At 51.9% G+C, this 230,686-nt stretch carries 221 protein-coding genes, 4 tRNA genes, 1 other RNA gene and 2 other annotated features (1 of these 228 only partly in view); of the genes, 47 read left to right on the top strand and 179 right to left on the bottom strand.

Translation table 11 applies throughout. The features are described from left to right. Window positions 1-90: 90 nt before the first annotated feature. Window positions 91-1,278 (bottom strand): M20 metallopeptidase family protein, encoded by a 1,188-nt coding sequence (locus RAC89_RS22400; RefSeq protein ID WP_306615841.1) that lies wholly within the window; start codon window positions 1,276-1,278, stop codon window positions 91-93. Between the two features lie 222 nt (window positions 1,279-1,500). On the opposite strand from RAC89_RS22400, the gene RAC89_RS22395 reads away from it, so the two are divergent. Together RAC89_RS22395 and ftsW are read left to right on the top strand one after the other, a co-directional pair. Continuing rightward, window positions 1,501-1,848 carry a YugN family protein gene (locus tag RAC89_RS22395; protein WP_284638901.1) on the top strand — a complete coding sequence of 116 codons (348 nt, stop codon included), beginning with the start codon at window positions 1,501-1,503 and terminating at the stop codon, window positions 1,846-1,848. A 12-nt stretch (window positions 1,849-1,860) separates the two neighbouring features. Further along, a complete protein-coding gene (gene ftsW, locus RAC89_RS22390) occupies window positions 1,861-3,030 on the top strand; it encodes a putative lipid II flippase FtsW (RefSeq protein ID WP_306615840.1) in 1,170 nt (389 codons plus the stop codon). A 103-nt stretch (window positions 3,031-3,133) separates the two neighbouring features. Here ftsW and RAC89_RS22385 read toward each other — a convergent pair whose 3' ends face one another. The 3 genes from RAC89_RS22385 to RAC89_RS22375 form a co-directional block, all read right to left on the bottom strand. Continuing rightward, complete coding sequence (locus tag RAC89_RS22385; RefSeq protein ID WP_306615751.1) at window positions 3,134-4,693, bottom strand: IS1182 family transposase; 1,560 nt, start codon at window positions 4,691-4,693, stop codon at window positions 3,134-3,136. A 143-nt stretch (window positions 4,694-4,836) separates the two neighbouring features. Continuing rightward, window positions 4,837-5,229, bottom strand: a complete 393-nt coding sequence (locus tag RAC89_RS22380) for an Asp23/Gls24 family envelope stress response protein (RefSeq protein ID WP_306615839.1) — start codon at window positions 5,227-5,229, stop codon at window positions 4,837-4,839. Between the two features lie 115 nt (window positions 5,230-5,344). Continuing rightward, a complete protein-coding gene (locus RAC89_RS22375; protein ID WP_306615838.1) occupies window positions 5,345-6,130 on the bottom strand; it encodes an SDR family oxidoreductase in 786 nt (261 codons plus the stop codon). A 103-nt stretch (window positions 6,131-6,233) separates the two neighbouring features. On the opposite strand from RAC89_RS22375, the gene cax reads away from it, so the two are divergent. Continuing rightward, entirely contained in the window at window positions 6,234-7,286 is a 1,053-nt protein-coding gene (gene cax, locus RAC89_RS22370) for a calcium/proton exchanger (RefSeq protein WP_306615837.1), read from the top strand. 54 nt (window positions 7,287-7,340) lie between these two features. Here the strand turns inward: cax and RAC89_RS22365 are convergent, their stop codons facing one another. From RAC89_RS22365 to RAC89_RS22345, 5 genes are all read right to left on the bottom strand, one after another. Then, complete coding sequence (locus RAC89_RS22365; RefSeq protein ID WP_284638896.1) at window positions 7,341-7,631, bottom strand: Fpa/YlaN family protein; 291 nt, start codon at window positions 7,629-7,631, stop codon at window positions 7,341-7,343. A gap of 150 nt (window positions 7,632-7,781) precedes the next feature. Further along, the gene (locus RAC89_RS22360) at window positions 7,782-8,030 is read right to left on the bottom strand and encodes an HPr family phosphocarrier protein (protein WP_284638895.1); all 249 of its coding nucleotides are present in this window, start codon (window positions 8,028-8,030) and stop codon (window positions 7,782-7,784) included. A gap of 103 nt (window positions 8,031-8,133) precedes the next feature. Beyond that, entirely contained in the window at window positions 8,134-9,249 is a 1,116-nt protein-coding gene (locus RAC89_RS22355; RefSeq protein ID WP_306615836.1) for an aminopeptidase, read from the bottom strand. Then, window positions 9,242-9,868 (bottom strand): TVP38/TMEM64 family protein, encoded by a 627-nt coding sequence (locus tag RAC89_RS22350; RefSeq protein ID WP_306615835.1) that lies wholly within the window; start codon window positions 9,866-9,868, stop codon window positions 9,242-9,244. The genes RAC89_RS22355 and RAC89_RS22350 overlap by 8 nt, the downstream gene beginning before the upstream one ends. A gap of 84 nt (window positions 9,869-9,952) precedes the next feature. Then, the gene (locus tag RAC89_RS22345) at window positions 9,953-10,825 is read right to left on the bottom strand and encodes a hypothetical protein (RefSeq protein WP_306615834.1); all 873 of its coding nucleotides are present in this window, start codon (window positions 10,823-10,825) and stop codon (window positions 9,953-9,955) included. Window positions 10,826-11,125: 300 nt separating this feature from the next. Here RAC89_RS22345 and rpsD point away from each other — a divergent pair, with 300 nt between their 5' ends. After that, a complete protein-coding gene (rpsD, locus tag RAC89_RS22340; RefSeq protein ID WP_306615833.1) occupies window positions 11,126-11,725 on the top strand; it encodes a 30S ribosomal protein S4 in 600 nt (199 codons plus the stop codon). 105 nt (window positions 11,726-11,830) lie between these two features. On the opposite strand, the gene tyrS is transcribed toward rpsD, so the two are convergent. Continuing rightward, window positions 11,831-13,090 (bottom strand): tyrosine--tRNA ligase, encoded by a 1,260-nt coding sequence (gene tyrS / locus RAC89_RS22335; RefSeq protein ID WP_306615832.1) that lies wholly within the window; start codon window positions 13,088-13,090, stop codon window positions 11,831-11,833. Window positions 13,091-13,131: 41 nt separating this feature from the next. Then, window positions 13,132-13,384 (bottom strand) — a binding site (T-box leader). Window positions 13,385-13,590: 206 nt separating this feature from the next. Here tyrS and RAC89_RS22330 point away from each other — a divergent pair. After that, window positions 13,591-16,713, top strand: a complete 3,123-nt coding sequence (locus tag RAC89_RS22330) for a transglycosylase domain-containing protein (RefSeq protein ID WP_306615831.1) — start codon at window positions 13,591-13,593, stop codon at window positions 16,711-16,713. Window positions 16,714-16,773: 60 nt separating this feature from the next. On the opposite strand, the gene acsA is transcribed toward RAC89_RS22330, so the two are convergent. After that, window positions 16,774-18,498 carry an acetate--CoA ligase gene (gene acsA, locus RAC89_RS22325; protein WP_306615830.1) on the bottom strand — a complete coding sequence of 575 codons (1,725 nt, stop codon included), beginning with the start codon at window positions 18,496-18,498 and terminating at the stop codon, window positions 16,774-16,776. A gap of 170 nt (window positions 18,499-18,668) precedes the next feature. On the opposite strand from acsA, the gene RAC89_RS22320 reads away from it, so the two are divergent. Further along, window positions 18,669-19,301, top strand: coding sequence for a GNAT family N-acetyltransferase (locus tag RAC89_RS22320; RefSeq protein ID WP_284638887.1), 633 nt, complete (start codon window positions 18,669-18,671; stop codon window positions 19,299-19,301). Between the two features lie 16 nt (window positions 19,302-19,317). Further along, window positions 19,318-20,496 (top strand): acetoin utilization protein AcuC, encoded by a 1,179-nt coding sequence (locus RAC89_RS22315; RefSeq protein ID WP_306615829.1) that lies wholly within the window; start codon window positions 19,318-19,320, stop codon window positions 20,494-20,496. A 37-nt stretch (window positions 20,497-20,533) separates the two neighbouring features. Here the strand turns inward: RAC89_RS22315 and RAC89_RS22310 are convergent, their stop codons facing one another. The 6 genes from RAC89_RS22310 to RAC89_RS22285 all read right to left on the bottom strand — a co-directional run bounded on the left by RAC89_RS22310 (window position 20,534) and on the right by RAC89_RS22285 (window position 25,438). Next, window positions 20,534-20,992, bottom strand: coding sequence for a hypothetical protein (locus RAC89_RS22310; RefSeq protein WP_306615828.1), 459 nt, complete (start codon window positions 20,990-20,992; stop codon window positions 20,534-20,536). A 201-nt stretch (window positions 20,993-21,193) separates the two neighbouring features. Continuing rightward, the gene (locus RAC89_RS22305; protein WP_306615827.1) at window positions 21,194-22,579 is read right to left on the bottom strand and encodes a glycine--tRNA ligase; all 1,386 of its coding nucleotides are present in this window, start codon (window positions 22,577-22,579) and stop codon (window positions 21,194-21,196) included. A gap of 31 nt (window positions 22,580-22,610) precedes the next feature. Beyond that, complete coding sequence (locus tag RAC89_RS22300) at window positions 22,611-23,312, bottom strand: 5'-methylthioadenosine/adenosylhomocysteine nucleosidase (RefSeq protein ID WP_284638883.1); 702 nt, start codon at window positions 23,310-23,312, stop codon at window positions 22,611-22,613. Between the two features lie 46 nt (window positions 23,313-23,358). Further along, window positions 23,359-24,372: a catabolite control protein A gene (gene ccpA / locus RAC89_RS22295; RefSeq protein WP_306615826.1), complete on the bottom strand. Its 1,014-nt coding sequence runs from the start codon at window positions 24,370-24,372 to the stop codon at window positions 23,359-23,361. Window positions 24,373-24,523: 151 nt separating this feature from the next. Beyond that, window positions 24,524-24,940, bottom strand: coding sequence for a hypothetical protein (locus RAC89_RS22290; protein ID WP_284638881.1), 417 nt, complete (start codon window positions 24,938-24,940; stop codon window positions 24,524-24,526). Between the two features lie 102 nt (window positions 24,941-25,042). Next, window positions 25,043-25,438 carry a VanZ family protein gene (locus tag RAC89_RS22285; RefSeq protein ID WP_306615825.1) on the bottom strand — a complete coding sequence of 132 codons (396 nt, stop codon included), beginning with the start codon at window positions 25,436-25,438 and terminating at the stop codon, window positions 25,043-25,045. 149 nt (window positions 25,439-25,587) lie between these two features. Between RAC89_RS22285 and RAC89_RS22280 the strand changes: the two genes are divergently transcribed. Beyond that, window positions 25,588-26,112, top strand: a complete 525-nt coding sequence (locus RAC89_RS22280) for a type 1 glutamine amidotransferase domain-containing protein (RefSeq protein ID WP_284638879.1) — start codon at window positions 25,588-25,590, stop codon at window positions 26,110-26,112. Between the two features lie 149 nt (window positions 26,113-26,261). On the opposite strand, the gene ptsP is transcribed toward RAC89_RS22280, so the two are convergent. From ptsP to chrA, 10 genes are all read right to left on the bottom strand, one after another. After that, a complete protein-coding gene (gene ptsP / locus RAC89_RS22275; RefSeq protein WP_306615824.1) occupies window positions 26,262-28,028 on the bottom strand; it encodes a phosphoenolpyruvate--protein phosphotransferase in 1,767 nt (588 codons plus the stop codon). Then, window positions 28,021-29,910, bottom strand: coding sequence for a glucose PTS transporter subunit IIA (locus RAC89_RS22270; RefSeq protein ID WP_306615823.1), 1,890 nt, complete (start codon window positions 29,908-29,910; stop codon window positions 28,021-28,023). The genes ptsP and RAC89_RS22270 overlap by 8 nt, the downstream gene beginning before the upstream one ends. Window positions 29,911-30,015: 105 nt before the next feature. After that, window positions 30,016-30,615 (bottom strand): hypothetical protein, encoded by a 600-nt coding sequence (locus RAC89_RS22265; protein ID WP_306615822.1) that lies wholly within the window; start codon window positions 30,613-30,615, stop codon window positions 30,016-30,018. 130 nt (window positions 30,616-30,745) lie between these two features. Then, the gene (gene thiE, locus RAC89_RS22260; protein ID WP_306615821.1) at window positions 30,746-31,399 is read right to left on the bottom strand and encodes a thiamine phosphate synthase; all 654 of its coding nucleotides are present in this window, start codon (window positions 31,397-31,399) and stop codon (window positions 30,746-30,748) included. 1 nt (window position 31,400) lies between these two features. Continuing rightward, complete coding sequence (locus RAC89_RS22255; RefSeq protein WP_306615820.1) at window positions 31,401-31,829, bottom strand: CoA-binding protein; 429 nt, start codon at window positions 31,827-31,829, stop codon at window positions 31,401-31,403. Window positions 31,830-31,852: 23 nt separating this feature from the next. Then, window positions 31,853-32,668 (bottom strand): C39 family peptidase, encoded by an 816-nt coding sequence (locus RAC89_RS22250; protein ID WP_306615819.1) that lies wholly within the window; start codon window positions 32,666-32,668, stop codon window positions 31,853-31,855. A 36-nt stretch (window positions 32,669-32,704) separates the two neighbouring features. After that, entirely contained in the window at window positions 32,705-34,000 is a 1,296-nt protein-coding gene (gene aroA, locus RAC89_RS22245) for a 3-phosphoshikimate 1-carboxyvinyltransferase (RefSeq protein ID WP_284638872.1), read from the bottom strand. 35 nt (window positions 34,001-34,035) lie between these two features. Continuing rightward, the gene (locus tag RAC89_RS22240) at window positions 34,036-34,398 is read right to left on the bottom strand and encodes a fluoride efflux transporter FluC (protein ID WP_306615818.1); all 363 of its coding nucleotides are present in this window, start codon (window positions 34,396-34,398) and stop codon (window positions 34,036-34,038) included. Window positions 34,399-34,414: 16 nt separating this feature from the next. Continuing rightward, window positions 34,415-34,780 (bottom strand): fluoride efflux transporter CrcB, encoded by a 366-nt coding sequence (gene crcB, locus RAC89_RS22235; protein WP_306615817.1) that lies wholly within the window; start codon window positions 34,778-34,780, stop codon window positions 34,415-34,417. Then, on the bottom strand, window positions 34,777-35,955 hold the full coding sequence (gene chrA, locus RAC89_RS22230; protein WP_306615816.1) for a chromate efflux transporter: 1,179 nt from the start codon (window positions 35,953-35,955) through the stop codon (window positions 34,777-34,779). The genes crcB and chrA overlap by 4 nt, the downstream gene beginning before the upstream one ends. Before the next feature lie 95 nt (window positions 35,956-36,050). Here chrA and RAC89_RS22225 point away from each other — a divergent pair, with 95 nt between their 5' ends. Beyond that, entirely contained in the window at window positions 36,051-36,344 is a 294-nt protein-coding gene (locus tag RAC89_RS22225; RefSeq protein WP_306615815.1) for a rhodanese-like domain-containing protein, read from the top strand. Between the two features lie 2 nt (window positions 36,345-36,346). On the opposite strand, the gene RAC89_RS22220 is transcribed toward RAC89_RS22225, so the two are convergent. Next, complete coding sequence (locus RAC89_RS22220; RefSeq protein WP_306615814.1) at window positions 36,347-36,892, bottom strand: shikimate kinase; 546 nt, start codon at window positions 36,890-36,892, stop codon at window positions 36,347-36,349. Window positions 36,893-37,049: 157 nt separating this feature from the next. Here RAC89_RS22220 and RAC89_RS22215 point away from each other — a divergent pair, with 157 nt between their 5' ends. Next, window positions 37,050-37,391, top strand: coding sequence for a hypothetical protein (locus tag RAC89_RS22215; protein ID WP_284638866.1), 342 nt, complete (start codon window positions 37,050-37,052; stop codon window positions 37,389-37,391). Here RAC89_RS22215 and gndA read toward each other — a convergent pair. The 9 genes from gndA to RAC89_RS22170 form a co-directional block, all read right to left on the bottom strand. Then, a complete protein-coding gene (gene gndA / locus RAC89_RS22210; protein WP_284638865.1) occupies window positions 37,388-38,797 on the bottom strand; it encodes an NADP-dependent phosphogluconate dehydrogenase in 1,410 nt (469 codons plus the stop codon). The genes RAC89_RS22215 and gndA overlap by 4 nt on opposite strands. A 257-nt stretch (window positions 38,798-39,054) precedes the next feature. Then, window positions 39,055-39,822: an SDR family oxidoreductase gene (locus RAC89_RS22205; RefSeq protein WP_306615813.1), complete on the bottom strand. Its 768-nt coding sequence runs from the start codon at window positions 39,820-39,822 to the stop codon at window positions 39,055-39,057. 13 nt (window positions 39,823-39,835) lie between these two features. Further along, entirely contained in the window at window positions 39,836-41,398 is a 1,563-nt protein-coding gene (locus tag RAC89_RS22200) for a gluconokinase (protein WP_306615812.1), read from the bottom strand. Further along, entirely contained in the window at window positions 41,399-42,667 is a 1,269-nt protein-coding gene (locus tag RAC89_RS22195) for a nickel pincer cofactor-dependent isomerase, group 22 (RefSeq protein WP_306615811.1), read from the bottom strand. Then, complete coding sequence (locus RAC89_RS22190) at window positions 42,664-43,683, bottom strand: LacI family DNA-binding transcriptional regulator (protein WP_284638861.1); 1,020 nt, start codon at window positions 43,681-43,683, stop codon at window positions 42,664-42,666. Before RAC89_RS22190 ends, RAC89_RS22195 begins: the two co-directional genes overlap by 4 nt. A 150-nt stretch (window positions 43,684-43,833) precedes the next feature. Continuing rightward, entirely contained in the window at window positions 43,834-44,430 is a 597-nt protein-coding gene (locus RAC89_RS22185; protein ID WP_284638860.1) for a hypothetical protein, read from the bottom strand. A 252-nt stretch (window positions 44,431-44,682) separates the two neighbouring features. After that, on the bottom strand, window positions 44,683-45,816 hold the full coding sequence (locus RAC89_RS22180; protein ID WP_306615810.1) for an ABC transporter permease: 1,134 nt from the start codon (window positions 45,814-45,816) through the stop codon (window positions 44,683-44,685). Further along, window positions 45,809-46,996, bottom strand: a complete 1,188-nt coding sequence (locus RAC89_RS22175) for an ABC transporter permease (protein WP_306615809.1) — start codon at window positions 46,994-46,996, stop codon at window positions 45,809-45,811. The genes RAC89_RS22180 and RAC89_RS22175 overlap by 8 nt, the downstream gene beginning before the upstream one ends. A gap of 13 nt (window positions 46,997-47,009) precedes the next feature. Beyond that, a complete protein-coding gene (locus RAC89_RS22170; protein WP_306615808.1) occupies window positions 47,010-47,945 on the bottom strand; it encodes an ABC transporter ATP-binding protein in 936 nt (311 codons plus the stop codon). Between the two features lie 143 nt (window positions 47,946-48,088). Here RAC89_RS22170 and RAC89_RS22165 point away from each other — a divergent pair, with 143 nt between their 5' ends. Then, window positions 48,089-49,216, top strand: a complete 1,128-nt coding sequence (locus tag RAC89_RS22165) for a sensor histidine kinase (protein ID WP_306615807.1) — start codon at window positions 48,089-48,091, stop codon at window positions 49,214-49,216. A 23-nt stretch (window positions 49,217-49,239) separates the two neighbouring features. Then, the gene (locus RAC89_RS22160) at window positions 49,240-49,899 is read left to right on the top strand and encodes a response regulator transcription factor (protein WP_306615806.1); all 660 of its coding nucleotides are present in this window, start codon (window positions 49,240-49,242) and stop codon (window positions 49,897-49,899) included. Between the two features lie 18 nt (window positions 49,900-49,917). Here the strand turns inward: RAC89_RS22160 and RAC89_RS22155 are convergent, their stop codons facing one another. The 14 genes from RAC89_RS22155 to RAC89_RS22090 form a co-directional block, all read right to left on the bottom strand. Continuing rightward, window positions 49,918-50,847, bottom strand: a complete 930-nt coding sequence (locus RAC89_RS22155) for a stalk domain-containing protein (protein ID WP_306615805.1) — start codon at window positions 50,845-50,847, stop codon at window positions 49,918-49,920. Between the two features lie 131 nt (window positions 50,848-50,978). Further along, entirely contained in the window at window positions 50,979-52,106 is a 1,128-nt protein-coding gene (locus RAC89_RS22150) for a serine hydrolase domain-containing protein (protein ID WP_306615804.1), read from the bottom strand. Window positions 52,107-52,334: 228 nt separating this feature from the next. Continuing rightward, window positions 52,335-53,342, bottom strand: a complete 1,008-nt coding sequence (locus tag RAC89_RS22145) for a Bug family tripartite tricarboxylate transporter substrate binding protein (RefSeq protein ID WP_373429984.1) — start codon at window positions 53,340-53,342, stop codon at window positions 52,335-52,337. A gap of 25 nt (window positions 53,343-53,367) precedes the next feature. Then, window positions 53,368-54,885 (bottom strand): tripartite tricarboxylate transporter permease, encoded by a 1,518-nt coding sequence (locus RAC89_RS22140; RefSeq protein ID WP_306615802.1) that lies wholly within the window; start codon window positions 54,883-54,885, stop codon window positions 53,368-53,370. Between the two features lie 21 nt (window positions 54,886-54,906). After that, window positions 54,907-55,368 carry a tripartite tricarboxylate transporter TctB family protein gene (locus RAC89_RS22135; RefSeq protein WP_306615801.1) on the bottom strand — a complete coding sequence of 154 codons (462 nt, stop codon included), beginning with the start codon at window positions 55,366-55,368 and terminating at the stop codon, window positions 54,907-54,909. 171 nt (window positions 55,369-55,539) lie between these two features. Next, window positions 55,540-56,097, bottom strand: a complete 558-nt coding sequence (locus RAC89_RS22130; protein ID WP_306615800.1) for a hypothetical protein — start codon at window positions 56,095-56,097, stop codon at window positions 55,540-55,542. Window positions 56,098-56,254: 157 nt separating this feature from the next. Further along, the gene (locus RAC89_RS22125; RefSeq protein ID WP_306615799.1) at window positions 56,255-58,558 is read right to left on the bottom strand and encodes a DUF4962 domain-containing protein; all 2,304 of its coding nucleotides are present in this window, start codon (window positions 58,556-58,558) and stop codon (window positions 56,255-56,257) included. A 6-nt stretch (window positions 58,559-58,564) separates the two neighbouring features. Next, window positions 58,565-60,592: a heparinase II/III domain-containing protein gene (locus tag RAC89_RS22120; RefSeq protein WP_306615798.1), complete on the bottom strand. Its 2,028-nt coding sequence runs from the start codon at window positions 60,590-60,592 to the stop codon at window positions 58,565-58,567. Continuing rightward, the gene (locus RAC89_RS22115) at window positions 60,589-61,356 is read right to left on the bottom strand and encodes an SDR family NAD(P)-dependent oxidoreductase (protein ID WP_306615797.1); all 768 of its coding nucleotides are present in this window, start codon (window positions 61,354-61,356) and stop codon (window positions 60,589-60,591) included. Before RAC89_RS22115 ends, RAC89_RS22120 begins: the two co-directional genes overlap by 4 nt. Beyond that, a complete protein-coding gene (locus tag RAC89_RS22110; protein ID WP_306615796.1) occupies window positions 61,353-63,233 on the bottom strand; it encodes a cache domain-containing sensor histidine kinase in 1,881 nt (626 codons plus the stop codon). The genes RAC89_RS22115 and RAC89_RS22110 overlap by 4 nt, the downstream gene beginning before the upstream one ends. Continuing rightward, complete coding sequence (locus tag RAC89_RS22105; RefSeq protein WP_306615795.1) at window positions 63,233-64,264, bottom strand: response regulator transcription factor; 1,032 nt, start codon at window positions 64,262-64,264, stop codon at window positions 63,233-63,235. The genes RAC89_RS22110 and RAC89_RS22105 overlap by 1 nt, the downstream gene beginning before the upstream one ends. Window positions 64,265-64,543: 279 nt before the next feature. After that, a complete protein-coding gene (locus RAC89_RS22100) occupies window positions 64,544-66,097 on the bottom strand; it encodes an extracellular solute-binding protein (protein WP_306615794.1) in 1,554 nt (517 codons plus the stop codon). Between the two features lie 155 nt (window positions 66,098-66,252). Then, the gene (locus RAC89_RS22095) at window positions 66,253-67,134 is read right to left on the bottom strand and encodes a carbohydrate ABC transporter permease (protein WP_306615793.1); all 882 of its coding nucleotides are present in this window, start codon (window positions 67,132-67,134) and stop codon (window positions 66,253-66,255) included. A 10-nt stretch (window positions 67,135-67,144) separates the two neighbouring features. Beyond that, window positions 67,145-68,101, bottom strand: coding sequence for an ABC transporter permease (locus tag RAC89_RS22090; protein WP_306616165.1), 957 nt, complete (start codon window positions 68,099-68,101; stop codon window positions 67,145-67,147). 187 nt (window positions 68,102-68,288) lie between these two features. Here RAC89_RS22090 and RAC89_RS22085 point away from each other — a divergent pair, with 187 nt between their 5' ends. Then, on the top strand, window positions 68,289-68,912 hold the full coding sequence (locus RAC89_RS22085; RefSeq protein WP_306615792.1) for a YktB family protein: 624 nt from the start codon (window positions 68,289-68,291) through the stop codon (window positions 68,910-68,912). A 63-nt stretch (window positions 68,913-68,975) separates the two neighbouring features. Here RAC89_RS22085 and RAC89_RS22080 read toward each other — a convergent pair whose 3' ends face one another. Both RAC89_RS22080 and RAC89_RS22075 read right to left on the bottom strand, forming a co-directional pair. Beyond that, on the bottom strand, window positions 68,976-69,164 hold the full coding sequence (locus RAC89_RS22080; protein WP_306615791.1) for a hypothetical protein: 189 nt from the start codon (window positions 69,162-69,164) through the stop codon (window positions 68,976-68,978). Window positions 69,165-69,179: 15 nt separating this feature from the next. After that, complete coding sequence (locus tag RAC89_RS22075) at window positions 69,180-69,680, bottom strand: hypothetical protein (protein WP_306615790.1); 501 nt, start codon at window positions 69,678-69,680, stop codon at window positions 69,180-69,182. A 195-nt stretch (window positions 69,681-69,875) separates the two neighbouring features. Here RAC89_RS22075 and RAC89_RS22070 point away from each other — a divergent pair, with 195 nt between their 5' ends. Further along, complete coding sequence (locus RAC89_RS22070; RefSeq protein ID WP_306615789.1) at window positions 69,876-70,574, top strand: hypothetical protein; 699 nt, start codon at window positions 69,876-69,878, stop codon at window positions 70,572-70,574. A gap of 112 nt (window positions 70,575-70,686) precedes the next feature. Here RAC89_RS22070 and RAC89_RS22065 read toward each other — a convergent pair whose 3' ends face one another. Together RAC89_RS22065 and RAC89_RS22060 are read right to left on the bottom strand one after the other, a co-directional pair. Further along, window positions 70,687-72,246 (bottom strand): IS1182 family transposase, encoded by a 1,560-nt coding sequence (locus RAC89_RS22065; protein ID WP_306615788.1) that lies wholly within the window; start codon window positions 72,244-72,246, stop codon window positions 70,687-70,689. A 135-nt stretch (window positions 72,247-72,381) separates the two neighbouring features. After that, complete coding sequence (locus tag RAC89_RS22060; RefSeq protein WP_284638836.1) at window positions 72,382-73,551, bottom strand: MFS transporter; 1,170 nt, start codon at window positions 73,549-73,551, stop codon at window positions 72,382-72,384. Between the two features lie 263 nt (window positions 73,552-73,814). On the opposite strand from RAC89_RS22060, the gene RAC89_RS22055 reads away from it, so the two are divergent. Beyond that, a complete protein-coding gene (locus tag RAC89_RS22055; RefSeq protein WP_306615787.1) occupies window positions 73,815-75,284 on the top strand; it encodes an aminotransferase class I/II-fold pyridoxal phosphate-dependent enzyme in 1,470 nt (489 codons plus the stop codon). Between the two features lie 78 nt (window positions 75,285-75,362). Here RAC89_RS22055 and RAC89_RS22050 read toward each other — a convergent pair whose 3' ends face one another. Beyond that, entirely contained in the window at window positions 75,363-75,509 is a 147-nt protein-coding gene (locus RAC89_RS22050) for a hypothetical protein (RefSeq protein ID WP_284638834.1), read from the bottom strand. 135 nt (window positions 75,510-75,644) lie between these two features. Here RAC89_RS22050 and RAC89_RS22045 point away from each other — a divergent pair, with 135 nt between their 5' ends. Beyond that, complete coding sequence (locus RAC89_RS22045) at window positions 75,645-75,896, top strand: YozQ family protein (protein WP_306615786.1); 252 nt, start codon at window positions 75,645-75,647, stop codon at window positions 75,894-75,896. Between the two features lie 188 nt (window positions 75,897-76,084). After that, complete coding sequence (locus RAC89_RS22040) at window positions 76,085-76,504, top strand: DUF1885 family protein (protein ID WP_306615785.1); 420 nt, start codon at window positions 76,085-76,087, stop codon at window positions 76,502-76,504. A 105-nt stretch (window positions 76,505-76,609) separates the two neighbouring features. Here RAC89_RS22040 and RAC89_RS22035 read toward each other — a convergent pair whose 3' ends face one another. Next, a complete protein-coding gene (locus tag RAC89_RS22035; RefSeq protein WP_284638831.1) occupies window positions 76,610-76,900 on the bottom strand; it encodes a DUF1292 domain-containing protein in 291 nt (96 codons plus the stop codon). 105 nt (window positions 76,901-77,005) lie between these two features. Further along, on the bottom strand, window positions 77,006-77,623 hold the full coding sequence (locus tag RAC89_RS22030; RefSeq protein ID WP_284638830.1) for a stalk domain-containing protein: 618 nt from the start codon (window positions 77,621-77,623) through the stop codon (window positions 77,006-77,008). A 406-nt stretch (window positions 77,624-78,029) separates the two neighbouring features. Here RAC89_RS22030 and RAC89_RS22025 point away from each other — a divergent pair, with 406 nt between their 5' ends. Together RAC89_RS22025 and RAC89_RS22020 are read left to right on the top strand one after the other, a co-directional pair. Next, window positions 78,030-78,767, top strand: coding sequence for an MBL fold metallo-hydrolase (locus RAC89_RS22025; protein ID WP_306615784.1), 738 nt, complete (start codon window positions 78,030-78,032; stop codon window positions 78,765-78,767). Window positions 78,768-78,920: 153 nt separating this feature from the next. Further along, window positions 78,921-80,525 carry an ATP-binding protein gene (locus RAC89_RS22020; RefSeq protein WP_306615782.1) on the top strand — a complete coding sequence of 535 codons (1,605 nt, stop codon included), beginning with the start codon at window positions 78,921-78,923 and terminating at the stop codon, window positions 80,523-80,525. On the opposite strand, the gene RAC89_RS22015 is transcribed toward RAC89_RS22020, so the two are convergent. Then, window positions 80,512-81,003 carry a divergent PAP2 family protein gene (locus RAC89_RS22015; RefSeq protein WP_306615781.1) on the bottom strand — a complete coding sequence of 164 codons (492 nt, stop codon included), beginning with the start codon at window positions 81,001-81,003 and terminating at the stop codon, window positions 80,512-80,514. The genes RAC89_RS22020 and RAC89_RS22015 overlap by 14 nt on opposite strands. A 255-nt stretch (window positions 81,004-81,258) precedes the next feature. Here RAC89_RS22015 and RAC89_RS22010 point away from each other — a divergent pair, with 255 nt between their 5' ends. Then, window positions 81,259-81,981 carry a Crp/Fnr family transcriptional regulator gene (locus RAC89_RS22010; RefSeq protein WP_306615780.1) on the top strand — a complete coding sequence of 241 codons (723 nt, stop codon included), beginning with the start codon at window positions 81,259-81,261 and terminating at the stop codon, window positions 81,979-81,981. On the opposite strand, the gene RAC89_RS22005 is transcribed toward RAC89_RS22010, so the two are convergent. Beyond that, entirely contained in the window at window positions 81,978-82,271 is a 294-nt protein-coding gene (locus RAC89_RS22005; RefSeq protein WP_306615779.1) for a DUF1811 family protein, read from the bottom strand. The genes RAC89_RS22010 and RAC89_RS22005 overlap by 4 nt on opposite strands. A 162-nt stretch (window positions 82,272-82,433) precedes the next feature. Between RAC89_RS22005 and RAC89_RS22000 the strand changes: the two genes are divergently transcribed. Both RAC89_RS22000 and RAC89_RS21995 read left to right on the top strand, forming a co-directional pair. Next, a complete protein-coding gene (locus tag RAC89_RS22000; protein ID WP_306615778.1) occupies window positions 82,434-82,661 on the top strand; it encodes a hypothetical protein in 228 nt (75 codons plus the stop codon). A gap of 223 nt (window positions 82,662-82,884) precedes the next feature. Then, window positions 82,885-83,331, top strand: a complete 447-nt coding sequence (locus tag RAC89_RS21995; protein ID WP_306615777.1) for a PilZ domain-containing protein — start codon at window positions 82,885-82,887, stop codon at window positions 83,329-83,331. Here RAC89_RS21995 and RAC89_RS21990 read toward each other — a convergent pair. Then, window positions 83,311-84,234 carry a hypothetical protein gene (locus RAC89_RS21990; protein ID WP_306615776.1) on the bottom strand — a complete coding sequence of 308 codons (924 nt, stop codon included), beginning with the start codon at window positions 84,232-84,234 and terminating at the stop codon, window positions 83,311-83,313. The genes RAC89_RS21995 and RAC89_RS21990 overlap by 21 nt on opposite strands. Window positions 84,235-84,404: 170 nt before the next feature. Between RAC89_RS21990 and RAC89_RS21985 the strand changes: the two genes are divergently transcribed. Then, window positions 84,405-84,477 (top strand) — tRNA-Val (locus tag RAC89_RS21985). Window positions 84,478-84,639: 162 nt separating this feature from the next. Further along, the gene (locus tag RAC89_RS21980; RefSeq protein WP_306615775.1) at window positions 84,640-85,512 is read left to right on the top strand and encodes an AraC family transcriptional regulator; all 873 of its coding nucleotides are present in this window, start codon (window positions 84,640-84,642) and stop codon (window positions 85,510-85,512) included. Between the two features lie 362 nt (window positions 85,513-85,874). Here RAC89_RS21980 and RAC89_RS21975 read toward each other — a convergent pair whose 3' ends face one another. From RAC89_RS21975 to RAC89_RS21955, 5 genes are all read right to left on the bottom strand, one after another. Continuing rightward, the gene (locus tag RAC89_RS21975; protein ID WP_306615774.1) at window positions 85,875-86,174 is read right to left on the bottom strand and encodes a YolD-like family protein; all 300 of its coding nucleotides are present in this window, start codon (window positions 86,172-86,174) and stop codon (window positions 85,875-85,877) included. A 143-nt stretch (window positions 86,175-86,317) separates the two neighbouring features. Continuing rightward, the gene (locus RAC89_RS21970; protein WP_306615773.1) at window positions 86,318-87,121 is read right to left on the bottom strand and encodes an alpha/beta hydrolase; all 804 of its coding nucleotides are present in this window, start codon (window positions 87,119-87,121) and stop codon (window positions 86,318-86,320) included. An 11-nt stretch (window positions 87,122-87,132) separates the two neighbouring features. Then, window positions 87,133-87,885: an alpha/beta hydrolase gene (locus tag RAC89_RS21965; protein WP_306615772.1), complete on the bottom strand. Its 753-nt coding sequence runs from the start codon at window positions 87,883-87,885 to the stop codon at window positions 87,133-87,135. A gap of 442 nt (window positions 87,886-88,327) precedes the next feature. After that, window positions 88,328-88,495, bottom strand: coding sequence for a hypothetical protein (locus RAC89_RS21960; RefSeq protein ID WP_306615771.1), 168 nt, complete (start codon window positions 88,493-88,495; stop codon window positions 88,328-88,330). A 308-nt stretch (window positions 88,496-88,803) separates the two neighbouring features. Further along, the gene (locus tag RAC89_RS21955) at window positions 88,804-89,199 is read right to left on the bottom strand and encodes a VOC family protein (protein WP_306615770.1); all 396 of its coding nucleotides are present in this window, start codon (window positions 89,197-89,199) and stop codon (window positions 88,804-88,806) included. Window positions 89,200-89,332: 133 nt separating this feature from the next. Between RAC89_RS21955 and RAC89_RS21950 the strand changes: the two genes are divergently transcribed. Continuing rightward, complete coding sequence (locus RAC89_RS21950) at window positions 89,333-90,031, top strand: pirin family protein (protein ID WP_306615769.1); 699 nt, start codon at window positions 89,333-89,335, stop codon at window positions 90,029-90,031. Window positions 90,032-90,120: 89 nt separating this feature from the next. Here RAC89_RS21950 and RAC89_RS21945 read toward each other — a convergent pair whose 3' ends face one another. From RAC89_RS21945 to RAC89_RS21925, 5 genes are read right to left on the bottom strand one after another with little or no spacing between them, the layout of a single operon-like run. Continuing rightward, entirely contained in the window at window positions 90,121-90,510 is a 390-nt protein-coding gene (locus tag RAC89_RS21945) for a spore germination protein GerPE (RefSeq protein ID WP_284638813.1), read from the bottom strand. Further along, window positions 90,507-90,695: a spore gernimation protein GerPD gene (locus tag RAC89_RS21940; RefSeq protein WP_284638812.1), complete on the bottom strand. Its 189-nt coding sequence runs from the start codon at window positions 90,693-90,695 to the stop codon at window positions 90,507-90,509. The genes RAC89_RS21945 and RAC89_RS21940 overlap by 4 nt, the downstream gene beginning before the upstream one ends. Beyond that, a complete protein-coding gene (gene gerPC, locus RAC89_RS21935; RefSeq protein WP_306615768.1) occupies window positions 90,673-91,299 on the bottom strand; it encodes a spore germination protein GerPC in 627 nt (208 codons plus the stop codon). The genes RAC89_RS21940 and gerPC overlap by 23 nt, the downstream gene beginning before the upstream one ends. A gap of 14 nt (window positions 91,300-91,313) precedes the next feature. Beyond that, window positions 91,314-91,523: a spore germination protein GerPB gene (locus RAC89_RS21930; protein ID WP_284638810.1), complete on the bottom strand. Its 210-nt coding sequence runs from the start codon at window positions 91,521-91,523 to the stop codon at window positions 91,314-91,316. 3 nt (window positions 91,524-91,526) lie between these two features. Then, entirely contained in the window at window positions 91,527-91,763 is a 237-nt protein-coding gene (locus RAC89_RS21925; protein ID WP_284638809.1) for a spore germination protein, read from the bottom strand. Between the two features lie 152 nt (window positions 91,764-91,915). Here RAC89_RS21925 and RAC89_RS21920 point away from each other — a divergent pair, with 152 nt between their 5' ends. Beyond that, on the top strand, window positions 91,916-92,395 hold the full coding sequence (locus RAC89_RS21920) for an Hsp20/alpha crystallin family protein (RefSeq protein ID WP_306615767.1): 480 nt from the start codon (window positions 91,916-91,918) through the stop codon (window positions 92,393-92,395). A gap of 37 nt (window positions 92,396-92,432) precedes the next feature. Here the strand turns inward: RAC89_RS21920 and RAC89_RS21915 are convergent, their stop codons facing one another. From RAC89_RS21915 to RAC89_RS21895, 5 genes are all read right to left on the bottom strand, one after another. Continuing rightward, complete coding sequence (locus RAC89_RS21915; RefSeq protein ID WP_306615766.1) at window positions 92,433-92,651, bottom strand: spore germination protein; 219 nt, start codon at window positions 92,649-92,651, stop codon at window positions 92,433-92,435. Window positions 92,652-92,802: 151 nt separating this feature from the next. Further along, window positions 92,803-92,888 (bottom strand) — tRNA-Leu (locus RAC89_RS21910). A 9-nt stretch (window positions 92,889-92,897) separates the two neighbouring features. Beyond that, window positions 92,898-92,974 (bottom strand) — tRNA-Ile (locus RAC89_RS21905). A gap of 8 nt (window positions 92,975-92,982) precedes the next feature. Beyond that, window positions 92,983-93,059, bottom strand: a tRNA-Met gene (locus tag RAC89_RS21900). 331 nt (window positions 93,060-93,390) lie between these two features. Continuing rightward, window positions 93,391-93,900, bottom strand: coding sequence for a phosphatidylglycerophosphatase A family protein (locus tag RAC89_RS21895; protein WP_306615765.1), 510 nt, complete (start codon window positions 93,898-93,900; stop codon window positions 93,391-93,393). Window positions 93,901-94,067: 167 nt separating this feature from the next. On the opposite strand from RAC89_RS21895, the gene RAC89_RS21890 reads away from it, so the two are divergent. Next, window positions 94,068-94,589 (top strand): 2'-5' RNA ligase family protein, encoded by a 522-nt coding sequence (locus tag RAC89_RS21890; protein WP_306615764.1) that lies wholly within the window; start codon window positions 94,068-94,070, stop codon window positions 94,587-94,589. 105 nt (window positions 94,590-94,694) lie between these two features. On the opposite strand, the gene RAC89_RS21885 is transcribed toward RAC89_RS21890, so the two are convergent. From RAC89_RS21885 to RAC89_RS21815, 15 genes are all read right to left on the bottom strand, one after another. Next, window positions 94,695-96,254, bottom strand: coding sequence for an IS1182 family transposase (locus RAC89_RS21885; RefSeq protein ID WP_306615763.1), 1,560 nt, complete (start codon window positions 96,252-96,254; stop codon window positions 94,695-94,697). Between the two features lie 156 nt (window positions 96,255-96,410). Then, the gene (locus RAC89_RS21880) at window positions 96,411-98,135 is read right to left on the bottom strand and encodes a hypothetical protein (RefSeq protein ID WP_306615762.1); all 1,725 of its coding nucleotides are present in this window, start codon (window positions 98,133-98,135) and stop codon (window positions 96,411-96,413) included. 24 nt (window positions 98,136-98,159) lie between these two features. Next, window positions 98,160-99,416 carry an efflux RND transporter periplasmic adaptor subunit gene (locus tag RAC89_RS21875; protein ID WP_306615761.1) on the bottom strand — a complete coding sequence of 419 codons (1,257 nt, stop codon included), beginning with the start codon at window positions 99,414-99,416 and terminating at the stop codon, window positions 98,160-98,162. A gap of 44 nt (window positions 99,417-99,460) precedes the next feature. Then, entirely contained in the window at window positions 99,461-102,568 is a 3,108-nt protein-coding gene (locus tag RAC89_RS21870) for an efflux RND transporter permease subunit (RefSeq protein ID WP_306615760.1), read from the bottom strand. Window positions 102,569-102,773: 205 nt separating this feature from the next. Next, complete coding sequence (locus RAC89_RS21865) at window positions 102,774-103,307, bottom strand: GbsR/MarR family transcriptional regulator (protein WP_284638801.1); 534 nt, start codon at window positions 103,305-103,307, stop codon at window positions 102,774-102,776. 241 nt (window positions 103,308-103,548) lie between these two features. Further along, complete coding sequence (locus RAC89_RS21860; RefSeq protein ID WP_306615759.1) at window positions 103,549-105,744, bottom strand: hypothetical protein; 2,196 nt, start codon at window positions 105,742-105,744, stop codon at window positions 103,549-103,551. A gap of 26 nt (window positions 105,745-105,770) precedes the next feature. After that, on the bottom strand, window positions 105,771-107,246 hold the full coding sequence (locus tag RAC89_RS21855; protein WP_306615758.1) for an ABC transporter substrate-binding protein: 1,476 nt from the start codon (window positions 107,244-107,246) through the stop codon (window positions 105,771-105,773). Window positions 107,247-107,273: 27 nt separating this feature from the next. Further along, the gene (locus tag RAC89_RS21850) at window positions 107,274-108,155 is read right to left on the bottom strand and encodes an ABC transporter ATP-binding protein (RefSeq protein ID WP_306615757.1); all 882 of its coding nucleotides are present in this window, start codon (window positions 108,153-108,155) and stop codon (window positions 107,274-107,276) included. A gap of 3 nt (window positions 108,156-108,158) precedes the next feature. Beyond that, the gene (locus RAC89_RS21845; RefSeq protein WP_306616164.1) at window positions 108,159-111,101 is read right to left on the bottom strand and encodes an ABC transporter permease; all 2,943 of its coding nucleotides are present in this window, start codon (window positions 111,099-111,101) and stop codon (window positions 108,159-108,161) included. A gap of 5 nt (window positions 111,102-111,106) precedes the next feature. After that, on the bottom strand, window positions 111,107-112,222 hold the full coding sequence (locus tag RAC89_RS21840) for an efflux RND transporter periplasmic adaptor subunit (protein WP_306615756.1): 1,116 nt from the start codon (window positions 112,220-112,222) through the stop codon (window positions 111,107-111,109). After that, window positions 112,185-112,874 carry an ABC transporter ATP-binding protein gene (locus RAC89_RS21835; protein ID WP_306616163.1) on the bottom strand — a complete coding sequence of 230 codons (690 nt, stop codon included), beginning with the start codon at window positions 112,872-112,874 and terminating at the stop codon, window positions 112,185-112,187. The genes RAC89_RS21840 and RAC89_RS21835 overlap by 38 nt, the downstream gene beginning before the upstream one ends. 353 nt (window positions 112,875-113,227) lie before the next feature. Next, window positions 113,228-113,902 (bottom strand): DnaD domain protein, encoded by a 675-nt coding sequence (locus RAC89_RS21830; protein ID WP_306615755.1) that lies wholly within the window; start codon window positions 113,900-113,902, stop codon window positions 113,228-113,230. A gap of 51 nt (window positions 113,903-113,953) precedes the next feature. After that, the gene (asnS, locus tag RAC89_RS21825) at window positions 113,954-115,252 is read right to left on the bottom strand and encodes an asparagine--tRNA ligase (protein WP_306615754.1); all 1,299 of its coding nucleotides are present in this window, start codon (window positions 115,250-115,252) and stop codon (window positions 113,954-113,956) included. A gap of 54 nt (window positions 115,253-115,306) precedes the next feature. Next, window positions 115,307-116,521: an acetate/propionate family kinase gene (locus tag RAC89_RS21820; protein WP_306615753.1), complete on the bottom strand. Its 1,215-nt coding sequence runs from the start codon at window positions 116,519-116,521 to the stop codon at window positions 115,307-115,309. Then, window positions 116,518-117,393: a 3-hydroxyacyl-CoA dehydrogenase family protein gene (locus RAC89_RS21815; protein ID WP_373429981.1), complete on the bottom strand. Its 876-nt coding sequence runs from the start codon at window positions 117,391-117,393 to the stop codon at window positions 116,518-116,520. The genes RAC89_RS21820 and RAC89_RS21815 overlap by 4 nt, the downstream gene beginning before the upstream one ends. A 173-nt stretch (window positions 117,394-117,566) precedes the next feature. Here RAC89_RS21815 and RAC89_RS21810 point away from each other — a divergent pair, with 173 nt between their 5' ends. Beyond that, the gene (locus tag RAC89_RS21810; protein WP_306615752.1) at window positions 117,567-119,636 is read left to right on the top strand and encodes a GGDEF and EAL domain-containing protein; all 2,070 of its coding nucleotides are present in this window, start codon (window positions 117,567-117,569) and stop codon (window positions 119,634-119,636) included. 102 nt (window positions 119,637-119,738) lie between these two features. Next, window positions 119,739-121,298 (top strand): IS1182 family transposase, encoded by a 1,560-nt coding sequence (locus tag RAC89_RS21805; RefSeq protein ID WP_306615751.1) that lies wholly within the window; start codon window positions 119,739-119,741, stop codon window positions 121,296-121,298. Between the two features lie 99 nt (window positions 121,299-121,397). Here RAC89_RS21805 and leuD read toward each other — a convergent pair whose 3' ends face one another. Together leuD and leuC are read right to left on the bottom strand one after the other, a co-directional pair. Further along, window positions 121,398-122,009 carry a 3-isopropylmalate dehydratase small subunit gene (gene leuD / locus RAC89_RS21800; protein ID WP_306615750.1) on the bottom strand — a complete coding sequence of 204 codons (612 nt, stop codon included), beginning with the start codon at window positions 122,007-122,009 and terminating at the stop codon, window positions 121,398-121,400. Window positions 122,010-122,036: 27 nt separating this feature from the next. Next, the gene (gene leuC, locus RAC89_RS21795) at window positions 122,037-123,455 is read right to left on the bottom strand and encodes a 3-isopropylmalate dehydratase large subunit (protein ID WP_306615749.1); all 1,419 of its coding nucleotides are present in this window, start codon (window positions 123,453-123,455) and stop codon (window positions 122,037-122,039) included. Between the two features lie 145 nt (window positions 123,456-123,600). Here leuC and RAC89_RS21790 point away from each other — a divergent pair, with 145 nt between their 5' ends. Both RAC89_RS21790 and RAC89_RS21785 read left to right on the top strand, forming a co-directional pair. Then, a complete protein-coding gene (locus tag RAC89_RS21790) occupies window positions 123,601-124,101 on the top strand; it encodes a CYTH domain-containing protein (protein WP_306615748.1) in 501 nt (166 codons plus the stop codon). A gap of 3 nt (window positions 124,102-124,104) precedes the next feature. Continuing rightward, on the top strand, window positions 124,105-125,007 hold the full coding sequence (locus RAC89_RS21785) for a LysR family transcriptional regulator (protein ID WP_306615747.1): 903 nt from the start codon (window positions 124,105-124,107) through the stop codon (window positions 125,005-125,007). A gap of 73 nt (window positions 125,008-125,080) precedes the next feature. Here RAC89_RS21785 and RAC89_RS21780 read toward each other — a convergent pair whose 3' ends face one another. Then, complete coding sequence (locus RAC89_RS21780; protein WP_306615746.1) at window positions 125,081-125,875, bottom strand: carbon-nitrogen family hydrolase; 795 nt, start codon at window positions 125,873-125,875, stop codon at window positions 125,081-125,083. A 163-nt stretch (window positions 125,876-126,038) separates the two neighbouring features. Here RAC89_RS21780 and RAC89_RS21775 point away from each other — a divergent pair, with 163 nt between their 5' ends. From RAC89_RS21775 to RAC89_RS21740, 8 genes are all read left to right on the top strand, one after another. Beyond that, window positions 126,039-127,241 carry a pyridoxal phosphate-dependent aminotransferase gene (locus RAC89_RS21775; protein WP_306615745.1) on the top strand — a complete coding sequence of 401 codons (1,203 nt, stop codon included), beginning with the start codon at window positions 126,039-126,041 and terminating at the stop codon, window positions 127,239-127,241. Window positions 127,242-127,564: 323 nt separating this feature from the next. Continuing rightward, on the top strand, window positions 127,565-128,692 hold the full coding sequence (gene proB / locus RAC89_RS21770) for a glutamate 5-kinase (RefSeq protein ID WP_306616161.1): 1,128 nt from the start codon (window positions 127,565-127,567) through the stop codon (window positions 128,690-128,692). 25 nt (window positions 128,693-128,717) lie between these two features. Continuing rightward, window positions 128,718-129,992, top strand: a complete 1,275-nt coding sequence (locus RAC89_RS21765) for a glutamate-5-semialdehyde dehydrogenase (protein WP_306615744.1) — start codon at window positions 128,718-128,720, stop codon at window positions 129,990-129,992. Between the two features lie 24 nt (window positions 129,993-130,016). Beyond that, window positions 130,017-130,886, top strand: a complete 870-nt coding sequence (gene proC / locus RAC89_RS21760) for a pyrroline-5-carboxylate reductase (protein ID WP_306615743.1) — start codon at window positions 130,017-130,019, stop codon at window positions 130,884-130,886. 18 nt (window positions 130,887-130,904) lie between these two features. Then, window positions 130,905-132,146: a 2,3-diketo-5-methylthiopentyl-1-phosphate enolase gene (locus RAC89_RS21755; RefSeq protein ID WP_306615742.1), complete on the top strand. Its 1,242-nt coding sequence runs from the start codon at window positions 130,905-130,907 to the stop codon at window positions 132,144-132,146. Then, window positions 132,143-132,805 (top strand): 2-hydroxy-3-keto-5-methylthiopentenyl-1-phosphate phosphatase, encoded by a 663-nt coding sequence (locus RAC89_RS21750; RefSeq protein ID WP_306615741.1) that lies wholly within the window; start codon window positions 132,143-132,145, stop codon window positions 132,803-132,805. Before RAC89_RS21755 ends, RAC89_RS21750 begins: the two co-directional genes overlap by 4 nt. Continuing rightward, complete coding sequence (gene mtnB / locus RAC89_RS21745) at window positions 132,802-133,446, top strand: methylthioribulose 1-phosphate dehydratase (protein WP_284638781.1); 645 nt, start codon at window positions 132,802-132,804, stop codon at window positions 133,444-133,446. Before RAC89_RS21750 ends, mtnB begins: the two co-directional genes overlap by 4 nt. A 236-nt stretch (window positions 133,447-133,682) precedes the next feature. Further along, window positions 133,683-135,037 (top strand): IS3 family transposase gene (locus RAC89_RS21740; protein WP_306615740.1). Its coding sequence is split into 2 segments (ribosomal slippage): window positions 133,683-134,079 and window positions 134,079-135,037, totalling 1,356 coding nucleotides; the frame shifts between segments, so codons are not numbered across the junction. Between the two features lie 74 nt (window positions 135,038-135,111). On the opposite strand, the gene pyrE is transcribed toward RAC89_RS21740, so the two are convergent. From pyrE to pyrR, 7 genes are all read right to left on the bottom strand, one after another. Beyond that, the gene (pyrE, locus tag RAC89_RS21735) at window positions 135,112-135,768 is read right to left on the bottom strand and encodes an orotate phosphoribosyltransferase (protein ID WP_306615739.1); all 657 of its coding nucleotides are present in this window, start codon (window positions 135,766-135,768) and stop codon (window positions 135,112-135,114) included. 25 nt (window positions 135,769-135,793) lie between these two features. Next, window positions 135,794-136,525, bottom strand: coding sequence for an orotidine-5'-phosphate decarboxylase (gene pyrF / locus RAC89_RS21730; protein WP_306615738.1), 732 nt, complete (start codon window positions 136,523-136,525; stop codon window positions 135,794-135,796). A 115-nt stretch (window positions 136,526-136,640) separates the two neighbouring features. Further along, window positions 136,641-139,850 (bottom strand): carbamoyl-phosphate synthase large subunit, encoded by a 3,210-nt coding sequence (gene carB / locus RAC89_RS21725; RefSeq protein ID WP_306615737.1) that lies wholly within the window; start codon window positions 139,848-139,850, stop codon window positions 136,641-136,643. Beyond that, window positions 139,837-141,012 (bottom strand): carbamoyl phosphate synthase small subunit, encoded by a 1,176-nt coding sequence (locus RAC89_RS21720; RefSeq protein WP_306615736.1) that lies wholly within the window; start codon window positions 141,010-141,012, stop codon window positions 139,837-139,839. The genes carB and RAC89_RS21720 overlap by 14 nt, the downstream gene beginning before the upstream one ends. A 57-nt stretch (window positions 141,013-141,069) precedes the next feature. Further along, complete coding sequence (locus tag RAC89_RS21715; RefSeq protein WP_306615735.1) at window positions 141,070-142,356, bottom strand: dihydroorotase; 1,287 nt, start codon at window positions 142,354-142,356, stop codon at window positions 141,070-141,072. A 72-nt stretch (window positions 142,357-142,428) separates the two neighbouring features. Further along, window positions 142,429-143,337, bottom strand: coding sequence for an aspartate carbamoyltransferase catalytic subunit (locus RAC89_RS21710; protein ID WP_306615734.1), 909 nt, complete (start codon window positions 143,335-143,337; stop codon window positions 142,429-142,431). Next, the gene (pyrR, locus tag RAC89_RS21705) at window positions 143,334-143,903 is read right to left on the bottom strand and encodes a bifunctional pyr operon transcriptional regulator/uracil phosphoribosyltransferase PyrR (RefSeq protein ID WP_306615733.1); all 570 of its coding nucleotides are present in this window, start codon (window positions 143,901-143,903) and stop codon (window positions 143,334-143,336) included. The genes RAC89_RS21710 and pyrR overlap by 4 nt, the downstream gene beginning before the upstream one ends. A 380-nt stretch (window positions 143,904-144,283) precedes the next feature. Here pyrR and dapD point away from each other — a divergent pair, with 380 nt between their 5' ends. Together dapD and RAC89_RS21695 are read left to right on the top strand one after the other, a co-directional pair. Continuing rightward, window positions 144,284-144,997 carry a 2,3,4,5-tetrahydropyridine-2,6-dicarboxylate N-acetyltransferase gene (dapD, locus tag RAC89_RS21700; RefSeq protein WP_372516643.1) on the top strand — a complete coding sequence of 238 codons (714 nt, stop codon included), beginning with the start codon at window positions 144,284-144,286 and terminating at the stop codon, window positions 144,995-144,997. A gap of 84 nt (window positions 144,998-145,081) precedes the next feature. Then, window positions 145,082-146,221, top strand: a complete 1,140-nt coding sequence (locus RAC89_RS21695) for an N-acetyldiaminopimelate deacetylase (RefSeq protein WP_306615732.1) — start codon at window positions 145,082-145,084, stop codon at window positions 146,219-146,221. 54 nt (window positions 146,222-146,275) lie between these two features. On the opposite strand, the gene RAC89_RS21690 is transcribed toward RAC89_RS21695, so the two are convergent. Genes RAC89_RS21690 through lspA form a run of 3 tightly spaced genes read right to left on the bottom strand, consistent with a single transcriptional unit; the run spans window position 146,276 to window position 148,943 of the window. Further along, a complete protein-coding gene (locus RAC89_RS21690; RefSeq protein ID WP_306616160.1) occupies window positions 146,276-147,433 on the bottom strand; it encodes an aminotransferase A in 1,158 nt (385 codons plus the stop codon). A gap of 24 nt (window positions 147,434-147,457) precedes the next feature. After that, window positions 147,458-148,408 carry an RluA family pseudouridine synthase gene (locus RAC89_RS21685; RefSeq protein WP_306616159.1) on the bottom strand — a complete coding sequence of 317 codons (951 nt, stop codon included), beginning with the start codon at window positions 148,406-148,408 and terminating at the stop codon, window positions 147,458-147,460. Window position 148,409: 1 nt separating this feature from the next. Beyond that, window positions 148,410-148,943 carry a signal peptidase II gene (lspA, locus tag RAC89_RS21680; protein ID WP_284638772.1) on the bottom strand — a complete coding sequence of 178 codons (534 nt, stop codon included), beginning with the start codon at window positions 148,941-148,943 and terminating at the stop codon, window positions 148,410-148,412. 97 nt (window positions 148,944-149,040) lie between these two features. On the opposite strand from lspA, the gene RAC89_RS21675 reads away from it, so the two are divergent. Continuing rightward, complete coding sequence (locus tag RAC89_RS21675) at window positions 149,041-149,805, top strand: TraR/DksA C4-type zinc finger protein (protein ID WP_306615731.1); 765 nt, start codon at window positions 149,041-149,043, stop codon at window positions 149,803-149,805. Between the two features lie 52 nt (window positions 149,806-149,857). Here RAC89_RS21675 and ileS read toward each other — a convergent pair whose 3' ends face one another. From ileS to RAC89_RS21480, 39 genes are all read right to left on the bottom strand, one after another. Next, window positions 149,858-152,617 carry an isoleucine--tRNA ligase gene (ileS, locus tag RAC89_RS21670; RefSeq protein WP_306615730.1) on the bottom strand — a complete coding sequence of 920 codons (2,760 nt, stop codon included), beginning with the start codon at window positions 152,615-152,617 and terminating at the stop codon, window positions 149,858-149,860. Window positions 152,618-152,699: 82 nt separating this feature from the next. Continuing rightward, window positions 152,700-152,966 (bottom strand) — a binding site (T-box leader). Window positions 152,967-153,026: 60 nt separating this feature from the next. Continuing rightward, window positions 153,027-153,506, bottom strand: a complete 480-nt coding sequence (locus RAC89_RS21665) for a DivIVA domain-containing protein (RefSeq protein WP_306615729.1) — start codon at window positions 153,504-153,506, stop codon at window positions 153,027-153,029. 96 nt (window positions 153,507-153,602) lie between these two features. Then, window positions 153,603-154,385 carry a YlmH family RNA-binding protein gene (locus tag RAC89_RS21660; protein ID WP_306615728.1) on the bottom strand — a complete coding sequence of 261 codons (783 nt, stop codon included), beginning with the start codon at window positions 154,383-154,385 and terminating at the stop codon, window positions 153,603-153,605. 13 nt (window positions 154,386-154,398) lie between these two features. Then, window positions 154,399-154,665: a YggT family protein gene (locus RAC89_RS21655; protein ID WP_284644848.1), complete on the bottom strand. Its 267-nt coding sequence runs from the start codon at window positions 154,663-154,665 to the stop codon at window positions 154,399-154,401. A 41-nt stretch (window positions 154,666-154,706) separates the two neighbouring features. Then, window positions 154,707-155,135, bottom strand: coding sequence for a cell division protein SepF (locus tag RAC89_RS21650; protein ID WP_284638767.1), 429 nt, complete (start codon window positions 155,133-155,135; stop codon window positions 154,707-154,709). A 43-nt stretch (window positions 155,136-155,178) separates the two neighbouring features. Further along, window positions 155,179-155,868 (bottom strand): YggS family pyridoxal phosphate-dependent enzyme, encoded by a 690-nt coding sequence (locus RAC89_RS21645; protein WP_306615727.1) that lies wholly within the window; start codon window positions 155,866-155,868, stop codon window positions 155,179-155,181. 63 nt (window positions 155,869-155,931) lie between these two features. After that, window positions 155,932-156,786 (bottom strand): peptidoglycan editing factor PgeF, encoded by an 855-nt coding sequence (pgeF, locus tag RAC89_RS21640; protein WP_306615726.1) that lies wholly within the window; start codon window positions 156,784-156,786, stop codon window positions 155,932-155,934. Between the two features lie 99 nt (window positions 156,787-156,885). Beyond that, window positions 156,886-157,185, bottom strand: a complete 300-nt coding sequence (locus RAC89_RS21635) for a YlmC/YmxH family sporulation protein (RefSeq protein WP_284644847.1) — start codon at window positions 157,183-157,185, stop codon at window positions 156,886-156,888. A 158-nt stretch (window positions 157,186-157,343) separates the two neighbouring features. Then, window positions 157,344-158,126: an RNA polymerase sporulation sigma factor SigG gene (gene sigG / locus RAC89_RS21630; RefSeq protein WP_284638764.1), complete on the bottom strand. Its 783-nt coding sequence runs from the start codon at window positions 158,124-158,126 to the stop codon at window positions 157,344-157,346. A gap of 170 nt (window positions 158,127-158,296) precedes the next feature. Further along, on the bottom strand, window positions 158,297-159,019 hold the full coding sequence (gene sigE, locus RAC89_RS21625; protein WP_284644846.1) for an RNA polymerase sporulation sigma factor SigE: 723 nt from the start codon (window positions 159,017-159,019) through the stop codon (window positions 158,297-158,299). Between the two features lie 65 nt (window positions 159,020-159,084). After that, a complete protein-coding gene (gene spoIIGA / locus RAC89_RS21620; protein WP_306615725.1) occupies window positions 159,085-159,984 on the bottom strand; it encodes a sigma-E processing peptidase SpoIIGA in 900 nt (299 codons plus the stop codon). A gap of 553 nt (window positions 159,985-160,537) precedes the next feature. Beyond that, on the bottom strand, window positions 160,538-161,677 hold the full coding sequence (ftsZ, locus tag RAC89_RS21615; RefSeq protein WP_306615724.1) for a cell division protein FtsZ: 1,140 nt from the start codon (window positions 161,675-161,677) through the stop codon (window positions 160,538-160,540). A 57-nt stretch (window positions 161,678-161,734) separates the two neighbouring features. Then, entirely contained in the window at window positions 161,735-162,985 is a 1,251-nt protein-coding gene (gene ftsA / locus RAC89_RS21610; RefSeq protein WP_306615723.1) for a cell division protein FtsA, read from the bottom strand. A gap of 179 nt (window positions 162,986-163,164) precedes the next feature. Continuing rightward, entirely contained in the window at window positions 163,165-164,025 is an 861-nt protein-coding gene (locus RAC89_RS21605; RefSeq protein ID WP_284638760.1) for a cell division protein FtsQ/DivIB, read from the bottom strand. Between the two features lie 102 nt (window positions 164,026-164,127). After that, window positions 164,128-165,402, bottom strand: a complete 1,275-nt coding sequence (gene murA, locus RAC89_RS21600) for a UDP-N-acetylglucosamine 1-carboxyvinyltransferase (RefSeq protein WP_306615722.1) — start codon at window positions 165,400-165,402, stop codon at window positions 164,128-164,130. Between the two features lie 15 nt (window positions 165,403-165,417). Next, window positions 165,418-166,323: a UDP-N-acetylmuramate dehydrogenase gene (murB, locus tag RAC89_RS21595; RefSeq protein WP_306615721.1), complete on the bottom strand. Its 906-nt coding sequence runs from the start codon at window positions 166,321-166,323 to the stop codon at window positions 165,418-165,420. A 202-nt stretch (window positions 166,324-166,525) separates the two neighbouring features. After that, complete coding sequence (locus RAC89_RS21590; RefSeq protein WP_306615720.1) at window positions 166,526-167,608, bottom strand: undecaprenyldiphospho-muramoylpentapeptide beta-N-acetylglucosaminyltransferase; 1,083 nt, start codon at window positions 167,606-167,608, stop codon at window positions 166,526-166,528. A 3-nt stretch (window positions 167,609-167,611) separates the two neighbouring features. After that, window positions 167,612-168,709 carry a stage V sporulation protein E gene (gene spoVE, locus RAC89_RS21585; protein WP_306615719.1) on the bottom strand — a complete coding sequence of 366 codons (1,098 nt, stop codon included), beginning with the start codon at window positions 168,707-168,709 and terminating at the stop codon, window positions 167,612-167,614. 51 nt (window positions 168,710-168,760) lie between these two features. Further along, window positions 168,761-170,149, bottom strand: a complete 1,389-nt coding sequence (gene murD / locus RAC89_RS21580) for a UDP-N-acetylmuramoyl-L-alanine--D-glutamate ligase (protein ID WP_306615718.1) — start codon at window positions 170,147-170,149, stop codon at window positions 168,761-168,763. 2 nt (window positions 170,150-170,151) lie between these two features. Further along, a complete protein-coding gene (gene mraY / locus RAC89_RS21575) occupies window positions 170,152-171,114 on the bottom strand; it encodes a phospho-N-acetylmuramoyl-pentapeptide-transferase (protein ID WP_306615717.1) in 963 nt (320 codons plus the stop codon). A gap of 2 nt (window positions 171,115-171,116) precedes the next feature. Further along, a complete protein-coding gene (locus RAC89_RS21570; RefSeq protein ID WP_306615716.1) occupies window positions 171,117-172,529 on the bottom strand; it encodes a UDP-N-acetylmuramoyl-tripeptide--D-alanyl-D-alanine ligase in 1,413 nt (470 codons plus the stop codon). Continuing rightward, window positions 172,526-174,016: a UDP-N-acetylmuramoyl-L-alanyl-D-glutamate--2,6-diaminopimelate ligase gene (locus RAC89_RS21565; RefSeq protein WP_306615715.1), complete on the bottom strand. Its 1,491-nt coding sequence runs from the start codon at window positions 174,014-174,016 to the stop codon at window positions 172,526-172,528. The genes RAC89_RS21570 and RAC89_RS21565 overlap by 4 nt, the downstream gene beginning before the upstream one ends. A 91-nt stretch (window positions 174,017-174,107) precedes the next feature. After that, entirely contained in the window at window positions 174,108-176,069 is a 1,962-nt protein-coding gene (locus tag RAC89_RS21560; RefSeq protein ID WP_306615714.1) for a stage V sporulation protein D, read from the bottom strand. A gap of 74 nt (window positions 176,070-176,143) precedes the next feature. Beyond that, window positions 176,144-178,489 (bottom strand): penicillin-binding transpeptidase domain-containing protein, encoded by a 2,346-nt coding sequence (locus tag RAC89_RS21555; RefSeq protein ID WP_306615713.1) that lies wholly within the window; start codon window positions 178,487-178,489, stop codon window positions 176,144-176,146. Window positions 178,490-178,552: 63 nt separating this feature from the next. Next, a complete protein-coding gene (gene ftsL, locus RAC89_RS21550) occupies window positions 178,553-179,011 on the bottom strand; it encodes a cell division protein FtsL (protein ID WP_306615712.1) in 459 nt (152 codons plus the stop codon). 60 nt (window positions 179,012-179,071) lie between these two features. Beyond that, a complete protein-coding gene (gene rsmH / locus RAC89_RS21545; RefSeq protein WP_306615711.1) occupies window positions 179,072-180,022 on the bottom strand; it encodes a 16S rRNA (cytosine(1402)-N(4))-methyltransferase RsmH in 951 nt (316 codons plus the stop codon). A gap of 35 nt (window positions 180,023-180,057) precedes the next feature. Then, window positions 180,058-180,495: a division/cell wall cluster transcriptional repressor MraZ gene (mraZ, locus tag RAC89_RS21540; protein ID WP_284644845.1), complete on the bottom strand. Its 438-nt coding sequence runs from the start codon at window positions 180,493-180,495 to the stop codon at window positions 180,058-180,060. Window positions 180,496-180,616: 121 nt separating this feature from the next. Then, complete coding sequence (locus RAC89_RS21535; RefSeq protein ID WP_306615710.1) at window positions 180,617-181,627, bottom strand: DUF4349 domain-containing protein; 1,011 nt, start codon at window positions 181,625-181,627, stop codon at window positions 180,617-180,619. Window positions 181,628-181,806: 179 nt separating this feature from the next. Beyond that, complete coding sequence (locus tag RAC89_RS21530; protein WP_306615709.1) at window positions 181,807-183,078, bottom strand: adenosylhomocysteinase; 1,272 nt, start codon at window positions 183,076-183,078, stop codon at window positions 181,807-181,809. Between the two features lie 39 nt (window positions 183,079-183,117). Continuing rightward, window positions 183,118-184,758: a bacillithiol biosynthesis cysteine-adding enzyme BshC gene (gene bshC / locus RAC89_RS21525; protein ID WP_306615708.1), complete on the bottom strand. Its 1,641-nt coding sequence runs from the start codon at window positions 184,756-184,758 to the stop codon at window positions 183,118-183,120. 131 nt (window positions 184,759-184,889) lie between these two features. Continuing rightward, window positions 184,890-185,846, bottom strand: coding sequence for an ABC transporter ATP-binding protein (locus RAC89_RS21520; protein WP_306615707.1), 957 nt, complete (start codon window positions 185,844-185,846; stop codon window positions 184,890-184,892). Beyond that, entirely contained in the window at window positions 185,843-186,910 is a 1,068-nt protein-coding gene (locus RAC89_RS21515; protein WP_284644844.1) for an ABC transporter ATP-binding protein, read from the bottom strand. The genes RAC89_RS21520 and RAC89_RS21515 overlap by 4 nt, the downstream gene beginning before the upstream one ends. Continuing rightward, window positions 186,882-187,796 carry an ABC transporter permease gene (locus RAC89_RS21510; RefSeq protein ID WP_284638743.1) on the bottom strand — a complete coding sequence of 305 codons (915 nt, stop codon included), beginning with the start codon at window positions 187,794-187,796 and terminating at the stop codon, window positions 186,882-186,884. Before RAC89_RS21510 ends, RAC89_RS21515 begins: the two co-directional genes overlap by 29 nt. Next, window positions 187,796-188,731: an ABC transporter permease gene (locus RAC89_RS21505; protein ID WP_306615706.1), complete on the bottom strand. Its 936-nt coding sequence runs from the start codon at window positions 188,729-188,731 to the stop codon at window positions 187,796-187,798. The genes RAC89_RS21510 and RAC89_RS21505 overlap by 1 nt, the downstream gene beginning before the upstream one ends. 258 nt (window positions 188,732-188,989) lie before the next feature. Continuing rightward, complete coding sequence (locus tag RAC89_RS21500) at window positions 188,990-190,648, bottom strand: peptide ABC transporter substrate-binding protein (protein WP_306615704.1); 1,659 nt, start codon at window positions 190,646-190,648, stop codon at window positions 188,990-188,992. Between the two features lie 283 nt (window positions 190,649-190,931). Beyond that, complete coding sequence (locus RAC89_RS21495) at window positions 190,932-191,204, bottom strand: late competence development ComFB family protein (protein WP_284638740.1); 273 nt, start codon at window positions 191,202-191,204, stop codon at window positions 190,932-190,934. Window positions 191,205-191,216: 12 nt separating this feature from the next. Continuing rightward, on the bottom strand, window positions 191,217-191,609 hold the full coding sequence (locus RAC89_RS21490; protein WP_284638739.1) for a DUF3397 domain-containing protein: 393 nt from the start codon (window positions 191,607-191,609) through the stop codon (window positions 191,217-191,219). Between the two features lie 30 nt (window positions 191,610-191,639). Further along, window positions 191,640-192,587, bottom strand: a complete 948-nt coding sequence (locus RAC89_RS21485; RefSeq protein WP_306615703.1) for a 2-dehydropantoate 2-reductase — start codon at window positions 192,585-192,587, stop codon at window positions 191,640-191,642. Between the two features lie 141 nt (window positions 192,588-192,728). Continuing rightward, the gene (locus tag RAC89_RS21480) at window positions 192,729-193,376 is read right to left on the bottom strand and encodes an RsfA family transcriptional regulator (RefSeq protein ID WP_306615702.1); all 648 of its coding nucleotides are present in this window, start codon (window positions 193,374-193,376) and stop codon (window positions 192,729-192,731) included. 318 nt (window positions 193,377-193,694) lie between these two features. On the opposite strand from RAC89_RS21480, the gene RAC89_RS21475 reads away from it, so the two are divergent. Continuing rightward, window positions 193,695-193,925 carry a DUF2626 domain-containing protein gene (locus tag RAC89_RS21475; RefSeq protein WP_284638736.1) on the top strand — a complete coding sequence of 77 codons (231 nt, stop codon included), beginning with the start codon at window positions 193,695-193,697 and terminating at the stop codon, window positions 193,923-193,925. Window positions 193,926-193,990: 65 nt separating this feature from the next. On the opposite strand, the gene RAC89_RS21470 is transcribed toward RAC89_RS21475, so the two are convergent. Further along, window positions 193,991-195,109 carry a class I SAM-dependent methyltransferase gene (locus RAC89_RS21470; protein ID WP_306615700.1) on the bottom strand — a complete coding sequence of 373 codons (1,119 nt, stop codon included), beginning with the start codon at window positions 195,107-195,109 and terminating at the stop codon, window positions 193,991-193,993. Window positions 195,110-195,310: 201 nt separating this feature from the next. On the opposite strand from RAC89_RS21470, the gene RAC89_RS21465 reads away from it, so the two are divergent. After that, window positions 195,311-196,408, top strand: a complete 1,098-nt coding sequence (locus RAC89_RS21465; RefSeq protein WP_306615698.1) for a hypothetical protein — start codon at window positions 195,311-195,313, stop codon at window positions 196,406-196,408. Between the two features lie 63 nt (window positions 196,409-196,471). Further along, entirely contained in the window at window positions 196,472-196,975 is a 504-nt protein-coding gene (locus RAC89_RS21460) for a hypothetical protein (protein WP_306615697.1), read from the top strand. A 73-nt stretch (window positions 196,976-197,048) separates the two neighbouring features. Here RAC89_RS21460 and RAC89_RS21455 read toward each other — a convergent pair whose 3' ends face one another. Next, window positions 197,049-198,380: a PhoH family protein gene (locus tag RAC89_RS21455; RefSeq protein WP_284638732.1), complete on the bottom strand. Its 1,332-nt coding sequence runs from the start codon at window positions 198,378-198,380 to the stop codon at window positions 197,049-197,051. A 108-nt stretch (window positions 198,381-198,488) separates the two neighbouring features. Between RAC89_RS21455 and RAC89_RS21450 the strand changes: the two genes are divergently transcribed. After that, on the top strand, window positions 198,489-199,031 hold the full coding sequence (locus RAC89_RS21450; protein ID WP_306615695.1) for a YhcN/YlaJ family sporulation lipoprotein: 543 nt from the start codon (window positions 198,489-198,491) through the stop codon (window positions 199,029-199,031). Window positions 199,032-199,074: 43 nt separating this feature from the next. Here the strand turns inward: RAC89_RS21450 and RAC89_RS21445 are convergent, their stop codons facing one another. From RAC89_RS21445 to RAC89_RS21385, 13 genes are all read right to left on the bottom strand, one after another. Next, entirely contained in the window at window positions 199,075-199,527 is a 453-nt protein-coding gene (locus RAC89_RS21445; RefSeq protein WP_306615694.1) for a pyridoxamine 5'-phosphate oxidase family protein, read from the bottom strand. 171 nt (window positions 199,528-199,698) lie between these two features. After that, window positions 199,699-199,971, bottom strand: a complete 273-nt coding sequence (locus tag RAC89_RS21440) for a hypothetical protein (protein WP_306615693.1) — start codon at window positions 199,969-199,971, stop codon at window positions 199,699-199,701. A 4-nt stretch (window positions 199,972-199,975) separates the two neighbouring features. After that, window positions 199,976-200,425 carry a hypothetical protein gene (locus RAC89_RS21435; protein ID WP_306615692.1) on the bottom strand — a complete coding sequence of 150 codons (450 nt, stop codon included), beginning with the start codon at window positions 200,423-200,425 and terminating at the stop codon, window positions 199,976-199,978. A gap of 27 nt (window positions 200,426-200,452) precedes the next feature. Further along, window positions 200,453-200,728, bottom strand: a complete 276-nt coding sequence (locus RAC89_RS21430; protein WP_284638727.1) for a YlaH-like family protein — start codon at window positions 200,726-200,728, stop codon at window positions 200,453-200,455. A gap of 94 nt (window positions 200,729-200,822) precedes the next feature. After that, on the bottom strand, window positions 200,823-202,664 hold the full coding sequence (gene typA / locus RAC89_RS21425; RefSeq protein WP_306615691.1) for a translational GTPase TypA: 1,842 nt from the start codon (window positions 202,662-202,664) through the stop codon (window positions 200,823-200,825). Window positions 202,665-202,852: 188 nt separating this feature from the next. Next, window positions 202,853-203,512: a TerC family protein gene (locus RAC89_RS21420; RefSeq protein WP_284638725.1), complete on the bottom strand. Its 660-nt coding sequence runs from the start codon at window positions 203,510-203,512 to the stop codon at window positions 202,853-202,855. Window positions 203,513-203,611: 99 nt separating this feature from the next. Next, the gene (gene thiI, locus RAC89_RS21415; RefSeq protein WP_306615690.1) at window positions 203,612-204,820 is read right to left on the bottom strand and encodes a tRNA uracil 4-sulfurtransferase ThiI; all 1,209 of its coding nucleotides are present in this window, start codon (window positions 204,818-204,820) and stop codon (window positions 203,612-203,614) included. Window positions 204,821-204,822: 2 nt separating this feature from the next. Next, a complete protein-coding gene (locus RAC89_RS21410) occupies window positions 204,823-205,989 on the bottom strand; it encodes a cysteine desulfurase family protein (RefSeq protein ID WP_306615689.1) in 1,167 nt (388 codons plus the stop codon). A gap of 95 nt (window positions 205,990-206,084) precedes the next feature. Beyond that, a complete protein-coding gene (locus RAC89_RS21405; protein WP_306615688.1) occupies window positions 206,085-206,771 on the bottom strand; it encodes a lytic transglycosylase domain-containing protein in 687 nt (228 codons plus the stop codon). Between the two features lie 131 nt (window positions 206,772-206,902). Continuing rightward, on the bottom strand, window positions 206,903-207,334 hold the full coding sequence (locus RAC89_RS21400) for a hypothetical protein (protein WP_306615687.1): 432 nt from the start codon (window positions 207,332-207,334) through the stop codon (window positions 206,903-206,905). A 43-nt stretch (window positions 207,335-207,377) separates the two neighbouring features. Continuing rightward, window positions 207,378-207,596: a DUF1540 domain-containing protein gene (locus RAC89_RS21395; protein ID WP_306615686.1), complete on the bottom strand. Its 219-nt coding sequence runs from the start codon at window positions 207,594-207,596 to the stop codon at window positions 207,378-207,380. 31 nt (window positions 207,597-207,627) lie between these two features. Then, complete coding sequence (locus tag RAC89_RS21390) at window positions 207,628-208,788, bottom strand: glycoside hydrolase family 15 protein (protein ID WP_306615685.1); 1,161 nt, start codon at window positions 208,786-208,788, stop codon at window positions 207,628-207,630. 110 nt (window positions 208,789-208,898) lie between these two features. Continuing rightward, window positions 208,899-209,399: a YpuI family protein gene (locus RAC89_RS21385; RefSeq protein ID WP_284638718.1), complete on the bottom strand. Its 501-nt coding sequence runs from the start codon at window positions 209,397-209,399 to the stop codon at window positions 208,899-208,901. A 214-nt stretch (window positions 209,400-209,613) separates the two neighbouring features. On the opposite strand from RAC89_RS21385, the gene RAC89_RS21380 reads away from it, so the two are divergent. After that, window positions 209,614-211,467 (top strand): S8 family peptidase, encoded by a 1,854-nt coding sequence (locus RAC89_RS21380; protein WP_306615684.1) that lies wholly within the window; start codon window positions 209,614-209,616, stop codon window positions 211,465-211,467. A gap of 72 nt (window positions 211,468-211,539) precedes the next feature. Here RAC89_RS21380 and rnpB read toward each other — a convergent pair. From rnpB to RAC89_RS21275, 21 genes are all read right to left on the bottom strand, one after another. Continuing rightward, window positions 211,540-211,954, bottom strand: an RNA gene (rnpB, locus tag RAC89_RS21375) — RNase P RNA component class A. 62 nt (window positions 211,955-212,016) lie between these two features. After that, window positions 212,017-213,132: a Nif3-like dinuclear metal center hexameric protein gene (locus tag RAC89_RS21370; RefSeq protein WP_306615683.1), complete on the bottom strand. Its 1,116-nt coding sequence runs from the start codon at window positions 213,130-213,132 to the stop codon at window positions 212,017-212,019. Beyond that, window positions 213,099-213,869: a tRNA (adenine(22)-N(1))-methyltransferase gene (locus RAC89_RS21365; protein WP_306615682.1), complete on the bottom strand. Its 771-nt coding sequence runs from the start codon at window positions 213,867-213,869 to the stop codon at window positions 213,099-213,101. Before RAC89_RS21365 ends, RAC89_RS21370 begins: the two co-directional genes overlap by 34 nt. A 1-nt stretch (window position 213,870) precedes the next feature. Continuing rightward, complete coding sequence (locus RAC89_RS21360; protein ID WP_306615681.1) at window positions 213,871-214,707, bottom strand: hypothetical protein; 837 nt, start codon at window positions 214,705-214,707, stop codon at window positions 213,871-213,873. Window positions 214,708-214,827: 120 nt separating this feature from the next. Further along, a complete protein-coding gene (gene rpoD, locus RAC89_RS21355) occupies window positions 214,828-215,946 on the bottom strand; it encodes an RNA polymerase sigma factor RpoD (protein WP_284638713.1) in 1,119 nt (372 codons plus the stop codon). A gap of 50 nt (window positions 215,947-215,996) precedes the next feature. After that, the gene (gene dnaG / locus RAC89_RS21350; RefSeq protein ID WP_306615680.1) at window positions 215,997-217,832 is read right to left on the bottom strand and encodes a DNA primase; all 1,836 of its coding nucleotides are present in this window, start codon (window positions 217,830-217,832) and stop codon (window positions 215,997-215,999) included. 41 nt (window positions 217,833-217,873) lie between these two features. Beyond that, window positions 217,874-218,335, bottom strand: coding sequence for a YaiI/YqxD family protein (locus tag RAC89_RS21345; RefSeq protein WP_284638711.1), 462 nt, complete (start codon window positions 218,333-218,335; stop codon window positions 217,874-217,876). A gap of 91 nt (window positions 218,336-218,426) precedes the next feature. Then, window positions 218,427-219,239, bottom strand: a complete 813-nt coding sequence (locus RAC89_RS21340) for a pyruvate, water dikinase regulatory protein (RefSeq protein WP_284638710.1) — start codon at window positions 219,237-219,239, stop codon at window positions 218,427-218,429. 364 nt (window positions 219,240-219,603) lie between these two features. Continuing rightward, window positions 219,604-220,350 carry a DNA repair protein RecO gene (recO, locus tag RAC89_RS21335; protein WP_306615679.1) on the bottom strand — a complete coding sequence of 249 codons (747 nt, stop codon included), beginning with the start codon at window positions 220,348-220,350 and terminating at the stop codon, window positions 219,604-219,606. A gap of 52 nt (window positions 220,351-220,402) precedes the next feature. After that, window positions 220,403-220,543: a YqzL family protein gene (locus tag RAC89_RS21330; RefSeq protein WP_284638708.1), complete on the bottom strand. Its 141-nt coding sequence runs from the start codon at window positions 220,541-220,543 to the stop codon at window positions 220,403-220,405. A 141-nt stretch (window positions 220,544-220,684) separates the two neighbouring features. Next, on the bottom strand, window positions 220,685-221,608 hold the full coding sequence (era, locus tag RAC89_RS21325; protein ID WP_306615678.1) for a GTPase Era: 924 nt from the start codon (window positions 221,606-221,608) through the stop codon (window positions 220,685-220,687). After that, window positions 221,608-222,027, bottom strand: coding sequence for a cytidine deaminase (gene cdd / locus RAC89_RS21320; RefSeq protein WP_284638706.1), 420 nt, complete (start codon window positions 222,025-222,027; stop codon window positions 221,608-221,610). The genes era and cdd overlap by 1 nt, the downstream gene beginning before the upstream one ends. Window positions 222,028-222,067: 40 nt before the next feature. Then, entirely contained in the window at window positions 222,068-222,769 is a 702-nt protein-coding gene (locus tag RAC89_RS21315; protein ID WP_306615677.1) for a diacylglycerol kinase family protein, read from the bottom strand. Continuing rightward, entirely contained in the window at window positions 222,766-223,350 is a 585-nt protein-coding gene (ybeY, locus tag RAC89_RS21310) for an rRNA maturation RNase YbeY (protein ID WP_306615676.1), read from the bottom strand. Before ybeY ends, RAC89_RS21315 begins: the two co-directional genes overlap by 4 nt. Before the next feature lie 12 nt (window positions 223,351-223,362). Continuing rightward, window positions 223,363-225,603: an HD family phosphohydrolase gene (locus RAC89_RS21305; protein WP_306615675.1), complete on the bottom strand. Its 2,241-nt coding sequence runs from the start codon at window positions 225,601-225,603 to the stop codon at window positions 223,363-223,365. Between the two features lie 20 nt (window positions 225,604-225,623). Further along, window positions 225,624-226,586 (bottom strand): PhoH family protein, encoded by a 963-nt coding sequence (locus RAC89_RS21300; RefSeq protein WP_373430034.1) that lies wholly within the window; start codon window positions 226,584-226,586, stop codon window positions 225,624-225,626. 267 nt (window positions 226,587-226,853) lie between these two features. Beyond that, window positions 226,854-228,035 (bottom strand): sporulation protein YqfD, encoded by a 1,182-nt coding sequence (gene yqfD, locus RAC89_RS21295; RefSeq protein ID WP_306615673.1) that lies wholly within the window; start codon window positions 228,033-228,035, stop codon window positions 226,854-226,856. 20 nt (window positions 228,036-228,055) lie between these two features. Then, window positions 228,056-228,334 (bottom strand): sporulation protein YqfC, encoded by a 279-nt coding sequence (gene yqfC, locus RAC89_RS21290; protein ID WP_284638700.1) that lies wholly within the window; start codon window positions 228,332-228,334, stop codon window positions 228,056-228,058. Between the two features lie 176 nt (window positions 228,335-228,510). Beyond that, a complete protein-coding gene (locus RAC89_RS21285) occupies window positions 228,511-228,927 on the bottom strand; it encodes a hypothetical protein (protein ID WP_306615672.1) in 417 nt (138 codons plus the stop codon). 37 nt (window positions 228,928-228,964) lie between these two features. Next, window positions 228,965-229,954, bottom strand: coding sequence for a flotillin-like protein FloA (floA, locus tag RAC89_RS21280; RefSeq protein ID WP_306615671.1), 990 nt, complete (start codon window positions 229,952-229,954; stop codon window positions 228,965-228,967). Window positions 229,955-229,976: 22 nt separating this feature from the next. Next, window positions 229,977-230,686: the 3' portion of an NfeD family protein gene (locus RAC89_RS21275; RefSeq protein ID WP_306615670.1), read on the bottom strand. It continues 673 nt past the right edge of the window; only the last 710 of its 1,383 coding nucleotides appear in the window; its start codon lies off the right edge, out of view; its stop codon occupies window positions 229,977-229,979.

Here is a 230,686-nt window from a genome sequence, read left to right as displayed (position 1 = left end):
CTGAAGAGTGGTTTCAGGTGCTGCAACCATAGAATCCCCTCTCCCGGAAGCGATCATGCTTCTGCGGCATTAACAGATATCGCCATTCGTTTAGACAATCGCCGCTTTCTCGTTCATGTAATCCAAGGTCATCTGAAGAAACAGCTTCGCTGCGTGACGCATCGATTCCTCATCGATATCAAATCTGGGATGGTGATGGGGATGGATGATTCCCTTGCTTTTATTTCCCGCCGCCACAAACATAAAGCACCCCGGCACCCGTTCCAAATAATAAGCAAAATCTTCCCCCGCCATAATGAGCGGGGATTTACGCGCGTTTTCCGGACCAAGTGCTTCCGATGCCGCGCGGGCAAAACGATGGGACTCGCCCTCATGATTCACTACCGGCGGATATCCCATCTTGTAATCGAGCTTGTAATTCGCCCCATGCATCAGGCAAGTCGTCTTCACAATATGCTCAAGCCGCTCTTTAATCTCCATCCGAAGCTCGGGCTGAAAGGTGCGGACCGTTCCTTTCAGTATGGCGGTTTCCGCAATGACATTGAAGCTGGTGCCGCTATGAAAGGAGCCTACCGAAACCACACAAGGCTCCGTCGGGTCCGCAGAGCGGCTGACGATGGACTGCAGGTTGACTACCAGCTGCGACGCAACATAGACGCTGTCCACTGTTTCATGCGGAAGTCCTCCATGACCGCCCTTACCGTGGATCTCAAGTACAAATTCATCCGCTGCAGCCATCATCGGGCCTTCCTTGCAATAAGCCGCCCCTACCTCAAATGGTGTCCACAGATGAATGCCGTAAACGGAGTCCACACCTTCAAGCGCGCCGTGCTCAATCATTCCAAGTGCTCCCCCGGGGCTTGTTTCCTCCGACGGTTGGAATAAAAGAACGAGATTCCCGGGCAGCAGCTCCCGGTGCTCGGAAGCAATCCTTGCAACTCCCAGCAGTGTGGAGGTATGAGCATCATGCCCGCAGGCATGCATGACACCCGGTACTTGGGACGCATAATCACAGCTCTTCTCATCCTGGATAGGCAAAGCGTCCATATCGGCCCGCAGCGCAACCGTAGGTGCCCCCTCCGATTGCTTCAGACGGCCGATGACTCCGTGTCCGCCGGCTTGGCGTTCCACCTCAAAGCCCCAGGATTCCAGCTTCTCCGCGACGAATGCGGCTGTATTCGATTCCTGATATGACAGCTCCGGATGCCGGTGCAGGTGCCTCCGCCATTCCACCATCTGAGGATAGATTCGGTCCACCGCTTCCCATAATATGTTCATGGTACCAACCCCCGGTTCGTATTGTGCTGCGATCGTAGCTTAGACTTCTGATTATTATATCAAATTTGATAAGCCGTTTCATCCGGGAACGGTCACAGGAATTTCAAACTTTCCCTGCACCTGCGGGCATACTCCTGCAATAGGCTTGCGCAACTAAGGGAAACATACTATCATGAATACATTAAGTAAGCTACGATGTACATATATTAGGAGGGCTTGGCAGTGATTATTGAAAACAGCGGTGTTAAAGGTATGAAAAGCGATCTGGCTCATCTTGACGAGAGTATGGAGAGCCTTGGATTCGTTCGTTGGCAGTGGGAATATACCCGCGCAACGTATGATTTGAAAATCGAAGATAAAGCAAAGCGCGAGGAATATTTCCTTCGCATCAATACACGTGCCGAATCCGGGAAGCTGGAATCGCCATACGCGATCCTTTACATCGAAGAAGTCTATATCGGAAGAGCGACATTCCCTCATGGACTTGACTATGAATCGCCTATTCCTGATGCCGTTCTCAAAACAGCTCAAGGTAAGCTGGCTGAATTAAAAGTTAAGCTGGCTCACTAACGGAGGCCGGCAATGACTCCCCCGCGACGAGGAACGCCTGACTTTCTTCTGCTGTTCTTGACGTTTTCCTTGGTTTGCTTCGGGCTTGCCATGGTTTTCAGCGCAAGTATGGCTTTTGATCCGAGCGAGCCTTGGTACATGGCCATTCGGCAGGCCATTGCCATTGCCATCGGCACGATTGCCATGTTTTTTTGCATGAACCTGAACTACCAAGTATTCAAGAAGCTGATCATTCCATTCGGAGGCGTCGTTGTTTTCCTGCTGCTGCTTGTACCTATTATCGGGAAAGAAAACAACGGGGCAACGAGTTGGATTGTTCTGCCCGGAGGCTTCAGCCTTCAACCCACAGAGCTAGCCAAGCTGGCAATCATCATCTATTTGGCTACGATCATCAGTAAGAAAGGCGAAAAGATGAACGATTTCAAGAAGGGCATCGTTCATCCGCTCGCTGTTGTTGCCGTGATCTCCGCTTTTATTATGATGCAGCCGGATTTAGGGTCTACCATGATTCTGATATTAGGCTCTCTCGTGATGATCGCTGTCGGGGGAGCTAATTTGAAACACATTTTTTATCTGGGCGCATCCGGAGCAGCTGTGCTTCTTGTGGGGATTTTGTCCTACGTCCTGTATTTGTCCACCTCGAATGCCGAAAGCTATCGGATCGACCGGCTGATGATTTTCTGGGATCCATGGGTTGACCCCCAAGACAAAGGTTATCAGCTGGTGCAATCGCTGTATGCCTTTGGTCACGGCGGCTTCACGGGGGCAGGCTTCGGGCAGAGCATCCAGAAGCTCCATTACTTGCCGGAGGCACACACGGACTTCATTTTCTCCATCATCGGCGAAGAACTCGGTTTCATCGGTACGACCTTATTTCTCCTTGTCTACTTAGCCTTCCTGTGGCGCGGCTTGATCGTTGCCCTTCGCTGTAAAGAGACGTTCGGCACGTTAACCGGCGTCGGCATTATCGGCGTCATTGGCATTCAGTCGCTCATTAATATCGGCGGGGTCACGGCCAGTATTCCGCTTACGGGCGTTACACTTCCCCTAATCAGTTATGGCGGTACCTCGATGATCGTCACTCTGATGAGCATTGGGATTCTGCTCAGTATATCCAGGGAGTACAACAAACCGGAAAAAGAAACGAGTCGTAGACGTACAACCCAAACGGTAGCCTCATAGCAACAAGAAGAAGGGGCTGTCCCAAAAGTAGCGAAAAATCTACTTAAAGGGACAGCCCCTTTTATACAACCCCGAATTTCGTGAAAAAATGGCCGGACAGGGTTCATTCTTGCCCGGCTATATGTCTTTTTTGCTCCGTGGTTACCACCTTAAGCAAATTGTGGGCAAGTGAAAGCCACCCGACCTCCAGGCTTACTTTTGGTAAGCCGCGAAGCAGGAACCTTCGGAATCCCCGGTTATTTTTCATTTGCCCAAACACACTTTCCACTTCGATCATTCGTTGAACCGAGAGCTTGCGTCCATCTTCGCTTCTTAATTTTTCTCTAGCCACTTTTTTGTAGCGAAGATACTCCATGCTGACCCTTATTTCGCGGCTGCGTTCAGACTTGGTGCATTTCTCTTTGAACGGACACCCCTCACAGTTTTCACTTCGGTAGATCCGCAATTTGACCCCGTACCCACTATCAGTCTTGTTCTTGCTCTCCTTAATAAAATGTAGTGTTCTTCCGTTTGGGCATACCCAGATGTCTTTGTCCTCGTTGTACGTCCAGTTTTCTAAGCGGGATACGTCGTTTCGCCATGCCCTTGATACTTCCTTATGAAAGGAATTGTATTTCACAAGCGCTTCCATGTTTTCTTTCTCTAGATACGCATAGTTTTCCTCACCACCGTAACCGGCATCGGCGATGACGGTTTTAGGAAGACGACCAAGCGTCTCTTTTACCTTGTTAAGATGCGGGATAAGGCAACGCGTATCTGTCGGGCGCTGGTGGAGGGAGTAACCTACGATGAATTGGTTCTCTGTGCCGACTTGTACGTTGTAGCCGGGCTTGAGTTGACCGTTGCCCATGTGGTCTTCCTTCATTCTCATAAACGTGGCATCTGGATCCGTTTTACTGAAACTGTTTCGTTCGCCAAGGATCTCAAGCTGAGTTTCGTACTTCTGCTGGCGGGGAACAAAATCCTTACGCAGTTGCCGTACCGCTTTCTTTACCGTTTTGTTCTTTGGTTCACTCTTCAGTTTGGCTTCTAGCTTCGTTAAAGCCGCCTCCATGCTCTCGCTTGTTAGGTCGGTGTCTCCGCCCAGCTCGAGCAGGTCCTTGCCGTTGTGCTCTTTATCTTCCTGAATCTCCTGCTGTTCAATCTCAATAAAAAGCTGCTTCACTTTCTCTTCCAGCCTGGCTTTCTGCTTCTTTACTGCCTTTCCCCAGACAAACGTATACCGGTTTGCATTTGCTTCGATCTTGGTACCGTCAACAAAGTAGTTCTCCAGCTTGATATATCCCTCGGCCATTAGCAGCTCCAGCATTCCTGCAAAAATCTTCTCGAGCTGCTCCTTCATCCGCTCGGAGCGAAACCGATTGATGGTCCGGAAGTCCGGCTGTTGGCGACCTGCCAGCCACATGAAAGGGATATTCTCACGCACGGCCTTGGCAATCTGTCTAGAGGAGTAGATACGTTGAGAATAAGCATACACAATGATTTTAGTAAGCATTTTAGGGTGATAGCTATCCCGACCGCCTCCGGGATACGCAGCTGTAAACAAGCTGTCGTCCAAACGATTGATGAAGCTATTAATAACTCGCGCTACGTGACGTGGTGGGATGTCCATTTCCAAATCCATTGGCAGACATAGCTGATCCATGGTATATTGAATAAACAAAGAAACCTCTCCTTTCAATGGTTGCTCGACACTTCCATTTTACCAAGGATTGGTTTCTTTTTGTTTTACAAAATTGAGAAAAAGGGGCAGTCCCTCAGTCACCTATGGTGACTTTTGGGACAGCCCCTTCTTCTCATAGCTTACTATTTCACGCGATGCGGCTCTTCAATAGTCTGTTGGGTTGCTTCTTCTTCACGGAAGGCCACGCCCTCCACCTTCACATTCACTTCCACTACGGACAGTCCTGTCATGTTCTCCACTGCTTCACGAACATTCTCCTGCAGATCCCGACAAACCTCTTGAATCTTGGATCCGTAGTTTACAATGACGCGAAGATCGATAGCCGCTTCCACTTGCCCTACCTCTACGGAGACGCCGCGTTGTACGTTCTTGCCGCTTAGGCGCTTCGCGAGTCCTTCCGAGATGCCGCCGGACATCGCTGCAATCCCCGGCGTTTCGAGTGCTGCCAATCCAGCGATCGTTGCTACGACATCATCTGAAATGCGGATAAGACCTGTTTGAATCTCTTCGCTCATGAGGATCACTCCTTCAAGGGGTATACCTCTATTGTAATAAGTTCCAATTCGGAAAGCAACTTCTAGGCCGCCAATCCTTCGACAGCTGTTGACATTTTCAATAAATTGACATGAATTACATCGCCCGGACCGCTCCTCCATCCACGTAGAACACAGAGCCGGTCATGTAGCTGTTCCTTGGCGACAGCAAATACGCGGCAAAGGCTGCCAGCTCCTGCGGCTCTCCGTAACGTCCGAGTGGGATATCCTTAATGTTCTCCCGCCGTATCTCCTCGATAGAACGATTCTCCCGCATGGCACGCAGCCCGTCTAGCTCCTCCAAACGATCGGTGCTTATGCGTCCGGGGCAAACCGTATTCAGCAAAATGCCATCCGCCGCCCATTCCGTTGCCAATGTCTTCATCAGTCCCACTACCCCGGTCCGAAGGGTGTTAGACAGCACCAAGCCCGGAATAGGAACCTTAACGGAAGTAGAGGCTACCGTAACTACTCGGCCTCCGTACTGCTTCATTAGCGGGTGGAAGCCCTTGGCCAGCCGTACGACGCTCATCAGATTCAGCTCGATCGATTTCATCCAGGTTTCTTCATCGAACGATAGGAAGGAACCGCTTGGCGGTCCTCCCGCATTGCATACGAGGGCATCCACCTGCCCGAAGAGATCCTTCGCCTGCTGCACCAGCCAGCCGATCTGCTCGGCGCTCGCCAAGTCAACGGCCATGCCCGAAGCTTGGACGCCATATTTCTCGCAAAGCTGCGCCGCTGCTTCACTGACCGCCTGCTGATCACGGCTGCAAAGTAGCAGATTGGCCCCCTCCGCCGCAAGCTGCTCCGCGATGGCTCGTCCGATCCCTTTACTGGAGGCTGTGACTACCGCAGTCTTTCCTTTCAGCTGCAAATCCATCCTGTTCTCTCCTTCAAAATAAGTTTTACATTATCCTAGAAACTGGGTATATTAGTATATGGTCTTTCCATTTAGGTATACTTTACCATAAGAGGTGAACGATTTGAAACGCCACGGATTTACGATTGGGCTCATTGCCAGCTTCGCTTTAAGTGCGGTAGCGCACTATGTAGGAGCGCCTGCGTTCAATCCTACTCTGCAATTTCTTATATCTGCAGTTGCTATTATTTTTGTAGCCGGCTTCTTAGGCAAGGCGACGGAGAGTGTAGCCCACTATGCGGGAGAACGGCTTGGCGGCTTCCTGAACGCCACATTCGGCAATGCAGCTGAGCTTGTCATCGCCATTTTCCTCGTGAAGGAAGGCTTGTTCGATATGGTCAAGGCGAGCATCACCGGCTCCATTATCGGAAATATGCTGCTGGTGCTAGGTCTGAGCGTACTCGTCGGAGGACTGAAATTCAAGGAACAGAAGTTTAACATCAAGATGGCGAGCCATAACTCGTCCCTCATGCTGCTCTCCGTCATTGCCTTGTTCATTCCTGCGATGTTCGCTACCTCGTTCACCAGAGCGCAGACGACCACCATGAGCATCATCGTATCTGTGATCCTGATCGTAGCTTACTTGTTGTGGCTGCTGTTCTCCATGGTTACACATAAAGAATTTCTCGCGGATGAAGCAGTTGAGCACGGCGAAGCCCCTTGGTCGAAGGGCTTGTCCATCTTCTTCCTTGTGCTGGCCACAGCCATGGTCGCCGTCGAGAGCGAATGGCTCGTACATACGATTGAAGACTTCAGCCATCAATTCGAGCTTTCGGAGCTTTTCGTCGGCGCATTCCTGATCGCCATCGTGGGGAATGCCGCTGAGCACAGCGCCGCGATCATGCTGGCACGGAAAGGCAAGATCGGCGCAGCCGTTGAAATTGCCGTCGGAAGCAGCCTGCAGATCGCCTTGTTCGTGGCTCCGGTATTGGTACTGGTTTCCTTGATGTTCGGCAACACAATGAACCTTGTGTTCACCACCTTCGAGCTGGTTGCGATCGGTGTGGCCGCCTTCATCGCCAAGTCCATTTCCGGCGACGGCTCGACGAACTGGTACGAGGGTGTGCTGCTGCTCGTCGTTTATCTCATCCTAGGGATCGCCTTCTTCCTCGTGTAGCCAGACCGCCATGAGAACGTACAAAAAAAGAGTAACCTGTGCAAATCGCATAGGTTACTCTTTATTGTTGTTTAAAGCTTCATACAGCTGAGCCAAATTCCGCTCCAGCTTAATCAAAATTTGCTTCCCGGCAGCTTCCGTAATCAGGTCGGCCCGAATGGCAAAATCGATTTCGCGCGACAAGCCATACATCTGCGTATCTAATACCTCTTCATAAAGAGGACATTGTCTCGTCGTTAAATTCTCCATCTGCACTTCAATCAGCTTCTCGATCTTATCGGCATCCTCTTGCAGCAGCTGCAGCGCCTTCTGCGACAAGCTGAGCGACACTTCCGATGATGACATTGCTGCGTCCCCCCTGTATCATCACGCTCTACTAAGTCTAATATTAGACCAAAACCCCGCAATACACAAGTGATTCTCGCAAACAACCTCCAATCGGAAAGAGGGCGCCTTCGGCGAATGCCGAAAGCGCCCTCTAGAAAGCACTGTCTCTTAGTCTTGAATGCTGTTGATTTGCAGGCCGTGCTTCTCGAAAACTTCCGCCATAGCCTTCTTCGCATCCTCCGAATCAGGACCGTGAACGTGAAGATCGTACTTGCTTGTTGTCAGCAGCGTTGTGAACAAGCCGAGAATACTTTTGACGTCGATGTACTTGTTGTCATACTGCAGAACGATCGAGGATCTGAACTTATTTGCCGTTTGAGAAATTTCTACGATTGCGGCGTTATTTGCGTTTGCCATATGAATCCCTCCATGCCATATGCGGAACATCAGAATATGTAAATCGCTTTCTTTCTTCATGATACATTGGAAAACTATAACACGCAACTACTATTTCACTCGGTTAAACCAAGTTTTCCGGGTTCAATCCCAAGAGCTCATCAATCACGAATCGGCCGTCCTTTCGGATCAGCACATCATCGAACCATACCTCGCCGCCGCCGAATTCCGGACGCTGGATCAGCACCAAATCCCAGTGAACGGCGGAACGATTTCCGTTATCGGCCGCCTCATACGCCTGCCCCGGGGTAAAATGCAGGCTTCCGGCAATTTTTTCATCGAACAGCGTATCCTTCATCGGATACAAAATGTGCGGATTGAAGCCCAGGCTGAATTCACCGATATACCGTGCTCCCTCGTCCGTGTCGAGGAGCTCATTCAAACGCTTCGTGTCGTTGGCGGTAGCCTCCACAATTTTTCCGTTCTCGAAACGGAATCGAATATTTTCATAAGTGACGCCCGAATTGACCGAAGGAGTATTATAAGAAATCGTTCCGTTGACGGAATCGCGAATCGGAGCCGAATACACTTCGCCGTCCGGAATGTTACGTCGTCCGCAGCATTTGACCGATCCGATGCCTTTGATAGAAAATGTCAGGTCTGTCCCCGGTCCGGTAATGCGAACCCGGTCCGTCCGGTTCATCAGCTGGTGCAGCGGCTCCATCGCCTCCGCCATTTTCGAATAATCGAGATTGCAAACGTCAAAATAAAATTTCTCAAACTTATCCGTACTCATGCTGGCGAGCTGGGCCATGGAAGCGTTCGGGTATCGCAACACAACCCATCTCGTATGCTTCACCCGCTGATCGAGATGAACTCTTTTCCGATAAATCCGATCGTACAACTTCATTCGATCTTCGGGAACGTCCGAGAGCTCGTTCACATTCTCGCCGGCCCGAAGAGCCACATAACAATCCATATCCTTCATTCGCTGTAAATCCATCTCCGCCCAGTGCTCGATCTGCTCTTCGGTAGCGGATTGAAGCAAGGCGCTCAGTACGGCCCGATCCTGTAAATCCACATAGGGGAAGCCGCCTCTCGCATGTACCTCTTCTATTAAGCATTTGACAATTTCCCGTTCCGACCCGATCATCTCGATAAGTACCTTCTCGCCAGGCTGAACATTTAGGGAATAGTTGACAATCCCTTTGGCTAACTGTTGCAATCTAGGATCACGCATGCGGCTTGCCATCTCCTTTAGAATCAATAGTTACATGGTTTGCATGACCGGGGAACCATTTGTTTTTGATGTAGTGCCCCAGCAGCAATAAAATAGCCAGCACAAGCAATAGGACGACCAGTCTCCCCTTGTTGTGCTGAAAATGCAGCAGATCATGTCCGATCATGGACTCCAGTAAAATCATCGGCGCTTTGCCAAGCAGCGTACCGATCATAAAATGACGAGTTCGAACCCTCATCACGGCTGAGCCCATATTGATGACGAAGGAGGGGACTACCGGTATCACACGGCTTAGCGTCATATAGAGAAGCCCATTTCGGGCAAGCCGTTCATTAAAGCTGCGAATGAAGGCGTACTTCCGCAGCCTCCTCGCTACCCATTCCCTGCCGAAATACCGAACAATGAGAAAGGCCGTGAAGGCCCCAATACATGAGAAGATATAGTTGATCAGAAAGCCGCCCCAAAAACCGAACAGCAGTACGTTCGCACCCGCCACAACAATAAACGGGATCAGCGGCAACAAAGTCTGCGCGAACACGAGGAGCGCACCGACCGCATAGCCGATCCAGCCGAGCGAGCGCATGCCTTCCGTCAGGTGCTCCGCATTCCAATGTCCCAAGAGCCAAATCCTCCCTTCTGCATCCTACCTATTGTACCACAAAAAATCCCTCAAGAGCTGAGGGACGATTGTGACAAGTTTTCATCAGGGAGCCGTTCCGATCGTGCCGCTTATGTGCTCTTTGTCATAGTCCTTAAAGTCATATTCCGCTCTCGCCGTTTCCGTCCGCTGGTTTCCATCCTGAAGGTAGGACAGCTCGCTCACCGTCGTTAACCGGCGCGGCAGCTTCGTCGTTCGGTCGACCCATAGCGTGTAGATCCCCTGCGCCTTGAGAGAGCCCAGCATTTCCTTCAAGCTTGCCTCCGAACGGCTCAGCACCTGTCTTAGCTCCGCTTCGGCCTGACCCAGCTCCGCTCGAGCCACCCCCCTGCCACGAAGCTGCTCCAGCTGCCGTTCTAAGCTGAGCTGAGCAAATTGTGCTTGAAGGCCGGAGGCAACCAGGGTTGTCATGTCCTTCTCGGAGATTTCGATGCGAAGCACCTGCTCATTCGACCGCTTTGGCTGCTCATGATCCAGCTTCACCGTTTTCTGAAGATTCGCCAGCTCCTCCAGCTTCGTTACCGGATTCCACTGCCGGTACGTTTCGCTAATGACTCCCATTGGTTCGCCTGCCGGGGCCCATTCGTCACTGATGCGCCGAAAGGTCAGGACCGGCTGCTTCAACGCTGACGATTGGGCGGTCTTACCGGCATTCAGTCCTTCTCTTATATAAAGGCGGTCCTTCCCGACCACATAGCCTTCAAAGCTCCTGCCTGCCTGTACCGTGACGCCTTGCGACACCACCTGCGTCATCCCCTGAAACGCAAATTGGTCCTTCTCGTTCAAGGCCTGAATGGAGCGCTGCAGCAGCTGCCCATAGGCAGCGGCGCTTTGTTCATTTTCCAACCCGCAGGCACTTAGCAGTAGCAGGGCGATGCCCACTGGAAAAAACCTCAGCCTGCAAATGATTGTCGACATAGGAACCTCCCTGTGACATTTTTTCTATCATTTCCCCCTTTCGGTCGATTATGCACTTGACATAGATCTCCTCTATCTTATAAAATTAGAAGTCGAGATAAACACGTCTTCAGAGCTTATTTGGAGCCGGTTTATGGCGGAAGCTTGTGTCACCCTCATTCGGTTTTATGACTGACAGGACCGCGGCTGGTTCTTCTTGTCAGGTGCTTGCCTTAGGGACAAGCTTTAAATAAAATCGGCGCAATCTTCGCCCGTATAGCATTACACAAATCATTTTCATGACAAAGGAGTCAACAATACATGTCCCGCTACACTGGTCCTAAGTTTAAATTGAGCCGTCGTCTGGGTATCTCCCTGAGCGGCACCGGCAAAGAATTGAAGCGTCCATTCCCTCCAGGTCAACACGGTCCCGGCCAACGTAAGAAGCTGTCCGGCTACGGCGTTCAATTGCAAGAAAAGCAAAAGCTTCGTCACATGTACGGTTTGAACGAGAAGCAATTCCGCAACCTGTTTGACAAAGCCACTAAGCTGCAAGGTATCGCCGGTGAGAACTTCATGTTCCTGCTGGAAAGCCGTCTGGACAACCTTGTATACCGTCTGGGTCTGTCGAACTCCCGTGCAGGTGCTCGTCAGCTCGTAGCTCACGGTCACGTAACTGTCAACGGCAAGAAGGTTGACATCGCTTCTTACCTGGTTCAAACCGGCGATGTTATCGGTCTTCGCGAAAGAAGCCGCAACTTGTCCGTAGTGAAGGAAGCTCTTGCTAACCGCAACTACCTTCCTGCTTACCTCGAGTTCAACGAAGGCGCAATGGAAGGCCGTTTCGTTCGCTTCCCTGAGCGTTCCGAGCTTGCTCAAGAGATCGACGAGAAGCAAATCGTCGAGTTCTACAGCCGTTAATATGGAGAGCCCTGGCATCCTGTGGATGCAGGGCTCTTTTTTTCTTCAGGATATAACGAAGGGCTGCTCCCGGGACAATTAAGCCCGAGAACAGCCCTTTGCTGTTTAAATAAACTTCACCATGTAGTAGTTACGCTTCCCGCGTCGGAGCACCAGGTAGCGCCCTTCGATCCGGTCATCCGAACCAATTCGCTTCTCCAAATCCGTCACCTTATTGCCGTTGATGGAAATCGCTCCGCTCTCGATATCCTGGCGCGCCTGCCGCTTGGATGGAGCCGCCTTGACCTCCACCAGCAGATCAATGAGTCCGATTTCGGTGTTTTCTGCAATCTCCGTCGACGGCACGTCCTTGAACGCTTCCTCGATTTCACTTGCATTCAGCGAACCGACATTGCCGCTAAACAGCACTTCGGAGATTTTGATCGCGCTTTGTACCGCTTCCTTGCCGTGTACCAGCTCAGTCATTTCGCTAGCCAGCACGCGCTGTGCCTCCCGTTTCTCAGGGCTTTCCTTTACCTGAAGTTCCATCTGCTCTATCTCACCAGGGCTGAGGAACGTAAAGTATTTCAGAAACTTAATGACATCATTATCGTCTGTGTTGACCCAGAACTGGTAAAATTGGTACGGCGATGTTTTCGCCGGATCGAGCCATACGGCGCCACCTGCCGTCTTTCCGAACTTCGTGCCGTCACTCTTCGTAATGAGCGGCATGGTCATGCCGAACGCTTGGCGGCTTGTCGTTTTCCCGATCAGCTCAAGACCTGCGGTGATATTCCCCCATTGGTCGCTTCCGCCGATTTGCAACGAGCAGTTGTTGTCCTCATTCAGCTTAAAGAAGTCATAAGCCTGCAAAATCATGTAGCTGAACTCGGTGAACGAAATCCCCTTCTCCAGACGGGAATCAACGGAATCCTTCGCCAGCATGTAGTTTACAGTGAAGTTTTTACCGATATCGCGTAAAAAGCCGATTACGTTCAAATTGCCCAGCCAGTCAAAGTTATTGACCATTTGAGCGGCATTGCCCTCCGCCTCAAAGCTCAAGAAACGAGATAACTGCTGTCTCAGTCTCTCCGTCCATTCCGCTACGATATCACTAGAGTTAAGCGACCTTTCGGTAGACCGTCCGCTCGGATCCCCGATCAAGCCGGTGCCTCCGCCCACAAGCGCAATCGGGATATGTCCGGCCAGCTGAAAGCGGCGCAGCGTCAGAATCGGCAGCAAATGCCCCAGGTGCAGGCTGTCCGCCGTCGGGTCGAAGCCCGCATAAAGCGCGATCGGTCCTTCATTCATTTTTTTCTCCAGACCTTCTCTGTCGGTCATTTGGTGGATCAATCCACGGAACTCCAAATCCTGCAGTAAACTCATTGGCTTCTCTCTCCTTTACAAAATAAAAAAGCCTTCTATCCCAAAGGGACGAGAAGGCTTTGAACTCGCGGTACCACCCTAATTAAAGTCCAGTTCACAAAGCGTGTAACGTAAGGACTTTCACTTGAACGGATAAGGGCCGTGAACCCGATAGAGACTACTGCACGCTTAGCGTGGTTCCCCTCTTCTGCTCCGGACGGTAATTCGGCATAAGGGCTGCCACCGGTTCACACCAGCCACCGGCTCTCTGCTTGACTTGCACCTTACCCTACTCATGTCCATCAACGCATTCCATATGTTAACGTTATTTATACCACAACGTCGAAACGGTTGTCAAACCCGTAGTTCCTAGTTCCTATAGTGTATTGCATAAGCGGCCTCGAGAGTTCATCATCCGGTTATCGGCCGGCAGGTCATAAGAACGTTTGTGTCCATCCATGCGTCACTGTGGTATAATGGGAAAGAATGCTTTTTTTACTTATCGGAGGGACTTGTATTCTATGGAGACAGAAAAGAAGCGAACTGATTATAAAAAAATATTTCTGAGAATCGGTAAATACTGCTGGATCACCTTCAAGGTGCTGTTCGTCATCGGTCTGCTTGGCGGCTTTCTCGCCGGCGGCGCAGGCTTTGGGTATATCACCGCGCTGGTAAAAGACGATCCTGTTCGAAGCAAGGAAATGATGATGGAACAGATGCAGGATAACGCCCTGACCGGTTTCGTTTATTTCCGTGACGATGAGGTCGTCGGTCAGCTTCGTTCGGAGGAGGACCGCCGCCTCGCCGAAATCAATGATATTCCGCAGGTGGTGCTTGATGCGGTATTCGCCATTGAAGACAATGAGTTCTACAATCATATCGGCATCGATTTCAAGGGGCTGGCGCGGGCGGTCGTTCAGAAGCTGCTGAATCAGGATGTGCAAACCGGCGGAAGTACGATCACACAGCAGCTGGCACGCCGTGTCTTCCTGACGCTGGACCGGGATGACAGCCGGAAGGCCAAGGAAATCTTCCTGTCCCTACGGCTCGAGCGCCTTATGTCCAAGGAGGAGATTCTGCTTGCCTACTTGAACAAAATTCCTTACGGCAACGGTGCAGCCGGGTACGGGCTGTATGGCATCAAAGCTGCAGCCAAGGGAGTCTTTAACATTGAGGACCTGAAGGAAATCAATGTGGCCCAGGCGGCTTATCTGGCCGGACTTCCGCAGCAGCCAAGCAATTACTCTACGTTCACGAGCCGCGGGCAATTTGACGGCGCTGCCTTCAAGCGTGCCGTACAGCGCCAGCAGCTTGTTCTAAAGCGGATGCTGGAGGAAAACAAGATCACGGAGCAGCAGTATCAGGAGGCGCTCGCCTTCGACCTGAAGAGCTCGCTTGCCGAGCCGCAGAAGAAGGCTTACACTACCTACCCTTACCTCATGATCGAGGTGGAGAAGGAAGCGGCCAAGGCTCTGCTGCAGGTACAGGAACCGAAGCTGGATCCGCAGAAAAATCCCGAGGCCTATAATGAAGCGCTGAAAAATATGCAAAGCCAGCTGTCCCGCGGCGGCTACCATGTTTATACCACGATTGACAAGCAGATTTACGAGGCGCTGCGCGCTATTGCCGACGAGCCGAAAAACTTTTCTCCGGACGATCCGACGAAAGGCATAGAGCAGATCGGAGCGGTCATGATGGAAAGCAAGACGGGCGCCATTCTGGCTATGATTGAGGGCCGCGACTTTACCAAAGGACAGCTGAACCATGCCACTCAAGCATTCAGGCAGCCCGGGTCTACGATGAAGCCGGTCGCCGCGTACATACCTGCTATGGAAAAGGGCTTGATTCAGCCCGCATCCGTCATCGATGACGTTCCGCTTATTTTGAAGGACGGAACAAAAGCCGGCTACCATATTCCCGAGAACTGGGATGACGGCTATCACGGCTTGATTACGGCGAGGAGAGCATTAAATCAATCGTATAATATTCCTGCCATCAAGCTGTTTGTGGAGGACGTGGGCATTCAGCAGGCTTGGGAATTCGCCAAAAAAATGGGCATCCAGTCCATTACGAAGGACGACTATGTCGCACAGACGGGGGTAATTGGCGGCTTGAAGTACGGCGTGTCCGTTCGCGAGTTGACGAATGCCTATGCAACGATGGGGAACAAAGGCGTTTACAATGAAGCCTTTATGATCCGCAAGATCACCGATTCGCACGGCAAGGTCATTTTCCAGCACGATCTGAAGCCAAGCGTGGCGTTCTCGGAGGAAACCGCCTACTTAATCACGGATATGATGCGCACCGTTGTTACCTCCGGAACGGCGACGGACCTGATGAAGAAATTTAAGTACTATGGAAAGATGCCGATCGTCGGAAAAACGGGCTCTACTCAGGATGACGCAGACGCTTGGTTCATGGGATATACGCCGGATATCACACTCGGCGTATGGGCAGGGTATGACCTACCCATCCATAAGCTGAGCAAGCGGACGGATGGAACGAACCGGGCGAAGAACATCTGGGCTATGGCAATGAATAATGCTATAGATCTGAAGCCCGAGCTGTTTCCTACGAAGAAGTTCGAGCGTCCGGAGGCGATAGTGGAAGCTACCGTATCCAGCGTATCCGGCAAGCTTCCAAGCGAATTAGTTACGAAGTCCAATAAGCTGACCACGGATTTGTTCAATAAAAAATATTTGCCTACGGAAGAAGACAACGCGATGGTCCAGCAGGCTATCATTCCGTTTAACGGAATCAATTATATCGCCCAGCCTGGCACACCGGCCGATTTCGTTAAAGAAAAGCTGGTAATCAAACGTCCGAAATCCGTAAGCTCCCTGTTGAAGGAGCTGTCACAAATCATCAACAGGCTGCCGGCCGATCGGCAGCGACCTCTCGACTTTTATAAGCCGACGGATTATGACGATGACGCCCCTTCTGAGGTTGATCCGCGGTCGGATGACGGGAAGGTGCCGAATGCTCCGACGACTGTAGTGGCAACCCATGCTGAGAACACAAGTACCATTACATTCCAAGCCAGCAATAGCCCGGATACGGTGGGTTACCGTTTATATCGATCGGTTGGCAAAGGTAATTTTGAGCGGATGGCCGGCAAGGTTATCCATGCAGGTAACGAAACCAAGTTTACCGATTCGGGGGCGCCCGGTACGCAAATATACGGCTATTATGTAACTGCAGTAGACGTAGCCGGCAAAGAATCGGCACCGAGCAAGGTCGCTTTCACCGACGGTACCTCAGTGGATCTGTTCTTCATGAACCAGGCAGACGGGAATCCTATGAAGCTTCCTGACAACGGTTCGGCCACGGATCCAGGAAAGCCGACTCCTGGTGGAACGGCGGCAGCGCCGAAAGAAGCCCCTTCCACACCATCCGGGCTTTCCATCAAGTCTAGCGGCGCCGGCATTGAGCTCAAATGGAAAGAAGCTTCGGATAAAGAACAAGTAAAGCAGTACGTCATTTATTTCAGTCAGAAGGAGAATGGCCCCTACACCAAAATCGGTACCGTAAATAATGCAGCGGAGTTTAAGTATTATGCCGCCGAGTATGAAGGATTTTATCGGATCGCAGCCGTGAATGGCGCTGGTGAATCCAAACCAAGCACTCCGGTTCGATATAAGTAAATTGAGTAAAAAGGCTGATTCGTTCTAAGTGACATCACTTAGCGAATCAGCCTTTTTCGATTAATCCTCTATGGTTGACAGATCGCCTGTCGGCAGATTAAGCTCCCAAGCCTTAAGTACACGGCGCATGATTTTCCCGCTTCGTGTCTTCGGCAGCTTATCCTTAAATTCAATTTCACGCGGAGCCGCGTGAGCCGATAGTCCTTCCTTCACGAACTTCGCAATATCCGCTTTAAGCTCATCGGATGGCGCATAGCCTTCACGCAGCGCGATAAACGCCTTGATGATTTCGCCCCGCATAGGATCAGGCTTTCCGATAACGCCTGCCTCAGCAACAGCCGGATGCTCCACCAGCTTGCTTTCTACTTCGAACGGACCTACCCTCTCTCCGGCTGTATTGATGACGTCATCAATACGGCCTTGGAACCAGAAGTATCCGTCAGCGTCCATATACGCAGAATCACCGGAGATGTACCAGCCCGGGATCCGGAAGTATTCTTCGTACTTTGCAGGATTTTTCCAAATCTTGCGCATCATCGAAGGCCAAGGTGTTTTCACGGCCAAGTTGCCCATGCGATATGGAGGAAGCACATTGCCGGCATCGTCAATGATCGCTGCATCCACCCCAGGGATCGGTTTACCCATCGAACCAGGCCGAATCGCCATAGCAGGATAATTACAGATCAGCTGACCCCCGGTCTCCGTCATCCACCAGGTATCATGAATTCGCTGCCCATACACCTTAAGTCCCCAGCGAACAACCTCAGGGTTCAGAGGCTCTCCGACGCTGAGCACATGACGCAGGCTGGAGAGATTAAATTGCTTGACTGCCTCGTCCCCTGCTCCCATCAGCATTCGGAATGCCGTAGGTGCGCTGTACCACACTGTAATGCTATATTTCTCAATGGTCCGGTACCAGTCCTGAGGACTGAAGCGGCCACCGCGAATGACATTCGTAGCCCCGTTCAGCCAAGGAGCGAAGATCCCGTAGGAGGTACCCGTTACCCAGCCTGGGTCGGCCGTACACCAGTACACATCGTCAGCCTGCAAATCCAGTACGACGCGCCCTGTATAGTAATGCTGCAGCATCGCGTTATGAACATGGAAAACCCCTTTGGGCTTCCCTGTCGAACCCGAGGTATAATGAATCAGCATCCCGTCTTCGCGGTCCACCCACTCGATAGCGAGTTCTTCCGATGCCTCTGCCATCTCTTTATGGAAATCAACCTGACCGGCTTGCAGCTCGATATCCTGACCTACCAGAATGATGTGCTTCAGATTCGGCAGCTCGCTTGCCGGTACGCGCGACAATAAGGCAGGTGTCGTTACGATCGCTACCGCTTCACTGTCCTCCAGACGGTCTTTCACCGCCGTTTCCATGAAAGCTTCAAACAAAGGACCGACTACCGCACCGATCTTAATCGCTCCCAGCAGAGCGAAGTAGAGCTCCGGTGTTCTCGGCATGAAGATGAACACCCGGTCCCCTTTCTCGATGCCCAGCTTACGAAGCACGTTCCCGAAACGATTCGAGCTGCGCTTCATCTGCTCATATGTATATTTCTCATCCCGGCGATCGTCACTATAATAGAGCGCGATCTTGTCCCGCAAAGCCCCTTCGGCATGGCGATCTATAGCCTCATAGGCCATGTTCACATTCCCTGTCTGAGACCAGGTGAACGTTTTTTCGATCTGTTCCCAGCTGAAATGGGCACGCTCTTCTTCATAATTTTTCATGTTGGGTGAGGCTGCAACAGGTGCAATACTTTCTACGTTTGCGTGATCCATCCTAGTTCTCCTCCGAATCGTAAAAATTTAACAATTTAAACGCTTACAAGTACAGTCCAATGAATGGTAAATAGAAAACCCTCATCATTATATCATAACCCTTCCGTTACGACTATTTTTTTGTTATTGTTATGATATTAACTTTTCAATAGGGAGACTTCATGCCATACATGGAACATAAGAAACTGTACCACTCCCTTTCTATTCCGCACGAGGGATCCGATATCATCGTGGAAGGTCCGGTGCCTCCTGAGCAGCTTCGAGCGTACGCAATGCATCCGGATCTTGATGCGTTTCGAAGGCCAAGGGAGCAATTCGAGGCTTTGATTGAAATTGCGGAGCTTCCGGAAGGCCGCATTATTTTGGCGCGTAAAGAGCGAGAGATTATCGGGTATGTCACTTTCCATTATGCGGATGAGCTGGAGCGCTGGTCGGAAGGACAAATGGAGGATTTGCTTGAGCTCGGCGCCATTGAAGTAGCTGATGCGTACCGGGGCTTGGGTCTTGGGAAAAAGATGATACGTCTGGCATTTGAAAAAGAACAGCTGGAAAATATGATCGTTTTTACGACGGAGTACTACTGGCATTGGGATTTGGAGAAAAGCGGATTATCCGTCTGGCAATACAGGGATATGATGGAAAAGCTGATGAAGTGTGTAGACATGGTTTGGTTCGCTACCGATGACCCGGAAATATGCTCGCATCCGGCCAATTGCCTTATGGTGCGGATCGGTAAGCACGTCCCGCTGTCCTCTGTCGAGAAGTTCGATCGTGTACGATTTCGTCAGCGCTTCATGTATTGATGGGGGCGAAAAAGCAATGATGCCGAAAGCACTTTTTATATACGATGAAAATGAAACAGCGTACCGATTTAACGATAACCATCCGTTTAATCAAAAAAGGCTAATGCTCACGGTTGATCTTCTAAGAACCGCCGGAGCACTGCATTCCGGCCAGCTCCTCGAGCCGATCAAAGCCAGCGAGGATCAGCTCCGGCTGATCCATAATCCCGAGTATATCGAGGCAGTCAAAAGCCTAAGCCACCCTTCGCCGGATGCCCAATGGGTAGCAATGGCCGGCCGGTATGGGTTGGATACAGAAGACACACCGTTCTTCCCTCACATGCATGAGGTGACATCCATGGTCGTAGGCGGCTCGATTGTCGCAGTGGATTCTGTTGTCCAAGGGAAGGCGCAGCATGCCCTGCATCTCGGGGGCGGCCTTCACCATGCGCTTCCCAACAAGGGAGCCGGATTTTGCGTATATAACGATGCCTCTGTAGCTATAGAGCATGCGAAGCAAGCTTACGGCGCCCGAGTGCTTTATATCGATACCGATGTTCATCACGGGGACGGCGTGCAATGGAGCTTTTACACCGATCCGGATGTATGTACCTTCTCCATTCATGAAACGGGCAAGTACTTATTTCCGGGTACGGGGGCTGTGAATGAACGCGGTGAAGGCAGCGGCTTCGGCACCTCTATTAATGTTCCCTTGGAACCGTATACAGAAGATGAATCGTGGCTGGAATGCTTTGAAGAGGTGCTGATAAGAGCGGCCAAGCAGTTTCAGCCGGATCTGATCGTTTCCCAGCACGGGTGCGATGCTCATGCGTATGATCCGCTTGCTCATATCCATTGCAGCATGACCGTGTACCGTGAAATGCCGCGAATCATTCATCGGCTCGCTCATGAGATTTGCGGCGGTCGTTGGGTCGCGCTGGGCGGAGGCGGCTATGACATTTGGCGAGTCGTTCCCCGGGCATGGAGCTTGTTATGGCTGGAGATGACCGATCATCCGCTCCTGCAGAAGCTGGAGCAACATCCGGAGCTTCCCCTCCCCCAAGAATGGGTCAATGCATGGCAAGCCCAAAGTGAGGAGGAATTGCCCGTAACGTGGCTTGATCCTACACATCAATGGGCGCCCATGCCTCGTCGTGCCGAGATCACGATGAAAAATCGTCAAAATAAAGAGCTTGCCTGTCTATATTTACCGTGAAAAATACCCGCCGCACTCTTCGTGCCAGCGGGTATTTTCATGTCCCCCTCTGTCTCAGGGCTCGGTACAATACGTATCCTAACAGAGCGCCGACACCGTAGGCAAACATCCCCAGCCAAACCGGTCCAAGCAATTTGCCGCCTAACGTGAAACTGCTGGAGTAAATGATCCCCACTGTACCAAAATAAGCACCCAGTACAAACGGCAGCGTAGCTGTGGATGGCAGCTGCCCCTTTGCGTCACGATAAGCGTCCCAGATCGCGAACATATAAACGCAAGGGTAAAACATTAACCACTCATAGTTCGTTCTGTCCACAGCCTCAGCGATCTGCCCCTGAAAGCTAAGCATAATCACCTCGTTCAAGCCCGAATAGACATTAATAAGAAATTCCAAAGCAATGAAAAGCAAGCCTTTCAAATACTTTCCGTTCAGAAGCTGTCCGAAACCGGGGAGGGCGATACTCCATAACACCTTGTCTGAGATCGTTTTGCTCACATAGATTCACATCATTTCTGGTTGACTAAGCATTTCGGGCGTTCCGGTAATGTGGTAATTTCATTAGTGAGCTTGCGTCTTTTTGTATCACTGCAATGTTATTAGGATGCAGTTAATTTACAGAAATATTCCTTATCTTAACGTTATTTTACAAAAAGAATGACCCATGGATAAAGGATCCACGGGTCATTTCATTTCTTATTAAAATTGGGTTTTGGCTTCAATAAATGCCTTCAATTCGCTGATCGGCATCCGTGTTTGCTCCATGGTATCGCGATCGCGCACCGTGACCTGGCCATCGGTTTCGGATTCGAAATCATATGTGATACAGAACGGAGTACCGATCTCATCATGACGGCGGTAACGTTTGCCGATAGAGCCGGATTCGTCGTAATCAACAAGGAAGTTTTGGGCCAAATCCTGGAATACCTTCTGTGCTCCCTCGGAGAGCTTCTTGGACAGCGGGAAGATCGCTGCCTTATAAGGAGCCAGTGCCGGGTGCAAATGCAAGACTGTCCGGCTGTCGTCGCCTTCCAGCTGCTGCTCCTCATAGGCATCGATAAGGAACGCCAACGTCACGCGGTCTGCACCAAGGGAAGGCTCGATACAGTAAGGAATGTATCGCTCATTTGTTTCCTGGTCGATATAGTTAAAATCTTCTCCGGAATGCTCCATATGCTGCTTGAGGTCATAATCCGTACGATCGGCAATGCCCCACAGCTCGCCCCATCCGAACGGGAAGCGATATTCGATATCCGTCGTTGCATTACTGTAATGAGACAGCTCGTCATCCGAGTGATCGCGAAGACGGATGCTGCCCTCCTTCATATTTAGCGAAAGCAGCCAGTCGCGGCAGAATCCGCGCCAAAACTCGAACCACTTCAGGTCCTCTCCCGGCTTGCAGAAAAATTCAAGCTCCATCTGCTCGAATTCGCGCGTACGGAACGTAAAGTTACCCGGAGTAATTTCGTTACGGAAGCTTTTACCGATTTGGCCGATACCGAAAGGAAGCTTCTTACGCATAGTCCGTTGAACGTTCTTGAAGTTTACAAAGATTCCCTGTGCCGTTTCCGGTCGCAAATACACCGTATTCGCCGACGACTCAGTCACACCCTGAAACGTCTTAAACATCAAGTTAAATTGGCGAATTTCCGTGTAATCGAAAGCTCCGCAATCTGGACAAACGATATGATGCTCACGAATCAGATCCATCATCTGATCGAAGCTCAGGCCGTCGACGACCATCTCGATGCCTTTGTCCGACAACGCGTTTTCAATGATCTTATCCGCACGGTGCCGCGACTTACATTGCTTGCAGTCAATCATCGGATCGTTGAAGTTTCCAACGTGACCTGATGCTACCCAAGCTTGGGGATTCATAAGAATGGCTGCGTCCAACCCGACATTGTATGGAGATTGCTGAATAAATTTTTTCCACCAGGCACGCTTGATGTTATTTTTTAATTCCACACCGAGAGGGCCGTAATCCCACGTATTGGCTAAACCGCCGTAAATTTCGGAGCCCGGAAAAATAAAGCCCCGGTGCTTCGCTAATGCCACAACCTGTTCCATCGTTACTGCTGTCATCTTGTCTGTTCTCTCCTTCAACTGATATGTACTACAGCTGTTTCAGCATTTGTTCTACGATCCGGTAGGAATTCTCCGATGCCTGCACCGTGAATTCCGCGAAATTAACATGAGCCGAGCCATCCGCCTTGTCGGACATGGAACGAATGATGACGAACGGGGTCCCGTTCATGGAGCACACCTGGGCAACAGCCGCTCCCTCCATCTCCGTGCAGGTCCCTTGCAGCTCCGAATACAGCTTGCCAACCGTCTCACGGCTCGCAATAAATTGATCTCCGGACAGCACCCGGCCTTCCTTGACCCGGTCCCCGAACAGCTCCTTGCTTACCTGTAATGCCAGCTTCCGCAGCTGCTCGTCCGCTACGAAGGTCGAGGTTTCCTCGTAAGGGATCGTCCCTCTAGGAAAGCCTAACGCCGTTACGTCCATATCATGCTGCAAGCACTCGTTGGATACAACAATATCTCCTACGTTAAGACCGGGATCCACTGCGCCGGCCACACCAGTGAACACAACGGCATCCACACCGAAGGTATCGACCAAAACCTGCGTAGTCACCGCAGCATTCACTTTGCCGACTCCAGACTTACAAAGCACGATCGATTTACCCAAAAACGTTCCTTCAAAGAAGGTAACCTTCGCTCTCGTCGTCTCCTTAACATCTTGCATGTGCTGATGAAACAGCTCGATCTCCTCTTTCATTGCACCGATAACCCCAATTTTGTGAAAAGCCAACGTGGCACCTCCTCAGTAGTCCCCTATGAAAAGAAAGTGGCTCATATCAACGATGAGCCACCGAGTTTCTATGAATGACCTCATGCGGTAACGTTACCTGCGTTAGTTCGGAAGCATCCTTCGTCTCCTTGTTCATGAGCTTCGTAAGAAGACGCATCGCTACGGCGCCGATATCATACATCGGCTGCGCTACCGTCGTCAGCTGCGGACGTACCATGGACGCCATACGGATGTTATCTACGCTGATAATGGAGATATCCCCAGGCACGTTTACGCCGTTGTCCTGAAGCGTATGAATCGCGCCAATCGCCATCTCGTCGTTGGCTGCGAAAATCGCCGTAGGACGGTCACTCAGCTCCAAGAAGTACTTGGTTGCATCCATACCGGACTCGTAGCGGTAGTTGCCGATCCGGATATATTCGTCACGGATAGCAAGCCCTGCATTCTCCATGGCTTTCCGGTAGCCCTGATAGCGGGAATAGCCGTTAGCCGGATCCTGCAGCGTACCCGAGATCATGGCAATCTTCTCGTGTCCGTTCTGAATCAATAAGGAAACCGCGTCGTAAGCCGCTTTCTCATGGTCAATATCCACCGAAGGAATGGAGCGCTTCTCGTCCGCCGTCGCACACAGAACAACCGGCACCGACGAGGTTTTGAACGCCTGAAGATGCTCGTCCGTAATCGCGCCGCCCATAAAGAGAAGACCGTCCACCTGCTTCTCCAGAAGCGTATTGATCACGCGGATCTCCTTATCCTTCTTCTTATCCGCATTACACAAAATAATATTGTAATGGTACATGTTAGCAATGTCTTCGATGCCGCGGGCGACCTCGGAGAAAATCGAATTCGAAATATCCGGAATAACAACGCCTACGGTTGTCGTCTTCTTACTTGCCAGCCCGCGAGCAACCGCATTCGGACGATAGCCAAGCCGTTCAATCGCTTCAAACACCTTTTTTCGAGTTTGCGGCTTCACGTTTGGATTGTTATTGACAACGCGTGATACGGTTGCCATGGAAACGCCTGCTTCTCTGGCTACATCATAAATGGTTACAGTCACGGTCATTCTCTCCAATGTAAAAAAATATAATGCGATCATGTCATTTAGCCTTATCATACGACAAAAAAACAGCTAAATCAATGAATATGGCCTTTATTATAAGTTATAGTATCAAATTATGGCAAAAAAGCCAACTGCAAAGCAGCGGCTTTCAGAAATCCTGCATCGTTAACGAGTGCTTGGTAATTTGGGACAGCCGTTTGCGGATGTCTTCCATCCATGGTTCATCGTTCAGCGATTGAGCAAGCAAGAGCAGATCCAACAGCTCGTTAATCCGTTCTTGAATGATGGACTCCACTGGATCGGCCGCTCTCTTTTTCTCCGTTACCTTGAGCATTAACAAAGCGATTTCGCTTACCTCTCCAAATTGAAGCTGCTTCTTCTCCGGCTTACTTCCAAGTGTTCCGATTAGCGCTGTCAGCTCCGGCTTCACCTCTGAAAAAACCTCACTCCGGTTGCACGAATCACAAGAGAACACAGGGACATTGTCGATTTCTACTTTGTTTTGATAGATTACAGTTCGAAGGCGAATGCTCATCTCGCTGCCGCATCTGCACTGCTTCTGCAACAATACCACTCCTTTGGGCGGGAAACAAAACCTTGACTGTGTAGAAATTCGATCTTTTGCTTCATTCTCCTGCTGCCCCGAGCCTAGCAATGTTTGCCACCGCTACAGCCTTCGAAATAAGCGGGTCACCGGCGGAATGGAGACAAACAGCATCGCAAGCGCCGCCCCGATTACATCATTGCGGATGTCCATCCAATCCGGCGTCCTTCCGGGGACGAAGCTTTGATGAAATTCGTCAGTCAAGCCGTAAAGGAAGCATAACAGCACGGCAAGCGCCTTGCTGAGAAAGGGACGTTGATTGTACTCCAATGCATAGAGGAAGGTTAGCGATAAGATAAAGTAGGATACAAAATGTCCCCAATCAAAACCCTCCATAAACGGCAGCCATTTTCGTATGCCATCCAGCCATCCGCCTAAGTCGTTTCCTGTTTTCGAGGAAAAATAATAGATAACCGCCATCCAAATCACGGCCGGAAGCCAGCGATATGCTTTTCGCATTGCTCTTGCTCCTTACTAATCGTATTTTTAGAATGCCCCTCCTTATATTCCCATGAACGCGGCCTTGTTGCAATCGTCAGATTCGCATCGGAGACGTTTGCCGTAGTATAATGGACAACGAATCGAACTCTATGGAGGAGGCTATGAACTTGAGACTTCAAGGAAAAAAGGTGCTCTGCATCGTCGATGAGGAATTCGAGGATCTGGAGCTTTGGTATCCGGTCTACCGCGCCATGGAGGAGGGTGCAGTCGTCCATATGGCCGGTGCGGAGAAGGGCAAATCCTACACGGGCAAATACGGCGTACCCGCCAAAGCGGAATATTCCTTCGATGAGATTGACAGCTCGCAGTATGACGGATTGCTCGTTCCTGGAGGCTGGGCCCCTGATAAGCTGCGCCGATACGGCAAGGTAATTCAGGTAGTCCAGGAAATGAACGCCGCCGGCAAGCCGATCGGACAAATCTGCCATGCCGGCTGGGTGCTGATCTCGGCCAAAATTTTGCAAGGACGCAAGGTCACCTCGACACCGGGCATTCGCGACGACATGGAGAATGCAGGAGCCGAGTGGTTGGACGAGGCTGTCGTTGTTGACGGAAACCTCATTTCCGCTCGCCGTCCGCCGGACCTGCCTCCGTATGGCAAGGCGTTCTGCGACGCATTAGCCGGTGAGTAAACGTGCATTGATAAAATATCCATAAGGAAGAACCCGGCCTAGAGGCCGGGTTCTTTCGTTACTTTGAGCGGCTGCATATTTTTGCAAAAGATCAACTTTTCCCCATAAATTCTATCAAACCAGATCTGATTTCTGCTTAGAATACCAGCTCAGCAGCATCCGCTCGCTGCAGGGGGTCCGCTCACTTCATCCACCATCCCGGCCTGCACGTACTTATTCAGCACATCCATGACCGCGGAGCTAGTGGGACAAACCGCCAGCTCGCTCCAAATCTTGGCGCTGTCGCTGCCTCGGCTCTGGATCAGACTGTTCTTAACCTTAAGAATCGATTGCACCGACATGCTCAGCTCCGTCACCCCGAGCGCCAGCCAGATCGGGAGTGCCCGAATATCCCCGGCCAGCTCCCCGCAAACACTCACATGGATGCCATGTCGCTTGGCACTCTCCAAGGTGAATTGCAGCATGCGCAAAACGGCGGGATGGAACGGATCGTACAGGTGCGCTACCGTTTCATTCATCCGGTCTACCGCCAATATATACTGTACCAGATCGTTCGTACCGATACTGAAGAAATCAACCTCTCGGGCCAGCAGATCGGAGATCATAACTGCAGCGGGCAATTCAATCATTATGCCCACCTCAATGTCCCGACAATAAGGAATTTGAGACGCTTCCAGCTCCCGCTTGACCTCGTCCAGAATTTCGTTGGCTCTTCGCAGCTCATCCAGCGAGGAGATCATCGGGTACATAATATGGATGTTTCCGTAGCTGCTAGCCCTAAGAATGGCCCGCAGCTGCGTTTTGAACAGATCCGTACGGTCAAGCGAAATCCGGATGGCCCGGTAGCCTAGGGAAGGATTCTCCTCCTCCGGCAGCGACAAGTAATCGAGATTCTTATCTCCGCCGATATCCAGCGTACGGATCACGATGCGTCTGCCCGCCAGCCGCTCCGCCACTTCTCGGTATACGTTGAACTGCTCCTCTTCCTCGGGGAAGGTATGGCGGTCCATATACAGAAATTCCGTACGGAACAGCCCTACGCCGGAGGCGCCGTTCTGTACGGCCCGTTCCGCCTCTCTGACGGAGCTGATATTCGCCGCCAGCTGCATGGAGAAGCCGTCCTCGGTTTGTGTCGGCACACAAACCAGCTTCTGCAGCTGCGCCCGAACCTCCAGCCACTCTTCCTTGCGTTTATTATACTCCTCAATGAGCTCTTCCGTCGGATTCACGTAAACGACGCCTTCGTCTCCGTCGATAATCAGAAAATCGCCCGATTGAATTTGCTCCTCCAGCTTGCCCTCGAGGCCAAGCACGTAGGGAACCCCCATGGCGCGTGCCATGATGGCCACATGCGACGTTTTGCCTCCAAGCATGGTGACCATGCCGAGCGCGTTCTGCGTGTCCAAATGGACCATCTGAGAAGGCTGCAGCTCCTTTGCTACAAGGATGTAGGGCTGGTCCTTCGGCGGCAGCGTCTCTTCCAGGGCGCCCAGCAGGTGCTTTAGCAGCCGGTTGCCCACATCCTTAATATCGAGCGCCCGCTCCTTCATGTACTGATCGTCCAGCAGATCGAACATGCCGACGAACTTCTCGATCGCTTCCTTTACCGCAACCTCCGCCGCCTTGTACTGCCGCTGCATAATCCCTTGAACCTCGCTCATGAAGACGGGATCCTCCAGAATCGCCAGATGCGCATCGAAAATTTGCGTTTGTTCTTCTCCCAGCACCCCGACAAATTCCTGCTTAATCTGTTCGATCTCATCCTTGGAATGACGGATTCCGTCATAAAGCCTTTCGAATTCAAAGGCAAGGTCTGCAACGTCAATCAATTTCTCGGGAAAATCCCACTCCCAGGTTGGAATAACGAAAGCTCTTCCCATCGCAATTCCTGATGATGCTCCGATCCCCTCAACCAAAAGCTTTCCCTCCCCCAGTGACGGCACTCTTTAGGACAACCGACATCACCGATGCCTGCCCTTTCTTGACTGCTTTATACGGCGCAAAGCTCATGGACTTGACCAAATCCCCATTCGTGATCAGCATGGGCGTTGCGAGTGAAGTACAATTTTTCTTAACCTTTTGGAGATTAAACTGGACGAGCAGCTGGCCCGGCTCCACCTGATCTCCTTCTTTTACATGCGCGGTAAAATATTTCCCTTGCAGCTGAGCGGTGTCGATGCCGATGTGCAGCAGCACCTGCAGCCCTTCCGCCGTTTCGATGCCAATGGCATGCAAGGTAGGATAGATATGAATGATCTTCCCTGCTACCGGAGAGACAAGCTCTCCCTTTTCGGGCATGAAGGCAACACCGTTTCCGACCAGCTTGCTTGCAAAGATTTTGTCCGGCACTTCCTCCAAAGGAATCATCCGGCCTTGCATCGGCGCGTGGAAGAGCACCTGCTGAATGTCCTTCCGAAACAGCTTCATAATTTCCTCGCGAATCAGCTCCGAATACGTGCCGAAGACGACCTGGACGTTCCCTCCGCCGAGACGAATGACTCCGGCGGCTCCAAGATGCTTCAGCGCCGTAATGTCGAGCTGCTTATCATTGACCAAGGTCAACCGCAGCCGGGTAATGCAGGCTTCCATCTGCTTGATGTTTTCCTTGCCTCCAAGCGCCTCGAGGATCAGTGGAGAACGGTAAGGAATATCACCGGCCCACTCCTCCAGGGGAGAGCCCTCCTCGCGGCCCGGGGTCGGAATTTGAAACCGCCGGATCGAAAAGCGGAACAAGAAATAGTAGCATAGACCGTATACCGCACCGATCGGGATCAACAGCCAGCCGTTCGTCGACAAATGAAAATTAATAATAAAGTCGATGGCTCCCGCCGAATAGGAAAACCCGTGATGAATATCCAGCGCATAAGCGAGCCACATGGCAAGACCCGATAAGACGGCATGCCCGATGAATAAATACGGCGCCACGAATAGAAAAGCAAATTCAATAGGCTCCGTAACCCCCGTTAGGAAGCAGCTGATCGCCGCGGTAAGGAAGGTTGCCTTAATCTTGGGTTTCAAGTCCTCACGGGCCTCCTGAATGATCGCCAGGGCAATCGCAGGCAGCGCGAACATCATGATCGGATACAACCCGGCCATATAGATGCCTGCCGAAGGGTCTCCGGCAAAGTAACGCGGAAGATCCCCGTAAACAGGATTCTCCTGGGTATCATAGGCTCCCAGCTGAAACCAAAAAAAGTTATTAAACACATGATGCAAGCCGGAAGGCACAAGGAGTCTGTGAATCAGCCCATATAAAAACGTACCGAAGCCGCCAAGTCCCAGGATGGCGTTGGATAACGCTTGCATTCCGAGCTCCAGCAGCGGCCCGACATATATCATGAACAGGCTTAAGACAAATATGGCAAACCCCATAACGATTGGAACAAGCCTGGGTCCACCAAAAAGCTGAATGTACTCCGGCAGACTTACATCCTTGCATTTATGATAGGCGATAGCCGCAAGCAATCCGATCAGGATACCGCCCGGTACTCCTAAATCAAAGGTATTGCCGAGAAAATGCTGAAGGACATAAGTGAACATGAAATGTCCGATCAGGGCGGACATCCCTGCAATACCGGCGCTCTCCGTCAAGCCAAGGGCTACGCCAACGGCAAAAATCAACGGCAGATAGGCAAATATCGTCGTACCTGAAAACAAAAAAATGTCGCCGACTTGCGACAGGCCAAGCTCCGCCCACGGCAGGTTCCCAAGGCGCAGCAAAATGGCCGCCACCGGCAGGGTGATGGTCGGCAGCATTAACGACCGTCCCAGCTGCTGTAAATTCCCCATCCAGTTCAAATGTGGCGCTCCTCCCTTCTATAGTCGATGGTAAAGCTTGTCGCGCCTTTTGTCAAAGAAAAAACGGCGGGCCGCTGCGGCCCGCCGTTCATTTCTCATATCCCATTAGAAGCGGCCGAAGCTGCTTTGGCCAAATTGCTGCTGCGTTGGAATGCTGGAGCTGAACTGGTTATTGAAGCTGGAAGCACCCATACCGAATTGCGCCTGGGACGGTTGAGTTGCGTCTGCTCTCAGGTATTGGTCATGCCCTTGCTGGTTACCACGGTAGTTAGCCGTATGGTAGGATTGCGGGCTTGTTTGTTGGTAGAAGCCTTGGTTTTGGTTTTGGTTCTGGTTTTGGCTGATGCTTGTAGGGAATTGGGAGCTGAAGCTGCCGGAGATGTTTTGCGTTCCGAAGTTGGACGCTCCCATGCCAAATTGCGCCTGGGACGGTTGAGTTGCATCCGCTCTCAGGTATTGGTCGTGACCCTGTTGGTTACCGCGGTAGTTCGCCGTGTGGTATTGCTGAGTGCCCATACCGAACTGCTGTGCGCCAGCTGCGAATTGATTGCTGAAGCTGGAAGGAGTCGTGGATTGGCCGTACTGGGATTGCACATAACCGATCGGCTGGTATTGCGTTTGAAGCCCGCGGTATTGGGAGGTCACAGAGCCGGCAGTACCAAATTGATTTTGGAAGCTGTTTTGTTGAAATCCTTGATTGTACATGCGAAATCCTCCTTGAATTGTGTAAGATGTCTTCCGGGGCGGGGTGCTGTCTCTAGCATCCGTTTCAATCCAGAAGCTTTTCTTATTGTTTTCAGGGAGGATTCATTTTATTACATATTTTTAAAACCTATCACTTTTTGTCCAAAATTCCCTTATTCACGGTAAGCTTTAGCCGCTCGGCAGCCTGCTTCGGGCTAGCCGCTTTTGTAATGGCCGAAACTACTGCGACCCCATCCGCCCCGGCAGCAATGACTGGTACCGCGTTATCCGCAGTAATTCCGCCAATACCCACCAGAGGAATATCAGACCAGCGCTCCTGTATGCGCGTAATCAGATCCGTGCCGATCGGAAGACCTGCATCTCCCTTGGTCAACGTCGAATAAATCGCTCCGACACCCAAATAATCGGCCCCCTGAGCCATCGCGATTTCCGCTTCCTCCATCGTACCGGCGGATATGCCGACGATGCGATCGGGTCCTAACAGCTTTCTCGCTTCCAGGCCGGGGATATCGTCTTGCCCAACGTGAACGCCGTCAGCATCCAAAAGCAAGGCAAGATCAATCCGATCATTTACGACAAATGGGATTTGCTCCCGACGGCAAAGCTCGCGAAGCTCCTTACCCCAGGCAAGCACCTCGCTCATCTTCGCTTTTTTCTCGCGAAGCTGAATCATCGTCACGCCGCCGGCAATCGCATCCTCCGCCAGCTTGACCGATGCCGCCCCTTGCGAAACATCCATTACCAAGTAAACCTGTAAATATTCGCGAATCCGTTCACGGTACAACTTATCTTCCTCCAGGCAGCAATATCGAATCTTCCACCTTGATACAGCGGTCCATTATGACCTCCAGCCCTCCGGCCTTGGCAATCTCAGCAGCTTCTTCATTCGCGATCCCCTGCTGCAGCCATAATACCTTGGCTCCGATCTTTACCGCTTCTTCGGCTACCGGTACGACCTGGTCGCTGCGGCGAAATACATTGACGATATCCACCGGCTCCGGGATATCCTTAAGGGATGCATAGCAAACCTCGCCAAGAATAGTCCCCTGCACCATAGGGTTCACAGGAATAATTCGGTACCCCTTCGATTGCATGGCTGCGGCAACCATATAGGAAACGCGGTCCTCTTTATCCGATAAACCGACGACCGCAATATTTCCGGCATTTTGCAAAAGCACCTTGATGTGATCTCGAGACGGGTTCTCAAAAGCCATAACCATTCCTCCTTATGATCCTGTTACGATGAAGTGTATGAGATCGCTTGGCGTCCCATCGCTTCCCAAGTCGAAAGAAATTGAGCCTTATCGAGCTTATGTTTACTTTTCCCTGAAAACGGATCGTTAACATATACAAACTGGTCATCGAAGCCGACAAGCAAAACCGCATGCTCCATAAAGGTCGTCTCAATCGGGCCGATCGGCGTATCCCATGTCACCCATTTGTCGGGCACCTGATAATTGATTGTGGTCCAAGCTACTACCGGTATCCCCTTCAACAGCTGGTTCTCCAGCTCGGTGAACGGCTTGCGCGTCAGATCCACCGCTGTCGGCACATGCATCTTAAGCGTCTCGAATAAGGCGGTATGATAAATGCCGAAGCCCTTGCGGTTGCCTGTCACATCCCCGACAAAACCGGTATTCGGATTACCCCAATAGGCAATGGAACCGTCACGGTTCCACTTGATCGGTGTGGTATCCCTTTTCATGTCCTTCACAAGCTCCATCTTGCCGACATCGAGTCCATAAAATTGAAGCAGCATCGTTAAGCTGGTGATTTCGCAGCCGGAGGGCAGCTCCGGGAGCTGCCTTACGATCGGAGCATCCAGCAGCGCTTCTCTTGGTGCAGGAGCCACGGGCTCGGGAGCTTGGGGAGGCGCTGCAGGAACGGATGTCTGTTCCATGGCGTGGGCTATCGTGCCGGTTGCCTGCTCAAACCAGATCTGATCCGTTATCCGCGCATACAGAAGCACCCCGAATACACTGCTGGCAAATAGGAGACCTGCGATGAGAAACATGCCGAATGTTACCTGCATTCCTTTCCACAATATTTTCATCGCCCGTTCACCTCTGGTCATGTTCTAATCTGGTTGTTATTCCTTCACAAGCTCGATTTGGGCACCGAGCGACAGCAAGTGGTCAAAATATTGCGGATAAGACTTAGCTACATGGTGGGCATCGTTAATGATGAGCCCTTGCTTCGAGCGCAGTCCGACTATGGTCAATGCCATAATGACGCGATGATCATAGTGAGCGTTGATTTCTACGCCGCCTTCAACGCCTTCCGGACGACCGTGCACGATAATCTCGCTTTGCCGTTCCTCTACGTTGGCTCCGGCTTTACGCAGCTCATTTAAATAGTCGGTGATGCGGTCGCATTCCTTGTAGCGAAGGTTCTCTACATTGTAGAAACGGGAAGTGCCTTCAGCGAATACCGCCGCTGCAACCATGGCCAGGACGCCGTCCGTAAAATGGTCGCCGTCGAACTCGCCTGCTTTTAATTGTCCGTTCGCCTGAACGTGTACAATATCATTTTCGTGTGTCAGGTTTACGCCCATCGCTTTTAACACGTCCACCACGGCGCGTTCGCCTTGGCGGCTGTTCTCGGCCAAACGGAGCACCTTTACATCGGATTGGGTAACCGCAGCCGCTGCAAGAATCGCCGCTGATCCCGGGTAGTCTCCTTGCACAACATATTTTTGCGGAGTATATTTTTGACCGCCAGGGATACGGTAATGCATCAGATCCTCGGAAGCCTCGATCTTCACGCCGGCTTGCTCGATAACCTCCAAGGTTTGGCCGACGATAATCTTTGATTTCAGATCATGCAGCACCGTGATTTCACTGTCTTCCTCCAGAAGAGGAGTCACGAAGAGCAGGGAGCTGAGGAACTGCGAGCTGATATTGCCCGAGACGGTAATTTTCCCGCCGCGAGGCTGGCCGCCGCGAATGGTAATCGGAAGCTTGCCTTGATTATGCTCTACTTGCACGTTCATTTGATGAAGCGCGTCGATGAGGTCGTCATGCGGCCTTTTGCCAAGAGAGTTCGGATAAGCGTTAATAAATGTCACTTCCGGACAGAAGGCGGCCACGGACATCAGAAAGCGGAGCACCGCTCCTGCATTGCCTACGTTCAGCTCTTTCACATGCTTAGGACGGCTGCCGAAGCCTTGAATGGTCATTTTCTCTTCATCTTCTTCAACCAAGGCACCAAGATCGCGAATACAGCGGCGCATCGCATCGCTGTCCTCGCTGTGTGCCGGGTAATACACCGTGCTCGTCCCGTCGGCTAACGCACCGATCAGGAGATATCTTGTCGTGTAATTTTTGGAGGACAGTGCGTTGATGGTTCCGGATAAGGTCGAGGTAGGTTTGACAATAGCTTTCATTAGGGTACATTCTCTCCTCTATATGTAGAAATAAGTTAACTATAGTAGCCCAGCATGGCGCTGGCAACGCCGATGATGTAGGTCATGCTCAGATAGACGGTCGCGGCTAGCCGATCACCCTTGGAATACAAGGCACTGCTCTCCCACTTCAAGGTGGAGAAGGTCGTATAGGCCCCCATAAAGCCTGTGCCGGCAAGCGCCAGCCAGCCCTGCGAAACCCCGTGTCCCCACAGCCAGCCCAGCAGGTACGAGCCGGAGACATTCACAAGCAGTGTGCCAAGAGGAATCCCCCACGGCGCATTTCGGTTCAGAACCCGCGTCATCCAATAACGGACTATCGCCCCCGTAAAGCCTCCGGAGCCGACCAATAGCATGGATAACCATATATTCGACAGCATTCGCCGAAACCCCTCTTTACGAAAACAATTTTATCGATTTGCCCAGATGTACCATGAAAAGACCACCGAACCAGCTGGCGGTTGCATATAAGCCTGCGGTCAGCCATAGGTGATGCTGGAGCAGCACGAACAGCTCCGCGCTCAGAGTAGACATCGTTGTAAACGAACCGACAAAGCCTGTCGTCATAGCCGTCCGCAGACGAGGCCGAGCATCAAGCCGTTTGCTCGACAGCAGAGCGCTGATAAGAAAACAGCCTGCCATATTCACCGTTAACGTTCCCCACGGTAAGGTCAATACACTCGACGGGTTCATGAGCAAGGATACGGCATATCGCGTCATAGCCCCGGCAGCGCCGGCCACTCCTATGTAAACGATCATCATAGCGACAAACCTGCCATTTGAAGGAGCCATCCAAGGAGACCGCCGGCGAGCACGAGCCAGGCCGAATTAATCCGGTAGCGCAGCAATACCAATAAGGAAATGACGGCGATCACGGCCGTAATCGGATCCGTTACGGAGGCTAACCCGAGCTGCCAGCTGACGGCCGCCATCAATGCGATCGAAGCGACATTTACGCCGTCCAGAAAAGCGCTAAGCGGCTTGCTTTGGCGAAGCTTCGGGATCCACTTCATCGTCAGAGCGACAAACACAAAGGCGGGCAGGAAGATGCCCAGCGTCGCCCATACGGCCCCCGGTGCACCATGGATTAAGTACCCGACGAAGGTTGCCGTTGTGAATAGCGGGCCCGGCGTAAATTGCCCGACCGCTACCGCATCGATCAATTGCTGTGCGGTCAATACTTGATACCTGTCAACGAATTCCGATTGCAGAAAGGCCAGCAGCACATAACCGCTTCCATAGAGTACGGAGCCTATTTTCAAAAAGGACCAGAAAAGGCCTGCAGTGCTCATGCTTCCTAATGCCACAGGAGCAGCAGAGCTGCCTAACAGCAGCGCGCCAGGGAAAAAGGAGTTCATCCTGCGGCGGTCCGCAGCTCCCTTATCCTTTAACCGCTCCATCATCATTACCGCTGCACCGCATAAAAGCAACAAAAAAAGCTCGTTCATCCCTGCGATTGCCAAAACCAAGGCGAGAAGTCCGACTATGAGTGTTGTCTTTGTTTTCATTGCGGTTTTGCGAAGCCCCCATAGCGCTTGCGCAACAACCGCGATAATGACCGGCTTCACGCCGTACAAGACGGATTGCAGCTGAGGCATCGTTTGGAAGGTTGCATACAGGTAAGCGAAAATTCCGACCAATAGCATGGCAGGCACAATAAAACAAGCCCCGGCCGTGATCAGTCCCGCCCAGCCTGCGCGTTTATATCCGAGGTGAATCGCCAGCTCCGTCGAATTCGGTCCGGGTATGATATTGCTCGCCCCGAGGAGGTCTAGGAACGTTTCCTGAGAAACCCACTTCCGTCTCCTGACAATCTCTTCGTCCATCATGGCAATGTGCGCCGGCGGTCCTCCGAAAGCGGTTGTCCCCAGCTTCAGAAAAACGAGCGCTACCTCCTTCAACCGTTCCCCTTGCGTCTCTCCGGTTGGTTCGGTCATGCGAATCACCTCTTTCCGTTTGACACGTATCCTGTTTCTTTCTATGATGAAATAAGGCTTATGACACTATAACACAAGGAGGCTTGAATCGACTCATGCAAACGATAACTCCCGCTGAAATCAAGCAAAGGCTCGAGCAAGGCGAGAAGCTCGATATCATAGATGTTCGGGAGGACGAAGAGGTTGCCCTCGGTATGATCCCGGGCGCCATCCACATTCCTCTGATGCAGCTGCCGGAACGACTGAATGAAATTCCGCAGAACGGCGAAACCATCCTGGTATGCCGCAGCGGCGGCCGCAGCTCGCGCGCTTACGAATATTTGGAAGCGCAGGGGCTGAAGCATTTGAAAAATATGACCGGCGGTATGCTTAGCTGGGACCAGCTATAACGCTACGCGTTTACGTCCGAGCGGTGCTGTACGATGGCCTCCACAATTTCGCTTACGGCTGCGCCCGTTGTAGCTATATGTACATCGGCAAAATCATAGGCGTGCTTGCGGCTTTCCATAATGGCTTGCACCCGCTCGGCTACATTCCCCTGCACCAACGGGCGGCTCGTATCTCCGCTGACTCTCGCAATGATTTCGTCCGCGGTCGCCGTAAGGGCTACGACAAGACCGTTCTCTTTCATTACGATCCGGTTCTCTTCCGCCAAGACGGCCCCGCCGCCTGTCGCGATGATTTGCTCGCTGCCTTTCGCGAGCTCTGCAATCACTCTGCTTTCCACTTTACGAAATGCGGGCTCGCCGCTTTCCGCAAAAATATCGCTGATTTTCTTCTTCTCGACCTGCTCAATTCGCTCGTCCGAATCGACAAACGACCAGCCCAGCCGCTCAGCCAGCGCCTTGCCTACCGTTGATTTTCCCGTTCCCATCAGTCCGACAAGAATAATATTTCGATGCTTCACGACACCATTCACCCCCGATTTCGCTATCAATTGACACAGTAATTCCCAATAAGAAGCTCCCCCTATCATATCATAGGTCAGCCTTAGTGAATAGAAATCACTGCAAAAACATAAGATGATTGTGAATAAATTCCAGCGTAAACAGATATGATGGTATTATCGAAATTTGCCAAGGAGGTTTTGCCCTATGCATTCTGCCCTTTCCCAGCAAGGTGTGCCTCAAACCAATTTGACGGAGCTGAAGCTGCAACAAATTCTCGACCCTGACCGCCCCCTTTGCAAAGAAGACGTCGTCTGGGTTCTGGAGTATATCAAAAAAAAGGTGACTGAGGAAGACCCGAAAATGACGGATCTTTCCCAGCCACGCTTAATGCAAAACTTCCGTTATTTCGCAGAAATTGCCCTCATGCTGATTCAACGCCGCAACGGCTTCGACCAAGAGGCAGACCGCTTGAAAAGCTGGGTCTATGAAGCCTCCTTCGGTTTGCACCCGGCCAAAGCGAGCCGCCCGCGTAAACCGCTTGATTAATCCATCCAGTTGAAATGGAAGGTGCCTTCCTTATCCACGCGCTTGAAGGTGTGGGCCCCGAAATAATCACGCTGCGCCTGCAGCAGGTTCGCCGGCAATCGCTCCGTGCGGTAGCTATCATAGTACGCCAGTGCGGAAGCGAACGCCGGAACCGGAATTCCCCGAGTCACTGCCGTAGAAACAACCGTTCTCCATGCATCTTGATAATTCTCAACCACGCCTTTGAAATACTCATCCAGCAGCAGGTTCTTGAGCTCAGGATTACGATCGTAGGCATCCTTGATGTTCTGCAGGAAACGGGCACGGATGATGCAGCCGCCGCGGAAGATCATGGCGATGCTGCCGTAATCGAGTCCCCAATTGTACTCCTCCGATGCCGCTCTCATTTGAGCGAAGCCTTGGGCGTAGGAGCAAATTTTACTTGCATACAACGCCTGACGCACCGCTTCAATAAAAGCAGCACGATCGCCGTCGAACGCTGCAGTCTTAGGCCCGCTCAGGATTTTGCTGGCTGCCACACGCTCTTCCTTCAGTGCCGACAGGAAGCGGGAGAATACGGATTCCGTAATGATGGAAAGCGGAACGCCCAGATCCAGTGCGCTTTGGCTGGTCCATTTGCCTGTACCCTTTTGACCCGCGGAGTCAAGGATAACGTCCACCATCGGCTTGCCTGTATCCGGATCGGTTTTGGTGAAAATGTCTCTGGTGATCTCGATCAGGTAGCTGTCCAGCTCCCCTGTGTTCCACTCGGAGAAAATTTCATGAAGCTCCTGCGTGCTTACGCCGAGCACATCCTTCAGCAGCTGGTAAGCTTCGCAGATCAGCTGCATATCGCCGTACTCAATACCGTTGTGGACCATTTTGACATAGTGGCCGGAGCCGCCTGGTCCGATGTATGTGCAGCAAGGGTCGCCGTTCACTTTGGCCGAAATCGCCGTCAGAATCGGAGCCACCAGCTCGTATGCATCCTTTTGTCCGCCTGGCATGATGGACGGACCCTTCAGTGCACCCTCTTCACCGCCGGATACGCCGGTACCGATGAAGCGCAGGCCGTGCTGCTCCAGCTCCGCGTTACGACGCTGTGTGTCCGGGAAGAACGCGTTACCGCCGTCGATGATGATATCTCCCTTGTCGAGGTGAGGGATCAGCTGCTGAATGGTATCGTCCGTAGGCGCACCCGCCTGTACCATAATTAACACTTTGCGGGGTGTTTCCAAAGAAGCGACAAACTCTTCGATCGAGTATGTACCCACGAGATTTTTGCCTTGAGCTTCCGCTACCAAAGCATCTGTTTTTTCACGCGAGCGGTTGTACACGGAAACGGTGAAACCTCTGCTTTCAATGTTGAGAGCCAGGTTTTTCCCCATGACTGCCAAACCGATCACACCGACTTGTTGTTTCGACATAATGATTCTACTCCCTCTCTAATGTATTTACCCACGATTTAACAAATGAAACCCTCTTTACAACGTAATTCTGCCGGAGGGCAGAGTGTCTGCCGAAGTAAATGCTTCCGAAGCAGCTTTCCTGTTGAAAACCTGGAGCCGCCTTTGAAATCGTGTTCCCTCCTCATAATAAGATTAATGGACCATGATTTCAACAGCGGCCTTAGGAAAATACTGCAATCCCGCCGGCGGAAGCCTACGCTAGAAGTGTTTTTTGTTTAGATCGTCATCGATCCGAAGCCCCCGTCAACGCGGAGAAGGGATCCTGTCACGAAGCTGGAAGCCTTATCGGATGCGAGGTATACGGCTGCGCCTTGCAGCTCCTCAGCTTCGCCGAATCGGTTCATCGGCGTATGCTTCATAATGGATTCCACACGTTCCGGAGACAAAATTTTGCGGTTTTGCTCTGCAGGGAAAAATCCAGGGATGATCGCATTGACACGTACGCGCGCCGGCGCAAATTCGCGAGCCAGGAATTTCGTTACGTTATTCACGGCCGCCTTGGATGCGGAGTATGTGAATACGCGGGACAACGGAGGCTCGGAGGATACCGACGAAATATTGATGATGCTGCCGCCCTCGCCTTTGTCCACCATATGCTTCCCAAAGATTTGGCAAGCAAGTACAACGCTCTTCAAATTCACTTCCATGATGGAGTCCCACTCTTCCATCGTCAGCTCGAAGAACGGAGTGGGGCTGTTCTTGCCCGGGCAGTTCATCAGAACGTCACAGCGGCCTGTCCATGCCAGCACTTCGTCCAATACGCGCTTCAGATCGTCCGTGCTCGTAGCGTCCGCAGAGAAGGACTTCGCTTTGCCGCCTGCCTCCTCAATGCGCTTCACGACCTCCTCGGACTTCTCCTGGTTGCGTCCAACGATCGCGACATCAGCGCCGTGTCCTCCAAGAGCTACCGCCATGGCACCGCCAAGCGTGCTGTTACCGCCGATGATAACGGCTGTTTTTCCAGTAAGATCGAATAAATTCATGATTCGGGACCTCCTATGAATTCGTGTATTTCTGTTGATAGGCCGCAATCGCGTCGAACTCATCCTTCAACTGATGGTATACACGTTGGTAAATTTTTGTCAACTGCTCGTATCTTGAATGCGCTTCTTCCTGCGCCTGCATCGTATGCTGCACCTGCATCCAGCCGTGAACGCTGGAGAAGTCGTTAATCTCGCCGACTGCCAGCATACCGAGCTGCGCAGCTCCGAGACCGGAGCTTTCAATCGAATTCGGCACCGCTACCTGCACGCCCACAACGTCCGACAGCATTTGCAGCCAGAAGGAAGAGCGAGCGAAGCCGCCGGAAGCGCGAATCTCCTTCGTCGGGCCGTTCATTTCCTCCAATGCGGTAACGACCGAGTGAATCCGGTACATGACCCCTTCCAGCACCGCACGGATCATATGCTTCTTCTCGTGGTAGAGCGACATCCCGAAGAAGACACCGCGCGCATTCGCGTTCCAATACGGCGCGCGTTCCCCGGCAAGCAGCGGCAGGAAAATGAGACCGTCGGAGCCCGCGGCCACCTCAGCTGCCAGCTGCGTCAAGTAGTCGTACGGGTCCATGCCGCGGCGGCGCCCCTCTTCAGCCTCGGCCGTAGCGAGCTGGTCGCGAACCCAGCGGAACATAATGCCACCGTTGTTGATCGCCCCGCCGACACACCAGAAGTTCTCGTTCAATGCGTAGCAGAACAAACGGCCTTGCGGATCGGTCTTCGGCTCGCGGACAACTCCCCGTACGGCGCCGCTTGTACCGATGGTGACGGCGTAGATTCCTTCCTCGAACGCGCCTACGCCCAGATTGGCAAGAACGCCGTCCGACGCCCCTACCACAAACGGGGTATCCAAGGCCAGTCCGAGCTCGGAAGCATCCTCAGCCTTCAGCCCTTGCACCACATGCGTGGTAGAAACCGGCTTAGCCAATTGTTCGCGGCGCACTCCGCATGCAGCTAGCGCACCTGCATCCCAATCGAGCTCTTGAAGATTAAACAAGCCCGTGGCGCTGGCGATGGAATAGTCAACGACGATCTCGCCGCCGAACAGCTTGGCGAATACGTATTCCTTGATGCCGATAAACTTGTAGGCAGACTCGAACAGCTCCGGCTCATGATCACGGAACCACATCAGCTTCAGCAGCGGCGACATCGGATGAATCGGAGTACCCGTCCGGCGATAGATGTCGAGGCCCGAGCCGTTGGCCTTAAGCTCCTTGCTGTAAGCGGCGCTGCGGTTATCCGCCCAAGTAATGCATTGCGTCAGCAGCTTCAGGTCTTTGTCGACCGCAATCAAGCTATGCATCGCAGAGCTGAAGGAGACGCAAAGAACCTGGCCCGGCAGCACGTGGGCTTTATCGATCACTGCACGAATGCCGGTGCGGACGGCGCGATAAATTTCGTCCGGATCCTGTTCCGCCATATCCGGACGTGGAGTATACAAAGGATACTCCACTGAATGCGATGCCAGCACTCTGCCGCCGCGGTCAATGACGAGGGTTTTCGTGCTGGTCGTGCCGATATCGGCTGCGATGATAAAAGGCTTTGTTGCAGACAATGCGCTCATTTATACCAAATTCCCTTCACTGTCAAATGGCAGGTCGTACGGCTCCGTTAAAACCTCGATGTCCGGATGCTGACGCGCTTCCTCCAGCAGGTTCACCGAGATTTCGATTTCTCCCAGATGGAGCGTATCTTGAATTCGAACCAAACGGCACTTGGTGTAATCGAGAATATTGCACGTTTTTACAGCTGCCTTCACGGCGTAGTAATCATTGTCCAAGTAAGTTGTAATCTTGGTAGGTGCACACACCGTCGAGGTCAGGCCGTTGACGAAGGTCGCCGCTTTATCCATCTTGTCCACAAGACGCTGCGTCGTGAAATCCGCCGTACCTACGCCATTGGCGTTACCTTTGGTTTCCGGCGTCAGGTCGAGAACGACCATCTTGGACACATCCGGACCGCCATGTGCATATGGCGTCGGATAACGTCCGGTAACGTTCGGATCCATTCCGTCGCCGCTGATGTTTTTCCCGATATAGTCGATAACGAGAACATCGATCTGACCGAACAAAATTTTCGGCAGACGCGCCTTCGCCATCTCCAGCAGCTCCATCTCGCGCTCTTCAATCTGTGCCGCAGGCAGCACCTCAACCAGACAGGTCTCATCGTAAGCATTCTCAACGAGCGCCACGCCGAACAGGATCGGCAGCTTGTCGATCATGATTTTGGCCATTGCAGGCACATTCTCGGCCATATACTTGAAGCCGAGCTGATGGCACGCCTCGGCGCCCTTCTGCTTACCGAGTCCGATCGCGATCATCTTCATGATGCCGCTCTCGATGCGGCCGCGGAACGCAGTATGCGGCTTCACACGGTTAATGACGACAATGGCATCCGCCTCGGAAGCAATACGGTCCACATAAACCGGCAGGCCGTTCGGCAGCTGGTCAAGCTGGATAACCTCCATTGAAGAGCGGATCGGTGCACCCATGGCTTCTTCGGTAACTCCCAGGTGATGCAGCACTTCCTTTTGTCCTTCGGCCGTCGCACCGCCGTGGCTGCCCATACAAGGAACGATGAACGGTTCCCCTCCGGCTTGCTTAATGGCATCGATCGTCGTTTTCGTAAACAAAGCGATATTCGCAACCCCGCGGCTGCCGACGGCTACCGCCACCGATTGTCCCGGCTTGATTTGGTCAATCGCGCCGGGCTTCTGCAGCTCCTGCTTCAGCACCTCCGCCGGATGGTCCAGCTTCGCGGCGTCGAATTTTTGGCGGATCCGCACTACCTGCGGAACCGGAATGTCCTCTAATACCGTTCTTAAAATACTCATTGGCGATCTCCCGCCCCTTCCAAGGATTTGACGGAGTCTCGAATGACGAGCTCCGTATGATACAATTCCGTGGATCGCTCCACTTGTTTCTTCTCAATAAAGGAAAGCAGCTTGGCTGCTCCTTCCCTGCCAATCGCTTCAATCGGCCGGCGAACCGTCGTTAAGGAAGGCGTCATGAAGGCGGAGAACAAATGGTTGTCGAAGCCGACGACCGAAATATCTCCGGGCACCGTCAAGCCTTGCTCCTGAATCGCCTTAACCGCCCCGAGCGCCATGTCATCGTTGAAGCAGAAAACGGCGGTCGGACGCAGCGGCTGCTTCAGCATCCTCAGCATCGAAGCGTAGCCGCTTTCCGCATCATAGTTTCCGGGCATGCAAAGCTCGGGATGCACAGTCGCATCGTACATGCGCATGGCCTCCTCGTAGCCGGCGCGGCGCTCCAGCGTAGAGCGGAAGCCCGTCTTCCCTTCGATGATCCCGATGCGCCGATGTCCCATGCGGAGCAAGTACTCGACAACCTGATAAGCTCCGCTCTGATCGTCCGGCACGAGGTTCATCACCTCGACGCTATCGACACGGCGGTTCAGCACGACGAGCGGAATGTCCTTCTGCGTTACGTATTCAATGAACGCCTGATCGCTTTCGCTTTGGCTCATCACGATGAGTCCGTCATAGCTTTTCCGGTTAATTTTATGATAACTCCTATAATCGTCGATTCCTCGAACAATCAGGTTGTACTGATCCTTAATCACATCATTGACGCCCTTAATGGATTCATACAAGAATCCGGCGGAGGTACCGGTGTGCAAGGTTGAAAAAAAGAGCCCAAGGTTGTATGATCGATCTAATACCAAGCTCTTGGCACTATAATTAGGCGTATAATCCAGCTCATGAGCCAGTGCCTTGATCCGTTCCTTCGTCTCCGGGTTAATGAGCGGGCTGTCGTTTAAGGCGCGAGAGACCGTTGTATGCGAAACCCCGGCCAGCTTCGCAATATCCTTGATTGTAACACTCATCCTACCACCTCAAGCCTCATCATAACATATACCTGCACACGTTAACAACGCTCATTTTTGCCGCTTTTGCTTACCGATCCTCTCCTATTTTGCTCCCCTTGCAGACGAAAAATGACCCATGCATCCGCACAGGTCATTCATTCCGCCCTATTACATTTCGAGTAGAAGCATTTCATGCCGCAGTTCCTTCAGCCTTTCTTTACTTAGTTTGATTGCTTCTTTGTCCCCTGCCTGAATCGCATCGTGCAGCGTGGCCAGCTCGTAATCCAGCTCCAGACGAAGCACCGGAATTCTCTCATCAGGACGTTTGGAGCGGAAAGCCGTCATCATTTCCTCCACAGTCACCACCGGTTCCTTTTGAAAAAGCACCTTATGCTCAACACCGGAAATTTCCACCATACGGATGATTTCTCCGAACATAATGTTCTCGATAAGAATTTGCCGGTCCTTAAAGCGCTTTACCACCGCATGACCGCGCGTATCTCCGATCATTTTCTCCATCAGCTCGGCGAGCTTCTCATCCTTGAAGGAATAATTGCCTACAATTTTATATCGTTCACCGATGCGCTGAAATTTGAGCTTCACCAGCTTGCGCCCGGTACGTATGGAAACAACGAACTGCTGATCACTTTCGTTCCAGTACAAGGAGTACCCTTCCTGGATCAGCGTTTTGATGAAGTTCCGGATTAGCCGACGATCAAATCGTAACTCCAGGTTGCAATATTCAACTTCATGACTTTTACTCACGGCAATCCCCTCCTTAAAGTGTTTCCGTCCAGCTTAACCTCTCGCACGTCGACTGCAGCTCCGGTAATTTTTATTTTGATAGAATTTTCAGACTATTCAGTTACTTAATTCTATCTTATTATGAATCATATGATTTAGCAACTTGGATTATGGACTTTTTTTCTTGATTTTGAACCTATTTTTTTGCCCGGTAAAAGGAATAGGACCGCCCCCTTCGGGACGGCCCTGACATTGTGTAAGCGTTTCAACGCATTATGTCTCGTTCGGCTTAAGGATAACGGATCCAAGCCCCAGCAGCACTACAGCGAACAGCAGCAGTACACCTAGATGAAGAGCGATTCCCGGTATAGATCCGCCGGACGCTAATCGGTTCATCGCATCGATAGCCCAGCTTTGGGGCACAAAATGGGCGAGCTTTTGCAGAAACTCCGGCATAATGCCGATTGGCCAGAAGCAGCCTCCCAGCATACAGGTGGGGGTTATCACCATGGCGTTGAGGGCGCTGACATTCTCCACATTGCGCATGGCTCCAGCTACGCTGCTGGCCAGCCCCATCACCGCCAGCAAGAAGCAGGCGAGCACAAGCAGGTGAGGCAGAAGTCCGACGCCATAATCGAAGCCAACGACGTATCGGGTAACGAGAACTACCACAACCACTTGAATGATTCCAAGCAAAAAGCTGCCCAAAAAATTTCCGAAGGCGATCTCGAAGGACCTTACGGGTGCGGCGTACATTCTTGCCATTGTCATTCCCTTTCGATCCTCCAAAATTCCGGCAACAGCTGTGTGAACGAGGCCCATCATAAATAAAATAAGAAACCCGGTGATCAAATGCAGCGCAGGGTTGGCATACAGCCGGTAATCCGTAATTTTCGACTGCACGCGATGCTTTTCCATTTCTAGAAGCGCGTTTTCCAATTCCCCGGGCGACGCCCCGGCTGCCGCTAGCATATGCTCTGCTACTTTCACCTGTTCGATTATTTGACCGACGGTGAGCCTCAAGCTCAACGTGGATTCGGTGGCGGACAGCTCCCATTGCTGCACGGACATCCTTTCTCCCCGTCGCAGCGATTCGGTGAATCCCTCCGGTATGAGCAAGGCTGCCTGAACCTTCCGGGACGTCACCGCCTCTTTCAAATCCTCCGGCTTCCCCGCCTCGGTGAAACGAAAGCCCGAATTCCTTTGAAGCTCCCGGATCAAATGGCTTCCTACATGTCCCTGATCGGCGTTCATGTAAGCGACCTCCGTAATTCCATTCGGACTCTGCCCGAAAAAGGCGACCAGGAACGACACTACCGCGACGGGAATTACGAAGTGAAGGAGGATTCCCTTGCGATGACCCATCGTTCGTTTCACTACATTCCACGCAATGATAAAGCTATTCATGGTAACCCGCCCTTCGGAAGATCATGAATGAAAGGAGCATGAGTCCCAGGCTGACGGCAAGCAGCACGGAGACATACGGGAGCACCTCAGCTGCTTCCTGATCCAGCATGATTCGCAAAATGCCCTGCATCGCCCAATGGTTCAGCGTGAAGTTGCCCCAGCTTCTCAGCAGCTGTCCCATATCGGGAAGGAAACCGCCGCTAAGGAAGGTCATGACGATGATCAGAAACTGAAACATGGTCGTAACCCCCTTGGTCGTTTTGCCTACAATCGCCGCTATCGTCGAAAGACTCATCGACGCAGCGATGACCAAAAGGCATATACACAGCAGCAGGAGCGGCTGTTTCCCCCAGTAAACGCCATATAGAAGCCACGACAAGACGATGATCATCAGACACTGCAGCAGAGAAAGGAAGCCGTTGCCGGCCATTTTCCCAAGGATGACCTGGTTCATGGTAATCGGCATCGAGGTTAGCCTTGTCAGCGTGTGCTGCTCCCGCTCCTGGACTAAGCTGATGGCAGCTGTCATGCCCGAATACAGCATGAACATGATCATCATGGCTGTGGCATAATATTGGCCGGCCGTATGCGTTCTGCCGTTGCTTAACTTATCGATTTCTACAGATGCATTTGCTTCCTCCGCCAGGGGTCCGGATGCCGTCTTTACAAGCTCGCGAAGCTGCTCCGCCCCAAGATGCTTCTGTGACAGTACCGTAGCCTGGATGCTGTTGATGCGATTTACATAGCTGTTTACAACCGATTCCGCAATGATGTTCTGCCCGTGATCCTTGCCGCGAATCAGCTCCCACTCCGCCTGTTTGCCCTGCATGAGCGCCTCGGTGAAGCCTTCGGGGATCACAACGGCATAGTCCGCCTCTCCCGTTCGAACCGCACGCTCCGCCGCCTCCCGCGAGTCCATAACGACCGGATCCAGCCAGGTCAATAGAGCCGCGTCCTTCCCAAAAGCAAATAGCGGGTCTCCGGGCTTGCCCGGCGTCTCCTGAACGATGACCATTTTCACAGGCTTCATCACTCGGTCTTCCACCTTAAAGACGGTTGAGAGAGCTGAGCCGAGAATAAAGATCAGCAGCAGCGGCATGAGAAATAAGACGAACATGACCGATTTGAGCCGGCTAAGCCGCTTTAACTCATAGATGGCGATGGTAACTGCATTCCCCATTACCCCACCTCCCCTAATCTCGAAGCGTTCTGCCCGTTAAGGACAGGAATAACGTTTCCAAGTCCGGCTCGACACGGGTTAACGACTGTATGATAACCTGATGCTTTTGCAAAATAAACAAAATGTCCTGAAGGTACGATGAAGCATTCTGCAAATACACCTCAATCGTCCGGTCCTGTATAACCGCCTGCCGAATTCTCGGGTGCTGACGGATCTCTTCAACCGCCGCCTCCACCACCTGAGCGACGGTAATGGACAGCTTCTCCTCCTGGGCAACGTGCGCCTTCAGATCCTCCTGGGTTCCGTAAGCGATAAGTCTGCCGTGGTCCATAATTCCAATCCTGCTGCTGATGGCCGATACTTCCTCCATATAATGGCTTGTATAGATGATCGTAGACCCCATTTGATTCAGCTTGCGCACAGAGCCGAGTATATGATTGCGGGACTGCGGATCGATGCCTACTGTCGGCTCATCCATAATGATCAGCTCCGGCCGGTGCATGATCGCACACGCAATATTGAGACGGCGCTTCATCCCGCCGGAGAAGGTAGCCGGGCGGTCCGACTGCCGGTCTTGCAGGCCGACGAACTCCAGCGCCTCCTCCACTCTATCTTGAAGCAGCTTGCCGCGAAGTCCGTACAGCCTGCCGAAAAACAGCACGTTTTCCCGGGCGGTCAAGTGCTCGTAAATCGCCAGCTCCTGGGGCACTAGGCCGATCTTCCTTTTCACTTCGAGCGGCTGACGCGAAACGGACAGGCCTCCCAGAAAAATTTCACCTTGATCGATGCGAAGCAGTCCGCTCAGCATCTTGATGGTCGTGCTTTTTCCCGCCCCGTTCGGTCCCAGCAATCCGAAGATTTCCCCCGCACGGACGCTCATGGTCAAATGATCCACGGATAGGTGATTGCCGTACCGTTTGGTTACGTCTTTGATTTCAACAAAGCTCATGTCACTCTGCTCCCTGCTTCCTTTTATATAGCTTCATTTTACTGTAAGCGGTGCATTTGAACAGGTAGATTTCGTCATCTAACGGAAGTGACCAAAGTCATATTCCCATTCGTGTGCTATAATCACGGGTGGAGGCGTTATTCATGCTGATTGCACTAATACGTTATTTGCTTATTTTGCTTCCTGCTATAGGTGCTGTCTATATTCTGCCTTTGTCCATCGGCGGGTTGCTGACCTTTCATGTACTGCTATTGCTGGCATGGGCGGAGCTTCGCAGAGCTTGGGTTCCTCGCGGCCTTCAGCTGTTCGCTGCGCTGCTTGAGATGTTGTATGTGACCTGGCTTGCCTATAGCTACGGCAGCTTGATGCTTTTGTGCCATTTGTCCACGCTGAGTACTTATATGCGTCATTCAGAAGGGTCCCCTCGCTGGTTTTTGCTGGCCCTGCAGTTCGTCCTGCTGCAATATTCGTTCTGGCCTAGGCCGCTGCCGGAGCTGCAATGGGGCGGCAGTCTGCTGTTCCTGTCGGCCGCTGCGCTACTACATAACGTTTCGAACGCTGAGAAACACAAGCTGGAGCAGGCTGTCCTCTATGATGAGCTTAGAAGAAAAGCGAATGAGCTGGATGCCGCCAAAAATCGAGTGCTGGAGTATGCCGGTAAGGTAGAGCACCTTGCTCAGGTGGAGGAACGAAACAGGATATCTCGGGAAATCCATGACGATTTGGGACACCGGCTGATCCGCTTGAAGATGATGCTGGAGGCGGCGGTAAAGGTGGGGCCTACCGATCCGGACAAGGGTCTGGAGTTGACGCATCAGGTGTTATCCCAGCTTAGCGAAGGGATGGAGAAGCTCCGATTTACGGTACGCAAGCTGAAGCCGGAGGAACGGGAAGTCAACAGCTACTCGTTATCCAAGCTGATTGAAGGGCTAGCGGCCGAGGCGCAAATTTCCGTTCGTTATGAAGTAAAGGGCAACCCGATGCAGCTGTACCCAAGTCTGGAGATTGTCCTATACCGGAACGCACAGGAAGCGATTACGAACGCCCTGCGGCACGGCCGTGCAACGCTTGTGGATATTCAGCTTAGCTACGAGCCCTCGGCGGTAAGATTAACCGTGACCAACAACGGCATCGTTCCGGACCCGGTCCGCATTCACAAGGGCTTGGGGCTAAGCGGGATGGAGGAGCGGGCCAAGCTGCTTGGCGGCGAGCTGCATTGGGACTGCGGCTCCCGGTTTGGAATAACGACAGTGCTGCCTTTGCGCAGCTGAGTAAAGAAAGGAGCTGGATAAATATGATCCGTTTATTGATCGTTGACGATGACCCGTTCATTCGGGAAAGCCTGAAAATGATATTGCAGCTGGACACCGATTTATCCGTCGAGGGCACCTGCGGGGACGGCGAGGAGGCGTACCGGTGGTTTGAAGCCGGAGGAACGGCCGATGTGGTTCTCATGGATATCCGTATGCCGGTTTGTTCCGGAGTCGAGGGCACCAAAAAAATAAAGCAGCTCTCTCCATCGACGCATGTTCTCATTTTGACTACTTTCGATGATGACGAATACATCGCGCAGGCCTTGAAGAATGGGGCCAGCGGCTACTTGCTGAAAAATATTGCTCCGGATCGCATTGTCCAGGGGATCAAGACGGTCCATCACGGCAATTTGCTGATCCATCCGGATATCGCGAGAAAGCTGACCGATTGGATTCAGCCCCAACCGTCCGCAGCTCCGGTCACCCGAGACCGATCCTCTATACTTGATTCCTACGGACTGACCCCCACAGAAAAAACAGTCGTAGCGCATATCGCCCAAGGCCTCTCAAACAAAGAAATCGCCCAGGAATTGTTCCTGAGCGAGGGGACAGTGAAAAATTACATCACCGAGATATTAAGCAAGCTTGCTCTGCGAGACCGGACGCAGATTGCTATATTTTATTTAAAGCAGGATGCCTGAAGGAAGACGAAGCGCGCCTTACTTTTGTCCCGTGGCGCGCTTATTCGCTTCCGATTCGAGATCCGTTTTATCTGTCAAAAAGATGGAGTATTGCCCTTCGACCGTGCCTTTTACCAATTTCAGAATACCCCGATAATAGCGATTAGCCGTATAGTAATTGTTATTGCCGATGTATTGGGTCGTTTCCTGGAAGTAATAATTGTAATAATCAAACTCATCATTGGAATCGTCGCGCTTCTCCACATAAATCGGCTTCTGGACCAGTGTCAATTCATTATTGACCTTGAGGCTGGCAGCGGATTTCAGATGATCCCTTATCATGGCAAGCTTCTTCGTGTGTACTTCCCCGGAAATGACATAGTTCCCTTCCGAGCTGTATACCTGGGTCGGCTGCTCCTTCCACGCCTTAGCTAATTCCTTTTCACTCACGAACAATTCATAAGTGATCCGATCCCTCACCTTTTTCAGCCCGCTGGTATCAATGCCCATTCTTCGCACATCGGATAACCGATAATACAGATCGTACGAATAATTGCCTCCGGTCGGGTCATCGTTAGTGAGCATAACGGGATATTCCGCCCCCAAATAACGATACGTGACGGAGGTCGGATTATACAGCTTGATTTCCCCGTAGATCTCCTCGTTCGGATTCGGCTTCTGTTCGGAATTAAGAAGACTGTTGATATAAATGGTATTGGTATCGCCGCGCCAGATTACATTCGCACCCAGCAGCTTGCTTATTTCCTTCAATGGGAGATAGCTGGTATCCTCGTAAACTAAGGTGGATCTTTCCAGCTTCACGGGTGTCCCGTTGATTACGACATTGAAATCAGGACGAAGATACGCCTGAACGCTTTGCAGGACTTCCTGGGCATAGGCCCCTGCAGTAAACGCGCCGCTCAGCAAGGCTCCCATCAGCAGGACGCGGTGCCTTCGGTTCACATTCATCACAAACCTTTCTCATCGGAAAGTTACATTTGAAACATCGGATATTTATCTATTCGACAAAAGCCGATATTTTCCTGCTTCTGATTAGGCAGTGGTGAAAAATGAACGAAGGCAGCGGCAACTAAATAGCGCTATCGGACAAACGTGCGCATACCTGCAAACGATTGAATCGCTTCCTCAAGCCGATCGGTTGCCTGCTGATTCCGCGGCAAACTTCCGTTCGTTCTCACCGCTTGAAGAATCCTGCGCAGCGTAAGCTCCGGCATATGTGCATCCTGTGAATCGGCCGTCAGAGCTGCAATCAGCTGCAGCGCCGGAACGACGAAGATACGTTTGCCCGCAGAGCCTGCAGCGTAGAACACGTCGTAGACTCTCTGCTTATCGACCCCGATCTGCTTGAGATACCAATAGAACCCGTAGCCTCCTTGCGAACCGTCGGCAAGCGTTTGTCTCACTCTAGTAGTAAGTGATTCTTTGACCCATTGGCGCGGCAGGATCGCTTTGCTCCCCCACTGCCCCTTCTTTAAATAAAGCAGCCCCAGCTTCGCCATGTCTTGAGCCGTCAAAGTTAACGCCCAAGCCCCGATGGTATGACCTTGGGGATCCTGGTTCCAGGTGAAGTTCGTAATGCCAAGCGGCTCGAATAAGCGGGTCTTGGCAAACTCAGCCAAGGTTTGTCCCGTTGCCCGCTCCAATATAGCGGATAGCAAATGGGCATCTCCGTTACTGTAATTAAACTTGGTTCCGGGGTCATGCGCCATCGGCCGGTTCAGGATATATTCCACCCAGTTCGGTGAAAACATCATTTCAACGGAGGATTGATCCATATGGTTCACCCAATGGATTCCTGATGTCATCGTTAAGAGATGCTTGACGGTAATTTTTGATTTAAGCATATCCCCGGCGAGCTCCGGTAAAAAGGACGCCAGCGTTTGATTCAAGCTTTGCAGCTTGTTCTCGGACAGAGCGATGCCGACCAGTGCCGAGGTAATACTCTTGGTGACGGATTTCATGTCCTGCAGACTGTCGGGGTGCAGCGGCTCTCGATAAGCTTCTGCAACAAGACTGCCCTTGCGAATGACTACCAGACTGTGAAGCTCTTGCTGTTCCGATGCGGCAACCACATCTGCCAAGGCATTTGAATCGATTCCTTGCGATTCGGGAACAGCCTTGCTCCATCCATTCGTCGGCCAATGTGACGTTTCGTCCGACGGCTTCTGGATGATAAGCCGGTTTCTCTGTTTTTGTTTTTTCGTCATTGCCTCCAGATCCTTCCGAATAATGGTATGGTTATCTCTATATATATTTGCTTTGTCAGTGTACTCCCCAAATATGAAATGACAATGAATCAAACCTTAAGAAAAACTGAAGATGATGGTAATTCCTTCCGTCCCTTCCAGCAACTCAGGTTAGTATGTCCTAGGATAAACAAAAAAACTGCTAACCATTGGTTAACAGTTCGGGCAATTAGCGCTTAGGTGACACCATTACTTTCTCATTCCGTACTTCGTCGCCAGCGCCGTGAAATAGTCGGTTTCCTTCTTAATGAACCCGGCAAAATCCGTCGAGTTCAAATACGCGGCTTCCATCTGCATGTTTTTCAGCTTCTCTTGGAAGCCGGGATCCTTTGCCATCTTCGCAATGGCGGCATCCCATTTCGCCCGGATGGCATCCGGCGTACCGACCGGCAAGGACAATCCGGTCCACCATTTGACCGTTAGTCCTTTCACTCCCTGCTCGGCCGCGGTCGGCACATCGGGAAAATAAGGGCTGCGTTTGTCTGAGACGACAGCCAGCAGCTTGATTTTGCCCGCCTTGGCTAAGGGGTAAAGCTCCGCTACGGTGTGTACGGCAAGGACTGCATGCCCGCCGGCAATCATTGGGGCCGAATCCGCCGCTCCCTTGGTTGCCACCATACGCGTTTTGCCATAATCCGCACCGATTGCGCCGGCCCATTCCGCTACGGCAAAGGAGGAGAAGCCGGCAGGCCCTACACTGGTCCAGGTCAGCTTCTCGGGGTTATTTTTAACCCACTCGGAGAACTCCTTGAAATCCTTCCACGGAGCATCGGCACTTACGGCAAAAGCAGCCGCATCCTCCACAATTTTCGATACAAAGACGTGATCCTCGATCTGCACCGGAGGGTTGGGTGTTCCGCCCGTCAGCATCGTCGTGCTGGAATTATTGTCCGCCAGCACCGTATAGCCGTCCTTTGGCGACTGCTTCAAGGCTGCCTGCGCCCCGATCGCCCCCCCGCCGCCGGGCTTATTCACGACAACTACCGGCTGCTTCCACTCCTTGCTGACATAATCCGCCACCGCTCTAGCTACCAGATCGACGCCTCCGCCGGCGGCGAACGGTACGACGTATTCGATTTGCTTCTCCGGGTACGAGGCCGCCGTTCCGCCGCTGCGCGCAGCGCAGCCTGACAGCACGACCCCCAGCGCCAAGAGGGCCACCGTCGAAAGTACTAGCCATTTCCGCATTCGTTTCATCCTCTCCCTGCATTCTCCTGTAGACTCAAGAGATCTCCAGCTCTTCTCCCGTTTGTTCTTTCATTTTTTTAGCCGTTCTTCGTTTCAGCCTTACCGAAATAAAAACGAGTACGATTGCCGCTGCCATTAGTCCAAGCGTGATAGGTCTTTCTACAAAAATACCGAGACTTCCTCCCGATAAAGCCATCGATTGCAGAAAGGATCGTTCCATAATGGGACCCAAGATAAAGCCGAGCAGCAGTGGAAGCACCGGCCACCGGTATTTCGAGAAGTAATAGCCCGCCACTCCGAAAACAATCGCTACGAAAACATCAAATAAGCTGTTTCGGACGGAATAAGCCCCAATAAAGCTTAGCAGCAATATAACCGGCGCCATGACGCTGAAGGGGATCCGTGTAAGCTTCGCCCACATCCCGACCAGAGGCAAGTTCAGCACCAGCAGCATGACATTGCCAATAAACATACTTGCAATGACGGTCCACACGAACGCCCCGTTCTGCTCGAACAATACCGGTCCGGGCGTGAGCCCGTAGATCATTAATCCCGCCAGCAGAATCGCCAGGGGCGGCGAAGAGGGAATCCCTAAGGCAAACAGCGGGATAAAGCCGGCCGAGCTGGTTGCATTGTTCGCCGCTTCCGGTCCGGCAACCCCCTCCATCCGTCCCTTTCCGAATTCCTCCGGCTTCTTGGACACCTGCTTCTCCAGATCATAGGCTAAGAAGGAAGAAATTGCGGCGGAGCACCCCGGCAGCAGCCCAAGCACGAAACCCAGCATGCCTCCGCGGAGAAAAGCAGGCGTACATTGCCTTATATCCCTAACGCTCGGGTAAATACTCCCCAGCTTGGCATCGGCGATCTGCGCGCGTTTCTCCTCCATTCCCTTCAGCACCTCGGCAATGGCAAACAGTCCAATGATGATACTGATCATTTCGAAGCCTGCTGACAGCTCATTAGTGCCATACGTAAACCGGGTTAACCCGGAGAAACCGCCGATGCCAACCGAAGCCAGCAAGCACCCGAAGGCGGTCATAGCCAGCGCCTTCAGAAGCGAATTCCCCGCCAAATTCACAATGACGGTAAACGCGAGCAGCATTAAGGCAAAATATTCCGGGGGTCCGAACCTCAGTGCCTGATCCGCCAACATCGGGGCGAAGAAGACGAGACCCACGACTCCGAGTACCCCAGCTACAAATGACGCAATCGCTGCAATACCCAGCGCCGGCCCCCCGCGGCCCTGCTTCGCCAGCGGATAACCGTCAAGACATGTGGGGACCGATGATACCTCCCCCGGGATATTCATGAGGATCGCCGTGGTGGATCCTCCGTACATAGCCCCATAATATATGCCCGCGAGCATAATGATGCCTTGGGCCGGCTCCAGAATCGCCGTAATCGGCAGTAAAATGGCAATCGCCGATGTCGGTCCGAGTCCGGGGAGTACTCCCACGAAGGTACCGACAAGTGCTCCTATCGCCGCCATGAACAAATTTTCCAGCGTGAGGGCTGAAGCGAAGCCGTTCAGCAGCAAGAACAAGGTGTCCATTTCCGATTCCTCCCTTCGCCTTTACCAGCCGAATATGCCTTGCGGAAAGGACATGTGAAGCCACTCGATAAACAACACATTCAGCAGCACCGTGATGACGCTGGAATAAAGAACAGGCTTCCACCACCAGGACGAACGCGATCCGAACAGGACAAACAGCCCTACACCGGTAAGCCAGGTGCTGAGTAAATACCCAAGAAAAGGCATCAATAATGCGTATCCGAGCAAAATGACGACACAAATGCCCATCCTGAACTGCACCTTTCCTTCAGGAAACGCCACTGGAAACGACTCCGCCCGAAACCCTGAAGCAATCATGACGCCCAGAACAAATAACCCAATCCCAAGCAAGGCGGGAAAGGTATGGTCGCCCGTGAACCAGCGGTGGCCGTCAGGGTAAAGCCTTACCGCTTCCGCAACCGAGAGCAGCCCCAGCACCGCGGCTATGGAGCCGCCTACCCGATCGGCTATGGTATGTCTCACAGCTTCACCTCCCTTGCTTCACCCAAGCGAATCCAGCTTGCTCCTTACGCATGGGCAAGAGCTTATACCTTTGCTAACCATTATATTGGGCGGCCGCCTGATTGGTTCCCGGCCACGGCGATATTCCCGAAACGAAAAAAAGCAGCCCCCTTCCGGGGGCCGCTTCAGCCGTTAGACCTTCCTGGTTTTGCGCAGTATATAAAGGAGCAGTGCAGCGAACAGCAGTCCGACGACAACGGTTCTGTTTCCCGTAATGAAATCCTCCCCGGCATCCGCTCGTTGAAGCGGCTTCTTCCCTTCACCGAGCTGCGCCGTATCCTCTGCCGCGGCCATGAGTGCCTTCGTTCTATCGCAAATCGTCGTTTGCAGTCCGTCCTCTCCCTTCCTTGCATACACCACATACTCCGTGTTCTCCGAGAAGGTGAAGCCGCAGCTGGCTGAGCTTGTCGCCGTATATACCGTCTGCGAGGCTTGGGGCTCCCCCTTCCATACCTGCGAAACCTCGAACGTTACCGCAACCGGATCCGCGGACGAGCGAATAAACCATTGGCCCGGACCTGCGATTTTGACCGCCTTCCCTACAAATACCGCATCCGAGCTCTCAAGGGATTCCTTTACGGACAGAGGCATAGCACAAGAGCAAGCATACACGCGTTCGGGAACGGCACCATACATTAGGCTCAATAGCAGCAGTGCTGCGATAACCAGCTGGAGTCCCTTTCTCATCATCGCACTTCCTCCTCTACGAATCGGCATTCTTACCAACGTAGACGCTGCGGTCTGCCATTTAGTTACATTCCACGCAAAAAAACCGTCATATCCCCGTCGGTTTGCGGCAATCGGCCGATCCCCCGGGAATACAACGGTTTCTGAAACGCATTCGGGCTTAGTAAGCCTTAGGCACCTCGACTTTGCGGGTTACCCCGTTCTCTGTAAAGTAAATGTGTACGCCATGGTCCTGATCATCCATAAAATACGATACGTATTTCGGCTCGTTCTTCTTAATCGGTACCAGCAGTGTTGCGATTCTGTGGCTTCGTGCAGGCTTGGTTGCCGCCTTCAGATGCCAGTGAAGCGGGAGACCTTCGATTTCGGAACAATCCACTCCCGGGAAGCCCTCGGTTTGCGACAGCTCCAGCTCGCCGGAGGAGCAGTACACGAAGCGGCCGTCCAGGTCCGCCTTGTTCCCTTGCAGCTTGAACGTCTGTCCGTTCAGATTCATCCCGTGTAAGGTCTGGAAAAGCCAATCGACACTGCCCGGCTGGGCCAAGTCAATATGGTCCACCACCACTACATACGACTCATCGAAGAAATAGAGTTCACGCACATATCGCTCCAGGTAAGGAACATTCTCCTTATAAGCTGCCGTTGCGTTGCAGCGGGAATAGCCGTAGCCGTCTCGCTGTTCGGCCTCCTCAACGAAGCCGGAGGCCGCCATGTTCAGCACCTTGTTCGTCCCCGCATACTGACCTTGACCGTCGATCAGGATATTGTTCGTCGAACGTGTCTGCTTCCGCCATTGCATATGCATCGTGCTGCCGAACGCCACGTAATAGCCGCTCTCAATAGCCAGCGGTTCTCCGTAGGCATGAAGGAGGAAGCCGTTTTGATCGCCGTGGCTGTGGCTGATTGATCCGTACTTGCTGCTCTTGGTCAGCAGCATGACGTGGCGGTCCGGGTCGTGCATATTGGCATGGAAGGCGACCCAGTCGATATCCCGGAACCATTTGACCGAAGAAATCGAATCCGCCGTCGGCTCCTCCGCCGTAACCTCCGGATAATCGTGCCGGTATACCATTTCGTCAAAGCGGAAGTCCCACCAGCCGTAGTTGTAAAATTTCAGCTCCGAATCGGTATCGGTCGCCTTCACCTTCTCGAAGTACCACTGATACAATCCGTTGCCCGTCACTCCGGCGAACTGTCGAATGTTAAAGCCCGTCTTGAGGCTTACCGGATCACCCAGCGTGGATTGGTCTCCGAAGCTGGCACGTATCGTATCCGGACTGAAGCAGTACAGCGGGAAATCACCGGTTTTGCTAAAAAACGGACGCTTGTAAAAATCAATGCCGGTATATTTCTTCAGCAGGTTCATCGCTTCTGTAACGAAGGCCATGCCCGTTGTCCAATACATCGGTCCTTCGGCCCATCCGCCGTCCGCGCCGCCCCAAGGGCTGTACAGTCCCGCGTAATATTCCAATGTGTAATCGAGCCACGCTTGAGCTTCGGTTTTTTCCCCCAGCATGGCAATACAGCAGGGGACCAATACGCTGGAAAGGGAACGAACCGCATGACTGTCAAATGGAACATGATGGATTTTCGAGCGCTCTATCACATGAAAAGCGACCTGCTCCGTACGCCGCAGCAAATGCTTGCCTACCTCTTCACGCTCCTCGGCGCTCAGATAGTCGTGAAGCCAGTCATAGCCCCATGCCAGTGCGCCGGCGATTCGGAAGGCCGCTTCGTCATTGTAGTCCCGCGACGTCGTTCCTTCGTCATTCCATGAACAAACATGCAGGAGCCAAGCTTTCGCTTTCGCAATGAGCTCTTCATCCTCGAGCACGACACCGGCAATAGATAGATGGCGTATCGCGTACAGCGTTTCTTGGCAATCCATATACATCTGCCGCCAAAGCTTTGCCACCCGTTTATTCTCCGGATACGGCAGCGGCTCCTGAATCAGCTCTTTGTTTATCCAGGGCTTAACGGACCGTTCGAAGAACACATCCCAACCGCAGAAGGAAGGATCCTCCTTGATCTTCTTGCGGAAGGCTGCCAGCTCCGGGGCTTGGAGCCATAATCGAGGATGGGCCTTCTGTGCTCCGGCATACCGATCAGACCTCGACGGAAGCGCTGTAACAGGCAAGCCCTCCTTCACCTCGAACCGCCTTACTACGCTCCATTCCGTTTGGCCGTCCTCTGTCAGTAAAGCATACCGCCAGTAATAGGTTCCGGCAGCAAGAGGTGCGTCGGGCGTATATAAGTTCAATGGAATCGGCTGAATCGTTTGAGTATCCGCCGCTGTAAAATTTTCCGCAGATGAAATTTGCAGGACGTATCGGTCATGGTCCAGCTGGGCCGGAATCCAGGTAAACCGCGGCGGATTCTCAATCAATTGCGTCGTCTCGTCCGGTTGGTATTGTACGGTCAGAACCCCGCTTTGGGGCTGATACAAGGGTGCCTTGCTGCTCATGAAGCTTCATCCTCTCCCCGTAATGGTCAAGCCAGAATCCTTGCTTAAGGCTATCGTGAATTGCTCATTACCGCTGGTTACAGTGATTTCCCCGCTGTCACGCAGCTTCAATAAAGCTTGCTCTCCTGTGGTATACACATGAATGAAGCTTGCGGTACGGCCCATACGCCGGTGCAAAAGCCCCTTAACCCGTTGGCTCGGATCGATCGTGGTGCCCGGCGTTTCGATCTGGTACAGTTCATCCTCCGCCTGAACAAGCGCCGTATGATACACTTCCGCGCCTGAGGCTAACGTATATCGCAAATACAGCTCCCGATCATCCGTATAACGGCCCGTCACGTGCATGAAGGCTCCTCCGTCAATCGGTTGAAGCAATGCAGCAGCAGCCTCTTCCGTGAGCGCTTGCAGCTTGCCTCCTTGCACTGCGGCAGTCGGATGCATCCACCATTCGATGGAGGCCGCTTCCTGCAGCTCCACCTCATACCAATCCACCAGCACATCGCCCTTGAGAAGCAAATGGCGATCCAGCTGACAGCCGGAATAGGCGTCTGTTGACTGGAGCCAAACGATGGTGGCCTCCGCACCGTTCTCAAACCGTACACAACGTCCGGTATGATGCGCCTGTGTGGCACCGCCGATGGAAACGGTATTATGGCTGGCCGTCTTGGCAAACCATTGCTTCCGCAGCTCCGAGCCGTAAGGCACCATGCCCATATCGGGCGTTACATCGCCGGAACGATGAGCGAGTGAGATGTGAAGCTTGTCGTCATGACCATGGGAACCGCCATGCGGTCCGAAGTCGGCCAGGAACGAAAGGTTCGAATCCGATCGCCGTCCTATCACAAAGCCTGACTCCGCCAGCAGCTGCGAGCCCCGGTCACCGAACGAGGGCTCGACCGGCCACTCACCCGTTCCATACAGCAGTGCTTCCAGGCTGCTGCGTACCGGTTTCCCGCCAAGCTGATTGTAAGCTTCCGCTAGAATCGGGATGAGTCCGCTCAAGCCGTACCTTGCCAGACCGGCTTCGCAGGTTTCCGCAATTTCACGGGCGTACGGCACACGGGCCATCGGCCCGTCATGCAACGCTGGCAGCATCCCCTGCTCATTGGCAAGCGTGATCAGCAGCTCAAACATACCCTTCAGCGATTGCCCCGATTCTCCTTGGACGGAGTACAAGTCAATGCCGAAGCGCTCAGCCATTTCCGCCGAAATCATATAAGCTCTCAAAACAAAGATGTGATAATAGACAGAGCCTTCGAACTCGAATTGATCCGGCTTAACACCGATCGTCAGGTGGTGCTTAAAGCCGCCCACTCCCTCGATCAGCTCCTTCAGCTCCTCGATCTGACCCCGGACCGCATAGACACAGGATAAGGATGCATTGAGCCAGGCGGTGTAATTGTTCTCCGGATTGTTGCGATCATGAATGAGAATTTGGCGATACCCCTTCATGCTGGATTCCAGCATCGTCAGGAACGTATCCAGCGCCTGGCGCTCCACGGGAGTAAACTCGACCCCCTCATCCAGCAGCAGAAGATACGCCCTAAGCAGTGTTGTCGACCAGATTCCCTCCGTCAGCGCCTGATGGAACGCCCTCCCCTTCAGCATCCAAGGCTGAGCGTCCGGGTGTACCGGATACTTAGGGAACTGCTGTGCATACTCAACCAGCAGCCGCTTGGACAGCACCGCAAGCTCCACTTCCCGTGTAACCGCATACACCGCTGCCGCCTGCAAGCAATACCGGGCGAGGGACTGGTGCTTAAACACCAGCCACGCCCCGCGGTATACTTCCCCTTGGATTCGGCAGCCGTAAGGACATGCGATGGCTTCGGGTTCGTTCTCTTGAGGGTCAAAAAGCAGCTCCGTGTGATGCTCGGGACACACATATTGGTGCCACCAGCCGCCTGGCTCCTCAGGAATCACAAGACTTCCCGCCGCTTGAAGCGATAACAATTCCTGTCTTAGCGCGTTAACAATGTCATCGGCCCATGTCGTCTTCGCCAGCTTCTCTCCCAAGAATCCTGCCGTCATCATCGCATGAACATCCCGCCGTTGATTTCAATCGTTTCGCCGGTCAAATAGGCGGCAAGATCGGACGCCAGATACAGAACGGCTCCGGCTACATCCTCCGGCGTACCTTCACGCTTCAGCGGGATGGAGTTGATCGTGGCTTCACGAGCCGCATCGCTGGTGAAGGTAGCGTGGAACATCGTATTGCCGATAAAGCCCGGCGATACATTGTTTACCGTAATGCCGTTTCCGGCGACTTCCTTAGCCAGACCCTTGGAGTAAGCCATGACCGCCGCTTTGCTGGCGGCATAAATGCTGGAGCCCGGACCGCCGCCGTTATGCGCCGCTACAGATGACATATTGACAATACGCCCGTAGCCTTTCGCCTTCATGCCGCCCAATACTCTTTTGCACATAAATACGGTGCTCTTCATGTTCACATCCATGATCGTATTGTACATGTCAACGGTCATCTCCGTGTTCGGAACCCGCTGTACCAGGTGACCGGCGTTATTCACGAGAATATCCACCGTACCGCCAAACGCCTTCTCCACCTCGCTCACAAGCTTATCGATCTGTTCGAGATCCGTCACGTCCGCTTGCACGAGTACAGCTTCTCCACCCGCCGCGCGGATGGCGTCAACCGTTTCTTGCCCCTGCTGAACATTGCGCAAGCAGTTGACACCCACTTTCGCTCCATTCGCAGCCAAAGCCATCGCTATCGCGCGTCCAATCCCTGCATTCGAGCCTGTTACCAATGCAATTTTACCAGTCAAATCGATTTTCATAGTGAACCCTCCGCTGTTTTAATTTGGCCTGTCTTGATTTTAGGCGTTGGAGTGGCCGGCATGACCATCGTGATCCGACTGCCCTGTCCCCACTCGCTATCTATTTGAAGACCATATTGCTCTCCAAAAACCATTTGAATGCGCCGGTGAACGTTCATAATTCCGATGCCGCCCCGGCGCGGCCCTCCTCCGTGATCTTCAGCCAGCTTGTTCAGCTGCAGGCGTCTTCGAAGCTCCTGCAGCCGTTCAGGACGAATCCCGGCGCCGTTATCTTCGATGATCACTTGAAAGAGACCGTTTTCCTTCTTCGCATCGATTCGAATATAATGATGCGGCTCAATGCCATCCGGAAACGCATGCTGGAAAATATTTTCCACGATCGGCTGCAGTGTAAGGCGGACCATTTTCTCCAGCAGCAGTGCCGGCGGAATGGCAACCTCGATCTCAAATTCTCGGTCGATACGATGCTGCAGGATGATCATAAAATTACGCACATGATTGAGCTCGTTCGCTACCGTAATTTCCTCCAGATTCGCCTGGATGGAATAACGAAGCATGAAGGCCATGGCATCGACCATCTCTGTGATCTCATCGGAATCCTGAACAATGGCGTAGCAGTTAATCGTCTCCAGCGTGTTGTATAGGAAATGCGGATTGATCTGCAGCTGGAGCGATTGGTACTCCGCACGCTGCCGCTCCAGCTCCGTCTGGTGCAGCTCCAGGTCGTGCTTCTGCTGCTGCAGCTCCGCCTGATACACCCGTTCGATCATGTCCGAGAGGCGCGTCACCATCAGATTGTAGCTGTGGATGAGTCCGCCGATCTCGTCGGTACGGCCGATTTCATCGATATGCTGCCAGTTTCCCTTCTCCGTCTCGCGCATGCTGTCCTTGAGCTCCATAATCGGCGCTACGATGGAACGTCCGAATTTGGCGGCAAGCCAGAGTGCCGCTACCAAAGTAAGCAAGCCTACGGCCAAGGTCGTCGTACGGATGAAGGATACCGGCTTGCGCATCTCATCGACAGGCATCGCAACCACCAGATTCCATTTGGAATAATCCGACTTTCGCGACAGCACCAATCGATTCTCTCCTCCGATGGATTCAACCACGGTCTTGTTTTCCGTCCGAAGAATGCGGCTGGCCAGCTCCGGATCCATTTTGGTATCCTTCATATGAACATCGGGATGGTAAATGTAGTTCCCCTCATCGTCTACAATGAAGAAATATCCTTTATTGCCCAGATTCACCAGCTGCCATACCCGGTACAGCTCATCCAGCTTGAATTCGACCGCCACAACCCCGCGGAAGGATTCGCCGTAGGAGGCTCCTCTTACCTTTCGCGCCATCGTGACGACGGTGCCTTTATCCTCAGGACGAATGCTCATGTCAAGCAGTACAATCCTGCCGTTGTTCGGGGTCGACTGCATCAAGTAGTCGAATTTTTCCGTAACCAGCTCCGGATCAACCGCCGAGAAGTTCTGATTGTCGTAAATAACCGAGCGGCCGTGCTGTCCTACGACATACACCATGTTCAGCTGCTTATAGATGTTATAGATCGAATTGACCGAGTTCTGCACAAACTTTTTGATGACGTCGGAGTAGTAATAGTACTCATAAGAATCATCGCGGGATATCTCCATAAACTGCCTTACATCGGTATTCGACGAGAACGAGTTGCTGAACAATTCATAGGTCTGCAAATAAATGTCCGTCTGTGCGGAGGTGCTGTTGATCGTTTGCTCCATGTAGAGCTGCACCTGCTCGTCGATTGCCCGGGAGGATAGAACATAGCTCGCTACCCCGACACTCGTTAGTGAAAGAATGATCACGATAAAAAAGTATCGGTAAAGCTGTGCCGAAAGCGTCCGCTTTTTCATTATTCGATCCCCAGCCTCTGGCGATATTCCGAGGGAAGACAGCCGGTATACTTCTTAAAGGTCTTTGTAAAATGCGGATGGTCCGCATAGCCGACCTCTCCGGAAATATCGGTAATCCGATACTGCGGCTGCTGCAGCAGCTTTTTCGCTTTCTCCATCCTGGCCCGGGTCCGGTATTGAACGAAAGTCTCCTGGGTGGATTGCTTGAACAGCTGACTAAAGTAGGAGGCATTTAGCCCGATACGCTCCGCCACCTCCTCCAGCGATACTTCTTCAGCAAGGTGCTCGTCAATGTATCGCTTCGCCTCCTCCACCGGATCCTTGGCTTTGCCTCGGCGCTTGACCCGAAGCTCCTCCAGCCGTCCGTGTATGCTTTGGGCAAACGACTGCCATACCTCCTCTTCGTCCGGGGAGGAGCTGAGCATCAGCGATGCTTTGAGATTAAAGACATCTCTCGCATTAAAGGTTTTTGTGAGATGAGCATACATTTCCTCAAGGAGCTCTCTGTAGCGGTTCATTTTCAGATCAAGGGCTTTGAGGTCTTGGCGGATCCCTCCCAGAATACTAGTAAGCTGGAACTCATTCAAAGTCCATACGGCTTCCTCCAGCTCTGCGACCCAGGCTTCCAGCTGGGTAACGGTGACGAAGGATTCCGCCTTCTGCTTCAGACGAACCAGCTTTTCCAGAACATCTTGAATTTTCTTTTTGTTGACCGGCTTCAGCAAATATTCCTTTACCCCGAAGGAAACGCATTTCTGCGCATAGGTGAAATCGCTGTAGCCGGAAATGACGACAATGTGGATATCCGCATTCATTTCGTACAGACTGCGGCATAGCTCCAATCCGTCCATCTTGGGCATGCGAATGTCCGTGAACAAGAAGTCCGGCGCCTCTTCGGCGATGAGCTCCAAAGCTTGTACGCCGTTCGTAGCTGTGCGAATGCCGGCGATCGGGATCCCCGACTGCTCCACCAGCTTCTGCAAGCCGCTGCGGATGATAGGCTCGTCATCAACGATCATGATTTTGTACATAGATGCACTCTCCTTTTGAAGCCGCTTCTTAACCTATCATATCAAAAGGCAGAATTACATGCTTGAAGGTAACTCCATCATACCCCGAAAAAACATGCTGGACTATAGAATGACTTTTCACCGGTTTGTGTTTTTTTTAGGTTTATGTGCGGGAGGGTTAATGGAGGAACCTTCGACATTGTTAGAGGAAGGGATCGCAGGAATGACACTCCCGCCGAGATGCACAAAAAATTAGAAAAAGCCGCCCCCCCACTTGCGCAGGGGAACGACTGTGTTGTGTTACTTACGAATCGCGTCAGCTTCGGCGCCGCGGATTTTAAAGTCCTTTTTCGCATCGTAACGAGCTTGAGCTTCCTTGAGGATCTCGTTACCGCCCTTGGATTTCCACTCCTCGATCACCTTCGGCCAATCGGAGATCGGCTCCTTGCCGTATACCATTTTGACCATGTGAGCTAACAGCAGAGGTGCCGGCTCATCGGAGATGGAGGCGGCATCCGGGTTTTTGCCCATTGCCTCCAAGCGAGGATCAAACTCGATACCGCCGCGGCCTTCCTTCGGCAGAATCGTTTCGAACGATTTCAACAGCTCTTTGCCTGCCGGTGTCGCTTCGAGAATCGGCTTACGGAACGCATCATCCTTCACCATATGCAGGAAACCTGACAGGTAACGCTGTTCTGCAACCTCCTCCGGTGTCTTAGGCTCAACTGGCAGCGACGTATCGAACCACTTGTCCGCTTCCTGTGTTACCTGCCAATCGAAGAACTTGATGATCGCAGCCGCTCTGTCCTTCGCTTTGGCATTGATCAGGTAGCTTCTTGTAACCGGGGAATACAGGTAGCCGCCTCCCTTCCCGTCCGTACCGACAGGTGAAGGAATGATTTTGATCTTCGCGTTAGGCACATTCGCTTGAAGCTGAGTCTCCCACTGAAGCAGCTCTTGGGCATTCATTTCCCACATGCCTGCTTTGCCGGAAAGAATAATGTTCTTGAAGTTCGTCGGGTTGATGGTCGCAAACTCCTTGCTGATCAAGCCTTCATCGAACATCGTTTTGTACGTATTGAGCGCTTTGGTCATGTTCTCCACATCGAAGAATTTCGGCTGTACCTTGCCTCCGACAACCTCGAACTGGCTTTGGTACGTGTAGACGTCATACGCTCCGAAGAACAGATCCGCGTACTTGAACTTCTCGCGGCCCATGAACGGATGCTCTACGCCGATCTTCTTGAAGGCGCGAAGCATATCCAAGTATTCCTCTACCGTTTTCGGATCCTTCGTAATGCCCGCCTTCTCCATAAGGTCGGCGCGCACCCACGTTGCACGGCGGGAGGAGCTGGACAAGAACTCCGGAATTCCGTAGATTTTGCCGTCATATTTCAGCTCTTCCCAGGCCTCTTTCGGAATGACCTTCAGCAGGTTTTGGCCATGCTCCTTGAGCAGGTCGTCCAGAGGAAGGAAAACTCCTGCCTGGACAGAACCTGCGAGCTCCTTGCCGTTAGTGCCTGCGCCTGCTTGAACAACATCGGGAATGTCATTGATGGCGAACATTTGAATCATCTTTTGCTCGTAATCCTTATGCGGAATCAGTTTGATGTCCAAATCGACATTCGTTTTCTTCTCCAGCTCTTTGACCCACTTATCATCATTGATGTTGGCATGCTTCTCCACATAATCGAAGTTCAGCGTACGCATGGAAATCGAAAACTTCGTCGGGCCTGCAGGTGCAGCGCCTCCCTGACTTTGATCCTTCGGAGCGTCCGTATTGCCGGCGCATCCTGCCAAGGTACCGAGTACAAGCGATAAAGCTACGGATGTCGTGACTACCTTCTTTTTCATGCTACCCCTCTTTTCTTTCGTTAGTATGGGTTGATATAGAGAAAGCCATTTGTAATAGCGCTTTCATCATCTACTGTCATTCTACATTTCAGAACAAACTTCGAACAATGGAGTGATTTTGTATGCGCTTGTATTTTCTTTAGATCGGGCTCAGGTTAGCTTTTGACGGAGCCGATCAGCATTCCCTTAATGAAATGACGCTGCAGGAAAGGATAAATCAGCAGGATCGGTACGGTTGCGATAAAGACGGTTGCCATTTTGACGCCTTCAGGCGACATGTTCAGCATTTCGCTGTAAAGCGAGCCGTTAGGGTCCATACTTAAGGAGTCCGTGTCGATCATGGCGCGCAGTCTGACCTGAAGAGGCATCAAATTGCGATCATTCAAATAATAGATAGCGCTTTGGTACGAATTCCAGTGATACACCGCATAATAGATCCCCATGGTCGCCATTGCCGGCTTGGACAGCGGAAGGATGATGCGCCAAATAATGCCGACTTCCGAGCAGCCGTCGATCCGTGACGAGTCGATCAGCTCATTCGGGATGTTCATGAAAAACGATCTCATTACAAAGAAGTTAAAAGCACTCACGGCATTGGGAATCATGACCGCCCACAAAGAGTTCATCAAGCCCAAATTTTTAATCAAGATAAACTGCGGAATGAGTGGCGCGCTGAAAATAATCGTAAACAAGATCATCAGGAGCAAATATTTACGTCCTACATACTCTTGTCTCGAGAGCGGATACGCAAGCGACGACGTCATCACCAGGTTGATGGCCGTACCGACAACCGTGATCAGTACGGTGATGCCGAAGGCCCGCAGAATCGTTATATCCTGAAATACGTACTGATAGTTGATCCATGTAAAATCGACCGGCAAAAGTCCCACAGAGCCGTTGGTGATCGCCTTCGAGCTGCTTAGCGACTGTGCCAGCACGTTAAGGAACGGCAGGAACATCAGCAGCGACATGATGCCTAAGAACGTCAAGTTAAATACGTTAAATACTTTTTGGCCTTTAGTAATTCTGTAGTCCATAACGCACCCCCTAGAACAAGCTTTCTCCTGTTGCTTTTTTACTGAACTTATTGGCTGCCAGCAGCATGACGAGACCGACAACCGATTTGAACAGCCCTACCGCCGTCGAATAGCTGTACTCCTGCTGCATTAGACCGACCCGGAAAATGTACGTGTCCAAAATTTCACCGTTCTCGTAAGTGAGCGGGTTAATGAATACCCAAACGCGTTCAAAGCCGTAATCCAAGAAATCGCCGATTTTGAGCAGGAACAAGATCGTAATGGTCGGCATAATCGAAGGAATCGTGATGGCAAGCGTTTGCTGCCAACGATTCGCTCCGTCCATTTCCGCCGCCTCATAGAGATCAGGGTTCACACCGGCCAAGGCGGCTAAATAGATGATCGTGCCCCAGCCCACTTCCTTCCAGATCCCGGAGCCGACGAGTATGGTCCGAATCATGGAGTTTTCCGCCAGGAAATAGATCGGTTCAAATCCAAGCCATACAAGCGCATGGTTCACGACGCCCGTCGAAGGAGAGAAAATACCAACGGCAATTCCGCTGATGATAACCCAGGACAAGAAGTGCGGCATGTAGATAACGGTTTGTACAATTTTTTTGTATACCGCGATGCGAACCTCATTCAGCAGCAGCGCTACGATAATCGGTGCCGGAAAGGCAAACAGCAGCTCCATCCCGCCGAGAATGACCGTATTTTTCAAAATCCGAAGGAAGTCCGCATGCTGGAACATTCTTTCAAAATGCTTAAACCCTACCCACGGGCTGCCCCATACCCCTTTAAAAATGTTGTAATCCTTGAAGGCAATGAAGGACCCCGCCAGCGGAATGTACTTAAAAATCAAATAGTACAAAATCCCCGGCAATGTGATGAAATAAAGCGCTTTATACTTCCACATGAATCTGAATACGCTGCTATTCTGACTTCGGATGCTTACCTTGTCAGCCGCGCTCACTTTGGCTCCTGCCATAACTCTCACCCTTTTCCTCTTGTCGTAGTTGATGGTTGTTTGTAGTAGTGTTTTACCGTATCTTTATAGTAGACTTTGGCCGTGAAACGGACAATGGACTCGTTATCATTGCCCTTGTGTTTTTTTTAGGTTTTGGTATAGTGGGTAAGCATACAGCTTGTCTGAAACAGGAGGCGTTATTTCGATCATGACTTTTCCAGGCTTTACTCAAGACGATTTCGATGTGTTTACCATACCGGGACTGGAGCCGCGCATGGAGTCCCTCATTGCGAACGTACGTCCCAAGCTTCATCAGCTGGGCGAGCTCGTCGGTCCCCATTTGACCGCTCTGTGCGGTGAAGAAATGTTCCCGCACGTCGCCAAGCATGCAAGGCGCACCATCAATCCGCCTAACGATACTTGGGTAGCGTGGGCTCATAATAAGAAAGGCTACAAGGCCCATCCCCATTTTCAAGTAGGCATGTGGTCCACCCACGTGTTCATCCAGTTTGCGCTGATTTATGAAAGCCCGAATAAAGCAAGTTTCGCGGAGAAGCTGGAGCAGCAGTGGGATACGATTCGGACACAGCTTCCGGCACACTATGTATGGTCTTTGGATCATATGCAGCCAGAGGGGATTCGCCATGAAGAAATGACAGAGGAACGCTTCGCGGATCTGGTACGAAAGCTAAAACACGTGAAAAAATCGGAAGCGCTGTGCGGTCTGACGATTGATCGGCATGATCCCGTGCTGACCGACGGTAAACAATTCCTTAACGTCGTGGAACGTACATTCGAAACCGTGCTGCCTTTGTACCGTCTCTCCTTCTGACACGAAAAAGCCTGCTTCCCTGCATTCTCATGAAGAACGCTGCGGAAGCAGGCTTTTTGAATATTAGCTATTCTTCGTGCGGGTGAAGCCGAATTTGTTGATCAGAAACTCGATCAGGTCCTCTTCCTCCACATCGTCACCTTCAAGAAATTCGTTGATCATTCCGATGAATTGGATTTGCGAGTACTCTTTCTCGTTATAAAGCAGCAGGGTATCTCCTGTGCCCTGTTCTTCGATTTCGTAAGTAAACATCGTTAGTCCTCTCCCTTATCTTCTGGAATACAGATGAATGTTGGCCGTATACTCTTTCACCGTCTCTTCAATCGAGGCCAGCCGCTCCTTCAGCTCTCCCTGCTTCGACAGCTGATGCAGGATAACCTGCGTATAGATGCCGCATTTGTCCGAATCCGATTTGCGTATTTGCTCAAAGTCGTTCAAATACACCGGGATATAGAAGCAGTCAAGCGTATTCATCGAGTAAATATAATCCTCCTGATGCTGATCGGACCATGCCTTTAATGCATCATAGAGCCCGCTTAGCGTGATCATACCGAGCCGGAGCGATCTTCGGGTATTCTCGTGAGCCTCTTCCGTGATATGTCCGGCCTCGAGCTGTTTCGTATTTCTTTCGTCAAATACATAGAGAACGCCGCCCCACTCGGAAGAAAAGCGCAGCCAAAAGTCGAAATCCTCCGCTTTAATGATGATGCGGATCATTTCATTAAAGACAACGTCCGGGTTGTCCGACAAACCTGGTTTCATACTCATTCATCCCTAACTCCTTATCGGCATAAAAGCTGTCCTTCTTTTTATACCACAGATTTGTGCTTGAAGGGAATGAACGCAGCCATGCAAATTTCATGTTGATTTAAGCTTAGCTTCACCTCCCCTTAAGGCGATTTGGATAAGCTAGGTATTGTGGGAGAAATCTAACTATTCCGCACAGAAAGGAAGTGAGTTACTTTGAGACCACCTTATACCAAAACGTTCCTCGTCTCCAGCCTTGCTTTGGCCCTGCTGCTAGGCGGAGGCACACTCTACAGTGCCAAGCACATTGCACGAGCCGAATCGTCGGAAGCGCCTTCCGCCGTCAGCGGCACTGTGAAGGACAAAGAGCTGAAGCCGGACCGAGAAGGACGTCAGGAGAAGCTCCCGATTTATGAGGAAGCGGCGGCACTGCTCGGCATGGACAAGGAAACGCTGATGAAGCAGCTGAAAAGCGAAACGCTGGTGCAGATTGCGGCAGCCAAAGGCATCAGCGAGACCGACCTCATTGCCAAGCTGCAGGCTGAGCGCACAAAGAAGATCGAGGAAGCGGTTGCTTCAGGCAAGCTGACGGCCGAGAAAGCGGAGAAGCTGAAGGCCCACATGGAAAAGCATTTGAAATTTATGGTCAACCACCCGGTGCGCGGCGACAAGGCACACCACGGCAAGACGGGTAAAGGCCGATTCGACGCACTGCCTGCCCCGGAGAAGCTGGCTTCGATCCTCGGCATCACCGAGGAGCAGCTGAAATCCGAGCTCAAGGCGGGGAAATCCATGACCGAGATCGCAGCAAGCAAAGGCATGAGCAAGGAGCAGCTCGTCGCCAAGATCAAGGAAGAGCTGACCCCTTGGATTGAAAAAGCGGTAGACCGCAAGCACGAGAGCAAGCAGAAGTAACTACGAATGCAAAAAGAAAAGGGGCTGTCCCAAAAGTAGCGAAAAATCTACTTAAAGGGACAGCCCCTTTTATACAACCCCATATTTCGTAAAAAAAATGGCCGGACAGGGTTCATTCTTGCCCGACTATATGTCTTTTTTGCTCCGTGGTTACCACCTTAAGCAAATTGTGGGCAAGCGAAAGCCACCCGACCTCCAGGCTTACTTTTGGTAAGCCGCGAAGCAGGAACCTCCGGAATCCCCGGTTATTTTTCATTTGCCCAAACACACTTTCCACTTCGATCATTCGTTGAACCGAGAGCTTGCGTCCATCTTCGCTTCTTAATTTTTCTCTAGCCACTTTTTTGTAGCGAAGATACTCCATGCTGACCCTTATTTCGCGGCTGCGTTCAGACTTGGTGCATTTCTCTTTGAACGGACACCCCTCACAGTTTTCACTTCGGTAGATCCGCAATTTGACCCCGTACCCACTATCAGTCTTGTTCTTGCTCTCCTTAATAAAATGTAGTGTTCTTCCGTTTGGGCATACCCAGATGTCTTTGTCCTCGTTGTACGTCCAGTTTTCTAAGCGGGATACGTCGTTTCGCCATGCCCTTGATACTTCCTTATGAAAGGAATTGTATTTCACAAGCGCTTCCATGTTTTCTTTCTCTAGATACGCATAGTTTTCCTCACCACCGTAACCGGCATCGGCGATGACGGTTTTAGGAAGACGACCAAGCGTCTCTTTTACCTTGTTAAGATGCGGGATAAGGCAACGCGTATCTGTCGGGCGCTGGTGGAGGGAGTAACCTACGATGAATTGGTTCTCTGTGCCGACTTGTACGTTGTAGCCGGGCTTGAGTTGACCGTTGCCCATGTGGTCTTCCTTCATTCTCATAAACGTGGCATCTGGATCCGTTTTACTGAAACTGTTTCGTTCGCCAAGGATCTCAAGCTGAGTTTCGTACTTCTGCTGGCGGGGAACAAAATCCTTACGCAGTTGCCGTACCGCTTTCTTTACCGTTTTGTTCTTTGGTTCACTCTTCAGTTTGGCTTCTAGCTTCGTTAAAGCCGCCTCCATGCTCTCGCTTGTTAGGTCGGTGTCTCCGCCCAGCTCGAGCAGGTCCTTGCCGTTGTGCTCTTTATCTTCCTGAATCTCCTGCTGTTCAATCTCAATAAAAAGCTGCTTCACTTTCTCTTCCAGCCTGGCTTTCTGCTTCTTTACTGCCTTTCCCCAGACAAACGTATACCGGTTTGCATTTGCTTCGATCTTGGTACCGTCAACAAAGTAGTTCTCCAGCTTGATATATCCCTCGGCCATTAGCAGCTCCAGCATTCCTGCAAAAATCTTCTCGAGCTGCTCCTTCATCCGCTCGGAGCGAAACCGATTGATGGTCCGGAAGTCCGGCTGTTGGCGACCTGCCAGCCACATGAAAGGGATATTCTCACGCACGGCCTTGGCAATCTGTCTAGAGGAGTAGATACGTTGAGAATAAGCATACACAATGATTTTAGTAAGCATTTTAGGGTGATAGCTATCCCGACCGCCTCCGGGATACGCAGCTGTAAACAAGCTGTCGTCCAAACGATTGATGAAGCTATTAATAACTCGCGCTACGTGACGTGGTGGGATGTCCATTTCCAAATCCATTGGCAGACACAGTTGATCCATGGTATATTGAATAAACAAAGAAACCTCTCCTTTCAATGGTTGCTCGACACTTCCATTTTACCAAGGATTGGTTTCTTTTTGTTTTACAAAATTGAGAAAAAGGGGCAGTCCCTCAGTCACCTATGGTGACTTTTGGGACAGCCCCTTTCGATGTTAAGCCAGCGTTTGCGCCTTTACACGATCAGCCGCGACAAAACGATAAAGAAGGTAAATCGCTGCAACGGATAACACGGCGCCGGTAAGGAACGGCAGGTTGTTGTTATAATCGTAGACACCGGCTCCAAGTAGCGGTCCCAGTATACGACCCAAGCTGTCCATTGACGAATTGAGACCGGAAGCCGTCCCTTGGCCTACCGTCGTCTTCTGTGTAATTAGCGACGTTACGCACGGGCGGATCAACGCATTCCCCGCACCGAAGATGCTTAAATATACCGTCGCGGTGAACAAGCTGTCGGACAACAGGATCAGCCCGAACCCGACGGCTGAAAGCAGCAGGCCGATTACGATGACCCGCTCCTCGCGTCCCTTCTTAATGAAGCGCCGAACGATGCCCCCTTGTACAAGGGCTCCTACGACCCCGCAGATGGCAAACATAATGCCCAGCTGCGCCGCATCCGCTCCGATCTTATCCCTCTGAAACAAGAGCAAGGTCGCCTCCAGTCCTGCCAGCGAGAACGTGACGAAGAATGACAGGACGTACAAATATTTGACCGAGCCAACGAATCCCGACCAGCGCGACACCTTAGCCTCCTGCGGCTTGCGTCGCTTCTCCTCGCTTAGGGACTCAGGGAGCATAACCAGTGCGAACAGGAACGTCCCTAGAGCAATAATGGAGGCGGCGAAGAACGGAATCTGCGTACCCCACGTGCTGAGGAGCCCTCCCACTGCGGGGCCGAAGATAAAGCCGAGCCCGATCGACATGCCGACAAGCCCCATACCCTTCGTCCGGTTTTCCTCCGTCGTGATATCCGCCACATAAGCAACCGCACAGGTCGTTGCGGCGCCGGAGAACAATCCTCCCAGAATACGGGACACATACATCAGAATTAAATTATCCTGTGCAATGCCGAACAGGAAGAAGCTGACGCTAAAGCCAAGCGCCCCTATGATGATCAGCGGCCGTCTGCCGATGCGATCGGACAAGCCTCCCCAGAACGGTGACATCAGAAACGAAGCAAGCGAATAAACCGAAAGCAGCAAACCTAAATGAACGTTTTCCGCGCCGGATCCGGTGACGGCATCGGGCAGAACCGGAATGATGATACCGAAACCAATGAAAATGGTCATCAGCAGCACTGAGATAATGGCCAGCTGTTTTTTCATATAAATTCAAAGCCTCCCAGGCAAAAAAAAGATGGTTCCGTCGCCACAAAACGACTCTCATATCGTATCATATCTTGCTTCATGATGGAAATGGAGCGGCCGCAACCTTAACAAAATGGACATACACCGTCCTGTCGGTTATTTTGCGCCAAATCTTAACAAACTAATTTGGTCAAAGCTCTTGCATCCGTGTCTGTTTTTGCTATACTCATTTTGTTTGCTTAAAAAACAAGCTATTTCCTATAGAAGGGTAGGGATGATAGGTGGATCACAACCGCACTCCCCTGTTTACCGCGCTGAAGGCTCATGCCGAGCGCAATCCCGTTCAATTTCACATTCCAGGACATAAGAAAGGCGTCGGTATGGATCCCGAATACCGGGCTTTTATCGGAGATAATGCGTTATCCATCGACCTGATCAATATTGCGCCGCTGGACGACCTGCATCAGCCCACCGGCGTTATTGAGGAAGCTCAACGTCTCGCGGCGGATGCCTTCGGGGCGGATCATACATTCTTTTCCGTTCAAGGAACAAGCGGCGCCATTATGACGATGATTTTGACTGTGTGCTCCGAGGGGGATAAAATCATTGTTCCCCGCAATGTGCATAAGTCCGTCATGGCCGCCATCATCTTCGCCGGAGCGAAGCCTGTATTCCTGTCACCGGTACGCGATGAGAATTTGGGTATCGACCACGGTGTGACAACCCGGTCCGTCAAACGCGCGCTGGAGCGTCATCCCGATGCCAAGGCCGTGCTCGTGATAAACCCTACTTACTACGGCGTATGTGCAAATCTGAAGGAAATTGTCGACATCGTACACGGCTATAACATCCCTGTCCTTGTCGACGAAGCACACGGCGTTTTAATCCATTTCAGCGATCAGCTCCCGATGTCGGCCATGCAAGCCGGCGCGGATATGGCGGCAACCAGCGTGCATAAGCTCGGCGGCTCCATGACGCAGAGCTCCGTGCTGAATATTCAGGGCAATCTCGTGAGCTATCGCAGAGCCAAAACGATCATCAGTATGTTGACAACGACGTCGACCTCCTATATTCTGCTGGCATCTCTGGACACTGCCCGTCGTCATTTGGCTCTCAATGGCCGGGAGATGGCTGCCCGATCGGTAGAGCTTGCCGAATACGCACGTCATGAAATCAACCAAATTCCGGGCCTGTCCTGCTTCGGCAGGGAGATCCTCGGCAGCGAGGCTACTTACGACCTGGATCCGATGAAGGTGAACATTCACGTGCGCCACCTCGGCATCACCGGTTATGATGCGGAGAACTGGCTGCGGGAGAAGTACAACATCGAGGTTGAGCTAAGCGATATGTACAATATCCTTTGTCTGGTTACACCGGGCGATACGAAAGAGAACATTGACACCCTCCTTTCAGCGCTTCGCGTGCTGTCGGAGGAAAATTACAATGTTCGCCAGGCTAACGAGCTGGTGATCAAAATCCCGAAAATTCCGCAGCTTACCTTGTCGCCGCGCGATGCCTTCTACGGGGATACCGAGCTCATTCCGTTCAAGGACTCCGCCGACCGGATTATCGCCGAATTCATCTATGTGTATCCTCCGGGAATTCCCATCCTTCTGCCTGGAGAGGTCATCTCTCAAGATTTGATCGACTATATTACCGAGCATATCGAAGTAGGCCTTCCTGTCAAAGGACCGGAGGACCGCAGTATCGAGTTTGTGAAGGTCATCGTAGAAACACCCGCAATTTTCTAACGTCAACGAAAGAACCTTGAAATGCAAGCCACTGGCTTGCTTTCAAGGTTCTTTCGGCATAAACGTCAGCGGAATTCGTTAGGCATCGCAGCCGCAGGAGCCGGGGTAGCCGTCATTTTGCTGCTGCTCTCTCATATTTTTGCGCATCTCCGCATCACCAGGCATTTCCGCGACCAGCTTCACCTTTTGCCGCGGGGCTTGGTTCTGACGCTGTTGTTTGCTCATTTTGTTCACCTCCCCATTCGCCTGCGATTATTGTGCCAAGACGCGGCTCCACGGTATACGAATAGTGAAAAGGGAATAAATCCCCTCGGGCTGTGAAACATTACTGAGTAGGCGAAACCTAGGAGGAATGAATCGATGAACAAACAAGACCCGGCTGCAGAGAGCCTGCAGCAGAATGCCGATGCCGTCGCTTCGCACAAATATGAGGTAAGCGATTATCAGAATGAATCTCCGCTCTCCAAGGGGCTGGCCGAAACCCATGAACAGTTCAGCGACGTTTATGCCGCGGGATTGAGCAGCGGTATCGTGGAGCTCGAGCAGGGCAAGTCGTACCGTATACCGGATGGCGGATATGAAGAGAATCGTCAGCCGGAAACCCGCCCGTAAGCAATGGGGAGAGAGCCGGCATAACGGCTCTAACCCTCCCCTCTATTTCATCTTCTCGCTCTCCCCTGTAGTCTTCCTCTTCGATCGGGATCTGTGTATTGTATTTCCATTTTCATAATGCTATGATGTTATAGGTTCTATTATAGGTTATACATACCAGTCCATCCCTTGTAGGCAGGTGCAAAGTCATGGCGCAAAGCGCATACATTAAGTTTGTCGAAGGCTCCGCCGTTCCTTCGTTAACGCTGGAAGAGCTCAAGGCCCAATTGCTTCATTACCAAGAGCAGCTCAAATTAACTGGCAAGCAGCTTGGATGGGATTATGATGACGCCGGATTTCCTTATACAATCGAATCCAAGCCAGAAGGTGAAGGCAAATGGTTTTATCTTCGTGGAACCAACCCGCTCTATAAATATATCGTCCTTGGTGTAGGCACCGAAGCTGCTGGTGATTCCGAGAAGCATTTTGTACAGATGGTGCTTCCGGACGAAGCGACCCACGGCGATAAAGCGAAGGGCAACGAGTTCTGCAAATACTTGGCCAAGCTATGGAAGGCAGAGCTGCACTTATTCAACGGTCGAGTCATGTATTATAACCCTCGCAAATAGGTAACGATGTTCATAAAGATCAGAAGCTTGCTTGTGGAAGCAGGCCGTCTGATCTTTTTTTCGTTAAAAAAGAAGCCCCTCCGCCAGGCAGAAGGGCTTCCGATCTTATTGCTCTTGCTCTTCAACGATTTCGTTGTAGATCGCAACCACGCGATCCCACTCTTCTTCATCCTCGATGCTCGCCAGGAAGGCTTCTCCGTCTTCCTCTTCGATACGGAAAATAACGCCATCCGCCTCGGTATCATTGCGATCGAGCAGCACTGCATAGGCACGATCATTCGCTTCAAAAGTATATACCATCACCATCTCATGCTCGACGCCGTCTTGATCGGTAACGATAAAAATATCGTCTTCGTGATCGTGATCGCAGGAAGCATCATGAATGTGATCGCTCATGGAAAAACCTCATTTCCTTATGTAATGGTCATTCCTACGTATCGTATCACGTTCCGAACGGGCGAGTCAATCGACGGACGCTAAGGCTTGCTCAACAGCCGAAAATTACTCGGATAAGATCTTTTTCTCGGAAACCACGACGTAGTCCCCGCCCTCTTCCAGCTTAATGGAGAATTTCACCGTATAATTGCCCGCTTTGTTAAAGGAGACGGTAAACGGCCATGGGTACCAGAAATTTTCCTTCTGACCTGCAACTACCTTCTCATGAGCCGGAGCCGCGAGCTCCCCGGATGGTGTCTCAATCGAAATCTTGAACGAATGGAAAGGCGTCGTCAAGCTGTCTACTTGGGCGAAAACGGCAAAATCAAGCCGGTCTCCCTTCTTCACTCCACCAAACGGCTGCTTAATGGAGTAATCATCGTCTACTTTTTTGGCCACAAACATGTGCACATTGGGCTTATGAACGGAAACTGTCTGTGCAGAGCTATCCCATTTTACCAAGGCCTGCAAAGAATCTGACAAAACGCGAACCGGAAATACCGCGCTTCCTTTCATTAGAAAAGCCGGGGCCTCTTCACCGTCAAACGTTTTTTCTTGATTGTTAATTAACAGCCTTGTCTTCGAATACCCTTCATACTCGCCCCACATCGAGCTTGCTGCAACCGAAGCTGCCCCGATGAGCGACAAAGAGAGCACCAATGTTACGATCCGTGGCACTTTCATTTCCTGCTACCTCCATCATGTCTTCGTACTTTGTATCTGCTATTTTATACTCACCCCGTTGGCAAGAGTTGCGCTCATTTCTATAAAAATGAAAATATTTTTCGTGCAAATAACTATATCTTGTGAACCTTCCGTTAGAACGCTGAATTTTGACACAAAATATGCGATACACAAAAGTTATGTCGATTATCCCGACCTCTACTGACGAGTGCTGCCGTTTTTTGCGCTTCCCCGGGAAATGAAGTGCGGGAAATGCCTTGTTGCCGAACAATTAACAATCATTTCCTAAAGATCCATTTATCATTTTTTTGACAAAACGTGTCATATTTATCTTGAATCCATCCTGCGAGGCGTGGTAGATTAATATGGATGCAACTGTCATGTTATTGTCGATTGGAGGACCGTCGTGAGCCTGCAAATTCAAATGATCGGAACGGGAAGTGCATTCAGCAAAAGCTACTACAACAACAACGCATTGGTAAGCAGCAACGGCTACAATCTGCTAATCGACTGCGGCTTTACTGCTCCCCGGGCCCTGTTCGAGCTTAATATCCCAATCCCACAGATCGATGCGGTCTTCATCAGCCATATTCATGCAGACCATATTGGCGGCCTGGAGGAGATGGCGTTTCAGTTAAAATATCGGTATCAACATAAATTGAAGCTCCTTGTACCGGAAGCGTTGCTTGCTCCGTTATGGGAGCATTCCCTGCGCGGAGGCTTGGAGAATCTGGCCGAAGGGATTTCGTGTCTTGAGGATTACTTTGACGTTGTTCCCCTTCATGAAGGAAAGCATGAGCTTCACCCGGGACTCGTCATGGAAATTTTCCAGACCGAGCATATTCCCCGGAAAGCAAGCTATTCCTTGATTTTCAACGATTCGGTCTTTTATAGTGCAGACGCGAAGTTTGACTATGAGCTTCTGGTCCGTCTTTCGGATCAACGGGGAATCCGGTACATCCTGCATGACTGTGTGCTTGGTGGCTCGGGCGCTGTGCATGCGACGCTTGACGAGCTGCTGACCTTGCCGGAGCATATCCAACGAAAGGTGCTTCTGATGCATTACAGTGACAACATGCCTGAGTATAAAGGCCGAACGGGTAACATGTCATTTATCGAGCAATTCAAGCTTTATACATTTTAAAAGGCGAACGGACGATTCTTCTTGCATCGTCCGTTTCTTTTATCCTTGCCGGCATACGCTATGCAAGTTTTTTCATTGGACAAGCAGGATTTTCACGGCATGGCACAGAATTCCATAATTAAAATACCGTCATGTCAGGAGTGAAGACCAAGAATGAACTTGCGCTGGATCTTCCTTTTGTATATTGCAATCGTTTGCTTCTTTTCCCTTATCTCTCATCCGTCTTCCGCACAAGCTCCCTATTTAATTGCCTTCAGCTTCATTTATGCATTAAGTCACTTCTCGAAGCATGAAGCCTCCCCCGTTTTTCGATATATGCAGTACGGCTTGCTCATTGGCTTTCATTATATTAGTGCAACTGATTGGTGTTTGCCGTTGTATTTGGTATATATGGCTCAATCCATCGGAAGAGAGCGTAAGATAACCGCTATTACCACCAGCTTTCTCTTGATGATCTTGTTTAGTGCCATAGCCTTTAGTTATCGTCCCGCGAACCTACCTGAGCTAAGCAATGTCATTTTTATGGTTGCCAGCTGCCTCCTGTTGGCCTTATTATTTCGGAATTACTTGGCGGATATGGAGAAACAGGCTAAGGTACTGACGGATGAGAAGCAGCGGCTCACTACACATGATGCTTTGACCGGCCTTTACAATTATGAAGAGTTTCATCGTCAGGTCGAGAAGCTGGTGGAAGCGAACCGGACCATCGCCATTACGCTCCTGGACTGCAAGGACTTGAAGTCATTGAATACGACGAACGGCTTTCAAGGGGTAAACAATATACTTCGCCAGGTAGGTCAGCTCCTTCGGATTATGTTTCCTGAAGCGCTCCTTGTTGCGCGGTACGGCGGGGACGAATTCGCCATTGTTTTGGAATCGGGCGATATGCAGCATACGCTGAATACCACCACGCAGCTGCTTGCTTCCGAATTTCCGAAGCTGACGGGTATAGAGATTAATTTTGGTATCGCTTTCTATCCGTTTGACGGCTATACGAAGGACGATTTGATCTTCGTCGCTGAGAAATCGCTGTATACCATGAAACGAGAGAGCTGGCTGAAACGCGAGGAGCACATGCTCCGTTCCGAGAAGCTGCGTGTCGTTGGGGAGCTGGCCTCCGGGATGGCTCATGAAATTCGTAATCCCCTAACTACAATTAAGGGATTTTTGCAGCTTTCCAAGGCAAGTCAGTACAATATTGAACCATGGTACGAGTTGATCATGGATGAAATTAATCGAATGAGCATGCTCACTGGAGAGTTTTTGCAATTTTCCAAGCCGCATACCAGTAAATACAAAGCGCTTTCTATCCAGGTATGCGTTGAGCGGGTGATCTCTCTCTTGGATTCCGAGTCAGCAAGGCTTGGCCATCGTATTCTCTTTGATCGCCCCAATGAGCCTGTACTTATGATGATGGATCAGGATAAAATACTCCAGTTGCTGCTCAATCTCGTAAAAAATGCGTTTGAGGCCATGCCGGAGCAAGGCCTCGTACACATCCGGTTGACCCATAACGGAGCCCAAGCCGTTCTTGAAATAACGGATACGGGAAAAGGGATCCCCAAGGAGGAGCTTGATCAAATTTTTCTTCCGTTTTATACGACAAAAGACAGCGGAACCGGACTTGGCTTATCGATCTGCCATAAAATCATCCAGGATCACGAGGGTACCATCGAGGTGGAAAGTATTGCAGGCGAGGGCACCAAATTTACCATTTCCGTCCCCGTCGTAACAGCCGAAGAACCTATCGGAGTTTAGAGGACCTGCTTGAACGACTTCTTTTCGGTTCGATAATATAGCTTATCGCACCTAGAAGCATACCCAGCAAGGCTCCTCCTGCCACCTCCTCGGGTACATGCCCGAGCCTTTCTTCGAGCTCCCTCTCCCGTTTCGTATGTAGCATTGACGGGTGCCGGCGGCTTAACTCTCCCACTTCTTCCTCCAGATCGTTCACCTGCATAGCGATAAGCCCGGCATGCCGACGTATACCCATGGCGTCATACATGACGATGAGACCGAGCATCGTTGACAAAGCAAAGGGTATGGACGCTATCCCCTTCTTAAGGCCAATGTAAGTGGCAAGCGAAGCTACCCCGGCGGAGTGTGAGCTGGGCATCCCTCCGGTGGTCCATAATTCCTTCCAATCCCAACGCCCATTCCGATAGCGCGCAGTAGGTATTTTCAGCGCTTGGGCGATACCAATACTAGCCAGAGACGTCAATAACGCTCGGTTCATCCCTAATCACCTCATCTATAGAATGAAATGGGGAAGGGCATTGTATACTTGGGGATTCATTCCTGTAGCTTTAGCACAAGTATACCCTCACAAGAGAAGGCTACCCTAGACATCGAACCAATGTTCATGATTGTGACGAACAAATCACTTGTTGATGTGATTCATATCACATCTTCCTGCCTTTGGATTCGGTAAGGTAGAAGCAATAAGTTAGATTTCGCACGATCAGTCCATTCCCGAAGGGGGTACGCAACAATGCATGAACAATATAGTCATGAGGTAACAACTCAGGTGAGTAATACAGAATGCTTCTCTGAGGGAAGCCTGGAGAAGCTTGCCGGCATCATGTACGAAACGAAAGTAGCGGCTGGGGCTTATTTATTTTGGGAAGGCGATGCTGCGGATAAGCTGTATTTTTTGAAGCAAGGGCGAGTGAAAATCACGAAGAGCAACGATGAAGGGAAAGGCTTTATCCTTTACTTGCATAACGCGGGAGATTTGTTCGGACAAGTGGACCCTTTTCATAATTCGGTTCACAGCTTCAATGCAGAGGTGATGGAAGAAGCAATTATCGGAGTGATCCAGCAAAAGGACCTTGAGGTCCTTCTCTGGCAGCATGGCGAGTTGGCGGTAGAGTTTATGAAATGGATGGGATTAATGCACCGCCTGACGCAAACCAAGTTCCGGGACCTTATGATGTTCGGTAAGCCCGGTGCTCTCTGCTCGACCCTCATCCGTCTTTGTAATTCTTACGGTGAAACAACGGCCGAAGGCATCGTGATTACCAAGAAGCTGACCAATAGCGAGTTGGCCGACATGATCGGCGCAACCCGCGAAAGCGTCAACCGGATGCTTAGCGATTTACGCAAGCAGGACATCATTTCAATTGAGAACAATCAGATTATTGTAAAAAAGCTAGATTATCTACAGGACATTTGCCATTGTGAGAATTGTCCCAAAGATATGTGCCGCATTTAGAGCCGGACCAGCATCGAGATCGGAAAGCTGGCTTCCGGCTCGTTGTCCATGCTGCCCCATGCATATATTCCGTTAATATATTTGAGTTCAAACAGAGTTTGCACCCCATCCACTTTGTATACTCCTGGCGTAAAATCGGCGGGGTCCAAAGTGTAGGCCTTCGCCGTGACATATTTACTTTGTAGCACGTTTTTCTGGCTTGGAAACTCCGCTTTCTCCATAGCGTCGCTGAGCTCTCTCAACTCCGCTTCCAGCTCCTCTCTGGACATTTGACTGTATAGCTTCTTCATCGTGTCTCCCCCTTCGAACCGTGTAATTTTGTCGATCTTCACATATAGATAAAATCACTTCTTCTCGCTTTTTGTCACCTTCTGATGGAATTTATTTCTAGTTAAATCAAGGCGATTCCACTATAATGAATAATAGAATATGCAATGAGGAGGCAATGAGCCATGCGTACGGAGTTATCGATCAACGATAGGAAAATTCCCGTCAGCTTCATCTCCAGTGACCAGAAAGCAATTCCTCAGCTGCTGAATTTACTCAATAAGAATCGAATGAAGGATACGAATATGACATCCTCCCCGACACTGGACATCGAGCGGATTGAAATTATCGGCAATCAAGCCGTGCTGCATTCCCATCACAGCGAGAAAGTCATCGAACTCCCGCTCTATTGAGCGGTTTTTTTACGCTAACGACTGTTGCAGGTTTGCCTTAAGCCTTAGAACACTATGACATTCCTTACCAAGAAACCCTCCTCCTAAATCGCAGTCGATCAGCCTTGAAGGGCACCAATAAAGGGTTTTCTTATGAGCACGAAATGCTTGCACAGACTAAGATTCAAGGTTATTATGAGACACATAAAGGAATGAATACCATATCGCAAAGGATTTGTCATTTATGACCAATGATAACAAACGAGGCTTTTATCGTTTGCAATTTACACATCCGCTTCTAGCCGACGCCAAGCTCATTGGGTTTGATGGATTGGAGCTTGATTACAAAATGGTAAAAGCCGCCCTCTTGGATCTAAGTGCAGGCGGTGCACGCTTCTATACGGATGCTCCGTTTCCGGATGAGGGCAACCTACTGGTGGAACTAAGGTTCATGGCGCTTGGCAAGGAGTTTCGGCTGCTCGGTCTCGTCGTGCGTACGATCCGCCCCGTGGAAGAACATTATGAGTATTGCGTCCAGTTTTCCCTCGACGAAGCGGATACGGCCGCATTAACGAGTATAGTCAATCAAATGTCCATCAAACTTAGGAAGACTCCCGTGCTTTCCAATTGCAGCTTCGCTACGGAAGAAGAGCTTCTAGCTTTCATGCCCCTACGCTCTCACTCGTCCTGACAGCCCTGCAACGAGATAAGACTTCCCTGACTCTGTGTGCCATACCCAGCTCTTGAATAGCTGCTGTTCAGGCTTTAGCTTATCGAACAGATCTTTGAGGCCTATTACGGCCGATTCGATCCCATACTTGCCGAAGGCCTGGAAGAGGAACCTCACCCGTTCATTATCGTTGTTCAGTTGATTAAGCTGGTCCAGCAAATCCTTCTTCGACTCGTCCAGCAGAATAATATCCGTCCAGGCTGCCACGCGGCCCTCCGGCTTTACGAGCGATGTAAGCAGGGTATTGTAATCCGCCACCACGCTGTTCCTTAAGAAGCCCAAAGCTTCGACGATTTGTGCTGTATCCGCCTCATTATATAAATGCATGTACTCGGCCAATTGCGATAGCGCGTGTAAATAAAATAGTTGCGTATGCACTCCGGAAGAAACGACAAGATTGAAGGACTTCTTCATATGAGGCAGCGCTTCTTCCCGTTTCACCAAAAACGCCTGATCGCGCAGCCAACCGGCTAGCTCTCCCGCCGGTATACCTGCCTGCAGCTTCTCTTCATAGTCTTGATAGAAGCCTAACTGGTCCAGGCAAGTATAGTCCACGTGAGCAAGCGATTTGAACTTGGGTGAGGTGAACCCGCCTGTTGCTTCCATGAACTCCTCAATCGCATTCGCTTCTGTGTCGAGCACCGTCAGCTGGCTGAAACGTGAAGCAAGCTCCGGCAGATCCACATCTCCATGGTTCCCTGCACCGAGCACCGCCGCTTTATCGAAAGAGCTAAGCTGAGCGGTTGTATCCTCCAGCAGCATGCGAACATGATACCGGTGTGTGCCCCACTCCTGCTCGCCCCAGTCCAGCTTGTCCTCACTCACCTCGGTTAAGCCACTACTGACCCCCGGAAAATCCTTCATAAGTCCCCTTCTTTCCAAGTGATTTTCTATTGGTGACATTATATCATAATGTGCAGCTTTCGTGTCGACAGAGTCAGTTGGAGTTCAAGATCCTTAATTTCAAAAAAAAGTGTTGACTTTGTTGTCCAGGCTTGGTAATATAACACTTGTCGCTAAACAAAATATATCGAGACCTGTTAGCTCAGCTGGGAGAGCACCATCTTGACAGGGTGGGGGTCAGTGGTTCGAGCCCACTACAGGTCATACTGAAAAAGTCCTTGATTTTCAAGGGCTTTTTTGCTTTTTGAGCTTAACATCATGTATCTTTCGAACTCTGTCGGATGTAAATCCGACCTTTTTTACATACAAAATGTCGGGTATAGTGAAAGTATTGCTGCTACAATGACCCTATGGACGGTGAGACGCATGGATTTACTGAGAGCTATGAATAATGCCATTGCCTACGTGGAGGACAATCTTGAGGATGAGGTGGACTTTGCCCAAGTAGCGCGCCTTGCGCATTGCTCCGAGCATCATTTCAGGAAGATGTTTTACTACCTGGCCGGTATAACCTTGGTGGAGTATATACGAAGGAGACGGCTGACACTAGCGGGCTTCGAGCTGCTGACCGATCAAGCCAAAGTGATTGATATCGCTTTGAAATACGGATATCAATCTCCCGACTCGTTCACTAAGGCCTTTCATAAGCTGCACGGTATGAATCCTTCCGAGGTGCGTAAATCCGGCCATTCCTTAAAAGCGTATCCCCGCATGTCGCTTCAATTAACGATTCAAGGAGGAACGGAAATGAACTACCGCATTGTAGAGAAAGAGTCATTTCGTATCGTGGGATTGAAAAAAAGAGTGCCGGTCATTTTTCACGGGGTGAACCCGGAAATCGCCGCTATGTGGAAAAGCTTGGACTTGGAATTGATTCAAAGACTTAAATCACTTTCAAATATCGAGCCCTCGGGACTGATCAGCGCTTCCGTCAATTTCTCCGAAGGAAGAATGGAAGAAAACGGAGAACTGGATCATTATATTGGTGCGGCTACGAGTGAACCGGCTCCAAGCGATCTCGCTCAGCTGGAAGTACCGGCCTTGACCTGGGCCGTGTTCCATGCCGTAGGCCCTTTTCCTGACACACTGCAGAGCATTTGGGGACGAATTTATTCGGAATGGTTCCCATCCTCGATATATGAGCAAGCTGAAGGCCCGGAAATCTTGTGGAATAAGGACAAGGACACGACTTCACCTACGTTTACAAGTGAAATTTGGATTCCTGTAACGAAAAAATAAGCGCAACACAAGTTATCAAGAGATGCATACCTCGGCCCTGTGCAAGGCAAGCCACTTGGGATGCATCTTTTTTCATTAAACAAATACTGTAATCATTTCCGCGCTCATACGAAGATCGATTACACTTTGTGTGAGCATTCCCAAGAAATCTGTGATACTATATAGAGTAAGCGGCCCATTATATGGGAATGATGGAATATAGATCATGTAAAGGAGCTAATGTTCTATGGACATCTTCAGCCTTGCCCTTCACTTATTGCCTCTAGCCTTCTTCGCGGCGCTTGTACAGGAGCTGGTCAGTAGGGGATCCAAAAATATCAATGAACACAAGAAAAAGGAATAGAGCTTGAAAGCCGCTCTAGCTACTTGAAGATGCCTACAATATGATCATCAATAATAATCTCGATCTTCATCACATCTTCAAATGGAATCCACGTATACTCATCCTTGTTCTCTACCCTGATGTTTCTTAGCTGCTTATCAAGCTGCGTAATCTTGCCTTGAAACGTCTGCAGCTGTGAATCTCCCCTAACGGAAATGATCGCCTCTCTCTCCGTGAACATAGCAACACCAAGACTCCGAATCAGCGATTCTTTCGCCTCCTCCGTTCTTAGCTGTTTCGTTCTTTGCGAAGGTAAGCTTGCATGTATTGTAACCGGCACCAAACAGATCACCCCAATAACGAACATTTGTTCCTATATTAACAAATTAAGGACCTGATTGCAAGTTATCGTTCCTCCAATGCCATTGCCAAAAAAGGCGCCCCGAGGTTAACGGAAGGCGCCTGAATCGTATTCGCAAAGCTCTACATTCCCATCAAATACTGCCCTTCTGTCTTACCTAAACCGAGATATTCCAGGAATCGTACAAGCTCCTGTTCCCAGAATTGCCAGGTATGGCCGTGACCTTCCGCTTCATGATAATGGTACTTGTATGGATTTCCCTCCAGCGAAAGGAAAAAATCTCTCAACAGCAGGTTTAAATCAAGCCAAGGGTCCAAGCTGCCGCAGCCATGATATATGCGGGCAACGGACTTGCCTATCTTCAGCCCCTCACGTCCCAGATGCTTCAAGTCATTCTCCGTTCCCTTAAAGTTCCCTTCACCAAACAGCATGATCCGATCCTTGGCACGCTGGGAGCCATCGTTTACGAATTCGATATCGGACTTGTCTCCCGCCGAAAATGCACCAATGGCGCCAAACAGGTCGGGACGAGCCAATCCTACCCTTAGACAGCCGTAACCCCCGTTAGAATAGCCGGAAATATAATTATCCTCACGCGCAGGCGAAAGCCGCGGCAGCATATGCCGAATAATTCGAGGCAGCTCCTCGCTCAGATAAGTGAAATAACGTCCCCCATGCACCATATCGGTATAACAAGACTGAAATGCTCCGGGCATAATCACAGCGAGTCCATACTCCATTGCAATTCGTTCAATGCTGCTCATTCGCTGCCAAGCCGTGTGATCGCCGGAGCCGCCGTGAAGCAGCCAAAGTACCTTCAGCCTTCCGTCCCCCGCATAGGGCTGCTTCTCCTGAGGAACAATGATGCTCACGTCCATCTCGGTCCCTAAGACCTCAGAGTACAGCTGGGTTTGGATGTGTGCCATGCCATCTCCTCCTATTCACTGCGCCGCTTCCGCTCGGATAGCCATGTTACAAATTGCTCCAGTTCCCGGTCCCAATCCGCCCAGTTCCCTTTACCGTGATCCGTCCGGAAAATGAACGGCTGTTCAAGCTCCTTCATCAGCTTACAGAACTTCTCATTGTTATTGTAATTCGGACTTTCGGTACTGCAGCTTACATACATTTCGGTTCTTGGCTTGTCCGACTCAGCAATCCGTTTCACGGCGGCGTTCAGGTCATTTGTACTGCCCGCTGCGAACTCCCTTTCACCGAAAACATCCCTCGCATGTCCTGGCTCCATGGAATCGTATGCTGCAAGTACATCCAGCGTGCCACTGAAGGATCCCGCTGCTGCGAATGTGCTTGAGGCAAGCAAGCCTGCCTTGACCGCGCCATAGCCACCTGCACCGGCTCCGGCAATATAGCGTCCATCTCGATGGGCCGCAAGCGGGAAGGTCCTTTCACAAAGCGCCGGCAGCTCCTCTGTAATAAAGTGGAAGTAATCGCGCCCGAAAGCCATATTCGTGTACCAGCCCAGATGTCCGGCCGGCATTATTACGGCAAGCGGAAGCCTCTCTGCATATCTTTCCACCCCGGAACGTCTCAGCCAAGCGCTATGTCCGTCTCCCATATCATGCAGCAGATACAATGTCTCATAGGCACCGCTTCCCTGCTCGGGAAGCAAGACGTCCATGGCTACGGGCAACCGCAGTGCTTCCGAGTAGTAATTTATTTTTAGCCAAGCCATACGGTCATCTCCCTTCAAAAGCGAATTCAAACTATTTATCACGTTCTACTTGAAAATCGCAACTGATTTAAGGATACTTGTTGTAGTGAGTATCACTCAACATATTCATGCTTCTTTTTCAATACTTGTGGGTAAAGAGTAAGTGGCAGGATTGTCCTCCCTAGTCTTAGATCATTCTGCTTAATTTTTATTATCATCTCAAAACGGGAGAGAGGTCGTATTGAACCACAATCGTTTGCTATCGGATTCAGAGGAACTGCGGGCGCGTACCAACCGGCTAAAAAAGCAGCATGAGAAGCTGCTAAACTATGTTCGCAGCAACCGCAGACGTTTAGAATCGGCTCAGCACCAGATAAGAAGAAACAAGGCGGTTTTCCATTCCCTCAAGCATCAGCTAACCGACTTGATTCTTCCCCCGGAAGATAACAATTCTTATTGAGTTTCACTCTCGCAGCGCCTCTCTCAACTTGCTTGACATCACAGGATTCGAACGTTGAAGAGAGGCGGCTCGCAGCCTTGCATTCTCTTCCTTCAATCGTTCCACCTCCGCCTCAAGCTTAGCAACACGATCGAGCGCTTGTTGCAGCGGTTCTCGATTCTGCTCCTCCATGGTAAGTACACCTGCTTTCTATTCTTGCTATACTTTCTGATTATATCATGGCTCAATGCCCATTTCCCCCAAAAAAAGAAGACCACCGAAGTGCACTTATGTGCACGCAGCAGTCTAGTGTTTGTCGGCGAATCCAATGCAGGGCTGACCCGTTGTTCGCAGAACGACCGCGGAGGGAAGCTCTCTAGTTTTAATTCCGTAGCTTCGGCATCCCCTTGGGAAGCTTGGGTCCCAGGTTACATAGAAGTTCTTGCATTGAAAACAATTGATCCTTACGTTCTTGCCGTTAGCGGCGTTTGGCTTTACGTTCATGCCCGAGTTGATTGGAAAAATTCGATCCACTCGCCATCCGGTCCATGAAAGAAAAAGTATCGACTGCCATTCGGAAGGGTCGTAATTTCCGAATCGATCAGCTTCATATCGGCAAGCGATTGAATTCGTTTCCATTCCTCTTCGATATCGTCCACCGTAAAGGCAATGTGATGCACTTTCCCCTCCTGCGGAAGCCCTTCGTTGTAGCCGTATATTAACTCCAGCTCCGTCTCGTTCGTCTGGTTAAAGCCCATGAAAGCAAGCTTAATGACGCCGTTCGTATGGTCCAGCATGCCTTTCAGCTCAAGTCCCACGACCTCCCGGTAAAATGCAACTGACTTGTCCATATCGCTAACCATAATACCGACGTGTTCGATTTTTTTGCGAGCCAATGGGGAAACCTCCTTATATCCATGCACATTTGGTATAATAATCTAGATCAGTTTATCAGTTCTTGAGGCTGGTGACAACGCTGTTCAACAGCAACAGACTTACAAATATTCGATCCCGTTAGGAGGACCCATCTTGATTCAAGTACACCCTGCAGACCAACGCTACAGCGCCGACCACGGCTGGCTCAAAAGTAACTTCAGCTTCTCCTTCGCCGATTACTACGATCCGAATAATACGGAATTCGGCCCACTTCGCGTACTGAACGACGATATCGTCGCACCCCAACGAGGCTTTGGAGCTCATCCTCACCGCGAGATGGAGATCGTTTCCATCGTGCTTCGAGGAGAGCTGAAGCATGAGGACAGCACAGGACATTCCGCCGTCACTACCTTCGGTGGTGTACAACGCATGACGGCTGGCACAGGAATTATCCATTCGGAGGTTAATCCCGGAGACGACGAGGTAGCTTTCCTTCAGCTTTGGTTTACCCCGGATACACGAGGACTTGAGCCCTCTTACGAGACCACACAATATGAACCTGATCAGCTGACGAACCGGCTTCTGCCTATCGTAGCCAAATCGGGAGGAAACGGAATCGCGTCAATCCATCAGGATTTAACACTTTATTTGTCCAAGCTGGAGGCGGGGAAAGCGCTGACCTTCACACAGCCCGAAGGGAGACGTATTTATGTTCACGTGCTGGAGGGAGATCTGCAGCTTAACGATTCCACGAGCTTAAAGACAAGAGACGCAGCCCGAATTACCCAAACCCCGGAGCTTACTCTTCATTCTGCAGATGGCGCCTTCTTCATGCTGATTGACCTGCCCTAACGGTATCTGCCCCTGGAGTGGATACGAGCACTTTATCCGCCCTAGGGGCTCCTTCATGCAAAAAAATCCCTCCAGTTAGCTGGAAGGAGTTATATAGGGCGTTTGCCCTTTAAAAGCTGGCGAATATTTAAGACTCGCGCCTCGGCTCGAACAATATCCAACGATCCGATCTGAAGCAACGAGGAGTTCGTAACCGAGAACACCCTCACCCGATTTACTTTGATAAAAGGGTTCGTATCCCGTACTTCCATCGTTACCTCATCCTCCGGTACTACCTGCGGAATCGGGCGAGTGAACGTCCTATAATCGCTGAACGCACCCTCTTTTCCAAAAAAGGTAGGCAGCTCCCTTTGAACCGCTAAAGCTTTGTTGACCGGGAGGAAAGCCTTCATGTCACCGACGAACAGCACTCCCGCGGAATCGACGCCGATCACTTTCACTTCATTGACTACCGAGGTCCTAGGTTTTCGGTAGGTCATCGCTTCCCCGTCTCGGGAGCAAGGGGAACAAGGGGGCCGATGATTAGTGACTCCGGAGGAGTATCAAAAACGGAAGACAGCGTAATATTTTGTGCATCCCCTATCAGCAATAAGGAGGAACTGGCCACGCCGACTACTTGAATATTACCCACACTTATTTCCTTATTCTCTACCTGCAGAATCATCCGTGTCCTTCCCCTTTCCAGCCTTGTTTCGGAAATATTGTTCAATACCTAATCGAATATCATGGACGACCTTGTCCGTTACCATCTGTTCCTTGTCAGGGGGAAGCATCCCCGTTTTGTTATCCTTCATCAGCTGGGTATAAGCATCGATACGTTCCCCAATCTGACCTCGCAAATCAGCCAGCATCTGATCCTGCATATCTTCCTCAAGAGGACTGTCGTATTCCTCCGCCTTCCTCTGCAGCTCCCCTGGCCCCTCCCGCTCCAAATACGATAGGACTGCGCCATGAATCCTCTGAAATCCTTCGGAAATGGCCGTATTATTCACGACTTCCTTCCCGCCCACCGTCAGATCGTCAAGCGACTTATCGGATAACCCTGAAGGCGATATTCCTACGTTTAAAGTGCCCTCCAGCTTATCTACCTTCAGTTGATCGAACGTGTATTCGATTTTCTCAATTGTAATCCCTCGCTGCTTTCGAAGAGCCTCCACTTCCTTGTCTAGCATGGTCACTTTTTGCTCCAGTTCCCGAATCCGCTCGGTTTGCCATTGCAAGTACGCCTGCAGCTGTTGAAAATATGCGTGGATATCGGCTGGTTGCATGCTCTTCCTCCGTCTTACGGCGTTACCGACGGCAGGGGAACGAGCGGTGAAGGAAACTCCTGCACCCCCGCTTCAGGAGCCGGGCCGGTAAAACCGCCTGTATTATATAGATTGGATAGCGCTCGAATCGCCCCTGTCGTACCGATTTGCAGTACGGACGAATTGTTAAGTGCGTCTACCTTTAGCTGATGTATACAGATGCTCTGATGGACCACAATCGACATGTTCTAGATCCCACCTACCTTGTTAACAGAAACGGGATTGGAATCAAAAATATCACGGTCATTCGTATTCGTATTGCTGTACCAGTTCATGACGCGCAAGTAATCCCCCGTATTGAACGAACCCGCTCCTGCGAACGTCTTGGCAGAGCTTTGCGGGGCAAGCTGAAGAGAATCGCCGATTTGAACAATCGAACTGGGACCAACACTTACAATCTTAATACTTCCTACGATAGCCGGCATAGCAAACACCCTTACATTCTATGACATCGTGTGTATGTTGTTTTATGTATATGTTTGTTGAGGTAGGAGTATGTGCTTCTTCCTGAAACTGTGCCTGAGACATTCATGCTTTTCTCTCAGACTACATATATTTATGCCGAGGAGTGATGCATATGGCGGACGGAAACAAGAGTAACGGGAATCCTTACGGAACCTTTGATTGGAAGCAATTCGAACAATTTTTCGGGGGAAAGCTCCCCTTCGCGCCCGGCGGGTCCGGCAAGGGAGAGGGGCTTGCCTGGATACAGGAATATGTTCAAGATGTGATGAAGCAGGCTTTGCCGAGTGTAAGCAATGCTGCGGAACGTGTCAAAAACCATCTGCACACGGAAACCTTCGAGACGCACAACAACGTGATTGTTAAAATACACGTTCCTGACAGAGATCAGGCCCGCAAAATTCGTGTGGGCTTAAGCGTGAATGCCGTTCGACTGACCGGATTGCCGGATAAAAAGGAGCAAACGATCCGGCTGCACAGGTTGATTTATCCTGACAGCTGCAAAGCCGTGTATCGGGACGGGATCATTCAATTGCATATGCGCAAGCATCTAGGGGATCATACTTTTCGTGACATTGATGTAAGGTATTATTGAGAAGAAAAAACGCACGCTCCCTTGTGGGAGACGTGCGTTAATTATTGCCGGCATTGTTCGAGTCGACTCCATCCGGATCAAAGGTGTTGGTCATGCTGAATATCGATAGAATGGTCATGAAATCACCTGTATTTCCCCCGCCGGCACCTGAGTAACCCTTATCTGTGCTTTTGGGTGTTATTTGCAGCACATCCCCAAACGTCACTTCACCGGAAGCATCCACAAACTTGATCGGAGCCAAAATGATAGACGGCATAGGCGTCTCCTCCCTGCTCTTGCACTAATGAATTATATATATGCAGGCACCGGCCCAATTGATCACTTCTATAGAAAGTAAAAATCCTGAGAAAATAAAAATCCTGCTCAGCGCTGCTCAAGCGAGCGCTTCACAGGATTCTCTGTGTTGATGCCGAAGACCGGGGTCGAACCGGTACGGTAGTCACCTACCGCAGGATTTTAAGTCCTGTGCGTCTGCCTATTCCGCCACTCCGGCATTTTGGTGTGGTGGGCCCTGAGGGACTCGAACCCCCGACCAATCGGTTATGAGCCGACCGCTCTAACCAACTGAGCTAAGGGCCCTAATGCTTTGGTTGCGGGGGCAGGATTTGAACCTGCGGCCTTCGGGTTATGAGCCCGACGAGCTACCGGGCTGCTCCACCCCGCGTTGGTTAGCTTTCGTTCGCAAATGGCGACAAAACTAAATATACACGATTGTAGAGTCGATAGTCAAGGTTTTTTTATAATAAATATCTTACACCGAATCGGCCTTTCTTGGATTTGTATACCTGAACCTCAGCCGGGCACTCATAGCCGTATATCCACCAGTCTTCTTCCATGCGCTTCGCGAGGCACCCGGCTTGAAATTTGCTTTCATAAAGCTTACTCCAATAAACCCAGCTCATTGTTCTTCACTCCGTATCAGAAATGGGATTAAGGTCGGTACTTAGCATAACCCAAAAAGAGCCTCCTTATTTTTAAGAGGCTCTCTCCAGTATTTAACTTCGCTCCGACTCATCCCTATGATGATGTGCGATTCGGCTTGCAGCAGATGCCGCAATGCTGGCTACCAGGTCGTCCAGAAAGGTGTGTACCCTATTGCCTGCCTTCGTGTCCAGCTTCTTTATCATTCCGATCTTCTGCTTATCCAGATGTCCGAAGGTGGTCACGCCAATGCTTCCATAGCTGAACACAGAACCAAGCGCTAAAGTCTCATCACAGCCAAACAAGCCTTCATCCGTTTCGATGATCGATTGGATCGGCTCTGACAGCATGCCCTTCTCCGCCAAAACATCCAGTTCGATGCCTACCAAGATGGCATGCTGCAGCTCTCTCTTTTGCAATACGGCATGAACCGCATCGATACATACATCCATGGTTAATGTGGGATGATAAGGTAGCTGCATTTCGCGAACGATCCAAGCTACTTCTTCCAGAGCCACTCCGCGTTCCTGGAGCTTCCGTAGAGCAGCTTCCTTTACCTCATCGCTGTGCACTTGTCTTCTCATCAGCACCGCCCCTTAATAGAAGGTAAAAGAAATCCCCTTTCATTTATTGTATGGTGTCAGTACTTGCCATGTGTATATTTTCTAGAAGCATAGCAACACTCGCCCCGACACGCTATAATGAAGTATGGGCGAATATTGCCCTGATGAGGTCGATAAGGAGGGATTGTATGTTGTACGGACTTGCCGTATTTCCATCTTCCGAAATCCAGGAATTCGCTGATCGTTACCGAAAGCGATACGATACCCATTACTCCATCATTAAGCCTCACTTGACCCTCCGGGAAAAGGAACTCATCTCCGAGGAGCAGCTGGAGAAAGGCATTTCCTATTTGACGGAAGCGGCCAGGAAGCTGGAGCCCTTTATATTGCATTTTAATCGGTTCTCTACCTTTTATCCGGCTAACAATGTCATTTATATGGCGCTGGCGGACCCCGAGCCGATGCAGAAAGCGTATGAGGTGTTGTGCAGCGGTGTGCTTCAAGAACAGGCCAAACCGTATGCCTTTACTCCTCATCTGACGATAGCCCAAGAGCTGGGAGACGATGAGCTGCACGATGTTCTATCCAGCGTCCGAAAGCAACCTGTTGATTTCCGCTGCACGGTGAACCACGTTGTTCTGCTGAGGCAAACAGAAAACGGCATTTGGCAATCGGTTCAAGAGTTTCCCCTTGGGGGAAGCGGCGAATAAGTTGTTATGACAAAGGGGCTGTCCCAAAAGTAGCGAAAAATCTACTTAAAGGGACAGCCCCTTTTATACAACCCCGAATTTCGTGAAAAAATGGCCGGACAGGGTTCATTCTTGCCCGGCTATATGTCTTTTTTGCTCCGTGGTTACCACCTTAAGCAAATTGTGGGCAAGTGAAAGCCACCCGACCTCCAGGCTTACTTTTGGTAAGCCGCGAAGCAGGAACCTCCGGAATCCCCGGTTATTTTTCATTTGCCCAAACACACTTTCCACTTCGATCATTCGTTGAACCGAGAGCTTGCGTCCATCTTCGCTTCTTAATTTTTCTCTAGCCACTTTTTTGTAGCGAAGATACTCCATGCTGACCCTTATTTCGCGGCTGCGTTCAGACTTGGTGCATTTCTCTTTGAACGGACACCCCTCACAGTTTTCACTTCGGTAGATCCGCAATTTGACCCCGTACCCACTATCAGTCTTGTTCTTGCTCTCCTTAATAAAATGTAGTGTTCGTCCGTTTGGGCATACCCAGCTGTCTTTGTCCTCGTTGTACGTCCAGTTTTCTAAGCGGGATACGTCGTTTCGCCAAGCTCTTGATACCTCCTTATGAAAGGAATTATATTTCACAAGCGCTTCCATGTTTTCTTTCTCTAGATACGCATAGTTTTCCTCACCACCGTAACCGGCATCGGCGATGACGGTTTTAGGAAGACGACCAAGCGTCTCTTTTACCTTGTTAAGATGCGGGATAAGGCAACGCGTATCTGTCGGGCGCTGGTGGAGGGAGTAACCTACGATGAATTGGTTCTCTGTGCCGACTTGTACGTTGTAGCCGGGCTTGAGTTGACCGTTGCCCATGTGGTCTTCCTTCATTCTCATAAACGTGGCATCTGGATCCGTTTTACTGAAACTGTTTCGTTCGCCAAGGATCTCAAGCTGAGTTTCGTACTTCTGCTGGCGGGGAACAAAATCCTTACGCAGTTGCCGTACCGCTTTCTTTACCGTTTTGTTCTTTGGTTCACTCTTCAGTTTGGCTTCTAGCTTCGTTAAAGCCGCCTCCATGCTCTCGCTTGTTAGGTCGGTGTCTCCGCCCAGCTCGAGCAGGTCCTTGCCGTTGTGCTCTTTATCTTCCTGAATCTCCTGCTGTTCAATCTCAATAAAAAGCTGCTTCACTTTCTCTTCCAGCCTGGCTTTCTGCTTCTTTACTGCCTTTCCCCAGACAAACGTATACCGGTTTGCATTTGCTTCGATCTTGGTACCGTCAACAAAGTAGTTCTCCAGCTTGATATATCCCTCGGCCATTAGCAGCTCCAGCATTCCTGCAAAAATCTTCTCGAGCTGCTCCTTCATCCGCTCGGAGCGAAACCGATTGATGGTCCGGAAGTCCGGCTGTTGGCGACCTGCCAGCCACATGAAAGGGATATTCTCACGCACGGCCTTGGCAATCTGTCTAGAGGAGTAGATACGTTGAGAATAAGCATACACAATGATTTTAGTAAGCATTTTAGGGTGATAGCTATCCCGACCGCCTCCGGGATACGCAGCTGTAAACAAGCTGTCGTCCAAACGATTGATGAAGCTATTAATAACTCGCGCTACGTGACGTGGTGGGATGTCCATTTCCAAATCCATTGGCAGACACAGTTGATCCATGGTATATTGAATAAACAAAGAAACCTCTCCTTTCAATGGTTGCTCGACACTTCCATTTTACCAAGGATTGGTTTCTTTTTGTTTTACAAAATTGAGAAAAAGGGGCAGTCCCTCAGTCACCTATGGTGACTTTTGGGACAGCCCCTTGTTGTATTGCTTATGAGATATGAGAAATTATTGCTTGTAGCTACCAATAAGGCGTTTGGATTCACCTGCAGGTGTGGTGAATACTTCGTACATTTTAATTGTAAGCGGACGCTCCAACTGCTCGGAGCTCGATGAGAAGAGAATGTTATTCTCACCGCTAACCAAATGATTCGGTCCGACCAAGCCAACTTGAGTAGAGCCGATCAAACGATCGTTTTCTGCCAACAAATCTAACTGAATCCTGGAGAAGCTGTTATCAAGTTGAACCATTTCTTGGCGTTTTAATTCCAAATCGAACCTTGCTTTATAGGTAAATTTATAATTCGTTGCCTGGCCCCAGTTAACAGCGATCGTCCAGTATTTAACTTTAGCTTCAAATGGAAACACGGTGAAAGTCTCGCCTTCGCCCTGAGGCTGAAGCGTCATCCCGTAAGTCGCCAACGGCGTTTTGTAAGGTGCAGCCGAGATCGTATCGACGACTTTCAGCGCCAACCCTTCCCCTGTTTCCGAATTAGGCAAAACATAGGAATAGTTCAACACTAAAGAAGAATTCGGCAGTACACGCTGCGTAGTGATGCTTTGACGGTTACCGCTGTAGATGTATCCGTCAGCACTGATCAGCTCCGTTTGGAAGACAGGTACGCTGAGAGGACGATCGCTTTTGTTTGTAAGCATGAACTTGGCCGTTACATCTTTGGAGCCGTCCGTATCATTCTCATTCATATGGAACTCCACTACGGAAACGGCTAAGTCCGGATGAATCAGCTTGCTTAACGTATCGAAATTCATAGGCTTGCCGAGTTCGTATGCGGTGTACGCCTCGCCTGCCTGCTCTGTAGGAAGCAAAATATTGAGACGTCCCACTGTATAATTAACCGGAGCTGGCTTGCCGTCCGGACCAACCTGTACAAATGATTCCGGCGTTAACAAATTCAAGCTGGCAAGCATGGTATCCAGATCGGTAGGAATAGCATAATGAATGTATTTCTCTTCCCCTGCCTCAAGATACAATTCTCCTTGTTCTACTCGGTTACCGGAGAATACCTTGGATTCCGTTTTCCCCTCGAGCAGGAATGCAGGAATGGCTTCACGTTTGTCCGTTGCATTCGAGACAAGCAGCTGCACAACATAAACGGTCCCTTTGTCTGTTGATTCCTTGTTAATGTTCATAGGCTTGTACGTAAGCGGCGACGTTACGGACGGGATAGCAAAGGAATCGGACCATTTCTTAACCGCTGCAGGATCTGTAATCGGCGTATCGCTTCCCGACCATGGCCTGGATTCTACCGGCACAGCAAGCAGCACCGTTTCCGCCTTAGGATACACATAGTAATCGACATCCGTCCAGTTCACTTCCGTGAGCGTCACTTCGTCGGTACGGTCGATCACAGCCATGTAGCTGAGCTCCGAAGTTGCTTTTGGCTGAATGGACTTGGCGTTTGCTGCGCTGGATTGAAGCGTGTATTCAACGCCGTCGCTCGTTTTAACGCGGAGCTCATACTCCGGAACGCGATGAATTTTCGCGCTATTGTTTTTCATTCGAACGACAACGCCCAGACGGTTTCCATCGGCTACCTTTTCACTCAACACGCTCTTCACTTCAACATCCAGCAGATCCGTGAGTTTATAAGAAACGGCTGACGGTGCAGTGATGGCGGACGGAGCGTCCGCCGCCAAAGCGGAAGCCCCCGTGGTCATAAGCGCGGCTGTAATCACAACAGATGTAAAGGACTTCTTCCAGTTTTTTGTCACGAGCTTTCTCCTCCTGATAGTTCTTTATTTAGCCAGCTGAACTTTTTCTTTATCTTTAATTTGATGTTGGCCGGAGACAATCAGCTGCTCGCCTTCCTTCACGCCGGAGAGCACCTCCTGAATCGTTTCGTTCAACCGGCCAAGCTCAACCTTGCGTTTTTCCGCTACATCACCGTTTAGGACGAAGACAAAGGTGTCTCCTCCTTCACGGACAACACTAAGTGTAGGAACGGTAATAACGTTTTGATCATTCTCTTCTGTCAAAAGCACCTGAACCTTCATGCCTGGCTTCAGCTTCCGGTCCGCGTTCGGAATTTCCAGCTCCAGAGTATACGATTTGGTCTGGGTGCTCATCACATCGGCCAAATAGCTTACCTTCCCTTTGAGCTTCTCGGTAGTTCCAGGAACGTAGAATAGCAGCTCTTCCTTGCCGCGGACCAGCTTGGCCGAATCCTCGGTCAGCTCAGCCTTGATCTTGATCGGGTCTAGCTGCTGCACCTGCCCTGCACGATAGCCCGCAGGCAGGGTCATTCCCACTTCGATGGGCAGCTCGGTAATGACACCGCTGACCGTCGCCTTCACTTCCATGTTGCCCAAGGTTCTTTCCAGCTCACGAAGGGATACGTTGGACGACTCTACGGATTGCTCCATCTGGGCTAAAGAATTCGTTTTTTCCAAGGTAGCCAGCTTGCTCTTGGAGCTTTCAAGGTCCATTTTTAGGTTCGTTACCCGGGTCTCCAGCTGCTCTAATTGAAACTTAGTAATCAACCCAAGATCATAATCGTTACGCCCTTTGTTATAGTCCTTCTCGGCATCTCGCAGCGCCTGCTCCGTCTTGGCAATACCGTTCCTTAATTCCTGCTTTCCATTGGCCAGATCCTCACGTGCTTTGGCCATTTGCTGATTCGCAGAACGAAGCCCGATTTCGATTTTTTCCTTGTTGATCAGTACATCTGTTGTATCTAATCGAAAAATCACATCGCCCTTCTCGACCGAATCCCCGCGTTTCTTGAGGATTTCAACAACATCGCCGCCTACCTTCGCAGGCACATCCAGTTGAATGGACGAAACGACATCCGCCACCTGCTCGAGCGGATCGCCGATTCGTTTTTTCTCAATTTTTGCTACCTTCACTTGCTTCAGCGTCACCTCAGCCGCGTTGGCAGGCTTGGCTTCCGGCGCCGGATTGGCGGAGCAGCCTGTGATGAGAGCCGCGCCAATGACGACGGCCCCCACCACTTTACTGCTTTGTTTCATTGATTTTGCAATGGCATTATTCATTTGCCGATTCTCCTTTTCCCTTGACAGTCAGTGTCTCTATCTACTTATTGCGAAACGGTGGCAACTTTCGCTTCCACAGCGATCTTCTCTTTCCCCTTAAAGATGCGGGCAACCCGCTGATTAAAGTTCGTAATCATCAGATATGCTACCGGCACAATAACAAGCGTGAGCAGGGTCGAAGTCGTCAAACCGCCGATAACAACTACTGCCAGACCCTTGGAAATTAGCGTCCCTTTAGACAGCCCTAACCCCAGAGGAAGCAACGCAATGATCGTCGCCCCCGCCGTCATAATGATCGGACGAAGACGGGTTACCCCTGCCTCTACTAACGCTTCGAACACTTCAAGTCCTTCTTCGCGAAGCTGCTGAACTCGGTCAACAAGCACGATGGCATTCGTTACTACGATACCTATGAGCATTAGGAAGCCGATCAAGGAAGTAATGTTAACCGATTCGTTAGTGATCAAAAGTCCGAATAAACCGCCGATCGCTGCGAGCGGCAACGAGAACAGAATAGCGAAAGGCGCGCTGCCGTTGCCGAACGCGAGAACCATGACAAGGTATACGATGAAGATCGAAGCACCCATGGCCAAAAACATTTCGTTAAAGCTCTTTTGGATGTCGTCCGTAACCCCTTTGACCTCTGTGCGAACTCCCGACGGAAGCTCAAGCGTCTTGAGCGCTTCCTGTACTTTAACGCTGACCCCGCCCTTATCGATGTTATCGATCTTCGCCGTTAAGCGCACATACTGTTCCTGCATCTCACGGGTAATCGCTACGGGCGCGGCAATTTGATTTACTTTAGCAACTTCGTTTAATTTGATCGTTTGGCCCGTAGGCGTCTTGATATAGAATTGGCTTACCTTATCAATGGAATCTTTAAAACTTGAATCTAGCATAACCTTGGTTTCATATGTAATATTATCAAACTTCAGGTCGCCCAGCTTTTCTTCCGCGAGCCAAGAACTCACCGCCGACATGACCTGGGCTGAAGAAAGACCGTAAAGCCGCGCCTTATTTTGATCGACGCTGATCTCAACCTCGGTTTTGGATTCACTCAGGGAATCCTTAATATCCTGAAGCTCAGGGAATTCCTTCAGCTTCGCTTTGACCAGCTCGGCACCCTGCTTCAGTGTGTTCAAGTCATCTCCCTTCAGATAGTAGGAGAAGTCGGCTCCCGCCCCTGGAGGACCGCCTGCACTAAGCACAGCACCATCAACCTCCGAACCGCTCGGCAGCAAATAAGCCATTTTATCCTTATAGTCTTTAAATACTGCCTTGGCATCTGAAGCCGGAGAAGCAGCAGCAAAGAACATGGTCCGGTAAGCGACGCGATCCGTACTATTGTTATAGCCGATGAGCGATTCCACATAGTCGAATACAGGAGCGCCTGTCGCGTCTTTGCCGTCCGCCATCATCGCTTCAATTTCTTTTACCTTCTCATTCATCGCTTCAATCGTTGTTTCTCGAGGCATCTTCAGTGTAAACTGCATCATTTTATCCGAAGAGCTCTCCGGCATAAAGGAGGTAGCCAAGAACGGCACCGTGCCTCCAATCGAGACGACCAGCAGAAGCAAAGCGGCCAATGCCGTTTTCTTGCGGTTATTCAAAGACCAAATAAGCATTTTCTTATAGCCGTTCGATAGCTTGCCTTTACCTTCCTCATGCGTACCGAGATTTTTGCTTCGAAGCACCATAATTTTAGCAAGCATAGGAATGACCGTAACGGCAACGATCAGGGAAGAAAGCAATGCAACAGCCAGCGTAATCGCAAAAGGCCTGAAAATTTCGCCGAGCACGCCGCTAACAAATGCAATAGGACCGAACACGCCTACAGTTGTGATGGTGGAGGAGGTTATCGCGGACGCCACCTGCGCCGTTGCCAGCTTAATGACCGATTCTCCTCGCTCCTGCGCCTTTTGCAGCTGACTATAAATGTTCTCAATAACAACGATACTGTCATCCACGACCCGGCCGACCGCGATCGCCATACCACCTAAGGTCATGATGTTTAGCGAGATGCCAAGCGGTGCCATAATCAGCAGCGTTACGAGCATCGACAATGGAATCGAGACTAAAACGATAAAGGTCATACGAACATTTCTTAAAAAGAGCAAAATCATAACGGAAGCAAGTATGGCGCCGAGAACGCCTTCCTTCACCATCCCGTTGATCGATTCCTGAATATCCTTGGCAGAATTATAAATCGTATGGAACGTTATGTTCGGGTATGCAGTCTTCCATTCAGCCATGAGCCGGTCGGCTTCCGCACCGAATTCTACCGCATTGGCATTCTTCGTCTTAAACAAATGAACGCCAATCGCAGGCTTTCCGTTCAAGCGGGAGAAAAATTCCGCTTCCCTGATCGCTTCAACCTTAGCCAGCTGCTTCAGAAGCACCGTGTCCCCTGTATTCGTAGTAATCTTCATATTCTCAAGGTTATACACGGTATTCAGATCGCCCTTCACGCGAACCATCTGCTTGTTCCCGCTGAAATCGACCGACCCTACGGGGCTTTGAGCAAGGGAAGCTTGGATTCGCTGCGATACATCGGCTGGCGTCATGCCGTAGTTGTTGATGGCATTTGCATTCAGCTTCAGCGTAAGCACGGCTTCCTGGTTCCCGATCGAGTCAACATGGTCAATGCCCTTCATCGAGTTGAAGCCCGGCAAAATGACGTCCTTGTAAATCTTATCAAGCTCTTCCTGCGTCATTCCGTTGTTGGCATACACGGACAAATAGTACACCGGCTCCGACGCAAAGCCCATGGTTTGCACCTTTGGTTTTTCCGAGCTTTGAGGAAGCTTGACGTTGGTGATTAAACTCTCAACGTCCTTCTTGACATCCTCAGGGTCCTCGCCGTTCTCAAGCTCAATTACTATGGATGAGAAGTTATCGCTTGAGGTAGATGTTAAATTTTTCATCCCCGGCAGTCCCGTCAGGGATTTCTCAAGCGGCTTCGTTACATCCTCCAGCACGTCCTTAGGCGGTGCGGTGTACTGGGTATTTACGACAACGACAGGGAAGGAAATGTCGGGAAAGCTCTCGACCTTTAACGTAGTGGTGGCGTACAACCCTCCCCCAAACAGCAACAGCACGATGATGACAACGGCCGTGATGTTTTTTAATGAAAACTCGGTTAATTTGTTCATCTCTCTACTCCTCCATAAGAAAACCTCTATCGAAGCCATGCAACGACGAGAATTTCTTGCTCGTTATACGGCTGCCGACATCTTAGACGACGGATCCACTTATACCCCTTCAAAAAATATTGAAAGTTTATTGACCCTTGAATAGTATACTGGGATTTTCCGGTCCTGTAAGGTGAAAAAAGTCACTTCGTCAGCGTGCATAGCGTCACATTTCGTTCTTAAACTGCAGCATGATTTGCTCCCGCTTTTGCTTCCACTCCTCTTCAAATCCCTCCAAACGAGTTAGATAGGCTTGATACAAAGCATCCATCTCGATAAATCTGCGCTTGAACGCATCATGGGAGGCTACCTCCTCCGTCTTGATATCCTGGATGAAGGCTAAAACGTTAAGCGTCGATTGAATTTGGCCCTGCACGCTTTGAATCTTCTGGATCGTATTGCGGGCCACAGTCATCGTAAAATCATCCGCTATGTAATAGTAATCCTTCCGGTCGCTTCGCGTGGCCAATCTCTGGCACATCGCATGCTTTTCCAAAGCACGAACCTGCACGCTGACTGCGGCCTTCGTTACTCCGAGCCGGTCTGCCATCTCTTGAAGACTTAGGGGCTCCGGAGCAAAAAGAAGCAAGGCGAAAATTTTACCGACGAGCGGACTGAAGCCCTCCGATTCAAAAAGCAAAGACATATGATTGCTGATCGAGCACTTCAAGTCGGAAAACGAATGCTGAGAAGGTTCCATTAATACTGTATCTCCTTGATTGCATTATGTTGTTATCGTTAAGAAGGTTGTTAACGACAATAACATACTACCGAAAGCTAAAAACTGTCAATAGAACCAATGAAGATTTAACCATTACTTCACATTCTTGTGACCTGATTCACAACGAAAACCGCCTCCATGAAATGATACGCTGGCTCACGGAGGCGGTTTCCTTTGAAAACGCTATGTTTCATCAAGTTTCAGTTAAAAGAATGTGACATTAATCCGTCATGCTGAACCAGTCTACCTTCTTCTTCGCTAACAGCCGTTTATGTCCTTGATAGGAATCATAGATACTAAGCTGGTACGTCTTAAGGAATTGCAATCGATAGATTAAGTCGGAATCCGAAACCTTGATTTGGAATTCCTTATAGCTGCCGAGTCTAAGCTTATCGTCCGCTTTCGATGCTGCTCCGGAGGCAGCCGAGGCCGTTTCAAAATCCTTCAACTCAAACTCCTGCGTAAACTCGAGCTTTCCGTTCTCATCTTCGAAGCCGATCACAAGCTTGCGACCTTCGTTGTTCATCTCTACCATCATGTCACGGGAGAGCTTGTAATCAAACTCAAGCGTTACCCCGGTTTGACCCAATGCGGTCTTGATACGGTTCATGGAGAATTTATAAGGCGCCAGCTCTACCTCCAGAAGATCATCCTTCACTGCCGTGTCCTGCTCAGGAAGCCAGAAGCCCGCTGCATTGACATAGGCGTCCGGTTGGCCGTCCTTTTCCGTCAGCTTGTTGTCGGTTACGGCTTCTCCAATTAAGAGCTGCATGCCGGCTGTCTGGAAGTCCTTAGGCACATTCGCAGAGACGAGCAACACGGCTTTTCCGTCCGGCCGAATCTTCGTTTTGATTTCACTGACGGCCGCCGGGAGTACCGTACCGTCTGTGGTTTTAAAGTGAGCTACAAGCTTCGTTACATCGATCGCACGCTTCTCCAAATTGCTTGCTTCCAGCTGGATTGTCAGAAGATCCGACGTTTCACCCTCGTATATGCGGGTGTTGCGCGCCGAATAGCTGGCACTGCGTCCGATGCTTTTCACTTGGTAAGTTTCAAAAGCATTAAGGTAGGGAACATTCATAAGCTCCGAGCGGTGTACAAACTCAAGGAGCTCCGTCACGCTGCCTCCTGTACCGGAATCCCCTCCCGCGCTGCCGCCGGAGGTGCCCTCCTTCTCTAAAAGCACCAGCTTGGCTTTGCCGAATTCATAGGTATAGGGCATTTTCCCGACAAATTGAAAGGTTGCAGCAGCCTTCGGAGCTAGGCCGATGACCTTATCGGTTCGGATCAGCTTCGCTTCTACTTTAACGGCGTCATCCAGCATGAAGTATCCCGCCAATTCGGGGAGCGGCAACGATTTATCCCCCTTGTTCGATAGGATCATGCTCGCCGTAAGCAGGTCCTGATCTTCCCATGGCACGCGCGTCAAGCTCTGCAGCTGAGTCGTATACGTTCCCTCTTTATTGGAAAAATTGTATTCTTTGCCCGTATCCACGTCATCTGTTGGAGACACCGGGGGCAGCGCAAAGAAGGCAATGGGCAAATTGATCTTCAAATCCGATGCATGCTGCATGATAACCAGCTGCCACCCATCGGTCGAAACGGAAACAGGAACCGAGCCGGACAGCTCGATTTCTTTGTTCGTTTGGGGATGGATCGATACATCCTTAACCCCCTTCGCCTCAAGCGGATACATATATCCCTCGCTTGTGCGAAGCAAATATTGATAGGTCGGGACGGCCGAGCTTCGGCTGCCGACATTCTCAAGATTTACAATCAGTGTAGGCGCGTAGTTTTTCTCATTCTTGGTCAGCAGCACCTTCTTAATGGTTGTGTTCACGGCATTGCCTTCCATCAGAATGGATCGGGAGGCTCCGGGTTCCGTCAGAACACTGTAGCTCTCCGGCACGGCGATTTCCCCGATTTTGCGTTCGAAATCAGACTGACTGAAGTCCCACTTAATGAATTCAAAGGTCAAATCCGTGAGCTCAGTCGTATCGCTTACACTTGCGAAGAAGCCGATATCCATACGCGTGCCCGGCGACACCTTATTTTTGTCCTTATCCTGGGGCATCTGACGGACGGAGATGGTTTGTCCGGACTTGGTCTTAATGCGCACCCAATAATCGATAAAAAGCAAATCTCCGCTTCCTTCGTTGTTTATGCTGACGGTAAACGTCACGGTCTTATTCTTCTGCTCCTGAAGCATCAGAACGTCCTTCAGTTCAAAGCTGCTGCTGCCGGCAACGGGCACCGATCCGAGGACCGGAGCGCTGCCCAGCGAGATAGCGGCAGCCGCTCCTGAGGTCGTCCCCCCATCGGCCGCCCATGCGGCTGGAGCGACCGAACCGAAGGTTAGTGCCGCTGATAACAGCAGCACCCCCGTCGTGTAAAATTTTTTGGGTTTGGTGTTCATCTGAAGCTGCTCCTCCCTGTTGTAAGCTATCTCATCATCATCCCTTGGTCGCGTGCAGGGCCATTGGGGTTATCCTTCAACGATTGCAGCAGCGCATCCCCTTCCGTCTGCCACTTTTTCAACCCGTCCTTCACGGACATCTTCCCTTGGGACACCTCTTCAAAGGTGCGGTAGGCGATTTCGTTCACCTGAACGATACCCGGCTTTTCGCGGTACAGCTTGTTGTCAAACTGCTGGTTCATGACAGGCGTCAGCGTCGTGAAGGCTGCGATATTGAACTCTACGCCGTTCTTAGGCTTGATGTATTTCTTGCGGGAAACAATATAGTTCGAGCTGCTCGACTTCAGCTTTGCATACTCTTCGCCGTTAATAAATTTAATAAACTTCCATGCATCCTGGACGTTTTGCGCCTTCGCATTGATGGACATGATTCCATCCATGTACATTTGACCTCCGACATCCGGCGCCTCCTGATGCACCGGTACGGTGACAACATCCCAATCAATCGGAGTAAAGCCCTTGATGTTCTGAGCACTCTTGTTCGCATTGACGATTTGATCCAATTGACCGTAATGAATAATCGACATCGCCACCCGTCCGGACAGGAAATCGTCCCCTTGGAACGGATTGAAATTTTCCTGATCCATGGAACGGTTTCGCATGGCATTGTAATCGATCGGCCCTGGAATCAGCTTCTCGTTCTTCCATTGGAGAGCTGCGTTCCATACCTTCTCCCAGCTTGGGTTGTCAACCGTCATCTTCTCGCCTTTCTCGTCGTACATGCGGAGCTCCAGCGGAGCGCTCATCATCTGAGCGGCGTAGAACATGTTCTCGCCCATGTTATGCGTTGAGAACGAAAAGCCGTATTTGCGGGACTCCCCTTCTCCTTTGACAAGACGACGTGCAAGCTCCATGGTTTCTTCCCATGTCATTTTGTCTTTCGGGTAGGGCACTCCCGCTTCATCGAACATCTTCTTGTTGTAAATCAATGCAGAGGATCCAAAGTTAGGCGCTAAAGCGTACAGCTTGCCGTCGCCGACCTTTTTCAACCCCTCCAGCACGGCAGGAACAATATCGCTCGTATCGAATTTATCCTTCGTAATCATAGGATCAAGCTGGGTCAGCATATTGCTGCTGATGAGCTCCGGCAGTTGTTCATACCCTACCATGACGACATCTGGCGGGTTATCGCCCTCCATCAGCTTCTTCATTTTCTCCATCGGGTCCTCAGGCTTCGTATTCGGATCCGGGCGTCCGTACATGAACCGTTCGTCCTGAGTCGTCAGGATCTCCAGCTTGATGTTCGGATTTGCAAATTCGAACAGCTCCGTAAATCGCTGGCGGAACCATTCGTCATTCGCGGAATAGCCCATGCTTGTAGCAATGCGAAGCACCCGCTCCGTCTTGTCGTCCGATTGGTTCGCTTTGGTACAAGCGGCGAGCATGGGGATCATCATGCTCACGCAAACGGTCATAAGGACCGGTTTTTTCATGATTTTCATACAGGGTTTCCCTCCAAAAATGGTATGCTATCCAAGCGACTTCGGCGTTCGAATAATGATCTTCTCGCCGTCGAATTCCATGGATGCCTTGCCTTCGATTTGCAGTGCCTGAAGATAGGCTTTAGGAATTTGCAGTCTTCCCGCCTTATCAAGCACGACGTATTCCTCATGCCCCACCTGGATGTCTGCTTGAGCGGCGGCCGCTTCTCCCTCCGCTTTCTCCAAGCTTGGATTGCGCTTCACAAACTCAGTGCTGGTCATCCCGTCGCGAATGGCTACAACGCGATCCACTTTGCTGGCCAGCGCCATATCGTGGGTTACAATGACGATCGTAACCCCTAGCTCGCGGTTCAAACGACGGAAAATGTCCATAATCATATCCGAGGTTTTGGTGTCAACCGAGCCGGTCGGCTCATCCGCCAGCAGTAATGAAGGACGGTTCGCAAGGGAAATCGCAATTGCCACCCGCTGCTGCTCCCCGCCGGAGAGCTGCTGCAGCTTGTTGTCCAGCCGATGGCTCAGCCCGACCCATTCCAGCAGCTGCTTGGCGTAAGCGCGGTCCAGCTTGCCGCTCAGCATCATCGGCATCTCGACATTCTCCAGCGCCGTTAGATACGGCACCAAATTTCGCGCGTTGTTTTGCCAGATGAAGCCTACCGTCTTGCGCTTATATTTCACCAGCTCATCATCCGTAATCTTTAGTAAATTCCATTCCCCGACCGTAACTTGGCCGGCCGAGGGCCGATCCAAGCCGCCGAGGATGTTCAGGAGCGTCGATTTGCCGCTGCCGCTATTCCCGATGATCGCCATCATTTCGCCCTGCGCGACGGAAATATTCAAGCCCTGAAGAGCCACGACCTCGATATCATCGGTTTTATAAATTTTGACGAGACCTTCGCAATGAATCACAGCTTATCTCTCCTCCCCCAGCTTCACCGCTTGATGCACGCGCAGCCTGCGGATATGCAGAATCAGGAGCGTAGCGCCGGTCAGCATCATAACGCCTACGACAACATAAAGCTGATCGGTGTCCCGCGCATCGAAGATGACCCGGAACGGAGGCACCTGTGTCTTCACATTGTCCGCCGTTTGCAGAAACGGAAGGAATAAGTAGCCTGTCAGCTTCCCTATGGCAACCCCCAGAACGATCGACAAGCCGGCCGTAAAACCCTGCTCCAGGAGCAGCATTCCCGTCAGCTGTCGGCGCGAAAGGCCCATGGCGCGTAGCACGCCGAACTGCACGACACGGCTGGAAAGGTTGAAAAACCAGTAAAGAATATAGCCGATAAGAGAAATAAATACGGAAACCAGAAACCCTAAGCTTAGGATGCCGAACACACCACCGCGAGCCGGATGACGCTTCTGAGTAATCAGCTCGTTGCGTACGTCCTTCACGCTGGCGATCTCCACCTTCTTCGCCTGCAGCGCCTCCAGCAGCGGCGCAACCTTAGCGCCCTCCTTCATTTTGAGCCATACCTCATAAGGTACGGTCGGAGCCTGGTCATACACATATTCCAAGTTGGCGATGAAGAACGGCGTTTGCTCCGGATATTGGCTGGGCCAATACGGTACGGTAGCTACGATTACAAATTCAACGGGCTGCTGTGAGACCGTAATACTGAGCAGATCTCCCGGCTTCAGCTGGTGCTTTTGGGCGAACGATGTCGGGATGATAACGGCCTGCTCATACTGCCCCAGCAGGTTTAAGTAGTGGTTCGGATGCGTTGCGAACAAATCCTTGCGGAACCAGCCCACCTTGGCAAAATCCACATTATCGATACCCATCAGCATACCCTGCCCGAGCGATTTGCCTGAAACGACCACGTTCCCTTTGGTCTGCAGTACTCGTGCAGCCTGCTCTACTCCCTCCAGCTCGCGGAAAACCGCAAAAGGCGGCTCGATATAACGCAGCCTCGGAGGAGGCCCCTCACCTTGCCCCGCACCAGGGGGCTGACCTGCCCCCTGGCCCGGTCCTTGACCCGAGCCGCCTCCTTGACCGCCCTGACCTTGGCCCTGACCTTGGCCCTGACCTTGTCCTTGGCCTCCTTGCCCTTGACCGCCTTGCCCCCCTGCATTCGGATCCGGCATTTCATCAGAAACGCCTTCCCATACGGCCTGCATTATGACATCCGAGCCATAGGCATACAACGTACGGTCCGTAGAGTTCAAATCGATCGTTCTTGCAGCCGAGGCGTTGTACACGCCAAGTCCCAGCGTCAAGATCAGCAGCAGCATCAACGGATAATAAGATGCCGAAGAGCGGGACAGCTGGGTAAGCGTCAGGAAGACGGGAACGGGCAGCAGTCTTTTCCCTAACCAGTTGCCTAAACGCAGCAGCCATGGAAAAATTCGCAGAAAGAACAGCCCCAGCGAAATGATCGATAACGCCGGGATAAAGAACAGCAGCGGATGCACCTGCAGCTGATCGGTGGTCATGCCCGTCTGAAGGGAAAGCACCTGGCGCTGATCGAACAAATAATAACCGTAGCCCACAATGCCGAGCAGCCCCACATCCAGGAACCATTTTTGCCAGAAGGGCTTCCGGTCCGAACGGGCGAGCTGCTGCTTATGGCTGACGATCGAGGCGCGTGCATAAATGACCGCCGGAATGACGCTGGCCAACAGGGCAATCGCCACGGCCGCTCCTCCGTAGAGCAGTGCCTCTGTGCTTACGCCTACCGGCACTGATTTGCGGTCCACGAAGGTAAGGAAGCCGCTGGAGGAGCCGATGCTCTTCGCCATGAACCAGCCGAGCAGCGGTCCGAGCAGCAAGGAGACGCCTCCCAGCAGGAGACCCTCAAGCACGTAAATCCAGATGATCTGGTTGGTGCTGCCTCCTCGGCTCCGTACGACCGCTATCAACGTACGTTGCCGGTCAAGAGACTGTCTTGCGTTCATGACAATGTAATAGAACACCATCGCGATCATCGGTGCAGCCAGCGTAAAGAGCAGGATTTGCAGCTGCAGGCTCTGCACCTTGAATTCCTGAAGGATCGGGATAAACGAGATGTCAACCCGCGTATTCTTCAGCTTCTGGAACAAGATGATATCCAGCCGTTCCAGCTTCCGCTCCAGGGAGCTGAGCTGACTCGTCTGAATCTCGCGAAGATCGAAGGCATAGTACCAGTTGCCCAGGTTCAGCGGGATCTTCTTCTGCTTGAGCACATACTCCTCAAACGCCTGATCGCTGACCAGCATAAGCGATGCGAGCCCCTCCAGTCCCTGGAACCAGTAAGGATCCGCATCCAGCCTCGGTTTGAACGCCCCGGTAATTTTCACCTTAAGCGGGGCGATCCCAAGTCCGCCGGATATCGGGTAATTGAAGACATCGCCGATATGAATATCGTTGCGGAACATTGCCTCTTCGTGAATGACGGCTTCGAGTATGCCCCCATTCACCTGATTCGAATGCATTTGTCCCTGGGTCAAATCGATCTTTTCTCGGAGACCGTTCTGTGCGGCCAGCGTCATCTGCCTCCGCTTGCTCGGATCCACCTTCGACGGATCATCGGGAGACAGCGAAGCCGCCCGCAGAGAGTAGCTCCGAACATAAGCTTCGTAAGGGAAACCGATGTCGCTCGGCAGCGTTTCCGTAATATATTGATCCGCTTCGTGCAGCGAATCCAGCTCCGCTCTTTCACTGCCCGAAGCCTGATAACGGATCAGGACGGAGCCGGGGGGCAAGCCTCCCGTTTTCTCCTGGAGCGATTTAGCCACCACCCGCTTCAGCGAGCCGTCCGCATACATCGGAATGCTCGTCGTGAAGGCAACCGCCATAATCAGGCCGACCAGCGAGCTCAAGGTCAACCAGCGTGTGTTCCACATTTTACGAATCAAAAAACGAAGCATCGGCATGGACATCAGCGACCCACTACTTTCTGTCCCGGGGTAAGCCCCTTCACGATCTCCACATCCGTGGAGGTTTGCTGACCGAGCTCCACATCCACTTCCCGTTTATTGCCTTCGGCGTCCACTACCTGTACGTAGTTGCGGCCTGCATAGGACCTGAGCGCAGCAAGCGGAATGGTAACCGCATTTTCCTTACGCTGGGTAATGATGCTCACGCTCAGCGGCGTTCCGCGGTTCAAGCCCTGCGGGAACGGATCCAGCTGAACGATCAAATAATTATCGATGGAATCCGGTTGTCTGGACCCGCCGGAGCCGCCGGGAAAGCCGCCGCCCTGATCGTCCTGCGACTTAGGAACGGGTAACGTCAGCACCTTGCCTTTATGCTGGCCGGCACCGTTAATATCAACGACCGCCTCCATACCGACCGAGATCTTCTTGAGATCCTCGTTACCGATCGTCGCCGCAACGGTGAGCTGCGATAAATCGGCGATCGTAGCGATGACGTCGTACGCCTTCGCGGAATCGCCTTTTTTCATATGTACATTGACAATGGTTCCCGAATAAGGGGCTGTGAGCTTCGCACCGGCAATCGTCCTCTCCAGCTTGGCCAGTTCCTCGCGCTTCAGCTCGAAGTCAATCTTGGCCTGCTCCAGCTGCTCCGCGCTCAGCTCATCGGCCTTGCGCAGCGTCTCGATCATCTGCAGCTCATCCTTGCGCGTCTGCAGACGCTTTTGCTTGACCTGGCTTTCCAGCTCGGTCACGTCAAGCTCTGCAATCAGCTGCCCCTTCTCTATCGGGTCTCCTGTTTTAACGTAAAGATTCTTAATCCGGCGGCTCGTCTCGTCCGTAAAATACAAATCCTCCTCCACCGTAGCCATCAATCGGCCCGAGCCTCGGACCTTCGACTCCAGCGTTTCCGTTTTGACGGGATATTCCGGCTTCTTGGATATTTTCGGAGCGGTGACGGCGGGTAGAACCTCTTCCTCCTCTTCCTTAGGCAGCACGGAGCAGCCGCCGGTTACGGCTAGCACCGCCGCCAAGGTCATGAGCATAAGTACTCTTGCCCTGCCGCTTGACCGCCGTTTGACGTTACGAAACGAATTTTCCATCCACCATCTCGAATACATGGTCGGCAACCTCCATTATCGTCGGGTCGTGTGTTGTCATGCATATGGTCACATGCTCTGTTTGGATAATTTCGCGAAACACGGCCATGACCTGCGCGCCCATCTGAGAGTCTAACTCCGCTGTCGGCTCATCGGCGAGCAGCAGGCTGGGACGGTGCGCAATCGCTTTGGCGATCGCTACCCGCTGCTGCTCTCCCCCGGAAAGCTCGAAGGGCCGGTGGTGTATGCGCTTGGTAAGACCCACCAGCTCCAGGCAGTGAGCTACCCGGCCTTTCCATTCGGACCGGGGTACTCCGGACATCCGAAGCGACAGCTCTACATTCTCCCAGGCAGATAATAAAGGCATCAGAGCGAACGATTGGAAAATAAAACCGATGTCCTTCCTCCGGATCAAGGTTCTTTCATCATCGCCCAGCCGGTGGAAGGGATGCTCCCTGAACACGATCTCCCCCTGGTTCGGTTGATCAAGTCCGCCAATCATATTGAGCAGCGTCGTCTTGCCGGAGCCGGAGCGGCCCTTCAGCATCACAAGCTGCTTCGGATAGAGGACCATATCGATCCCTTTCAGTACATGCAGGGGCTGCCCGCCGACCTGAAACGAGCGTTCGACTCCGGCTACACGGAGCAGCGGTGTATTTAAGTCCAAATTCATCTGCTCTACTGTTGGCTCCAAGTTCAAACCATCGGCTGTTTGTTCCGCAGGGATTTCTCCGGCCGGGCTTTTCTGTAATTTACGCAGCCATGAAAGCATTGTCCCCCTCCTTTTTCCCTCCGCTTTCTCTCTCTTTCTTCTTGTCTTCTGGATGATTTTACAAATTATAGACGTGGGCTTATGCCCAAATGTTACAAAATTTATACCGAAATATTAAAAATTTTTTTCACTTTGAAAACAATTTGTCGGAAAACCTTTCCATGAGAGCCGATAGGGCAAAGACCTGAAGAACGTCGATGAATACAAAAAACGACCTGCTTCGCCCGACAGGGAGATGCAGGTCGTTCTTATTTTTACCGCGAGGAGCGGAATTTCTGTGCATATTCCTTCGCTTGCTGGGCGCTCGTCACCCGGTTGCGATGCCATTCAATAAGAATCCGGTCGATATACCGAAAGTGTACCTTCCCGGCGAATACCGCTTCCTTCAGCCCCGCCAGAATGAGCTCCTCCGGGTAGCGGTCCTTATCGAGCCAGCCCGTAATCGACTCCAGCTCCATCGGGGTAAGCGGCCGACCGAACTCTTTTTCGAAGGTCGTATAAATATCGTTTCCCTTCGAAGACGGAGCCGTCCGCGCCGCCAGCTTTTGCGCCATCAGTTCATCGACCCGATGCTCCGCAAGCCGCTGCATCAGCGGATTCCAGTTATACTTCTCACAATGAACCCCGCTGACCGGATCCACCTCTTGATCAATCTGGAGCAGCCCTTCCTTCAGGAGCTTCTGCAATGTGGCGATGACCTTCTCCGGGGAAACGGACATCCTGTCCTGCAGCTCCTCAAGCGTCGGAAAGTCCTTGCCCTCCTTCGCCTTAAAAGCCATCACATGCAGCACCAGCATGACGTCCAGCTCATTGATGCCCAGCCTTGTGTAATATTGAAACAGCCAGTAGGGAACATCGACACTCCCTTCCTTCCAGCCGGACAGCAAAAGGGAAGTCAGCTCCAGCCTATCCGAATCATTATGCTTCATGACATATCCCTCTCTCCCCTAATCGTATGCCTGCAGCCAATGAAGCTCTGTTTACGGGTAAAGACGGTACAGGAGCCTTGGGAACGGAATCGTTTCGCGCACGTGATCCAGCCCGCAGATCCAGGCGACCGTCCGCTCGAGACCTAGACCAAAGCCTGAGTGCGGAACCGACCCGTATCGGCGAAGATCCAGATACCACTGGTACGCCTCTTTTGACAGCTCATGCTCCTGGAATCGCTGCTCCATCAGCTCCGGGTCGTCGATCCGCTGACTTCCGCCGATGATTTCGCCGTAGCCCTCCGGTGCAATCATGTCCGCGCAGAGCACCACCTCGGGACGATTCGGGTCCGGCTTCATGTAGAACGCCTTAATCGAGGTCGGATAATGGGTGATAAAGACCGGCTTGTCGTATGCCTCGGCAATCGCTGTTTCGTGCGGCGCGCCAAAATCCTCGCCCCATGTAAATTCATGTCCGTTATTTTGCAGGAATTTCACTGCCTCATCATAAGTAATACGCGGGAACGGGGCCTGAATCCGCTCGAGCTTGGTAATATCCCGCTCCAGCACCTCGAGCTCCTTGCGGCATTTCTCCACAACCGACTGGACCACGTAAGATACGAACTGCTCCTGCACTTCCAAATTCTCCTCATGCGTTACGAAGGCCATCTCCGGCTCAATCATCCAGAACTCGATCAAGTGACGGCGGGTCTTCGATTTTTCCGCGCGGAAGGTCGGTCCGAACGAATACACTTTGCCGAGCGCCATCGCTGCAGCTTCCATATACAGCTGCCCGCTCTGGGTCAAATAGGCATCCTCGTCAAAATACTTCGTATGAAACAGGTTCGTCGTCCCCTCGCAAGAGGAAGGCGTCAAGATGGGAGGATCAACTAAATGGAAGCCCCGCTTATCGAAAAACTCCTGAACCGCTTGAATGATCTGGGCACGGATCACGAGAATCGCCCGCTGCCGCGGAGAACGAATCCACAGGTGACGGTGGTCCATCAAGAAATCCACCCCATGCTCCTTGGGAGTAATCGGATAATCCGTCGCAATCTGAATGATCTCCACGCCGGTAACCGTCAGTTCGAACCCGCCTTTGCTCCGCGTGTCCTCACGCACAACGCCCGTTACGTACAGGGAGCTCTCCTGCGTAAGCTTCCCCGTATTCTCCCAAATTTGCTCCGCCACTTCGCTTTTCACCACAACGCCTTGAATGAAGCCCGAGCCGTCACGCAGCTGAAGAAAGCGAATTTTGCCGCTGGAGCGAATATTGTGCAGCCAGCATCCGATGGTCACCGTTTCATTTATATGCTGACCCACATCGCGGATCATGACTAAATTTCTGCCCATACCGGTCTACCTCCTGTCAAATGTACCTAGTTAGTATGTATTCATTGCAACGTATTATTTTACACGGTTTTGTTCCAAAATCAATCGATGCGTATCGCGTGCAATGACCAGCTCTTCATTCGTAGGGATGATCAGCACCCTAACGCGCGATCCCGGCTTGGTGATTTCCCTGTCCCCCGGCTCCCGGCGGGCATTGGCCTCCTCATCGAGATCCACTCCGAAGTAAGTGAGATTCCGGCACACCGCCGCCCGAAGCACAGCAGAATTCTCCCCCACTCCAGCCGTAAACACGATCGCGTCCAATCCGTTCATCGCAGCCGCGTAAGAACCGATATACTTACGCAGACGGTACTCATACATATCGAAGGCAAGTTTCGCGTTGCGATCCCCCGCCTCCATCGCTTGCGTAACCTCACGCATATCGCTGCCGAGGCCCGATATCGCCATTAAGCCGCTATGTTTGTTGAGCATGGAGCTTACCTCATTCAAGGTCAGCTCTTCCTTCCCCATCGTGAAAGGCACGATGGCCGGATCGATATCGCCGCTGCGCGTTCCCATCATCAAGCCTTCAAGCGGGGTCATTCCCATGCTGGTATCGACAGATTTGCCCTCCAGGATCGCTGCACAGCTTGCCCCGTTCCCGATGTGGCAGGTCACCAGCTTCAGTTCCTCCAGAGGGCGCCCAAGGTATGCGGCTGCCCGTTCGCTCACATAAGCATGGGAGGTGCCATGGAAGCCGTAACGCCGAACCTTGTGCTTCTTATACAGCACCATAGGGATCGGGTACAAATAAGAAACCGGCGGCATGGACTGGTGGAAGGAAGTATCAAACACAAGCGCTTGCGGGATGTCCGGCATATTCGCCTCAACCGCATTCAAGCCAAGCATGGCCGCAGGATTGTGCAGGGGCGCCAGATCGAACAAACGTTTGATTTCGCGTTTCACTTCCTCATCCACGATCACCGAGCTGGAGAACGTCTCTCCTCCGTGCACAACCCGATGGCCGACGGCATCAATCTCTTGAATGGAATTAAGCACGCCGTGCGTGCGATGAACCAGCAACTCCAGCACCTTGCGGACGGCGGTCGTATGCTCGAGCACCTCCTCGACTTCCCGGACCTCCGGCCTATCGCCCGGTTCGTAGGTAAGAATCGCCGATTCCATGCCGATGCGCTCTACTCGGCCCTTGGCCAGCACCGATTCGTCCTCCATATTGTAAAGCTGAAATTTAAGCGACGAGCTCCCCGCATTAATAACAAGCACGTTCATAGCCGGTCACCGTCCTCATCATATCGAAAAAAGCCTTGCCCCGTTTTGGTCCCCAAATGTCCCGCCCTCACCATTTGCTTCAGCCGGACGGCCGGACGATATTTCAGATCTCCGAACTCCCGGAACATCCGCTCCATCGCGGCCAGCACGGAATCGAGCCCGAACCGGTCCGCCATCTCCAGCGGTCCGTAGTGAAAGTCATACCCGATACGCATTGCCGCATCGATATCCTCCGCTGTGGCTACCCCCTCCGACAGCACGTGCAGCGCCTCGTTGATCAGGGTGCAGATCAGCCGGGTCGTTACGAAGCCAGGCGATTCATAGACCTGAATGCCCCGCTTCTGAATCGTATTTTCAACGAACCTTTTCGTTTCGGCGAAGGTCTGTTCGCTTGTGCGCAAGCCCCGGATGATTTCCACAAGATCGATTTTGGATACAGGATATATAAAGTGCAAACCGATTACCCTTTCGGGGCATCCGGTTTCCGCCGCAATTTCCGTCAGGCTGAGAGTGGATGTATTACTGGCCAGGATGATAGGCTTCGGACAAACGGCATCCAGCTCGCGAAACAGCTGCTTCTTGATGTCCACATCCTCGCTTACGGATTCAATGACCATCTGACAATCAACCAGCGGCTGCAGCTCCTGACTGCATTGAATTCTTCCGAGAATCAACTTCTTCTCGACGGCGGTGATGGCCCATTTCTCCAGCTGCTTATCCAGGCTCATCTCAATCTGCTTGAGGGCCTGATCGATCTTCTCCTGGGAGCGTTCAACGAGCACCACCTCCAGCCCTTGAGCCGCCAGCATCTGCGCAATGCCTTGACCCATCGTCCCTGCTCCCACTACACCGATACGGCTGTATGTCAACATAGTTCACGATACACTCCTTCACTCGTCTAACCACTTCTGCTCAGTGTTATTATACACAACCGTTCGACAAAAAGGAAAAACCGCCGCGAAACTAAGATCGTTATCCTATGGGAAGGATAATGTCTTTTTTTGTCGAATTAGAAGAGTGATGAAATATATGGGCGGTGTACAACATGGATGTTATTTTGCAAAACTCCTTGATTTCACTTTTCGATGATAATCCGGACCCCTGCTATGTGGTTGACTTAAAGGGAAAGTTCACCGCCTGCAACGAAGCCTTCTTTCAGGTTACTGGCTATGCGGCGAAGGAGCTGATCGGCGCCTCCTTTCTTCCTTTGATAGCGTCCGCATATGTTCCGATGTCCCAAATGATTTTTCGGAAGGTAGCTTTTCACGGGCATCGTGCCGATTTCGACATTGGGATTGTTCGAAAAAACGGTGAGCATGCGGATATCACCATAACTGCCGTACCGGTAATGACCCGCGGACAAATTACCGGCGTTATTGGGATCGCAAAGGATATGACCCACCGGAAGCAGCTGGAAAAAGCTTTATTGACCACACAAATGCATTTGCAAAACATATTTGAATCCATCGACGTTTGTCTCTGGTCTATGGACGTCCGAAGCCGTAAGCTGCTTAGTATATCCCCAGCCTGTCAAATGATTTACGGGTATTCGCAGGAGGATTTCGCCAATGATCCCGGTCTATGGAGACAGCTGATTCACCCGGAGGATTTGCCGAGAGTCGAAGAAAAGCAAGCTTCTCTGGGGGATGGCATGAAAATCAAGCATGAGTATCGAATTTTTCGGGCGGATGGCAGCCTTCGCTGGGTATATGATTACACGGTTCCCGTGATGGACGAATACGGTGAGCTGCTGAGGCTCGACGGGGTGATTACAGATATTACCGAACGCAAGCAAACCGAGGTTCGACTGCATGACCTGGCGTATCGTGATGCGTTAACCGGCCTGCCGAACCGCCGCTGTGTCCGCACTCAGCTCACGGACGCCATGGAACGGGCCGAGCGCTGCGGACAAATGGCCGCCGTCCTGTATCTCGATTTAGACGGCTTCAAGGTCATTAACGATTCACTCGGTCACGAGCTGGGAGATCAGCTGTTATGCGCAGCCGCGCTCCGCATCAGCCGCAGTGTTCCCGAGAACGCTAAAGTGGCCAGGCTTGGCGGGGATGAATTTGCGATTATTGTTGAGAACATTTCGAATTTGTCTGATGCCGGCGAAGTAGCCAAGCGCATTCTTCTCCGATTGTCCGAGCCTTTCCTGCTCGACGGTTATGAATTGATCATCACCGCAAGCATCGGAATTAGCGGCTATCCGATCCATGGACATCACTATGAAGATCTGATTCGACGTGCGGATCAAGCTATGTATTTATCTAAAGCAAAAGGAAAGAACACGTATCAGCTGTTTACGGATGACCTTACTGATAAGTATCAGGAACGCTTACTGCTTGAACAGGGACTTCGCAAGGCATTGGAACACGATGAGCTGGAAGTCCATTACCAGCCGATTGTTGATGCGGAGAATAACCGAATCAAAGGCATGGAGGCACTCCTGCGTTGGAAATCGAACGGGAGCTTCGTTCCTCCCATGGAGTTTATTCCCATAGCGGAGGAAATCGGCTTGATTGAGGCCATCGGACAATGGGTCCTGCAGCAGGCCTGCAAGCAAACCAGGGAATGGATCGATCTAGGCTTCTCCGACTTTTTTATCTCCGTGAATGTGTCGGTGAAACAGCTGGAGCAAGGTCACTTTACCGCCGTTGTAATGGATGCGTTGGAGCACTGCGGTCTCGACCCGGCTCATCTTCATTTAGAGGTTACCGAGACGGCGGCAATGAGTAATGTCCACCATACCGTTCACATTCTTCAGAAGCTGACTGACCTCGGCATTTCCATTTCCATCGATGATTTCGGAACCGGTTATTCATCCATAGGCTATCTTGAGAAATTTCCCATTCATACCATCAAGATCGATCGTTCCTTTATCAAGGATGGCAAGGATGCCATTATGAAAGCGGTCATTGCCATGGCGGGAAGTCTGCAGCTAAACGTGATAGCCGAAGGGGTGGAGAGCGCTGAGGATAAAAACAAGCTGCTTGGCATGGGCTGCACACAAATGCAAGGCTACTTGTTCAGCAAGCCGGGTAATGTCGTAGAAATATCAGCTCTCTTAAAGCAGTATATGACAAAAAAGGGGCTGTCCCAAAAGTCACCATAGGTGACTGAGGGACTGCCCCTTTTTCTCAATTTTGTAAAACAAAAAGAAACCAATCCTTGGTAAAATGGAAGTGTCGAGCAACCATTGAAAGGAGAGGTTTCTTTGTTTATTCAATATACCATGGATCAGCTATGTCTGCCAATGGATTTGGAAATGGACATCCCACCACGTCACGTAGCGCGAGTTATTAATAGCTTCATCAATCGTTTGGACGACAGCTTGTTTACAGCTGCGTATCCCGGAGGCGGTCGGGATAGCTATCACCCTAAAATGCTTACTAAAATCATTGTGTATGCTTATTCTCAACGTATCTACTCCTCTAGACAGATTGCCAAGGCCGTGCGTGAGAATATCCCTTTCATGTGGCTGGCAGGTCGCCAACAGCCGGACTTCCGGACCATCAATCGGTTTCGCTCCGAGCGGATGAAGGAGCAGCTCGAGAAGATTTTTGCAGGAATGCTGGAGCTGCTAATGGCCGAGGGATATATCAAGCTGGAGAACTACTTTGTTGACGGTACCAAGATCGAAGCAAATGCAAACCGGTATACGTTTGTCTGGGGAAAGGCAGTAAAGAAGCAGAAAGCCAGGCTGGAAGAGAAAGTGAAGCAGCTTTTTATTGAGATTGAACAGCAGGAGATTCAGGAAGATAAAGAGCACAACGGCAAGGACCTGCTCGAGCTGGGCGGAGACACCGACCTAACAAGCGAGAGCATGGAGGCGGCTTTAACGAAGCTAGAAGCCAAACTGAAGAGTGAACCAAAGAACAAAACGGTAAAGAAAGCGGTACGGCAACTGCGTAAGGATTTTGTTCCCCGCCAGCAGAAGTACGAAACTCAGCTTGAGATCCTTGGCGAACGAAACAGTTTCAGTAAAACGGATCCAGATGCCACGTTTATGAGAATGAAGGAAGACCACATGGGCAACGGTCAACTCAAGCCCGGCTACAACGTACAAGTCGGCACAGAGAACCAATTCATCGTAGGTTACTCCCTCCACCAGCGCCCGACAGATACGCGTTGCCTTATCCCGCATCTTAACAAGGTAAAAGAGACGCTTGGTCGTCTTCCTAAAACCGTCATCGCCGATGCCGGTTACGGTGGTGAGGAAAACTATGCGTATCTAGAGAAAGAAAACATGGAAGCGCTTGTGAAATACAATTCCTTTCATAAGGAAGTATCAAGGGCATGGCGAAACGACGTATCCCGCTTAGAAAACTGGACGTACAACGAGGACAAAGACATCTGGGTATGCCCAAACGGAAGAACACTACATTTTATTAAGGAGAGCAAGAACAAGACTGATAGTGGGTACGGGGTCAAATTGCGGATCTACCGAAGTGAAAACTGTGAGGGGTGTCCGTTCAAAGAGAAATGCACCAAGTCTGAACGCAGCCGCGAAATAAGGGTCAGCATGGAGTATCTTCGCTACAAAAAAGTGGCTAGAGAAAAATTAAGAAGCGAAGATGGACGCAAGCTCTCGGTTCAACGAATGATCGAAGTGGAAAGTGTGTTTGGGCAAATGAAAAATAACCGGGGATTCCGGAGGTTCCTGCTTCGCGGCTTACCAAAAGTAAGCCTGGAGGTCGGGTGGCTTTCACTTGCCCACAATTTGCTTAAGGTGGTAACCACGGAGCAAAAAAGACATATAGCCGGGCAAGAATGAACCCTGTCCGGCCATTTTTTCACGAAATTCGGGGTTGTATATAAGGGGCTGTCCCTTTAAGTAGATTTTTCGCTACTTTTGGGACAGCCCCTTCTTTTGTTAGTTCACGTTGTAAGCCAGGCGATCCTTATGCGCGGCTTCATACGCGGCGATTTTGTCTTCATGCTTCAGCGTCAAGCCGATATCGTCAAGACCCTGCAGCAGGAACTGGCGGCGGTGCTCATCCAGATCGAAGGAGATCTCAAGGCCTTGAGCGTCCGTGATCTTCTTGTTCTCCAGGTCCACTGTCAGCTGGTAGCCTTCGCTCTTCGCTGTGCGCTGGAACAGCTCTTCCACTTGCTCTTCGCTCAGCTTGATCGGCAGAATGCCGTTCTTGAAGCAGTTGTTGTAGAAAATGTCGGCGAACGAAGGGGCGATAACCACCTTGAAGCCGTAGTCCTGAATCGCCCAAGGAGCGTGCTCGCGGGAGGAGCCGCAGCCGAAGTTCGCACGGGAGATCAGCACGGATGCGCCTTGGTAGCGCGGCTGGTTCAGGGAAAACTCGGCGATTTCTTTGCCGTTCAGGTCGAAGCGCCATTCGTAGAACAGGAACTGGCCGAAGCCGGAGCGCTCGATACGCTTCAGAAATTGCTTAGGGATGATGGCATCTGTATCTACATTCACACGGTCCACAGGACCGACTAATCCGGTATGCTTAGTAAAAGCTTCCATGTCGTCTATCTCCTCACATCGCTAAAATTAAGCTTCTTGCTTCACTTTGAACTTCCAGTCGCGCACATCAACGAAATGCCCTTCGATTGCAGCCGCAGCCGCCATGGCCGGGGATACGAGATGCGTACGTCCGTCGCGGCCTTGACGGCCTTCGAAGTTCCGGTTGGAAGTGGATGCACAGCGCTGACCTGGTTTGAGCACGTCAGGGTTCATCGCCAAACACATCGAGCAGCCCGCATCGCGCCATTCGAAGCCTGCTTCCGTGAAGATCTTGTCAAGCCCTTCCTTCTCCGCCTGCAGCTTCACGCGGCCGGAGCCTGGAACAACGATAGCCGTTACGCTAGGATCTACTTGATAGCCTTGTGCAACTGCTGCTGCTGCGCGAAGGTCTTCGATCCGGCCGTTCGTACAGGAGCCGATAAATACATAGTCTACCTTCAGCGCCGTCATTGGCGTACCTGGTGTCAGACCCATGTACTCGATAGCCTTCTCTGCTGCCTTACGCTCGTTCTCTGTCGCGAAATCCGCAGGGTTCGGTACATTCGCTGTAACGTCTGTACCCATGCCCGGGCTTGTGCCCCAGGTTACTTGCGGGATCAGGCTGTCGGCATCGAATTCTTCTACGCGGTCATAGACAGCGCCTGCATCGGTAGTCAGCTTCTTCCATTCAGCTACAGCTGCGTCAAATGCTTCGCCTTGCGGTACATATTGACGGCCGCGCAGGTATTCGAACGTCGTTTCGTCCGGAGCGATCAAGCCGGCGCGTGCGCCTGCTTCGATGGACATGTTACAAACGGTCATACGCTCTTCCATGGACAGGTTGCGGATGGCTTCACCGGTGTACTCGATAACGTATCCTGTAGCAAAGTCCGTACCGTATTTCGCAATGACGCCGAGGATCAAGTCCTTCGCCGTAACGCCCGGCTTCAGGCTGCCGTTAATGCGTACTTCCAGTGTCTTCGGCTTCGATTGCTGCAGGCACTGAGTAGCCAGAACGTGCTCTACTTCGCTCGTACCGATTCCGAAAGCGAGTGCGCCGAATGCGCCGTGAGTCGATGTGTGGCTGTCGCCGCACACGATCGTCTTACCCGGGTGAGTCAAACCAAGCTCAGGTCCCATAACGTGAACAACGCCTTGATCGATGCTGTTCAGGTCGAACAGCGTTACGCCGAAGTCGGCACAGTTCTTCGACAAGGTGTCGATTTGCTGCTTGGAGATCGGGTCCGTGATGTTGAAGCGATCCTTCGTCGGCACGTTGTGATCCATCGTTGCGTAAGTCAGGTCCGGACGGCGAACCTTGCGGCCGCTCAGGCGAAGTCCTTCGAACGCTTGCGGGGAAGTCACCTCATGAACCAGGTGCAGGTCGATATAAATGACGCTCGGCTTGCCGGCTTCAGATTGAATGACATGGTTGTCCCAAATCTTCTCGAACATTGTTTTTGCCATCGGTTCCACCTCTTAAAAAGTTAAGTATGCATCAAAAGTGCTTTATTGCTATCATACTATCATTTCTTTCTTGATTGTTCCAAGATATAATATCTATAAGCTTGATAGTTTTTAGTAATAAACAATGAGGATGTGCTGATAACGAATGAATATGGAAATCGAACGCAAGTACAAGCTTGGACGCTTTCCTCAGGAGGAAATCGAGAACGGCTCCCTGCGGCTGCTAACCCGTCAGGAGATTGACCAAACCTACCTTGCTTTCTCCAAGCAAGAAGAGATCCGCATCCGACGCCTCTCTTCCGAAGCAGGGGAAACCTTTACCCACACGTTCAAAAGAGGGCACGGCATGTCCCGGGAGGAGATCGAGTATTCCATTTCCTCCGATATTTATGAGCAGCTGCTGGGCCATTCCGGGAAAAAACCGCTGCGCAAGACGCGGACTTCCTTGGAAGCAGACGGTCTGCACTTCGACATCGACGAATATGAACAATTTGACCTTCGAGTCGTTGAGGTGGAATTCCGGTCCGAGGAAGAGGCGAACGGCTTCCAGCCCCCGTCCTGGTTCGGCCCTGAGGTCGGCAGCGAAGAGGAGTACCGCAATAAGCAGCTGTGGATTCATGTTCAGAATAACGGCAAGGAGGTGTAGCCGGTGGAGCTGCGACAGCTGCAATATGCGCTTCAAATTGCTATAGACAAAAACTTCTCCCGTGCGGCGGAGAAGCTTCATATTGCTCAGCCCTCGCTCAGCCAGCAGCTGTCCAAGCTGGAGAAGGAGCTCGGCGTTCTGCTGTTCCAGCGGACGACGAACTCCGTCGAAGTGACCCATGCCGGCTCCTTATTCGTAGAGAAAGCCCAATCGATTCTCGATATGGTCGAGCAGCTGAAGCGCGAGATGGAGGACATCTCCCAAATGCGCAAAGGAAAGCTCGTAGTAGGCAGTCTGCCGATTACCGGAGCACATGTGCTTCCGCTCGTTCTACCGGTATTCCAATCCCGTTACCCGGAGATCGAGATCGTGCTTATGGAGGAAACCTCCGCCAATCTGGAGCATTTGACAGGCATTGGCCAGGTGGATATCAGCCTGCTCTCCCTGCCGCTTGCCGATGATTCCCTTACCTATGAAACGGTGATCGAGGAGCAAATCGTCCTGGCGCTGCCGCCGCAGCATCCGCTCACCCGTTCCGGGTCGGGGCAGCCGATCGACATCTCCGCGCTGCGGAGCGAGCCCTTCATCGCCTTGAAAAAAGGGCAGGGCTTCCGCCAGATTACGCTGGAGCTTTGCCAGACGGCCGGCGGTTTCACCCCGAACATCGTCTTCGAGAGCAGCAATATCGAGACAGTGCAATCACTGGTGGCCGCCGGTATGGGTATTGCGTTCGTGCCAAACATGGTGTCCCGCGGCGGCTGGAGCGAGCTGACTCCCGCTTACCGTCCGCTGGCAACCCATCCGACAAGAACGCTGGTGATCGCATACCGGAAGGGACGTTATTTGTCCAAGGCCGTAGAGGCGTTCATGCATACGTTCCGTGAAGTAATGGAGCGGCAGGAGTAAGCTCAAGCACGTCCCGAATTACCAAAGAAGCCTTGAGCTGTCCGAACCGGATGCCCAAGGCTTCTTACTTTTATTAGTATAATGCAGGCCTGCGATCCTCGAAGATCGGGATCCGGCTTCGCACCTCCGGCACAGTCGAAAGGTCAATGGCAGCCCGGATGACCTGCTCCGTCCCATCGCCCTCTGCGAGCACCTCTCCCCACGGATCGATAACCATGGAATGACCGAAAAATTCGGTGGTGCCGCTAACGCCTACCCGGTTGCACGATACGACGAACATTTGATTCTCGATAGCGCGCGCCTGAAGCAATGTCCGCCAGTGATGTAAGCGCGGATTCGGCCATTCGGCCGGCACGAACAGGATTTGCGCTCCTCCCAGCGCCAGCTTGCGCGCAAGCTCCGGAAAGCGGATGTCGTAGCAGATCATCATGCCCGCCTGCACACCGTCCAGCTGCAAGGCCCCTACGCGATCCCCGCTTTGGAGAAACTTCTCCTCATCCATCAGACGGAACAGATGAATTTTGGAGTAGTCCGCCACCCGCTCCCCTTCACGGTTATAGGCATAGATCGTATTGTAGACGCCGTCGCTCCGCTTCTCCGCGATCGAGCCTCCTACGAGATTCACCCCGTACTTACGGCTGAACGAGGATAACAGCTCGGTGGTTCTTTCTCCCATCGGATCCGCGAGCTCATCGATTCTCTCCAGCGCATAGCCTGTATTCCACATTTCCGGAAAAACTATGACATCCGGCTTTTCCTCATGCTGCACAGCTTGCTCCAGCAGCTCCTCCAGCTTCGCAAAATTCCGGTCCGGCTCCCCGATGGCAATGTCCATCTGCAGAAGCGCAATATTCCATCGCATACTCATCTCAACAGCGCTCCCCTCGAATCATTAGTTTCTATGATAGTCTATGCATACGGGAAGATCAACGGCTCATCCTAGGAAAAGCATATACACCCCTGCCGTTTCGTGGTAAATTAATAGCTGTATGCTTAGCCGACTATACCTACATTGATGGAGTGAATTATAGATGAATATGAACAATCCGTACGTTTCGGCTTTTCCCGTTACTCCGGCAGAGCGCATGCAGCACCTGCCGACGCAATTTTTCGCCAAGCTGGTACGCAAGGCGAACGAGCAAATTGCAGCCGGCCATGATGTGATCAACCTGGGGCAAGGCAACCCGGACCGGCCTACGCCCCCTCATATTGTCAAAGCTTTGCAGGAGGCGGCGGAAAATCCGTTATATCATAAGTATCCTCCCTTCAATGGCTTTCTGTTCCTGAAGCAAGCCGTCGCCCAGCGCTACCGGGAGGATTATGGTGTAGAGCTCGACCCGGAGACAGAAGTAGCTATTCTTTTCGGAGGCAAAACCGGCCTCGTGGAGATTGCCCAGTGCCTGCTGAACCCCGGGGACGTATGCCTGGTGCCTGACCCGGGGTACCCCGATTACTGGTCGGGCGTCGCCCTCTCGGGTGCCCGGATGGCCTTCATGCCGCTGAGAGAGTCCAATGCCTTCTTGCCGGACTACTCGGCCATATCTGCGGACGACGTGAACAAAGCCAAGCTGATGTTTATCAACTACCCGAACAATCCTACAGCGGTGTCCGCACCGGCATCGTTCTATGAGGAGACGATTCGCTTCGCGGCACAGCACGGCATCGTCGTCGCGAGCGACTTCGCCTACGGAGCTATCGGCTTCGACGGCCAGAAGCCGGTCAGCTTCCTTCAGCTGCCGGGAGCCAAAGAAGTCGGCGTTGAGTTCTACACCTTGTCCAAAACCTACAACATGGCCGGCTGGCGCGTCGGCTTCGCCCTTGGCAACCGCGAGGTCGTTCGTCTGATCAACCTCATTCAGGATCATTACTACTGCAGCCTGTTCGGCGGCATTCAGGTAGCTGCAGCTGCCGCGCTGACCGGTCCTCAGGACTGTGTGGATCAGCTCGTTTCCGTTTATCAAAGCCGACGGGACGCATTGTTCGGTGCTCTAGATCGCATCGGCTGGCAGGCGAGCCGCTCCCATGGCTCGTTCTTCACTTGGCTGCCGGTGCCTAAAGGCCATACCTCTTCCTCGCTCGCAGATCTGCTGCTGGAGGAAGCGAAGATCGTCGTCGCTCCCGGCATCGGCTTCGGAGACCACGGCGAAGGCTATGTCCGATTAGGTCTCCTTAGCTCGGAAGAGCGCCTGCAAGAGGCAGTCGATCGCGTAGCTAAGCTGCAGCTGTTCGGCTAAGATCGCCTTTACAAACAAAGGGTTGCATGCTATCCTATATAGAAAAACAAACGTTATGAAGGGAATAGTAGGAAAGTCCACGCACGCGCAGAGAGTAAATTCCATTGGCTGCAAGAATTTACCGTGACCGCTTCCCGAACCCGCCCCTGAACGGCCAACGACGAGTTGGACGGTTGCCCTGCTGTTATTAGGGTGTGAGTAGGATGAACTTTTTCATCAAGCAAGGTGGTACCGCGGAAGCTACAGGCTTTCGTCCTTCATGGACGGAGGCCTTTTTTGATTTTTTTTACATAAGCAATCAGTCGAAAGAAGGGACTTATGCGATGCATACGATCGTTGTCAAAATCGGAAGCAGCTCTCTTACCTCGGATGAGGGCGGCTTGAACCGGGACAAAATTGAATTTTTCGCTCAGGAGCTTGCCTCGCTCCACCGGCAAGGCGAATCGGTTCTGCTCGTCACGTCGGGAGCGGTAGCGGCCGGCTTTCGTGAGATCGGCTACGCAAGCCGCCCCAAGCTGGTCCATGAGAAGCAGGCTTCCGCTTCCGTAGGTCAGGCGCTTCTGATGCAGGCCTATCAGGCGGCGTTCGCACGTCACGGCATAGGGGTCGGGCAGATTTTGCTGACCCGCTCCGATTTTTCCAACCGGAAACGAATTCACAATGCGCAAATGACGATTGAAGAGCTGCTGCGGCACAGCATCATCCCTATCATTAACGAGAACGATACAGTATCCGTTGACGAGCTGAAATTCGGTGATAACGATACGCTCTCTGCGCTGGTAGCGAATCTGCTTCGGGCCCGCAAGCTGCTCATTATTACGGATACGGACGGCCTTTACACCGAGGATCCCCGGAAAAATCCGGATGCGCAGCGCATTGACCGGATCGAGGAGATCAGCGAGGAGCTGTACCGGATGGCCGGGGGCTCCGGCTCCTCGGTCGGCACCGGCGGTATGCGCTCGAAGGTGGAGGCGGCGCGAATCGCCATGCGCGGCGGCGTCCCCGTCTTCGTCGGACGTGTAAACGAGCCTGGAGACCTGCTGCTTGCTGCAGAGGATCGAGGCAAAGGGACGTACTTTGTCACCAGCGAACACAACCTCCCCGTCAAAAAGCAATGGCTGGGCTTTCATTCCCAGCCTCAAGGCCGGGTGGTTGTCGATGACGGGGCGGAGCTCGCCATGGTTTCCGGCGGCCGCAGCCTCCTCCCCGCCGGTGTGCGGGAGGTGCAAGGAGAATTTCATCCGGGCGACGTCGTTGAGGTCGTCAATCAGAGCCAACAGACGATTGGCCGCGGTGTCGTCAATTACGCTTCCTGGCAGCTCCAAGCCGTTGCCGGCTTAAGCACCGAAGAAGTACAGAAGCGTATTGATGTCAATCGCATGGAAGTGATTCACCGGGATGAGTGGGTCACCTTGGCTATCTCCATGAAGCAGCGCGGCTCGCTAAAATAATCTTATAAGAAAGCGGGGAATGAATATGTCTCAACTCGAACAAACCAAACAAGTAAGTGAAGTCGTGCAAAAAGCGCGATTGGCGAAGCAAGCGGCACCTAAGCTGGCGCGTCTGACAACGGAACAGAAGAATGAAGCTTTGCTCGCTATGGCCGACGCCCTTGTAACCGAGCAGGCTTCCATCATCGAAGCCAATGCCCTCGATCTCCAACGCGGCCGCGAGAACGGCACAAGCACTTCCCTTCTCGATCGCTTGGCATTGAATGAACAGCGCATTGCAGCTATGGCGGAAGGTCTCCGACAGGTGGTGGAGCTTCCTGATCCCGTTGGAGATACCTTGGAGGAATTCGCCCGTCCGAACGGTCTTCAGGTGCGCAAAGTACGCGTGCCTCTCGGAGTCATCGGCATGATCTACGAGGCGCGCCCGAACGTTACGGTGGATGCCGCAGGCCTGTGCCTCAAAACGGGCAACGCCGTTGTCCTGCGCGGCGGGTCCTCGGCACTAGAATCGAACCGCCGCATTGTCGAGGTGCTGCATGCCGCTCTTGCACAAACGGCCATGCCTGCTGACGGCTTGCAGCTTATTCTTGACCCGGATCGCGGCTCTGTCGACGAAATGCTGAAGCTGAACGGCCTGCTGGACGTAGTTATTCCACGGGGCGGCGCTTCCTTAATCCAGACCGTGGTCAAGAACGCCACCGTTCCCGTCATAGAAACCGGCGCCGGCATCTGCCATACCTTTGTGGATGAGAGCGCGAATCCCGATATGGCTTTGCAAATCGCCGTGAATGCCAAGGTTCAGCGCCCATCGGTTTGCAATTCAATGGAGACGCTGCTGCTTCATAAGGGCTTCGCAGCCCGTCATTTGCCAACCGTTGCGAGCCGCTTCACGGATTTAAATGTGGAGCTTCGCGGTGACGAGCAGGCTGTGAGCGCCATTCCTGGCATCAAATCGGCTTCTCCCCAGGATTGGGACACGGAATATAACGATTACATCCTGAATATTCGCGTCGTGGATAGTCTGGAGGAAGCGCTGGAGCATATTCGCCTGCATGGAACGATGCATTCCGAGTGCATCGTTACGGAGAACGCAGAGAATGCGGCTCGCTTCCTGCACGAAGTGGATGCGGCAGCTGTGTATCACAATGCCTCCACCCGCTTTACCGACGGCTTTGAGTTCGGCTTTGGTGCGGAGATCGGCATCAGCACACAGAAGCTTCATGCCCGCGGTCCTATGGGCTTGCCGGCGCTAACATCCACCAAATATATCGTCAGCGGCAGCGGCCAAGTGCGCGGCTAACCCTGACAAAGGGAGTAATGCTCTATGTCTCATACATTATCCGATTCGAAAATAACTTTCGTCGGTGCAGGCAGTATGGCGGAGGCCATCGTACGCGGACTCGTCTCCGTCCAGCCTGACTCCGCTGCGAACGTATATGTGACGAATCGATCGAATACCGCGCAGCTGGAAAAGCTTCATGAGCTTTACGGTGTACAATATGTCACCGACCCGGCTGACAAAATCAAGGTCGTGCAGGATGCCGACATCGTTATCCTCGCCTTCAAACCGAAGGATGCGGTGGAAGGCCTGATCGGGCTCAAGAGCTGTCTGCGCAAGGAGCAGCTGATCGTATCGGTCATTGCCGGCCTCTCCATGGCTACCATCGAAGCGATTCTAGGCGTATCGGGGCAGCCAATAGTCCGGACGATGCCGAACACCTCCAGTACGATCGGCCTCGGGGCTACAGGCCTTAGCTTCTCCACGGCCGTGACGGAGGAGCAGCGTCAACTTGCACTGGAAATGTTCGAAACCACGGGCATCGTTTCCGTTGTCAAGGAATCGCTCCTGGACATCGTCACCGGCGTCTCCGGCAGCGGTCCGGCTTACATTTACTACATGATGGAGGCTATGATTTCCGGGGGAGTCCAAGGAGGTTTATCGCCGGAGGAAGCCCGGCGCTTAACCGTACAGACGGTGCTCGGAGCAGCCCAGATGGTAGAGACGACCGGCGAGGATCCGGCCGATCTTCGCCGTAAGGTGACCTCCCCGAACGGTACGACGCAAGCGGCACTGGAAAAGCTTGCCTCCTACGAATTCGAGACCGCCGTGTCCCAAGCGGTTCTTCGGGCAGCGGAACGCGCATCGGAGATCGGCGCCGCCTTAAGCGACTCTGTCATCTCTAAATCCAAGTAAAGCAGGTGAACACGAAAGATGAGCACATCCTACTCGAATTACTGCCTGGCTACTTATCGTCTGTACGATGAGAAAGCCGACTTTGATAAAAAAGCGCTCGGCATCGCCGTCGGCCTAACGGTCGGCAGCTGGACTGAGCTTCCTGAGGCAAAAAAAGCCGAAATGGAGAAACATCTCGGACGTGTCGTCAAGGTAGAAGTCCATGAGCCTTCTGCAGGAGAGCCAGCTTCGAACCGTTATGCCGATATTCAGATCGCCTACCCTGACGTCAACTTCAGCCGGGACATCCCCGCACTGCTCGTGACCGTGTTCGGCAAGCTGTCCATGGACGGCCGGATCAAGCTGATTGATTTGGAATTTTCGGAAGGCTTCCTGAGCGCTTTCCCCGGCCCGAAATTCGGCATCCAAGGGGTACGCGATTTACTCGGCGTTCATGACCGCCCGTTATTGATGAGCATTTTCAAATCCGTCATCGGACATGATTTGCCTGCCTTAAAGGAGCAGTTCTACCTTCAGGCGGCCGGTGGCGTAGATTTGATTAAGGATGACGAAATCTTATTTGAGAACCCGCTGACCCCGATCGAGAAGCGTGTAGAGGCTTGCATGCAGGCTGCTGCACAGGCTGAACGGGAAACCGGGCAGAAGCTGCTATACGCTGTAAACCTGACCGGACCCACCTTCTCGCTTTTAAATCAAGCCAAGAAAGCGATTGAAGCCGGAGCCAACGCCCTACTCTTTAACGTGCTGGCTTACGGCTATGATGCGCTCCACGAGCTGAGCCGCAACCCGGACATTCGCGTACCGATCATGGCTCATCCTGCGCTTGCGGGTGCCTTCTATCCGTCGCCTCATCATGGTATTGCCGCTAACGTACTGCTCGGCAAGCTCATGCGTCTGGCCGGGGCCGATTTGGTGCTGTTCCCCTCCCCTTACGGCTCTGTCGTCATGCCGCGGGAAGAGAACATGGCCATCAAGGAAGTGCTGCTGGATACCCAAGGCTCGCCGCTCAAGCAAAGCTTCCCTGTTCCGTCCGCCGGGATTCATCCGGGACTTGTGCCGCTGATCCTCAAGGACTTCGGCAGTGAAGTGATAGTGAACGCCGGCGGCGGCGTCCACGGCCATCCGCTGGGCGCCATCGCCGGGGGCAAAGCGTTCCGTCAAGCCATCGACGGCGTGCTGAGCGGCCAATCCTTGCGTGACTATGCAGCGCAGCATCCTGAGCTTCAAACAGCCATCGATACCTGGGGGATCAAGGAATGACGAAGAAGCGCATCATTTTCTGCGATTTTGACGGTACCATCACAGTTAACGACAACATCGTCGCAATCATGAAGCATTTCAAACCGGAGGGCTGGGATACCCTGGTGGATCAGGTCATCTCCAAGCAAATCTCCATCCGCGAGGGGGTCGGCCGCATGTTCGCTCTGCTGCCGACCTCGATGAAGCAGGAAGTCATCGATTATGCAATCGGCAACGTAACGATCCGGGCGGGCTTTCAGGAGCTGCTCGACTATTGCAGGAAGGAAGCGATCACCTTCTTGGTTACGAGCGGCGGCATTGACTTTTTCGTGTACCCGGTATTATCCGAGTTTGCCATCCCTAAAGAAAACATCTATTGCAACGGCAGCGACTTTGGAGGAGACCGCATCCGCATTACGTGGCCGCACGCATGCGACTCGCATTGCAGTAATGACTGCGGTATGTGCAAGACGACGATTATCCGCTCCTATCCCGCAGAGGAATATCATCGCATTCTGATCGGTGACAGCGTGACGGATTTTGAAGGCGCCAAGCTGGTCGATACGGTATTTGCCCGCTCTCATTTGGTTCAAATGTGCGAGGAGCTCGGGCTCCCTTATGACAAATATGAGGACTTTTACGACGTAATAAACCGCTTAGAGGAGATGAAAGTGAAGTGAGCTACAGCAGCATTCGTTTGGAGGACAAACAGCAGGCTTTCGCCGAGCTGACGGAGATCAAGACGAATTTAGCCGCCAGAGGCTGGTTTCAAGGAACAAGCGGCAATTTATCCATTCGCGTCGGCGATTTCACGCCGGAGCAATTTGCTTTCGCCATCACGGCCAGCGGCAAAGATAAATCGGTTAATACTCCGTCGGACTATTTGCTCGTCGATCAGCAAGGAAAGCCGATCGAGCCGACCTCATTGAAGCCATCCGCCGAAACGTCGATCCACTGCGAAATTTATCGCCTCACGGGCTGCGGCGCCATTTTTCACGTACATACGGTATTTAATAACCTCGTTTCGGAGCTGTTCTGGGAGCGCGGCTCGATACCGGTGGATGGCGTCGAGCTGATTAAGGCGTTTAACATTTGGGATGAGGAAGCGCATATCGAGATTCCGATTGTGCCGAATTACGCGGACGTCCCTCGTATAGCTCCTCTGATTGAAGGTGCGATGAAACCCCGCATTCCAGGGATTATGCTTCGTAAGCACGGTATTTACGCCTGGGGGGCCAATGCCTTCGAGGCCAAACGCCATCTGGAGGCGTTCGAGTTCCTGTTCGAGTATGTATACCGCTGGGAGCTGCTGAAAAAGTAAGAAAAGCTTCTATCGAAGCCCTCTCGGGGATGTACATTCGTGAGCAAGAGGAAGCTTTTCTTGAAACATTAGAATCCTTGAGCTCCGCTCAAAACTTATAAATTCTAATGTTATAAAAAAAGCCTTAATCGATCGCATGAACTGTGACCCGGAAGGTGGACACTTTGAAAAAAGTGCCCACCTTCCGGGTTATTTACGTTTATAATGGATGTTATCAGAGAGGAGCGAAGTCTAAAATGACAGATAGCAATAAGTCCCCAGTAAACAGACGTCGCTTTACGGCGCTTGAAATCAGACAGTTAGAACAGAATCCTAATGTACTACACGTATCAGAAAAGGCGATCACGTATTCACCAGAGTTTAAAATAAATGCTCTCAAGGCATACCAACAAGGCAAACCGCCACAGCAAATATTTATAGAAGCCGGATTTCAGTTATCGATCATAGGTAATCGTAAGCCCAATGAGTGCTTGAAACGTTGGAGAGCAGCTCACTCAGCATGTGGAGAGGACGGACTTCTAGAAGAACGCCGCGGTAAAGGTGCTACAGGCCGAAAGCCAGTTGAAGGTTTGTCTGTGGAAGAACAATTAAAACGTGCTGAAGCGAGGATCAAATTACTTGAAGCGGAGAATGACTTCCTAAAAAAGCTCGAGGTACTAGAGGGGAAGGTGAAGCGCAAGAATCCCTAACCGCCTCCGAGTACTTTGAACTCATTAACCAAACCATTCGACTGTACTCGCTTGAGGGCACGATACGTTTCCTTTGTGAGCTTGCTGGAGTGAGTAGAAGTGGATATTATCGCTGGTTACAAGGTGAAGAGAAACGTCAGGCTAAGGAACTTGCTGACGAGAAGGATTTAGAGATCATTAAACGCCAGTTCAACAAGTTAAAGGGCAAAGCCGGGGCTCTAGTGATTAAAATGCATCTAGAGCAACATGATCATGTGACAATGAATCATAAGAAGATCCGGAGGATTATGCGTAAGTATGGTCTTGTGGCAAAGATTCGCAGACCAAACCCCTACCGAAAGATGGCTAAGGCAACTCAAGAGCATAAGACTTGCCCGAACCTACTTAATCGTCAGTTTGATCAAGGCGAACCCGAAAAGGTGTTGCTGACGGACATTACTTACATCCCTTACGAAAAGGGCCTCATGGCTTATTTTTCATGTGTAAAGGACGGAGCAACCAAACAAATCTTGGCTCATCACCTTTCGAAATCGTTAGAAATGTCTATAGTAGATCGAACCCTGGACAAGCTTTTTGAACGTTTGCACGGCACCATCCACCCGGAGGCAATGATACATTCGGACCAAGGGATGCACTACACACATCCTAGCTTTCAAAAGCGTATACAACGAGCAGGCCTTAAGCAGTCCATGTCCCGTAAGGGAAATTGTTGGGACAATGCCCCTATGGAGTCTTTTTTCGGGCATATGAAGGATGATCTGGATGACACCACCTCTTTAACTTTTGAAGAACTACAAGCCCGAATAGAGGAATACATCCACTTTTACAATTCGGAACGTTTTCAATGGGAATTAAAAAAGATGACCCCTGACGAGTACAGGAGCCATCTAGTAGCAGCATAGTTATGCTAGGTGTTTATTTCAATGTCCACAAACAGGGTTACAGTTCAGCAATTCGATTAAGGCTTTTTCTTTACTTACTTCCCGTATTCGCTTGGATTCGCGCGCCACGCCCGCAGCGCTTCCAGATCCTGCTCCTCAATGCTTCCCTGCTTTAAGGCAACATCCACCAGCGTTGTGTAGTTGGTCAATGTCTCGAAGGGCACTCCCGCCCCATCGAACGCTTCTTTCGCTTTATCAAACTGATAGGAGAAAATGCCGAGCACCCCAAGCGATTGTGCCCCCGCTTCATTGACGGCAAGAGCAACCTTCAGAGAGCTTCCCCCTGTGGAGATCAGGTCCTCGATTACTACAGTCTTTTGCCCCGGCTGAATGGCCCCTTCAATCAGGTTTTCCTTCCCGTGGCCTTTCGCTTTATCCCGCACGTAAACCATCGGCAGATTCAGCTTCTGCGCAACCCAAGCCGCGTGAGGGATGCCGCCCGTAGCCGCTCCGGCGATCATTTCCACATCAGGATAGTTCTCTTTGATTAGCTGGACAAAGCCGTCCGCGATCATCTCACGTACTTCAGGATAGGAAATGGTCAGCCGGTTATCACAGTAAATCGGGGATTTTAATCCCGAAGTCCAAGTAAACGGCTGGTTCGGACGAAGGGCTACCGCCCCGATCTTAAGCAAAGCCGCAGCAATATTTTCCGCCAGCTTCGGGTTCGTACGAATGGAATTAGCGCTCATGCGTTTGTACAACTCCTCGGATATATTATTGAGAAACAGCGATCGCTTCGATTATCGATTCTAAGGCCGCTCTAGGGCTCGCAGCAGCCGTGATCGGCCTGCCGATGACCACATAGTCGGTTCCTTGGCGGAATGCTTCCTCCGGCGTCATCACTCGGGACTGGTCGCCGATCTCCGCGCCGGCCGGCCGAATCCCGGGGGTCACCGTCACAAAGCTAGTCCCGCAGGCTTCTTTAATCCGTATCACCTCAAGCGGCGAAGCTACAACACCATGCAAGCCGGCGGACCTAGCCAGCTCCGCATAACGAATCACGGCATTCTCCACCGAGCCTTGAATTCCGATTTCGCCGTTCAGGACCTCTTGACTTGTGCTGGTGAGCTGGGTAACCCCAATAACCACCGGCTTCACGGAACCGGCAGCCATCCCTTTGTCCACTCCTTCCAGCGCAGCCTCCATCATCTGCTTTCCGCCCGCGGCATGCACGTTAAACATATCGACGCCAAGACGCGTTACACTTTCAGAGCCGCCTTTCACGGTATTCGGGATATCGTGCATCTTCAGATCCAGGAATACATGATATCCGCGTTCCTTCAGGCTTGCCACAAATCCGGGACCGGCACTGTAAAACAGCTGCATTCCTACCTTCATCCAGCAAGAAATGCCTTGAAGGCTTTGTACGAGCGCCTCCGCTTGATCGGCTGTCGGATAATCTAGCGCCACCATAATTTTTGATGCTGCATTCGGCTGACTGGACAACGTGCTTCTCCCCTTCCATATGGTGAAGGCAGTCCGAAGACCGCCTAAGCATGGGATTAGCACAGCCTCCTGAGAAGAATCCCCAGGCGCTGTGCTAATCGAGCCTTGTTACAGCTTATACGTGTGCCGGCATAGCCGTCGATTGGAAGTTAATCGCCTCAAGCATATGCAGAAGCGCATTGACCGTATCCAGCGACGTCATGCAAACCACGCCGTTCTCAACCGCTTCACGGCGAATCCGGAAGCCGTCACGCTCCGGCGTTTTGCCTTTGGTCAGCGTATTGACGACAAAGTGAGCTTCTCCGTTGCGAATGAGGTCAAGAATGTTCGGCGTGCCTTCGCTCAGCTTGTTCACACGGGTTACGCGCAATCCGGCTTGCTCCAGCGCATCGGCCGTACCGCCTGTTGCCACAATTTTGTAGCCCAGGTTGTAGAAGCCGCGAAGAATTTCCGTAGCCTCTTCCTTGTCCTTATCCGCTACCGTAGCGATGATCGCGCCGGTTGGCGGGATTTTCATCCCGGAGCCGATGAGGCCCTTATAGAGCGCCTTGCTGAAGTTCTTATCGCGGCCCATGACTTCACCGGTCGATTTCATCTCAGGTCCGAGGGTCGTATCTACACGGCGCAGCTTCGCGAAGGAGAAGACCGGCACCTTCACGGAGACGAAATCATCCTCAGGCCACAAGCCCGTTTGATAGCCCATATCAGCGAGCTTCTCGCCCATGATCACGCGGGTAGCTACGTTGGCCATCGGAATTTTCGTAACCTTGCTGAGGAACGGCACCGTACGCGAGGAGCGCGGATTTACCTCGATCACATACACTTGCTCTTTATAGATAACGAATTGGATGTTGACCAAGCCGACAACCTGAAGGCCGCGGGCAATCTTCGTAGTAATTTCAATGATTTGCTGTTTAATGTTATCCGAAATGGTTTGCGGAGGATATACCGCGATTGAGTCTCCGGAGTGAACCCCGGCGCGCTCGATATGCTCCATGATGCCTGGAATCAGAACGGTTTCCTTATCGCAGATCGCGTCAACCTCGACTTCCTTACCCAGCATGTAACGGTCGATCAGAACCGGATGCTCCGGATTGATTTTCACCGCATATTCCATGTAGCTGAGCAGCTCTTCGTCGGAGTAGACGATCTCCATCGCACGACCGCCCAAGACGTAGGAAGGACGCACCAGCACCGGATAACCGAAGTTGGACGCCATGCCTACCGCCTGGTCGACCGAGGTTACCGTTCCGCCCGGCGGCTGAGCAATCTCAAGCTCGCGGAGCAGCGCTTCGAACTTCTTGCGGTCTTCCGCCGCATCGATGTTTTCCAGCTCCGTACCCAGGATCCGCACACCGGCTTTGGACAGCGGAGCGGCCAGGTTGATCGCCGTTTGCCCGCCGAATTGGACGATAACTCCCAGCGGCTGCTCGCGCTCGATCACGTTCATGACATCCTCGAAGAACAGCGGCTCAAAGTACAGACGGTCCGAGGTGCTGAAATCCGTCGATACAGTTTCAGGGTTGTTGTTGATGATAACCGCCTCGTAGCCCGCCTTTTGGATCGCCCATACGGCATGCACCGTGGAGTAGTCGAACTCGATCCCTTGACCGATACGAATCGGACCGGAGCCTAGGACAACGACCTTCTGCTTCGTTGTTTCGGTCACTTCATCCTCCGTCTCGTAGGTCGAATAGTAGTAAGGTGTCGTAGCTTCAAACTCGGCGGCGCACGTATCTACCATTTTATAAACCGGCTTGATATTCAGGCTCTTGCGGTACGCACGGATATCCAGCTCGTTCGTGTAGGTGCTTAGGCCCGCCTTCATGCGAAGCTCTGCGATAGCGCGGTCCGTGAAGCCTTTGCGCTTCGCTTGATACACGAGCTCTTCGGTAAGCTCAGCCTGCTGAAGCTCCTCTTCAAACTTGATGAGACCTTCCAGCTTGTGCAGGAACCACCAGTCCACATGTGTCAAATCTTGCAGCTGCTGTACGGTATAACCGCGGCGAAGCGCTTCAGCGATCAGGAAGATGCGCTCATCGTCCGGCTTGATCAGGCGCGCTTCCAGCGTTGCTTGATCAAGGCCTTCGGCATCCTTCAGGTAGAGTCGGTGTACACCGATCTCCAGGGAACGAACCGCTTTGTGAATCGATTCCTCGAAGGTGCGTCCGATCGCCATTACCTCGCCTGTCGCTTTCATCTGCGTTCCGAGCTTGCGGTTGGCTGCCGTAAATTTATCGAATGGCCAGCGCGGGATTTTGGAAACGATATAATCCAGCGTAGGCTCAAAGCATGCGTAGGTTTGACCCGTTACCGGGTTGACGATTTCATCCAGCGTGTAGCCGATTGCGATTTTGGCCGCCATCTTGGCGATCGGATAGCCTGTCGCCTTGGAAGCAAGAGCAGAGGAGCGGCTTACGCGCGGATTTACTTCGATAACATAATATTGATAGCTGAGCGGATCCAAGGCGAACTGTACGTTACAGCCGCCCTCGATGTTCAGGGCGCGAATGATTTTGAGCGATGCCGAGCGAAGCATTTGATACTCGCGATCGGACAGCGTTTGGCTTGGCGCAACTACGATACTGTCTCCCGTATGTACGCCTACCGGGTCGAAGTTTTCCATGTTACAGACGACGATACAGTTGTCGTTCGCATCACGCATAACCTCGTATTCGACTTCCTTCATGCCGGCGATGCTCTTCTCGATCAAGCACTGGTTGATCGGGCTGTAGCGGATCCCGGAAGCAACCGTTTCAAGCAGCTCCTCTTCCGTAGCGCAAATTCCGCCGCCTGTACCGCCAAGAGTGTAGGCAGGACGTACGATGATTGGATACCCGATTTCATTGGCGAAATCGAGCGCCTCCTGCACGGTTGTAACGATCGTGCTTTCCGGAACCGGCTGCTCCAGCTCGCGCATCAGGTCGCGGAACAGGTCGCGGTCCTCCGCCTTCTCAATGGCGGTAAGCTGTGTACCGAGCAGCTTCACGTTCTCGCGCTCGAGGACGCCTGCGCGGGCCAATTCCACAGCCATGTTCAAGCCCGTTTGACCGCCGAGGGTAGGCAGCAGGCCGTCCGGACGCTCTTGACGGATAATTTGGGTAACGAAGTCCAGTGTAATCGGCTCGATGTACACCTTATCGGCCATATTCGTATCGGTCATGATGGTTGCCGGGTTGCTGTTGATCAGGACAACCTCCATGCCTTCTTCCTTCAGCGCTTGGCACGCCTGCGTACCTGCATAGTCGAACTCAGCCGCCTGGCCGATAACGATCGGACCGGAGCCGATAACGAGAATTTTTTTGAGTTCTTTATTTTTGGGCATACGAGAATTCTCCTTTCGATGCTGCAGTTGCCGCTTTTTGCGCTTGATAAGCCGCCGCGATACGGGCTTGTCTGGATTCCTGCGGGTTGTTTTCTTTGTGATCGCGGATCATTTGGATAAAGTCGTCGAACAGATAGCTGGAATCGAACGGTCCAGGGGCCGCCTCCGGATGGTATTGCACGGAGAACGCGGGATATTTCTTATGACGCAGACCTTCGATCGTCCGGTCGTTGTTGTTGATATGCGTTACTTCCAAATCCGTTCCCGCTATGGAGTCTTCCTTCACTGTATAGCCATGGTTTTGGGAAGTGATGTAGCAGCGGCCGGTTTGCAGATCCTTCACCGGATGGTTGCCGCCGCGGTGACCGAATTTCAGCTTCTCGGTATCGGCGCCGCTGGCGAGAGCGAACAGCTGATGTCCGAGGCAGATACCGAAGATCGGGAACTCACCGAGCAGCTCTGCGATCATCTTCGAAGCATGAGCTACATCCTTCGGATCCCCAGGACCGTTGGACAACAGAATGCCGTCCGGTGCGAGTCTGCGGATTTGCTCCGCCGTCGTGTCATGAGGAACAACCACAATGTCGCAGCCGCGCTTGCTCAAGTCACGCATGATGCCGCTCTTGGAGCCGAAGTCAACCAGCACGACCCGTTCCTTCGTTCCCGGAGAGCTGTAGACGCTTTTAGTAGAAACGCGAGGCACTTGATCCGTCATCAAAGTAGCGCCCTTCATTTGCTCCAGCAGCTCTTCCACACGCTTCGTGGAGGTCGTCAGGATCCCCTTCATTACGCCGTGGTGGCGGATCCTTCTTGTCAGCATCCGGGTATCAATGCCGCTGATCCCTACGATACCGTATTCCTTCAACAGGCTGTCGAGCGAATACTCCGCTCTCCAGTTGCTGGGCACCATTTCGTGCTCGCGAACAACGAACCCGTGAATATAAGGACGGATCGACTCGAAGTCGTCACGGGCAATGCCGTAGTTTCCGATAAGCGGATAGGTCATCGTTACGATCTGGCCGCAATAGGACGGATCGGAAAGCACCTCTTGATAGCCTGTAATTCCTGTATTGAAAACAACCTCACCGATCGACTCGCCTTCGCTGCCGAATGCTTTTCCGGTAAATACGGTTCCGTCTTCCAAAATCAATCTTGCCTGCATTCCTTATCAACTCCCCAAAGTTGTTAGTCTATCCTTGATTGCTTCGCCATCGCAAAATTATTCCGACCAGACGACCTTTCCTTCCACGATCGTTGCGGTCGGCCAGCCTTTCAGCTTCCAGCCGGTAAACGGCGTGTTCCGTCCCTTGGAGGCGAACTCCGCAGGGTTCACTTCTTTCTCGGTTTCGAGATCAATGATCGTGATGTCCGCCGTTTTGCCCGGCTCCAGCGTACCCCACGGCAGTCCGAACACGTCCGCCGGGAGCTTCGTCATTTTGTCGACAAGGAACTGCAGCGTCCACTTGCCGGTGGCCACGAATTTTGTGTAGAGCAGCGGGAAGGCCGTCTCAAAACCTACGATGCCGAAGGGCGCGAGCTGCATCCCTTTTGCCTTCTCTTCCTCGCTGTGAGGAGCATGGTCGGTTACGACGATATCGAGCGTTCCGTCCTCCAAGCCCTCGATGCAAGCCTGCACATCACGCGGTGTACGCAGCGGCGGGTTCATTTTCCAATTGGCATCCATGCTGTCGGGAATGTCCTCGTCCGAAAGCAGCAGATGGTGAGGACAAACCTCAGCCGTCACCTTGATGCCGATCTGCTTCGCTTGGCGAATGAGCCGTACCGACTGCTCCGTACTGACGTGGCACACATGGTAGTGAACCCCCGTGGCCTCTGCGAGCAAAATATCCCGTCCGACATGGATCGCTTCAGATTCGTTCGGGATCCCCTTCAACCCGTGCTTCCGGGCGAAGGCGCCCTCGGAAACGGCCGCTCCTTCCACCAGCGTGTTGTCCTCGCAGTGAGCGATGATCGGCATGCCGATCGATGCCGCCTTGGCCATCGCATCCTTCATCATCTGCGCGCTTTGCACGCCGACGCCGTCATCGGTATAGCCGATGACCCCGGCTTCCTTCAGCGCGTCGAAGTCCGTCAGCTCGCGGCCGAGCTCGTTCTTCGTAATGCAGCCGTACGGTAGCACGCGAACGATGCCCTCGGTGCGGGCTTTATCCAGCACCAGCTGCACCGTGTCCACAGTATCGATCACCGGACGCGTATTCGGCATGCACGCAATCGTCGTAAAGCCGCCGCGCGCCGCAGAGCGGGTTCCCGTTGCGATCGTCTCCTTATGTTCAAAGCCCGGCTCGCGCAAATGCACGTGCATATCGATCAGCCCGGCCGTTACCAGCTTGCCTGCTGCGTCAATGATTTCGTGTCCTGTCGTATCCGGCAGGCTTGCGCCCGCCTCTACGATTTGCTTGACGATGCCGTCTTCCATGAATATATGCTTGCTTGCGAGCTCATTCCCTGCTGCCACTGTTTTTGCATTGATAATCCAAACGCCCATGAGAACCTCCTATAACGTATGCTTCCACTTTTTGTCCTGCATCTATCCTGTTGATTTTGCTCTCCGCTTGCGTTAGCTTAAGGCTCTTTCGATAACCGCCATGCGAATGGGAACCCCATGACCCATCTGCGCAAAAATTTTGGATTTCGGACATTCCACCAGCTCGTCATCGATTTCCACATTGCGGTTAAACGGAGCCGGGTGCATGATGATCGCATGAGGCGCCATCCGGGAAGCCCGCTCTGCCGTCAGGCCGTAAGCCGCCCGATACTCCTCCGGCGCTCCGAAGATTGAGCCCTCGTGGCGCTCCAGCTGCACCCGCAGCATCATGACGACGTCGGCCTTCAAGGCCTCTTCGATCGACACATACGGCGCGTGCTCGCTTAGCTCGGCAGCCTGCATGGTCGGCGGCGCGCAGAAGCTCACTTTCGCCCCGAGCGTCTGCAGGGCCCACAGGTTCGAACGAGCTACCCTACTGTGCTGAATGTCGCCGATGATGGCCACATGAAGTCCGCGGAGTTCCCCGAACTGCTTGCGCATCGTGTACAGATCAAGCAGCGCTTGTGTCGGATGCTCGTTGTTGCCGTCCCCTGCATTGATCAGAGGCACCTTGATCTTCTCGGCCAGCTCGGCGAGCAAGCCGTTTGGCTTCATCCGGATCACGCCGGCGTCAATGCCCATCGATTCGAGCGTTCTGACGGTATCGTAGATCGATTCGCCTTTTTGCACACTGGACACCGCTGCCGCGAAGTTCAGCACCTCCGCGCCCAGCCGCTTCTCGGCGACCTCGAAGGAAAACCTGGTTCTTGTACTGTTCTCAAAAAACATGTTGGCCACAAATCGTCCTTGCAGCTGATTCGTCACTTTCACGGGATGATTCTCCCAATAGGCGGCGCGGTCCAGAATGGAGTAAAGCTCGTTTGCACTCATGCCTCTTGTGCCAAGAAGATGCTTCCCTTCTAGCGTTTGCAGCGATGTCATTCGTTTGGCCTCCTCTGTCCGGTAATTACAACCTGATCGATGCCGTCAAGCTCCTGTACCTGTACCTCAATGCTTTCCATCCTCGAGGTCGGAATGTTCTTACCTATATAATCGGGACGAATCGGCAGCTCCCGGTGTCCTCTGTCAACCAGGACCGCCAGCTGAATCATTTGGGGCCTGCCGAGATCCATCAGTGCGTCCATCGCTGCTCTTACCGTGCGCCCTGTATAGAGTACATCGTCGAACAGGATCAGCTTCTTGTTATGCACTTCCAAGGCGTCGAGCTGCTCGCTGCCGGCCGCTTCTTCACCGTTACCGACCAAGGCAGATGCCGCCACTCGGTCGTCCCGGTACCTCGTTACATCAATTTCACCGACCTGCGCGGGAACCCCTTCAATCTCCCGGATCCGGTCAGCCACTCGCTGAGCCAGATAAATGCCTCTCGTACGAATGCCGATCAGCATGCAGTTCTCGAAGCCTTTATTTTTTTCGATGATCTCATGTGCAATCCTCGTTAATGCCCGTCTTATGGCGGTTTCGTCCATCAATACGTGCGCTTCTTGCATAGGTTCCGTTCCTCCTCGCCTGCAGGATCCGTGCGAATTCCAGACTATTACACAAAAAAACCTTGCCGTTTATTCAGCAAGGTTAGAGTACACCAGAGTAGAACCGTCTCTTGTACATACATAAGAACAGGATGCACCTGCTTCTTGTACATTAAGAAACGTCCTCGGATCGTTCACCTTGCCAGCCTCACGGGACTGTATTTAAAGGTGCTATTCGGTTACCAGCATTATCCCACGTTCGACAACGCTTGTCAATAGGATTTGTCGCCCCCTGTCGGAAGCCCATGCTCCAAGCATTGCCAGTCCCGCTCATTTATGCTATAAAAGATGTAGTTCGTGCTTACCACGGCATTATGTACATAAGGAGCTGGATTCGAATCATGTCCATCGAAATGAATACAGAAGAAGTCATTAATCTCATTAAAACCAGCAAAAAGAAAACTCCAGTGAAAGTATATGTGAAAGGCGATCTCGCATCCGTTGATTTCGGTGCCGGCATCCAAACCTTCATCACCGGCAACAGCGGCGTTGTGTTCGGCGAATGGACCGAAGTGAAGGCCGTTCTCGATGCGAACAGCGCAAAGATCGAAGACTATGTAGTGGAAAATGACCGCCGCAATTCCGCTATTCCTTTGCTTGATCTGAAAAACATCAACGCACGCATCGAGCCGGGCGCGGTGATCCGCGAGATGGTAGGCATCGGCGACAACGCCATCATCATGATGGGCGCCGTCATCAACATCGGTGCATCCATCGGCTCCGGTACGATGATTGATATGGGCGTAGTCATCGGCGGACGGGTAAAGGTCGGCAACATGTGTCACATCGGTGCAGGCTCCGTTCTTGCCGGCGTGATCGAACCGCCATCCGCTCAGCCTGTTGTGATCGAGGATGACGTGATGATCGGTGCGAATGCGGTAGTGCTGGAAGGCGTTCGCGTAGGCAAAGGCTCCGTTGTAGCGGCAGGTGCCGTAGTCGTAGAAGACGTTCCTGAGTACACGGTCGTTGCAGGTACGCCTGCTCGCGTGATCAAGAAGGTTGACGACAAGACCAAGTCCAAAACCGAAATCTTGAAAGAGCTTCGCACTCTGTAATAAAATAAAGCAAAAGCCTGAAGGCTCGGCGCCGTACGCCGGGCTTTTTTGCACAAAGACGCATACCGCAAGGAGGACCATGGAATGACTTCGGCTGACATATCCGCATTCGTGCGCATTCGCAGGGATCTGCATCGAATTCCGGAGCCCGGCTTTCTGGAATTCAAAACGCAGCGTTATTTACTGGATTATATCAACACGTTACCTAAAGATAGGCTGGAACTCCGAACATGGCGCACCGGCATTCTGGTGAAGGTGAAAGGAACGAACCCGCAGCGGTGTTTCGGCTATAGGGCGGACATGGACGGTCTCCCGATCAACGAGGATACAGGCTATGATTTCCGCTCCTCCCATCCCGGGTACATGCATGCTTGCGGCCATGATATGCATATGGCTATCGGCCTCGGCATTTTGACCCATTTTGTTCAAAATCCGATTCGCGATGACATCACCTTCCTGTTCCAGCCCGCGGAAGAAGGACCGGGCGGCGCCGAGCCTATGCTGTCCAGTGAGCAGCTGAGCGATTGGATGCCCGATCAAATCGTCGCGCTGCATATTGCGCCGGAGTATCCTGTTGGCACGATCGCCACCAAGCCTGGAATACTATTTGCCAACACCTCGGAGCTTTTTATCGATCTGAAGGGCACTGGAGGCCATGCCGCCTTCCCTCATAAGGCCAATGATATGATCATCGCCGCATGCCAGCTGGTGGGACAGCTGCAGACGATCGTTTCGAGGAATGTTAACCCTTTGGACTCCGCTGTCATTACGATAGGCAAGATGGAGGGTGGAACGAAGCAGAACATTATAGCGGAGACGGCACGGCTGGAAGGAACCATTCGAACGCTGTCCAAGGACAATATGGAACTGGTCAAGAAGCGGATTGAAGCGGTTGTCGGAGGAATTGAGGCGTCCTTTGACTGCAAAGCGCAGATTGATTACGGCGCTAATTATCGTCAGGTGTATAACAACGAAGAAGTCACGAAGGAATTCATGCATTGGCTCGACCGGCGCGGCGACGATGTTCGGCTGTTTGAATGCACAGAAGCAATGACCGGCGAGGATTTCGGATACTTCCTGGAGAGGATACCCGGCTTCATGTTCTGGCTGGGCGTCAATACTCCGTATGGATTGCATCATGCCAAGATCGAACCGGATGAACAAGCGATGGACATTGCCATTCGTGTCGTGACCGAATATTTCACTTGGAAAAGCTCACAGTAAGCGCCCTTACGCAAAAAGCGCCTGCCTCTCTCTCGAGAAGTAGGCGCTTTTGCATTACGTTAAGACTTTCACGAAAGCTTCCAATCGATCCAGTCCCCGCTCCAGCACATCCATCGCATACGCGTAGGAGATGCGAATATAGCCTTCCCCGTAAACCGAGAACGCATCCCCGGGAACGACTGCCACCCGATGCTCCTCCAGCAGACGTGTGGCAAATTCCATGGACGGGATTCCGAACCGCTTAATAGAAGGGAATAAATAGAACGCCCCTTCCGGCTTGGTCAGCTCAAAGCCCATCCCAACCAAGCGATCATAGACGTAATCGCGTCGCTTCACATATTCTGCCTTCATTGCGGCAGCGTCATCCACACCGTGAGTCATGGCTTCCAATGCCGCATACTGACTGATGGAGCTCGCACAGGTCACATTGTATTGATGTGCCTTGATCATATGCTGGCTCACATAGGCAGGAGCAAGTGTATAGCCGATCCGCCAGCCTGTCATGGAATGTGATTTGGACAAGCCGTTGATGACAATTGTCTTATCTCTCATCCCCGGATATGTCGCAATGGACCGGTGTGGCGCGTCATAGATCAATTCACTATAAATTTCATCGGAGATCACGAATATATTTTTGTCTGAGAGCAGCTCAGCCATTTCCTGCAGCTCATCGGGACTCATGACCCGACCCGTCGGGTTGGACGGATAACATAGCACAACTGCTCGTGTCCGTTCGGTTAAATGAGGCTCCAGCAGAGAAGCCGTAAGCTTAAACCCATTCCCGGTGGTATCGACGTATACCGGGGTCCCGCCGCAAAGGCGTACGAGCGGCTCATATCCCGGGTAGATCGGTCCGGGCAGAATGACCTCGCAGCCTTCCTGAAGGATGGTGCGCAGCGTAATATCAAGTGCCTGACTTGCACCAGCGGTAACAATGATTTCCTCCGCCGCGGAATACTGCTGTCCGTATTTCCCCGCAACAAAGGCGCTTATTGCCTGACGAAGCTCCAAAAGCCCTGCATTGGCTGTATAGGTTGTCTTCTGCTCGGCAATGGCCTTTTCCGCGGCGCGCATAATATGCTCCGGCGTCGGAAAGTCGGGTTGACCGATAGTGAGCGAGATTGCGTCCGGATACGCGGCCACCTTGTTAGCTATTTTTCGAATCCCCGAGATTTGAATTTCCTTCAACCGCGGATTGATTAACCTCTCCATCGACTCCATAGGCTTCTCTTCCCTTTACCGTGTTCTAAGAATGGACAGTACTCTCTGCATATCCTCCGGAAGCTCCGCTTCGAATTGCAGCGTTTCCTTGGTCCGAGGATGAATGAAGCCAAGAACGGCCGCATGAAGCGCCTGTCCTTCCATCATGACACCCTTCGCTTTGGTAGGACCGTAGGCAGGATCTCCTACGAGCGGATGTCCGATAAACTTCATATGCACACGGATCTGATGCGTCCTTCCCGTTTCCAGCTTCAATTCCACCAGCGTATAGTCCCCAAATCGCTCCAGGACCAAAAAATGAGTAACGGCGTGCTTGCTATTGCGCTCAGTTACCGTATACAGCTTGCGATCCTTTGGATCTCTGCCGATAGGAGCGTCAATGGTTCCATGCTCATGGGGAACATTCCCATGGACCAATGCAATATATTGGCGGTTGACCGAATGCTCCTTAAGCTGCTCGGCCAAGCCGGCATGAGCCAGGTCATTTTTAGCCGCCATCAGCAGCCCCGAAGTATCCTTATCGATACGATGAACGATACCCGGACGCATGACGCCGTTAATCCCCGAAAGGTCCTTGCAATGATACAGCAGCGCATTCACTAACGTGCCGCTGGAATGTCCCGGCGCCGGGTGAACCACGAGCCCCCGGGGCTTGTTAACAACAATGACATCTTTATCCTCGTACACCACGTCTAGAGGAATGTTTTCCGGCTCTAAGTCCAGCTCTTGGGCTTCCGGCATATGAAGAACCACGGTTTCTCCTGCCGCAAGCTTGCGGTTCGGCTTCACCGCAGCCCCATCCACCGTGATATGCCCGTCCTTAATCCACTGCTGGACCTGCGAACGGGACACATCCTCCTCCAACGATTCTGTAACGTATTTATCGATTCGTTCTCCTGCATCTTCCGCTTCGGTTACCCATTCATAACGGGCTTCCGCGGAATCCGTTTCCTGCATGATATCCATTTTAGGCTTCCCCGCTTTCTTGCTTGCTTTCATTGAGGTTGGAGCCTTTCTGCTTGCTCTCGTTTCGCCATCCCAAGAAAGAATCAAGGAAAATCAGCGCTACCCCGACAACAATTCCCGAATCGGCTACATTAAATATCGGGTAATTGTAAAGGAACGGCTCTCCCGGCCAAGGAATCGTAAAGCGGAAATCCAGAAAGTCTACGACTTCACCGAACAAGGCCCTGTCAACAAAATTGCCCACGGCTCCACCCAGAATAAGCGACAGCGCGAGCGGAAGCAGCCTTTGACCTTCTCTAACCGCTTTACGCAGATACCACACAATTCCGATCACTACAACAATGGTAATGACAATAAAAAACCAGCGCTGATTTTGCAAAATGCCAAAGGCCGCTCCCCGGTTCCGGTGAGAGGTGATCATAAAAAAGTCGCCGATAACGGAAATGGATTCGCCATAGGCCATATTTTTCACGATCATCCACTTGGTGATCTGGTCGATAACAAGCACAATCAAAGCATAAATGTAATATCTCAACATCTCATCTCCTTGATACAAGGATTTACCTAGCTAAAAAATCGTTTCTTCGCCAAAAATAACACCATAGCTACATTAGCAAAGGAGGCGTCTGATCTTGAAGAAGCGTCCGGAATCCGCAGCATCTCATTTAACTGCCGATCAGCTTCAACAATTACAGTCCAAGCTGCTTGAGGAGAAAAGGTGGCTGGACGGCCATTTTGAACAAAACGAAAATTATGGACTCGGCGACTCACAAAGGGTACAGACAGGAGAGCTGTCTGCTGTTGATAACCATCCCGCCGATCTCGGCTCTGAAATGTTCGAGCGGGAAAAGGATATTGCCTTGAATGAAAATGCCGAACGCCATCTCACCGATGTAAATGAAGCTTTGACCCGTATGGAAAACGGGCAGTATGGAGTATGCCGCACGTGCGGCGCTCCGATCTCCTTCGACCGTCTCCAGGCGCTACCAACGGCTTCCTACTGTGTCGAGCATGTTCCCGACCCGCATATGTCCGAACGTCGCCCTGTAGAAGAAGAAATTCTTCAACCGCCTTTCGGACGAACCAGCTTGGATGAGCTTGATGAGCAGAACCAATTCGACGGTGAGGACGCATGGCAAATCGTTGAGAACTACGGCACCTCGAATACTCCGGCCATGGCGGAAAACCCGAATGTTTCGGATAATTACAATGACATGGAGATCGAGGCTGACGAAAACCTCGGTTACGTCGAAGCCTTCGAAAGCTTCCTTGCCACCGATATGTACGGTCAGCACGTTACTGTCGTCCGCAACCGGACCTATCAGGATTACATGCAGAGCGGTGAAGGCTGGGGCTTGCTGGAGCCCGACATGACCGCTGAAGACCGATTCGAATAAATGGAAAGAATACGAGCTCATCCGCCTCCTTGGGCGGATCAGCTCGTTTTTCTTAGCTGTTTTTAATCACACTCGAGCAGCGTTTGCAAAGAGTCGGATGCTCTGCATCATGACCTACCTCAGGAGTAACGATCCAGCAGCGCTCGCACTTCTCGCCTTCGGCTACCGCAACCTTCACGGACAAGCCTTGGAAGGTAAGGGCTCCTTCCGGTACAGCCGCACCCGGCTGATGCAGCGCTACGGCCGAAACGATAAACAGCTGATCCAGCTGCTCAAAGCCCTGAAGGAAGTCGAACGTTTCTTGGTCAGGATAAAGCTGTACCTCGGCACTTAGCGAGTTTCCGATCAGCTTCTCCTTGCGGGCTTCCTCCAGTGCCTTAAGAACCCCGTCGCGAAGCTCCGTAAACTTCTCCCACTTGCTTTCAAGCGCTTCATTGAACAGGCTCTCGTCTACTGCTGGAAGCTCTGCCATCTGTACTGTTTCATATTGTTTACCTGCGATGAATTGCCACACCTCGTCCGCGGTATGCGGCAGGATCGGAGCAATCAATTTAGTTATTGCCGTGAGCGCATCATATAATACGGTTTGCGCCGCGCGGCGGGAGGCATCCCCCGGTGCATTAGCATAGAGCCGGTCCTTGATAATGTCCAGATAGAACGCGCTCATTTCCACTGCGCAGAAGTGATGCACCGCTTGGTAGACCACATGGAATTCATATTTGTCATACGCCCTTACAACGCGATCCGTCATGCGCTGCAGGCGAATCATAGCGAAGCGGTCCAGCTCGTTCATCTCAGAGACGGCTACGCGATCGGCTGCCGGGTTGAAATCATACAGATTTCCGAGAAGGAAGCGAAGTGTATTGCGGATTTTCCGGTATACCTCGGTAATCTGGGTCAGGATGTTATCCGAAATCCGCACATCCGACTGATAGTCCACGGAGGAAACCCATAGACGGAGAATATCCGCTCCCAGCTTATCGCATACCTGCTTCGGATCGACCGTATTCCCAAGCGACTTGGACATTTTCCGGCCTTCTCCGTCCAGTGTAAAGCCGTGGCTGAGGATCCCTTTGTAAGGCGACTGTCCTTTGACCGCTACACCGGTGATGAGCGACGAATTGTACCAGCCGCGGTACTGGTCGGAGCCCTCGAGGTATAGATCCGCAGGCCACTGCAGCTCTTCACGGGTCTCAAGCACCGCCACATGGCTGGAGCCGGAGTCGAACCATACGTCCATGATGTCCGTTTCCTTACGGAAATGATCATGTCCGCATTTCGAACATACCGTGCCTGCCGGCAGCAGGTCCTTTTCCTCTCTTTGGAACCAGGCGTTAGAGCCCTCTTCCTCGAAAATGTTGGCCACATGCTCAATGGTCTCATTGTTGACAAGCGGCTCGTTACAGCTGCGGCAATAGAAGATCGGGATCGGTACCCCCCACGCCCGTTGACGGGAAATACACCAGTCTCCGCGATCGGCGATCATGTTATGAAGACGAACCTCGCCCCACTCCGGCGTCCAGTTGATGCGCTTGATTTCATCGAGCATCGCCTGACGGAACTTATCCACTGAAGCGAACCATTGCTCCGTTGCCCGGAAAATGACCGGCTTCTTCGTCCGCCAGTCGTGCGGATATTGGTGATTAATAAAGCTGAGCTTAAGAAGGTGACCTGTTTCCTCCAGCTTTTCGGTAATCATTTTGTTCGCTTTGTCGTAGAAAATCCCTTCAAAGCCCGGCGCCTCCGCCGTAAATTTGCCCTGGTCATCCACCGGACAAAGCACGCCCAGATTGTAGCGCTGACCGATCACAAAGTCGTCTTCCCCATGTCCTGGAGCCGTGTGGACACAGCCGGTACCTGCTTCCAGCGTGACATGCTCGCCTACCATGACAAGTGAGGTCCGGTCATAGAACGGATGCTGACAAAGCACGCCATCCAGTTCGCTGCCCTTGAACGTAGAGAGCACCTTCACATCGGTCCAGCCGATTTCCTTCGATGCTGCTTCCAGCAAGCCCTGAGCAAGCACATACTTCTTGCCGCTCGTCTCGACTACGGCATAGTCAAAATCCGGATGAAGACTGATCCCGAGGTTGGCCGGCAGCGTCCAAGGTGTTGTCGTCCAGATCACAATGGCTGCATCCTCCGGAAGCTTACCCTTGCCGTCTTTTACCTGAAATGCAACATAGATGGATGCGGACGTTTTGTCCTTATATTCGATCTCCGCTTCCGCCAGCGCACTTTCAGAGGACGGAGACCAATAGACCGGCTTCAGCCCTTTATAAATATAGCCTTTATTCACCATACCCCCGAAGACGCGGATTTGCTGCGCTTCGTATTTCGGCTGGAGCGTAATATACGGGTTATCCCAGTCGCCGCGGATGCTCAGCCGCTTAAACTGGCCCTTCTGCTTTTCCACCCACTGTAACGCATACTCCTTGCAATAATCGCGGAATTCGTTGACGCTCATTTTCTTGCGATCCACTTTTCCGCCGTTGGCGATCGCTTGTTCAATCGGCAAACCGTGCGTATCCCAGCCTGGCACATAAGGAGCGTCGAAGCCCTGCATCGTTTTGAAGCGTACGATAATGTCCTTCAAAATTTTGTTCAGCGCATGCCCGATATGGATATCGCCGTTCGCATAAGGAGGTCCGTCGTGCAGGATGAATTTCGGTTTGCCCTTCCGGCTCTCCTGCACCTTCGCATAGATGTTGATGTCCTCCCAATGCTGCTGCATTTTCGGCTCGGCCTGCGGCAAATTGCCGCGCATAGGGAAATCCGTTTGAAGTAAATTTAGTGTTTTGCCATAGTCCATACTGCTACCACTCCTGATCTCTTCCATAATAACTAATGCTACAGCTTCTTCGTAACAATCAAAAAAAGACCTCGCATCCCTGACTAGGGACGAGAAGTCTCGCGGTACCACCCTGATTAAGACTGCAAGCAGCCTTCACTCAAACGATCGATAACGGGATCAGCCGATACTCTCTACATCGGATCATCAGTTGACAGCGGTTAGCGGCATGCATGCCGGATCGCTGCAACGAGGTTCAAGAGACGCTCCTGGGTGATATTCCACTGCTGCAGGAAGTCCGGGCTTGCACCAAATTCCCGGCTCGCTGGCATCCGCTTGGCAGCGTACTTGTCCCAGTCATCGCTTTGGTTTATGTTAACTCAGGTAATATAGAGGAGTATAGCGAAAATCGTGTCCAACGTCAACTTTCTCAGTTGGATTCGATCTCAATTTTCTCCAAAGTGCTCCAATCCTCCGTGCTGAGCAGCTCGAGCTGAGCTTCAATCAGCGTGCGGAAGCGCGTGCGGTAGATGGAGGCCTGCTTCTTCAACTCTTCGATCTCAAGGGCGATCTTACGGGATTTAACGAGCGATTCGTTGATGATCCGGTCCGCGTTCTTCTCCGCTTCCTTCAGGATCAATTGCGCTTCCTTCTTGGCGTTCGTTTTCACTTCGTCCGCAGCTTCCTGCGCCACAATGATCGTTTTGCTGAGGGTTTCCTCAATATTAGAAAAATGGTCAAGACGCTCTTGAATCGTTGCGAGCTGATTCTGCAAATCTTTATTTTCACGGATCAATGCCTCGTAATCCTTGATCACTTGGTCGAGGAACTCGTTCACCTGGTCTTCGTCATAGCCTCGGAACGAACGGCTGAATTCTTTATTATGTATATCGAGCGGGGTTAAAGCCATTGCTGCACCTCCAAAGTTTTATCCGACTGTATGGTATTGCTATATTCGACAGGAGCCCACATTTTCCTGCAATCCGTAACAAAAAAAATCGGCAAACTATGCATATTTGCCGATTCTTACGCGCTGTCTTCCTTTTTTGGATACTCCCTCGACCTCAAGCACCTTGAACCGGCCGAAGCCCTGCAGCGAGACCACATCCCCCGCTTGAAGCGGCTTGCTGGGATCCTCCTCCTGCTTCCAGTTCACTTTACAGCGGCCTGCCTTAATCGGCAGCAGCACTTTCGCGCGGCTTAGACGATATACATCGCTGACGATTCCGTCGAGTCGCATCGAAGCGACGGAAAGGCTCAATTCTTCCAGCGACACATCCGTAGCGATAAGCCGGTCCAGCGGCAGCTCCTCCGTCATGACATGGGCACGGTGCACCTGAGTCAGGTTCAATCGCATGTAGTCGGCCACTTCGGCTGCAACCAGAAAGTGACAACCGTTCTCCCGGACATAAATGTCGCCGATCTTGTCCCGCTTCAGACCGAGACCTAGGATGGCTCCCATGTAATCCCCGTGATCCAGATCCTTAAGCTTCTCGTCCGGCGACTCGACCGAGATCAAGCGGATTCCGATATCCTCGGAAGCCAGATCCCGATAGTCAGGTGCTATGATCGCCCGCTTGCGCTCCGCATTCTCGTGCCCACCGTCAAAGCGAACCTGAACGTCACCGGATCGGTTCACCAAAGTGGTGACGATAAACGCTTGCCGCGGATCAAGAAAGTCCGTCAGCTTCAGCGCATGCTGCTCCGCTCTCTCCACCCATTCGGCGGCCTTATCGACGAATCGATGTTCATCCGGATGAAAATGTGAGTAAATGTTCTCGTTGTTCAATTTCCTTCACCTGCTACACAAAGAAACCGATGACAGCTGAAAGCCCCAGCTCGATAAAGAACAGTGCCAGCAGCGCTACGATTGGAGAGATGTCAATCATACCGCCGATCGGCGGAATAAAACGACGAAAAATCGATAAATACGGCTCGCACAGCTTCGCCAAAATCTCACCGATAAAGCTTTCTCTTGCATTAGGCAGCCAGGACAGCAATACATAGGCGATGAGCACGTAGCGGTAGATCAAAATCAATGTATGAATATAACTTTCAATGACGTACAAGCTGATCACCTCGTTAACTGTAATAGGACTTCTTCGTTACGTTACTGTTCTTCCCGATGGAGATTCTCCGTAATGGAGCCGTGAATCTCCACACCTTCCGGCGTGCACAGGAAAATATTCGGCCCTAGCTTGGATATCGAGCCATTCAGAGCATACACCGTTCCGCTCAGAAAATCAAAGATGCGCGTCGTGTGATCCGGCCGGGCCCGATGAAGATTGACGACAACCGGCCGGCGGGACCGCAGGTGATCGGCAATCTCCCACGTTTCTTCATAAGAACGGGGCTCGTTCAACACAACGCGGACGCTTTTCTGCGAATGAATGCTGACGATGTTTCCCTTATTCCTACGTGTATCCTGCACAGGGGTTTCGTTTTCCTCCTGCTGCGGCTCGACTACCCGTTCACGCTCAATGACTTCTTCTTCTTCCTGAAGACCGAGAAAGTTCATGAACTTATTCATAACGCTCATTTTCAACTCCTCCTTATTTATAGTACTGAACACCGGATCACGGTTATTCCTTGCCGACCAAAATGGATCCGAGCCGGACCCAGGTTGCCCCTTCCTCTATAGCCACCTCGAAGTCGTTTGACATCCCCATGGATAAATGCGGCACCTCGTAATCCAGAATTCCCTCGGCATTCAATCGATCCCGCCATTCGCGAAGCCCGCGGAATACCGGCCGGGTCGATTCCGGCTCCGCTTCATAAGGAGCTATCGTCATCAGCCCTACAATCCGGAGATGCTCGAATGATTTTATCTCACGTACCAAATCAAACAGCTTGTCCGGCTCCAAACCGTGCTTCGTCTCTTCCCCGGAAATATTCAGCTGAAGAAAGACCTGTACGACGATGCCCATAGCTGCCGCCTTCTTCTCCAGCTCCTTCGCCAATGAAAGCCGGTCAAGAGAGTGGATGTACGCGAATTTACCCACGACATCCTTCACTTTATTCGTCTGAAGATGGCCGATAAAATGCCATGTCGCTTTGTCGTGATACGCTTCCCACTTCGGCTGTACATCCTGCCAACGGTTCTCTCCGATATGGTTCAGTCCTGCCTCCAATGCCGCGCCAGTCGTTGCCAAGGACACGTATTTCGTGACGGCAATTACCTGTACGTCGTCTCGAGCCCTCCCGGCTCGATCGCAAGCGGCCTGAACTTTATGTTCCACGTCCGATATTCTCTGCTGTAATTCCTGTAACAAAGGCCCTTTCACCTCGCTGTCCGCCCGTTCTAACGGCAGGCAACCGATGAGGATATACCTGCGCTACTCCCGTATGCCGATCCAAGCCGCCATCCGTCCTGTTTTGCCGCCTTCCTTCCGATGGGAAAAGAAGTCTTCCACTTGACAGCTTGTGCATAACGTACTTATTTCGATATGAACTGGCATAATTCCTGCTTTTATCATAATTTGTCGGTTCAATTGTTGCAAGCTTAACATCCATTTTCCTTCGGAGACCGGATGATAGACAGATTCCTGAGCCGCCAGCTGGTTGCTAAGCCCCAGCTCGCGCAGCGTCTTATCCACCCTGGTGATGACATTCTCGTCCACCTCATAGCAGCAAGCCTGAATGGAAGGCCCTATGGCGGCATAAACGTCCCTCGGCTTCGTTCCATACGCCGCGCTCATCGTCTCCAGCGTAGCCTTGGCGATTTGCAGCACCGTTCCCTTCCAGCCCGCATGAGCCAGCCCGACTGCCTTGTGTACCGGATCGTAGAAATATAACGGTACGCAATCGGCAAACAGCGCATGAAGATAAATGCCGGGTACGTTCGTGACAAACCCGTCCTTGGCCTGCAGCGCTTTTTCTCTAGAGGAGTTCCCCGCTCCTGCCTGAGCCTTCGCGACCACTTGAATTTCCTTGCCGTGAACCTGTTCGGCATAAGTGCAGGCATCAAATGACGCGCCGATCGCCCTCGCAAGCAGCTGACGGTTGGCGACCACATCCGCGGGATTATCGTTCACATGTAGTCCACAGTTCAAGCTGTCGAACGAATCCCGGCTGACGCCGCCCTTTCGTGAGGTAAAGCCTGCCGTAAGCTGGGGATACTTTTCCTCCCAATTTGCCAGTCTCCAGGTCTCACAGCCGTTCTCCGCGATTGTCCTAACAAAAGGCTCCATCCAGTCCTCCTCCTCCTTGCACCTGTTTTCACCAGTATACCGATCCTTCACCCGAAAAAAAAGAGCACACGCCCGTATGCTCTTCTTCGGCACTTTCTACTACTCCCGATATTGGCGGTTGTATTCGTAGGTCACTTCTCCTTCGTCCTGCTGACGATACGTTCGAAGGTCATCCAGCTTCACCAGAACGACGTCCATGCCGATCTTGACGATATTCCTCCAAGGAATAACAACCTCCGTGGCACCGCCGAACAGACCGAAAAATCGCGCCGAATTCGGCACAATGATAGCCTCAATGCGTCCATGCCGCAAATCCAGCTCTAAGTCACTCACCTGGCCGAGCTTCTTGCCGTCTACAATATTGATGACATCCTTCGTTTGGAAATCGGATATTTTCATGCTGCCCATCACCACCGAAAGCAGCTCCTGTGATCGTGCATCTAAGGAACTGGGTATATAACTATATGTATGTAAGTGAAAGGGAAAATGTCCTGCCCTGATGAAAAAAAGGCACAGAAGCCTGAAACGGACTCTGTACCTTATCCCTTTGCGGGAGCTTAGTTTTTAACGTGCTTTTGCATTTGCGAAATCGCTGATTTTTCCAAGCGGGATACTTGTGCTTGAGAAATACCGATCTCATCGGCAACCTCCATTTGCGTTTTCCCATCAAAGAAACGCATGGAGAGAATCATTTTCTCGCGGTCGTTCAGCTTGCGCATCGCCTCCCGGAGGGCAATTCCCTCGATCCAGGAGACATCCTTGTTGCGATCGTCGCTGATTTGATCCATGACATAGATCGGATCCCCGCCGTCATGGTAGATTGGCTCGAAGAGCGAAACCGGGTCCTGGATGGCGTCTAAGGCGAAAACCACATCTTCCTTCGGCACATTGAGCGCTTCGGAAATTTCGTAAATCGTAGGCTCGCGCGAGTTCTGATTCGTTAATGCATCGCGAACCTGCAGCGCCTTATAGGCGATGTCGCGGAGCGAGCGGGACACCCGAATCGGATTGTTATCCCGCAGATAGCGCCGGATTTCCCCAATTATCATCGGTACGGCATAGGTGGAAAACTTCACATTTTGACTTAAATCAAAATTATCAATAGCCTTCATCAGTCCGATGCAGCCAACCTGAAATAAATCATCGACAAACTCGCCGCGGTTATTGAAGCGCTGAATGACGCTGAGCACCAACCGGAGGTTGCCATTCACCAATTTCTCTCTTGCAGTCCGCTCATTCTTCTCTTGAAGCTGAACGAATAACTCACGCATTTCCGCGTTGGTCAAAACAGGTAGCTTTGCAGTGTCTACACCGCAAATTTCGACTTTATTTCGGGTCACCGTGATAACCTCCCAAGGAGAAACATTACTGTTAATTATAACCTTGGAAGGTTTTTTTATGCGCTGCAGAACTTGTCCTACAAGTGCCCTCATCCGCCAAAATTGGACAAAACCCAGATAAATCAAGGACGTTTTCGCTTACATTTTCTTAAAAATTATTGGTTTCCAGATTACACCATTTTATTGAATTCCTTGCGAAGACGCTTAATAATGCGCTTTTCCAGACGGGAGATATACGATTGCGAAATGCCCAGCATATCGGCGACATCCTTCTGCGTCTTCTCTTCTCCGTCCGTCAACCCGAAGCGGAGCTCCATGATGATCCGCTCCCGCTCCGAGAGCTTATCCAGCGCTTTATGCAGCAGCTTGCGATCAACCTGCTCCTCGATGTTGCGGTAGATGGTGTCGTTCTCCGTTCCGAGCACATCGGAGAGCAGCAGCTCGTTGCCGTCCCAATCGATATTGAGCGGTTCGTCGAACGATACCTCCGTACGAATTTTGCTGTTGCGGCGAAGGTACATCAGAATTTCATTCTCTATGCATCGGGAGGCATAAGTGGCCAGCTTGATCTTTTTCTCCGGATCAAATGTATTGACCGCCTTGATCAGCCCGATGGCTCCGATCGACACCAAATCTTCAATGTTGATGCCGGTATTCTCAAATTTGCGAGCAATGTATACGACCAAACGCAGATTGCGTTCAATAAGCATTCCCCGTATGGCGGCGTCGCCTGATGGAAGCTTTTCCAGCAAATATTCTTCCTCTTCGCGGGTGAGCGGAGGCGGCAGCGCTTCACTTCCACCGATGTAATAAATTTCTTCGCCCTTGAGCCCGAGCAGCAGCAAAAGACGGAAATAGATAATTTGCAGTTTCAGCTTCCATTTGACTAACATCATTCGCTTCCTCCTATAAGTTGATCTATGCTGGACAGCATGTATCATGGGATCCTGATTTTTGTTTACGATTGCAGCAGCGAAGGATGAATGATCGCTTGGTACGCATTGTCGGAGCTAAGCCTGCCTCCGTCAAGGCCTATGAGCACCTTCATCGCTTCGATTTGCGTCTCGCCCGTGGTGATGACGACCCGATCTGGTTTGATCGCCAGCATAAATTGCGTGTTGCGGTTCACCCCCCGATAAGGCACTAATCGCAGCCGGTCCTGCCAGACGAAGGGCTCGGTCCCGATCGCGGTCACGATTTGATCCACCTCGGCCTGTCGGATTTTTTGCATCCAGGCTTCTGGAATTTGCTCGCTCCATTGGGCGGCCTCCATGACCATGACCGGCGTTTTGGTCAGAGGATCATACAGCTGATTGCCTGTATCAATGAGCCCTGTGCAGCTGGAGAAAAAACCATCGATATGTACGTCCACTTTGGCTATAAAGGTCGAAAGCTGTTCCTTCCGCTTGGCGAAGGAGGAGACTTGCCGGAATAACCAGAACCCAAAGGGCAGCGAGACCACGGCCAGCGTCACCGCTACATTAAGCTGATGACCATACACGATACCGCTAACCACTTCGCTTGAGGATTGCAGGAAATAGTGCACACCAAGAATCGTACCGGCTGCAGCGAAATTAATAAGGTAGAAAGAGCCCAAATTTCTCAGAAAATGCTGAAGCCCGCCATAGCCGAATGCCGTTAGCAGCATGAGTAGGGACAAGAGAAACTTAACGCCGAACGTGAACAATACATCAAGAGGCGGGAAAAATAGAAACACGACATAGCCTGCTCCTATGCCGGCGGATAACAGCAGCCTCCACCAACGAAAGCTCAGCTTCCTCGACCAGGCGGTAGTCCAAAGCAGCAGTCCATCGATGATGAGATTCACCAGGAAAATGATATCGATGTACACAATCATTCTCCTATACCTCCCAGCTTGAATCCCATTCGTCACGAATGAGACAAGTATATAGCAATCTATCATCAAAGTCTGTTGAAACGTGGTGGTGGTGAGCGTCTTCTTTTGTCGAGTGTTGCGGTGGGGAAGAGTTGACTGGTGAGAGAATGGGGATATATATCCCTCGGCATTGATAGAAGGACTAACTCGATGATAACTCGATCACGCGAAGAGGTTACTTTGTTTGAGCGTCTGTAATTGGGAGATGAGGTTTTTTGTTGACAGCGGGTTATGCTACCGATGGGAGACTCAGAAATCTCGATCTAAAGTGATATTTTCATCTTACAGATCTGAAGCCGCGCCTATTATTTTGTGTAAGATGATTTTATATCGTAACAGCATTGTTCTTAAGCTCATCAGACAGGAAATAACATCTGTTAAAGTGAAAATATATCGTTTCAGACCATTTCCCGGTCGAAAATGCACCTGTAAGGTGATTTTATCTCGTTATTTCTCTGCCCTAACAAAAGAAAAGCCCTCGATCTACCGAAGTAGAGCGGAAGGCTTAAAATGATTACTTATCGAAGTTGTTGCGATTGCGGTTACGAAGGAACGTCGGGATATCCAACTGATCTCCCTGCCCGTTGTTGTTGCCTCCGAACGGACGGAGATTGTTCAGACGGGAATCCGAGCTTTCCTGCTGCGCGTTTCCAGTTGTAGCGCCTGTGCCTGTAGGTTTACGCATCGGCGCCGTGAGGTTCTTATGTTCAAAGCCGGTCGCGATAACCGTTACCTTGATGTCATCCTTAAGCGTCTCGTCAATGACCGCACCGAAGATCATGTTGACTTCGGAATCGGCTGCGGAGGCAACGATGTCAGCAGCCTCGTTCACCTCATACAGGGACAAGTTAGCGCCGCCCGTAATGTTCAGCAATACACCGCGAGCGCCGTCAATGGACGTCTCGAGCAACGGCGACATGATGGCTTTCTTCGCTGCTTCCGCCGCACGGTTCTCGCCGTTGGCAATACCGATTCCCATCAGCGCGGAGCCTCGCTCCGTCATGATCGTCTTCACGTCCGCGAAGTCAAGGTTAATCAGACCCGGTACGGCGATCAGGTCGGAGATACCTTGTACCCCTTGGCGAAGTACGTTGTCCGCTTCGCGGAAAGCTTCAAGCATCGGAGTCTTCTTATCGACGATCTCGAGCAAGCGATCGTTAGGAATCACGATCAGCGTATCAACCTTCTCTTTGAGAGCCGCAATCCCCTGATCCGCCTGCAGGGAACGCTTGCGGCCTTCGAAGGTGAACGGCCGCGTTACGACACCAACCGTCAAAGCTCCGCATTCTTTGGCAATTTCTGCAATAACCGGCGCAGCACCCGTCCCCGTACCTCCGCCCATACCGGCTGTTACGAAGACCATGTCCGCACCTTTCAGTGCGTTATAGATCAATTCTCTTGACTCTTCCGCCGCCTTCTTACCCACTTCAGGATTCGCTCCTGCGCCAAGTCCCCGTGTCAGCTTGTCGCCAATCTGCAGTCGTTGCTCGGCCTTGGCGGAATGAAGCGCTTGTGCATCCGTGTTCACCGTAATGAATTCTACGCCCTTCACGCCGGTTTCGATCATTCGGTTCACCGCGTTGCTGCCGCCGCCGCCGCAGCCAATGACCTTAATCTTGGCCATTAGGTCCATGTCCATATCAAATTCAAACATTTAAGAGTCTTCCCCCTCAATTAGCTTCAAGCTTGCCCGGTCCAATAACCAAAGTGTTTAGATGAATTCACTGATCCAATTTTTGAAGCGCTCCATCATGGTTTGTTTCGGCTGATCGTTATCGGAACCCGACGGTTTCTTGGCAACGGATCTTCTCGTGTTGCCGCTTTGCTTCGAGTGTCTCAAGTATTTTGTAGCATATTGAATAATGCCTACGCCACTAGTAAAGGACGGATCACGAACACCGATATAATCCGGAACGGCGATGCGCACCGAAGTAGCCAGTTCCTCTTGAGCGATGGCAAGCATGCCCGGCATGGATACCGTACCGCCCGTCAGAACATAACCTCCGGGCAAATCGCCGTATCCCATTCTGGCAACCTCTTGCCGAATCAGATGAAATATTTCTTGAACCCGCGGTTCGATGATGTTAGCCAAATCAACCTGCGAGAACTCCTTGTCCACATTGCTTCCGATTCGATTGACTTTAAATACCTGATCGCCAGCCGCATGATCAACTACCGCGCAGCCGAACTTCAGCTTGATTTTCTCGGCGATGTCCGCCTGAGTCCGCAAGCCATAAGCGATGTCATTAGAGATAAACTCTCCGCCGATCGGCAGCGTCGTCGTAGCAACCATATTATTCTCGTTAAAAACGGCAATCGTCGTTGCCCCGGCGCCGATATCGACCAGCACCGTCCCGATCGCCTTCTCATCCTTGGAAAGGGCTATATGTCCTGCCGCAAGCGACATGAGTATGAGTCCGGCGACCTTTAAGCCCGATTTTTCAACTACCCTCAGCAAATTATGTATGGCCGTCTTGGTCCCGGTTACAATCGTAGCCTCAACTTCGAGCCGTACGCCAATCATACTGCGGGGGTCTTGAATTTGATCCGTTCCATCCACTACATACTGATTCGGTACTACGCCTATGATTTCACGTTCCGGTGCTAATGGAATGACTCTGGCGGCTTGGATAACGCGCTCGATATCGTCATCTCCGATCTCGCGATCCTCGTTGGCAACTGCGACTACCCCATGACTGGACTGAAGAGCGATATGATTACCCGATATCCCGACATATACCTCGGAAATCTGAATGCCTACCATACGTTCCGCGTGATCGATTGCACTTCGAATGGATTGCACCGTCTGATCGATATCGACGATAGCTCCCTTGCGTATTCCTTGTGAGTCGGCAGATCCTACTCCAATTATATTAATGGCGCCGTTAACGACTTCTCCAATAATAGCACGAACCTTGGATGTACCGATGTCCAAACTAACAATGATGTCATTGCTGCTCAACCCGTGGCACCTCCTATGACCTTTATTCGATATGAGCCTCGGTGTAAAAACCTCCTGTACTTATTCAACACGGCTCTTCATTTCCCTCTTTTTTTTGCAATTTTTTTCACTCGTGCATGGAAATATACCAATAGCTCCAATTCTATCATTATTTTCTAGTATTGAGTAGTGGTAAATCCTTAATTTCTCTGTGTTCCATTGCCAGGAGTATTCGAGGTCTGATTCGGATTCGTTTCCTTGCTTGAGCCTGCATTTCCCGAAGGAGCGGCGGCTTTGTTATCCGTTTTGGACGGCTCCGCCTCAAACGGGGTGTGGGAATCGGTTTCCAGCAGTCTGAGGATCCCGCCCTTCACCTTGTTCTCGCGAAGATTCGCAATATAGCTTTCCATATATTTCATTTTCTCAGGTAAATATCCGATGGTCGTTTGTACCTCATATTGGGAGCGAGTATACATCTTAATTTTGTCCGGATACGAAGCCGTAGGGTCCGGCTTGATCTCGGAAACGTCGGCGAACAGCACGGAAGGGAGCTGCCCCATTACGCGGCAGAGCATCTCCTTCATCCCGGAGGCGTCCTCCTTAGGCCAGCCGGAGAGGATCGGCATGTCAAGGACAGCTCCGAGCGCGGTTACCTTTACAACGCTGGCATCGGCGAGCAGCGCTTCCACTTGGCCGGACTCATTGAACTGATAAGCGACCTTCGGGTACTCCTTTACCTCAATTTGAATTTTGCCTGGAAAATGCTTCGAAACCGTCACCGTCTCGATCATTCTCAAGCTCTTAATACGACTCTCGATTTCATTGGAGGATACGGAAAAAAAATGATCTCCCGGCTGTACGGCGGCTGCTTGTCCGATTTCGCCGACGGAAACATGCTCCTGCCCGCTAATTTCCACCTCAGTAATCTTGCTTAAGGTAGATTGAAAGAATAGCACCAGCAGCAGCGTGATAAAGAAGACAAACAGAAAAACAAGCAGCTTCGGGCTGCTTCGGTTCCGCTTCTTCGGCTCTTTCATAACAGGTAATCGTTCGGCTTGCATGCTGGATCCTCCTGGAGGAAAAAATATGTAAACCGCTGATACCCCTCCGGTTACGGAAAGGGATATTTCAGCGGTGATGTTCATATGGATAAAGTAGGAATATTAGTGCTTCTCGGTTTGCACCGGCGTGGTGCGTTGAATCTTCGCGCCCAACTGGGTAAGCATCAGCTCAATCCGGTCGTAGCCCCGGTCGATGTGATGTATCTGATCGATGATCGTCGTGCCTTGGGCCGCCAGTCCCGCAATGACCAGCGCGGCTCCGGCACGGAGGTCGGTAGCCTCTACGGAAGCGCCGTACAATCTAGGCACCCCGCGAATAAAGGCAGAGTTCAAATCCACTCGAATATCCGCTCCCATACGGGAAAGCTCATCAACGTGTTTAAAGCGACCTTCAAACACTGTCTCCTTCACGATGCTAAGGCCATCCGCCAAGCTGAGCAAAACCATGATCTGCGACTGCAAATCCGTAGGAAAAGCCGGGTGAGGCGAAGTGATGATCCGCTCCACCGCCTTGGGGCGGGTCAAGCAGCTCACATTCATTATATCACCGTCAATCGCAATTTGAACACCCGTACGCTTCAGAACATGAATCGCCGAGGTCAAATGGGCCGGATTCACCCGCTCCAGCGTGACATTGCCTTTGGTAACCGCAGCGGCAATCATGACGGTTCCCGCCACAATCCGGTCAGGAATAATGCGATAAGTACAAGGGGCCAATTCCTTTACGCCTTCGATCGTAATCGTGTCCGTTCCGGCTCCAATAATATTGGCACCCATGGAGTTCAGGAAGTTCTGCAAATCCTGAATCTCCGGCTCTCTTGCTGCGCCTATGATCGTAGTCATGCCTTTGGCCATCACGGCCGCCATCATGATATTTTCCGTGGCGCCTACACTCGGAAAATCTAGCGCGATTTCCGCTCCGAGCAATTGCTCGGCCGTACAGACGATTTTGCTGCCGGTCTCTTCAATCTTCGCTCCAAGGGCGCTAAGTCCCTTCAAGTGCAGATCGATTTTTCTTTCGCCGATGGCACAGCCGCCGGGCTGATACAGCTCTACGCGGCCCAGCCTCGCTAGCAGCGGTCCCATAAGGAAGATCGAGGACCGCATCTGGCTCATCAAATGCTCCGGAATATGGGTCTGATGAATGCCCATGGTGTTAAGGGTTACCGTATCCCCCTGCTGTTCTGCCTCGCACCCTAAGCTTCGCAGAATGCCGAGCATGACTCCAATGTCGGACAATTCCGGTACATTGGTTAAAGTAACTGTGCCCTCCGCCATGATGGCGGCAGCCAGGATAGGTAGTGCAGCGTTCTTCGCTCCGTGAATTTTGATGGCTCCCGATAGAGGTTTCCCGCCTTCGATAACCAACTTTTCCAAAATCCCACCTCCGATTTAGCGCTCTCCCACCACCAAAACTTCTGGTACAAGCTCCACGCCATACGTTTGCTTCACGATGGATTTCACTTGTTCGATGAGGCTGAGCACGTCGTGAGCTGACGCTTGCCCGGTGTTAACGATGAAGTTGGCATGCAGCGGCGATACCTCGGCGCCTCCGACACGAAGACCCTTGAGGCCTGCTGCTTCAATCAGCTTGGCGGCGAAGTGCCCTTCCGGATTGCGAAAGACGCTTCCGGCGCAAGCCATTTGCAGCGGCTGGGTGCGAAGCCGGCGATCCTTGTTGGCTGCCAGAGCCGCAGCAATCTCCTTGCGATCTCCCTGGGCCAGCTGGAATACGGCCTCCGTTACGATCCCAGGCTGCGATTGCAGCAGCGAATGACGATAAGCGTAAGCAAGGTCCGCCTGCTTCATAATGACCAACTCCCCGTCAGGGAGCAGCACTTCAGCTTGCAGTAAGATGCGCGACACATCCGACCCGTGCGCTCCGGCGTTCATGTAGACGGCGCCTCCCACCGTTCCCGGGATGCCTCCCGCGAACTCCAATCCGGTCAGTCCTTCCTTGCCGGCCATGACGGATAGCTTAATAAAAGAATAAGCGCCACCGGCATAAACCGTGTCCCCCTCGAATCGGATCGTATCGAGCGCATCGCCCAGCTTCAGCACAATGCCCCGAATCCCTTTGTCGGTAATCAGCATGTTGGAGCCTCTGCCCAGCACCGTCCAGCCGATTTGATGACGATGCAGCAGCTTTACCGCTTCCAACAGCTGAACCTTATCGTGCGGAGTCAGCAGCACATCGGCAGGTCCGCCGATTTTCCAAGTGGTATAAGGGGCGAGCGGTTCATTCAGCCGGACTTCGCCATAGGATCCGGTGAGCAATTCAGAAATGACCTGTTGCAATGGGAAAACCTCCTTCACAGAACGCTCCAAGCGGCCGATTTGCGGATTATATTTCCGAAAACCGCGAAGATCCGTCAGCATCTTTGCTTTTTCTTTATTTGGCTTTTCGATGCTTTCCGTCTCTCTGCCGGGTGGTCTGTCACGGTTATAGTGTAGTTTATGTGAAATCGGAAGATAGTGTGACAATCGCCTATAGCATTTTTCACTTACGGGAGCTTGAAGCAAGGTCCTCTATCAGCTCTACAATGCGGTCCGTGCCGTTTAAGTAAGGGCTGGCCGCCATTTGTCGTCGATAGCTGTCCCGGCCGTCATAAAGCGCCTCTAGGCCTTCCAGCAGCGCAGCAGCGTTCAGGTCCTCCTCCTGAACGACACGGCAGTAGCCCTGTTGTTGGAAGGAGTTGGCATTAAGGATCTGATCCCCCCTGCTGGCTTGGAGCGACAACGGAATGAGCAGCATAGGCTTCTGCAGTGCCAAAAATTCAAAAATTGAGGTAGAACCCGCTCGGGAGACGACTACATCCGCGCAGGCAAGCAGATCGGGAAGCTCTTGGCTTACATATTCGAACTGCTTATATCCCCTGCGGCCTTCAAATGCGGCGTCCACGTGGCCCTTCCCGCAGATGTGAATGATCTGATACCGCTCCAGCAGCGCATTCAATTCTTCCCTAATGATCCGGTTAATCGCCTGTGCCCCCAAGCTACCGCCCATAACGAGCAACACCGGCTTCTGAGAATGAAAATCACAAAGGGTAAGTCCCTTTAGCGGTTTTCCTTCAAGAATCCGGTCGCGGATAGGTAAGCCCGTGCACTCCCCTTTGGAGCTTTTGAGATAGCGCAGCGTTTCAGGAAAGGTGACGCAAACGCGAGAGGCGAAGGGCGTGGAGATTTTGTTGGCAAGTCCCGGCGTGAAGTCGGACTCATGGGCAATGACCGGAATCCGGTTCAGCCAGCTCGCCAAAATGACAGGAACGGAAACGAAGCCGCCCTTAGAGAAAACAAGATCCGGCTTTAGGCGGCGAAGCAAGCGATAAGCCTCCGCCACCCCTTTAACCACGTTGATGGGGTCCTTGAAATTTTTAACGTCAAAATAACGCCGCAGCTTTCCGGAGGAGATATGATGGAACGGAATGCCCTCCTGATCGATAATTTCTTTCTCAATCCCGTCACGTGAGCCGATGTATTCCATGTCCCAGCCCCGCGGCCTCAGCTTGGCCATGATCGCCAGGTTTGGCGTAACATGGCCTGCAGAGCCGCCGCCGGTAAAAATGATTTTCTTTGTATGCATAATTCACCTCGAGTACCGGGAAATGTTAAGAAGGATGCCGATGGCCGTCAGCATCAGGGTGAGCGAGGAGCCGCCTGCGCTGATCAGCGGCAGCGTAATGCCGGTAACCGGGAACATCCCGATAACGACACCGATATTGATGATGACTTGTACGGCAATCATGCCGACAATACCTGCTGCCAGGAGACTGCCGAACGTATCCGGCGCTGTGATGGCTGTCCTCATTCCGCGCCATACAAGCAAAGTAAAGAGCACCAGCACCAGAGAACCGCCGATAAACCCAAGCTCTTCCGCAATAATGGAAAAAATAAAGTCCGTTTGAGGCTCCGGCAAATAGCTGTACTTCTGGCGGCTCATCCCTAGACCGAGTCCGACCAGGCCCCCGGGGCCGATCGCATAGAGCGACTGAATGGCCTGGTAGCCTGCTCCGAGCGGATCCTCCCAAGGGTCCAGGAAGGCGGTAATTCGTTTCAAGCGGTACGGCGCCGCAATAATCAACCCGACAAAGCCGATCAAGCCGACCAGGCCAAAGTACGACAGGTGCACCAAACGAGCCCCTGCAGTATAAATGATAAGCAGCGAAGCGCCGACAAGCACCGCACCGGTCCCCAGGTCCGGCTGCAGCATGATGAGCCCGAAGGCTAGTCCTACCAATCCGAGCGGCGGCAGCAAGCCTTTGGTGAAATGGGTAATCTTCCCCTGATCCTCCGAGAGCCATTTGGACAGAAACATGATCATGCCCATCTTCATGAACTCGGAAGGCTGAATGCCGAAGGAGCCGATCCCAAGCCAGCTTCGCGCCCCTCCGCGCACGACTCCGATGCCGGGGATCAGCACGGCAACAAGAAAAACAAAACAGATGAGCAGCAGCAGCTTGGAATACTTTTTCCAAACGACATAGTCCGTGTTCATCGTGAAGAACATAGCGACGACACCGAGAGCAGCGAACAACCCTTGCCGTTTCAAATAGAAAAACGCATCACCGTGCTCTCGGAGCGCCATGACCGCACTTGCGCTGTATACCATGACAACACCGATCGCAAGCAGCAGCAGGGTGGAGCCGAGCATTAGAAAGTCTGGAGCCGAACGTGCTTTGACCATTGCGCCTACACCTCTAACCTTTGATTATCGGGAGGCTTGGTTCCCCCCTCTTTAAAGGTTATGCACGGACTCTTTAAACATGCTTCCCCTCACCTCATAGGATGAAAACATGTCCCAGCTGGCGCACGCAGGCGAGAGCAGCACGATATCTCCAGGCTTCGCCATCGCATAAGCCGATCGGACCGCTTCCAGCACGGTATCCTGTACATGCTCTCCAGTATCGACGGTTTTGACGAACTGTAATCCTGCGAGCTCCGCTACACGGCGCAGCTTTTCCTTCGTCTCGCCCAGCGCTACTAGGCCCTTGACCTGCCCTTGAAACGCCGGGAGAAGCTCCATATAATCCGAACCGCGGTCCAGTCCCCCGGCAATCAGAATAATGTCCTGCTTTAAGGCTTCAATGGTTTTGATCGTAGCCACCGGATTTGTCGCCTTGGAATTGTTATAAAACGCGACCCCATTCTTCACCGCCACACATTCCAAGCGGTGCTCCACTCCTCGGAAGTCCCGAAGAACGCCGGCAATCGCTTCCGGGGCAACCCCTAGGCTTAGAGCCATCGCGGAGGCAGCCATCGCGTTCTCCACGTTAAAGCTGCCTGGGATCCCCATCTCCTCTACAGCAAGGATATGGATGCTATCCCCCTGCCTGTTTTTATATACGATATTGCCGTTGTGAACAAATACTCCATAGTCCAGCTGATGCTTCAGGGAAAACGGCAGTACGGACGATTGCACCTGCTCAGCGACTTGGCGGCATACCGAATCGTCCCAGTTCAGCACGGCGGTATCCGTATCCGCTTGATTCGCAAACAGCTTGGCTTTGGAAGCGATGTAATCGTCCATAGTGCCGTGATAATCCAGATGCGTCTCATAAATGTTCAAAAGACACCCGATCCGCGGAGCGAAATCGCGTGTTCCCTTCAGCTGAAAGCTGCTCAGCTCCACCACCATGATGTTGTCCGGTTCCGCCTCGAGAGCAGCCTCCGTCAGTGCTCTACCAATATTGCCCGCCACAATCGGCTTCTTGCCCCCGGCTTCCAGCATCAGTCCAGTCAAGGTAGTGGTCGTCGTCTTGCCGTTCGACCCGGTGATCCCCACAACCGGCGCCTTGCAAATATGAAAGGCCACCTCAACCTCGGTGACTACTTCAATGCCGAGTTCCAGAGCGCGCTTAACGGGCTCTATGGAATAAGGGATCCCCGGGTTTTTGACAACCAAGGCAATCCCCTCATGGACGAGCCCTTCCGGATGCTCTCCGCAAATAACAGAAATACCCAGGGCCGTCAATTCATCGGCCTCAGGGCACAAGTGACGCTCTTTTTTGTCGTTCACGGTCACGGCGGCGCCCATCTCGTAGAATAGCTTAGCTACAGCGACACCGCTGCGTGCAAGACCCAAGATGACGACCTGCCGGCCGCTGTAGTTTTTCGGATGCTCCATCCTTATAACACCTCATTAATGTAAAGTCCAATGCCCGCCAGGATGAGTCCAGCTGTCCAGAAGGAAATGACGACACGCCATTCCGACCACCCGACCAGTTCGAAATGATGATGGATCGGACTCATTTTGAATACCCGTTTGCCTCGTGTCTTAAACGATACGACCTGAATAATCACGGATAAAACCTCGACAACGAATACTCCGCCGATCATGGCAAGCAATATTTCCGCTTTGGTCAAAATCGCCACGGCAGCAAGTCCTCCGCCGATCCCGAGCGACCCTGTATCGCCCATGAACACCTTAGCCGGATGGGCGTTGAAAACAAGAAATCCTAACACGGCACCGACCATAGCTGCGGAAAAAATGGCCACATTCGGCTGGCTGTTGCTTAAAGCGATAATCGAATACGCTCCAAAGGCAATGGCGCTCGTGCCTGCCAGCAAGCCGTCAAGTCCATCGGTAAAGTTAACGGCATTGGATGTTCCGAGCATCAGAAAGATAACGAACGGGAAATAAAGCCAGCTAAGATCAAACGTGAAATCCAGATACGGAATACGGATGTCCGTGCTATGTCCCACCATCGACAGCATGACGCAAACGATAATGGAGACGATCAGCTGCCCGAGCAGCTTTTGCTTGGCGGTTAAGCCGAGCGAGCGCTTGAACAGGATTTTGATATAATCGTCCAGAAAGCCGATAAAGCCGTACCCGAGAGAAGCAACAAGCAGAATCACCGTTTCCAGATTTTTCTCCCCGAAGCGAAGGACCGCTACGGCCAAGGCCAGCATAATAATAATACCGCCCATGGTCGGCGTTCCCGCCTTTTTCAGATGTCCCTGCGGACCGTCGGTTCGAATCTGCTGTCCGAACTTTAATCTCCGCAAAAGCGGGATAAACAGCGGGCCCATAATGACAGCTAATAAAAAGGCCACTCCCAAGGTAATCATGACAATTTTGAAATCCACCGTTAAACTCCCCCCACCTGCATCAACCGTGCCGCCACCTGTTCCATTTTCATGCCGCGCGATCCCTTGATCAGAACGACATCTCCATCGGCGGTTGCAGCGGACAGCGTATGTGCAAGCTGTTCTTTCTCTTCAAAATAACGAACCCGATCCTGCGGGAATTTCTCCCTTGCGCCTTCCGCAATATAAGCCCCCAAAGGCCCGTACGTGTAAACTGTATGCACATGGGCAGGGTTCAAATGCCGGCCGATTTCCCTATGAAAATCCGCCTCCTGTTCACCCAGCTCCAGCATGTCGGCCAGCACCGCGAATTTACGTCCTTTTGCGTGCAGCTCCTGTAGCAGGTCGATGGCCGCTCTCATGGACGTAGGACTCGCGTTGTAAGCGTCATTCAGAATCGTTACCCCTGACGGCGTTTCCGACACTTCAATCCGCATGCCGGTCATGACGAGGCTTCTCAGCCCTTCCGCCATGGTGTCGTTCCGCAGACCGAAATGCTTCCCGACGGCAAGCGCCGCCAGTGCATTGACTACGTTGTGACTGCCGAGCAGCGGTATATAGACCGTTGTATCCTTATCGGTATTCACTGTAAAATACGTACCTTTGCCTTCCATACGAATCTCCAAAGGATACAAATCATTGTCCGTTCCGGCACCGAATCTTACGCGCCGGAAGCTCTTGCCTTTCCTGCGGCCCGGTTCGTCAAGCTCCGGCAGCACCTCTTCAATCAGCGGTTCGTCCCCATTATATACAAGCACTCCGTCCTCTTGAAGTCCAGCCAAAATTTCCGTTTTCGCCCGGGCAATCTCGGTTCGCGAGCCGAGCTGAAGAAGATGGCTCTCCCCGATATTCGTAATGACCACAATCTCGGGCTCTGCGAGACGGGAAAGAAAATCGATCTCCCATCGACCGCTCATGCCCATCTCAAGAACGGCGATTTGCGTCTCCTCCGACAGCTGGAGCATAGTGAGCGGCAACCCGATGTGGTTATTATAATTACCCAACGTTTTGCGCACCTGAAACCGGGTGGATAACACGGCCGCCGTCATATCCTTGGTAGTCGTCTTGCCGTTGCTGCCCGTAATGCCGACTACCCTTACATCGAGCTGATGACGGTAAGCCTTCGCCAGCTGCTGAAGAGCGGCAAGCGTATCCTCTACAATGATTAACGGCACTCCTGTAGGAGGTTGCTCATGATCCTTCTGCCAGAAGGAAGCGGCAGCTCCCTTCTCGAACGCGCTTTGCACGAACGCATGCCCGTCGAAGGCTTCCCCGATCAACGGTACGTATAAATTTCCTTGTTCTATCGTTCTCGTATCTTTCGATACGCCTTGAATGAGCTGCCCCCCGTCCGCGTCGCCGGAGAGGGTGCCGCCCGACATCGCAGCGACATCGGCTAACGTACGCTTTATCAAATTGATCGACCCCTTATGGCATCCTTGGCGACAAGCCGATCGTCGAAATCGATCTTGCGCCCCATGATCTCCTGATATGTTTCATGGCCTTTGCCGGCAATCAGCACGATGTCCTTCGGACCCGCAAGCCGGATCGCTTTATGAATCGCTTCCCGCCGGTCGACGACCAGCTCATAGCTGTCCTCATCGAACCCCGCTTCCCGGATGCCCGGTACAATGTCCTCCAGGATTTGCTGCGGATCCTCGGTGCGCGGGTTATCCGACGTCACAAGCAAATAATCGCTGTACTTTGCCGTTACCTGCCCCATAAGCGGACGCTTCCTCCGGTCCCGGTCCCCGCCGCAGCCGAACACGCTGATCACGCGGCCTTCGGCAAACTGACGGATTGTCGTAAGTGCGTTCTCCAGGCCGTCCGGCGTATGGGCATAGTCAACCAGCACCAGAAACGGCTGCCCTTCGTCGACGATCTCCATTCGTCCTTCCACGGAAGCTACGCCCTCCAGGCTTTCCTTAATGCGCTCCAGCTCAATTCCCTCCGCGAGCGCTGCGGCAATCGCTCCGAGCGAATTATACACATTGAATTCACCGACCAGCTTCATGGCAAAATCCGTCGTCCCCGCGAAGGTAACGCAGCGGAATTCCGTCCCCTTGGCCGTGACCCGAATATTCTCTGCCCGAACGTCGGCCTGCCGCTCTATACCATAGGTAATCACTTGGGCAGCCGTTTGCTCGGCGAAATCGGCCGAGGCCGCATCGTCCGCATTCAGGACGGCAAAGGCCCGCTCTTCCGGCTTCGCACTGAAGCCGTTGCCCATACGGGAGAACAGCAGCGCTTTCGCCGCTTGATACTTTTCCATCGTCCCGTGATAATCCAGATGGTCCTGGGTTAAGTTCGTGAAAATCCCCGTACGGAATTGTGTGCCTTTCACTCGTCCTAGCGCAAGACCGTGAGAAGAAACCTCCATAATACAGTATTCCGTTCCCACGTCCCGCATTCGACGAAGTATTCTCTGCAGCTCCAAGGCTTCTTGCGTATTGGTGCTGTGATTCACCAGAAATTCATCGCCAACCTTGATATGGATATTCCCCATCAGCCCGGTTGTATGACCTTGATCGCGTAATATTTTTTCAAGCAGGTAGCTTGTCGTCGTTTTCCCGTTCGTTCCCGTAACGCCGATCACCTTCAGCTCCCGGCTCGGGTATCCGTAGAAATGGCTTGCCACAACGGCCATCGCATAACGCGAATCCTTCACGATCAGCTGCGGAACCGGCACATCCAACTCCCGCTCCACGATCAACGCGGCCGCCCCAAGACCGATTGCGGCTTCCGCAAACTTGTGTCCGTCGACGGAAAGCCCGGTGATACATATGAACAAGTCCCCTGGGGCTACCTTGCGGGAATCCGTTTGAATACCGGTAAGCTCAATGCTCTCGTCTCCGACGACACGCCTTACCGTCAGAAGAGAAGCCAGTTCCTTCAGCTGCACGCGAGACCCCTCCCATTGTAAACACATGGTATCTATTATGGACAAAAATATGAGCAATGAAAAGCCTATTTTGAGAAAAATAACCTACTTATCATGGAGTTGTCGGTTTCGGCGCACCCTGCTCCGGCATACCTGGATCTTGATCCGACAAGTACACGCGAATCGTCGAGCCCTGATCGACCCTTGCCCCCGGTTTGGGTACCTGATTCACCACATATTTGCCGAGTCCGGATTTGGCGAGATTGAAATTCATATTCAAATCCTCATAAATCTCCGTCACCGTACGCCCTACCAGGTTCGGCACCTCAACGATCGGCGTATCGCCGTAGACATACTTGCGGTCCAATTGCTCCTTGCGCTGGGGTACCTTCATATAGCGAAGCGTATCCGCCATGATGTTCTTAACCAAAGGCGCTGCGATCAAACCACCGAACTGCAGCCCTTGCGGATCATCCACCGCTGCGTAAATCACCACTTTGGGATCGTCTGCAGGGGCGAAGCCGATAAATGAAACGATATGCTCATCCGCCGAGTAGCGTCCGTTGATGACTTTCTGCGCCGTACCTGTCTTGCCGCCCACCCGATAGCCGTCGATGAAGGCATTGCGCCCGGTTCCGTTGGCCACGACGCTCTCCAGCGTCTCTCTCACCTGCTTGGAGGTTTCCGGTGAGATCACCTGCCTTACCTGCTCAGGCTCAAACTTATCCACCATCTGTCCGGTATCCGGATGATACCAAGCCCTGGCTACGTGCGGCTTATACAGCTTTCCTCCGTTAATCGCTGCCGAAACCGCTGTAATTTGCTGAATCGGCGTGACGGATACCCCTTGCCCGAAGGAGGTCGTCGCCAGCTCTACTGGGCCAACGCGCGACGGCTTGAACAAAATACCGTTCTCCTCGCCGCCGAGATCTATGCCGGTTTTTTTACCGAACCCGAAGTTATTAATATACTCGAAAAGCTTATCTTTGCCAAGACGTTGGCCCATGACAACGAAGCCCGGGTTACAGGAGTTCTCCACCACCTGCAGGAAGGTTTCGCTACCATGCCCGCCCCGCTTCCAGCAGCGCAGCCTTGCTCCAGCCACTTCAATGGCGCCCGGATCGTGGAAAGGATCCTGCAAATTGACCTTTTTCTCCTCCAAGGCAGCAGCCAGCGTGATGATCTTGAACGTCGAGCCCGGCTCATAGGTCATCCAGATCGGAAGGTTCCGGTCGTAGCTCTCCTTCGGATACTCGCGGAATCTTCCTGGCTCGTAGCCGGGCCTTGACCCCATTGCCAGAATTTCCCCATTGTTCGGATCCATCATAATGGCGATAACACTCTTAGCCTGGTACTTGGTCATCGTTTGATCCAGCTCTCGCTCGAGGATCGATTGCAAGTGACTATCAATCGTCAATTGCAGATTCAAGCCGCTCTTCGGCTCCACATATTGAAGCGAAGAGCCGGGAATATTGCGTCCTGCCGCATCGGCAAGATAAGACACATTGCCGTTCACGCCGCTCAGGCCCTTGTTATATTTTGCTTCAACCCCGGTAAGTCCGTTATTGTCAATGCCGGCAAAGCCGAGAATATGAGCGGCCAAGCCTCCGAAGGGATAATGGCGCTTGTTATCCTCCGCCACAATAATTCCCGGCAGATGAAGGTTGCGAATTTCATTTGCTTTTTCCTGCGAGATTTTCCAGCCGCCCGGCTGAATACGCACATTGAGCGCCCTCTTGGTAATCAAGGATTCCACCTTGGCCGGATCCATCTGCAGCTGGGCGGCAAGCGCTGCTGCCGTAGCTTGCGGATCTTTAATTTGTGCGGGAATGGCCCAAACCGTCGGCGTGCTCATATTCGTAACGACTTGCACACCGTTGCGGTCCAGGATTTCTCCCCGCTTGGCACTGAACGGTATTTCGCGCCTCCAGGAATCTTCGGCCTCCGCCGACAGCTTAGGTCCCATCCAGATCTGTACATAGGCGAGCCGCACGGAAAGCAGCAAGAACAGAAAAGTTCCGACGATCAAGGCGGCATATAGACGACGACGAACGGTGACGTTCGATGGTCTCACACTCGCTTCCTCCCCTCCTGAATAGCAATCGCTTCATATCATGCCTATTCAGGACAACCAGGGGTTAGAACAAGCTATGGGGTGTTTGCCGCAACTTTAGCCGGTGAATTTCCCGTTGCCGCCGGCTGCGTCGGTTTGGTCGCCGGCGTTTTGGATGCAGGCTGCGTCGTTTTCTTCGAATCCGGCTTGGCGGTTGTTTCCGTTTTCCCGTCCTTCTCCTGAACCGGAGCTTGGAGCAGCTCGTTGTAAGGCTTCAGTTGGAGAGTAACGACACGTTCCTCCCCTTCGACACTTGTTGTCTGCGAAGCTACATACCCTTCGCCTGTAGACTGGCAGCGCACCTTTACGATAGCACATACCTCAAGCGCATCCCGAAGAGACTTGCCCGTCATATCAGGAACAGGAAGCTCTCCTTCTTCCTGCAGTACTACATACATTCGCTGCCCTTGGGCAATTTGAGTTCCTTTCGGCGGAGATTGGGCGATTACCTTGCTGCCCTTGCCGATGCTGTCGACAACCACGCCGTACTTGTTCATCGTAGCTCTTGCCTCTTCTACCGTTTGCCCGGTCAGGTCCGGTGCGTTGGCGTGAGACGTTTGCTCCGTTACCTGTACCTGTTGAGGCTGTTGAACCGTCGACGGCACACCCATATACCGGAGAGACTGAGAGACGATTTCTTTAAAAGCCGGTGCGGCTACATCACCACCCAAATGGTAGTCACCCTTCAAATCCGGCTCGTCCGCGATGATGGTTACCAAAATTTTCGGATTTTCCACCGGCGCATAGCCAATAAAGGAAATAACCCATTTCCCTTCCGCGTATCCTTTTTCTCCCGCCACTACCTTGTTTGCCGTACCGGTCTTCCCCGCTACACGGTAGCCCTCGATATAAGCCTTCCGTCCCGTCCCCATGGCCTGGTCCGAAACGACCTGCTCCAGGTACGTGCTCACTTGCGTCGCCGTACTCTCGGACACCACTTGACGAATCACCTTCGGTTCCTTTTTCTCTATCACTTCACCTGTAGACGGATTGTAAATCTCCTTAATAAGGTACGGCTGCATCAGCTTGCCTCCATTGGCAATTGCCGCATAGGCGGCCGTTTGCTGAATCGCCGTCGCGGTCATCCCCTGCCCGTAAGTCGAGGTGGCGAATTCGGAAGGACGCTTCATATTAATAATTCCCGCTACCTCGCCGGGAAGGTCGATCCCCGTCTTGACACCGAAGCCGAATTTGTCGATGTATTGGCGAAGTCGATCCTGCCCCAGCTTCTCCATCCCCAGCTTGACAAAGGCAACGTTACTGGAACGCTTCAATCCTTCCAAATACGAAATTTTGCCCCAGCCGGTAATATTATGGTCATGAAGCCTGCGGTCCGTCACTACGATTGAACCGGATTGATACTTTTCTTCAGGATTAAACAGCCCTTCCTCCACTGCGCCGGCCAGCGTAACCAGCTTAAAGGTAGAGCCCGGCTCATACTGCGAGGCAACCACGTGATTCACGTCACTGGATTCCCTTGTTTCCCAATACCGGTTCGGATTGAAATTCGGCATGTTCACCATGCCCAGCACTTCCATCGTACTCGGATCCACCGCGACGGCCATCAAGCTTTTGGGATTGTACTTTTTGTACACCTTTTCCAGTGCATTTTCCATATAAAATTGAATATTTTTATCAATGGTCAAACGGATATTGTTGCCATTGGATGGGGGCTGGAAGGTTACCTTTGCATCCGGCAGCTCGACTCCATACCGATCCTTCTCATAACTAAGCCAGCCGTCGACGCCTTTGAGCTGATTATCCAGCGTCTTCTCAAGTCCCATAATGGGCTTTCCTTCTTTATCAGTATACCCGAGCACCTGTGCAAGCAGCTGTCCTCCCGGATAGAAGCGCTTGCGCTCTTCCAGAAGGTAAATCCCGAGGCTTTTCTTCGTCTCCAAGGTGTTTTGCAGCTCGACGATCATCTTCTTGATCTGATCGGCCATGGCCACGTCGATCTTCCAACCCTCGTTGCGAATCTCAACCTGCGGATAATAGGAGCCGTCGTCACGCTTCTTATTTAATCGCGTACGAATCTTTTCCTCTAAGGCGGAGAGTGCACCGGGATCATTGGAGGTGTTCAGGATCCCAGCCAAGCCTTTGACTACCTCTTCGACGATCTTTTTGTCATGAATGATTTGCGGGTTTAAAGCTACCGTAAAGGCGGGCGCATCCTCCGCGAGAATTTTATCATTGCGGTCCACGATCGTTCCGCGGACAGGGTGAAGCACTTTATCGGTTTCCCAGCGAGCTTGGGCCTGTGACAAAAGATCGGCGCCCTGAACTACCTGAACCCAATAGAGTCTGGAAACCAAGGCAATAAAAAAGAGGGTGAATACCCCTCCAATGAGCAGCGAACGCATCTTTACTTTCTTCGTCATGAACTCTTTCCCTCCAGGAACTTTCTTCAGAAAAGAATGATGTAGTAGGTTCTCTATATGTAATTATGGGGTTTGCTTCGATGTGCCGGGCTTCTTGGCGCTATCCGCGGCGGATTTGCTCGGAGTCGACTTCGCGGCGGTGGAATTTTTCGGCGGGGTCACCGTCTTGATTTGCGGCACCTCCGGCGGACCGTAGCTCCACTGCTTCGCCAGCTCATTCAGGCGCTCCGGCTTGGATAGCTCGCTGACCTTATACTTCAATACGGTATTTTCCGCCTCCAGCAGCTGAATCTGCTTTTCCACCTGTTGAATGCGCATATTCATTTCATAAATCTGCGCATATCGCCAGATGATCACACCCGCAACTACCGCACAAATAACCACTGTGAATAAATAAAGCAGCTTTTCCTGAATAGGCAATGTTTTCTTTCGGGTTACAAGCTTCTTTGTTTCCTTAATTTTGACCTTCGGCTCTTGTTCTCGCGGCTGTGTTGCTAAGCTTCCATGAATGTAGGCTGGCACCGGATGTTCCTCCTTTATCCCTTAAATATTCATTGGCATATGTCCGTAGTTTTGTTCTCTCTATAGCTTCTCGGCGACGCGAAGCTTCGCGGAGCGCGCCCTCGGGTTGACCGCGAGCTCTTCCTCCCCTGCTTCGATCGGCTTCCGATTGATCAGCTTGACGACTCCTTGATTATTGCATACGCACATCGGAAAATCCGGTGGACACGTGCATTTCGCTACGTACTTGGCAAACGTCGTCTTGCAAATGCGATCCTCCAGAGAGTGGAAGGTAATGACCGCTACTCTTCCTCCGGGAGCTAAGCAGCGTATCGACTGCTCAATCGCTTCCTCAAAGGCTCCCAGCTCGTCATTGACGGCAATGCGCAGCGCTTGAAAGCTTCTCTTCGCAGGATGTCCACCGGTCCGTCTGGCCGCGGCGGGAATCCCTTCCTTAACGAGCTCCACCAGTTCTCCCGTCGTTTCAATGGGCTTAATCGATCTGGCAGCGACAATCTTGCCTGCAATGCGCCGGGCGAACTTTTCTTCCCCGTATTCGAATAAGATCTTCGCAATCTCCTGCTCGGACCATTCGTTGACAATCTCCTTGGCTGTGAGACCTGCGGTCATATCCATTCGCATATCCAGCTCAGCATCCTGATGATAGCTGAACCCGCGGTCCGCTTCATCCAGCTGCGGAGAGGACACTCCCAAATCAAAGAGAATGCCGTCGACCTGAGGCTTACCGTCCTTTATCGCTTCCGGGATGCGGCTAAGCTCAAACTCCAGGTTGCGGAAGTTGCTGCGAACAAGCCGCACACGATCGATGACAGGAGCAAGCTTCAACTTGGCGTTCTCGAGCGCGGTATCGTCCTGATCGAAAGCGATCAACAGCCCGCCTTCCGTCAGCTGCTCAGCGATAACCAAGCTGTGTCCTGCTCCGCCCAGCGTACAATCGACGTAAATTCCGTCCGGTCGTATATGTAAACCGTCTACCGCTTCTTCTTTCAATACCGTTATATGATGAAACATGAGCTTGTCCTCCAAGATGTCGTATTGTGGGTGCATTAGAGATCGAAATTGAAATCGACCAGCTTCTCTGCGATTTCACTGAAGCTTTCCTCCGATTGCTGGAAATAGTTTTCCCAGATTGACTTGCTCCAAATCTCAACCCGGTTGGAAACGCCGATAACGACGCAATCCTTCTCCAGTTTCGCATGCTCCACAAGATTATTAGGCAGGTTTACGCGCCCCTGCTTATCCAATTCGCATTCTGTGGCGCCGGAGAAGAAAAACCGGGTGAAGGCCCGGGCATCGGATTTCATTAAAGGCAGCGCCTTCAGCTTCTGTTCGAGGACAGCCCATTCGGACATCGGGTAAACGAACAAGCATTGATCCAAGCCGCGCGTGACAATGAATGATGTTCCAAGGGATTCACGGAATTTCGCCGGCACGATCATCCGGCCCTTCTCATCTATGGTGTGCTGAAATTCCCCCATGAACATCCCACTTGTCACCCCTTTCCCACCACTTTACCCCACTTTCCACCACTTGTATAGTATGTTTTCTCCATAAAAACGAAAAATCCTGCTAAAGTCAATGACTTCGCAGGATTTTTTAATCCTATTAATGATCTCCCGATGAGGGCGGCGGCGGCGTGTCTTCGGTCAGCTGCTTGCGGATCTCCGCAAGCTTGCGACTGCGGCGTACGCGAACCAGCCAGAACAGACCGCCCAGGATGACGGCGATCATGAGAACCGGCAGTGCTCCAGCCACAATGACTACCACCCATTGCGCGATGACGGAGAGCACGGCGGTAGTCCCGTTCAGCGCAGCGGCGGCTCGCTGGAAGAGCGGACCCCGGTCCTTAGCCTGAATGAGCTCCGTGGAGCCGATTCGCTGGTATACCCTCAGCTCTATCGTCGAGTAATCGACATTTTGCTCCAGATACCGCATGCGTCCCTTAATGCGCTCGATTTCCTCCTGTACCTTTCCCAGCTCATTGGAATACTGAATCAGCTCATCCGTTTTCTTAGCTTCCTTCATAAAGTCCAAGAGCCGGCTTTCTACCGCCTGTCTTGCCTTGAGTCGCGCTGTAAGGTCAACGAATTCCTCCGTCACATCCTGACCTTGGATGTTCTTCTGCTTCAATGGATGAAGCTTTTCCAGTTCTGTGAGCAAGGACTGAAACCCATTCGCCGGAACCTTGATGACGAACATCCCGTTTTTCTCGGTGGCGGTTTCACTTTCATTGAACTGAAGCACATAACCGCCCGAGCGCTGCACAACCTCCTGTATGGCCCGCTGAGATTCCGCATACACCTCGACCTGCATGGTCAATTGGGCTTTGTACATGATCTTGCGGGTGAGTGCATCGGACCCTTCGGCCGCTAGACCGGTGAAGCCGCTACCTGTCCGCTGCAGATCGGCAGGCTGCGATGTATTCACTGCCTTCGCATTCCCATCCGCCGCCGCGCCCGCATTCGCCGCGCTGCTCGGCTTCGCTTCCGCCACGGCAAGCTGTTCACTGCTTGCCTTATCACTACTGGCGCTGCAGCCGCTGATCAACCAGCTAAGCATTGCGGCCGCCGCCGCCAAGCGCGCCGCCCTCCGGAACAGCTCTTTCTGTAGTGTCATGTTCCGACCCCCTCGTCTTTCCCATAAGATTAACTTGTTGATCCCCCAACAAGCTCATCTACTAGACGTGGAGGGAAGGAACGAAGTTGCAGGAATGGACAAGCATGGAAAAAATAAAGCCGTCCCGCCAAGTAAAATTACTTAGGGGACGGCCTCAAAATGCAATGGTTACTTATCTTCTAGAAATGATCTTCAGCCCAGTTATCCAGATATGCCTTCTGCTGAGCTGTCAAAGCGTCGATCTTAATGCCCATCGATTCCAGCTTGACGCGTGCTACTTGCTCATCCAGCTCATAAGGAACGTTGACAACCTTCTTGCCGATTTCCTTATAGTTGTCATTCACGTATTTCAAGGACATCGCTTGGAGCGCGAAGGTCATATCCATGATTTCAGCCGGATGGCCGTCACCGGCAGCCAGGTTGACAAGACGTCCTTCCGCCAGCAGGTAGAACTTGCGGCCGTCCTGCAGCGTGTACTCTTCGATATTACGGCGGACCGTACGCTTCGATACGGAGATGGCGTCGAGATCCGGCTTATTCACTTCCACATCGAAATGACCGGCATTGGACAGGATTGCGCCATCCTTCATTACTTTATAATGCTCTCCGCGGATAACATCGCGGTTTCCGGTGACAGTGACGAAGAAATCGCCTACCTTCGCCGCATCCTCCATCGACATTACCGCGAAGCCGTCCATGTACGCCTCAACTGCCTTGATCGCATCGATCTCCGTGACGATAACGTTAGCGCCAAGACCCTTAGCCCGCATCGCAACGCCCTTACCGCACCAGCCGTAGCCTACAACGACAACCGTTTTGCCCGCTACAACAAGGTTTGTCGTACGGTTAATGCCATCCCATACCGATTGGCCGGTGCCGTAGCGGTTGTCGAACAAGTATTTGCAGAAAGCATCGTTTACAGCAACCATCGGGAACTGAAGCTGGCCTTCCTTCTCAAGCGACTTCAAGCGCAGAATGCCTGTTGTCGTCTCTTCCGCGCCGCCGCGTACGTTCTTCAGCAGATCCTTACGCTCAGAGTGCAAAATCGTAACCAGGTCGCCGCCGTCGTCGATAATCAGGTCCGGCTCGGTTTCGAGTGTTTTGATCAGAAGCTCTTTGTATTCTTTAGGCTCCGGGTTGTACTTTGCGAATACCGTGATGCCGTCCTCCACCAATGCAGCGCAGACGTCGTCCTGTGTAGATAACGGGTTGCTGCCGCAAATCGTCACTTCCGCGCCGCCGGCTTGAACAACCTTGGCAAGATAAGCCGTTTTCGCTTCCAGATGCAGCGAGATGGCAACCTTCAAGCCTTTGAACGGGAGCTCCTTCTCAAACTGCTTGCGGATGCTGTTCAGCACCGGCATGTGGGCATTCACCCAATCGATTTTCAAATGTCCTTCGGGTGCGAGGTTAATATCGCGGATGATGCTTTTATTGATCGTGCTTGGCATGTTCTTCGGTTCCTCCTTAGGTATGTATCAGCATTATCATTACATATAACAAGCATAATGCTTGCCGTCAATGGAAAGCTCCATGGACAGCAGCTCTTTCAACCAATTGTCTCCGTACTTGTTCAAGTAGCCGTACACGTTGTACACGCGCTCCTGCAGCTTGCCACCGGGCATAGCGGATAAGCCGACCCGCTGGAATTGCCTTAAGCCGGACTCATATTGCGAACGAACTGCGTCCGCGGACTTGTTCTCCAGAAACTCAATCTGCTCGAGAATCTTTGCCAAATTCGTTTCGCCCAGCTTCTTGAGTCCCGGGTTGATCCCGGAAATCGTCTCGATGAGCGGCTCATAATCCAAACGGAACCGCTGCTTAAGCTCGGCAAAGCGGTCCTCCAGCTGCAGACGATCCTGCTCCTTCAGCCACGCCTCTTGCTTCTCCTGCAGGCGGTACAGCACATCCTCCAGCGTCAGTCCGTACTTCTGCATATTCTTCTGAACGGTGCCTTCGACAAGCGTAAAGCTGATACGCGGAAGCAGCAGAGGCATGCGCATGCCGAGAGCATGAAACGCCTTCCGGGTCAATCCCCAGTAGGCAATCTCCGAACCCCCAAGAACGGCTCCCAGCACGGGGAACAAGAAATCCTGCATCAGCGGACGCGTCATCACATTATTGCTAAGTCGCTCAGGAGCCGCATCCGCCCATTCCAACAGCTGATTCACCGTGAAGCTGCGGCTGCCCCGCCGGTCGGACCAAACGCCTTCTTCTGCCGTTCTATAAAGCAAAAGGCGCTCGCCGTTATCATCGAACACGAAGAGATTCGTCGCTTGCTCATTTAGCTCGGCGGCAGGCCGGTAGCCTAAGCCCTCGATCTGAGACCTTGCCTCATGAAGCGCCTCATTGATACCGGCGCGCTTCTCGATCAGCTGCTGAAACATCGGCCGTTCCAGCGCGCGAATGGCCGGATCGTCGGAATCGACGAGAATTAAGCCATATTCCCCAAAGAGCTCCGCAAGAATACGGGCGAATAAGTCGGTAAGCGTAGATGCTTCCAATGTATAGGCTTGGAGCTTCTCCAGGAGGGCCGGCTTATATTCTGTCGGCAAAAGCGCCTTGTCCAGCTGCTCCAGCGCGCTCGCCCATTGCTCAGGACGGAAGCGCAGCCGGCTGACCGAGGTGCGAGCATCCCCCGGGTGCTCGACAGCAAGCTTCTCCACCTGCTGTTCCGGCGACAGCACGTAAGCATGATTCACTTCATCGAAATCATGATCCTCGCCGGCAATCCAGAATACCGGCAAAACCGTGCGATCAAGCCGCTTCGACGCCGTTCTTGCCGCTTGAATAATGGTTATTGCTTTATGTATCACGAGCAACGGTCCTGTCAGCAAACCGGCTTGTTGTCCGCCGACGATACAAAGGGCACCCGGATCACGCAGCCGCTCGATCAATGCAAGCGCCGCAGCCGAGTTTCCCGCCTTCTCATTAAACCTACGGAGCGCATCAGCCAGCTGTTCGCGATCCGCTCCCGCAGGCCGCTCCCGATCCAGCCATGCCGCTCTGGCCTTCCAATCCGCCTCATCCCAAGGGTTGTAATCATACAAACCGCTTACTTCGGCAAACTGATGTATATACGCTTCGGTCAAAGGCTGGCCGGAAGGAAAGTCCACTTGCTCCAAACGCATGGTACCGCCGCCTTTCATTTGCAAAATCCACCCCTACCATTTTACACCTCTAACGAGGGATCGTCAAAAAATTACAGCACTTTTTCGCAGAAAAAGGGAAGACCGATGGTATCTCGGTCTCCCCTTCTGTATTAATACAAGTGACAAGCCACAAAGTGGCCCTGCTCCACTTCCTTGAACTGCGGCATTGCTGCTGCGCATTCCGGCATTGCCTTCGGACAGCGGGTACGGAACGGGCAGCCGCTAGGCGGATTCAGCGGGCTTGGAATTTCCCCCTCGAGGATAATCCGCTCGCGTGTACGCTCCACCTCCGGATCCGGAATCGGAATGGCCGATAACAGCGATTGTGTATACGGATGCATCGGCTTCGCATACAAGGCGTCGGAGGTGGTCACCTCAACGAGCTTGCCAAGATACATCACGCCGATACGATCCGAGATATGCTTCACCATGGCAAGATCATGCGCGATGAACAAGTAGGTCAAGCCATGCTCCTTCTGGAGCTTCTTGAAGAGGTTCACCACCTGTGCCTGCACGGATACGTCCAGAGCGGAAATCGGTTCGTCCGCAATGATGAATTGCGGCTCGATCGCCAAGGCCCGGGCAATCCCGATCCGCTGGCGCTGACCGCCGGAGAATTCATGCGGGAATCGCCCGGCATGCTCTTCATTAAGACCTACGGCGCGAAGCAGCTCGCTGACGCGCTCCTTACGCTTACTTCCTTTATGCAAGCCATGGATGTCGATTCCCTCGGCAATGATATTGCCGACCGTCATCCGCGGATTCAACGAAGCGTACGGATCCTGGAACACCATCTGCATGTCGCGGCGGAAATGATGAAGCTTCTTGCCTCCCAGCTTATGCACATTCTCGCCGTTAAACAAAACCTCTCCGCCCGTCGCCTCATACAAACGAATGATGGTCCGGCCCGCCGTCGATTTCCCGCAGCCGGACTCGCCCACCAAACCGAAGGTTTCCCCCTTATGAATGGCAAAGCTCAAGCCGTCCACGGCTTTCAGCGTTTTACCGCCGCCGAGGTGAAAATGCTTTTGCAAATTGCGTACTTCCAAAATCGGCTGTTTACTCATCGTGCGGCACCTCCTACTTGGACAGGTCGCTCTACCTTCGGAGCGTCCGGGTGCATCAGCCAGCAGGCCGCCGAATGCGTCTCTGTCAGCTTCGTGTGCTCCGGATCCTTCTCCAGGCAGGCCTTCATCGCATAGGGACAACGCGCTGCGAAGGCGCAGCCCTGAGGCGGCGCGAACAAATCCGGAGGCGTACCCGGAATCGGCACGAGCTCGCTGTCGCTATCATGATCCAACCGCGGAACCGACCGCAGCAAGCCCCAAGTATACGGATGCTTCGGATCATAGAACAGCTCGTCGACCGTACCTTGTTCAACGACCTTCCCTGCATACATTACCACGACGCGCTGCGCCATCTCGGCTACAACACCCAGGTCATGCGTAATGACAATAATGGAAGCTTCCGTCTGCTCGGAAAGCTTCTTCATCAAATCGATAATTTGCGCCTGAATCGTAACGTCAAGAGCCGTTGTCGGTTCATCGGCGATCAGCAGCTTCGGACTGCAGGCCAAAGCAATCGCGATCATGACACGCTGGCGCATACCGCCGGACAATTCATGAGGATACTGGTGAATCCGCCCCTCCGGATTGGACATCCCGACAAGCTTCAGCATGTCGACGGCCCGCTTGCGGGCATCGGCGTTGTTCATCCCCTGATGCTTGACAAGTCCTTCGGCAATCTGCTTGCCGATGGTCATGGTCGGATTGAGCGAGGTCATCGGGTCTTGGAAGATCATCCCCATTTCCGAGCCGCGCACCTTCTCCATTTCCCGATCGGACAGCTTGGTAATCTCTTTATTGTCAAATTGAATGGTGCCTCCCTTGATGACGCTCGGAGGAGAAGGAATGAGACGCATGATCGTCTGTGCCGTAACCGACTTTCCGCAGCCGGACTCGCCGACGATAGCAAGCACCTCTCCCTTATTGAGTTGGAACGATACGCCGCGTACCGCTTGTACTTCACCGGCATACGTCCGGAAGGACACCTTCAAATCTTGTACGTTCAATATGGGTTTACTCACAAAGGACACCCCCCTTTTACTTACGCATCTTCGGATCCAGGGCATCGCGCAGCCCATCGCCAAGAAGGTTAAAGCTCATGAGAATCAAGCTGAAAATAACCGTTGGAAACAGCACCCGGTGCGGGTACAAGCGAATCGAATTCGCCCCGTCGGACAGAAGTGAGCCGAGTGATGCCAGCGGCACGCGAATCCCCAGCCCGATAAAGCTCAAGAACGACTCTACGAAAATCGCAGAAGGAACGATAAAAGTAATTTGTACGATAATCAGGCCAAGCGCGTTTGGCACCAAATGCTTCAAAATAATACGGGGCGCGCCCGCGCCAAGCGTACGTGCAGCTAGAACATATTCCTGTTCCTTCAAGGTAAGAATTTGACCCCGCACGAGCCGCGCCATCGGAACCCAGCCTGTGATCGCATAAGCGAAGATAATGGTCTTAACCCCCGGGCCTATGACGACAATCAGCAAAATGGAAATGAGCAAAAACGGAATCGAATAAATAATTTCGATGATCCGCTGCATAACATCGTCGATGCGACCGCCATAATAAGCGGATACGCCGCCATAAATGACGCCGAACACCAAATCCAGCAATGCCGCCACAATACCGATAAAGAGCGAAATTCTTGTGCCCCACCATACGCGGACCCAAAGATCACGGCCAAAGTCGTCCGTACCGAACCAGTGCGCGAGGGAAGGCTTCTGATTTTTGATATCGTAGTTTTGCGTTGCATAGTCAAACGAGGACAGCAACGGCCCGAGAATCGCTAGCAACGTCAGCGTGATAAGCGTAATCAAGCCGAACATGGCGAGCTTATTTTTCTTAAGCCTTCTCCAGGCGTCCTGCCAATACGTTAACGAAGGACGGACAATGGATTCCCGAGAAGCAGCTTCCTTGGCCGCCGGTTGAAACATTTCGTTAGACATCTCCATTATTTGCTGCCTCCCTTCGCCAATCGAATTCGCGGATCCACCAAGCCGTAAATGATATCCGTAAGGAACAAGACAGTTACAAGCAAGAACGAGTAGAATATCGTGAGTCCTGTGATCATCGTGTAGTCATTCGAGTAGATCGATGTCACAAAATGCTTTCCGAGACCCGGAACTACGAAAATTTGCTCCACGATGAGGGTGCCGGTGATCAGGTTAACGAAGATCGGACCCAGTACGGTAACGACAGGCAAAATGGCATTTCGAAGCGTATGTCTTACGACGGTAGCCCGCTGCGACAAGCCTTTGGCCTTCGCCGTTTTGATGTAATCATGATTCAGCACGTCCAGCATGGAGGTTCTCATAAGCCTTGCCAATATGGCAATCGTACCGAAGGACAACGCAATCGCAGGCAAGATCCGGTGCTCCGGTCCCGTCCACATTCCCGGAGGCAGCCAGCCGAGCTTCACGCCGACAAAATAAGAGAGCAGCGGCCCCAGCACGAAGGAAGGAATTGAAACCCCGATCACCGCCGTGAACATCGCTGCGATGTCCGCCCCTTTGTTATGATTGAGCGCAGCTATAATACCGAGTATAAGTCCGATCGCTACGGAAATGCCCAATGCCCAAAGCCCGAGCTCCAGCGAAGCCGGAAAGCCTTGCTTAATAATATCCGTTACTTTACGGGTCGGGAATGCAAAGGATACCCCAAGGTCACCCTGCATCACTTTCCCCATATATTGAAGGTATTGCTCACCAATCGGTTTATCTAAGCCATATTGGGCATAGAGCAGCGTTCTTTGCTCTACCGTCAGCTTCTGGGAATCCTCACCGAACGGATCACCCGGCAAATTTTTCATGAGCACGAATGTGAACGTCACGATCAGCCACAGGGTGATGATCATATAAATAAATCGTCGCAGCACATAGCGCAGCATGGCACACCTCCTGTACTTGATAAGGAAAAAATCTGTGAATGAAGACAACAACGCAAAGCAGCCCACACCTAATCGTCTTGGACGAGAGGCAAAACCGCTTCGCAAGCATAGACTGGCAAGACTTTAGCGATAGGCCATGTTTGCGAAGCGGTTCCGCATCGCTGCTACGGGACATCCCGTTCACTCGCAAATACATGCTAAGAATTAAAACGGAGCCGTTCCTCATCATTCAAGAACGGCCCCGCACAGCCTACAATATTACTTCAGGTAAGTCCATTTGAGTTCCCACTCTTTAGACATCGAAGGGAGGATCAGACCCTCTACGTTTGCCCTCTTCGCGTACGGACGCGTACGGAAGTACAGAGGAGAAATCGCACCGTCGTTCATAAGAATCTTCTCGGCATCAACAAGCATTTTGGCACGCTTGGCAACGTCAACTTCTTTGTCCGCCGCTTTAACAAGATCGTCATAAGCTTTGCTGTTATAAGCAACATAGTTAAACGATTTGTTATCAGACAACCACATGTCAAGGAACGTCATAGGGTCGTTATAATCAGCGCCCCACAGAGCGATCAATGCGTCGAAGTTATTTTCCTGCATGTTCTTTACGCGCAATGCGAAAGGCAACGGTTCGCCGTCCACATCCACACCCAGGTTTTGCTTCCACTGTGCTTGAATGAATTCGATGGACTTCTTGGAAGTTTCCGTGTCATCGGAAGTCAGCTTGAACTTCGGCAGAGAAGTCATATTCATTTCCTTCAGACCCTCGGCAAGAAGCTGCTTCGCCTTGGCAGGATCGAATTTAGGCTGAGCCTCACCGGCTGTTTTACGGAATTCCTGCTTGTTGCCGTCCAGCATGGTTCCTGGCACCAGACCTGTGGATGGTACGGAAGTACCGCCGAGAACGGTCTCGGTGAATGCTTTACGGTCAACAGCCATACCAAGCGCTTGACGGATCTTAGCATTGCCGAAAGCAGGGTTCTTCGTATTATGGAACATCAGGTAAGCTGTCACGAATTCCTTCTTGAATACAAGCTCAGGCTTGCCTTCATACATTTTCGGCTGCTCGCCCTTCAGCTCCGTCAGATCCACTTGATTCGTTTCGAACATATTTAAGGAAGTGTTAGGATCCTTCACCACGTTTACGGTAACCTTGTTCAGCTTCACGTTAGCGGCATCCCAATACTTATCGTTTTTCACCATGACGAGCTGCTGCTCATGATCCCACTTTTCCAGCTTGAACGGACCTGCACCGATAACCTTATCGGCATCCGCGCCGTATTTGTCACCTTGCGTTTTGACAAAATCAGGCTTCTGCGGGAAGAAGATCGGCATGGACAGCTGATCGGTAAAGAAGGCAACCGGACGCTCCAGCGTAATTTCAAGCGTCTTGTCATCCTTTGCTTTTACGCCAAGAGCAGCTTTCTTTGCTTCAAGCTCTTCCGGCTTCGCTTTATTCAAGTCAGCGCCGCCTTTGATCCAAGCCAGCATCGTTGCGTATTTCGCCTTTGTAGCCGGATCCAGAGTACGCTTATAGGCCCATTCGAAATCGCTTGCTTTCAGCGGTGTGCCGTCAGCCCATGTCAGACCGTCACGCAGAGTGATCGTGTATACAAGACCATCCGCGGAAATCTTCGGGAGCTCCTTCGCAAGAGCAGGCTGTGCTTTCCCTTCCGCATCCAGACGATACAAGCCCTCATTGATTGCATTCAAAATAGTGAAAGTCGGGTTTGTTGTCGCGATCGAGCTGTCAAGCGCCGGCGGTTCCGCCGACAGGTTAATTCTAAGCTCCTGGGCAGGCGCCTTTGCGGCATCTGTGCCTGCAGATTGATTTTTGTTTCCGCTGTCCGTGGAGCAAGCAGTCGTGCCAAGCATCGCTGCTACTGTCGTCAGGACAAGAAGCTTGTTAAACTTCATGTACATGTCCTCCCTTTTTTCATTATGTAATTATATGATTTTCCACCCCAGGTTAAATATTGACTTCCGAGGATTCTTCATATAATCTCATAAACATCCGCGTATAACAGTGACAAAAATCACTGAGACCGCTACCAAATATAGATTATACAACCAATGGTCAATTAAATCTACTTGTATTTTCTTACATATTTTTCTCTAACTATTACATTTTTTCGACAAAAAAAAGAGAAGCTGTTCTCATAGCTTCCCATTATTTTCATTCATTTATTCATCTTTTTGCCTAAAAATCGGATTTCCGTTGGCTGTTCAGCACCTTATCAATCGCTACCGCCAGCTCCCGATACACATCCGTCTCGACTTGATTGCGCAGCTGCGTTTTAGCGAATACTTCTCCCGGCGCCGTGACTACGTACTTCGCGGGCAAATGATTCAACGTAATCGCCGAAATGTCGGCCTGCGCTTTGTCATCCAAACCGCTGAGCTCTTCCTTATGCTGCATCAATTCCTTGAGACAGCTCTTCACGATATCTTCCATTAAATTATGTAGTTGCATGCGGACCCTCCTCTATGCGAGCATGTATTTTCCGATTCCGATGATGAGCAGCACCACATAACATGCGCTTAACACAACAAAACCTAAACGACTGAGAGTTTTGGCGATTTTGCCCATATCGACCCGGCCTCGGATACGTGTTTGCAAATTGCCCAGCAGCCCCGCGAGCACCAGGAAAAGCAATACTACGGTCCAGAACAGCATTCCCGACTGAAACAGCCGGTTGCTCATGACCGCCACAGAGCCAATGAGGAACAGCGTAGTCACATCCATGCTAAGATGTGTAGCCGTCTTCTTATCCTTACAGACCCAATATACTATAAACCACGTCACCAGAAAAGCAACAAAAGGTACCATCGCCAGCATCGTATATACTTGATGCAGCCAATCCCATAGTGCGTTCACGGCCTATCACCCGCTTCGTCATCATAATGGTTAGCCTCGTGCCGGCGATGCTCCCTCCAGCGCTTTCACCAAACGAAAGATCGTTTCATGGGTAGGTATGCGTACGCCCTCTTCCCTTGCCATGTCCAGAAGAGCCCCATTGATCGCTTCAATCTCAGTCTGCCGTCCCGCCAGCACATCCTGGAGCATGGACGATCGGTTGTCTTGTGTCTGCCGGCAAACCTCGAGCACGGTCTCCCACAGATTGGGATCAAGATGGATTCCTGCCCGGTCCGCCAGCCCCCGCGCTTCTTCATAGAGCGCTCTCATGAGGGGCTGCGCCTCCGGAAGAAAAGGAAGAGCGCCGTTGTTCACTTGCAGCAGAGCCGTCAGCGGATTGATGACCGCATTGATGATCAGCTTTTGCCAAACACGATTGATGATTTCATTCGACAAAAACAGCTGAAATCCTGCATCCGTTAGCATATCTCGTATAACTTTTTGTTCAGGCTCCCCTTCGGACCCGCCATATAGCATAGGACCCAGCCACGTAACCCCATGCCCCGTATGAGTTACCTCCGTGTCGGTTACCTTGAGAGCCCCTTCCGTCGTTACCGTAAGCCATATCCGGTTCGCATCGATGTGCCGGGCCAGAACCTTTTCATGTCCCAGACCGTTCTGCCAGCAGATCACCCGGCTCCCTTCGCCCATCATTTCCTTGATCCGGGCCGCAAACGCATCCGTCATCGCCGTTTGTTTCACAGTAAGCAGAAGGTAGTTCCCCTCCTTCTTCGGAAACGGTGAAGCGGAGTAGGCCTCCATCGAACACGTATTAGGATAGACCGTGCCCCCTCCGGTCAGGGTAACTCCCTCAAGGCTTATACGTTTTGCTTGCTCCTCCCGCTTCGTTATCAGCTCTACCTGATAGCCCGCCTCCAACAGCCTGTATGTCAGAAGCATGCCGATTGCTCCGGCCCCAATCACTGTCACTCGCACCATTTGAATCTCCTCATCTTCCCTTTCACCCAATCATAGCAAACCTGCCATACGGAAAAAAGCCCCGTACGCGTATTGAACTTAAGCGCAGAGGGCCTTCCTCGGCAACTGCAAGGCAGCTGTATAGATTGCGAGTCTTGCAGTCTATTCAATTCGTTCGAGATTGCCGTTCTCATCCATTTTGAAGCGAGGCTTGTTCTCCTCTTCCTCTTCAACGAGAAACGCCAGCTTCCTGGCCCGATCCATAATCTGAATCAGCGCCTTGTAATCGTCGTTGACGACTCGATAATCGGTAGAGACATCGTTGACTTGGCGGCTCAGCTCTTCGTTCTCCGAACGCAGCCGCTCGAGCTCATCTTGTTTATCGTTCAATTCCTTCTCCAGCTGACGTATATGACGGCTCATCTCTTGATAGCTTCCCTTCCACTGACGCAGAAAGCGGATAACCGCGTCCATGGACATCTCTTCTATCATCACGTTCGCGCGGGATGCCCCGTCCCCGTCCATCACAGCCGTTCCCCCATGCGAAACCGCTGTGAAGGCAGCCGCATGCTTACGCTGCTGATTGCGTTTCTGCCGCTGCGCCTTCGCGATTTGGATCGCGGCCTCGTATTTTTTCCTCACGAAACTATTCCAACGGAATCCGCATGCTGCGGCCGTTCTGCCTATTTTCTCGCCCACTTCCTCGAATGCGGAAAGCTGTGTGCTGCCCTCGCGGATATGTCGGAGGGTGACCTCTGCCAATATCAAATCATCCTCTTCGCTCCAAGCATCTTGTCTAATTGCCGTCATCAAAGCCGTCCTCCTGCCCCTCATGTAATCAACCACATCTATGATCGTGGTACTTAATCAAGCTGCGTTATTTAATCTCTATGCCCATGGTAGAGTTCATAGAATACTTTTCTAGTATTTTGTATTGCCATTTTTGAAGTTAGTCATACATGAAGTTCGTTGGAATCGGGAACCTTACTTTAAGGAAAACCTGCACTACCCGAAAAATGACGAAATTTCGTCACGGATTGGACGTTTACATCATCCGGCACGCGAGGTATAATGTTGGATAGAAAACTTGGAGTTGTTTAGTTAACGATAGATGAGGGGGGATACAGGATGGATCGCATGTTTCGAGTACTCGGCTTCTGGACCCTTGTAATCGGATTGATGGGACTGGCCGGAGATTTGATTCCGATGGCCCTGATCTTTTTCGCCCAAACGGCGGTTTTCGTGCTCCTTGGATACATGAAGTTATCCGAACGCACCTACATATTGCTCTTCTGGGGGTATATGCTGATTTCGTTCACAGGCTTCACTTATTGGTCTTTCTTCAAAATGTCGGTGTAACGAACAAAAAAAGAGGCAGGGTCATAACGACCCGCCTCTTTTTTTTGTTTCATCACGATAACGGCTCACGGCTTCGTCTGAATCAGCACCTTAAACAGCTCGCTCATGGAGTCGCTCAGCAGCAGCTGCCGAATCATGCGGTTACGCCTCGCTTCCTCGCTAAAGGGATCGCGGCCGCTGTGCTCCCGGAGCTTGTCCAGCAGGCCGTTCTCTACCAGAAACTGCTTCTGGGTCAGGAAGCGCCAAGATGAAACGCCTGCCTCCTGTCCCGTCCGGATCAGTGCGCTATAATTAACATGAGACGTCATATCCTGCTCCCCGGGACGCTGGAACGGCGTATCGGAGGCCAAATGGCGATAATAACACATCAAGGTCCCGTTCATCCGATGGGCGGCATACAGTTCCTCGGACACATCGCCGTAATCGATCGTCATCACTTCGCCCTGCTCTAGAGCTCCCAGAATGCTGCGAAGCCAATGCTGGGCTTGCAGATTCACTTCAAAGATTTGGCCTTCCCGCAAGGGTGCCCCTTCCCGGATAAGGTAGTCAGCAACTTCACCGTCCCCAAGAGGAACGTAGGATTCTTTGATCTCCCTGTTCGCGGCATCCCAGCTAACGAAGCATTCGTGCCAGACCCCGCCGCGAACCATGATCCTGTGAACAGGAAACGCATCCGGCAGCTCATTGGAGAATAAGAGCGTCTTCCGCCAAGGCGCGCTTGCATAGAACTCCGCCTCCTCCAACCATAGAATGCGATCCTGGTGCGATTCCAGATGCTGCCGCTGAAGCTTGCGATGCTGCGGGCTGGCTTCCACGCTGATATACTTCAGCCTGCTGTATAACTCCGGGTCCTCTGCGCAGATGGAATCCAGCAAGGAGAGGGCCAGCGAGCCGGTTCCCCCTCCCCATTCCACTAAATACACCTCACCTTCTTCATTTGCGAATGATTGGCGCACATACGAAGCTAAGCATTCTCCCATGAATCCGCCCAAATTGGAGCTGGTATAGAAATCTCCTTCTTTTCCGATTTTCACACGATCATTCATATAATAGCCGAATTCGGGGTGATATAAGCACCATGCCATATAATCGTGAAAGGGCGCTTTACCGCCCGGGTATGAAGCCAGCTCGCCGCGAATCCACTCTTGGAAGCCAACGAACTGTTGCTGCCGATCCTGCTGCATTCTGTCATCCGTCCTTATTTTTTCAATCACCGCTGCATTCCGTGAAGACAACGAAGCTACTACCCCAGTATAATAAGAGACAAGGAAGGACGCAATTTTATTGTCATGTTTTTCTAATTCCAACGATAATCTTTAGTTGAGACAATTCTTCAGCTTCTATGTGAAGCGGTTGGTTCGTGTTTGAGAGGCAGGAGGTTACAAGTGAGCATAAAGTGGCTGAGACAACTTACCGTAGGGCTGCTCCTCTTCTCTGTGTACATGCTTACCTTAGGACAGGACGCCGTCGCCGTAACGGACAGCAGCGTCTCCGCAAGCAGGAATCTGCTGCAAAAAGGACTGACACTGTTCGAAATCGAGCAAGAGCTGGCTAGAATCGCTTTAGAGGATGCCGCCCTAGCGAAGCGGCTGGCCGAAACCGAGTCCCAGATACAAGACGCGGAAAAGGCATCCTTAGAAGCAAAGCAGCATGCCGCCAAGGTTATTCGCGCCTATTATATGGGAGACCGGGACGCACTCTGGTTCCTGATGTTCTCTATCCGCTCCCTGAGCGACGCCCTGACGACCATGGAATACTTGCAGATGATCCTCGCCAGCGATAAAGAAGCATTACATAAGCATACCCAAAACAACGAAGCCTTGAAGAGGCTGCGCGCATCATTAGCGGCGTCACAAGCGGAGCTCCAGCTTACAAAGGACAAATATATGAAAGAACGAGCGCGGCAAACTATGCTTCAGAAGGAACTGAACGAAGAACTCTCGCAAAACAAGGAAGCCGAACGCATCCTCAAAGAGATGCTGACGTTAAACCAAACCTGGCAAGAGAAGGGCATCCCTCTGTTCCGGACTTACTTTAAAGCGCTGGCTGAGGCCTCGAAGGATATTCCCGAGCTGGCGGGCGGAAGCGGCAGCAACTTGATCATGAACGGCTTCAACTATACGTTTCAAATTACAGAGCAAGAGCTCAACGATTTTCTCCGGAAAAAAAATGAGCTGTTTCATAACATGACGTTCCGCTTCACAACGGATTATGTGATCGCATCAGGAAAGCAGGACAATATCGATGTCCTTATTAAAGGCAGCTATCAGCTGGCCGAGAAAAACTCCGGCGTCAAGTATGTCCGCTTCCGCATTAACGAGCTGCATTTCAACGGGTATCCGCTCCCTGATACGACGGCCGCCGACCTGGAGAAAGAATTCGACCTGGGGATATATCCCCAGAACGTAGCGCGATTTCTTCAGGTAACGCAAGTTCGCATTGAGGAAGGAAAGCTGAGCTTACATCTAAAGCTGGCGCTGTAGTTGCAGCCGCCGGCTTTTTCCATAATAATAAGAGCAGACGACGGAGCTGGAGGAGGTTTGCGGATGAAGTTAAAATACGCCCTGTTGATGGATATCCCGGAAGGAAAACGGGCCGGTTATTATGCTCAAATCATTAAGGCGTTGGCGGACCGGGCGCCTGTATTCGACCGCGATAAGGAAATGCTGATTTTCTCAAGCGCTGCCGAACGGGAAGCGGCACACGGCATCATGCAACAATATTCGGTACCTTTCGAGGAAATGGAGCTGCTTCTGCTCCCTGCCCCTGTTCAAGCGGCCCCTACTCTGGACGACTTCGGATTCACAAGCCGAATGGAAAATGTATACGTTTATGCCCATCTGGCCTTAGCCGGTCAATTGGCTTCGATGGAGAGCGGACGTTCTTCCGAGCCTCTCCTAGCCATGGAGCAGCTAAGAGAGCATCTGCTGGCCTTTGGAAGCCTGGAGGACGGGGCGTCCTACTTTGTCATTGAAGAGCAGCATCGAGAGCTGGCAGAGCGCATAGCGGCCGCTTACGGCTGCCGAGTGAACTGGCTGGAAGCTTCATAAGACCGCTCAGCTAACAGAGAAAGGCTGTACTCCCGCGTCCATCCGGACGAACGGGAGTACAGCCTTTTCTAGGTTACAACAAGTCCGCTGCCAGCTGAGCCAGGTTCGAGCGCTCGCCGCGCTCCAACGTGACGTGTCCGCTGATATTTTGCTCCTTGAAGCGCTCCACGACGTAGGTTAAACCGTTGCTGGAGGCGTCCAGGTACGGATGATCGATCTGCTCCGGATCGCCCAGCAGAACAATTTTGGAGCCTTCGCCTACACGGGAGACGATCGTTTTCACCTCATGCTTAGACAGGTTCTGGGCTTCGTCGATAATAATGAACTGTCCCGGTATCGAACGGCCCCGAATATACGTGAGCGCCTCCACCTGAATGCTTCCAAGGCCCGCAAGAATTTTATCGATATCCCCGGGCTTCTTCGTATCGAATAAGTACTCCAAATTATCATAAACCGGCTGCATCCATGGCCGAAGCTTCTCGTCCTTCTCTCCAGGCAAGTATCCGATATCTTTACCCATCGGAACAACCGGACGGGCAATCAGCAGCTTCTTGTACTTGCGTTCATCCTCTACCTTCATAAGACCCGCCGCCAGCGTCAAAAGTGTTTTTCCCGTGCCGGCCTTGCCCGTTAGCGTCACCAGCGGGATATCGTCATTGAGCAGAAGCTCAAGGGCCATACGCTGCTGCGCATTCCGGGCGGCGATACCCCAGATCGGGTCATTGCTCATGTAAAGCGGCTCCAGCTTTTTCCCGTCGGCATTGACCTTAAGCAGAGCGGACTTCGATGTGCCAAGCTCATCCTTCAGGATGACGAATTCGTGAGGATGCAGCGGATACGCCAGCTGAAGCGAATTCACACTGAGAAAGCGATACGTATAAAATTCATCAATTATGGCCGGGTGCACCCGAATCGTCAGGTTACCCATATACATATCCGGTGTATTGACAACCCGGTCGGTCAAGTAATCCTGCGCCGCAAGACCAAGCACATCCGCCTTAATGCGGACGAGCACGTCCTTACTGACAAGCACAACGGGCTTGGACTCCGGTTTTTCCTTTTCCTCTAAATGATAGTTCAGCGCTACCGCGAGAATCCGATTGTCATTCGTCGCCTCCGCAAAAACATCCTGCAGCTTCGCAAAGCTCTTATGGTTCAGCTCTACTTTCAGGCTTCCTCCGCTTGGCAGCGGAATTCCCTCATACAATCGGCCTTCATTACGCAGACCGTCCAACATCCGGGAGATATGACGGGCATTGCGCCCGAGTTCATCCGCATTGCGCTTCTTGGAGTCAATTTCCTCCAGCACAATCGCAGGAATGATCACGTCATTATCCTCAAAAGCATATATGGCATTCGGATCCTGCAACAATACGTTGGTATCCAGCACATAGATCTTTTTCATGGTGAGTCCCTCCCAGGTTTGGTGTTTGGCTTCTGGCGTAATACATAGAACCAGTTCGTTAGGACAAACTAACCAAAGCGATTACTGTATAGAAAGGAACGATAGCTCATGAGAATGTTTGTCGCGGCAATCTTGTTGTTAACCGTATTGTCAGGTTGTAACCAGTCACCAAGGAACGGAGCCTCCCCCTCTCAGACAGGTGATCAAACAGGGAAAGTACAGGTCCAGCAAACAGCGCCTCAGAAGAAGGAAATCACAGATCCGGCAGCCGTATCTGCCCGCTTGGAGCAAATCGCTACAAGCATTCCCAATGTGGAGAGCGCGAATTGTGTGATCTTCGGCAATACTGCCGTCGTAGGCATTAATGTGCCTCCGAATATGGACCGCGCCAAAGTCGGTACGATCAAGCTGTCTGTAGCGGAGGCGCTAAAAAAGGATCCTTATGGTGTCGATGCTTTCGTCACGGCAGATATGGATTTGGCCGGACGGCTGCAGCGGGTCCGGAGCCAGATGCAGAACGGTCGCCCCTTGAACGGGCTTGCCGAGGAGATGGCAGCCATTATCGGCCGTATCGTTCCTCAGCTGCCGCGCGATGTGGATCAGTCTCCGGACCAAGCCGTTCAGCAGCATAATACCCGACCGTCCGATTAAGTCGATCCGAGGGAAAGAAAAGCCTAGGACATTAATACATGTTCTAGGCTTTGTGCATTGCGTCGAAAACTTGGTTGTCCAGCTTTTCAGCCGCGCGCTGATCATAGGTTTTTTCATATTCAGGAGCAACGGAAATTTTCGCCCCATAAAACATCGCATCCCGAACGGTGGAGATGTCAATGTCATAACAAGCCAGTTTAAAGGGCACCTCTGGCAAAGCGTCGGTCACTTGGCGAGCAGAACCATAAATCGCATGCACGGATCCGGCACCGATAAAGGTCAAATTGACAAGCGGGTTCTTGCTCACATTCGTTACGATGCGGGACCGCTGATCGACAGCGAAGCGGATCGTCGTATCATCCTTCGCATAAAGCCAGGAAATCGCGTTCATTGTCGGTGCGCCTGATTCATGATCGATCGTGCTCAGAAGCGCGAACGATTCCTTCTGAAGTACCGCGAATAGTTGCTCCGGCAAGGCTGTGAGTGTTTCTGCCATCGTAATTCCCTCCTACAAAAGCTGCATTATACGAAATTGTCTGAATTATGTGATAACTTAAGATGTTATGCACATTATATCACACGGACCCTATTACGGCTACCAACAGTTAACCAGACACTCCCTTCAATCGGTGATAATTTATATTATCTGTTTATTCGGACATATATGTCATTCATTATACTTTGGGTTTGAATTTATGTCCGTCAGGAGCTGCTCGGCCGTTTCCCGGTCGAACATGAGCCGTTTGGCACCGCTCTCCGTTTCATAGCGGATGTGATACATCGTCTCGTCCGCTTCCGCTGCAAATTGCTTTAACTGATGATCTTCTTTTAGTATGACCTCAAAGAAGTCCTGTGTTTCCTTCGCAGCGAGATCTTCGGGACGCGCTTCAGCCACAATTTTAATTTGCAGCCAATTAAACAAGGCGTCTTGCAGATTCATTGTCCTACCCCTCCTCTCGCAACAGCAGCACTTGGAAGCCTTCCTCCAGCCACCCGTTCAGCCTATCGAACCATTCCGCATCCTCCGGATGAATAACGGCCCCCGGCAGTCCTGCCTTCAGCTCCATCAGACCGACCATCCTATGCAACCCGCTTTCCCCGCAGTGTGAAAGGGGGAGCGCTTTCTCCTCAAATTGCGAACTTTGCTCCGTAACCAGAATAATATCTTCCCCGTTGTCCAGCTCGAACGGGAGCTCATCCACACCGCACGCCTCGTAAGCTTCATCCGCGGGCAGCAGGCTCGCCTTAAACAGCAGGGGAAGCCGGGGATGGAGCTGCTGCAGCGCACCCACGAAGCGTTCGCGCTTGGTATCAGGAGCTAATCGGAAGCGTTCCTTCTTCAGTATTGCTCTTTCGCCATTCCAAAGCACGGGGGTCAGCCAGTAGGTAGCCATTCCCGAATCACCTCCGGTAAGGATTTGCTAATTTTGCTTTCGGTTACCGCGATCCTGGATAAAGTAACGAATGCGTACAATCAGCATGAGAGAAACGGCGACAGTCAAGCTTGCGACAATCGGCAAGCCGGCCATTTGAAAAAGCATGAGCATACCTGCACCGACGGCCAAAAGCAAATAAATGACCAATTCCTTTAAAATCGGCAGCTTCCGCATACGAAATACTTTGTTATATACGTAGGTCATAAGCACGAAAATAAAGACAAAGGTTAGAAAAGGATGTGCTCGCAGCCAATCCGTCATAAATGGAACCTCCTTTTATAGAGCTTGTAGATATGTACATGGAAAGAAAGCCCCGGAGACCCGACTCTCCGAAGCTTTCTTGTTCATTCACGTATTAAGCGTTCGCTTCAGCCATCTTACGGTGCTTCTCCGCACGCTCGCGCTCGCTCTTATTCAAAATCTTCTTACGCAAACGAATCGACTTCGGCGTAATTTCGCAGTACTCGTCATCGTTCAAGTATTCAAGCGCCTGCTCCAATGAATAGAGACGCGGCGTTTTCATCTTGACGGTATCATCCTTCCCTGCGGAACGAATGTTGGTCAGCTGCTTTTCTTTACAAATGTTAACGATGATGTCGTTGTCGCGAGTATGCTCGCCGACGATCATACCCTCATACACTTCCGTTGCCGGTTCCACGAACAGAATCCCGCGATCCTCTACAGAGAGAATACCATAGAGCGTAGAGGTTCCCGTTTCGCTCGATACCAGCACGCCTTCGTGGCGTCCGCCTACACCGCTGCCCGCATAAGGACCGTAGCTGTCGAAGGCATGGTTCATGACGCCGTAGCCGCGAGTCAGTGTGAGGAAGTACGTACGGTAACCGATCAATCCGCGGGCAGGAATCAGGAATTCCAAGCGGACATTGCCAGTGCCGTTGTTGATCATGTTGACCATTTCGGCTTTACGCGTTCCGAGGCTCTCCATGACGGAGCCCATGCTATCCTCCGGAATGTCGATAATGAGCCGTTCGATCGGCTCCATCTTCTGGCCGTCGATATTTTTAATGATAACCTCCGGCTTGGAAACTTGCAGCTCAAAGCCCTCACGGCGCATGTTCTCGATCAAAATCCCGAGGTGAAGCTCACCGCGTCCGGATACGATGAAGGCATCCGGGCTGTCCGTCTCATCCACACGCAGGGATACGTCCGTTTCCAGCTCCTTGAACAAGCGCTCGCGGATTTTGCGGGAAGTTACCCATTTGCCTTCACGGCCTGCAAAAGGACTGTTATTGACAAGGAACGTCATCTGCAGTGTCGGCTCATCGATTTTCAGAACCGGCAATGCCTCCGGGTTGTTCAGGTCTGCGATGGTTTCTCCGATGTTGATATCCTTAATACCGGCAATCGCTACGATGTCGCCCGCGCCTGCCTCTTCGATCTCCAGACGCTTCAGCCCCTGGAAGCCGAACAGCTTCTCGATGCGCGCCTGCTTCGTTTGGCCTTCACGGTTAATAACGGCAACGGGCTGACCCTGGCGAACCTTGCCGCGGTTCACACGGCCGATCGCAATTCGTCCCAGGTATTCGTTGTAATCCATCAGAGTTACGAGGAACTGCAAAGGCTGCTCTACGTTCTCAGTCGGGTTCGGGATATGCGAAACAATCGTCTCATAGAGCGACTGCATGTTCTCGTCCTGCTTCTCAGGATCCATACTGGAGGTACCCATCAAGGCCGATGCGTATACTACAGGGAAATCCAGCTGGTCGTCGTTGGCGCCGAGCTCGATAAACAGGTCCAGCACCTCGTCAACCACCTCGGCCGGACGAGCGTTCGGACGGTCAATCTTGTTCACTACGACGATAGGCGTCAGGTTCTGCTCCAACGCCTTGCGAAGCACGAACTTGGTCTGAGGCATCGTGCCTTCGAACGCGTCGACAACGAGGAGTACGCCGTCTACCATCTTCATGATCCGCTCCACTTCGCCGCCGAAGTCGGCGTGGCCCGGGGTATCAACAATGTTAATCAAATAATCCTTATAACGAACCGCTGTATTTTTCGCCAAAATCGTAATACCGCGTTCGCGCTCCAGATCGTTGGAGTCCATCGCCCGCTCCTGTACCGCTTCATTGTCCCGGTATGTTCCCGATTGCTGAAGCAGCTTGTCTACGAGCGTTGTCTTCCCGTGGTCGACGTGCGCAATGATTGCGATATTCCGAATGTGCTCTCTTGAATGCATAAGTTCACAAAACCCTCTCATTAAATTTGGGATAATCGCTATCAGATAGGATAGCCGCCCGATTCACAAAAGAAGCGTCGGACGGAAGCGCCGACGCTTGATATACTTTTCACATTATACGTCTATTTTCGTCAAAAGGCAAGGCAGGTCGGGAATTTTTACACCGCATTTACAAAATAACTTAACATTTATGCCGATTTCGGCGTGTTCATCAATTTTTTCCACTGACCTGCCGCAATCACCAAAGCAGTGGTTACCGCCGGAATAATCCAGGTTGGCGTGCTTCCGAAGATAAAACCGTAGACCGCCTTGTCGGATACGAACATCTCGCCTGCCGTATAGCCGAGGATGCCTGCGCCAAGATACACAAGCACAGGATATTGGGTCAGCAGCCTCATGACAAGCGCGCTTCCCCAGACAATAATCGGGATGCTGAGCGCAATCCCCAAGATAATCACGGCGATATCCCCTTCCGCCGCAGCGGCGATCGCCAGCACATTGTCCAGGCTCATCACAAAGTCGGCCACCATAATGGTCCATACGGCGCTCGCCAGCGTGGATGCCTGCTTAATATTTGTATGGTCCTCCTCGTCTCCGAGCAGCTTAATCGCAATCCAAAGCAGCAGCAGCGAGCCCGCCGACTGAATGAACGGAACCTGCAATACGTAGACGGCGCCGATGGTCAGCAGCACCCGAAGACCGACCGCCGCGAAGGCGCCCCACCAGACCGCCAGCTTTCGTTGATGATAGGGCAGGTTCTTGCTGGCCAGCGCAATGACAACGGCGTTATCCCCGCTGAGCACGATATTGATCATCATAATTTTCAAAAAGAGCAAAAACCACTCCATCGCCTAGACCTCCGTCCGTCTGTAGAGAAAGAATACTGACACCTACTACTCAATGTATTCTTGTCCTTGTCCGGACAGGTCTATTTTTTTGCCGCTCGTTTAAAAAAATGATGAAAGCTCATCCCGCTCCGCGGCGGAAGCATCCAAACGGATCGTTTCCGTGCGCTGCACCGCGTCCGTTATCGCTTCATCCAGCCAAGGCATGTTCCGTTCGATGCCGAGGAGCACCTTTAGATTCGGATTGGTGCTCGGACTCGGCGGCAGAAAGATCGTGCAGCAGTCCTCATAAGGAAGAATCGAAATATCATACGTATCGATCTGCTTCGCCAAGTCGATAATGGACTGCTTGTCCATACAGACAAGCGGCCGGATGATCGGGAGCTCCACTACACGGCTGATGGCATTCATACTGGACAGCGTTTGACTCGCTACCTGCCCGAGGCTCTCTCCGGTTACGATAGCTCCGGCTCCCTGCTGCTCTGCCAATGCCTGCGCAATACGCATCATAGCTCTGCGAAGGAGGGTGATATAGAGATTTTCTTTGTAATGCTGGTGAATCTTCGTCTGAATTTCCGTCAACGGAACCATATGCAGGCGTACCGGACCTGCGTAGGCCGACAGCTTTTTCACAAGGTCTTTCACCTTCTGCTGTGACCGTTCGCTGGTATAAGGGAAGCTGTGAAAATGCACCGCCTCCAGCTTCAGCCCCTGACGCATGGCAAGGTACCCCGCCACGGGACTGTCGATGCCGCCGGACAGCATCAGCATCGCTTTGCCGTTCGATCCGAAAGGGAAACCGCCGGCCGCTTCGTCGATTCGGCAATAAATTAGTGCCTGATCCTCGCGAAGCTCAATCCTCATCTCGATGTCCGGCTGATGCAGGTTTACCTTCAATTGCGGCAAAGCCCGGAGAATATGCGCAGATACCCGCCGATTCATTTCCTGCGAATCATGAGGGAAGCTTTTATTCACTCGACGTACGTTCATCTTGAACGTTCCCGGCAAGGCCGGCAAGGCTTGCATGACCTGCAGGGAAACCGCCTCGATCTCCTCAAGCTTGAGCGGTGCGGTATATACCGGGCTGATCGAGACAATACCAAATACTCTGCGGAGCTGTGGCAGCACAGCCTCATACGCATGCCCTTTCAAGGCGAGAAGAATCCGCCCGAACTCCGGGGCAAAGCGTATATTGGGAAAACCGGCCAAAGCGCGTTTGACCTGCAGCAGCACCTTGCGCTCGAAGCGGTGCCGGTTGCGCCCTTTCAGCACAAGTTCTCCATATTTTAGAAGCACCCATTCCGGCTTCATGCTCATGACCTCCGACCTTCCGTCTGCACAGTATGGGACAGCTCCTCTACTACCTGCTGAAGCACAAGGCAAAACCGTTTCGCATCCGCCATCGTATGCTGCAAGTTAAAGCTGAGCCGGATGCCGCCCACTGCACGGTCCGGCTCATAGCCCATAGCAGACAGCACTCGGCTGGGCTTGCTTGCGCCTGAGGAGCAGGCCGATCTAGTGGAGACATAAATATCGTGTTGTTCTAAAGCATGAACGACAACCTCGGATTTCATACCCGGGAAGGTGAAATGAACGATCCACGAAGCCATGTTCGTTCCATCGGCCGATCCGCTGAGATACAAGCCCGGGGTTTGTTCGATGCACTGCACCAAAGCTTGACGAATCGCCGCCGTCCTTTCCGCAAATGACGGCTGCTCTTGAACGGCCATCCTTACCGCCTTTGCCATCCCGACGATGCTCGGCACATTCTCTGTTCCGGAACGAACTCCCTGTTCTTGCCCTCCCCCGTAGATCAACGTTGCCAGCTCGACGCCGCGGCGTACGTACAGGAAGCCAGTTCCCTTCGGCCCCCGAAGCTTATGCGCGGAGCAGCTCAGCAGATCCGCATTCAGCTCCTTAGGCTGAACCGGCAGCTTCCCGACAGCTTGGACTGCATCAACGTGAAACAATGTCTTCGGCCGGCCCTCCAACAGCTTGCCGATTTCGGCGATCGGCTGAATGCTTCCAACCTCGTTGTTCACATACATCACGCTGACCAGAATCGTTTCCTCCGTCAACGCCGCCTCCAGCTCATTTATATCCACTATTCCGTTTGCATCTACCGGCAAATAAGTGACACGAAAGCCTTCCAGCTCCAATTGCCGAAAGGAATCATATACCGACGCGTGCTCAATTTGTGTAGTAATCAGGTGGTTGCCCCGTGACCGGTACTGTCTTGCAACACCGAATATCGCCAGATTATTGCTCTCCGAGCCCCCGGCCGTGAAACGAAGCTCTTCCGGGCTGCAAGCCAAGGCAGCCGCTATCGTTTCCCGCGCCCGGTTTACCAGCCGCTCCGCTTCCACTCCCAAGCGGTGCAGGGATGACGGATTGCCGTAATATGTTCTCATCACTTCTGTCATCGAGTCGATGACTTCTTCATACATCGGCGTAGTCGCCGCGTTATCCCAATATAGCATGAGTATAGTTCTCCTACTCTAATGATTGAATGAATATACAAAAGAAACCAACGGTCCAGCTTCGGAAGAAGCTTACCATTGGTTTTCCGTTTGCGTCAAGCATGATACTCCTGCTTTAGCTTCAGCACCTTGCGAACGTAATTCTGGGTCTCTTCCGGAAGCAGATGCAGCTTCGCCATAAGCTCCTGATCGTTCGCCGCCTGAAGCTTGTCCACCCGGCCCGAGCCGGCATTGTAAGCCGCTAGAGCCATTCCCTGATTGCCTTTATATTTCATAAGGAGATTAGAGAGATATCGGGTTCCCCCTTCAATATTCTGAGAAGGGTCAAACGGATTCGTGACTCCAAGACCTTGTCCCGTCGAGTCCATAAGCTGCATCAATCCCTTAGCTCCTGCACGCGATACGGCTTGCGGGTTAAAGGAGGATTCGGCATCAATGACCGCCTTCACGAGACTTGAGTCCACACCGAAGCGGCGGCTTGCGGTTTGAATCATGACATCATATTGGGTTGGCTTGCTTGTCTTTGATGCTTGGTTCATTCCGGTGTACGGAGCGGCCGCAGAGAAAATCGGGCTAATAGCGGCTGCCTTGAGCGGCGCTTTATCAACAGAGGCTTCCGTCGTCGTTGATGCCGTCTGCGACTCCGCAAGCAGTGTATTCAGCAGCTCGGCAAACTCCGAATCGTCCGTTCCCGTCTGAGGAGTACCGGAGGACATGAGATTCAATTTGTTCAAAATTTGCAGCTGCAGCAGCTCTTTGATTGTTCTCGGATCAATACTCATCTCGAAGCTAGGCTCCTTCGTTATCCATTTCCTATTCTTTTATTGTACACGCTTCTTCTTCATTCAGCCAGAAAAAATTCAAAGAGAATAACAGGAAAAAGCGAATCCCGGAGGATCCGCTTTGCCGAAAACTATGCATATAAGGGGACTAAAAGGAAGTAACCTGCTAAAGCAATCAAACCCAGCACGATCGACCATACGCCCAGAGCCCGATTCCCGGCCATATAAGCCAAAAATCCAAGCAAGGTCGCCCCGGCGCCAAATAATGTAGGATACACAAACATCGCTAAAATCGCCAGCGTAAGAGAAGCTGCTCCCAGCCAGGGATACGTCTTTTCTTTCGGCGTTTCCTTGCTTTCCAGCTCCTGTGCTTCTGCACCCCTTACTTTGCGTGTAGCATCGTGGACAGTCGGACCGGTGTATGGAATAGCCAGTTCATTGGCATATTCCTCCATAATATCGTCAGAGCCGGTTTCTTTGGAAATTTGATGCTGCTGAAAGCGAATGACCTTACGACTGGTTGCTTCCGACTCTCTTAAGCCTTCTTCTCGTTCATGCTCCATCCCCGAAGTCCTCCCTTTTCGCATTTCGTTCCAGAGGAACGAATTACGATTTCGATTTTCTAGGCTCGAAGGTATGGCAGCAGGTTTTGGAGGACGAAGCGGCTTTATCCTGATGATCGGTAAATTCCGCACCGAATTCAGTATCATAAGCCATGCTCGCATGAGAATCGATCTCGATCATAATCTTGTCAGCGCTGCAGTTGTTACCCTGTGCCCAGTATTCACAGTTGGCAACACTGCACTTTACCAATGGTTTATCCATCATCATCACCCCATCTACAGGGTGCCCGGCGTTAAAAAGGGCTATTCGATATTTCGACTTCCCGGAGCTTGTTATATAACACCAAATACATAGCGTGAGACCAAAGCAGCGGCAGGGCCGGGGTTCCCCAGCGCCGTACCCATTCCTCATACCCTTGAAAATCCTGCAAGGCGTCAGGTACCTGTTCCGGGAGTCTTCCGAGCGAATCCGCTTGCTCTCCAATCCACGCCAGAGACTCCCTGGCTTCTTCGGTATTTCCGCTGCGCAGCTGAAGCAGGCCGTACCAAGCGGTAAGGAGGAGCCATTCTCCGCCGCCATAGTAGGTGTCCGTAACGTACCTTCGAATTCCTCCGCGAATTGTACGCAAATCGGCAGTAAGCTTAGCAAACGTCTTGCGCATAGCCGGGTGATCGATCGGAAGTACCTCAAAGGGCTCGCAAAGCCACATCAAGCTGGCATCCACCTCCGCTGTACCAAGCTCATATCGGACCGCTTCCGATATTTCATAAACAGGCGTAATGTACTTCACAATATACCCGTCCGGATGCATCGCGTGCTTCAGGATGAAATCTTGTATTTTATCACATATGCCAAAAAGCTCTGACCGCCCAGCAAACGAAGCAATGCTGCGCAAGCCGCCGAAAATACACGCAAGGGTCGCCGGGTGCAGCTTGTCGCTGAACTCTTCCCAGCAATCGAAATTGGGATAATTCCAAAATGCGGATAAGTATTGTATCGTCGAATCGATGCTGACTCGAAACGATTCCGGAATTTCAGTCACGCCGTTCCTTCGCCAATGCTCTGTTACACCCCAAAGCCAAGCGCCGTACCCGTCAAGCTGAAAATGCCCCCACTCCGAATCGGTATCATCACTCCCATCCAAGTGGTACCGTGTGTGCAGGAATTCGTCCTGAGGTATGTTCTCCCCCCTTTGATGTTTTGCAATGAGATCATCTATTTGATTCGTTTTCCGCGCAATGATGCGGTTTATCCAGTCGTAGAACCTTCGTGCGGATTCATGCTCTCCCGTTGTATCCATAGCATAGGCAATAAAGGTTCCGTCACGCAGCCAGCTAAATCCATAATGATGGAACAAAGGACTTGCCACATAGCCCCCGCTAGGGTGCTGATTCCACGAAATCAACTGCCGGCTGACCTGAGCCAGATCTTCCAAGGATCCTTTAGTAAACACTTTCCCGCAGCCTCCTTTCGTCGCCAGTACAACAACAACCGCTTTTGCAAATGCAAAAAAGAGATGCTTGGTTAAGCACCTCTTCACCAGTGTATTCGATCCAAGGAAAATTATACTTTTTCCCCTTGCATGCGCTTCTGGGTAATGTAATCCGTTTCGTAATAAGACAAATCCTCACGAAGCGTTTCGAATATTTTTGATAGCTCAATCGTCAAATCGCGGACTGGACGGGATGGCTTCTTACGGAAGCGAATGGCATCTTGCCCGGTATACGCATAACGACCGTCTTCCGAATAACATTCGTTCTTCGGATAAAAGAAGTTGTTAACACAGCTGTGATACACTTCGTATAATGCTTTTTCCGCGTAATCATTGTTGAAATTCGGGCGTCGCAAAGCTACACCCAGCTTCTCATACGAAACTTCGCTAAAGACAAGCAGGTGTCTGGTATCCGACAAATATCCTTTATAGAACTCGTCCATCGCTGAATCATTCTCCGCATTCAGCTGCTGTAAGGATTGGTTATTCAGAAACGCTTCCATTTTGCCGATGGCCTCGCTTAATTTCGTTCTTGTTGAATCACAAAGATTTTTTACGTTAAATACTGCCATAAGGCAAGACCTCCTCAACTAAACCGACGATGATGATGAAGCATACTTCCCTCCCTTCATGGTACCATAAAAACCTCACAAAGGGTATATCTAATGTCTTCGAAAATGCGTTTCTTTTTATCGGGTCCGTGATCCTGCTAAATCAAGGAAGACATAACCCTTTTCTTCCTAGGGGACGCTACAAGTAAAATCATGATGGTAAGGAGGCGGCAGTATGTGGAGATATATTCTGTCGTTTTTGTTTGTAATTGCTGGGGTAGGTCTGCTGTTCCCTCGCGGGGCTGAAACTCCCAGGCCGGAATCCGTCACTCCCGCCGCTGAGCTTCAAATGAAGCAGCAGACATTAAATCAGGATGTGGCGATTACCGATGAGCTGTGCCGCAGCCAATGCAGCTATGAGCTCGGACGGATTGCAAAAGAAGTGCAGTCCCTGTCGGCAGAGGATAAACAAAAGGGGTTAGCGGCGCTGCAGTCCGGACACCCCCACATGGAATGGCTTGCCTGGACCGAGCAAGGCAAAACGTTAGCTCAAGCCATGCCTTACGGCACGCTCAAGGCAGAAGTAGAGCAAGCCGCCAAGGATCGCCTGGAAAAGGCTAAACATCATGTGGACAGCGGTCGCTCCTATCAATCGGAGCCGTTCCAAGCGGACGGCGGCACTTATTTCGTATTGGGAGTGCCTGGAACCCAAGGCTCCTCCGGGATTCTAGGAGTAGTCCGTCAGCACATTTTGCAGGAAGTGGAGGAGCATCAGAAGAAAAATTTGCGCCTGGTCACTTATCCTAGCGAAGGCCGCTATAAAATCGAGTCGGTAGAGTCCGGGACGCTGCGCGATGTGCACGTCGACCATCCTGAAGAGAATGAAGGGACGAGCCACTATCATATGAATCAAGTGGTCGTTCGTTTCCGCACAGAGCCTAGCCAAGCGGATCTGGCCAAAATTCGCTCGGAGATCGGAGCGACCCATTCCCAGAAGCTGGGGTATACTTATGTGTTTGAGTCCTCTTCGATGGAGGCTAAGCAGTTGATGGCTTACTTCTCAAAATGGAATGTGGAGTATGCCGAGCCGCATTTTCTTTATTTAACGAATGATGTGGCTGCACCAAGTGCACCGAGCGCCGGTGTGTTTAAGCCTAACGATTCCTTATATGGCCGTTATCAATATAACCTGCCGCTTATTGAGACGGAGGCCGGTTGGAATGTTACCAAAGGCTCGGAGCAGGTAACCGTCGCCGTAATCGATACCGGAGTGGACTTAAGCCATCCAGATTTAAAGGATCAGCTGGTCAGCGGACTCAATGTCGTAAACCCGAGCGCACCGCCGCAGGATGACGTTGGCCACGGGACTCATGTGTCCGGGGTCATTGGAGCTCTTGTGAACAATAATTTGGGCGTGGCGGGAATGAGCTGGTATAACCGCATTATGCCGGTCAAGGTGCTTGACCAGACGGGAGCAGGCAGTACTTATGCCGTGGCACAGGGGATCATTTGGGCGACTGATCACGGAGCTCAGGTAATCAATATGAGCTTGGGCAACTACGCTGATGCTCAATTTCTCCATGATGCGGTGAAATACGCCTATGATCACGACGTAGTATTAGTAGCCGCAAGCGGAAATGACAATACGGAACGCCCCGGGTTTCCTGCGGCATATCCTGAGGTTCTCGCTGTTGCCGCAGCCGATTCCCGAAAATCGAAGGCTTCCTTCTCCAACTACGGTGACTATGTCGATGTAACGGCGCCCGGAGTCAGCATTGCCAGCACGTATCCGAACGGGCAGTACGCCGCTCTCTCGGGGACGTCGATGGCAAGCCCGCATGCCGCCGCTCTTGCCGCATTGATTCGCTCTGTCAACCCCATGTTGAAAAACACGGAGGTTATGCAAATCATGCGGGATACGGCTATGGATTTAGGCCCGCAGGGTCACGACCCCTATTTCGGTCATGGTATGATCGATGTAGTGGCTGCGGTGAAAGCTGCCGAGCAAGGCAAAAATTCTCTTACGAATTTCCCTCAAACCACGCAAAGTCAGCTGGAACGAATTATCAGCAAATTTTTTGGCAAATAACGCGAAAAAGAACCGCCTCTGTGGCGGTTCTTTTCCATAATAAAGATTGGCAGCTATTGCAGTTCATGGCGATAAGAAAGCTTGCCGTAAGCCGGGTTCTGTGCTTCCAGTGGTCGTATCGGGGGCCACCCTCCCACCGTTGAAGCGACAATCATCTATCTAGGCCGCACATTGCTGTACGGCTCAAGCGACCAACCCGAACGCGCCTCGGGCTAAGGCTGTCCTCAAGGGACTGCGTTCCTCTAGGTCTTGCTCCAGATGGGGTTTACCAGGAACGATGTCACCATCGCTCCTCGTGGTCTCTTACACCACGGTTCCACCCTTACCTGTTTCGCTGCGACTTAAGCGGCAGCGATCATCGGCGGTCCATTTCTGTGGCACTAGCCTTCAGCTCGCGCTGACTGGACGTTATCCAGCATCCTGCCCTGTGGAGCCCGGACTTTCCTCTCGTGACCCGTAGGTCACCAGCGATTGTCTGTCAAACTTTCTTCTGCAATAGGTGCATAACGTAGTATACAGGGTTAACGGACAAAACACAACTGTCAGATCCTAGAGAAAACGGAACGCTTCGGTATCGATCTGTGAAGCGATCACTTCCGTCTGCCACTTCCGGCTGTTCATCTGCTTCTGCAAATAGTCGGCAACGCCCTGCTTCATGATTTTTTCGATATTATGACCCGGATCAATGATAGCAAGGCCTGCTGCCAACGCATCATGAGCCGTATGATAGTCTATATCTCCTGTGATTAGCACGTCAGCACCGGCAAATAACGCATGCCTCATGTATCGCGCACCCGACCCGCCAAGAATGGCGATCTTCCTCACCGTACGATCCGGATCTCCGACCAGACGCAGCATAGGGACATCGTAGGCTCGCTTGACCTGCTCACACAATTCGCGGAGTGTCACGGCTTCCGGAAGCCTTCCGATTCGGCCAAGCCCTAAGGACGGGCCGATAATATCAAGAGGATAGATGTCATACGCTACTTCCTCGTATGGGTGAGCCTTAATCATCGCTTGTATCACTTTGCGTTCCACGGAAGGGGTAACGACGGTCTCAATTCGAATTTCGGCCACTTGCTCAAGCTTACCCTGGGAGCCGATAAAGGGATCCGTTCCTTCCCGCGGCATGAAAGTGCCGGTCCCTTCGCTGTTAAAGCTGCAGTGGCTGTATTGACCAATCCAGCCCCCTCCCGCTTGAAACATGGCGTTTCGAACGGCCTCCGCATGTGTTGCCGGGACGAATACGACCAGCTTTTTCAGCTTTTCGGAGTAAATCTCCTCAAGCGGTGCCGTATTTGTCAGACCGAGAGCCTCTGCTAACAAATCGTTCACTCCGCCCTTAGCTACATCCAGATTCGTATGTGATATGTATACGGCAATATCGTGCTTAATCAGCTTCTCGTACAACCGGCCCGCAGGCGTATCGGTCTGAATATACGGAAGCGGCCGATAAATAATCGCATGATGAGCAATAATTAAATCCGCTTGGTGCCGTATGGCTTCCTCCACAACCTCGTCCGTTACATCCAGGGCGACAAGCACCTTGCGAATCTCCTTCTGCAAGGTACCGAGCTGAAGACCGATTTTGTCCTCCGGAACGGCATAAACCTTAGGAGCCAGCTCCTCCATCAGCTGAATGACGGCTTGACCTTTGGCAAGCATGCCAGCACCTCCCTAATCGCATGCATTTCTTCTTGGAGCTCCCGCTCCTTCTTCCTGGAAGCCGGGTTATCGGATTGTCCCAGTTGACGCTCGATCATCTGAAGCTTTTTGATTTCCGCTTCCCACTTCTTGACCAGCACAGGAGAACCTTCACGGACCAGATAAGGCCCCATTAGCAGCAATCGGTTCTCCGATAGTTTTACGTTCTCCCCAAGTTGGAACGGTTCATAGAGCTTTAGGTTAGTTATGTCCGTCGCGCTTTCCGGGACCGCCGTTAAAATTTCGTAAATTTTCCCGTCTTCCTCCAATATTTGTTCTTGTATCAGCACCCAGCCATGCTGTACCAGCCAGCGGCGCACATTATCTTCTCCGACATTGGGCTGCAGCACTAGCCGCCGTACCCCTTCAAGCTTGGCGGCACCGGCCTCCAGAATGGAAGCGATCAGCGTCCCGCCCATCCCTGCTATCGTAATCACATCTACCTCGCCCGGTTCAATGACTTCCAAGCCATCTCCAAGCCGCACATCGATAAGCTTTTGCAGCCCCGCCGTCTTCACTTGTCTTAGAGCCGCGTCTCTCGGGCCTTCATTCACTTCTCCTGCCACCGCAAAGGTAATGCTTCCCCGCTCGGCAAGCCAGCTGGGAAGCAGGGCATGATCCGAGCCGATGTCCGCCATACGGCTTCCATCAGGCACCTGCCGGGCAATACATTCCAAACGTTTTGATAATCGCAGCATGCTATGCAACCCATTCCGTCCATTTTTTTCGTAAAGTATAGAGCAGGATGCCCTCTACCGCCATCTTGACAAAAAGCACCGTTTGCACTGTCGCTTCCCCATACTTCTCGGCATAAAGCATACCATACAACTCAGGCATATACCAAACGATCAAGCTTAGCAAGAAGAACACCAGACCGATCTGTTTGCTCTTCTCATGAATCACCCAAGCCATCCAGCAAAACAGCAGACTCAACGGGACCCAGCTAAGCTCCAGCGTGACCCAATTAATCGAATCAAGCTGATGATGAAGCAGCCAGCCGTAACAAAAAACAAGGCTGACCCACCCGCACAGCTGAAAGAGCACGAGCCTTGCTAACAGACCGGTTAAGATCCAGATTAAGCTGCATAACACCACATAAGCAACAATAGGGACAGGAGCATCGATCCCCTGGATTCGGAGAATGTAGACGCCGATAAAGAGCACGTACAGCGATGCCGTCCCCAAGTAGATTTGCGAAGCCATCGGTTCTTTATAACGCTTCCAGCCGCCCATCAAATAACATACCGCTAAAAAAAGAAAAGAAACGCCAATTTGCATTGGTAAATCAAAAGCGCTAAAATTAAGAGCAGTAAAGGAAATAACACCCATCACGAAGAAGAACAACGCCCAGTTTTTCCAATTACTGTTACGTATAGCGGAAGGGCTCATGCCGAATAATGCGGAAGATGGCTTTTCGTCGTTATCAACATATAAATTCATTAGAAAATCACAATACTGCTCGGGCAGCAGCCGGCTTTTGCGCCAATGCTCAATTTCCCGGATCATGATCTTTCGTTTCTCATCTTGTTTATCCATCGGAACGCCACCTTACCAAAGCGAATAGGATTTACCAGCCTTCTTCCATATTTATCGGCGTGTGCGGCTCAAAAAATTAGACCTTGCCGCAGATTCCTGCAGTAAGGTCTATGATCATCATTACTCTAAGAAATCCTTCAGCCGTTTGCTCCGGCTCGGATGGCGCAGCTTGCGCAGTGCCTTGGCTTCTATCTGGCGAATCCGCTCCCGCGTGACGCCGAACACCTTACCGACTTCTTCAAGCGTGCGGGTACGGCCGTCATCAAGGCCAAAGCGCAGCCGAAGCACATTCTCCTCACGTTCCGTCAGCGTATCGAGTACATCCTCCAGTTGCTCTTTGAGCAGCTCATAGGCTGCAGCATCTGCAGGTGCAAGCGCCTCCTGATCCTCGATGAAATCCCCCAAGTGAGAATCGTCCTCTTCCCCAATCGGCGTTTCGAGTGAAACCGGCTCTTGAGCAATCTTCATAATTTCTCGAACCTTATCGGTGCTAAGATCCATTTCCTTCGCAATTTCTTCGGGAGTAGGTTCGCGCCCCAGCTCCTGAAGCAGCTGTCTGGATACCCGTATCAATTTATTGATCGTTTCTACCATATGCACAGGGATCCGGATCGTTCTCGCCTGATCCGCAATAGCCCGGGTAATTGCTTGACGAATCCACCAGGTAGCATACGTACTGAACTTAAAGCCTTTGTTATAATCGAACTTCTCTACAGCCTTAATCAGACCCATATTGCCTTCCTGGATCAAGTCAAGGAACAACATGCCTCGACCCACGTAACGCTTGGCAATGCTCACGACAAGCCGCAGGTTCGCTTCCGCCAGCCGGCGTTTCGCTTCTTCGTCTCCAAGGCCGATCCGCTTAGCAAGCTCCACCTCATCCTCAGCCGACAGCAGAGGTACCCGGCCGATTTCCTTCAGATACATTCTTACGGGGTCATTGATCTTAATCCCCGGAGGAAGCGACAAGTCGTCATCAAAATGAAAATCATCATGCTCCGGGTCATGCTGTCCCATTTCCCGATCTTCATCCGATTCGTTGCCTACATCAATCCCGTTTTCTTGAAGGGTTTCGAAAAACTCATCAATCTGCTCGGGGTCCTGGTCAAAGGGTGCGAGCTTCTCCATGATTTCCTTGTAAGTTAATGAGGAACGCTTCTTGCCCTGTTCAAGCAGCTGCTCCTTCACCTGCTCCAACGTCAGTTCTGTCTCTATTTCCGTCCGTTGATCGTTCGCCATAATCGTAAGCTCCCTCCTCCCTGGAATGCATCCGCTGCCGGAAGGGCCGGCTAAGATGACTTCAACTGCTTTTCCAAGGAAATAATCTCACTGCCAATTTGTGCAGCCAGCAATATATCGCCGGAACGCTCTGCACGAATCATTTCTTCCCTCTTGCGCTCTATCGCCTGCTGCTGAGGATATTTCTTTATCTCTCGAATGTAATCGTCTATGACCTGCTCATTCAATCCATGCCGGTTACCCATCATGATGAGCGAGCTGGCCAAGCCTTCGAGCTCCTCCTCCTGCAGTGTGCCGATAAACGTGCTCGCATTCGGTTCATACCCCTGTGCGTAATAAGCGTACAAGTAGGCGGCCAAAGCCGCATGAGCATCTACGTTAAAGCCGTCTCCCAAATGCTTTTGTACATATTCCGTCACGTCCTTGTCCGCCATCATGACGGCTAAGAGCTGACGTTCTGCATTATGATAAGCAGGATATAGCGATGGAGCCCGCTCCCGGGGCCTCCGGTCATTCATAACATTATTCCACGGCTGATCCTTATTATCCCCTGCATTGTTATATTTTTCCGATTGGAGACGGATCTCGTTCAGGGTTTGCATAGCGGAATCATAGGAATATTGAAATTCCCCGGAAAGCTCACGTACGTAGTGCTCGCGCTCGATCGGCGAGGACAGGCCTGCTATGATTTTCAGCGCTTGCTGAATGTAGCGAAGCTTCTCGCCATCCTCTTGCAGCCTATAATTTTTGCGGAAATAAATAAGCTTATATTTGATCGACGGTACGGCGGCCTCGACAACCTCGCGTACGAATCGTTCAGAACCATGGGCTGCGATGTATTCATCAGGATCGAGCCGGTCGGGCAGCAGTGCCACTCGCACCTGGCATCCCGCATTCTCCAGAATCGGAATGCTCTTATAGGCTGCCGATTGTCCCGCATTGTCACCGTCATAGGCTACGATGACGCGTTCGGCATTTTTCCGAATGACCTCCGCATGCTCCGGCGTCAAGGCGGTTCCCATGGTAGCTACTCCGTTCGTTACCCCGGCCTCCCAGGCTTTGATCACGTCCATATAGCCCTCGAACAACACCAGCTCCTGCGCTTTGCGTATTTGCGGGCGGGCATGATGGATATTGTACAAAGTTCGGCTCTTATGGAAAAGCATGGATTCCGGACTGTTCATATACTTCGGCTGTACATCTCCCATAGCTCTGCCGGCAAAGGCAATCAGCTGCCCTTTCCAATCATGGATCGGGAACATAACACGGTCGCGAAACTTGTCAACATACCCCGTTCCATCTTGTTTGGCCGTGATAAGTCCACCCTTCTCCATCAGCGAAAGAGGGAATTCATTCTTCTCCAGAACGCTGACGAGCGTATCCCATCTTGCAGGAGCGTAGCCGATACCGAACAAGGAGATCATCTTATCGTTCATGCCTCGTCCTCTGAGATATTCCAGTGCCGGTTTTCCTTGCTCCGTATTCAAGAGGATGTAATGATACAGCTTGCCTGCCCGTTCATAGGCCTCCAGAAGCTTCACCCGTTCCGGATTTTCCTTCGCCTGGCGGTCGCCAGGGCGATCCTCGAGCCCCAGGCTCAAATTCGCATCGTCGGCAAGCTTGCGCACCGCCTGACCGAAGGATACCCCCTCTACCTCCGAAATGAACCGAACGGCATTGCCGCCCGCTCCGCATCCGAAGCAGTAATAAATTTGCTTCTCCGGGGTTACGGTAAAGGAAGGAGATTTCTCCGAATGAAAAGGACATAGTCCTTTGAGATAATGTCCCTGCTTCGTTAAGTGAACATATCTGCCAACCACTTCTACGATGTCATGAGCTCGCAGGACTGCCTCGATTACCTCTTCCGGAATGCGTCCGTTACTCATCCTATCCACCTACATTCAAATTAACACCGTAATATAATTCGCTATTTTGTTCGATTCTCCTGCAAGCCGGACAAAACTTTTGTCAAAGATTGTAGAAAAAAGCGCCGATCCTCTTCCGTAAGCGGTTTAGGTCCCTTGGAATGCTTGCCGCCGCGCCGAAGTCTGGCCTGTTCATTACGCCGCTCCAGCAAAAAATCGATCGTACCGTCATGGAGCCGCTGCCCGCGGTTCGACAATACCAATGCGCGCTTCCCCAAAGCCAGTGCCGCTAAGCCAAAGTCCTGCGTTATTAAAATATCACCGGGCTTGATTCGATTGGCAATATATAAATCGACGGATTGATCCGACCGATCCACTTGGACCACTTGAACTCCCTCCGCCGGCTGCAGACGATGATCATATGAAGCTACCATGGTGATGGGGACTTGATATTCGCGAGCCGCCTGAATAATTTCCGATTTGACCGGACAAGCGTCGGCATCAACGATAATTTGAAAGGACATGGATTCACACCGTTTCTAAGGCTGAAGTACTAGCCGTTACCCTATATTATATACGATGAATATTTAAAAAATCCTGCTACTCCCTGTCGCTTCAACGAGTACGGTACCAGTCGATAATCGTATTCGCCGTCTCCTCCACCGCTTTGTTCGAAACGTCGATAACAAGGCAGCCGATCCTTTTCATGATCGCATCCGCAAATACCAGCTCCTCCTGGATGCGCTTGACATCGGCGTACATGGCCGTGCTCGGCAAGCCAAGCGCCTTCAGCCGCTCCGCTCGAATCATATTGAGCTTCATCGGATCGATTCGCAGACCCACGATTTTTTTATTGGACACGGTAAACAGTTGCTCCGGAGGCGAGATTTCGGGAACGAGCGGAACGTTCGCGACCTTGAATTTCTTGTGCGCCAAGTACATGGACAGCGGCGTTTTGGAAGTTCTGGATACCCCCACCAATACGATATCCGCCGTAAGAATACCGTTAAAATCCCGTCCGTCGTCATACTTTACGGCAAACTCAACGGCCTCTACCTTTTTGAAATAATCTTCATCCAGCTTATGTATTTTCCCGGGTTCGTGGCGCGCTTCCTGCTGCAGCACTTTTTCCAGCGTCTGTACGACAGGTCCCAATAGGTCGATATAAGGAATTCGGCTCTGCTTAGCCCGCTTGACCAGGTAATCCCGAAGCTCCGGAATAACAAGCGTAAATACAACAATGCCGCTGCGCTCCTTCACCTGCTGGATCATTCGGTCAATCCCCTCTTGATCCTGAAGGAAGGGGATACGAATTGTCTCCACCTGCTGCGGATAAAATTGCGCTTCCGCCGCCCTCACGACGGCCTCGCCCGTATCTCCAGCCGAATCGGAAACAATAAAAATCACCGGTTTAATCAAGGCTTCCATGCTTAACCGCCGCCTTTCTTCTAACTACTACTACGAAAAAGTAAGGGAATATGTTTCGAATAAAAAGTTTCCGTTTTGCGGAAAGCAGAGAAACTGCCGGAGAGTCTAGGTGCCGCCTTTGAAATCGGATGAAAACCTCTACTATTCTCAATGGCTTCATCCGATTTCAAGAGCGGCCGCAGGCGGTTCTCTGCTTGGAGCGGTGCACGGATGGTGTTTATTCTCAACCATTCCCTGACTTTTCGCGGCTACAAAAAAATCCCGCCCCTTAAGTCTATGTACAAGACCCAGTAACGAGAAGTATTTCCAACGGCATATCAAATTATAGTAGCAAATGGTAAATTTCATGTCAATTCGTCAAATATTAAATGCCGTACTTGTCCATCTGATCCAAAAACGAGCGCGATTTCAACTGCAGGCCGACATGCGTATCGAAATAAGCCCGCATGATACGCTTTAAGGCAGTTTTTGTTTCCGGCTTTACATCAATTTGACCTAATCGTCTGACATCCAGCTGCGTGAAAAGCTTAAGCAGCTTATATACTCCGGGGGCCAAGCGAACAGCCTGCGGGTCACGCAAATGGCAGCGTTCGCAAAGAATGCCGCCCATCGTAATACTGAAAGCGAACGGTTCGGTGGCCTCGCGGCAAACGACGCATTGCTCCAGCTCCGGCGTATACCCGGCGAACATCAAAATTTTCATCTCATACAAGTGAGTGATAATTTGCATGTCCTTCTTCTCCTGCATCCCCGCATAGCTTGCACGAAGCTGCTCGAAGAGAAACGGCTGCCCTTCCTGGTCCCCCAGCATCCGGTCCGTCAGCTCGGCTAGGTAGGAAGCGTGCGCCGCCTGATCCAAATCCTCGCGCAAAGGGTGAAAGCCCTCGATAATCTCCGCGTGATTCAGCGTACCCAGCTGACCGGATTTGAAAAACAAATAATCCCCATAAGTAAACAGCTGTGCTGCGGAGCCGAAACGGCTTTTGACCTTCTTGGCTCCGCGGGCCACAACGCTTACTTTCCCTATTTCACGAGTGAAAAGGGTCAAAATCTTGTTGCCTTCCCCATAATCCATGCTGCGGATGACAATGCCCTGCACACGGTACTGCATCGACCGTAACTCTCCCCGTTGCTTCGATTCCTAATCCCAAACAAACTGCGTATTAATTCAGCAGATCAAAGGCTTGCGCTTGAGGCTCTTCCGATTCAGGCTCCTCGTCATCTTGATCTGTGATCTGTTTATAAAGCAGGTATGCATCGACATCTCCAGTCATTGAAAAATACTTCCACGAAAAATCTCTCATGTGTATCATCCTCTCCTTAGGACATGACGGTACCTGTTACTAGGATTAGGATGGTACGATTCAGGTCGAAGTATGCTAAACAAAAACTGCCATGTATGCATTTTTAACCCGCGGAAACCACAGTTGAAACAAGGCCGCCGCCTATTCGTTACGGAATCCGAGATCCCGCAGAACGCGTTCCTGATTGCGCCAATCCTTCTTTACCTTGACCCATAGCTCAAGAAACGTTTTGGAGCCGAGCAGCGCTTCAATATCAGCCCGCGCCTTCTGCCCGACTTCCTTCAACAGCGCGCCTTTTTTGCCGATAATAATTCCCTTCTGGGAATCCCGCTCAACGTAGATAACCGCTTGGATATTGACGACACCGTTCTCCTGCACCTTCATATCCTCGATCGCAACGGCGATGGAATGAGGTACCTCTTCACGGGTTAAATGCAAAATTTTCTCGCGAATCAGCTCTGCACAGACAAACTGCTCCGGGTGGTCGGTCACTTGATCAGCCGGGTAATACTGCGGTCCCTCAGGCAAATACTTTACGACTTGCTCCAGCAGTGTATTCACATTATTGCCGTGAATGGCGGAAATCGGGACAATTTCTGCGAACGGATACATGTCCTTATACTGCACGATGATCGGCAGCAGCGCCTCCGGATGAATTTGGTCGATTTTATTCATCACTAGGAACACAGGCGTGTTGACTTTTTTCAAGGTCTCGATAATGTAGCGGTCTCCGCCGCCGAAGCCCTCCACGACATCAATCAGAAACAGGATGGCATCCACTTCGCCAAGCGTGCTTTCCGCCGCGTGCTTCATGTAATCCCCCAGCTTGGAGGAAGGCTTGTGAATCCCGGGAGTGTCCAAAAAAACAATTTGGGCTTCATCTGTAGTATACACGCCATGAATTTTATTTCGGGTGGTCTGAGGCTTATCGGACATGATCGCGATTTTTTGTCCGATCACTTGATTCATCAACGTCGATTTGCCTACATTGGGCCTGCCGATGATAGCGACAAAGCCGGATTTGAATTTTTGCTTTTGCGTATCCTTCGTTTGGGTTGCTGCCATTATGCTATCGTTCCTCCGTCTTCCAATTGCGCAGATGTAAATGCACCGGGGAGCAGCTCAGACACCGTCATTTCCCTGACGTCTCCCCGCAAATTGCTCATATAAACCGGCATATCCGGCGGGCAAAGCTCCACTAACACTTGACGGCACACGCCGCAAGGCGAAATCGGTCCTTCCGTGTCGCCGATTACGGCAATCGCCCGGAAGGCACCCGCCTTCACGCCGTCGGCAATCGCCCGATGAAGCGCGGTACGCTCCGCACAATTCGTGGGACCGTATGCCGCATTTTCCACATTGCAGCCAAGATGCACATTCCCCTCCGCATCCAGCAGCGCGGCTCCTACCTTAAACCGGGAATAAGGCACATAAGCCCGGTCCATTACTTTTCTTGCCAAAGCGATTAATTCACGCTGCTCCATTTGCCTTCACGCTCCTCTCCCATCTTTGCCATAACACCCTTCACATATGATACAAATAGTATGCCAAAAAGGAAACAAAGCTTCCCATCAACGCTCCGACGAGTAAGGAAGCCAGCGAACGCGTACGCTTATCATAAAGCACGGCCATGATCAAAGCCGCTAGAAGATACGCCAGCAAACCGACCAAGGTCACCGGAGAGGTGCAGGTGATCAGCGTTGCTACGGCAAACGAAAGCGCTGTTAGGATGCTTGGCCTAAAGCCTCCGCCTTTCTGTCCGAACCTCGTTTCCACGATGATAACTAGCAGCAAAATCAGGCAAAGCAGGATCCACACCATACCTGCCGAAAAAGGAGTATTCTCGGCGATTCGCCATTCCAACAGCAGCTGCTCCATCGGCTCGAAGAAAACAATCATCCCGGTGATAGCGGCAAAAGCTGCAGACACCAAAACGGAGGCTGCAGCTGTGTCTTTGGCGATCTTGGCCAACGGATGAATGTCCGGCATGGCCAGGTCGACCGATTTTTCTATTGCTGTATTGATGAGCTCCGTGACAATCATCAGCGTGACGGACAACAGCAGAAATAACACATCTACCTTGGGCAAACGAAAAAACAAAGCCAGCACCAGCACAACGACGGCGGCGAAAAAATGAAACTTCATATTCCGCTGGGTTGCCAGAGCGTATTTGATCCCTTCATAAGCGTAACGGAAGCTGCGCTGCCATCGATCCGGCTGTCTCAACGGGTTAGCCCCGCTTTCAGCAGGATGGCCTCCTGCTTGCCGAACATTTCCTTCTCCGCCTCTGCATCCTGGTGATCATAGCCGATCAGGTGCAGAAAGCCGTGCACGAATAAAAAGCCAAGCTCCCGTTCTACCGAATGCCCGTATTCTTCGGCTTGCTCGATAGCGCGCGGGATCGAGATGATAATATCGCCGAGCGGTTCCTCGAAATCGGCTCCCTCTGCAGGTACACCCTCTTCGGCCAAGGCTTGGCGAATCTCCCCTGCTTCCCCGTCCAGGCGGCTTCCCTCTTCCAGCTCTTCCGCGTCGACTACGCCATCCTCATCATAGATGATCTCCATTTCATCCTCACCCATTTCCTGCATGGCGAAGGAGAGAACGTCGGTTGGCTTGTCGAGACCGCGATAATGCTTGTTCAGCTCCTGAATCGTTTCATTGGAAACGAAGGTAAGCGCCACCTCGCCTTCGGTAATTTGCTCCGATTCCCCTGCCAGACGAAGCAGCTCCTCGAGCTTCTCCACAAGATCGGGAGTGATTTCAAATGCTTCGTACTCATTGTTCCATGCTAATTCCAGAGCCATGTCGGCCTCCTTTTAGGCGTTAGCCTTCTTCGCATCGGGCTTCTGCCCGGCGATGTCCGTCGGGTATTCGATCCGGGAATGGAAAATTCCCAGCAGCGTTTCATTTAAGGTCTTTGCGATCTGGTCCAGCTCCCTGAGCGTCAGATCGCATTCGTTGAACTGCCCGTCATCGAGACGGCTCTTGATGATTTTGCGGACCATGGAATCGATCTGCTCCACCGTAGGATTGCGAAGCGAACGAACCGCCGCCTCCACGCAATCCGCTATGCCCACGATGGCCGCTTCCTTCGTCTGCGCCTTAGGTCCCGGATAGCGATACTCGGCTTCCTCCGGCGGCTCCTCGCCGCGTTCCTCAGCCTGCTTGAGGGCCTTATGGAAGAAGAACGCCAGCAGTGTCGTTCCGTGATGCTGCTCCGCAATATCCCTAAGCGGCTTCGGCATGTTGTATTCCTTCAGCATTTCTACGCCGTCACGAGCATGGGCCACGATGATCGATTTGCTTAAGGCCGGATCGATTTTATCGTGCGGGTTCTCCATGTTGTTCTGATTCTCGATAAAATAGCCCGGACGCTTCGTTTTCCCAATGTCGTGATAGTAGGCTCCCACCCGGCAAAGCAAACCGTCCGCTCCGATCGACTCTGCCGCCGCTTCGGACAAATTCCCGACCATCACGCTGTGATGATAGGTACCGGGCGTTTCCGTAAGCAGCTTACGCAGCAGCGGGTGGTTCGGATTCGCGAGCTCCACCAGCTTCAGGGGTGACAGGATGCCGAAGGCCACTTCAAAGAACGGCAGCAAGCCGATGACGAACACGGCGGTAAGCAGACCGCCGCCCACGGCGAACGAGCCGGCAAACAACATATCTCTGCGTGTCGCATGATCCTCGAGAATGAGCAGTGCCGTAACAAGCACCAAAGCAAACAAGGATACCATAACCCCTGCCTTCAAAATCGAGGAACGCTGACTTGCTCTCTGAATAGAGAAGATGGCCGCAAAGGAATTGGTCATGGTTAGCAGTCCGTAAGTAAAGTCAAACGGCTCCGCCTGCTCTACATTAAAGATGACGCTGGCCGTGACGCTGAACAGCACCGTGGCGATAAAGGCCATCTGCGCATCCAGCAGAATAGTGATCAGCATAGCTCCCATGGCCGTAGGCGCCAAGTATCCGATGAAGGGATAATCGAGATTCTGCACCATCGAGAACAGCTTCATTCCTGCAATCGTGATGATCAGAATCAGAATGAGCATCAATAGCTGAGCGTTATTGTAGCTGACCGGCAGGCGGCTTTGACGAACGAACATGAACAGCACCAGGCCAATAAGAATAATGAATAATAGCAGTCCGATATGAGGCCAGTACGTTTTTTCATCCTTCAGCAGATCCTGCGTCTTCAAGCGCCCGTATACCTCTTCGGTAATGCGTTCTCCCTTGGCGACAAGCACATCGCCTTTATCGATGTAAACCGGTTTCACGCTGTCGCGCGCCTTCCCTCTAGCCTCTTCGGTCCCCTTCTGATCATAGAACTTGTTGGGGGATACGGCTGCGCGAACAAGCTCCTGAACGAGCTCGCGGGATACGCTTTTCTCTAGGGTCGAAGCGTTCACCAGCTCCGCCACCTTGGCTCTAGCGGTTTGCGCGTCGAGCAGCTGGTCGTTCATCAGCCGAATGACGATGTCCTTGGACACCTTCTCCATGGCAATCAAATCATCTTGTGATAAACGCGGCATCTTGTAAAAGGATTCCTCAGGAATACGATACTGCTGCTCCTTAAGCCGATTGCGCATTTCTTGGAGCAGCGCATCGTTGTACTGTCCGCTGTTCTCAAATATTTTCAGCTGCCGATCCAGATGGTCCTGCAGCAATGTCGGAAGCACTGTACGGTAAATATTAACCTTATCGGCCTGTGATACGTCCGCATCGTTATTAATTTGGCGCAGCTTTTCATAGATGGCTTCCAGCGCCAATTCATTTTTCAGCGAAATGATCTGGTAGACCGGCTGCACCTGACCGGCAGCGACCTCCTTAGCCTTCTGAGTGGCTAAGGCGTTCTCCACCGGTCGAGGCGCGATAATATCCTTCTCCGCGATCGATCCCAGCTGAATATCATACGTTTGCGGCACCATGCGGGGCAGCAAGGTCATGTAAATAACGATCCCCAGCATCAAAAACAGAAGAAAGCGCACTATGGCGCTGTATCTCCAACCGATGAGCTGGGATTGAAATTTGCCTTGTATCGAAACGCGATTGGTCATGACGAAAGGTCATCCCTTTCTCATCCTTCTTTGTCCTCATTGTAGGCTATGATGATTTTCTGTACCAAAGAGTGTCTGACTACGTCCTGCTCGGCAAATGTGATAAATCCGATTTCCTCCACATGCTTCAGAATGCGCTGCGCTTCCATAAGGCCGGAAGATTTTCCTCGTGGAAGGTCAATTTGGGTTACGTCGCCCGTGATGACCATTTTGGACCCGAAACCAAGGCGCGTGAGAAACATTTTCATTTGCTCCGGCGTCGTATTCTGCGCTTCGTCCAAAATAATAAACGAATCATCCAGCGTACGTCCCCTCATATAGGCGAGAGGCGCGATCTCAATGAGTCCTCTCTCCAAGGACTTCAGTACCTGCTCCGGCCCCAGCACATCGTTAAGAGCATCATACAACGGCCTTAGGTAAGGGTCAACCTTTTCCTGAAGGTCGCCCGGCAGGAAGCCGAGGCTTTCTCCAGCCTCTACCGCCGGTCGGGTAAGCACGATTCGCTTCACCTTGCCTTCCTTAAGCGCGGTTACAGCGAGAACGACCGCGATGTACGTCTTCCCTGTACCCGCAGGACCGATGCCGAATACGATGTCTTTCTTCTTGATGGTATTGACATATTGCTTCTGCCCGATCGTCTTGACGCGTATCGGCTTCCCTTTGTAGGTCACGGCGATATCGCCCTTAAACAGATCCAGCAGCTGATCTGCTTTCATTTGCTTCGCGAGCTCCAGTGCGTAAGCTACATCCCTTTCGGTCAGGCTGTAGTTGTTGCGGATCAGCTCAAGCAGGACAGTGAACAGCTGTTGCAGCTGCTCGGCCTCAGCTGTGCTCGCTTGGATGACAATTTCTTCCTCGCGGGAATAAATCTTGGCCTGAGTCTGCGCTTCAATCAGATGCAGGAACTTATCCTGCGGCCCGAATAGCGCCAGCCCTTCTGCTGTATTCTTTAGTGCAACTTTCACGGTTGTCAATTGATCGATCAACAGGGAATCCCTCCGCGATGAGTTTTGAATTGATTTTCTTCAGCCAGAGGCGCACGTAAACTCTACGATAGAAGTACTGCTTGCTCTTTCGCCTTATGGTAAAGAGAATCCATTCAAAAGATTTAAAAAACTAGAAAAGACGGCTCTCTACAGCGTGCTATGAGGGAGCATTTACGCCTATTGCCTGATGAAGCCAAAACTCGCGCCGATGTGGTGCTGTAAGGTGGAATTTCCGCATATCGCGTCAAGCCTTTACAACATGCACTACGGGACGATCGGCTGCTCGGTTGCAATATGCTCTTCGATTTCTAAATGTACTTCCATATAAACTTTACCATTCTCCGTCTTTTCATGCAAAATTTTTTCACTTACGACGCGCGCATCCTTCCCTGCATCAGCCAAAAGCTCGGAGCGTACCTGCTCCAAACCGATCGCCCTAGCCTCCTTCGGATCAATCGGCTGCTCTACATATTGTACCTCCATGACCTTCTCGTGCATCCATCCGACCGGTAGGGCAAAGCTGCGCCAGCCCAGAGTCTTCCGGTCGGTCAAGCTTTCGAACTGCTCAAAGCCAAGCTGTCCATAGCCCGTGATTTGCAGTGCCCGGTTTCCGAAGACGAGGTAGAATCGTTTTTTCGACTCGCCGGTGTAGACTTTATACTTTTGCGTCAGCGGGACCTCGATTTTGGGGGTATACCAGACAAGCCCCTTCACGTACCCGGCAGCCACAACGGTTTGCTGATTCATTTCGTCCCCCAGAATGCCCGAGATCAGAATGTCTCCCTTGCGCACATACATATTCGGCTTCACTAAAGGTCGGCCCTTTTCTGCGAACAAATCGGTCACCATGGCGTTTTTCGCTGCTACCAGATGCTGCGGATTCATGAGCGGAGGCTTTTCCGGTATCGTTGCTTCCACCACTTTAATCACTACATGCGTTCCCTGCAGCTCAACCCCTACCCAAGCGGCCGAGGGCAGCTGGCTTTGCAGCTGGCGAGAGAGCTGCTCCGGTTCCGGCAGTCTTCGCTTCCATTGATATTTATAAATGCCTTCCTGCCTGGCTGCCTGCAAAATTTGATCGGTGGATATCGTTTGATTACCCTCCACCCTCACTTGCCAAACAAGAGAGGACAGCAGGTAGATCCCTACGAGAAAGCAGATAACGCCTACGGCAAAAAATTTACGCCGCCAAAGTTTGTCCAAGAAAAAAGGAAAGCCAAGCCGTTCTTTGATTCGAATGCGGGAGCCTGTCTCCTTCAAGAGCGGACGAAGCCGAAAAAAGTCACCGATCGAGATGCACATCTCCGCCCGATGGTTGTCCAAATAACGAATGTCCCAAATGGACATTCTTTTCTCGATAATCCGATTGATGAGCCGTTCCAAACGGCTGCCCGTCACCTCCAACTTCACAAATCCGCGCCACAGATGAATATAGTTCTGCTTCACTTCCGTTTCCCCTTTCCGTTCTATGGGATATATTGGATATCGTGGATGATGCCTTCGATGAACACTTCCTCCGACAAGATCGCGCGAATCGTCAGTTCTTTACCGTATACCTCGAGCCGCCCTTTACTAAGCGAAAGCTTAAGCACATCACTCGAAAAATGGAGCACACCGCGATGATTTTCTACGTACAGCTGCATGTTTCCAATCATCGTTATGCGGGGAAAATCCATCACCACATCTTGAGGCAGGTCAAGCAGTTTGGCTGCGAATTGGTTAATTTTTCGAGTCAGGCTGCGCATGCAGTAACCTCCTCAGCGTTTTCTGTAGCTAGACAGTTTTTTGTATGCGTGGATGATGCAGTTAGACTATTTACACCATATGCGCAGACGGGGCAAAAGATGATGTCAAGACAAAAAAAAGCACGGTTACCAAGCGCTAAGGCTTGATAACCGTGCTTTGGGAGGTAAGGATCACACTACCGGCGGTACGGTCTGCGCGAACGGGGAGGACCCAGGATCTCGGCCCACAGAACGCCTCTGGCAAGCTCCTTACCCGTCGGCGCTTCCAAGGGCTCCTGTAATGTCTTCTCAGGCGTTACAACCGTTCTCGCGAGCTCCATACGTTCCGTACGCTCTACCGTAGGTACAGGAGACTGACGCTCCGCTCCGGGCACAGGGGCTGCAGACTGTCCCTGAGAGGGACGGGAAGTCTTCTGCTTAGGCCATCCCGAGCCGTCTCCTCCAAAGGGCGGCATCGAAGGAGCAGGTCCCTGTCCGCCGCTCCCTCCCCGGGAGCTCCTCCAGCGTCCGAGCAAACCGTTAATCACAATATAGGCAATCACAAGGAGAAACCAATTGCTCATCAGAAAATTAATGATTTTTGCAAAGGTCATGACGCAAAATCACTCTCTTTCGGGAGACATGTAGTAATTATGAATCTTCACGATCCCTATCGGGCTGATTCATACGGCCTAAGGAGCTTCTCATTTGCGTGTCGGCATCCAAATTTTTCAGATTCATGTAATCCATAACGCCGAGCTTGCCGTCTCGAAGTGCCTCGGACATAGCCAGCGGCACCTCAGACTCCGATTCCACTACCTTGGCCTTCATTTCCACGACACGGGCCTTCATTTCCTGCTCCAGTGCAACCGCCATCGCACGACGCTCCTCCGCCTTCGCCTGAGCGATGCGTTTATCGGCCTCCGCTTGCTCCGTTTGGAGAATCGCGCCGATGTTCTTCCCTACGTCCACATCGGCGATATCGATAGATAAGATCTCGAAGGCTGTACCGGCATCCAAGCCCTTACCGAGTACGGTACGGGAAATCAGATCCGGGTTTTCCAGCACGTCCTTATGCGAGTTGCTCGAGCCGACAGTCGTTACAATGCCTTCGCCTACGCGAGCAATAATGGTTTCTTCCCCCGCACCACCGACCAGACGATCAATATTCGCCCGTACGGTTACCCGAGCGATAACCTTTACTTCAATCCCGTCCTTCGCTACGGCGGAAACGGTTGGTGTTTCAATGACACGCGGGTTTACACTCATTTGTACGGCCTGGAGCACGTCACGCCCCGCGAGATCAATGGCCGCGGCACGTTCAAATTCCAAATGGATGTTCGCACGGTGAGCCGCGATCAATGCGTTAACAACACGGTCTACGTTACCGCCTGCAAGAAAGTGACTTTCCAGCTGGTTGATGGACAATCCCAAACCGGCCTTTGTCGCTTTAATCAACGGATTGACAATGCGGCTTGGTATGACGCGGCGCAGCCTCATGGCAACAAGAGTGATAATACTGATCCGAACTCCGGACGCAATTGCCGAGATCCACAGCATCACCGGGACAAAGCTAAGAAAAACGGACAAGGCAATAATCACAACAGCAGCAAGCAAAAAGAAATAAATCATCGGATCCATAAACGCATCTACCTCCTAAAATTTAGTCCACCTGTTCCTTCACAACGACTCGCATACCCTCCACATGGACGACCGTTATCCTCCGACCGGAGGCGATAAACTCTCCTTCGGTGACGACGTCCACTTTCTCCTCCCCTATTCGAGCGGAGCCGGAGGGGCGAAGCGGCGTCAAGGCAACACCCGTAATCCCCAATAAATCCGTCCGGCTTACGGTGGAAGTATAGCCCTGCTCCGTAGTGAGCTTGTCGCGCAGAATGAATCGGTTCCAGACACCGCGATGCTGGAAATATTTCATTGTTACCCCGACTACCACAGCGGCAAAAACAAAAGCGATTGCCAGATTCCAAGCAGCCTGCTCCGTATTATAAGCTGCCGTAATGACGCTGCCGAACAAGGAAAGGGCACCTAGGATGCCTAAAATGCCAAAGCTGGAGACGAAAATCTCAATAATGAGCAGCAGTACACCTAAGACGAAGAAGACGATATGCTCCACCTCAGCAAACCCCACGATGTAGTGGCCGAAGAAATAGAGCGTGAAGCCTAGCAGCCCTACAATTCCCGGCACGCCGAAGCCCGGCAAGAATAGCTCAATCGCAATTCCCGCGATGCCAATAAAAAGCAGAATCATAGACACCCAGGGGAGTGTGAGAAAACGGGCGATTTTCTCTGCGAGAGACGGCTCGATGTTTACCACTGGATGGTTCTCTAAGCCCAAAAAGCGGATCACCTCTT

Origin of the sequence: Paenibacillus sp. GD4, assembly GCF_030846225.1 — a bacterium.
Lineage (GTDB): Bacteria > Bacillota > Bacilli > Paenibacillales > NBRC-103111 > Paenibacillus_G > Paenibacillus_G silviterrae.
This window is presented reverse-complemented; position numbering and strand designations above follow the sequence as displayed.

Excerpts from the sequence above, each read along its gene's own strand:
- RAC89_RS22400 (WP_306615841.1), bottom strand. The coding sequence starts at position 1,278 with ATGAACATATTATGGGAAGCGGTGGACCGAATCTATCCTCAGATGGTG.
- ftsW (WP_306615840.1), top strand. The coding sequence starts at position 1,861 with ATGACTCCCCCGCGACGAGGAACGCCTGACTTTCTTCTGCTGTTCTTG.
- RAC89_RS22380 (WP_306615839.1), bottom strand. The coding sequence starts at position 5,229 with ATGAGCGAAGAGATTCAAACAGGTCTTATCCGCATTTCAGATGATGTC.
- RAC89_RS22375 (WP_306615838.1), bottom strand. The coding sequence starts at position 6,130 with ATGGATTTGCAGCTGAAAGGAAAGACTGCGGTAGTCACAGCCTCCAGT.
- RAC89_RS22365 (WP_284638896.1), bottom strand. The coding sequence starts at position 7,631 with ATGTCATCATCGGAAGTGTCGCTCAGCTTGTCGCAGAAGGCGCTGCAG.
- RAC89_RS22360 (WP_284638895.1), bottom strand. The coding sequence starts at position 8,030 with ATGGCAAACGCAAATAACGCCGCAATCGTAGAAATTTCTCAAACGGCA.
- RAC89_RS22355 (WP_306615836.1), bottom strand. The coding sequence starts at position 9,249 with ATGCGTGATCCTAGATTGCAACAGTTAGCCAAAGGGATTGTCAACTAT.
- RAC89_RS22345 (WP_306615834.1), bottom strand. The coding sequence starts at position 10,825 with ATGTCGACAATCATTTGCAGGCTGAGGTTTTTTCCAGTGGGCATCGCC.
- rpsD (WP_306615833.1), top strand. The coding sequence starts at position 11,126 with ATGTCCCGCTACACTGGTCCTAAGTTTAAATTGAGCCGTCGTCTGGGT.
- tyrS (WP_306615832.1), bottom strand. The coding sequence starts at position 13,090 with ATGAGTTTACTGCAGGATTTGGAGTTCCGTGGATTGATCCACCAAATG.
- RAC89_RS22330 (WP_306615831.1), top strand. The coding sequence starts at position 13,591 with ATGGAGACAGAAAAGAAGCGAACTGATTATAAAAAAATATTTCTGAGA.
- acsA (WP_306615830.1), bottom strand. The coding sequence starts at position 18,498 with ATGGATCACGCAAACGTAGAAAGTATTGCACCTGTTGCAGCCTCACCC.
- RAC89_RS22320 (WP_284638887.1), top strand. The coding sequence starts at position 18,669 with ATGGAACATAAGAAACTGTACCACTCCCTTTCTATTCCGCACGAGGGA.
- RAC89_RS22315 (WP_306615829.1), top strand. The coding sequence starts at position 19,318 with ATGATGCCGAAAGCACTTTTTATATACGATGAAAATGAAACAGCGTAC.
- RAC89_RS22305 (WP_306615827.1), bottom strand. The coding sequence starts at position 22,579 with ATGACAGCAGTAACGATGGAACAGGTTGTGGCATTAGCGAAGCACCGG.
- RAC89_RS22285 (WP_306615825.1), bottom strand. The coding sequence starts at position 25,438 with ATGCGAAAAGCATATCGCTGGCTTCCGGCCGTGATTTGGATGGCGGTT.
- RAC89_RS22265 (WP_306615822.1), bottom strand. The coding sequence starts at position 30,615 with ATGTACAATCAAGGATTTCAACAAAACAGCTTCCAAAATCAATTTGGT.
- RAC89_RS22255 (WP_306615820.1), bottom strand. The coding sequence starts at position 31,829 with ATGGCTTTTGAGAACCCGTCTCGAGATCACATCAAGGTGCTTTTGCAA.
- RAC89_RS22250 (WP_306615819.1), bottom strand. The coding sequence starts at position 32,668 with ATGAAAATATTGTGGAAAGGAATGCAGGTAACATTCGGCATGTTTCTC.
- aroA (WP_284638872.1), bottom strand. The coding sequence starts at position 34,000 with ATGAAAGCTATTGTCAAACCTACCTCGACCTTATCCGGAACCATCAAC.
- RAC89_RS22240 (WP_306615818.1), bottom strand. The coding sequence starts at position 34,398 with ATGCTGTCGAATATATGGTTATCCATGCTATTGGTCGGCTCCGGAGGC.
- crcB (WP_306615817.1), bottom strand. The coding sequence starts at position 34,780 with ATGATGATCGTTTACATAGGAGTGGCCGGCGCTGCCGGGGCTATGACG.
- chrA (WP_306615816.1), bottom strand. The coding sequence starts at position 35,955 with ATGACCGAACCAACCGGAGAGACGCAAGGGGAACGGTTGAAGGAGGTA.
- RAC89_RS22225 (WP_306615815.1), top strand. The coding sequence starts at position 36,051 with ATGCAAACGATAACTCCCGCTGAAATCAAGCAAAGGCTCGAGCAAGGC.
- RAC89_RS22215 (WP_284638866.1), top strand. The coding sequence starts at position 37,050 with ATGCATTCTGCCCTTTCCCAGCAAGGTGTGCCTCAAACCAATTTGACG.
- gndA (WP_284638865.1), bottom strand. The coding sequence starts at position 38,797 with ATGTCGAAACAACAAGTCGGTGTGATCGGTTTGGCAGTCATGGGGAAA.
- RAC89_RS22205 (WP_306615813.1), bottom strand. The coding sequence starts at position 39,822 with ATGAATTTATTCGATCTTACTGGAAAAACAGCCGTTATCATCGGCGGT.
- RAC89_RS22200 (WP_306615812.1), bottom strand. The coding sequence starts at position 41,398 with ATGAGCGCATTGTCTGCAACAAAGCCTTTTATCATCGCAGCCGATATC.
- RAC89_RS22195 (WP_306615811.1), bottom strand. The coding sequence starts at position 42,667 with ATGAGTATTTTAAGAACGGTATTAGAGGACATTCCGGTTCCGCAGGTA.
- RAC89_RS22190 (WP_284638861.1), bottom strand. The coding sequence starts at position 43,683 with ATGAGTGTTACAATCAAGGATATTGCGAAGCTGGCCGGGGTTTCGCAT.
- RAC89_RS22180 (WP_306615810.1), bottom strand. The coding sequence starts at position 45,816 with ATGAATAGCTTTATCATTGCGTGGAATGTAGTGAAACGAACGATGGGT.
- RAC89_RS22175 (WP_306615809.1), bottom strand. The coding sequence starts at position 46,996 with ATGGGGAATGCAGTTACCATCGCCATCTATGAGTTAAAGCGGCTTAGC.
- RAC89_RS22170 (WP_306615808.1), bottom strand. The coding sequence starts at position 47,945 with ATGAGCTTTGTTGAAATCAAAGACGTAACCAAACGGTACGGCAATCAC.
- RAC89_RS22165 (WP_306615807.1), top strand. The coding sequence starts at position 48,089 with ATGCTGATTGCACTAATACGTTATTTGCTTATTTTGCTTCCTGCTATA.
- RAC89_RS22160 (WP_306615806.1), top strand. The coding sequence starts at position 49,240 with ATGATCCGTTTATTGATCGTTGACGATGACCCGTTCATTCGGGAAAGC.
- RAC89_RS22155 (WP_306615805.1), bottom strand. The coding sequence starts at position 50,847 with ATGAATGTGAACCGAAGGCACCGCGTCCTGCTGATGGGAGCCTTGCTG.
- RAC89_RS22150 (WP_306615804.1), bottom strand. The coding sequence starts at position 52,106 with ATGACGAAAAAACAAAAACAGAGAAACCGGCTTATCATCCAGAAGCCG.
- RAC89_RS22145 (WP_373429984.1), bottom strand. The coding sequence starts at position 53,342 with ATGAAACGAATGCGGAAATGGCTAGTACTTTCGACGGTGGCCCTCTTG.
- RAC89_RS22140 (WP_306615802.1), bottom strand. The coding sequence starts at position 54,885 with ATGGACACCTTGTTCTTGCTGCTGAACGGCTTCGCTTCAGCCCTCACG.
- RAC89_RS22130 (WP_306615800.1), bottom strand. The coding sequence starts at position 56,097 with ATGATGAGAAAGGGACTCCAGCTGGTTATCGCAGCACTGCTGCTATTG.
- RAC89_RS22125 (WP_306615799.1), bottom strand. The coding sequence starts at position 58,558 with ATGAGCAGCAAGGCACCCTTGTATCAGCCCCAAAGCGGGGTTCTGACC.
- RAC89_RS22120 (WP_306615798.1), bottom strand. The coding sequence starts at position 60,592 with ATGATGACGGCAGGATTCTTGGGAGAGAAGCTGGCGAAGACGACATGG.
- RAC89_RS22115 (WP_306615797.1), bottom strand. The coding sequence starts at position 61,356 with ATGAAAATCGATTTGACTGGTAAAATTGCATTGGTAACAGGCTCGAAT.
- RAC89_RS22110 (WP_306615796.1), bottom strand. The coding sequence starts at position 63,233 with ATGAAAAAGCGGACGCTTTCGGCACAGCTTTACCGATACTTTTTTATC.
- RAC89_RS22105 (WP_306615795.1), bottom strand. The coding sequence starts at position 64,264 with ATGTACAAAATCATGATCGTTGATGACGAGCCTATCATCCGCAGCGGC.
- RAC89_RS22100 (WP_306615794.1), bottom strand. The coding sequence starts at position 66,097 with ATGAAAAAGAAGGTAGTCACGACATCCGTAGCTTTATCGCTTGTACTC.
- RAC89_RS22095 (WP_306615793.1), bottom strand. The coding sequence starts at position 67,134 with ATGGACTACAGAATTACTAAAGGCCAAAAAGTATTTAACGTATTTAAC.
- RAC89_RS22090 (WP_306616165.1), bottom strand. The coding sequence starts at position 68,101 with ATGGCAGGAGCCAAAGTGAGCGCGGCTGACAAGGTAAGCATCCGAAGT.
- RAC89_RS22085 (WP_306615792.1), top strand. The coding sequence starts at position 68,289 with ATGACTTTTCCAGGCTTTACTCAAGACGATTTCGATGTGTTTACCATA.
- RAC89_RS22080 (WP_306615791.1), bottom strand. The coding sequence starts at position 69,164 with ATGTTTACTTACGAAATCGAAGAACAGGGCACAGGAGATACCCTGCTG.
- RAC89_RS22075 (WP_306615790.1), bottom strand. The coding sequence starts at position 69,680 with ATGAGTATGAAACCAGGTTTGTCGGACAACCCGGACGTTGTCTTTAAT.
- RAC89_RS22060 (WP_284638836.1), bottom strand. The coding sequence starts at position 73,551 with ATGAAAAAACAGCTGGCCATTATCTCAGTGCTGCTGATGACCATTTTC.
- RAC89_RS22050 (WP_284638834.1), bottom strand. The coding sequence starts at position 75,509 with ATGAGCAAACAACAGCGTCAGAACCAAGCCCCGCGGCAAAAGGTGAAG.
- RAC89_RS22045 (WP_306615786.1), top strand. The coding sequence starts at position 75,645 with ATGAACAAACAAGACCCGGCTGCAGAGAGCCTGCAGCAGAATGCCGAT.
- RAC89_RS22040 (WP_306615785.1), top strand. The coding sequence starts at position 76,085 with ATGGCGCAAAGCGCATACATTAAGTTTGTCGAAGGCTCCGCCGTTCCT.
- RAC89_RS22035 (WP_284638831.1), bottom strand. The coding sequence starts at position 76,900 with ATGAGCGATCACATTCATGATGCTTCCTGCGATCACGATCACGAAGAC.
- RAC89_RS22030 (WP_284638830.1), bottom strand. The coding sequence starts at position 77,623 with ATGAAAGTGCCACGGATCGTAACATTGGTGCTCTCTTTGTCGCTCATC.
- RAC89_RS22020 (WP_306615782.1), top strand. The coding sequence starts at position 78,921 with ATGAACTTGCGCTGGATCTTCCTTTTGTATATTGCAATCGTTTGCTTC.
- RAC89_RS22015 (WP_306615781.1), bottom strand. The coding sequence starts at position 81,003 with ATGAACCGAGCGTTATTGACGTCTCTGGCTAGTATTGGTATCGCCCAA.
- RAC89_RS22010 (WP_306615780.1), top strand. The coding sequence starts at position 81,259 with ATGCATGAACAATATAGTCATGAGGTAACAACTCAGGTGAGTAATACA.
- RAC89_RS22005 (WP_306615779.1), bottom strand. The coding sequence starts at position 82,271 with ATGAAGAAGCTATACAGTCAAATGTCCAGAGAGGAGCTGGAAGCGGAG.
- RAC89_RS22000 (WP_306615778.1), top strand. The coding sequence starts at position 82,434 with ATGCGTACGGAGTTATCGATCAACGATAGGAAAATTCCCGTCAGCTTC.
- RAC89_RS21995 (WP_306615777.1), top strand. The coding sequence starts at position 82,885 with ATGACCAATGATAACAAACGAGGCTTTTATCGTTTGCAATTTACACAT.
- RAC89_RS21990 (WP_306615776.1), bottom strand. The coding sequence starts at position 84,234 with ATGAAGGATTTTCCGGGGGTCAGTAGTGGCTTAACCGAGGTGAGTGAG.
- RAC89_RS21980 (WP_306615775.1), top strand. The coding sequence starts at position 84,640 with ATGGATTTACTGAGAGCTATGAATAATGCCATTGCCTACGTGGAGGAC.
- RAC89_RS21970 (WP_306615773.1), bottom strand. The coding sequence starts at position 87,121 with ATGGCACACATCCAAACCCAGCTGTACTCTGAGGTCTTAGGGACCGAG.
- RAC89_RS21965 (WP_306615772.1), bottom strand. The coding sequence starts at position 87,885 with ATGGCTTGGCTAAAAATAAATTACTACTCGGAAGCACTGCGGTTGCCC.
- RAC89_RS21960 (WP_306615771.1), bottom strand. The coding sequence starts at position 88,495 with ATGGAGGAGCAGAATCGAGAACCGCTGCAACAAGCGCTCGATCGTGTT.
- RAC89_RS21945 (WP_284638813.1), bottom strand. The coding sequence starts at position 90,510 with ATGACCTACCGAAAACCTAGGACCTCGGTAGTCAATGAAGTGAAAGTG.
- RAC89_RS21940 (WP_284638812.1), bottom strand. The coding sequence starts at position 90,695 with ATGATTCTGCAGGTAGAGAATAAGGAAATAAGTGTGGGTAATATTCAA.
- gerPC (WP_306615768.1), bottom strand. The coding sequence starts at position 91,299 with ATGCAACCAGCCGATATCCACGCATATTTTCAACAGCTGCAGGCGTAC.
- RAC89_RS21930 (WP_284638810.1), bottom strand. The coding sequence starts at position 91,523 with ATGTCGATTGTGGTCCATCAGAGCATCTGTATACATCAGCTAAAGGTA.
- RAC89_RS21925 (WP_284638809.1), bottom strand. The coding sequence starts at position 91,763 with ATGCCGGCTATCGTAGGAAGTATTAAGATTGTAAGTGTTGGTCCCAGT.
- RAC89_RS21920 (WP_306615767.1), top strand. The coding sequence starts at position 91,916 with ATGGCGGACGGAAACAAGAGTAACGGGAATCCTTACGGAACCTTTGAT.
- RAC89_RS21915 (WP_306615766.1), bottom strand. The coding sequence starts at position 92,651 with ATGCCGTCTATCATTTTGGCTCCGATCAAGTTTGTGGATGCTTCCGGT.
- RAC89_RS21895 (WP_306615765.1), bottom strand. The coding sequence starts at position 93,900 with ATGAGAAGACAAGTGCACAGCGATGAGGTAAAGGAAGCTGCTCTACGG.
- RAC89_RS21890 (WP_306615764.1), top strand. The coding sequence starts at position 94,068 with ATGTTGTACGGACTTGCCGTATTTCCATCTTCCGAAATCCAGGAATTC.
- RAC89_RS21875 (WP_306615761.1), bottom strand. The coding sequence starts at position 99,416 with ATGAATAATGCCATTGCAAAATCAATGAAACAAAGCAGTAAAGTGGTG.
- RAC89_RS21870 (WP_306615760.1), bottom strand. The coding sequence starts at position 102,568 with ATGAACAAATTAACCGAGTTTTCATTAAAAAACATCACGGCCGTTGTC.
- RAC89_RS21865 (WP_284638801.1), bottom strand. The coding sequence starts at position 103,307 with ATGGAACCTTCTCAGCATTCGTTTTCCGACTTGAAGTGCTCGATCAGC.
- RAC89_RS21860 (WP_306615759.1), bottom strand. The coding sequence starts at position 105,744 with ATGAACACCAAACCCAAAAAATTTTACACGACGGGGGTGCTGCTGTTA.
- RAC89_RS21855 (WP_306615758.1), bottom strand. The coding sequence starts at position 107,246 with ATGAAAATCATGAAAAAACCGGTCCTTATGACCGTTTGCGTGAGCATG.
- RAC89_RS21845 (WP_306616164.1), bottom strand. The coding sequence starts at position 111,101 with ATGCCGATGCTTCGTTTTTTGATTCGTAAAATGTGGAACACACGCTGG.
- RAC89_RS21840 (WP_306615756.1), bottom strand. The coding sequence starts at position 112,222 with ATGTATTCGAGATGGTGGATGGAAAATTCGTTTCGTAACGTCAAACGG.
- RAC89_RS21835 (WP_306616163.1), bottom strand. The coding sequence starts at position 112,874 with ATGAATTTGGACTTAAATACACCGCTGCTCCGTGTAGCCGGAGTCGAA.
- RAC89_RS21830 (WP_306615755.1), bottom strand. The coding sequence starts at position 113,902 with ATGAAGCATAATGATTCGGATAGGCTGGAGCTGACTTCCCTTTTGCTG.
- asnS (WP_306615754.1), bottom strand. The coding sequence starts at position 115,252 with ATGGGCAGAAATTTAGTCATGATCCGCGATGTGGGTCAGCATATAAAT.
- RAC89_RS21820 (WP_306615753.1), bottom strand. The coding sequence starts at position 116,521 with ATGAACGTGCTTGTTATTAATGCGGGGAGCTCGTCGCTTAAATTTCAG.
- RAC89_RS21815 (WP_373429981.1), bottom strand. The coding sequence starts at position 117,393 with ATGTTGACATACAGCCGTATCGGTGTAGTGGGAGCAGGGACGATGGGT.
- RAC89_RS21810 (WP_306615752.1), top strand. The coding sequence starts at position 117,567 with ATGGATGTTATTTTGCAAAACTCCTTGATTTCACTTTTCGATGATAAT.
- leuD (WP_306615750.1), bottom strand. The coding sequence starts at position 122,009 with ATGGAAGCTTTTACTAAGCATACCGGATTAGTCGGTCCTGTGGACCGT.
- leuC (WP_306615749.1), bottom strand. The coding sequence starts at position 123,455 with ATGGCAAAAACAATGTTCGAGAAGATTTGGGACAACCATGTCATTCAA.
- RAC89_RS21790 (WP_306615748.1), top strand. The coding sequence starts at position 123,601 with ATGAATATGGAAATCGAACGCAAGTACAAGCTTGGACGCTTTCCTCAG.
- RAC89_RS21780 (WP_306615746.1), bottom strand. The coding sequence starts at position 125,875 with ATGAGTATGCGATGGAATATTGCGCTTCTGCAGATGGACATTGCCATC.
- RAC89_RS21775 (WP_306615745.1), top strand. The coding sequence starts at position 126,039 with ATGAATATGAACAATCCGTACGTTTCGGCTTTTCCCGTTACTCCGGCA.
- proB (WP_306616161.1), top strand. The coding sequence starts at position 127,565 with ATGCATACGATCGTTGTCAAAATCGGAAGCAGCTCTCTTACCTCGGAT.
- RAC89_RS21765 (WP_306615744.1), top strand. The coding sequence starts at position 128,718 with ATGTCTCAACTCGAACAAACCAAACAAGTAAGTGAAGTCGTGCAAAAA.
- proC (WP_306615743.1), top strand. The coding sequence starts at position 130,017 with ATGTCTCATACATTATCCGATTCGAAAATAACTTTCGTCGGTGCAGGC.
- RAC89_RS21755 (WP_306615742.1), top strand. The coding sequence starts at position 130,905 with ATGAGCACATCCTACTCGAATTACTGCCTGGCTACTTATCGTCTGTAC.
- RAC89_RS21750 (WP_306615741.1), top strand. The coding sequence starts at position 132,143 with ATGACGAAGAAGCGCATCATTTTCTGCGATTTTGACGGTACCATCACA.
- pyrE (WP_306615739.1), bottom strand. The coding sequence starts at position 135,768 with ATGAGCGCTAATTCCATTCGTACGAACCCGAAGCTGGCGGAAAATATT.
- carB (WP_306615737.1), bottom strand. The coding sequence starts at position 139,850 with ATGCCCAAAAATAAAGAACTCAAAAAAATTCTCGTTATCGGCTCCGGT.
- RAC89_RS21720 (WP_306615736.1), bottom strand. The coding sequence starts at position 141,012 with ATGCAGGCAAGATTGATTTTGGAAGACGGAACCGTATTTACCGGAAAA.
- RAC89_RS21715 (WP_306615735.1), bottom strand. The coding sequence starts at position 142,356 with ATGGGCGTTTGGATTATCAATGCAAAAACAGTGGCAGCAGGGAATGAG.
- RAC89_RS21710 (WP_306615734.1), bottom strand. The coding sequence starts at position 143,337 with ATGACATCGCTGCAAACGCTAGAAGGGAAGCATCTTCTTGGCACAAGA.
- pyrR (WP_306615733.1), bottom strand. The coding sequence starts at position 143,903 with ATGCAAGAAGCGCACGTATTGATGGACGAAACCGCCATAAGACGGGCA.
- dapD (WP_372516643.1), top strand. The coding sequence starts at position 144,284 with ATGTCCATCGAAATGAATACAGAAGAAGTCATTAATCTCATTAAAACC.
- RAC89_RS21695 (WP_306615732.1), top strand. The coding sequence starts at position 145,082 with ATGACTTCGGCTGACATATCCGCATTCGTGCGCATTCGCAGGGATCTG.
- RAC89_RS21690 (WP_306616160.1), bottom strand. The coding sequence starts at position 147,433 with ATGGAGAGGTTAATCAATCCGCGGTTGAAGGAAATTCAAATCTCGGGG.
- RAC89_RS21685 (WP_306616159.1), bottom strand. The coding sequence starts at position 148,408 with ATGGATATCATGCAGGAAACGGATTCCGCGGAAGCCCGTTATGAATGG.
- ileS (WP_306615730.1), bottom strand. The coding sequence starts at position 152,617 with ATGGACTATGGCAAAACACTAAATTTACTTCAAACGGATTTCCCTATG.
- RAC89_RS21665 (WP_306615729.1), bottom strand. The coding sequence starts at position 153,506 with ATGGCTTTAACCCCGCTCGATATACATAATAAAGAATTCAGCCGTTCG.
- RAC89_RS21650 (WP_284638767.1), bottom strand. The coding sequence starts at position 155,135 with ATGAGCGTTATGAATAAGTTCATGAACTTTCTCGGTCTTCAGGAAGAA.
- pgeF (WP_306615726.1), bottom strand. The coding sequence starts at position 156,786 with ATGGAGCCTTTTGTTAGGACAATCGCGGAGAACGGCTGTGAGACCTGG.
- RAC89_RS21635 (WP_284644847.1), bottom strand. The coding sequence starts at position 157,185 with ATGAAAATATCCGATTTCCAAACGAAGGATGTCATCAATATTGTAGAC.
- sigE (WP_284644846.1), bottom strand. The coding sequence starts at position 159,019 with ATGTTAGTCAAATGGAAGCTGAAACTGCAAATTATCTATTTCCGTCTT.
- spoIIGA (WP_306615725.1), bottom strand. The coding sequence starts at position 159,984 with ATGATTGTGTACATCGATATCATTTTCCTGGTGAATCTCATCATCGAT.
- ftsZ (WP_306615724.1), bottom strand. The coding sequence starts at position 161,677 with ATGTTTGAATTTGATATGGACATGGACCTAATGGCCAAGATTAAGGTC.
- RAC89_RS21605 (WP_284638760.1), bottom strand. The coding sequence starts at position 164,025 with ATGCAAGCCGAACGATTACCTGTTATGAAAGAGCCGAAGAAGCGGAAC.
- RAC89_RS21590 (WP_306615720.1), bottom strand. The coding sequence starts at position 167,608 with ATGCATACAAAGAAAATCATTTTTACCGGCGGCGGCTCTGCAGGCCAT.
- spoVE (WP_306615719.1), bottom strand. The coding sequence starts at position 168,709 with ATGGTCAAAGCACGTTCGGCTCCAGACTTTCTAATGCTCGGCTCCACC.
- murD (WP_306615718.1), bottom strand. The coding sequence starts at position 170,149 with ATGGAGCATCCGAAAAACTACAGCGGCCGGCAGGTCGTCATCTTGGGT.
- RAC89_RS21555 (WP_306615713.1), bottom strand. The coding sequence starts at position 178,489 with ATGACGAAGAAAGTAAAGATGCGTTCGCTGCTCATTGGAGGGGTATTC.
- rsmH (WP_306615711.1), bottom strand. The coding sequence starts at position 180,022 with ATGTTTCATCATATAACGGTATTGAAAGAAGAAGCGGTAGACGGTTTA.
- mraZ (WP_284644845.1), bottom strand. The coding sequence starts at position 180,495 with ATGTTCATGGGGGAATTTCAGCACACCATAGATGAGAAGGGCCGGATG.
- RAC89_RS21535 (WP_306615710.1), bottom strand. The coding sequence starts at position 181,627 with ATGACACTACAGAAAGAGCTGTTCCGGAGGGCGGCGCGCTTGGCGGCG.
- RAC89_RS21530 (WP_306615709.1), bottom strand. The coding sequence starts at position 183,078 with ATGCCAAGCACGATCAATAAAAGCATCATCCGCGATATTAACCTCGCA.
- bshC (WP_306615708.1), bottom strand. The coding sequence starts at position 184,758 with ATGCGTTTGGAGCAAGTGGACTTTCCTTCCGGCCAGCCTTTGACCGAA.
- RAC89_RS21520 (WP_306615707.1), bottom strand. The coding sequence starts at position 185,846 with ATGAGTAAACAGCCGATTTTGGAAGTACGCAATTTGCAAAAGCATTTT.
- RAC89_RS21515 (WP_284644844.1), bottom strand. The coding sequence starts at position 186,910 with ATGCCCTGGATCCGAAGATGCGTAAGTAAAAGGGGGGTGTCCTTTGTG.
- RAC89_RS21510 (WP_284638743.1), bottom strand. The coding sequence starts at position 187,796 with ATGGAGATGTCTAACGAAATGTTTCAACCGGCGGCCAAGGAAGCTGCT.
- RAC89_RS21505 (WP_306615706.1), bottom strand. The coding sequence starts at position 188,731 with ATGCTGCGCTATGTGCTGCGACGATTTATTTATATGATCATCACCCTG.
- RAC89_RS21500 (WP_306615704.1), bottom strand. The coding sequence starts at position 190,648 with ATGAAGTTTAACAAGCTTCTTGTCCTGACGACAGTAGCAGCGATGCTT.
- RAC89_RS21495 (WP_284638740.1), bottom strand. The coding sequence starts at position 191,204 with ATGCAACTACATAATTTAATGGAAGATATCGTGAAGAGCTGTCTCAAG.
- RAC89_RS21485 (WP_306615703.1), bottom strand. The coding sequence starts at position 192,587 with ATGGTGCGAGTGACAGTGATTGGGGCCGGAGCAATCGGCATGCTTCTG.
- RAC89_RS21480 (WP_306615702.1), bottom strand. The coding sequence starts at position 193,376 with ATGACGGCAATTAGACAAGATGCTTGGAGCGAAGAGGATGATTTGATA.
- RAC89_RS21475 (WP_284638736.1), top strand. The coding sequence starts at position 193,695 with ATGGATCGCATGTTTCGAGTACTCGGCTTCTGGACCCTTGTAATCGGA.
- RAC89_RS21470 (WP_306615700.1), bottom strand. The coding sequence starts at position 195,109 with ATGCAGCAGGATCGGCAGCAACAGTTCGTTGGCTTCCAAGAGTGGATT.
- RAC89_RS21460 (WP_306615697.1), top strand. The coding sequence starts at position 196,472 with ATGAAGTTAAAATACGCCCTGTTGATGGATATCCCGGAAGGAAAACGG.
- RAC89_RS21455 (WP_284638732.1), bottom strand. The coding sequence starts at position 198,380 with ATGAAAAAGATCTATGTGCTGGATACCAACGTATTGTTGCAGGATCCG.
- RAC89_RS21450 (WP_306615695.1), top strand. The coding sequence starts at position 198,489 with ATGAGAATGTTTGTCGCGGCAATCTTGTTGTTAACCGTATTGTCAGGT.
- RAC89_RS21445 (WP_306615694.1), bottom strand. The coding sequence starts at position 199,527 with ATGGCAGAAACACTCACAGCCTTGCCGGAGCAACTATTCGCGGTACTT.
- RAC89_RS21440 (WP_306615693.1), bottom strand. The coding sequence starts at position 199,971 with ATGAATCTGCAAGACGCCTTGTTTAATTGGCTGCAAATTAAAATTGTG.
- RAC89_RS21435 (WP_306615692.1), bottom strand. The coding sequence starts at position 200,425 with ATGGCTACCTACTGGCTGACCCCCGTGCTTTGGAATGGCGAAAGAGCA.
- RAC89_RS21430 (WP_284638727.1), bottom strand. The coding sequence starts at position 200,728 with ATGACGGATTGGCTGCGAGCACATCCTTTTCTAACCTTTGTCTTTATT.
- typA (WP_306615691.1), bottom strand. The coding sequence starts at position 202,664 with ATGCATTCAAGAGAGCACATTCGGAATATCGCAATCATTGCGCACGTC.
- RAC89_RS21420 (WP_284638725.1), bottom strand. The coding sequence starts at position 203,512 with ATGGAGTGGTTTTTGCTCTTTTTGAAAATTATGATGATCAATATCGTG.
- thiI (WP_306615690.1), bottom strand. The coding sequence starts at position 204,820 with ATGAAGCCGGAATGGGTGCTTCTAAAATATGGAGAACTTGTGCTGAAA.
- RAC89_RS21410 (WP_306615689.1), bottom strand. The coding sequence starts at position 205,989 with ATGCTATATTGGGATAACGCGGCGACTACGCCGATGTATGAAGAAGTC.
- RAC89_RS21405 (WP_306615688.1), bottom strand. The coding sequence starts at position 206,771 with ATGAGTATTGATCCGAGAACAATCAAAGAGCTGCTGCAGCTGCAAATT.
- RAC89_RS21400 (WP_306615687.1), bottom strand. The coding sequence starts at position 207,334 with ATGGAGCATGAACGAGAAGAAGGCTTAAGAGAGTCGGAAGCAACCAGT.
- RAC89_RS21395 (WP_306615686.1), bottom strand. The coding sequence starts at position 207,596 with ATGGATAAACCATTGGTAAAGTGCAGTGTTGCCAACTGTGAATACTGG.
- RAC89_RS21385 (WP_284638718.1), bottom strand. The coding sequence starts at position 209,399 with ATGGCAGTATTTAACGTAAAAAATCTTTGTGATTCAACAAGAACGAAA.
- RAC89_RS21380 (WP_306615684.1), top strand. The coding sequence starts at position 209,614 with ATGTGGAGATATATTCTGTCGTTTTTGTTTGTAATTGCTGGGGTAGGT.
- RAC89_RS21370 (WP_306615683.1), bottom strand. The coding sequence starts at position 213,132 with ATGCTTGCCAAAGGTCAAGCCGTCATTCAGCTGATGGAGGAGCTGGCT.
- RAC89_RS21365 (WP_306615682.1), bottom strand. The coding sequence starts at position 213,869 with ATGCTGCGATTATCAAAACGTTTGGAATGTATTGCCCGGCAGGTGCCT.
- RAC89_RS21360 (WP_306615681.1), bottom strand. The coding sequence starts at position 214,707 with ATGGATAAACAAGATGAGAAACGAAAGATCATGATCCGGGAAATTGAG.
- rpoD (WP_284638713.1), bottom strand. The coding sequence starts at position 215,946 with ATGGCGAACGATCAACGGACGGAAATAGAGACAGAACTGACGTTGGAG.
- dnaG (WP_306615680.1), bottom strand. The coding sequence starts at position 217,832 with ATGAGTAACGGACGCATTCCGGAAGAGGTAATCGAGGCAGTCCTGCGA.
- RAC89_RS21345 (WP_284638711.1), bottom strand. The coding sequence starts at position 218,335 with ATGTCCTTTCAAATTATCGTTGATGCCGACGCTTGTCCGGTCAAATCG.
- RAC89_RS21340 (WP_284638710.1), bottom strand. The coding sequence starts at position 219,239 with ATGGAAGCCTTGATTAAACCGGTGATTTTTATTGTTTCCGATTCGGCT.
- recO (WP_306615679.1), bottom strand. The coding sequence starts at position 220,350 with ATGCAGTACCGTGTGCAGGGCATTGTCATCCGCAGCATGGATTATGGG.
- RAC89_RS21330 (WP_284638708.1), bottom strand. The coding sequence starts at position 220,543 with ATGAGAGATTTTTCGTGGAAGTATTTTTCAATGACTGGAGATGTCGAT.
- era (WP_306615678.1), bottom strand. The coding sequence starts at position 221,608 with ATGGCAGCAACCCAAACGAAGGATACGCAAAAGCAAAAATTCAAATCC.
- cdd (WP_284638706.1), bottom strand. The coding sequence starts at position 222,027 with ATGGAGCAGCGTGAATTAATCGCTTTGGCAAGAAAAGTAATGGACCGG.
- ybeY (WP_306615676.1), bottom strand. The coding sequence starts at position 223,350 with ATGGCTCTGGAATTAGCATGGAACAATGAGTACGAAGCATTTGAAATC.
- RAC89_RS21305 (WP_306615675.1), bottom strand. The coding sequence starts at position 225,603 with ATGACCAATCGCGTTTCGATACAAGGCAAATTTCAATCCCAGCTCATC.
- yqfC (WP_284638700.1), bottom strand. The coding sequence starts at position 228,334 with ATGCGCAGCCTGACTCGAAAAATTAACCAATTCGCAGCCAAACTGCTT.
- RAC89_RS21285 (WP_306615672.1), bottom strand. The coding sequence starts at position 228,927 with ATGACCTTTGCAAAAATCATTAATTTTCTGATGAGCAATTGGTTTCTC.
- floA (WP_306615671.1), bottom strand. The coding sequence starts at position 229,954 with ATGGATCCGATGATTTATTTCTTTTTGCTTGCTGCTGTTGTGATTATT.